The 230,686-nt window shown below is 71.9% G+C and carries 197 protein-coding genes, 5 tRNA genes and 3 pseudogenes (2 of these 205 cut by a window edge); 86 read left to right on the forward strand and 119 right to left on the reverse strand.

Features of this window, described 5'->3' with window-relative positions:
- The 7 genes in view from HNR57_RS06505 to HNR57_RS06535 are tightly spaced (at most 15 nt apart) and all read left to right on the forward strand, a layout consistent with a single transcriptional unit that may run on beyond the window.
- A protein-coding gene (locus tag HNR57_RS06505) for an alpha-(1->3)-arabinofuranosyltransferase (protein ID WP_184557516.1) crosses the window boundary here: on the forward strand, positions 1-2,341 show its 3' portion. It extends 1,832 nt beyond the left edge of the window; only the last 2,341 of its 4,173 coding nucleotides appear in the window; its start codon lies off the left edge, out of view; the stop codon is at positions 2,339-2,341.
- A complete protein-coding gene (locus HNR57_RS06510; RefSeq protein WP_184557519.1) occupies positions 2,338-3,585 on the forward strand; it encodes a condensation protein in 1,248 nt (415 codons plus the stop codon). Before HNR57_RS06505 ends, HNR57_RS06510 begins: the two co-directional genes overlap by 4 nt.
- Entirely contained in the window at positions 3,582-4,328 is a 747-nt protein-coding gene (locus HNR57_RS06515) for a class I SAM-dependent methyltransferase (protein WP_184557522.1), read from the forward strand. The genes HNR57_RS06510 and HNR57_RS06515 overlap by 4 nt, the downstream gene beginning before the upstream one ends.
- A gap of 15 nt (positions 4,329-4,343) precedes the next feature.
- Entirely contained in the window at positions 4,344-5,249 is a 906-nt protein-coding gene (locus HNR57_RS06520) for a hypothetical protein (protein WP_184558853.1), read from the forward strand.
- The gene (locus tag HNR57_RS06525) at positions 5,246-5,467 is read left to right on the forward strand and encodes a Trm112 family protein (protein ID WP_107454782.1); all 222 of its coding nucleotides are present in this window, start codon (positions 5,246-5,248) and stop codon (positions 5,465-5,467) included. Before HNR57_RS06520 ends, HNR57_RS06525 begins: the two co-directional genes overlap by 4 nt.
- The gene (locus HNR57_RS06530) at positions 5,464-6,291 is read left to right on the forward strand and encodes an FkbM family methyltransferase (protein WP_184557525.1); all 828 of its coding nucleotides are present in this window, start codon (positions 5,464-5,466) and stop codon (positions 6,289-6,291) included. Before HNR57_RS06525 ends, HNR57_RS06530 begins: the two co-directional genes overlap by 4 nt.
- Complete coding sequence (locus tag HNR57_RS06535) at positions 6,266-6,865, forward strand: hypothetical protein (protein ID WP_376772183.1); 600 nt, start codon at positions 6,266-6,268, stop codon at positions 6,863-6,865. The genes HNR57_RS06530 and HNR57_RS06535 overlap by 26 nt, the downstream gene beginning before the upstream one ends.
- Before the next feature lie 13 nt (positions 6,866-6,878).
- Here HNR57_RS06535 and HNR57_RS06540 read toward each other — a convergent pair whose 3' ends face one another.
- Both HNR57_RS06540 and HNR57_RS06545 read right to left on the reverse strand, forming a co-directional pair.
- Positions 6,879-8,249 carry an MFS transporter gene (locus HNR57_RS06540; RefSeq protein WP_184557530.1) on the reverse strand — a complete coding sequence of 457 codons (1,371 nt, stop codon included), beginning with the start codon at positions 8,247-8,249 and terminating at the stop codon, positions 6,879-6,881.
- Positions 8,250-8,305: 56 nt separating this feature from the next.
- Positions 8,306-9,184, reverse strand: coding sequence for an ATP-grasp domain-containing protein (locus HNR57_RS06545; RefSeq protein ID WP_184557533.1), 879 nt, complete (start codon positions 9,182-9,184; stop codon positions 8,306-8,308).
- Positions 9,185-9,346: 162 nt separating this feature from the next.
- Between HNR57_RS06545 and HNR57_RS06550 the strand changes: the two are divergent.
- The 8 genes and pseudogenes from HNR57_RS06550 to HNR57_RS06585 form a co-directional block, all read left to right on the forward strand.
- Positions 9,347-9,574, forward strand: a pseudogene (locus tag HNR57_RS06550) (MerR family transcriptional regulator); the annotation flags it as partial.
- Between the two features lie 170 nt (positions 9,575-9,744).
- Positions 9,745-11,190: an acyl-CoA synthetase gene (locus HNR57_RS06555; RefSeq protein ID WP_184557536.1), complete on the forward strand. Its 1,446-nt coding sequence runs from the start codon at positions 9,745-9,747 to the stop codon at positions 11,188-11,190.
- The gene (locus HNR57_RS06560) at positions 11,183-12,532 is read left to right on the forward strand and encodes a carboxyl transferase domain-containing protein (protein ID WP_184557540.1); all 1,350 of its coding nucleotides are present in this window, start codon (positions 11,183-11,185) and stop codon (positions 12,530-12,532) included. The genes HNR57_RS06555 and HNR57_RS06560 overlap by 8 nt, the downstream gene beginning before the upstream one ends.
- 70 nt (positions 12,533-12,602) lie before the next feature.
- The gene (locus HNR57_RS06565; RefSeq protein ID WP_184557543.1) at positions 12,603-12,959 is read left to right on the forward strand and encodes a CU044_2847 family protein; all 357 of its coding nucleotides are present in this window, start codon (positions 12,603-12,605) and stop codon (positions 12,957-12,959) included.
- On the forward strand, positions 12,956-14,644 hold the full coding sequence (locus tag HNR57_RS06570) for a VMAP-C domain-containing protein (RefSeq protein ID WP_184557546.1): 1,689 nt from the start codon (positions 12,956-12,958) through the stop codon (positions 14,642-14,644). Before HNR57_RS06565 ends, HNR57_RS06570 begins: the two co-directional genes overlap by 4 nt.
- Positions 14,645-14,707: 63 nt before the next feature.
- Entirely contained in the window at positions 14,708-15,715 is a 1,008-nt protein-coding gene (locus HNR57_RS06575) for an AAA family ATPase (protein ID WP_184557549.1), read from the forward strand.
- The gene (locus HNR57_RS06580) at positions 15,705-19,979 is read left to right on the forward strand and encodes an SAV_2336 N-terminal domain-related protein (protein WP_184557552.1); all 4,275 of its coding nucleotides are present in this window, start codon (positions 15,705-15,707) and stop codon (positions 19,977-19,979) included. The genes HNR57_RS06575 and HNR57_RS06580 overlap by 11 nt, the downstream gene beginning before the upstream one ends.
- A gap of 169 nt (positions 19,980-20,148) precedes the next feature.
- On the forward strand, positions 20,149-21,186 hold the full coding sequence (locus HNR57_RS06585; RefSeq protein WP_184557556.1) for a rod shape-determining protein: 1,038 nt from the start codon (positions 20,149-20,151) through the stop codon (positions 21,184-21,186).
- Positions 21,187-21,200: 14 nt separating this feature from the next.
- On the opposite strand, the gene HNR57_RS06590 is transcribed toward HNR57_RS06585, so the two are convergent.
- Together HNR57_RS06590 and HNR57_RS06595 are read right to left on the reverse strand one after the other, a co-directional pair.
- Complete coding sequence (locus tag HNR57_RS06590; RefSeq protein WP_184557559.1) at positions 21,201-22,154, reverse strand: anti-sigma factor RsbA family regulatory protein; 954 nt, start codon at positions 22,152-22,154, stop codon at positions 21,201-21,203.
- Positions 22,151-22,507 carry an STAS domain-containing protein gene (locus tag HNR57_RS06595; RefSeq protein ID WP_221342156.1) on the reverse strand — a complete coding sequence of 119 codons (357 nt, stop codon included), beginning with the start codon at positions 22,505-22,507 and terminating at the stop codon, positions 22,151-22,153. The genes HNR57_RS06590 and HNR57_RS06595 overlap by 4 nt, the downstream gene beginning before the upstream one ends.
- Positions 22,508-22,693: 186 nt before the next feature.
- Between HNR57_RS06595 and HNR57_RS06600 the strand changes: the two genes are divergently transcribed.
- The 4 genes from HNR57_RS06600 to uppS all read left to right on the forward strand — a co-directional run bounded on the left by HNR57_RS06600 (position 22,694) and on the right by uppS (position 26,801).
- Positions 22,694-23,383 (forward strand): ANTAR domain-containing response regulator, encoded by a 690-nt coding sequence (locus HNR57_RS06600; protein ID WP_184557561.1) that lies wholly within the window; start codon positions 22,694-22,696, stop codon positions 23,381-23,383.
- A gap of 210 nt (positions 23,384-23,593) precedes the next feature.
- Positions 23,594-23,836: a DUF6411 family protein gene (locus HNR57_RS06605; RefSeq protein ID WP_031131162.1), complete on the forward strand. Its 243-nt coding sequence runs from the start codon at positions 23,594-23,596 to the stop codon at positions 23,834-23,836.
- Positions 23,837-23,905: 69 nt separating this feature from the next.
- Positions 23,906-24,871 (forward strand): YihY/virulence factor BrkB family protein, encoded by a 966-nt coding sequence (locus HNR57_RS06610; protein ID WP_184557564.1) that lies wholly within the window; start codon positions 23,906-23,908, stop codon positions 24,869-24,871.
- A gap of 67 nt (positions 24,872-24,938) precedes the next feature.
- On the forward strand, positions 24,939-26,801 hold the full coding sequence (gene uppS, locus HNR57_RS06615; RefSeq protein ID WP_313672954.1) for a polyprenyl diphosphate synthase: 1,863 nt from the start codon (positions 24,939-24,941) through the stop codon (positions 26,799-26,801).
- A gap of 194 nt (positions 26,802-26,995) precedes the next feature.
- Here the strand turns inward: uppS and HNR57_RS06620 are convergent, their stop codons facing one another.
- Positions 26,996-27,631 carry a TetR/AcrR family transcriptional regulator gene (locus HNR57_RS06620; RefSeq protein WP_184557567.1) on the reverse strand — a complete coding sequence of 212 codons (636 nt, stop codon included), beginning with the start codon at positions 27,629-27,631 and terminating at the stop codon, positions 26,996-26,998.
- A 136-nt stretch (positions 27,632-27,767) separates the two neighbouring features.
- On the opposite strand from HNR57_RS06620, the gene HNR57_RS06625 reads away from it, so the two are divergent.
- From HNR57_RS06625 to HNR57_RS06645, 5 genes are read left to right on the forward strand one after another with little or no spacing between them, the layout of a single operon-like run.
- Complete coding sequence (locus tag HNR57_RS06625) at positions 27,768-28,913, forward strand: VOC family protein (RefSeq protein ID WP_184557570.1); 1,146 nt, start codon at positions 27,768-27,770, stop codon at positions 28,911-28,913.
- Between the two features lie 31 nt (positions 28,914-28,944).
- Positions 28,945-29,934, forward strand: coding sequence for a fumarylacetoacetate hydrolase family protein (locus HNR57_RS06630; RefSeq protein WP_184557573.1), 990 nt, complete (start codon positions 28,945-28,947; stop codon positions 29,932-29,934).
- 7 nt (positions 29,935-29,941) lie between these two features.
- Positions 29,942-31,525, forward strand: a complete 1,584-nt coding sequence (gene mhpA / locus HNR57_RS06635; protein WP_184557577.1) for a bifunctional 3-(3-hydroxy-phenyl)propionate/3-hydroxycinnamic acid hydroxylase MhpA — start codon at positions 29,942-29,944, stop codon at positions 31,523-31,525.
- Positions 31,522-33,489 carry an acetoacetate--CoA ligase gene (locus HNR57_RS06640; RefSeq protein WP_184557580.1) on the forward strand — a complete coding sequence of 656 codons (1,968 nt, stop codon included), beginning with the start codon at positions 31,522-31,524 and terminating at the stop codon, positions 33,487-33,489. Before mhpA ends, HNR57_RS06640 begins: the two co-directional genes overlap by 4 nt.
- Positions 33,486-33,623, forward strand: a complete 138-nt coding sequence (locus HNR57_RS06645) for a hypothetical protein (protein ID WP_221342344.1) — start codon at positions 33,486-33,488, stop codon at positions 33,621-33,623. Before HNR57_RS06640 ends, HNR57_RS06645 begins: the two co-directional genes overlap by 4 nt.
- Before the next feature lie 191 nt (positions 33,624-33,814).
- Here the strand turns inward: HNR57_RS06645 and HNR57_RS40840 are convergent, their stop codons facing one another.
- The 4 genes from HNR57_RS40840 to HNR57_RS06665 form a co-directional block, all read right to left on the reverse strand.
- Positions 33,815-34,138: a hypothetical protein gene (locus HNR57_RS40840; protein WP_376772186.1), complete on the reverse strand. Its 324-nt coding sequence runs from the start codon at positions 34,136-34,138 to the stop codon at positions 33,815-33,817.
- 576 nt (positions 34,139-34,714) lie between these two features.
- Positions 34,715-34,788 (reverse strand) — tRNA-Ile (locus HNR57_RS06655).
- Positions 34,789-34,978: 190 nt separating this feature from the next.
- Positions 34,979-35,051 (reverse strand) — tRNA-Asn (locus tag HNR57_RS06660).
- Between the two features lie 5 nt (positions 35,052-35,056).
- Positions 35,057-35,129: transfer RNA gene (locus HNR57_RS06665), tRNA-Asn, on the reverse strand.
- 160 nt (positions 35,130-35,289) lie between these two features.
- Between HNR57_RS06665 and HNR57_RS06670 the strand changes: the two genes are divergently transcribed.
- From HNR57_RS06670 to HNR57_RS06685, 4 genes are all read left to right on the forward strand, one after another.
- Complete coding sequence (locus tag HNR57_RS06670; RefSeq protein WP_062926707.1) at positions 35,290-35,595, forward strand: YtxH domain-containing protein; 306 nt, start codon at positions 35,290-35,292, stop codon at positions 35,593-35,595.
- Between the two features lie 174 nt (positions 35,596-35,769).
- The gene (locus HNR57_RS06675) at positions 35,770-37,218 is read left to right on the forward strand and encodes a xylulokinase (RefSeq protein WP_184557583.1); all 1,449 of its coding nucleotides are present in this window, start codon (positions 35,770-35,772) and stop codon (positions 37,216-37,218) included.
- A 110-nt stretch (positions 37,219-37,328) separates the two neighbouring features.
- On the forward strand, positions 37,329-39,062 hold the full coding sequence (locus HNR57_RS06680) for an ABC transporter ATP-binding protein (protein ID WP_184557587.1): 1,734 nt from the start codon (positions 37,329-37,331) through the stop codon (positions 39,060-39,062).
- Positions 39,062-40,990, forward strand: coding sequence for an ABC transporter ATP-binding protein (locus HNR57_RS06685; RefSeq protein WP_184557589.1), 1,929 nt, complete (start codon positions 39,062-39,064; stop codon positions 40,988-40,990). The genes HNR57_RS06680 and HNR57_RS06685 overlap by 1 nt, the downstream gene beginning before the upstream one ends.
- Before the next feature lie 104 nt (positions 40,991-41,094).
- On the opposite strand, the gene HNR57_RS06690 is transcribed toward HNR57_RS06685, so the two are convergent.
- Complete coding sequence (locus HNR57_RS06690) at positions 41,095-42,393, reverse strand: RNA polymerase sigma factor (RefSeq protein ID WP_184557592.1); 1,299 nt, start codon at positions 42,391-42,393, stop codon at positions 41,095-41,097.
- A gap of 139 nt (positions 42,394-42,532) precedes the next feature.
- On the opposite strand from HNR57_RS06690, the gene HNR57_RS06695 reads away from it, so the two are divergent.
- Both HNR57_RS06695 and HNR57_RS06700 read left to right on the forward strand, forming a co-directional pair.
- Entirely contained in the window at positions 42,533-43,150 is a 618-nt protein-coding gene (locus tag HNR57_RS06695) for a hypothetical protein (protein WP_246554321.1), read from the forward strand.
- Positions 43,147-44,142, forward strand: coding sequence for a nucleotidyl transferase AbiEii/AbiGii toxin family protein (locus tag HNR57_RS06700; RefSeq protein ID WP_184557597.1), 996 nt, complete (start codon positions 43,147-43,149; stop codon positions 44,140-44,142). The genes HNR57_RS06695 and HNR57_RS06700 overlap by 4 nt, the downstream gene beginning before the upstream one ends.
- 6 nt (positions 44,143-44,148) lie before the next feature.
- Here the strand turns inward: HNR57_RS06700 and dnaG are convergent, their stop codons facing one another.
- From dnaG to HNR57_RS06720, 4 genes are all read right to left on the reverse strand, one after another.
- The gene (gene dnaG / locus HNR57_RS06705; protein WP_184557600.1) at positions 44,149-46,068 is read right to left on the reverse strand and encodes a DNA primase; all 1,920 of its coding nucleotides are present in this window, start codon (positions 46,066-46,068) and stop codon (positions 44,149-44,151) included.
- 29 nt (positions 46,069-46,097) lie between these two features.
- Positions 46,098-47,363: an NAD(P)/FAD-dependent oxidoreductase gene (locus HNR57_RS06710; RefSeq protein WP_184557603.1), complete on the reverse strand. Its 1,266-nt coding sequence runs from the start codon at positions 47,361-47,363 to the stop codon at positions 46,098-46,100.
- A gap of 134 nt (positions 47,364-47,497) precedes the next feature.
- Positions 47,498-48,775 (reverse strand): deoxyguanosinetriphosphate triphosphohydrolase, encoded by a 1,278-nt coding sequence (locus HNR57_RS06715; RefSeq protein WP_184557606.1) that lies wholly within the window; start codon positions 48,773-48,775, stop codon positions 47,498-47,500.
- Between the two features lie 132 nt (positions 48,776-48,907).
- Positions 48,908-49,675 (reverse strand): sirohydrochlorin chelatase, encoded by a 768-nt coding sequence (locus HNR57_RS06720; protein WP_184557609.1) that lies wholly within the window; start codon positions 49,673-49,675, stop codon positions 48,908-48,910.
- Between the two features lie 215 nt (positions 49,676-49,890).
- Between HNR57_RS06720 and HNR57_RS06725 the strand changes: the two genes are divergently transcribed.
- The gene (locus HNR57_RS06725) at positions 49,891-50,589 is read left to right on the forward strand and encodes a SanA/YdcF family protein (protein ID WP_184557613.1); all 699 of its coding nucleotides are present in this window, start codon (positions 49,891-49,893) and stop codon (positions 50,587-50,589) included.
- 160 nt (positions 50,590-50,749) lie between these two features.
- Complete coding sequence (locus HNR57_RS06730; RefSeq protein ID WP_184557616.1) at positions 50,750-51,058, forward strand: hypothetical protein; 309 nt, start codon at positions 50,750-50,752, stop codon at positions 51,056-51,058.
- Between the two features lie 121 nt (positions 51,059-51,179).
- Here the strand turns inward: HNR57_RS06730 and HNR57_RS06735 are convergent, their stop codons facing one another.
- Genes HNR57_RS06735 through HNR57_RS06745 form a run of 3 tightly spaced genes read right to left on the reverse strand, consistent with a single transcriptional unit; the run spans position 51,180 to position 54,752 of the window.
- Complete coding sequence (locus HNR57_RS06735) at positions 51,180-51,947, reverse strand: enoyl-CoA hydratase-related protein (RefSeq protein ID WP_184557620.1); 768 nt, start codon at positions 51,945-51,947, stop codon at positions 51,180-51,182.
- A gap of 31 nt (positions 51,948-51,978) precedes the next feature.
- Positions 51,979-53,235, reverse strand: coding sequence for an FNR domain-containing protein (locus tag HNR57_RS06740; protein WP_184557623.1), 1,257 nt, complete (start codon positions 53,233-53,235; stop codon positions 51,979-51,981).
- On the reverse strand, positions 53,232-54,752 hold the full coding sequence (locus HNR57_RS06745) for an amino acid adenylation domain-containing protein (protein WP_184557626.1): 1,521 nt from the start codon (positions 54,750-54,752) through the stop codon (positions 53,232-53,234). The genes HNR57_RS06740 and HNR57_RS06745 overlap by 4 nt, the downstream gene beginning before the upstream one ends.
- Before the next feature lie 392 nt (positions 54,753-55,144).
- Here HNR57_RS06745 and HNR57_RS06750 point away from each other — a divergent pair, with 392 nt between their 5' ends.
- Complete coding sequence (locus HNR57_RS06750; protein ID WP_184557628.1) at positions 55,145-57,280, forward strand: molybdopterin oxidoreductase family protein; 2,136 nt, start codon at positions 55,145-55,147, stop codon at positions 57,278-57,280.
- Between the two features lie 106 nt (positions 57,281-57,386).
- Here HNR57_RS06750 and HNR57_RS06755 read toward each other — a convergent pair whose 3' ends face one another.
- Positions 57,387-59,033 (reverse strand): M4 family metallopeptidase, encoded by a 1,647-nt coding sequence (locus tag HNR57_RS06755; protein WP_184557631.1) that lies wholly within the window; start codon positions 59,031-59,033, stop codon positions 57,387-57,389.
- Between the two features lie 139 nt (positions 59,034-59,172).
- Here HNR57_RS06755 and HNR57_RS06760 point away from each other — a divergent pair, with 139 nt between their 5' ends.
- A complete protein-coding gene (locus HNR57_RS06760; RefSeq protein ID WP_184557634.1) occupies positions 59,173-59,589 on the forward strand; it encodes a gamma-glutamylcyclotransferase family protein in 417 nt (138 codons plus the stop codon).
- 66 nt (positions 59,590-59,655) lie between these two features.
- On the opposite strand, the gene HNR57_RS06765 is transcribed toward HNR57_RS06760, so the two are convergent.
- Positions 59,656-60,273 (reverse strand): NADPH-dependent FMN reductase, encoded by a 618-nt coding sequence (locus tag HNR57_RS06765; RefSeq protein WP_184557638.1) that lies wholly within the window; start codon positions 60,271-60,273, stop codon positions 59,656-59,658.
- Between the two features lie 269 nt (positions 60,274-60,542).
- Here HNR57_RS06765 and HNR57_RS06770 point away from each other — a divergent pair, with 269 nt between their 5' ends.
- Positions 60,543-61,064 carry a GVDTG sorting domain-containing protein gene (locus HNR57_RS06770; RefSeq protein ID WP_184557642.1) on the forward strand — a complete coding sequence of 174 codons (522 nt, stop codon included), beginning with the start codon at positions 60,543-60,545 and terminating at the stop codon, positions 61,062-61,064.
- A 108-nt stretch (positions 61,065-61,172) separates the two neighbouring features.
- Entirely contained in the window at positions 61,173-61,832 is a 660-nt protein-coding gene (locus HNR57_RS06775; protein WP_184557645.1) for a class F sortase, read from the forward strand.
- On the opposite strand, the gene HNR57_RS06780 is transcribed toward HNR57_RS06775, so the two are convergent.
- Positions 61,770-62,162 carry a winged helix-turn-helix transcriptional regulator gene (locus tag HNR57_RS06780; RefSeq protein ID WP_184557648.1) on the reverse strand — a complete coding sequence of 131 codons (393 nt, stop codon included), beginning with the start codon at positions 62,160-62,162 and terminating at the stop codon, positions 61,770-61,772. The two genes, HNR57_RS06775 and HNR57_RS06780, sit on opposite strands and share 63 nt — an antisense overlap.
- A 106-nt stretch (positions 62,163-62,268) precedes the next feature.
- Here HNR57_RS06780 and HNR57_RS06785 point away from each other — a divergent pair, with 106 nt between their 5' ends.
- Entirely contained in the window at positions 62,269-63,162 is an 894-nt protein-coding gene (locus HNR57_RS06785; RefSeq protein WP_184557650.1) for an NAD(P)-dependent oxidoreductase, read from the forward strand.
- Here HNR57_RS06785 and HNR57_RS06790 read toward each other — a convergent pair.
- A complete protein-coding gene (locus HNR57_RS06790) occupies positions 63,159-63,941 on the reverse strand; it encodes a sulfite exporter TauE/SafE family protein (RefSeq protein WP_184557653.1) in 783 nt (260 codons plus the stop codon). The genes HNR57_RS06785 and HNR57_RS06790 overlap by 4 nt on opposite strands.
- A gap of 183 nt (positions 63,942-64,124) precedes the next feature.
- On the opposite strand from HNR57_RS06790, the gene HNR57_RS06795 reads away from it, so the two are divergent.
- The 4 genes and pseudogenes from HNR57_RS06795 to HNR57_RS06810 all read left to right on the forward strand — a co-directional run.
- A complete protein-coding gene (locus tag HNR57_RS06795; protein ID WP_184557657.1) occupies positions 64,125-65,342 on the forward strand; it encodes an NAD(P)/FAD-dependent oxidoreductase in 1,218 nt (405 codons plus the stop codon).
- Complete coding sequence (gene nirB / locus HNR57_RS06800) at positions 65,342-67,957, forward strand: nitrite reductase large subunit NirB (RefSeq protein ID WP_184557660.1); 2,616 nt, start codon at positions 65,342-65,344, stop codon at positions 67,955-67,957. The genes HNR57_RS06795 and nirB overlap by 1 nt, the downstream gene beginning before the upstream one ends.
- Positions 67,954-68,304 (forward strand): nitrite reductase small subunit NirD, encoded by a 351-nt coding sequence (nirD, locus tag HNR57_RS06805; protein WP_184557663.1) that lies wholly within the window; start codon positions 67,954-67,956, stop codon positions 68,302-68,304. The genes nirB and nirD overlap by 4 nt, the downstream gene beginning before the upstream one ends.
- 14 nt (positions 68,305-68,318) lie before the next feature.
- A pseudogene (locus HNR57_RS06810) lies at positions 68,319-68,537 on the forward strand (SDR family oxidoreductase); the annotation flags it as partial.
- Between the two features lie 29 nt (positions 68,538-68,566).
- On the opposite strand, the gene HNR57_RS06815 reads toward HNR57_RS06810, so the two are convergent.
- Complete coding sequence (locus tag HNR57_RS06815) at positions 68,567-69,802, reverse strand: helix-turn-helix domain-containing protein (protein WP_184557666.1); 1,236 nt, start codon at positions 69,800-69,802, stop codon at positions 68,567-68,569.
- Between the two features lie 234 nt (positions 69,803-70,036).
- On the opposite strand from HNR57_RS06815, the gene HNR57_RS06820 reads away from it, so the two are divergent.
- Entirely contained in the window at positions 70,037-70,465 is a 429-nt protein-coding gene (locus HNR57_RS06820; RefSeq protein WP_184557669.1) for a peptidase inhibitor family I36 protein, read from the forward strand.
- 84 nt (positions 70,466-70,549) lie between these two features.
- Here the strand turns inward: HNR57_RS06820 and HNR57_RS06825 are convergent, their stop codons facing one another.
- Both HNR57_RS06825 and HNR57_RS06830 read right to left on the reverse strand, forming a co-directional pair.
- Positions 70,550-72,256: a SulP family inorganic anion transporter gene (locus HNR57_RS06825; protein WP_184557671.1), complete on the reverse strand. Its 1,707-nt coding sequence runs from the start codon at positions 72,254-72,256 to the stop codon at positions 70,550-70,552.
- Positions 72,257-72,843: 587 nt separating this feature from the next.
- A complete protein-coding gene (locus HNR57_RS06830; RefSeq protein ID WP_376772208.1) occupies positions 72,844-73,377 on the reverse strand; it encodes a carbonic anhydrase in 534 nt (177 codons plus the stop codon).
- On the opposite strand from HNR57_RS06830, the gene HNR57_RS39425 reads away from it, so the two are divergent.
- The 5 genes from HNR57_RS39425 (at position 73,319) to HNR57_RS06850 (ending at position 77,920) form a co-directional block, all read left to right on the forward strand.
- A complete protein-coding gene (locus HNR57_RS39425; RefSeq protein ID WP_246554424.1) occupies positions 73,319-73,462 on the forward strand; it encodes a hypothetical protein in 144 nt (47 codons plus the stop codon). The genes HNR57_RS06830 and HNR57_RS39425 overlap by 59 nt on opposite strands.
- Positions 73,463-73,666: 204 nt before the next feature.
- Positions 73,667-74,479 carry a response regulator transcription factor gene (locus tag HNR57_RS06835; RefSeq protein ID WP_184557677.1) on the forward strand — a complete coding sequence of 271 codons (813 nt, stop codon included), beginning with the start codon at positions 73,667-73,669 and terminating at the stop codon, positions 74,477-74,479.
- Entirely contained in the window at positions 74,476-75,963 is a 1,488-nt protein-coding gene (locus tag HNR57_RS06840; RefSeq protein ID WP_184557680.1) for a sensor histidine kinase, read from the forward strand. Before HNR57_RS06835 ends, HNR57_RS06840 begins: the two co-directional genes overlap by 4 nt.
- A 165-nt stretch (positions 75,964-76,128) precedes the next feature.
- On the forward strand, positions 76,129-77,286 hold the full coding sequence (locus HNR57_RS06845; protein ID WP_184557683.1) for an alkaline phosphatase PhoX: 1,158 nt from the start codon (positions 76,129-76,131) through the stop codon (positions 77,284-77,286).
- 115 nt (positions 77,287-77,401) lie between these two features.
- Positions 77,402-77,920 carry an NUDIX hydrolase gene (locus HNR57_RS06850; protein WP_184557686.1) on the forward strand — a complete coding sequence of 173 codons (519 nt, stop codon included), beginning with the start codon at positions 77,402-77,404 and terminating at the stop codon, positions 77,918-77,920.
- Positions 77,921-78,045: 125 nt separating this feature from the next.
- On the opposite strand, the gene ppdK is transcribed toward HNR57_RS06850, so the two are convergent.
- Both ppdK and HNR57_RS06860 read right to left on the reverse strand, forming a co-directional pair.
- The gene (gene ppdK, locus HNR57_RS06855) at positions 78,046-80,793 is read right to left on the reverse strand and encodes a pyruvate, phosphate dikinase (RefSeq protein ID WP_376772189.1); all 2,748 of its coding nucleotides are present in this window, start codon (positions 80,791-80,793) and stop codon (positions 78,046-78,048) included.
- Between the two features lie 406 nt (positions 80,794-81,199).
- Positions 81,200-82,402, reverse strand: a complete 1,203-nt coding sequence (locus tag HNR57_RS06860) for an ROK family transcriptional regulator (protein ID WP_184557689.1) — start codon at positions 82,400-82,402, stop codon at positions 81,200-81,202.
- 121 nt (positions 82,403-82,523) lie between these two features.
- Here HNR57_RS06860 and HNR57_RS06865 point away from each other — a divergent pair, with 121 nt between their 5' ends.
- From HNR57_RS06865 to HNR57_RS06875, 3 genes are all read left to right on the forward strand, one after another.
- The gene (locus HNR57_RS06865) at positions 82,524-83,933 is read left to right on the forward strand and encodes an MGH1-like glycoside hydrolase domain-containing protein (protein ID WP_184557692.1); all 1,410 of its coding nucleotides are present in this window, start codon (positions 82,524-82,526) and stop codon (positions 83,931-83,933) included.
- Positions 83,933-85,870: an amylo-alpha-1,6-glucosidase gene (locus HNR57_RS06870; RefSeq protein ID WP_184557695.1), complete on the forward strand. Its 1,938-nt coding sequence runs from the start codon at positions 83,933-83,935 to the stop codon at positions 85,868-85,870. The genes HNR57_RS06865 and HNR57_RS06870 overlap by 1 nt, the downstream gene beginning before the upstream one ends.
- 154 nt (positions 85,871-86,024) lie before the next feature.
- Positions 86,025-87,854, forward strand: coding sequence for an alkaline phosphatase family protein (locus tag HNR57_RS06875; RefSeq protein WP_184557698.1), 1,830 nt, complete (start codon positions 86,025-86,027; stop codon positions 87,852-87,854).
- Here the strand turns inward: HNR57_RS06875 and dusB are convergent, their stop codons facing one another.
- Positions 87,855-88,988 carry a tRNA dihydrouridine synthase DusB gene (gene dusB, locus HNR57_RS06880; RefSeq protein ID WP_184557701.1) on the reverse strand — a complete coding sequence of 378 codons (1,134 nt, stop codon included), beginning with the start codon at positions 88,986-88,988 and terminating at the stop codon, positions 87,855-87,857.
- A 78-nt stretch (positions 88,989-89,066) separates the two neighbouring features.
- On the opposite strand from dusB, the gene HNR57_RS06885 reads away from it, so the two are divergent.
- Positions 89,067-90,512 (forward strand): MFS transporter, encoded by a 1,446-nt coding sequence (locus tag HNR57_RS06885; RefSeq protein ID WP_184557704.1) that lies wholly within the window; start codon positions 89,067-89,069, stop codon positions 90,510-90,512.
- A gap of 63 nt (positions 90,513-90,575) precedes the next feature.
- Here HNR57_RS06885 and HNR57_RS06890 read toward each other — a convergent pair whose 3' ends face one another.
- A complete protein-coding gene (locus HNR57_RS06890; protein ID WP_184557707.1) occupies positions 90,576-91,010 on the reverse strand; it encodes a VOC family protein in 435 nt (144 codons plus the stop codon).
- A gap of 194 nt (positions 91,011-91,204) precedes the next feature.
- On the opposite strand from HNR57_RS06890, the gene HNR57_RS06895 reads away from it, so the two are divergent.
- Positions 91,205-91,411: a hypothetical protein gene (locus tag HNR57_RS06895; protein WP_184557710.1), complete on the forward strand. Its 207-nt coding sequence runs from the start codon at positions 91,205-91,207 to the stop codon at positions 91,409-91,411.
- Between the two features lie 16 nt (positions 91,412-91,427).
- On the opposite strand, the gene HNR57_RS06900 is transcribed toward HNR57_RS06895, so the two are convergent.
- From HNR57_RS06900 to HNR57_RS06915, 4 genes are all read right to left on the reverse strand, one after another.
- Entirely contained in the window at positions 91,428-92,294 is an 867-nt protein-coding gene (locus HNR57_RS06900) for a GNAT family N-acetyltransferase (protein WP_184557713.1), read from the reverse strand.
- 92 nt (positions 92,295-92,386) lie between these two features.
- Positions 92,387-92,980 carry a TetR/AcrR family transcriptional regulator gene (locus tag HNR57_RS06905; protein ID WP_184557716.1) on the reverse strand — a complete coding sequence of 198 codons (594 nt, stop codon included), beginning with the start codon at positions 92,978-92,980 and terminating at the stop codon, positions 92,387-92,389.
- Positions 92,981-93,005: 25 nt separating this feature from the next.
- Positions 93,006-94,010, reverse strand: a complete 1,005-nt coding sequence (locus HNR57_RS06910) for an aldo/keto reductase (RefSeq protein ID WP_184557719.1) — start codon at positions 94,008-94,010, stop codon at positions 93,006-93,008.
- Between the two features lie 107 nt (positions 94,011-94,117).
- Entirely contained in the window at positions 94,118-94,735 is a 618-nt protein-coding gene (locus HNR57_RS06915) for a LysE family translocator (RefSeq protein ID WP_184557722.1), read from the reverse strand.
- 212 nt (positions 94,736-94,947) lie between these two features.
- Here HNR57_RS06915 and HNR57_RS06920 point away from each other — a divergent pair, with 212 nt between their 5' ends.
- The gene (locus tag HNR57_RS06920; RefSeq protein ID WP_184557725.1) at positions 94,948-96,051 is read left to right on the forward strand and encodes an endonuclease/exonuclease/phosphatase family protein; all 1,104 of its coding nucleotides are present in this window, start codon (positions 94,948-94,950) and stop codon (positions 96,049-96,051) included.
- Between the two features lie 61 nt (positions 96,052-96,112).
- Here HNR57_RS06920 and HNR57_RS06925 read toward each other — a convergent pair whose 3' ends face one another.
- The gene (locus HNR57_RS06925) at positions 96,113-97,495 is read right to left on the reverse strand and encodes a glycine--tRNA ligase (RefSeq protein ID WP_184557728.1); all 1,383 of its coding nucleotides are present in this window, start codon (positions 97,493-97,495) and stop codon (positions 96,113-96,115) included.
- Between the two features lie 184 nt (positions 97,496-97,679).
- Between HNR57_RS06925 and HNR57_RS06930 the strand changes: the two genes are divergently transcribed.
- The 4 genes from HNR57_RS06930 to HNR57_RS06945 are packed head-to-tail and all read left to right on the forward strand — an operon-like array spanning position 97,680 to position 100,795.
- Positions 97,680-98,627 (forward strand): metal ABC transporter substrate-binding protein, encoded by a 948-nt coding sequence (locus tag HNR57_RS06930; RefSeq protein WP_184557731.1) that lies wholly within the window; start codon positions 97,680-97,682, stop codon positions 98,625-98,627.
- 20 nt (positions 98,628-98,647) lie between these two features.
- Positions 98,648-99,415, forward strand: a complete 768-nt coding sequence (locus tag HNR57_RS06935) for a metal ABC transporter ATP-binding protein (protein WP_184557734.1) — start codon at positions 98,648-98,650, stop codon at positions 99,413-99,415.
- Positions 99,415-100,317, forward strand: a complete 903-nt coding sequence (locus HNR57_RS06940) for a metal ABC transporter permease (protein ID WP_184557737.1) — start codon at positions 99,415-99,417, stop codon at positions 100,315-100,317. The genes HNR57_RS06935 and HNR57_RS06940 overlap by 1 nt, the downstream gene beginning before the upstream one ends.
- A gap of 58 nt (positions 100,318-100,375) precedes the next feature.
- Positions 100,376-100,795, forward strand: a complete 420-nt coding sequence (locus tag HNR57_RS06945; RefSeq protein ID WP_062926757.1) for a Fur family transcriptional regulator — start codon at positions 100,376-100,378, stop codon at positions 100,793-100,795.
- A 185-nt stretch (positions 100,796-100,980) separates the two neighbouring features.
- Here the strand turns inward: HNR57_RS06945 and HNR57_RS06950 are convergent, their stop codons facing one another.
- From HNR57_RS06950 to HNR57_RS06960, 3 genes are all read right to left on the reverse strand, one after another.
- Positions 100,981-101,814, reverse strand: coding sequence for an isoprenyl transferase (locus HNR57_RS06950; protein ID WP_184557740.1), 834 nt, complete (start codon positions 101,812-101,814; stop codon positions 100,981-100,983).
- Between the two features lie 65 nt (positions 101,815-101,879).
- Entirely contained in the window at positions 101,880-102,626 is a 747-nt protein-coding gene (gene recO / locus HNR57_RS06955) for a DNA repair protein RecO (RefSeq protein WP_184557743.1), read from the reverse strand.
- Between the two features lie 26 nt (positions 102,627-102,652).
- Entirely contained in the window at positions 102,653-102,868 is a 216-nt protein-coding gene (locus HNR57_RS06960; RefSeq protein WP_184558865.1) for a hypothetical protein, read from the reverse strand.
- Between the two features lie 531 nt (positions 102,869-103,399).
- On the opposite strand from HNR57_RS06960, the gene HNR57_RS06965 reads away from it, so the two are divergent.
- Complete coding sequence (locus HNR57_RS06965) at positions 103,400-104,875, forward strand: alpha/beta hydrolase (protein ID WP_184557747.1); 1,476 nt, start codon at positions 103,400-103,402, stop codon at positions 104,873-104,875.
- Positions 104,876-104,880: 5 nt separating this feature from the next.
- Here HNR57_RS06965 and HNR57_RS06970 read toward each other — a convergent pair whose 3' ends face one another.
- The 3 genes from HNR57_RS06970 to HNR57_RS06980 form a co-directional block, all read right to left on the reverse strand.
- Positions 104,881-105,318: a VOC family protein gene (locus tag HNR57_RS06970; protein ID WP_184557750.1), complete on the reverse strand. Its 438-nt coding sequence runs from the start codon at positions 105,316-105,318 to the stop codon at positions 104,881-104,883.
- A 49-nt stretch (positions 105,319-105,367) separates the two neighbouring features.
- Positions 105,368-106,510, reverse strand: a complete 1,143-nt coding sequence (locus HNR57_RS06975) for a glycoside hydrolase family 113 protein (RefSeq protein WP_184557753.1) — start codon at positions 106,508-106,510, stop codon at positions 105,368-105,370.
- A 98-nt stretch (positions 106,511-106,608) separates the two neighbouring features.
- A complete protein-coding gene (locus HNR57_RS06980) occupies positions 106,609-107,061 on the reverse strand; it encodes a protein-tyrosine phosphatase family protein (RefSeq protein ID WP_184558867.1) in 453 nt (150 codons plus the stop codon).
- Between the two features lie 217 nt (positions 107,062-107,278).
- Here HNR57_RS06980 and HNR57_RS06985 point away from each other — a divergent pair, with 217 nt between their 5' ends.
- The 5 genes from HNR57_RS06985 to HNR57_RS07005 are packed head-to-tail and all read left to right on the forward strand — an operon-like array spanning position 107,279 to position 113,786.
- A complete protein-coding gene (locus tag HNR57_RS06985) occupies positions 107,279-108,907 on the forward strand; it encodes an ABC transporter substrate-binding protein (RefSeq protein ID WP_184557756.1) in 1,629 nt (542 codons plus the stop codon).
- A gap of 4 nt (positions 108,908-108,911) precedes the next feature.
- Positions 108,912-109,874 carry an ABC transporter permease gene (locus HNR57_RS06990; protein WP_184557760.1) on the forward strand — a complete coding sequence of 321 codons (963 nt, stop codon included), beginning with the start codon at positions 108,912-108,914 and terminating at the stop codon, positions 109,872-109,874.
- A complete protein-coding gene (locus HNR57_RS06995; RefSeq protein WP_184557763.1) occupies positions 109,871-111,841 on the forward strand; it encodes a dipeptide/oligopeptide/nickel ABC transporter permease/ATP-binding protein in 1,971 nt (656 codons plus the stop codon). Before HNR57_RS06990 ends, HNR57_RS06995 begins: the two co-directional genes overlap by 4 nt.
- Positions 111,838-112,857 (forward strand): oligopeptide/dipeptide ABC transporter ATP-binding protein, encoded by a 1,020-nt coding sequence (locus HNR57_RS07000; RefSeq protein WP_184557766.1) that lies wholly within the window; start codon positions 111,838-111,840, stop codon positions 112,855-112,857. Before HNR57_RS06995 ends, HNR57_RS07000 begins: the two co-directional genes overlap by 4 nt.
- Positions 112,854-113,786 (forward strand): dihydrodipicolinate synthase family protein, encoded by a 933-nt coding sequence (locus tag HNR57_RS07005; protein WP_184557770.1) that lies wholly within the window; start codon positions 112,854-112,856, stop codon positions 113,784-113,786. Before HNR57_RS07000 ends, HNR57_RS07005 begins: the two co-directional genes overlap by 4 nt.
- 9 nt (positions 113,787-113,795) lie before the next feature.
- Here HNR57_RS07005 and HNR57_RS07010 read toward each other — a convergent pair whose 3' ends face one another.
- The 5 genes from HNR57_RS07010 to leuA form a co-directional block, all read right to left on the reverse strand.
- A complete protein-coding gene (locus HNR57_RS07010; protein WP_184557774.1) occupies positions 113,796-114,458 on the reverse strand; it encodes a response regulator in 663 nt (220 codons plus the stop codon).
- Positions 114,455-115,693, reverse strand: a complete 1,239-nt coding sequence (locus HNR57_RS07015) for a sensor histidine kinase (RefSeq protein ID WP_184557777.1) — start codon at positions 115,691-115,693, stop codon at positions 114,455-114,457. The genes HNR57_RS07010 and HNR57_RS07015 overlap by 4 nt, the downstream gene beginning before the upstream one ends.
- Positions 115,694-115,743: 50 nt before the next feature.
- Positions 115,744-117,837 carry an MMPL family transporter gene (locus tag HNR57_RS07020; RefSeq protein WP_184557780.1) on the reverse strand — a complete coding sequence of 698 codons (2,094 nt, stop codon included), beginning with the start codon at positions 117,835-117,837 and terminating at the stop codon, positions 115,744-115,746.
- Between the two features lie 150 nt (positions 117,838-117,987).
- Positions 117,988-118,686 carry a TerB family tellurite resistance protein gene (locus HNR57_RS07025; protein WP_184557783.1) on the reverse strand — a complete coding sequence of 233 codons (699 nt, stop codon included), beginning with the start codon at positions 118,684-118,686 and terminating at the stop codon, positions 117,988-117,990.
- A gap of 211 nt (positions 118,687-118,897) precedes the next feature.
- The gene (gene leuA, locus HNR57_RS07030) at positions 118,898-120,619 is read right to left on the reverse strand and encodes a 2-isopropylmalate synthase (RefSeq protein WP_184557786.1); all 1,722 of its coding nucleotides are present in this window, start codon (positions 120,617-120,619) and stop codon (positions 118,898-118,900) included.
- A 333-nt stretch (positions 120,620-120,952) separates the two neighbouring features.
- Between leuA and HNR57_RS07035 the strand changes: the two genes are divergently transcribed.
- The 3 genes from HNR57_RS07035 (at position 120,953) to HNR57_RS07045 (ending at position 123,707) form a co-directional block, all read left to right on the forward strand.
- Positions 120,953-122,014, forward strand: coding sequence for a M4 family metallopeptidase (locus HNR57_RS07035; protein ID WP_184557789.1), 1,062 nt, complete (start codon positions 120,953-120,955; stop codon positions 122,012-122,014).
- Between the two features lie 20 nt (positions 122,015-122,034).
- Positions 122,035-122,301 (forward strand): protealysin inhibitor emfourin, encoded by a 267-nt coding sequence (locus tag HNR57_RS07040; protein WP_184557792.1) that lies wholly within the window; start codon positions 122,035-122,037, stop codon positions 122,299-122,301.
- A gap of 83 nt (positions 122,302-122,384) precedes the next feature.
- Positions 122,385-123,707 carry a GH1 family beta-glucosidase gene (locus HNR57_RS07045; RefSeq protein ID WP_184557795.1) on the forward strand — a complete coding sequence of 441 codons (1,323 nt, stop codon included), beginning with the start codon at positions 122,385-122,387 and terminating at the stop codon, positions 123,705-123,707.
- Here the strand turns inward: HNR57_RS07045 and HNR57_RS07050 are convergent.
- Positions 123,697-124,005 (reverse strand): SAM-dependent methyltransferase, encoded by a 309-nt coding sequence (locus HNR57_RS07050; protein WP_184557799.1) that lies wholly within the window; start codon positions 124,003-124,005, stop codon positions 123,697-123,699. The genes HNR57_RS07045 and HNR57_RS07050 overlap by 11 nt on opposite strands.
- A 247-nt stretch (positions 124,006-124,252) precedes the next feature.
- On the opposite strand from HNR57_RS07050, the gene HNR57_RS07055 reads away from it, so the two are divergent.
- Complete coding sequence (locus HNR57_RS07055) at positions 124,253-124,705, forward strand: ATP-binding protein (RefSeq protein ID WP_184557802.1); 453 nt, start codon at positions 124,253-124,255, stop codon at positions 124,703-124,705.
- A 54-nt stretch (positions 124,706-124,759) separates the two neighbouring features.
- Here HNR57_RS07055 and era read toward each other — a convergent pair whose 3' ends face one another.
- On the reverse strand, positions 124,760-125,722 hold the full coding sequence (gene era / locus HNR57_RS07060; protein ID WP_184557805.1) for a GTPase Era: 963 nt from the start codon (positions 125,720-125,722) through the stop codon (positions 124,760-124,762).
- 161 nt (positions 125,723-125,883) lie between these two features.
- Here era and HNR57_RS07065 point away from each other — a divergent pair, with 161 nt between their 5' ends.
- Positions 125,884-127,194: an ammonium transporter gene (locus HNR57_RS07065; protein ID WP_184557809.1), complete on the forward strand. Its 1,311-nt coding sequence runs from the start codon at positions 125,884-125,886 to the stop codon at positions 127,192-127,194.
- Positions 127,191-127,529 (forward strand): P-II family nitrogen regulator, encoded by a 339-nt coding sequence (locus HNR57_RS07070; protein ID WP_033306329.1) that lies wholly within the window; start codon positions 127,191-127,193, stop codon positions 127,527-127,529. The genes HNR57_RS07065 and HNR57_RS07070 overlap by 4 nt, the downstream gene beginning before the upstream one ends.
- 26 nt (positions 127,530-127,555) lie before the next feature.
- Here the strand turns inward: HNR57_RS07070 and HNR57_RS07075 are convergent, their stop codons facing one another.
- The 9 genes and pseudogenes from HNR57_RS07075 to HNR57_RS07115 all read right to left on the reverse strand — a co-directional run.
- Positions 127,556-128,032 carry a hypothetical protein gene (locus tag HNR57_RS07075; protein WP_184557812.1) on the reverse strand — a complete coding sequence of 159 codons (477 nt, stop codon included), beginning with the start codon at positions 128,030-128,032 and terminating at the stop codon, positions 127,556-127,558.
- Positions 128,033-128,216: 184 nt separating this feature from the next.
- The gene (locus HNR57_RS07080; RefSeq protein WP_062926780.1) at positions 128,217-128,570 is read right to left on the reverse strand and encodes a cytidine deaminase-like protein; all 354 of its coding nucleotides are present in this window, start codon (positions 128,568-128,570) and stop codon (positions 128,217-128,219) included.
- Between the two features lie 20 nt (positions 128,571-128,590).
- Complete coding sequence (locus tag HNR57_RS07085) at positions 128,591-128,950, reverse strand: MmcQ/YjbR family DNA-binding protein (protein WP_184557815.1); 360 nt, start codon at positions 128,948-128,950, stop codon at positions 128,591-128,593.
- Entirely contained in the window at positions 128,947-130,251 is a 1,305-nt protein-coding gene (locus HNR57_RS07090) for a hemolysin family protein (RefSeq protein WP_184557818.1), read from the reverse strand. Before HNR57_RS07090 ends, HNR57_RS07085 begins: the two co-directional genes overlap by 4 nt.
- A gap of 9 nt (positions 130,252-130,260) precedes the next feature.
- Positions 130,261-130,758: an rRNA maturation RNase YbeY gene (ybeY, locus tag HNR57_RS07095; protein ID WP_033306334.1), complete on the reverse strand. Its 498-nt coding sequence runs from the start codon at positions 130,756-130,758 to the stop codon at positions 130,261-130,263.
- 14 nt (positions 130,759-130,772) lie between these two features.
- The gene (locus HNR57_RS07100) at positions 130,773-131,840 is read right to left on the reverse strand and encodes a PhoH family protein (protein ID WP_184557821.1); all 1,068 of its coding nucleotides are present in this window, start codon (positions 131,838-131,840) and stop codon (positions 130,773-130,775) included.
- Between the two features lie 143 nt (positions 131,841-131,983).
- The gene (locus HNR57_RS07105) at positions 131,984-133,120 is read right to left on the reverse strand and encodes a carbohydrate kinase family protein (RefSeq protein WP_184557824.1); all 1,137 of its coding nucleotides are present in this window, start codon (positions 133,118-133,120) and stop codon (positions 131,984-131,986) included.
- 137 nt (positions 133,121-133,257) lie between these two features.
- Complete coding sequence (locus tag HNR57_RS07110; RefSeq protein ID WP_184557827.1) at positions 133,258-134,547, reverse strand: glucarate dehydratase family protein; 1,290 nt, start codon at positions 134,545-134,547, stop codon at positions 133,258-133,260.
- A pseudogene (locus HNR57_RS07115) lies at positions 134,544-134,731 on the reverse strand (5-dehydro-4-deoxyglucarate dehydratase); the annotation flags it as partial. The gene HNR57_RS07110 and the pseudogene HNR57_RS07115, both read right to left, overlap by 4 nt.
- Before the next feature lie 103 nt (positions 134,732-134,834).
- On the opposite strand from HNR57_RS07115, the gene HNR57_RS07120 reads away from it, so the two are divergent.
- Entirely contained in the window at positions 134,835-135,617 is a 783-nt protein-coding gene (locus tag HNR57_RS07120) for an IclR family transcriptional regulator (protein WP_184557830.1), read from the forward strand.
- 225 nt (positions 135,618-135,842) lie between these two features.
- The gene (locus HNR57_RS07125) at positions 135,843-137,156 is read left to right on the forward strand and encodes an MFS transporter (protein ID WP_184557833.1); all 1,314 of its coding nucleotides are present in this window, start codon (positions 135,843-135,845) and stop codon (positions 137,154-137,156) included.
- A 5-nt stretch (positions 137,157-137,161) separates the two neighbouring features.
- Here the strand turns inward: HNR57_RS07125 and HNR57_RS07130 are convergent, their stop codons facing one another.
- The 10 genes from HNR57_RS07130 to hrcA all read right to left on the reverse strand — a co-directional run bounded on the left by HNR57_RS07130 (position 137,162) and on the right by hrcA (position 147,858).
- A complete protein-coding gene (locus tag HNR57_RS07130; RefSeq protein WP_184557836.1) occupies positions 137,162-138,154 on the reverse strand; it encodes an adenosine deaminase in 993 nt (330 codons plus the stop codon).
- Between the two features lie 20 nt (positions 138,155-138,174).
- A complete protein-coding gene (locus HNR57_RS07135) occupies positions 138,175-139,080 on the reverse strand; it encodes a ribonuclease Z (RefSeq protein ID WP_184557839.1) in 906 nt (301 codons plus the stop codon).
- Between the two features lie 6 nt (positions 139,081-139,086).
- Positions 139,087-139,440, reverse strand: coding sequence for a histidine triad nucleotide-binding protein (locus HNR57_RS07140; RefSeq protein WP_184557842.1), 354 nt, complete (start codon positions 139,438-139,440; stop codon positions 139,087-139,089).
- Between the two features lie 97 nt (positions 139,441-139,537).
- Entirely contained in the window at positions 139,538-142,768 is a 3,231-nt protein-coding gene (locus tag HNR57_RS07145; protein ID WP_184557845.1) for a S41 family peptidase, read from the reverse strand.
- A gap of 45 nt (positions 142,769-142,813) precedes the next feature.
- The gene (locus tag HNR57_RS07150) at positions 142,814-143,359 is read right to left on the reverse strand and encodes a hypothetical protein (RefSeq protein WP_184557848.1); all 546 of its coding nucleotides are present in this window, start codon (positions 143,357-143,359) and stop codon (positions 142,814-142,816) included.
- A 49-nt stretch (positions 143,360-143,408) separates the two neighbouring features.
- A complete protein-coding gene (locus HNR57_RS07155; protein WP_184557851.1) occupies positions 143,409-143,801 on the reverse strand; it encodes a VOC family protein in 393 nt (130 codons plus the stop codon).
- Positions 143,802-143,817: 16 nt separating this feature from the next.
- Positions 143,818-144,558, reverse strand: coding sequence for a 16S rRNA (uracil(1498)-N(3))-methyltransferase (locus tag HNR57_RS07160; protein WP_184557854.1), 741 nt, complete (start codon positions 144,556-144,558; stop codon positions 143,818-143,820).
- Positions 144,555-145,628 carry a nitronate monooxygenase gene (locus HNR57_RS07165; protein ID WP_184557858.1) on the reverse strand — a complete coding sequence of 358 codons (1,074 nt, stop codon included), beginning with the start codon at positions 145,626-145,628 and terminating at the stop codon, positions 144,555-144,557. Before HNR57_RS07165 ends, HNR57_RS07160 begins: the two co-directional genes overlap by 4 nt.
- Before the next feature lie 77 nt (positions 145,629-145,705).
- The gene (gene dnaJ / locus HNR57_RS07170) at positions 145,706-146,842 is read right to left on the reverse strand and encodes a molecular chaperone DnaJ (RefSeq protein ID WP_142164010.1); all 1,137 of its coding nucleotides are present in this window, start codon (positions 146,840-146,842) and stop codon (positions 145,706-145,708) included.
- Positions 146,842-147,858 carry a heat-inducible transcriptional repressor HrcA gene (gene hrcA / locus HNR57_RS07175; RefSeq protein ID WP_184557860.1) on the reverse strand — a complete coding sequence of 339 codons (1,017 nt, stop codon included), beginning with the start codon at positions 147,856-147,858 and terminating at the stop codon, positions 146,842-146,844. The genes dnaJ and hrcA overlap by 1 nt, the downstream gene beginning before the upstream one ends.
- Before the next feature lie 171 nt (positions 147,859-148,029).
- Here hrcA and HNR57_RS07180 point away from each other — a divergent pair, with 171 nt between their 5' ends.
- Together HNR57_RS07180 and HNR57_RS07185 are read left to right on the forward strand one after the other, a co-directional pair.
- A complete protein-coding gene (locus HNR57_RS07180) occupies positions 148,030-148,761 on the forward strand; it encodes an MBL fold metallo-hydrolase (protein WP_184557863.1) in 732 nt (243 codons plus the stop codon).
- A gap of 31 nt (positions 148,762-148,792) precedes the next feature.
- Entirely contained in the window at positions 148,793-149,596 is an 804-nt protein-coding gene (locus HNR57_RS07185) for a DUF3097 domain-containing protein (protein ID WP_184557866.1), read from the forward strand.
- Positions 149,597-149,701: 105 nt separating this feature from the next.
- Here the strand turns inward: HNR57_RS07185 and hemW are convergent, their stop codons facing one another.
- Together hemW and HNR57_RS07195 are read right to left on the reverse strand one after the other, a co-directional pair.
- Entirely contained in the window at positions 149,702-150,934 is a 1,233-nt protein-coding gene (gene hemW, locus HNR57_RS07190) for a radical SAM family heme chaperone HemW (protein WP_184557869.1), read from the reverse strand.
- A 27-nt stretch (positions 150,935-150,961) separates the two neighbouring features.
- Complete coding sequence (locus HNR57_RS07195; RefSeq protein WP_184557872.1) at positions 150,962-153,181, reverse strand: SpoIIE family protein phosphatase; 2,220 nt, start codon at positions 153,179-153,181, stop codon at positions 150,962-150,964.
- Positions 153,182-153,283: 102 nt separating this feature from the next.
- On the opposite strand from HNR57_RS07195, the gene HNR57_RS07200 reads away from it, so the two are divergent.
- Complete coding sequence (locus HNR57_RS07200; RefSeq protein ID WP_184557875.1) at positions 153,284-157,360, forward strand: HAMP domain-containing protein; 4,077 nt, start codon at positions 153,284-153,286, stop codon at positions 157,358-157,360.
- Positions 157,357-157,827: a response regulator gene (locus HNR57_RS07205; RefSeq protein WP_184557878.1), complete on the forward strand. Its 471-nt coding sequence runs from the start codon at positions 157,357-157,359 to the stop codon at positions 157,825-157,827. Before HNR57_RS07200 ends, HNR57_RS07205 begins: the two co-directional genes overlap by 4 nt.
- A gap of 88 nt (positions 157,828-157,915) precedes the next feature.
- On the opposite strand, the gene HNR57_RS07210 is transcribed toward HNR57_RS07205, so the two are convergent.
- Both HNR57_RS07210 and lepA read right to left on the reverse strand, forming a co-directional pair.
- Positions 157,916-159,787 (reverse strand): AMP-dependent synthetase/ligase, encoded by a 1,872-nt coding sequence (locus HNR57_RS07210; protein WP_184557882.1) that lies wholly within the window; start codon positions 159,785-159,787, stop codon positions 157,916-157,918.
- 249 nt (positions 159,788-160,036) lie between these two features.
- Positions 160,037-161,905, reverse strand: a complete 1,869-nt coding sequence (lepA, locus tag HNR57_RS07215) for a translation elongation factor 4 (RefSeq protein ID WP_184557885.1) — start codon at positions 161,903-161,905, stop codon at positions 160,037-160,039.
- A gap of 240 nt (positions 161,906-162,145) precedes the next feature.
- On the opposite strand from lepA, the gene rpsT reads away from it, so the two are divergent.
- Positions 162,146-162,412 carry a 30S ribosomal protein S20 gene (rpsT, locus tag HNR57_RS07220; protein WP_184557888.1) on the forward strand — a complete coding sequence of 89 codons (267 nt, stop codon included), beginning with the start codon at positions 162,146-162,148 and terminating at the stop codon, positions 162,410-162,412.
- A 175-nt stretch (positions 162,413-162,587) separates the two neighbouring features.
- On the opposite strand, the gene HNR57_RS07225 is transcribed toward rpsT, so the two are convergent.
- Positions 162,588-162,983: a nuclear transport factor 2 family protein gene (locus HNR57_RS07225; RefSeq protein ID WP_184557891.1), complete on the reverse strand. Its 396-nt coding sequence runs from the start codon at positions 162,981-162,983 to the stop codon at positions 162,588-162,590.
- Positions 162,984-163,084: 101 nt separating this feature from the next.
- On the opposite strand from HNR57_RS07225, the gene HNR57_RS07230 reads away from it, so the two are divergent.
- Positions 163,085-163,510 carry a VOC family protein gene (locus HNR57_RS07230; RefSeq protein WP_184557894.1) on the forward strand — a complete coding sequence of 142 codons (426 nt, stop codon included), beginning with the start codon at positions 163,085-163,087 and terminating at the stop codon, positions 163,508-163,510.
- Between the two features lie 181 nt (positions 163,511-163,691).
- On the opposite strand, the gene holA is transcribed toward HNR57_RS07230, so the two are convergent.
- The 9 genes from holA to leuS all read right to left on the reverse strand — a co-directional run bounded on the left by holA (position 163,692) and on the right by leuS (position 175,713).
- Positions 163,692-164,681: a DNA polymerase III subunit delta gene (holA, locus tag HNR57_RS07235; RefSeq protein WP_184557897.1), complete on the reverse strand. Its 990-nt coding sequence runs from the start codon at positions 164,679-164,681 to the stop codon at positions 163,692-163,694.
- 95 nt (positions 164,682-164,776) lie between these two features.
- Positions 164,777-165,022, reverse strand: coding sequence for a hypothetical protein (locus HNR57_RS07240; protein WP_184557899.1), 246 nt, complete (start codon positions 165,020-165,022; stop codon positions 164,777-164,779).
- A gap of 38 nt (positions 165,023-165,060) precedes the next feature.
- Complete coding sequence (locus HNR57_RS07245) at positions 165,061-165,942, reverse strand: YceI family protein (protein ID WP_184557902.1); 882 nt, start codon at positions 165,940-165,942, stop codon at positions 165,061-165,063.
- A 214-nt stretch (positions 165,943-166,156) separates the two neighbouring features.
- Complete coding sequence (locus tag HNR57_RS07250) at positions 166,157-166,987, reverse strand: arylamine N-acetyltransferase family protein (protein ID WP_184557905.1); 831 nt, start codon at positions 166,985-166,987, stop codon at positions 166,157-166,159.
- Positions 166,988-166,991: 4 nt separating this feature from the next.
- Entirely contained in the window at positions 166,992-169,598 is a 2,607-nt protein-coding gene (locus HNR57_RS07255) for a ComEC/Rec2 family competence protein (protein ID WP_184557908.1), read from the reverse strand.
- Positions 169,595-170,527 carry a ComEA family DNA-binding protein gene (locus HNR57_RS07260; RefSeq protein ID WP_425583458.1) on the reverse strand — a complete coding sequence of 311 codons (933 nt, stop codon included), beginning with the start codon at positions 170,525-170,527 and terminating at the stop codon, positions 169,595-169,597. The genes HNR57_RS07255 and HNR57_RS07260 overlap by 4 nt, the downstream gene beginning before the upstream one ends.
- A 413-nt stretch (positions 170,528-170,940) precedes the next feature.
- Positions 170,941-171,786 (reverse strand): DegV family protein, encoded by an 846-nt coding sequence (locus tag HNR57_RS07265; RefSeq protein ID WP_184557915.1) that lies wholly within the window; start codon positions 171,784-171,786, stop codon positions 170,941-170,943.
- 72 nt (positions 171,787-171,858) lie between these two features.
- Positions 171,859-172,665, reverse strand: coding sequence for a hypothetical protein (locus HNR57_RS07270; RefSeq protein WP_184557919.1), 807 nt, complete (start codon positions 172,663-172,665; stop codon positions 171,859-171,861).
- 168 nt (positions 172,666-172,833) lie between these two features.
- Complete coding sequence (leuS, locus tag HNR57_RS07275) at positions 172,834-175,713, reverse strand: leucine--tRNA ligase (protein ID WP_184557929.1); 2,880 nt, start codon at positions 175,711-175,713, stop codon at positions 172,834-172,836.
- A gap of 469 nt (positions 175,714-176,182) precedes the next feature.
- Here leuS and HNR57_RS07280 point away from each other — a divergent pair, with 469 nt between their 5' ends.
- The gene (locus HNR57_RS07280) at positions 176,183-177,448 is read left to right on the forward strand and encodes a cytochrome b/b6 domain-containing protein (protein WP_184557932.1); all 1,266 of its coding nucleotides are present in this window, start codon (positions 176,183-176,185) and stop codon (positions 177,446-177,448) included.
- A complete protein-coding gene (locus HNR57_RS07285) occupies positions 177,445-179,055 on the forward strand; it encodes an NADH-quinone oxidoreductase subunit NuoF family protein (RefSeq protein WP_184557935.1) in 1,611 nt (536 codons plus the stop codon). Before HNR57_RS07280 ends, HNR57_RS07285 begins: the two co-directional genes overlap by 4 nt.
- 101 nt (positions 179,056-179,156) lie before the next feature.
- On the opposite strand, the gene HNR57_RS07290 is transcribed toward HNR57_RS07285, so the two are convergent.
- From HNR57_RS07290 to HNR57_RS07335, 10 genes are all read right to left on the reverse strand, one after another.
- Positions 179,157-179,229: transfer RNA gene (locus HNR57_RS07290), tRNA-Ala, on the reverse strand.
- Between the two features lie 98 nt (positions 179,230-179,327).
- Complete coding sequence (locus HNR57_RS07295; protein ID WP_006136074.1) at positions 179,328-179,561, reverse strand: hypothetical protein; 234 nt, start codon at positions 179,559-179,561, stop codon at positions 179,328-179,330.
- Between the two features lie 3 nt (positions 179,562-179,564).
- Positions 179,565-179,738, reverse strand: coding sequence for a hypothetical protein (locus HNR57_RS07300; RefSeq protein ID WP_184557938.1), 174 nt, complete (start codon positions 179,736-179,738; stop codon positions 179,565-179,567).
- A gap of 200 nt (positions 179,739-179,938) precedes the next feature.
- Positions 179,939-180,011, reverse strand: a tRNA-Ala gene (locus tag HNR57_RS07305).
- Positions 180,012-180,085: 74 nt separating this feature from the next.
- Entirely contained in the window at positions 180,086-180,754 is a 669-nt protein-coding gene (locus HNR57_RS07310; RefSeq protein WP_184557941.1) for a histidine phosphatase family protein, read from the reverse strand.
- Positions 180,751-181,197, reverse strand: coding sequence for a ribosome silencing factor (gene rsfS / locus HNR57_RS07315; protein WP_184557959.1), 447 nt, complete (start codon positions 181,195-181,197; stop codon positions 180,751-180,753). The genes HNR57_RS07310 and rsfS overlap by 4 nt, the downstream gene beginning before the upstream one ends.
- Before the next feature lie 101 nt (positions 181,198-181,298).
- The gene (locus HNR57_RS07320; RefSeq protein WP_184557963.1) at positions 181,299-183,011 is read right to left on the reverse strand and encodes an LCP family protein; all 1,713 of its coding nucleotides are present in this window, start codon (positions 183,009-183,011) and stop codon (positions 181,299-181,301) included.
- Positions 183,012-183,027: 16 nt separating this feature from the next.
- Positions 183,028-183,771: a nicotinate-nucleotide adenylyltransferase gene (gene nadD, locus HNR57_RS07325; protein WP_184557966.1), complete on the reverse strand. Its 744-nt coding sequence runs from the start codon at positions 183,769-183,771 to the stop codon at positions 183,028-183,030.
- An 85-nt stretch (positions 183,772-183,856) separates the two neighbouring features.
- Positions 183,857-184,021 (reverse strand): hypothetical protein, encoded by a 165-nt coding sequence (locus HNR57_RS07330; protein ID WP_003990192.1) that lies wholly within the window; start codon positions 184,019-184,021, stop codon positions 183,857-183,859.
- A 163-nt stretch (positions 184,022-184,184) separates the two neighbouring features.
- Positions 184,185-184,346: a hypothetical protein gene (locus HNR57_RS07335; RefSeq protein ID WP_033306370.1), complete on the reverse strand. Its 162-nt coding sequence runs from the start codon at positions 184,344-184,346 to the stop codon at positions 184,185-184,187.
- A gap of 124 nt (positions 184,347-184,470) precedes the next feature.
- On the opposite strand from HNR57_RS07335, the gene HNR57_RS07340 reads away from it, so the two are divergent.
- Positions 184,471-185,592: a M48 family metallopeptidase gene (locus HNR57_RS07340; RefSeq protein WP_184557969.1), complete on the forward strand. Its 1,122-nt coding sequence runs from the start codon at positions 184,471-184,473 to the stop codon at positions 185,590-185,592.
- Between the two features lie 25 nt (positions 185,593-185,617).
- On the opposite strand, the gene HNR57_RS07345 is transcribed toward HNR57_RS07340, so the two are convergent.
- From HNR57_RS07345 to proB, 5 genes are all read right to left on the reverse strand, one after another.
- Positions 185,618-186,688, reverse strand: a complete 1,071-nt coding sequence (locus tag HNR57_RS07345) for an SCO2583 family membrane protein (protein WP_184557972.1) — start codon at positions 186,686-186,688, stop codon at positions 185,618-185,620.
- 89 nt (positions 186,689-186,777) lie between these two features.
- Positions 186,778-187,353, reverse strand: coding sequence for an SCO2584 family spore wall biosynthesis protein (locus HNR57_RS07350; RefSeq protein ID WP_446696899.1), 576 nt, complete (start codon positions 187,351-187,353; stop codon positions 186,778-186,780).
- Between the two features lie 190 nt (positions 187,354-187,543).
- Positions 187,544-188,830: a glutamate-5-semialdehyde dehydrogenase gene (locus HNR57_RS07355; protein ID WP_184557977.1), complete on the reverse strand. Its 1,287-nt coding sequence runs from the start codon at positions 188,828-188,830 to the stop codon at positions 187,544-187,546.
- A 72-nt stretch (positions 188,831-188,902) separates the two neighbouring features.
- Positions 188,903-189,361 carry a DUF8830 family protein gene (locus HNR57_RS07360; protein WP_033306375.1) on the reverse strand — a complete coding sequence of 153 codons (459 nt, stop codon included), beginning with the start codon at positions 189,359-189,361 and terminating at the stop codon, positions 188,903-188,905.
- Between the two features lie 135 nt (positions 189,362-189,496).
- Positions 189,497-190,603 carry a glutamate 5-kinase gene (gene proB, locus HNR57_RS07365; RefSeq protein ID WP_184558869.1) on the reverse strand — a complete coding sequence of 369 codons (1,107 nt, stop codon included), beginning with the start codon at positions 190,601-190,603 and terminating at the stop codon, positions 189,497-189,499.
- A gap of 351 nt (positions 190,604-190,954) precedes the next feature.
- Between proB and HNR57_RS07370 the strand changes: the two genes are divergently transcribed.
- Positions 190,955-192,988, forward strand: coding sequence for a CDP-glycerol glycerophosphotransferase family protein (locus HNR57_RS07370; protein ID WP_184557979.1), 2,034 nt, complete (start codon positions 190,955-190,957; stop codon positions 192,986-192,988).
- A 16-nt stretch (positions 192,989-193,004) separates the two neighbouring features.
- On the opposite strand, the gene HNR57_RS07375 is transcribed toward HNR57_RS07370, so the two are convergent.
- The 14 genes from HNR57_RS07375 to HNR57_RS07440 all read right to left on the reverse strand — a co-directional run bounded on the left by HNR57_RS07375 (position 193,005) and on the right by HNR57_RS07440 (position 212,087).
- Complete coding sequence (locus tag HNR57_RS07375; RefSeq protein WP_184557982.1) at positions 193,005-194,213, reverse strand: glycosyltransferase family 2 protein; 1,209 nt, start codon at positions 194,211-194,213, stop codon at positions 193,005-193,007.
- Positions 194,214-194,416: 203 nt separating this feature from the next.
- The gene (locus tag HNR57_RS07380; protein ID WP_184558871.1) at positions 194,417-196,501 is read right to left on the reverse strand and encodes a CDP-glycerol glycerophosphotransferase family protein; all 2,085 of its coding nucleotides are present in this window, start codon (positions 196,499-196,501) and stop codon (positions 194,417-194,419) included.
- Between the two features lie 204 nt (positions 196,502-196,705).
- The gene (locus HNR57_RS07385) at positions 196,706-198,202 is read right to left on the reverse strand and encodes a bifunctional cytidylyltransferase/SDR family oxidoreductase (protein WP_184557985.1); all 1,497 of its coding nucleotides are present in this window, start codon (positions 198,200-198,202) and stop codon (positions 196,706-196,708) included.
- 409 nt (positions 198,203-198,611) lie between these two features.
- Entirely contained in the window at positions 198,612-200,159 is a 1,548-nt protein-coding gene (locus HNR57_RS07390) for an alkaline phosphatase D family protein (RefSeq protein WP_184557989.1), read from the reverse strand.
- A gap of 179 nt (positions 200,160-200,338) precedes the next feature.
- Positions 200,339-201,817, reverse strand: coding sequence for an FG-GAP-like repeat-containing protein (locus HNR57_RS07395; RefSeq protein WP_221342164.1), 1,479 nt, complete (start codon positions 201,815-201,817; stop codon positions 200,339-200,341).
- 143 nt (positions 201,818-201,960) lie between these two features.
- Positions 201,961-203,397, reverse strand: coding sequence for a GTPase ObgE (obgE, locus tag HNR57_RS07400; protein ID WP_184557994.1), 1,437 nt, complete (start codon positions 203,395-203,397; stop codon positions 201,961-201,963).
- Positions 203,398-203,499: 102 nt separating this feature from the next.
- Positions 203,500-203,754: a 50S ribosomal protein L27 gene (gene rpmA / locus HNR57_RS07405; protein WP_062926831.1), complete on the reverse strand. Its 255-nt coding sequence runs from the start codon at positions 203,752-203,754 to the stop codon at positions 203,500-203,502.
- 14 nt (positions 203,755-203,768) lie between these two features.
- Complete coding sequence (rplU, locus tag HNR57_RS07410; RefSeq protein WP_030836278.1) at positions 203,769-204,089, reverse strand: 50S ribosomal protein L21; 321 nt, start codon at positions 204,087-204,089, stop codon at positions 203,769-203,771.
- 228 nt (positions 204,090-204,317) lie between these two features.
- Positions 204,318-208,445, reverse strand: coding sequence for an Rne/Rng family ribonuclease (locus HNR57_RS07415; protein ID WP_184557996.1), 4,128 nt, complete (start codon positions 208,443-208,445; stop codon positions 204,318-204,320).
- Between the two features lie 260 nt (positions 208,446-208,705).
- Positions 208,706-209,488 (reverse strand): TIGR03936 family radical SAM-associated protein, encoded by a 783-nt coding sequence (locus HNR57_RS07420; RefSeq protein WP_184557999.1) that lies wholly within the window; start codon positions 209,486-209,488, stop codon positions 208,706-208,708.
- Positions 209,489-209,536: 48 nt separating this feature from the next.
- Complete coding sequence (locus HNR57_RS07425; protein ID WP_221342165.1) at positions 209,537-210,769, reverse strand: hypothetical protein; 1,233 nt, start codon at positions 210,767-210,769, stop codon at positions 209,537-209,539.
- 99 nt (positions 210,770-210,868) lie between these two features.
- Complete coding sequence (locus tag HNR57_RS07430) at positions 210,869-211,336, reverse strand: GNAT family N-acetyltransferase (RefSeq protein ID WP_184558002.1); 468 nt, start codon at positions 211,334-211,336, stop codon at positions 210,869-210,871.
- Positions 211,336-211,590 (reverse strand): helix-turn-helix domain-containing protein, encoded by a 255-nt coding sequence (locus tag HNR57_RS07435; RefSeq protein ID WP_184558004.1) that lies wholly within the window; start codon positions 211,588-211,590, stop codon positions 211,336-211,338. The genes HNR57_RS07430 and HNR57_RS07435 overlap by 1 nt, the downstream gene beginning before the upstream one ends.
- On the reverse strand, positions 211,590-212,087 hold the full coding sequence (locus HNR57_RS07440; protein WP_184558007.1) for a DUF2975 domain-containing protein: 498 nt from the start codon (positions 212,085-212,087) through the stop codon (positions 211,590-211,592). The genes HNR57_RS07435 and HNR57_RS07440 overlap by 1 nt, the downstream gene beginning before the upstream one ends.
- A 168-nt stretch (positions 212,088-212,255) precedes the next feature.
- On the opposite strand from HNR57_RS07440, the gene HNR57_RS07445 reads away from it, so the two are divergent.
- Positions 212,256-212,945: a GAF and ANTAR domain-containing protein gene (locus HNR57_RS07445; RefSeq protein ID WP_313673003.1), complete on the forward strand. Its 690-nt coding sequence runs from the start codon at positions 212,256-212,258 to the stop codon at positions 212,943-212,945.
- Positions 212,946-213,401: 456 nt separating this feature from the next.
- Entirely contained in the window at positions 213,402-214,259 is an 858-nt protein-coding gene (locus HNR57_RS07450) for a helix-turn-helix domain-containing protein (protein ID WP_184558010.1), read from the forward strand.
- On the opposite strand, the gene HNR57_RS40235 is transcribed toward HNR57_RS07450, so the two are convergent.
- The gene (locus tag HNR57_RS40235; RefSeq protein ID WP_313673005.1) at positions 214,244-214,468 is read right to left on the reverse strand and encodes a DUF397 domain-containing protein; all 225 of its coding nucleotides are present in this window, start codon (positions 214,466-214,468) and stop codon (positions 214,244-214,246) included. The two genes, HNR57_RS07450 and HNR57_RS40235, sit on opposite strands and share 16 nt — an antisense overlap.
- A 281-nt stretch (positions 214,469-214,749) precedes the next feature.
- Between HNR57_RS40235 and HNR57_RS07460 the strand changes: the two genes are divergently transcribed.
- The 3 genes from HNR57_RS07460 (at position 214,750) to HNR57_RS07470 (ending at position 218,376) form a co-directional block, all read left to right on the forward strand.
- Positions 214,750-214,962, forward strand: a complete 213-nt coding sequence (locus tag HNR57_RS07460; protein WP_184558016.1) for a cytochrome c oxidase assembly protein COX20 family protein — start codon at positions 214,750-214,752, stop codon at positions 214,960-214,962.
- A gap of 467 nt (positions 214,963-215,429) precedes the next feature.
- Positions 215,430-217,109, forward strand: coding sequence for a PP2C family protein-serine/threonine phosphatase (locus tag HNR57_RS07465; protein ID WP_184558019.1), 1,680 nt, complete (start codon positions 215,430-215,432; stop codon positions 217,107-217,109).
- 271 nt (positions 217,110-217,380) lie between these two features.
- Positions 217,381-218,376 (forward strand): terpene synthase family protein, encoded by a 996-nt coding sequence (locus tag HNR57_RS07470; protein WP_184558023.1) that lies wholly within the window; start codon positions 217,381-217,383, stop codon positions 218,374-218,376.
- A 781-nt stretch (positions 218,377-219,157) separates the two neighbouring features.
- Here the strand turns inward: HNR57_RS07470 and HNR57_RS07475 are convergent.
- From HNR57_RS07475 to folC, 10 genes are all read right to left on the reverse strand, one after another.
- Entirely contained in the window at positions 219,158-221,122 is a 1,965-nt protein-coding gene (locus HNR57_RS07475) for a TIGR03960 family B12-binding radical SAM protein (protein ID WP_184558026.1), read from the reverse strand.
- An 87-nt stretch (positions 221,123-221,209) separates the two neighbouring features.
- Positions 221,210-222,715: a CYTH and CHAD domain-containing protein gene (locus HNR57_RS07480; protein WP_184558030.1), complete on the reverse strand. Its 1,506-nt coding sequence runs from the start codon at positions 222,713-222,715 to the stop codon at positions 221,210-221,212.
- A 55-nt stretch (positions 222,716-222,770) separates the two neighbouring features.
- On the reverse strand, positions 222,771-223,973 hold the full coding sequence (gene rodA / locus HNR57_RS07485; protein ID WP_184558033.1) for a rod shape-determining protein RodA: 1,203 nt from the start codon (positions 223,971-223,973) through the stop codon (positions 222,771-222,773).
- A complete protein-coding gene (mrdA, locus tag HNR57_RS07490; RefSeq protein WP_184558036.1) occupies positions 223,970-226,210 on the reverse strand; it encodes a penicillin-binding protein 2 in 2,241 nt (746 codons plus the stop codon). Before mrdA ends, rodA begins: the two co-directional genes overlap by 4 nt.
- Before the next feature lie 148 nt (positions 226,211-226,358).
- A complete protein-coding gene (mreD, locus tag HNR57_RS07495; RefSeq protein WP_184558039.1) occupies positions 226,359-227,033 on the reverse strand; it encodes a rod shape-determining protein MreD in 675 nt (224 codons plus the stop codon).
- Positions 227,034-227,046: 13 nt separating this feature from the next.
- Positions 227,047-227,994: a rod shape-determining protein MreC gene (gene mreC, locus HNR57_RS07500; protein WP_184558042.1), complete on the reverse strand. Its 948-nt coding sequence runs from the start codon at positions 227,992-227,994 to the stop codon at positions 227,047-227,049.
- A 145-nt stretch (positions 227,995-228,139) separates the two neighbouring features.
- A complete protein-coding gene (locus HNR57_RS07505; RefSeq protein ID WP_004001297.1) occupies positions 228,140-229,159 on the reverse strand; it encodes a rod shape-determining protein in 1,020 nt (339 codons plus the stop codon).
- A 275-nt stretch (positions 229,160-229,434) separates the two neighbouring features.
- Positions 229,435-229,848, reverse strand: a complete 414-nt coding sequence (gene ndk, locus HNR57_RS07510) for a nucleoside-diphosphate kinase (protein WP_184558045.1) — start codon at positions 229,846-229,848, stop codon at positions 229,435-229,437.
- A 65-nt stretch (positions 229,849-229,913) separates the two neighbouring features.
- A complete protein-coding gene (locus HNR57_RS07515) occupies positions 229,914-230,270 on the reverse strand; it encodes a DUF4233 domain-containing protein (RefSeq protein ID WP_062926843.1) in 357 nt (118 codons plus the stop codon).
- Between the two features lie 5 nt (positions 230,271-230,275).
- Positions 230,276-230,686, reverse strand: the end of a protein-coding gene (gene folC / locus HNR57_RS07520) for a bifunctional tetrahydrofolate synthase/dihydrofolate synthase (RefSeq protein ID WP_184558048.1). Its footprint extends 1,113 nt past the window's final position; the window shows 411 of its 1,524 coding nt (coding positions 1,114-1,524); its start codon lies off the right edge, out of view — the gene reads right to left on this strand; its stop codon occupies positions 230,276-230,278.

Raw genomic sequence — 230,686 nt, forward strand, 5'->3', positions numbered from 1 at the left:
CGGGCAGGCCGGACTCGCCCCGGTCTCCGACACGGCCGTGGTGTCCGGCGGACCGGAGGCGCTGCTGCCGCTGGCGGAGCGGCTGCGCGGCCGGGCGACCGTCCTGACCGGCGACAACCACCCCGGGCTCGGCACTCCCGCCGTGCAGGTGGTGGGTGACGGGCTGCGGCGGGCGGACACCCGGTTCGGGCTGGTCAACGCCGGTACGTCGTACACGTACACGCGCGACGAGCGCAACGCGCCGGATGCCCAGCAGGACCCGGGCGAGAAGCCGCGCCAGATCCTGCCCGCCGAGGGCACGGACCACCAGACGGTGGCCGAACTGCGCGGCGCCCGCTCGGTGTCGGCGTCCTCGTACGGCAACTGGCTGTTCCACCTGCCGCAGTACGACCCCGTGAACGCCTTCGACGGCAACCCGGACACCGCGTGGGCGGAGGGCGCGCCGGACACGCCGGACGGGCAGTGGCTGCGCATCGGCTTCACCGGCTCCTACGACATGCCGTCCTCCTTCAAGGTGACGCCGCTGCCGCAGGAGAGCGTGCGGGCCGCCGCGACGAAGGTGCGGGTGGAGACCGAGAAGGGCGAGAGGACCAGTTTCCTCCAGCCGAACGGCATGACGCAGCGGATCAAGGCGCCCGAGGGCGCGACGGGCTGGATGAAGCTGACGATCGTGGACTCCGTGGAGCGCCGGACCGGTCTCACCGGCGCCGGGTTCTCCGAGATCGACCTGCCGGACGTGCAGGTGACCCGTCTGCTGCGGCTCCCGTCGAACGCCGAGGACGCCACGTCGGCCGCCACCGTCGTCTCCCTGCACCGCGCCTCCGACCCGACGGGTCTGTCCGCGACCGGCACCGAGGCGGGCCTGCACCGCCGCTTCACGACTCCGGCCGCCGGGACGTTCGAGGTGCGGGCGAACGCGGTGCCGGTGCCGGGCGAGGCACTCGACGAGCTGCTCTACGAGGTCGCGCCCGAGCAGCAGGCCCGGATCGTCGCCACCGCAGACTCCACGGCGCGCCTCGGCGCGGGCCTCGCGGCGCGCAACCTCACCGACGGCGACCTGACGACGGCGTGGATCGCCGGCGACCGGCCGACGATCCACCTGCGCTGGGAGGGCAAGCAGCCGGTCGGCGAACTGGTCCTGGCCCCCGCGGGCGGACTGTCCGCCCGCGCCTCCGAGGTGCACATCAGCTCCCCCGACGGCGCGGCCATCGCCGGCGCCGACGAGAACGGCTGGGTCCGCTTCCCGCCGATCACCACGGACCGGCTCGACATCACGATCACCGAGACGGCCCCGCTGACCCTGCACAACCCGGTCGCCGACGAGGACCTGCGCCTTCCGGTGGGTCTCACGGAGGCGTACGTCCCGTCCCTCGACCAGTACCGCACCCCGCAGCCGGACGGCACCCGGGAATTCTCCCTGCCGTGCGGCAAGGGCCCGGACGTGGCGCTGGACGGCGAGCTGTACCAGACGAGCGCGAAGGGCACCGTGCGGGATCTGGTGGAGCGCCGGGGCGTGCGGGTGACCCTCTGCCAGGACGGCCGGGGCGACGCCGAGGTGCGGCTCGCGGCCGGAGAGCACCGGCTGGAGGGCGGAGACGCCGGCCCGCTCGCGCTCACGGACGTGACGCTGACCCGCGGCACGGTCCCCGAGGCCGCGGCGGCCGGGCGTGACCTGCGGATCCGGGACTGGCTGGGCGACCGGCGCGCGGTCACGGTGGGCTCGGGCGCCGCCTCGTACCTGACGACGTACGAGAACTTCAACGACGGCTGGAAGGCCACTCTGAACGGCAAGGAGCTGACCCCGGTGCGGCTGGACGGCTGGCAGCAGGGCTGGCGGGTCCCGGCCGGGGCGGGCGGCGACGTCAAGCTGTCCTACGAGCCGGCCACGACGTACGACGCCGCCCTGATCGGCAGCGGCGCCGGCATCGCGGTCCTGCTGGGCCTGGCGCTGTGGCGCCGCCGCGCCGCCAACCCCGACGCGCCCCAGCCTGCCCCGCCGCTGCCCGGGCTGTGGCTCGGCACGGTGGCGCTGACGCTGGTCGCCGTGGTGATCGCGGGCTGGTTCGCGCTGCTGGTCCCGGCCCTGGCGCTGCTCGCCGCGCGACGGCACACCCTGCTGGTGCCGATCGCGTTCGCCGCCCTGGCCGCAGCCGGGATCGTCGCGGCCTCCGGGGCCGGGGAGCCGGTGGGCGCCGGTGACGGCGCGTTCGGGCATCTGGCCCAGCTGCTGGCGCTGATCGGCCTGTTCGCGGGCCTGGTGAGCCTGCGCGAGGGACCGGGCCCGCAGGCGCCGACGCAACAGCTGCCGAGGACGGAAACGGGGGAGGGCAAGACCGCATGACGGCACCGGTACGCATTCCGTTCCCGGTGGTGGACGAGGTCTCCCGGCACTGCCTCCAGGAGGAGGAGCCGGAGACCGTCCACATCGAGGTCCACCTCCCGGGCCCCCTCGACCGGGCACGGCTGCGCAAGGCCTTCCTGGAGGCCCTGCACCGGCATCCGCGGATCCTGATGCGGGAGGCGCGGGGGCCGTGGTACCGGCGCAGGTACGAGTGGGAGCTGACGGCGGAGCCGGACGTGGAGGTGGTGACCTTCGCCCCGCCGGGCCCCCGAGCCCTGCCCGACGCCCGGGCCCGGGCCCTCGCGGCCGCCCCGCCCCTGTCGGCGTCCCCGCCGGTCCGGCTGGAGGTGGTGGACTCGGTCCTCCTCCTCACCATCAACCACACCGCCCTGGACGGCCCGGCCTGCCTCCGCGTCCTGGCCACGGTCGCCGAGCTGTACGGCGGCCGGGACAACGCCCCGGCGGCACCCCCGGCCCGACCCACCGACCCCCGGCAGGACCCCCCGGACACCCCGGCCAACTGGTCGCCCCCGGCGCGGGTGGCGCACGGCACGCCCGACCCCTCCCCCGGCAACGGCATGCTCGTCGCCGAGCTGCCCCTCCCGCACCGCCCCAAGGGCTCCCCGTACACCGTCAACGACCAGCTCATGGTCACCACGGCCCTGACCATCGCCCACTGGAACAGGGAGCACGGCGCCCGTCCCCGCCCCCTGCGCATCACGATGCCCGTGGACGACCGCCCCCGCGACACCACGATGCCCATCGGCAACGGCACCCGCCTGGTGGAAGTCCCGTACGCGCCGCGGGAACTGGACGTCACCGACATGCCGGCCCTGCTGCGCCGCACCGCGGAGCGGACCCGCGCCCTGAAGTCCCTCCCCCGCCCCCAGCTGGGCCACGGCGCCGCCCTCCTGACCGCGCCCTGGGCGCCCGTCACCGCCCGCGCCGCCCTCACCCGCACGCTGCGCAGAGCCGCCGCGCCCTGGACGTCGACCACCCTGCTCAGCAACATCGGCCGCATCCCCTACCCTCTCGACTTCGGCGACGAGGCGGGCCGCGCGCACGCCGTCTGGTTCTCCGCCCCGGCCCGCATGCCGCGCGGCCTGACCGTGACCACCGCCTCCACCGCGGGCCGCCTCCATCTGGCCCTGCGCTGGTCGAAGGCGCTGCTCAGCCACGGCGACGGCGCCCACCTCCGCGACCTCTTCGAGCACTACCTGCACACCACGGAGGTGACCCCGTGACCACACCGACCACCACCGGACCCCCACCCCGCGACCTGCGCGACTTCTACGAGAACCCCGCCGTGCCCGTCGCCTCCGGCACCCCGCGCAGCCTCCGTCAGGCCCGCATGCTGGCCCGCGCCCTGAACGGCCCGGCGACCGCGAGCCCGCGGACGATCCTCGACATCGGCTGCGGGGACGGAACCGCCGCCGCCACCGCCGCCCCGCTCCTGCCCGGCCACCGCGTCATCGGCGTCGACTGGTCCCAGGACGCCCTGCGCCGCGCCCGCACCCGCATCCCGTACGCGGTGCGCGGCGAACTCACCGGCGGCGGACTGCCGTTCGCGTCCGGCTCGGCCGACGCCGTGCTGTTCAGCGAGGTCATCGAGCACCTCGTCGACCCGGACGCGGCCCTCGACGAGATCCGCCGGATCCTGCGCCCCGGCGGGCATCTGATGCTGTCCACGCCGAACCTCGCCGCCTGGTACAACCGCGGCCTGCTGCTGGCCGGCGTGCAGCCGGTGTTCTCCGAGGTCAGCCTGCGCGGCATCCACGGCCGCCCGGGCAAGGAGGTCGTGGGACACCTGCGGCTCTACACCGCCCGGGCTCTCAGGGAGTTCGTCGCCGCGTCCGGATTCACGGTCGAACGGCTCGAAGGGGCTCCCTTCCACGGCGTGCCACGCCCGCTGCGCCCGCTGGACCGGCTGGCCTGCGCCCGGCCGCAGCTCGCGTCGATCCTGCTGCTGCATGCCAGGAGGACGTAGCCCATGTGGTGGGGAGTGGCCGCGGCGCTGCTGGCGAACACCCTGTACAGCCTGGGCTTCGTGCTGGAGAAACGGGCGCTCACCTCGCTCCCCGAGGTGAGCATCCGGCAACCGGCCCGGCTGCTGCGCCTCGTCCTCGGAAGCCCGCTGTGGATCGGCGGGTCCCTCGCCCTGGCCGCGGGTTTCGCCGCGCAGCTCGTCGTCTACCGCACCCTGCCGATCGCCGCCGCCCAGGGCATCTTCGTCTCCGGCCTGGTGCTGCTCGTGCTGCTGTCGGCGCGGCTGCTCGGGGAGGAGACGTCCGGCCGGGAGCGGTACGCGCTGGGCGCGATCCTGCTGGCGCTGCTGATGGTGGTGCTGTCGCTGCGGGAGGGCTCGGACACCGTCAGCCAGGACGCGCCCTACCAGCTGATCCTGCTGGTGTGCGTACCGGCGCTGGCGGCCGGGGTATGGCTGTACGGCTCGGCCGAGCGGCGCACGCGCAACCGGCACCGGCGGCCCACGACCGGCGTCGAGTACGGCGTGGCCGTGGGCCTGCTGTACGGGGTCAGCTCGCTGGCCATCAAGGGCGTCTCCGGCCATCTGACGACCCACGGGATCGGCGGCGCCCTCGTGGACCTGCTGAGCTCCCCCTATCCGTATCTGCTGCTGTTCACCGGCGTGTTCGGCCTGGTCATGTCCCAGGCGGCGCTGCAACGCTGCCGGGCCTCGCTGATCGTGCCGGTGTGCACGACCGTGACGTCCCTGTTCACGGCGGTGCTCGGCACGCTGTCGTTCGGCGAAGCGCTGCCGGACGAGCCCCTGCGGCTCGCGCTGCGGGTGGCGGGCACGGCCCTGGCGGTCGCCGTCCTGCTGACCATGCCGAAGCACGACACCGCTCCCCAACCCTCCCCACCCGCCAAGGAGCTCGCATCCCCATGAAGCCCGACGACCCGCTGCTGAAGATCCTGGCGTGCCCGCTCGACAAGGGCCCGCTGCACCTGCTGGCCGAGGAGGCCGGGCAGGAGGAGGCGCTGTACAACCCGCGCCTGCACCGCCGTTACCCGATCACCGACGGCATTCCGCAGCTGCTGCCGTCCTCGGGGGAACAGGTGCCGGACGACGAGCACGAGGAACTCCTGAAGAGGATGGCACCGTGACCAGCCTGGCGGCCCGTGTCGCCCCTCTGCTGCCCACCCGCCTGGTGGCCGCGGCGGCCCGGGCGCTCTACCCCCGGTTCGAACCGGAGCTGGCACGGCTCGCCGAGCTGTGCCCGCCGGGCTGCCGTACGGCGGTGGACGTCGGCGGCTGGTACGGGCCCTGGACCCACCGTCTGTCGGGCCTCGCCGAGCGGGTCGTGACGGTCGAGCCGGTGCCCCATCTGGCCCGGCTGCTGGTCGCCGCCGCCCCGGCGAACGTCCGGGTGGTCCGGGCGGCCGCCTCGGACCGGCCGGGCATCGCCCGCCTGTGGCTGCCCTCGGACGACTCGGGCGACCGGGGCGTGTCCTCGCTGGTCCGCCGCGACATCCACGGCCGCGCGCTGGACGTCCCCTGCGTCACGCTGGACGAGCTGGGCCTGCGCGACGTCGGCTTCATCAAGATCGACGTGGACGGCAACGAGCCGGCGGTGCTGCGCGGCGCGACGGGTCTGCTGGCCCGCGACCGGCCGGCCCTGTTCGTGGAGCTGGAGTCGCGCATCCAGCCGATCGCGCCGGTGGTGACCTATCTGTCCCTGCTGGGCTACGACGGCTGGGTCCTGCCCGGCGACACCTGGGTGCCGTTGTCGAAGTTCCCGCTGGAGGACCACCAGGCCCGCGCGTCGTACGTCGTCTCCCACGGCCTGCTCCGCCGCGTCCTGCCCTCCCCGCTCCTGCGGGGCCCTCGCTACGTCAACTCCGTCCTGTTCCTCCCCGACGGCCGCCGTCCGGGCAGGACCCCGGTGGGCGACGATGGGACCCATGCCCTCCGCAAAGCACCCCGCTAGCCCCTTCACCCCGCTCGACTTCCAGCTGGTGCTGCTGCGCCGCATGGCCGACCACAACCCCGGCCTGGTGGAGGACGCCCGCCATGAGCTGGGGGTGTCGATCGCGGACATGCGCGAGGCCAACCGGCGGTGGCAGGCGATGGTCCGCTCCCCGCGCTCCCGCGCGCCGCTTTCCCGCTACCGTTCGGTGCTGGGCGAACCGGAGTCCCGCACGCCGCGCCGGATCGGCGATCTCGACTGCGAGGCCTGGCTGTGGCCGGTGCCGCTCTGGCCCTCCTTGCGCTTCGAGGTGCTGACCGCCCCGAACCGCGCGGTGTGGAACGAGTGGCTGGTCCGCGCCCCGGGCGCGAAGGGCCCCGGGCTGCGCACGCTGGACGACCTCACCCCCTGGTCCTGCACGGTCGACGAGGCGGCCCGCGCCTTCGCCCCGGCACGCCCCCTGGAGGGCACGGCCCCGACCCGGTGGGGACTGGCGTTCACCGCGCCCGACGCCGAGGGCGTCCGGCGGGAGGCCGTCGCGGAGTTCACCTGGGGGCTGGTGCAGCGGGTGGCCGTCACCGGCGCTCACATCTGAGGCCCATGCGTCTTCAGGAGGTGTCCGTGTGCCGGGTCCTGGCCGGTACGCAGCCCCACGCGAGGACCGCCGCCGTCAGATAGGCGAGCGCGCCGATGCCCATGCTGGTCCGGATTCCGGTGCCGTAGTTCGCGGCCGAGGCGAGCAGGCTGCCGCCGAGCGCGACGCCGGTGGCGCTGCCGACCTGGCGGGTGGTGTTGAACAGGGCGGAGGCGGCCCCCGAGTAGGCCGGGGGCGCGGCGCCCATCACGGTGGCGGTGGAGCCGGTGAGGGCGAAAGACGTGCCGAAGCCGGCGGCCATCATCGGGAGCACCAGCAGCCCGTAGGCGGGGTCGGCACCGGCCGCGGCCCAGCCGGCCAGGCCCAGCGCGGCCAGGAGCATGCCCGAGACGACCAGCGGGCGGTCGCCGGTCCGGCGGGACAGCCGGGCGGACAGGACCGAGGCGAACATCGTCATCGCCACCGCCGGGAACAGCGCGAGACCGGTGCCGAGGGCGCTGTAGCCGCGCTGGTGCTGGAACTCCAGGCTGGCGGTGAACACCATGCCGTAGAAGCCGAAGTTGAACAGCAGGCCGATGACGGCTCCGCCGCTCATGGCGCGTGAATGCAGCATGCTCAGCGGGAGGGCGGGAGACCTGGCCAGCCGCTCGCGCAGGGCGAAGGCCGCGGCGGACAGGACGGCCAGGCCCAGACCGGCGAGCACGGCCGGGTCCGACCAGCCGCGCCGCCCGGCCTCGTTGAGCGCCCCGGTCAGCAGGGCCACCGCCGCGACGACGGCGGCCTGCGCCGGCCAGTCCAGGGCCCGGTCGGCGCGCCGGGGCGAGCGGGCCACGTTCCGCAGCGTCAGCACCAGGCAGGCCGCGCCGACGGGCAGGTTGATCAGGAACACCCAGCGCCAGCCGGCCGTGGAGACGAGCAGCCCGCCCAGCAGCGGCCCGGCGGAGGCCGCGATGCCCGCCATCGATCCCCACAGCCCGAAGGCCCGCGACCGTGCCCCCGGCTCCGGGTAGGCCTGCTGGAGCAGGGCCAGCGAACCGGGCACGATCAGCGCCGCGCCGAGCCCCTCCACCAGCCGGGCCGCCACGAGGAAGGCGGCACCGGGCGCGAGCGCGCAGGCCGCCGAGGACGCGGTGAACACCGCCACGCCCCAGCAGAAGACCCGCCGGTTGCCCAGCCGGTCCCCCAGCGCCCCGCCCGTCAGCAGGAACCCGGCGAAGACCAGCGTGTAGCCGTCGGTGATCCACTGGATGCCGGTGAGCGAGGCCGACAGCTCCCGCCCGACCACCGGCACGGCGACGTTGATGACCGTCACATCGAGGATCACCATGAAGTACCCGGCGCACACCGCGAGCAGCGGTGCCCAGGTCCGTTGCTCGGGGGGCATGGTGGTACCACTACACCAAAAGCCTCACCCGGGGGCGTATGCCCCGCTTGTCGTGCTCAGCCGGCGGCGGCCAGCACCGCCTCCACCACTCTCGGCAGGCTGTCCGGATGCAGATGGAGGAACAGGTTCGGCTCGATCAGCTCCAGCTCCATCACGCACGGCTCGCCGTCCGGCCCGGTGACCAGGTCCACGCGCGCGTACAGCAGGTCCGCGCCCCCGGGTGCGGCGGCCAGCGCCCGTTCGGCGACGGCCAGTTCGGCGGCGGCCGGCTCCCAGGGGCGGAGGTCGGGGTGGGCGACCTTGTCGGCGTCGTACGGCGTGCCCGGCGCGAGGACGGCGCCCTTGACGCTCGCGTGCAGCAGGCGCCCGCCGAAGAACTGCAGGGCCCGCTCGCCGTGGGTGTCGATGCCGGTCAGGTAGGGCTGCACCATGACGGTGAACCCCTCGGCGTGCATGCGCTCGGCCTGCCGCACGGCGGCGTCCCGCTCCCCGGCCGGGTAGCGGGCGGCGTACCGGGCACCGGCCCCGGAGGCGGGCTTCACGACGTACTCGCCGTCGGCGGGCAGGGCGACGGGGTCGCCGGGCGCGAAGTACCGGGTGGGCACGACGGGCACTCCGGCCTCCGAGAGCCGCCCGAGGTAGCGCTTGTCGGCGTTCCACCGCACGACACCGGCCGGATTGGCGAGCCGGGTCGTCTTCGCGCACCGCTCGGCCCACGCCGCGAACTCCTCGGCGCGCCAGCTGTAGTCCCAGGTGGAGCGGATGAGGGCGAGGTCGAAGGCGGCCCAGTCCACGTCCGGGCCGTCCCAGGGAACGGCGACGGCGTCGGCCCCGGCGTCCCGCAGCGCCCGCACCAGCACGGGCAGGTCGCGGTCCTTGTGCTCCTCGCCGCGGGGGTCGTAGGTGACGACGGCGATGCGCGGGGTGCCGGCCACGGCGACTCCATCCTCGTACGGACGATCGATTGGATGTCCGTCGCAGGCTAACAATCCCGTCCGGAACCGCGACACCCTGTTTGACCTTCACCTTCGGTGAAGCCCCAGCATCGGTGGCGGAACGAGGACGAGCGCGAGGAGCGCGGGACCGCAGGGGGTCGCATGGCCATGCTGACGATCGGCGCGTTCGCGAGGGCGTGCCGGCTCTCGCCGAAGGCACTGCGCCTGTACGACGAGCTGGACCTGCTGCGGCCCGCCCGCGTGGACCCGGACACCGGATACCGCTACTACGCGGCCGGGCAGCTGGAGGGGGCCCGGCTGGTGGCGTGGCTGCGGCGGCTGGGCATGCCGCTGGCCGAGATCCGCCGGGTGTGTCTCCTGTCGACGTCAGCCCGTTCTCCTCCGACGGCGCACCGGACGTCGACCGCGAGCGTTTCTTCCGGCAGTTGATGGTGTACGGAGAGATCGTGGTCGCGGTCGTCCCCGGCTGGGGGCAGCCCACCCGCCGATCAGTGGAGCAGGCAGACAGCTGCCCGCAGACAGCTAAGGAGATGTGACGCGTGACCTCTCTCTTCCCGGCCCTGACCGGCGGCTCGGCCGACCGGCCCGCCCTGCGGTTCGGCGAGCGCTCACTGACGTACGGGGAACTCGCCGCCGCGGCCGGTGCGACGGCCGAACGCATCGGGGACGCCCGCCGGGTCGCCGTCTGGGCGACGCCCACGATGGAGACGGCCGTCGCCGTCGTCGCCGCGCTGCTGGCCGGAGTGCCCGCCGTGCCGCTCAACCCCAAGTCCGGCGAGAAGGAACTCGGGCACATCCTGGCCGACAGCGCCCCCGGCCTGGTGCTCACGGCGCCCGACGACCAACTCCCCGCGTCCGTAGGGGCCCTGACCCGTCTGGACGTCGACGTGCACGGCACCGGAACCGCCCCCGTGGAGCCCGCCGACGACAGCGCCCCGGCCCTGATCGTCTACACCTCCGGCACCACCGGCCCGCCCAAGGGCGCCGTCGTGCCCCGCCGGGCCATCGCGAGCACCCTGGACGCCCTGGCCGACGCCTGGCAGTGGACCGGCGACGACGTCCTCGTCCACGGACTGCCGTTGTTCCACGTGCACGGCCTGGTGCTGGGCATCCTCGGCCCGCTGCGGCGCGGCGGGTCGGTGCGGCACCTGGGCCGCTTCAGCACCCAGGGCGTCGCCCGCGAGCTGAACACCGGCGCGACCATGCTGTTCGGCGTGCCGACGATGTACCACCGGATCGCCGAGGCCGTGACGAGCGACCCGGAGCTGGTGAAGGCGCTGACCGGGGCGCGGCTGCTGGTCTCCGGCTCGGCGGCGCTGCCCGTGCACGACCACGGCCGGATCGCGACCGCGACCGGGCGGCGGGTGATCGAGCGGTACGGCATGACGGAGACGCTGATGAACACCAGCGTCCGCGCCGACGGCGAGGCCCGCCCGGGCACGGTCGGCGTGCCCCTGCCGGGCGTGGAGCTGCGGCTGGTCGAGGAGGACGGTTCGCAGGTCGCCGCGTACGACGGGGAGACGGTCGGCGAGATCCAGGTGCGCGGGCCGAACCTGTTCACCGAGTACCTCAACCGTCCCGACGCCACCGCCGCCGCCTTCACCGCCGACGGCTTCTTCCGCACCGGCGACATGGCGGTGCGCGACCCCGACGGCTACGTCCGGATCGTCGGCCGCAAGGCCACCGACCTGATCAAGAGCGGCGGTTACAAGATCGGGGCCGGTGAGATCGAGAACGCCCTCCTCGAACACCCCGGGGTGCGGGAGGCGGCCGTCACCGGGGAGCCGGACGCCGACCTGGGTGAGCGGATCGTGGCGTGGATCGTGCCGGCGGATCCCCAGGCGCCGCCCGGGCTGGAGGAGTTGGCCGGTCATGTGGCGCGGCGGCTCGCCCCGCACAAGCGGCCGCGGGTCGTGCACCACCTCGACGCGCTGCCCCGCAACGACATGGGGAAGATCATGAAGCGGGCGCTGACCCATGGCTGAGCGCTACTCCGCCCGCGAGGCCGTGAGCGCCCTCGCCGACGACGCGACCTTCGCCGAACTCCCCGTCCCCGCACGGCGACCGAAGCCCGACGGCCCGCTCGGCTGGCCGGGCTACGACGCCTCCCGCGCCCGGGCCGCCGAACGCACCGGCGAGCAGGAGTCCGTGGTGTGCGGCACCGCCCGCGTCGGCGGCACCCGGACGGTGCTGATCGCGTTCGAGTTCGGGTTCCTCGGCGGCTCCCTGGGCGAGGGCACCGGCGACCGGCTGGAGGCGGCGTACGCGTACGCCCGTGAACGCCGCCTCCCGGTCGTGCCGCTGGTGGCGACGGGCGGCAGCCGGATGCAGGAGGGCATGCGGGCGCTGACCCAACTCCAGCGCGTGGCACGTCAGTCGGCGCTCACCCGGGAGGCCGGTCTCGCGCAGGTCGCGGTCCTGCGCGACCCGACGACCGGGGGCGGCTGGGCCACCCTGGGCGCGGGCGCCGACGTGGTGCTCGCGCTCCCCGGCGCCCAGGTCGGCTTCGCCGGCTCCCGGGTACGGCCGGCCGACGCGGACCCGGCGGCGTACACCGCGGAGGCGCAGCTCGCGGCGGGCGCGGCCGACGCGGTCGTACGGCCGGAGGAGCTTCGGGAGACACTCGGGCGGTGGCTGCGGCTGCTGGCGTGCCCGTCCACCACGCCCGCGCCGCCGCCCGGAGCGCTCGGCGAGACCGCGGTCCTGCCCGTCACCGGCTGGGACGCCGTCCGCCGCGCCCGTTCCCCGCGACGGCCGCGCGCCACCGCCTACCTGGACGCGTACTTCACCGACCGGGTCGCGATCAGCGGCGACCGCTGCGGCGGCACCGACCCGGACGGCATGCTGTGCGGCTTCGGCACCCACGAGGGCCGGACCGTCGCCTACGCCGCGCAGACCGGGACCGCGACCCGCCCCGCCGGATACCGCACCGCCGCCCGGCTGATCCGCCTCGCGGACCGGCTCGGCATCCCGGTGCTGACCCTCGTGGACACCCCGGGGGCGGCCAACGACGCGGAGGCGGAGCGGCAGGGCGCGGGCGCGGCCATCGCCGACGTCTTCGCCGCGGTCGCGGGCGCCCGCACCCCCGTGACCACGCTGGTGATCGGCGAGGGCGGCTCCGGCGGCGCACTGGCCCTGACCGCGCCCGGCAACACCTGGGCCACGCCCGACAGTTACTTCTCGGTGATCGCCCCCGAACTCGCGGCGGCGATCCTCAAACGGCCCCCGCGCGAGGTGGAGGCGACGGCGGACCAACTCCGCATCCGGCCGCAGGACTTGGTGGAGCTGGGGGTGATCCGGGGCATCGTCGGTGGTGAGTTCGGCTGATGCCCCCTGCGTCATCGAGCACCTTCCGTCACAATGGTGCTGCCCAGCGCAATCGGACGACGGGGGTGTCGTGGACGGTTTGGTCGAGTTCAAGACCGATGACGGGGCCGTGGTCGCGGTCGAGGCGGTGGAGGGGGCGTCCGGCTCCCGCCTGGTCGCCCGCGGCGACGGCACGGTCCAGGCGGCGCGCACCTTCGAGGGCGCCCTGGACGGTGTTCGGGCGGCCGCCGAGTCCGCGCTGCGCGTCTTCCGGGACGGCTCGCTGAAGCCGGACGGTGTGGAGATCGAGTTCGGGGTGAAACTGGCCGCCGAGACGGGCGCGTTCATCGCCAAGGGCACCGCCGAGGGCCATCTGGTGGTCAGACTGACCTGGTCCCCGTCGGCCCCGGCGGCCCCGTCCGCGCCGGAGGCCGGCGCGGCCTCATGAACAGCGCCGAGTGGCACGCCCGGATCGAGTTACGGGGCCGGGTGGCCGGAGCGGGTTTCCTCATCAGCCCGCGCACGGTCCTGACGTGCGCTCATGTCGTGGGCGACGGCGAGGACCTGGCGGTGACCTTCACCGAGCGGCCCGGCACCCCGTCCGTGTCCGCCCGGGTCGTCGCGCACGGCGGCTGGGCCGGTGGCGTCACCGACCCCGGCGACCTGGCCGTGCTGGAGCTCGACGGGGAGGTGCCGGTCGCCCCGGCCGCGCTGGCCCCGGCCGACGCGACGCACGGCACGACGGACCGCAAGCTCGTCGTCTACGGCTTTCCGCGCGGCTTCGACGAGGGCACCCTCACCGAATGCCGGGTCACGGCACCGCAGTTGATCCGACGGGAGTGGCTCCAGCTGGAGGCCTGGCACCAGGGCGGCCAGCCCCTGGCCCCCGGCTTCAGCGGGGCCGCCGTCACCCTGGCCGACACCGGCGAGGTCGTCGGCATGGTCACGGCGGACGCCGGCAAGGGCGAGGTGCGCACCGGCCGGATGATGCCCACCCAGGTCATGGCCCGCTACTGGCCGGGCCTGCAGAGCCTGGTCCCCACCTCCGGCCACGCCACCGCCGACCGCGCCCGGCTGCGCGCCCTGGTCGAGAGGGCGGCCCGCGCGGGCGTCGACTGCGACCCGGTGCGGCTGTACACGGCGGCGGCCGACCCGTTCGACCCTCCGCCGCCCGAGGAGGGGTTCGACTCGCTGTGGTCGGCGGCCCTGTTCGTGCTGTGCGAACTCGACGGCCCGGGCGCCGCACGGACCGTCGCCCGGTTCGCCGACCGGCTCCAGGACCTGCTGCACACCCCGGCCGTGGAGCCGTCGGCCCCGGACTGGTCGCCGATCCTCGTCGAACTCGGGCACAGCGGAGCGGGCGACGGCCTGGTCCGGGTGGAGGTGTCCGCGTACAGCGAGGGACGGCGCCACCCGGTCGACTCCGGCACGGTCGAGCAGCACCGGCTGCACGCCTACGTCCAGGAGGGGATCGAGGCGGCCTTCCGGTATCTGACGCCCGGCGCGGACGAGCTGGTCGCGTTCGCGCTGCCCCGGGACTGGCTGGACTGGCCGGTCGACCGCTGGGAGAGCGCCCCGGACGACGACACGCCGCTCGGCTGCGTCTACCCGCTGGTCGTGACCGACCACGCCCGCCGCAAGGCCAGCACCCGGCACGTGCTGACCCGGACGTGGAAGCGCCTCGACTCCTGGCCGGGCGCCCGGATGCACCGGGTGGAGTGCGGCATGCCGGAGGAACCCGGGCGGCTGCGGTTGCGGCTGCGGCAGCACGACGCCTGCCTCGCCGGCTTCGGCACCGCCCCGGCCGCCGCCCGCACCCGGCCCCACTTCGACACCTCGCTCGCCGCGCCCGCCCCGGTGATCGTGTGGTCGCGGGGCGGCTGCGGCTCCGGGCAGGAGGAGTGCGCCGGGGCGGACGGCTGCACCGGCAAGGCATTCCTCGACGCGCTCGACGCCCACGTCATGGCCGTACCGCCCGCCGAACTCCCGCGCCAGGTCCTCGCCCTGCGCGAGGAGGCGCTCGCGGAGGAGGACCACTGGGCCCGCGGCATCCAGCTGCTCTGGGACGACCCGCGGGTCTTCACCGACCCGCACGCCGTCACCGCCGCGCACGCGAGGTCGCCGGTGGCCTGACCCGCCCGCAGCCACTCCCCCCAGAGACACCCGCACGAAAACGGAGAGCGGAGACCACTTTCCATGCCGCACTGGTCCGTCTACACCGGCCGGAACGAGCCGCACGACGGCATCGACGACCTGCCCGCCCCGCCGCCCTGGCGTGCCTTCGACGGCGGGCCCGCCCTGCCGCCGCCGCAGGACGGCGACGACGCGACGGCCGTCTCCCCCGACCGCGTGCACCGGGCGAAGTCGTACGTCGCCACCGAGGAGAGCGTCCGGCTCGTCAACGCCGCGCTCTGCCTGCGCCGCCCGCTGCTCGTCACCGGCCCGCCGGGCACCGGCAAGTCCTCCCTCGCCTACGCGGTGGCGCGCGAGCTGCGGCTCGGCCCGGTGCTGCGCTGGAACATCACCAGCCGCAGCTCGCTGGCCGACGGCCTCTACCAGTACGACCCGCTGTCCCGGCTGTACGCGGCCCGGCAGGCGCGGGAGGAACGGGGCGGTGTCGAGGACCACCTGCGTCTCGGCCCGCTCGGCACGGCCCTGCTCCCCTACGACCGGCCCCGCGCCCTGCTCGTCGACGAGATCGACAAGAGCGACCTCGACCTGCCGAACGACCTGCTGAACGTCCTGGAGGAGGGCCAGTACGAGATCCCGGAACTGGTGCGTGCCGCCCGGCACTCCGGCGCCGGCGCGGCCGAGGTGCTCGCCGACGGCACGGACACCCCGGTGGCCGTCCGCCGCGGCCGGGTCCGCTGCCGGGCGTTTCCGTTCGTCGTGCTGACCAGCAACGGGGAGCGCGAGTTCCCGCCCGCCTTCCTGCGCCGCTGCGTCCGGCTGAAGCTGCGCCGCCCCGGCCGGGACCAGCTCACCCACATCGTCCGGGCCCATCTGGACACGCCGGGCGGGGACGCGGACCGTCTGATCACCCGCTTTCTGGAGCGGGCCTCCGGCGGCGAACTGGCCACCGACCAGCTGCTGAACGCCCTCTACCTCACGGGAGTGGCCGGCCTGGACGCCGAGTCCCGCGACGACCTCGCCGAGCAGCTGATGCCGTACCTCAGCGCGACGGCCGACGGCGATGGCTTCTGAGGCCTCACCCGGGCCGTCCCCGGTCGCCCGGCTGCAGGCGGCCCTGTCGGCGGCGGGTGCCGCTCCGACGCCGCGCGAGATCGCCGAACTGCTGTGGCTGGCCGGGCAGCTGGAGCAGCCGTCCGGCGAACCCGGGAACGGCCGGCCGGCCGTTCCGGAGGCTCCCGTTCCCGAGGCGCCTGCTCCCGGCCCGGAGGAGCCGGCCCCCGCCGCCCCCGGACCACCGCGGTCCGCCGAGCCTCCCGCGGCGGCCACCCCCGGCCGCGTCCCGCTCCGCCTCCCCGCCCCGCGCTCCCCGGACCGCCCGGCCCACCACTCCGGCGGCGGGCCGCCCCTGCTCGCGCCCGCGCCCCCGATGCTGCCCCACCCCCTGGCGCTCCAGCGCGCCCTGCGTCCGCTCCAGCGCAAGGTGCCCTCGCCGCATCTGCGCCTGCTGGACGAACGGGCGACGGCCGACCGGATCGCGCGCCTCGGCGCCCACCCGGACGTGTGGTTCCCCGTGCTGCGGCCGGCGCCCGACCGCTGGCTGCGCCTGAACCTCGTGCACGACACCGGCCCGACCATGCCGGTCTGGCGCCCCCTGGTGAGCGAACTGCACACGGCGCTCGCCCAGTCGGGCATCTTCCGCACGGTCACCCTGCACCCGGCCACGCCCGACGGCCGGGCCCGCCAGGTCCCCGTCCTCGACGACGGCCGCACGGCCACCCTCGTCGTCAGCGACTGCATGGGACCGCAGTGGCGTCCGGGCGAGGCGGGCGAGCGCTGGTTCCGCACCCTGCGGCAGTGGGCCCACCACATGCCGCTCGCCGTGGTCCAGCCCCTCCCCGAACACCTCTGGCCCACCACGGCGTTGCCCGCCGAGCCGGGCCTGCTGACGTCCCCGTCCACCGCGGCCCCCTCGGCGGCCCTCGCGTTCACCCCGTACGACGCGACGGCAGCGCCCCCGGACCGGGCCCTGCCGCTGCCGGTCCTGGAACCGGGCGCCCCCTGGCTCGCCCACTGGGCGGCCCTGATCGCCGACCCGGGCGGCGCCCGGACCCCGGGCGCGGCGGCCTGGCTGCCGCCGGCACCGGCACCGCCCGCCGAGCCCACCCCCGACATCACCACCGCCTCCCCCGAGGACCTGGTCCTGCGCTTCCGCGCGACCGCGTCCCCGGAGGCCTTCCGCCTCGCCGGGCATCTCGCGCTGGCGGTCCCCTCGGTCCCGGTGATGCGCCTCGTCCAGCGCACCCTGGAGCGCGACCCGCGTCCCCAGCACCTGGCCGAGGTCATCCTCAGCGGCATGCTCACCTCCGCGCCCGGCCCGCCCGGCTCCTACGCGTTCCGGCCCGGCGTACGGGAGTTGCTGCTGCGTTCCCTGCCCCGCACGGCCCGCGGCCGGACCCGGGAGTTCCTCGAACGGGTCGGGGGGCTCATCGACGAGCGGGCCGGGCTCGCGGCCGGGGAGTTCCGGGCCGAGACGGACGGCGGGAAGGGCGGCTCCGGCCCGGCGTTCGCGACGGTCAGCGAGGAGACCGTGCGGCGGCTGGGCGGGGAGGTGCTGTTCGCGGGGCGCTACCGGCTGACCGGGCGGCGCGACTGGGAGGGGCACGTGTCCCGGGCCGTGGACGTCCGCACCGACCGGCAGGTGATCGTGCGCCGGTACCGTCCGCAGTCCGCCCCCCAGGAACGGTTCCTGAGCCAGGCGCGGGCGCTGTCCGGAGTGGACGATCCGCATGTGGTGAAGGTGCTCGACTTCGGGGTGGAGGACGACGCGCCCTACCTGGTGACGGAGTTCGTGGACGGCCTGACGGTCTCCGAAGTGCTCTCGGGCATCACCTTCCCGGCCTTCGCCCGCCTGGTGTGCCAGGGCATGGCAGGGCTGGAGGCCCTGCACGCGCGCGGTCTGGTGCGCGGGGAGCGCGGGCCGGCCGGCCTGCTGCTGCGCCCCGACGGCACGGTGCTGCTCAGCCGGATCGCCCTCGGCGAGGAGTCCCGGGACAAGGACCCCGAGGCGGACGTCGCGGAGTTCCGGTGGCTGCTCAAGCAGCTGAGCGCCGACGCGCAGGTGCCCGCCGAGCACCGGGAGCTGCTCGATCTGATCGACCGCCACGAACTCCCCGAAGCCGCAGCCTACGCCGCCCGTCTGCCCGCCGTGTGGCCACCGCCGCGCTCCTTCACCCTGCTGGGTCCCCTGCGCATCAGCGCCGGCGCGGAACCCGTGGAACCGCCCTCCCCGGAGGCCCAGGCGCTGCTGTGCATGCTGCTCCTGCGGCACGGCCGGCGCGTGCCCCACGCCGAACTGGCCCGCGGGCTGTGGGAGGACTCCCTGCCGGAGAGGGAGGCCGCCCGCCGTCTGGAGGCCCTGGCGGCGGAGGTCCGGCAGGTGCTGCCGGACGGCGGGCTCGTCGCCCTCTCCCACTCGTACGCCCTGCACGTGCCCGACGTGTACGTCGACGTGCTGCACTGCGAGCAGCTCCTCGCGGGTGACCCCGCCGACCCCCGGCGCGCCCTCGGCCTCTGGTACGGCGACCCCCTCGACGGCGTCCCGGGCCCGGCCGCCGCGGCCGCCCGGGAGCGTCTGCGCACCCTCAAGGAGGATCTGGAGTCCGGTGCGGAGGCCCCCGCCCCCACGATCCTCTTCGAGGCCGACGACCTCACCGGCCACCCCGAGGCCCGCATCACCCTCGAGTACGCGGTGCACGAGATGCTCACCCGCGGCGCGCTCGCCCCCCACCAGTTCGACGTGCGCGTCCGCGGCGGCGGCTACGACGTGCACACCCGGCCCGGTACCTACCTCCTCCCCGTCCTGGCCGCCGTCCTGCGCGGCCTGCCCGAGGTCCTCACCGGGCTCGCGGACCCGCCGCCCCTGACCGTCACGTTCTGGGACCGGCCCGGCCCGCCGCCCGAGCCGCCGCGCGTGCCCGCCGACCTCCAGGTGATCGTCTCCCCGGACCTCTACGAGCAGTTCGCCGCGAGCTCCGCCGCCCAGGGCCCCCAGCGCTTCCAGCCCCTCTTCCAGGACGGCGCCACGGACACCCCGCCCGTCGCCTGGTACTGCCCGCTGTCCCCCGCCACGGCCCCGGAGCCCGGGGCCCGCGACCTGGTGCAGGGCCCCTTCATCACCCGCGACCTGCGCCGGCTCGGCATACCGGCCCCGGGCCGCACGGCCGTCGTCCACACCCGGCCCGACGGCCCGCTGACCCTCCTCGACCCCGCCCGGCCGCACGGCGACCGGCGGCCGGGGCTCGTGACGTACTACGAGGTGGACCTCACCACGCACCAGTCCCACCACCGGGTCTCGCTGCCCAGTTCGGGCAAGGGCGCCTTCGCCGCCGCGGTCGAGCTGTCCTGGCATGTGGAGGACCCCGTCGCGTTCGTGCGGGCCGAGACCGGCCGGGTGTCCGAGGTGCTGCTCGACCACCTGCTGGAGGAGGCGGCCCGCATCACCCGGAGGCATCCGCTGCGCAGGGCGGGTGCCGCCCAGCGGGCGGTCAACACCGGGCTGCGCCACTGGCCGGTGCCCGGGCTGTCGGTGACGGCGTCGGTGCAACTGGACCGGGAGGGCGCGACCCTGCCCGAACCGCGGGGGGCCGCTGCCGCGCAGCTCCCGCTGCCGCGGCTCCTCGGCGAGACCGAGACGGTCCTGGTCGGTTTCGACGGCCCGATGGCCCGCCTGTTCTCGGCGAGCACCGCGCGCGAGGCCGTGCTCGGCCTGCTCGCCCTCGTCGACGAGCACCGCGGCCCGCGGCACGCCCTGCCCGGCGCGGTGCGGGAGACGTTCACCCATCCGCTGGACGTGCTCCGGGCCTTCGCGCGGGACCCGCTGGGGCCGCTGCTGCGGGAGCGTCTGGACGAGCTCGAACTCCGGGCGGTGCCGCACGCGCCGGCGACGCACAACTCCGCGCCGCTGGTCCGCACCCTGCACGCCTCCGGCCGCCGCGTCTGTGTGATCACGGACGTCTGCGCCGAGGCCGTACCCCGCTACCTGCGGCCCTACGGCGCCCTGCCCCTGGCCGGCGTCCACGGACGCGCGGAGGACCTGGCCCTGCTCACCCCGCACCCGGACTGCATGCTGCGCGCCCTCGAGGCCTGCGACGGGTCCGCGTCGACGGGCCTGGTGATCGGTTCCACGGTCCCCGAGCTGGCCGCCGCCCAGCGGGCCGGGCTGCGCTTCGTCGGCCTCGCCCGCAACGCCACCACCGACCGGCAGCTGCGCGAGGCCGGCTGCGAGACCACGGTGACGTCCCTCGCGACGCTGCTGGAGGCCGCGCGCTCCCTGTGACCGAACACCGAAACCCCCGTTCGGCGGCGCCCCGCCCGGCCCCCCACGAAAGGCGGCCCGGCCGCCTCCCGCGCAGGATGCGAAGGAGGCCCGCCACCCGGCGGACCCACGTCTGCGAGGCCCGCCACCTGGCGGCCCCCCACGGTCTGCGCTCTCGGGAGGACCTGCCATGACCGCCAGTCTGGAGCAGTTGCGCCGCTGCCACTTCGCCGTCGACCTGGGGGCGGCCCGCACACGCGTCTACGTCAAGGGCGCCGGGCTCGTCGTCGACCAGCCGTCCGCCGCCGCCGTGAACACCCGCACCGGCGCGCTGATCGCGGTCGGTGAGCTCGCCGAGAAGATGACGGGCCGCACCCCGCACTACATCAGGGTGGTCCGGCCGGTCTCCGGCGGCACCGTCGTCGACATCGAGATGGCGCAGCGCATGCTGCGGCACCTGCTCGGTGACAAGATGCGCCGCGCGCTGCGCCGCAAGGCGATCCTGCGCGCCGCGGCCTGCACCCCGCACGCCGCCGACCCGCTGGCCCAGCGCGCCGCGATCGAGACGCTGGTCGGTCTCGGGGCCCGCAAGGTGGAACTGGTCGACACGCTGATCGCCGCCGCCATCGGCTGCGGGCTGCCCGTGGAGCAGCCCGAGGCCACGATGATCATGGTGTGCGGGGCGGCCGCCACGCAGGTGGCCGTGCTGTCCCTCGGCTCGATCGTCACCGCCGAGCGCATCCCGGTCGGCGGCGAGGCCGTCGACCACGCGATCGTGCAGCACCTGCGCCACGAGCACGAGCTGATGCTGCCGAGCCAGTCGGTACGGCCCTTGCAGCTGGCCCTGTCGGGCAACGGCCTCACCGCGCAGGGCCCGGCCTCGACGGAGATCCATGGCCGGGACGTCGCCACGGGCCTGGCCCGCTCCGTCCAGGTCGACACCGCGGCCGTCCGGGACGCCATCCAGGCGCCGCTCACCGCGATCCTGGACGGCATCGGCAAGGTACTGCGGGGCTGCCCGCCCGACCTGGTCGCCGACCTGGCCGACCGGGGGATCATGATGGTCGGCGGCAGTGCCCTGCTGCCGGGCCTGGACCAGATGCTGCGGCAGGCGACGGGCATGCCGGTGCACATCGCCGAGCGTCCGGACGTGTGCGCCGTGCAGGGTCTCGGCGCGATGCTGGAGGGCAGGATCACGCCGCTGGCGCTGGACCCGCTGGGCACCTGAGCGTCAGAGGCAGGTCAGCGGGCGAACCAGCAGCGCACGGTCGTCCCGCTGTCGCCCCGGTGCAGCCGCACCAGGTCGGCGATCAGGTTGACCAGCAGGATCCCGCGCCCGCCGCGCTGGTCGCGGGGCACGGGCCGGCGTCCGGCCAGGACGTCCGCGAGGTGCCCGTCGTCGCGGACCTCGCACACCACGTACCCGTCCTCTGCCCAGACGCGCAGCACGCCCGAACCGCCGCCGTGCACCACGCTGTTGGTGGTGAGCTCGGCCGTGGCGAGGGCCAGGTCGTCCAGCTTCACACCGACGAGGCCGAGCCGCGCGCCCTCCCCGACGGCCACGTGCCGGGCGTGGGGCAGGGAGTCGGAGTCGAAGGCGAAAGTCAGCGCCTCCTGCACGGGCGGCAGCGGCTCGTTGTAGCGGGTGACGACGTCCTCGGGGGCGTACGTGTCGCTCTCGCGCTCCGCCCGGGAGCCGGGGTGGATGACGGTGGGGTGGGTGGCGTGGGCGTCGGCGACGACGTGCTCGGGCAGCCGCGCGACGTCGTACGGGCACAGGATCGTCACCATGCGGCCCCGGAAGGCGGCGTTGATGAGCGCCTCGTGCTGGGCGCAGGCCGCGTACTCGGTGTCGGAGCGGCCGGCCCAGATGGGCTCGCCGATGATGCGCACCCGGCGGCCGGCCGGCTGGACGTCGGCGAAGGCGCGCAGCACGCCGGGGATGATCCGCCCCGGGTTGCGTCCGGCCTCGCGCATGTCCAGGAGCCGCACGGCGGTGGCGTCATCGCCCAGCGCGTCCCGGATCAGGGCGAGGTTCTTGCCGGGGACGGCGACGGCCACCGGTTCTCCGGCCTCCAGCCCCTCGCGTACGAAGGGCAGGGTGCCGTCGAGGTAGTCCTGTTCGTCCCGGTAGAAGAGCGCGGGGTGGACGAAGGGGTCGAGGGGCCCGAAGGGCTCGGTGACCGTGCTGGTCATGATGTGGACACCTCGATTCCCTTCTGGCCGGGCCACAGCAGGTCCAGCGTGCGCCGCAGGGCGGGCGGGGGCCGGCGCACCACGAACCGCCGGCCGTCGCGGAGCTGTCCGGCGGCGGCCGCGAGCGCACCGGCGCCCGCGACGTCGACGAACGTCACGCCGGACAGTTCGAGGTAGTACACGTCGTCATCCTCGCGGACAGCCTGTTCCAGTACGCCTTCCCAGATCGCACGTGTCGTCAGGCCGACCTCACCCGCCGCCCGGACGCCCTGCCGCCCGGCCAGCGGGAACACCGCCAGGCCGGGCACGGGGTCGCGAGGGCCGTTCGCCGACAGCTGCTGCCGAGTGTTCAATCCCCTCTCCCCACGCTTCTGGGCTTCAGCGCTCTTACCCGTAAGACAAAGGCTCATTCCCCCCGGAACGTGTGTAGTACGCCGTACGGCGGGCAGGCGCACGTCACACCGACGTCCACGGGGGCGAGTGACGTCGTGCAGTCCGGCGAGACGAACACGACCGACGAGGACCGACAAGGCGGTGACATGACCTCAGCGGCATCACCACATCTCTCAGGAAGGCTGGACACCCTGGTCATCCCCGGCCGCGTCGGCGCGGACCGCGCCGAGTTCACCCCCCGTGGCGAGCTCGTCCACGGCTGCGCGGACATCCTGGCGAGGACGCTGGCCTGCCTGCCGGCCACCGTCACCCGGGTCGACCTGGACATGGCGGGTGTGCACTTCATGGACACGGCCGGTCTGCAGTTCCTGGACGTGCTGGCCGACCACGGCCGCCGGCGGTCGCTGACGGTGACGGCGACGAACTGGAACGGCCAGCCGCGCCGGATCCTGGAGCTGGCGGGCCTGGACACGACCGATCCGCTGGCCGGCCTGGACGCCACGGGCCCGGTCTCAGCGACGGCGCCGGCCTCCTCGGCGGTCGCGCTGGAACGCGCGGAGTGCCTGCACGTCCTGCAGGAGGAGGTCGAGCAGCTCCGCCAGGCCATCGCCTCCCGCCCCGTCATCGATCAGGCCCGGGGCATCCTCATGGCCACCCACGGCTGCACCTCCGACGAGGCGTGGCACATCCTGCGGGAGGCGTCCCAGCTGTCGAACACCAAGCTGCGGGACGTCGCGGCGGCGGTGGTGGCGAGCGCGGAAGCGGACGGGCCGCCGCCGTCGGCCGAGCTGCGCACGGCGCTGCAGCGGGCCGTCGCGAGGCGCCGCCGGGGCTGAGGGACGGGAGGGCCGGGATACCGCGCGCCGGGCTGGTGCTTCCCGTCCCGGCGGGGTACCCGGCAGCAGCGCGAGGAGGTTCACGATGAGCGGCCACGCCCCGTCCCAGGCCGAAGGCGACGGCGACCGGACGGAGGTCACAGAGAGAGGCCACATGGAGACGAGATGACGGGGAACCCGTAACTCCCCCACTACACAAGGGAGTTGTCCGTGATCGTCGCCGTCGTCATTGCCGGATGCGTCCTCCTGGCCGTGCTCGCCTTCCTCGTCCCCCGCCTCTCGCGCCACCCCGAGCGCGGCACCCAGCGTTCGCTCGGCGCCGGCGCCCGGGCCGGCGGCAAGGCGCCCGGAGTCCTGGGCAGGCTCTTCAGCAAGCCCTTCCACTCCAGTTCCCGCGCGGTGAGCCGCAGCGGCTCGGCCGGCCGCCGCACCCGCGGCCGCATGCCCTTCTGACCCACCGCGCGGCCGCGCCGCCCGGCATGCTGGTCCGGTACGCAGGGCAGGCAGAAGGAGAGCTTCTCGATGGGCACCGCAGTGCACGTCCCGCAGACGCGGGACATGATCGGGGAGGAACTCTCCGGGGACGAGGCGTTCACCGCGCTGCGGCGCTACGGCGGCCGCCGGCTGCTCGTCGACGCGTTCACCCGGTTCCGCTACGCCGACGGGTTCAGCAACTCCCGCTCCCTCGCCTTCCAGGTCGTCCTGGGCATGGTGCCGTTCACCATCGCCCTGGTCGGCGTGGCCACCACCGTGCACACGGAGAGCGTGGGGCGGATCATCGAACTCACCCTCGGCCGGATCGTGCCCGGAGCCAGCGCGGACCTGGTCGAGGACGCCCTGGACGGCACCGCTCGCAGCGCCGGTTCGGGCGTCTGGGGCGCCGTCGCCATGTGGCTGGGCCTGGCCTTCGCCGTACTCAACCTGGCCTCGGCGATGGCCCAGGTCGAGCGCGGCGCCAACCGCATCTACGGCATCGAGCGCGACCGGCCTTTCCTGGCCAAGTACGGCCGTTCCCTGCTCCTCGCCGTGGCCGCGGGCATGCCGATGGTCCTGGGGTTCCTCGTGCTGGTGGCCGGTGACGCCGTGGGCAGCGCGGTGGTGCAGGCCCTCGGCTGGTCGCGCACGTGGCTCGACTGGTGGGGTGCCCTGGACGTGCCGCTGGGCGTGCTGCTCGCCTGGGTCGCCTCGTCGGCGATCTTCCGCTGGGCGCCCCGCCGGGACCAACCGGGCTACACCTGGCTGGCGTTCGGCTCCGCCGTCCATCTGGTGCTGTGGATCACGGCCACCTGGCTGCTGGCGCTCTACGTCGCCAAGAGCGGCTCCTTCGGCGCCGTCTACGGCCCGCTGACGGCGTTCGTCGCCCTGCTGCTGTGGGCCAACCTGACCGGCGTGGCCCTGTTCCTCGGCATCGCCTTCGCCGCTCAGCTCGAAGCGGCCCGGGCCGGCATCACCGAAGCCGTGCACCCCGACCCGGGGCCGGGCCCGTGACGTACTCCCCTGACGCGCACCCGGCCCCTGTGATCACCGCGCTGAACCAGGACGTATCGTCCTCGGTGTGACCGACGTGCCCCCCGCGACCACCGCACCGGCAGACCGAGAAGCGGCCCACGCGCCCCCCGGACCGGCCGGAGGCCCGGTGACCGGCGACGACCCGGCCCTGCGGGCGGCCTACCGACTGTGCCGGCGCCGGACGAAGGGCCAGGACCCGGCGGAGTACGCACTGATCCAGCTGGTGCCCGCGGCCCTGCGCCCGGCACTCCACGCCCTGTGGGCCGCCGCCAACGCCCTCGACGACCTCGGCGACGACCGCACCGCGCCCGCGGCCGAGCGGGCCGCCCGGGTCGAGGCCTGGATCACGGCCCTGCACCGCGAACTGCCCACCGGCTCCAGCCCGGACCCGGTCCGCCACGCCCTGGTGGACACCGCGAACCGCTGGCGCCTGGACCTGACCGAGCTGCGGGACGCCATGGCCCAGGTCCAGGACGACACCCGCGGCAGGCACTTCGCCGACTGGGCGGAGTGGCGCGCCTGGGGCCGGGACAACCTCCTGCCGTGGTTCGGCCAGGTCCGCACGGTCTTCGACCGGGCCGGCGTCCCCGTGGCGCTGCGCCTGGACACCCGGGAGGCCTACGAGGAGTTCCTCGACGGCGTCCGGCTCACCGACATCCTCACCGACCTGTCCGCCGACCTCGCCCAGGGCGACCTCCTGCTGCCCGCCGAGGCCCTCGACCTGCACTCCGGGGCGGCCGCCGACCTGGCGCGGCGCCGCTGGAGCCCCGCCGTCGGAGCCCTGGTCACGCACCTGACCGGCCTGGCCCGCCAGTGGGTCGCCCAGGAGGCACTCACCCGCGGGATGCACCCGGGCCCCGCGACGGTCCTGGACACGATGGCCGCCCTGCTGCACGCACAGCTGGACGCCGTCGACGCGGCCGGCCCTGCGCTCCTGCGCTCCCCGCCCCGGCCCGCGCTGCGCACCCGGGCCCGCATCCTCGCCCCCGCCCGGGCCCGCGCGGCCCTGGCCTGGCGCCTGACCCCGCTGACGGTGCCGCCGCCGCAGCACCCCGGCGCCCACCGGCCACCGGCACCCGCCCCGCCGGCACCCGCCGATACCTTCCTGCGGCCGCCGCCCCACCCCAGCGGTGAGCGGCCCCCCGGGATCCCGCCCGGCGATCTGCCCGCCCACGTCGCCGTGATCATGGACGGCAACGGCCGCTGGGCCCGGCAGCGCGGCCTGCCCCGGCACGAAGGTCACCGCGCCGGCGCCGACGCCGTCCGCGAAGTGGTCCACGGCGCCCTGGACATCGGCCTGCGCCACCTGACGCTCTACACCTTCTCCACCGAGAACTGGAACCGCGACCCGGAGGAGGTCGACGCGATCCTCGGCCTGCTGCGCCGCGAACTGGCCGAGAACCCCTTCCGCGACCTGGACGTCCGGCTGCGCTGGCACGGCCGCGCCGGCCGCCTGCCGCCCGACCTGGTCGACGTCCTCCATCTGCGCGAGCGCACCACCCGCGCCCGCACCGGCCTGACCGTGACGATGTGCATCGACTACGGCGGCCGGGACGAGCTCACCCGCACGGCCGCCGCCCTGGCGGGCCGGGCCCGGGCCGGCCGCCTGGAGCCCGGCCTGATCACCGAGGGCGACTTCGCACGGCACCTGCCCCTGGCGGACCTGCCGGACGTGGACCTGCTCTGGCGCACCGGCGGCGAGCAGCGCGTCTCCAACTTCCTGCCCTGGCACACGGCCTACGCCGAACTGCACTTCACCCCCGGCCTCTGGCCCGACACGGACCGCCGCGACCTCTGGCAGGCGATCACCGCGTACACCGGACGCCAACGCCACCACGGCGCTACCCCGGCGGACGGACCGTCAGCAGTCCCCTGCCCGACGGCTCCTGCCGGGGGGCCGGGCGGGTGAACCGGGTGAACCGCGACGGCCGGCCGAGCAACACCGGCATCGAAGGCGTCGCCCCGGTTCCTCTGCCATCCGCCCGTGGCAGGCAGTGACCCGTCCCGCAGCACGCGTCGGCTGGGCTCCAGCAGTTCCGCACCGGCTTCGCTCAGTACGACGCCGGAAAGATCACGTACCGGGGGCGGTGCAGAGGGTGGCGCTCAGGTGGGGTCGGGGAGGGGGCGCCGGGCGACCTCGTGGGCGTCGTCCGGTGGCACGCCCAGCATGCGCAGGACCATCTCGGCCAGGTTCAGCGCGGCCTCGTCGCCGTCCAGGTCGGGGCGGGCGAACCTCAGCTCCACCAGGGACAGCAGGGTGCCGCCCAGTGCGGACAGGGCGACCGCCGGGGCGACGGCGGTGAAGCGGCCGGAGGCCATGCCGACCTCAAGGTCGCGAAGTGCCCGCCAGGCCAGGCCGTTGCCCGAGTGGATGTGACCAAGGCCCCGACGGCGCAGGACCTGCATCAGCTCGGGGTGGGAGTCGGCCATGCGGGCACTGAGCCGGAAGCCGGCCGCGACGAGCTCCGCCGGGTCGTCGATCCCGGCCAGGCGCTCGTCGAAGCTCTGGCCGTACTCCTCCAGGGCGTCCACCACCGCCGCCTCGAACAGCTCCGTCTTCGACTCGAAGTGGTTGTAGAAGGAGCCGAAGCCGACGTCCGCGCGCTCCGCGATCGCCTGGATGCTCGCGCTGGTGTCCCCTGCCTCGGCGAGTATCTGCCTCGCGGCGCGAATGAGCGCGCGACGGGTCTCGGCGCGGCGCCGCTCGAACCGGTTGCTGGGCGGGGCTGACGTAGACATGCGCACAGTCTAACCACCGGGGCGATGACAACAGCAGCTCTGATGAATCCATCATTTCTTTGTCGCGAACGCATTGACGACAGGACTGTCAGAGTTGATGATTCCCTCAGTAGTGCGTTGCCGCTCGGAGGGCACCATGTCTGAAACCCCCGTCCACGGGCCCGATGTCAAGACGGCCCACCAAGACCTGCACAGCGAACAGGGCGCCCTGCACGGGGAGCATCCCGGCCGCTCCCGCAACCCCGTGATCAAGGTGGCGGACCTGGCCTGGCTGGAGTTCGAGAAGCCGGACCTGGAGCGGGCCGAGGTCTTCGCCCGTGACTTCGGCTTCCAGGTCGCCGCGCGCACGGAGAGCGCGTTGTGGCTGCGGGGCAGCTTCGCCGGCACCCCGTGCATGGTGATCCGGCGCGGTCGTACGTCCCGTTTCATCGGCCCGGCGTTCCGCGCGGCGGAGCGGGCCGATCTGGACCGGCTGGCGCGCGCCATCGGCTCCGACGTGCGGGACGCGGACGTACCGGGCGGCGGCAAGGCGGTCGGCCTGCTCGATCCCTCGGGCTTCCCGGTGCGGGTGGTGCACTGCGGCGAGCAGCTGCGGGCGCTGCCCGAACAACGCCCGCTGCTCCTCAACTTCGGCACCGCTCACCGCCGCACGAACGCCACGCAGCGCCCGCCGCGCGAGCCGTCCCGCATCCAGCGACTGGGCCATGTCGTCCTGGAGACCCGTGTGTTCAGCCGGGCCCTGGACTGGTACCTGGACACGCTGGGGATGATCGTGTCCGACTTCCAGTTCCTGGACGGGCAGCGCGAGCGCGGCCCGGTCATGGCGTTCATCCGCTGCGACCTGGGCGGTGTGCCGGTCGATCATCACACGCTGGCCATGCACCTGGGGCCGGGCACCGGCTATGTCCACTCCGCCTACCAGGTCACCGACCTGGACTCGATCGCCGCCGGCGGCGAGTACCTCAAGGAGCGCGGCTACCAGCGCAGCTGGGGCATCGGCCGGCACATCCAGGGCAGCCAGCTGTTCGACTACTGGCGCGATCCCGACCGCTTCATGCTGGAGCACTTCGCCGACGGCGACCTGTTCTCCCGCGACGTCGAGCCCGGCTGGGCGCCCCTGTCGACCAGCGGCCTCGCCCAGTGGGGACCGCAGGCCACCCGCGACTTCCTCGGTGCCGGCCCCTCCCCGCAGCGGATCCGCGACGTCATCCGGGCCCTGCGTGGCGACAACGAGATGGACCCGGCGCGCCTGCTGGGCCTGCTCAAGGCCGCCAAGTCCTGACCTCCCCCAGCCCCCTCACGAAGGTACCGACATGAGCACCAATGTCCTGCGCACCGCCGACGGCTGGTGGGTGGTCATCCCCCAAGCCCTCGACTCCGCCCGAGCAGGGGGGACCCCCATCGACCGGGCCGTCCCCGTCGACACCAAGGCCGTCACCACCGCCGAGCTGATCGCCGACCGTGACGCCGTACGGGAGGCGGCGCTCTCGGCCGACGCGGGCACGCCCGTCGCCGACCTGGTGGCCCTCTCGCCGGTCACCACTCCTTGCCGGGTGGTCGCCCAGATGGTCAACTACCGCAGCCACGCCCGCGATTCTGGCTTCACCGGCGACATCCCGCCCACCTTCTTCCGCAAGGCGTCCGGCTCGGTCAGCGGCCCCGGCGACGCCGTCGTGCGGCCCTCCCACGTGAAGTTCCTCGACTACGAGATCGAACTCGGGCTCGTCATGGGCGCGACCCTGCCCGTCGGCACCGTGGTCGAGGAGCGGGACCTGCCCTCGTACGTCGCCGGGCTGGTGATCACCAACGACGTCAGCGCCCGCGATGTCCAGCTGACCAGGACGCAGTTCTACGAGAGCAAGTCGTACCCCACCTTCACACCGACCGGCCCGTACCTGGCGCTGCTGGAGCCGGAGGACTTCGCCCGTCTCCTCGATCTGCGCCTGAAGTTGTCCGTCAACGGCGACCTGCGCCAGGACCGCACCCTCGCCGACATGATCGTCCGCCCGGCGCAGGCCCTGACCCTGCTGGCCCGCTTCCAGAGGCTCGACCCCGGCGACCTGCTGCTGACCGGCACCCCCGGCGGCACGGCCCTGAAGGCCCCGCCGAAGCCGGTCGAGAAGATCGGCGCGCTGCTGCCGCCCGCGGTGAAGTGGAAGGCGTTTTTCAAGTCCCAGGCGAAGAACCCGCGTTATCTGCACGCGGGTGACGTGATGACAGCGACGATCGCGACCCCGGACGGCCGGATCGACCTCGGCGAGCAGCGAACCCCCGTCACGGACACGCATGAGACCCCGAAATGAGCCGCACATGACCGTCCGACGCAACGGGGCCGACGTACCCGTGGTGATCATCGGAGCAGGACCGGTGGGCGTGACCGCCGCCCTCCTCCTCGCCCGGCGCGGAGTCCGCACCGTCGTCCTCGAACGCCACCAGGACGTCTACCCGCTGCCGCGCGCCGTCGCCACCGACGACGAGGTCCGCAGGATCCTCCAGGCCGCGGGTGTGGAGGAGGAGTTCACCGCGATCGCCCGCCCGGCGAACGGGCTGCGGCTGCTGGACGCCCGGCACCGGGTGATGGCCGAGTTCCGCCGCACCGAGCACGGCCATCACGGGTACCCGCAGACCAGCATGTTCGACCAGCCCGAGCTGGAGCGGTTGCTGCGCGACGCCCTCGCCCGACGCCCGGAGTGCGAACTGCGGGGCGGTGTGGAGGTCACCGGCGTCGGCCCGGACACCGCCGGCCCCCTGCGCGTGACCTACCGCGACGACGACGGCGACCATCAGCTGTGGGCCGAGGCGGTCCTCGGCTGCGACGGCGCGAACAGCCTCACCCGCGACGCCATCGGCGCCGTCTGGGAGGACCTGCGCTTCGAGGAACGCTGGACCGTCATCGACGTCCGCACGAAGGCCGACGTCCGCTGCTGGGATGGCGTCGACCAGGTCTGTGACCCGCACCGCCCGGCGACCTTCATGCGCGTCGGCGAGGACCGCTACCGCTGGGAGTTCCGGCTCGGGGACTCCGAGGAACCGGTCCGCGAGCTGGTCGCGCCGTGGCTGCCGCCCTCCTGCGACGGGGACTTCGAGATCGTCCGCGAGGCGCAGTACACCTTCCGGGCGCGCGTCGTCGACCGTTGGCGCAGCGGACGGGTCTTCCTCCTCGGTGACGCCGCCCACCTGACCCCGCCGTTCATCGGGCAGGGACTGTGTTCGGGGCTGCGGGACGCCTACAACCTCACCTGGAAGCTTGCCCGCGTCCTCCAACAGGGCGGAGACGAAAGGCTGTTGGACACATACGAAAGCGAGCGCAAGCCGCACGCCCGGCATGTGATCAAGCTCGCGGTCGCCCTGGGCTGGGCCATGACCGGCGGCCAGGACGGCGCAGCCGCACTGCGCCGAAGACTCCTGGCCGCGGCCTGCCGCATCCCCGGCCTGACCGCGGCGGCCGGCCGCGACCTCAACCCGCCCCTGACCGCCGGGCCCCTCGTCCGACGCCGCATGCGCAGGAGCTTGGTGGGCACCCACTGCCCGCAACCGTGGATCACGGCCGAGGGACGGCGCATGCGCCTCGACGAGGTGCTGGGCGACTCCTTCACCGTCCTGACCGCCGCAGAACCCTGGCCCTCGCTCGACGCCCTCGCCCACGGGCTCGGGGTCCGGGCGATCCCCGTGACCGGCCTCGGCGACGACGGCACGCTCACCGACTGGCTGCGCGCCGGCCGGACCGACGCCGCCCTGCTGCGCCCCGACCGCGTCGTCATGGACGTCGTCCCGGCCGGGGGCCGCGACTTCACCGGCACCGCCGCCTGGGCGGCCCTGCTGCACACCACGCGCAGCCCCCACTCACCACGACGGACCGTTGAGAACAGCCTGCTGAGGAGCGCCACAGGATGACCGTGCCCGAGCCCTTCACGACGCCCGATCCACAGGCCGTCGCGGACAGCCACATCATGGACTTCGCCCGTCACGTCGGGATGGCCGGCTCCGACTATGTCTCCCTGCATCGCTGGTCGGTCACCGACCTGGAGGGCTTCTGGGGCGCGGTGTGGGAGTACTTCGACGTCGATGCGGACACGCCGTACGAGCAGGTGCTGGCGGAGGAGCAGATGCCCGGCGCCCGCTGGTTCCCCGGCGCCACCCTCAACTACGCCCACCACGCCCTGCGCAACCTCGCCGACGACGCCGTGGCGATCGTCGCCCTCGACGAGACCGGCTCCTGCTACGAGGTGACCGCGAGACGCCTGCGCGCCCAGGTCACCTCCGTCGCCGCCACCCTGCGCGACCTCGGCGTCGGCAAGGGCGACCGCGTGGTGGGCTACCTGCCCAACACCCCGCACGCGATCATCGCGTTCCTCGCCGCCGCGAGCCTGGGCGCGGTGTGGTCGGTCTGCGGGCAGGACTACGCCCCCAAGGCCGCCGCCGACCGCTTCGCCCAGCTCGAACCCACCGTCCTGATCGGCGCCGACGGCTACCTCTTCAACGGCACCACCCACGACCGCCGCGACGCCACCCTCGAACTCGCCGGCGCCCTGCCGACGTTGAAGGCCACGCTCCTGGTGGACCACGTGCGCCTGCCGTGGCCGTCGCAGGCGTACCCGTCGCCGGCCGTCCCTTGGGAGGACGCCGCCACCCGCACCGAGGAACTCGCCTGCACCCCGGTGCCGTTCGACCACCCCCTGTGGGTCGTCTTCTCCTCGGGCACCACCGGCCTGCCCAAGGGCATCGTCCACGGCCACGGCGGCGTCCTGCTGGAGCATCTGAAGACCCTCGGCCTGCACTCCGACCTCGGCCCCGGCGACCGGCTCCTGTGGTACACCACCACCCACTGGATGATGTGGAACCTGGTCGCCTCCACGCTGCTGACCGGCGCTGCCACGTGCACGTACGACGGCAGCCCGGCGCCCTTCGCCAAGCTCGACGTCCTGTGGGAGCTGGCCGCGCACCACCGGGTGACCGTCTTCGGCACCAGCCCCCAATATCTGCTGGGCATGGCGAAGTTCGGCATCGACCCGTCCGTACACGACCTCTCCTCGATCCGCGTGGTCGGCTGCACCGGCTCCGCCCTGCCGGCCTCCGCTTACCCCTGGGTCCGTCACCACGTCTGCGACCATGTCCTGCTCGCGTCCATCAGCGGCGGCACGGACGTCGTCTCCGGCTTCGCCGGCGGCGCACCCAACGCCCCCGTCTGGGCAGGAGAGTTGTCTGCGCCCCACCTGGGAGTGGCGCTGGCCGCGTACGACGCTGAGGGCTTCCCGGTCGTGGACCAGGTCGGCGAGCTGGTGGTCACCCGCCCGATGCCGTCCATGCCGCTGTACTTCTGGAACGACCCGGACGGCACCCGCTACCGTGACGCCTACTTCTCCTCCTACCCGGGCGTGTGGCGGCACGGCGACTGGATCACGGTGACGGGTCACGGCTCGGTGATCGTCCACGGCCGCTCCGACAGCACCTTGAACCGCAACGGCGTACGTCTGGGCAGCGCCGACATCCACGACGTCGTCGAACGCCTCCCCGAGATCGCCGAGGCCCTCGTCATCGGCGCGGAGGAACCCGACGGCGGCTACTGGATGCCGCTGTTCGTCGTCCTCGCCGCCGGGGTGACCCTGGACGACCCGCTCCGCGAGCAGATCAAGGAGACGATCCGGACAGGGGCCTCACCCCGCCATGTCCCCGACGAGATCATCGAAGTGCCGGGCATCCCGCACACCCGTACCGGCAAGAAACTCGAAGTCCCCGTCAAACGCCTCCTCCAGGGCGCCCCGGTCGAGCAGGTCGTCAGCCCCGCAGCCGTGGACGCCCCCGACCTCGTCGATCTCTTCGCCCGCCTGGGCGCCGAACGCCGGAGCCGGTCGACGTGACAACCGCACAGATCACCCTCGCCGTCGTCCTGATCCCGGTATTCCTGCCACTGGGAACGGCGAAGATCGCCGCGGTGCCGTTCATGCGGCAGGCGGCAGCGCACAGCGGCATGCCGAGCAGCGGACGGTGCTGACAGCCGTGCACGCCTACATCGTGGAGCGGAGCGTGCCGGTCATCCGCGTCGATTCGGCCCGGAGTACCGCTTAGGCCCCCCTCATGACGACGCCGACGCGGAAGAGCCGGCGACGACAGACTCGTGCCGGTCGGCGAGGCCGGCGCAGAGTCCATTGTCGGATTCAGGCTCGGCGCGGCCGGCCGGTCAGGTCATCCCGAGTTCCCACCTGCCATCCGCATGGCCGCCTCGTAGACCAGTTGCGCATGCAGTTCGAACATGGCCACCAGGTCAACGGCGTCGCCGCTGATCTCCCGCTGGACGAACAGCCCGTCGGCGCCCGCGAGGGCGTAGGTGGTGATGGTGCGTACCGCGCCCTCGTCCAGGTCCAGGATCAAAGTCCGGACGACTTCGGTGATCTTCTGGTCGGCCGCCTGATACACCCGGCCGAGGGTGTCCAGGGCCTGCTGTGACTCCGAGCCAGGGATCGTGAACGTGTCGTCGGTGTCCTCACTGGCGACGCCGAGACCTGCCACGACTGCGCGATCACCACGGTCCAGAGGGCGAGGACGAGTCTGCGGCGGCGGAAGGCGAGTCTTCCGAGGCGGTAGAGAAGGGTGGTCAGGGCTCACTCCGGCCATCGGGTCACAGATCCACTGATGAGTACATCAAAATAGATGAAATATCCCACGCATGTCGCAATCGCACACTCGGTCAGCCGCCACGCACGGGGTGGTACCAGGCGTCAGGGCGATGTGGGTCGGGGAGACCCATCGCGTGAGTCGCCCACAGAGCCGGCGCGACCCCGTCAAGGAGTGAGAGAGGGTGCGGTCAGGCTGGCGAGGGGTGAGAGCCGTGCGATCTGGGCCGTTTTCAGTACGGGCCGTTTCTCCCTCGCGCCGATCAGCCTCGTCGACAACTGCATGATCCAGGCGAGCCCATCGCCACCACGCCCGCCGCAAACCAGCACATCCATGCAGGCCAGAGCTACGCGCACCACCGACACTGGCAACGAGGTTGAACTCACGAGCAGCGGATTCAGTCCGTTCAGACGAAGTTGACGACCCGACAGGACAAAATGAACGTTTCCGCAGGTCAGAGACCTGCATGGGTGGGGCGGGTGGGACTCGAACCCACGGCCGACGGATTATGAGTCCGCTGCTCTAACCGGCTGAGCTACCGCCCCATAGCGGCGTGTCGCGTACATGTGTGCGCGCCGTCTGCCGCAGCATAGCCGCTCATACGATCTCCTGCTTCGGCTGGGCGGCTTCGCACGGCCTACGTGACCTTGAGGACTGCGCCGGGTGCCGCGCGGTTCCCGGAACAGCGGATCGGACATGAAAAAGGACCCCTCAGAGGGGTCCTCGTTCGACCTGCTCCCCCGACTGGACTCGAACCAGTAACCTGCCGGTTAACAGCCGGCTGCTCTGCCAATTGAGCTACGGAGGACCGAGCTCCCCGGACTGGACTCGAACCAGTAACCTGCCGGTTAACAGCCGGCTGCTCTGCCAATTGAGCTACCGAGGAAGGTCTCGTTTTGCATCGAACGCACCTACCTGGGTATCCGCCAGGGGGCGCGCGTTCGCTGCGACACATACATTAGCGCAAGCAGGGGGGTGCTTCGCCAATCGGTACTCCCCGGCACCGACGCCGCATCGGAGACCTACGCAAGGAAAGGGTGGCCGCCATGCGTTACCGGCTCACGTTCGTCGCCGGAGTCGTCCTGGGTTACGTGCTGGGCACGAGGGCCGGGCGCGAGCGCTACGAGCAGCTGAAGAAGTCAGCCCGGCAGTTCGCTCAGAACCCCGCGGTCCGCAACACCGCCGAGACGGCGGCCCACCAGGGCCGTGAGTTCGCGGGCAAGGCGTACCACGTGGTGAGCGACAAGGTCGGCGACCGAGTCCCCGACTCGGTGGCGGACCGGGTCCGTCACCTCCGCGACCGGGCCACTCACAACGGCGGCGAGGACGACTGGGGCACGACCAATACCTGATCTCCCCGATGCCGAGCAGCCCCGAGCCCCTGAAAACGGGGCGCGGGGCTGTGTCGATGTGCGGCTCCGCCGCGTGGGCGCGACCAGCCACGACGAGCCCGCACCCGGAACCCGGCGACACCCCCACGGCGCCCACGGCTCCAGCCAGCGCAGCGGTACGGCAGAATTTTGGCCATGGGGATAGTCGCCGGGTTGGACAGTTCACCCGATTTCACTCGTATCGTCGTCTGTGACACGGACACCGGAGCCGTGCTCAGGCAGGGATATGCACCGCATCCGGTGGAAGGCCCCGCGGGCGGCGGCCGGCCGTCGGACGTCGATCCGCAGGCCTGGCTGCTCTCCCTGGGCGAGGCCGCGGGCGGAGGTCTGCTCGAAGGTGTGCAGGCGATCGGCGTCTCGGCCCAGCAGAACGCCGTCGTGCCGCTGGACGCACAGGGCAACACCGTGCGGCCGGCGATGGTCGGCGGCGACAAGCGGACGCAGGTCGCCGCGGCCGACCTGGTCGACGCGCTCGGCGGGCGTGAGGCGTGGGCGCAGGCCGTGGGCTGTGTGCCGCAGGCCGCGCAGCCCGTCACGAAGCTGCGCTGGATGGCCCGGACCGAGCCGGAGAACGCGCAGCGCACCGCGATCCTCCTCCAGGCACACGACTGGCTGGTGTGGCAGCTGCTGGGCCGGCCGGTCAGGAGAACCACCGACCGGGGCGGGGCGTCCGGCACCGGCTACTGGTCGGCCGCGACCGGCGGCTACCGGCCCGACCTCGTGGAGCTGGCGCTCGGGCACCAGGTGATGCTGCCGGAGGTGATCGGCCCGGCGGACGCGGCCGGTACGACGCCGGAGGGGCTGCTGATCTCCGTGGGCACCGGCGAGACCATGGCGGCGGCGTTCGGGCTCGGCATCGGCCTCGGCGACGCGGTGGTGTCGCTGGGCGCGTCCGGGTCCGTGATGGCCGTGCACCCCGAGGCCCTGGTCGACGGATCGGGCATGATCACCGCGCTCGCGGACGCGACCGGCATGCACCTGCCCGTCGTCACCACGCTGAACGCCGTACGGACCCTGCGCGGGGCCGCCGAGCTGCTGGGGCTGCCCGATCTGGAGAGCCTGTCCGACCTCGCGATGAAGTCGACGCCCGGGTCGCACGGGCTGGTGCTGCTGCCCTATCTGGAGGGTGAGCGGACGCCGAACCTGCCGCACACCGCCGGGACCCTGGCCGGGCTCAGGCGCGAGTCGATGAAGGCGGAACACCTGGCGCGGGCGGCGTTCGAGGGGATGCTGTGCGGGCTCGCGGACGCGCTGGACGTGCTGCGCGGCCGGGGTGTGGACGTGCGGCGCGTTTTCCTGCTCGGGCAGGCGGCCGAACTGCCCGCCGTGCAGGCGGCGGCGCCCATGCTGTTCGGGACGCAGGTCGTGGTGCCGCAGCCGGCGGACTACGCGGCGATCGGCGCCGCCCGTCAGGCGGCCTGGGCGCTGGGTGCCTCGCAGGGCACGCTCGACGTGCGGAACCCGCCGGTCTGGCAGGGCGCGGTGGCGCAGGTGCTGGAGCCCGGGGACGAACTGGCCGTGGGGCAGGCGGTGCGGCAGCAGTTCGTGGCGGTGCGGGAGCAGACGCATCCCGGAGCCCTCTGACCTTTTGACCGCCCGTTGGGTTAATTCGGTTGAGGTAACACCGGTGGAGTGTTCGACGATAGGGGCCAGGGGCAACCAACCGCTCCGTCGCCCACTCCGAGAGAAGCAGCGTGCTCATACGACTCCTGCGGACCTACCTCAGGCCCTACAAGAGACCCATCACCCTGCTGGTGCTGCTGCAGTTCCTGCAGACCTGCGCCACGCTCTACCTGCCCACGCTCAACGCCGACATCATCGACCAGGGTGTCGTGAACGGCGACACAGGCTACATCCTGGGCTACGGCGGTCTGATGATCGGCATCTCGCTGGTCCAGGTCGTGTGCAACATCGGTGCCGTGTACTACGGCGCCCGTACGGCGTCGGCGCTCGGGCGGGACGTGCGCGGTGCCGTGTTCGACCGGGTGCAGTCGTTCTCCGCGCGTGAGGTGGGCCACTTCGGGGCGCCGTCGCTGATCACCCGGACGACGAACGACGTCCAGCAGGTGCAGATGCTGGCGCTGATGACGTTCACGCTGCTGGTGTCGGCGCCGATCATGTGCGTGGGCGGCATCGTGCTCGCGCTCGGTCTGGATGTGCCGCTGTCCGGGGTGCTGGTGGCGGTCGTGCCGGTGCTGGGCATCTGCGTGACGCTGATCGTGCGGCGGCTGCGGCCGCTGTTCCGGGCGATGCAGGAGCGGCTGGACTCGGTGAACCGGGTGCTGCGCGAGCAGATCACCGGCAACCGCGTGATCCGGGCCTTCGTCCGGGACGAGTACGAGCAGCAGCGCTTCCGGAAGGCCAACACCGACCTCACCGAGTTCGCGCTGGGCACCGGCAACCTGCTCGCGCTGATGTTCCCGATCGTCATGACGGTGGTGAACCTGTCGTCGATCGCCGTGGTGTGGTTCGGCGCGCACCGCATCGACAGCGGCGGGATGCAGATCGGTGACCTGACCGCGTTCCTCGCCTATCTGATGCAGATCGTGATGTCCGTGATGATGGCCACCTTCATGTTCATGATGGTGCCGCGCGCGGAGGTGTGCGCCGAGCGCATCCAGGAGGTGCTGGACACCTCCTCCAGCGTGGTGCCGCCGTCGGCGCCGGTGCGGGAGCTGCGCCGGCACGGTCATCTGGAGATCCGCGGGGCGGGCTTCCGCTATCCGGGTGCCGAGGAGCCGGTGCTGCGGGCGGTGGATCTCGTGGCCCGGCCCGGTGAGACGACCGCCGTCATCGGCTCGACCGGCAGCGGCAAGTCGACCCTGCTCGGGCTGGTGCCGCGGCTGTTCGACGCGACCGAGGGGCAGGTGCTCGTCGACGGTGTCGAGGTCGCGGAGATCGAGCCGAAGCTGCTCGCGAGGACCGTCGGGCTGGTGCCGCAGAAGCCGTACCTGTTCGCGGGGACCGTGGCGACGAACCTGCGCTACGGCAATCCGGACGCCACCGACGAGGAGCTGTGGCACGCGCTGGAGGTGGCGCAGGCCAAGGACTTCGTCGACGGGCTGGAGGGCGGACTCGACGCGCCGATCGCGCAGGGCGGGACGAACGTCTCCGGCGGGCAGCGGCAGCGGCTCGCGATCGCCCGGACGCTGGTGCAGCGGCCCGAGATCTACCTCTTCGACGACTCCTTCTCCGCGCTCGACTACGCCACGGACGCCGCCCTGCGGGCCGCGCTCACGCGGGAGACCGCCGAGGCGACCGTGGTGATCGTCGCCCAGCGGGTGGCGACCATCCGGGACGCCGACCGGATCGTCGTCCTCGACGAGGGCCGGGTCGTCGGCACCGGGCGGCACCACGAGCTGATGGCGGACAACGAGACCTACCGGGAGATCGTGCTCTCCCAGCTCACGGAAGCGGAGGCTGCCTGATGGCGGGGCCCATGGGGCGGATGATGGCCGGGGGCGGCCCCGACCAGCGCTCGCTGGACTTCAAGGGATCCGGCAAACGGCTCGTCGCGCAGTTCCGGCCGGAGCGCGCGACCATCTGCGTGCTGCTGCTGTGCGTGGTGCTCAGCGTCGGCCTCAACGTCGTCGGGCCGAAGATCCTCGGCAAGGCGACCGACCTGGTCTTCGCGGGCATCGTCGGGCGGGGCATGCCGGAGGGGGCGAGCAAGGAGCAGGTCCTCGACTCCATGCGGCAGCGCGGGGACGGGGACGTCGCCGACATGCTGCTCAGTACCGACTTCACCCCGGGTGAGGGCATCGACTTCACGGCCGTCGGGCATGTGCTGCTGCTCGCGCTGGGCGTGTTCGCGGTGGCCGGGCTCTTGATGGCGGTGGCGACACGGCTGGTGAACCGGGCCGTGAACCGCACGATGTTCCGGCTGCGCGAGGACGTCCAGACGAAGCTGTCGCGGCTGCCGCTGTCGTACTTCGACAAGCGGCAGCGCGGTGAGGTGCTGTCCCGGGCGACGAACGACATCGACAACATCGGGCAGACGCTCCAGCAGTCGATGGGGCAGCTCATCAACTCGGTGCTGACCATCATCGGCGTGCTGGCGATGATGTTCTACGTCTCCTGGATCCTGGCGCTGGTCGCGCTGGTGACCGTGCCGCTGTCGTTCGTCGTGGCCACGCGCGTGGGCAAGCGGTCGCAGCCGCACTTCGTCCAGCAGTGGCGCTCCACGGGCCAGTTGAACGCGCACATCGAGGAGATGTACACCGGGCACGCCCTGGTGAAGGTGTTCGGGCGGCAGGAGGAGTCGGCCAAGCAGTTCGCCGAGCAGAACGACGCGCTGTACGAGGCGGGGTTCAAGGCGCAGTTCAACAGCGGGGTCATGCAGCCGCTGATGATGTTCGTGTCGAACCTCAACTACGTGCTGGTGGCGGTGGTGGGCGGGCTGCGGGTCGCCTCCGGCTCGCTGTCGATCGGTGACGTGCAGGCCTTCATCCAGTACTCGCGGCAGTTCTCCATGCCGCTGACGCAGGTCGCCTCCATGGCGAACCTGGTGCAGTCGGGTGTCGCCTCGGCGGAGCGGGTCTTCGAGCTGCTCGACGCTGAGGAGCAGGGCGCCGACCCGGTACCGGGGGTGCGGCCGGAGGAGCTGCGCGGGCAGGTGGCGCTGGAGCACGTGTCGTTCCGCTACGACCCCGACAAGCCGCTCATCGAGGACCTGTCGCTGAAGGTCGAGCCCGGGCACACGGTGGCCATCGTCGGCCCGACGGGCGCCGGCAAGACGACGCTGGTCAACCTGCTGATGCGGTTCTACGACGTCACCGGCGGGCGCATCACCCTCGACGGGGTCGACATCGCGCGGATGTCCCGGGACGAACTGCGGGCCGGGATCGGCATGGTGCTCCAGGACACCTGGCTGTTCGGCGGCACGATCGCGGAGAACATCGCGTACGGGGCGTCCCGGAAGGTGACCCGCGGGGAGATCGAGGAGGCGGCCCGGGCCGCGCACGCGGACCGGTTCATCCGGACGCTGCCGGACGGGTACGACACGGTGATCGACGACGAGGGCACGGGCGTCAGCGCGGGTGAGAAGCAGCTCATCACCATCGCCCGGGCGTTCCTGTCCGACCCGGTGATCCTGGTGCTGGACGAGGCGACGAGCTCGGTCGACACGCGTACCGAGGTGCTGATTCAGAAGGCGATGGCCAAACTGGCGCACGGGCGTACGTCGTTCGTCATCGCCCACCGGTTGTCGACGATCCGGGACGCCGACGCGATCCTCGTGATGGAGAACGGGTCGATCGTGGAGCAGGGCGCGCACGAGGAACTGCTCGCGGCGGACGGGGCCTACGCGCGGTTGTACAAGGCGCAGTTCGCGCAGGCGGTGGCCGAGGTGGACTGAGTCGCGATCCGGGGTGCCGAGTGGGGTCACGGGGCGGCTGCGGGTCCGGTGGGGGCCGGTCGCGCAGTTCCCCGCGCCCCTCGGGGACGTGCAGTGACGCCCCTTCAGTCCAGATAGCCCCTCAGCTGGTCCGCGAAGGCGTGATCACGCAGCTTGTTGAGGGTCTTGGACTCGATCTGCCGTATCCGTTCCCTGGTCACGCCGAAGATGCGGCCGATCTCCTCCAGCGTGCGCGGGCGGCCGTCCGCCAGGCCGTAGCGGAGTTGGACCACCTTCCGCTCCCGCTCCCCCAGCGTCGACAGGACCGCCTCCAGGTGCTCCCTGAGCAGCAGGAACGCCGCCGACTCGACGGGGGAAGCCGCGTCGCCGTCCTCGATGAGGTCGCCGAGGGCGACGTCGTCCTCCTCGCCGACGGGCGCGTGCAGCGACACCGGCTCCTGGGCGAGGCGAAGGACCTCGCTGACCCGCTCCGGCGCCAGGTCCAGGTGGGCCGCGACCTCCTCGGGCGTCGGCTCGTACCCACGCTCCTGCAGCATCCGCCGCTGGACCCGTACGACCCGGTTGATGAGCTCCACGACGTGGACCGGGACCCGTATCGTGCGGGCCTGGTCGGCCAGGGCGCGGGACATGGCCTGGCGGATCCACCACGTCGCGTACGTGGAGAACTTGTAGCCGCGGGCGTAGTCGAACTTCTCGACGGCCCTGATCAGGCCGAGGTTGCCCTCCTGGACGAGGTCGAGCATGGTCAGGCCGCGGCCGACGTAGCGCTTGGCCACCGACACGACCAGGCGCAGGTTCGCCTCGATGAGGCGGCGCTTGGCCATGCGGCCCATGACGACGAGCCGGTCCAGGTCCAGGGCGAGCTGGCTGTCCAGATCGGGGGTGAGCCGCAGCTTCTCCTCCGCGAAGAGGCCGGCCTCGACGCGGCGGGCGAGTTCGACCTCCTCGGCGGCGGTCAGCAGGGGGATGCGGCCGATCTCCCGCAGGTACTGGCGGAACAGGTCCGAGGAGGGACTGCCGCTCTCGGTGCGCAGGGGCGGCGGTTCGACGGCTTCGGGCACCTCGGCCGGCTCGACGGCACCGGCGGGCGGCTCCTCCGGCTCCGGTTCCGCCTCGGGATGGTGCACGGCACGGCTCTGCGCGGGGACCGCGGACAGGGCGTCGGCCTCCGCGTCCGGCGCGGTCCCGTCGGCGCCGGGGGCAGCACCGGCGTCGGTCTGGGTGAGGGTCTGGGTCTGCACGGGGGCGACCTCCAGGATGATCGCTGCCAGGGGGTACGGCAGCGGTACTTCGGGGGCGGAGTCGACGGCCTCGCCGCTTTCCGTCCCGTACGGGATGAGCGGAACCGCGGGGGTCTGGGACCCGTCGGTGACGGATCGGCCGCGCTCCGAGGACTCAGGCACCGCAACCCAGTGTGGGGTAAGACACATGGTCGCCACGAGGGGCGTGCGATGACTTTTTGCTTCCGGTCCGTGACCGCGCGATCGCCCCCGGTGGGAAATCCGGATGCCTCACGCGCCGCTGGTCTGCGACGATCATCCGATGTCCGCTTCCCTGTACGAGTCACATGTGACGGTCCGCTGCTCCGGCCCCGACGAGTCCGCCCGGCTGGGCCGGTGGGCGGCGGCGGGCGGGTTCAAGCTCACGCACATCGTGCTGGCCAGGGGCCGGATGCGCGACCAGCCGATGCTCACCCTGTCCGGTTCGCCGTCGTACGCCCGCGAATCGGCGCGCGTGCGAGAAGTCGCCGCGCGTTTGCGGGCGGACGGCTTCGACCCGGTGCGCGTGAAGATCGAGTCGTCGCTCTGGGCGCCGGAGGTGCCGCGCCGGCCCTGCGACGACGGGCGCTACTTCGAGCACCACGTGAAGCTGCGGCTCACCGCGGACACGGACCTCGCGGTTCTCGCGGCGCGCGTCGTGCCGCACGGCGCCCATCTGTCCTGGAACGCCCGGCGGGTGCGGGGCGAGCACCACGAGCGGTTCGTGACCCAGCGCTGCCACGCGGTGGACGCCGAAGGCGCGGGCCGGGCACTGGAGCGGCTGCTGGCCGAGCTGGGCGGCTGTGAAGTGCTCGGTGTGGAGCGGGAGTTCGTGCTGCACGACAGTGATGTGTCGGTGGACGACGGATGGCTCGGTGAGCCGATGGGGGTATCGGGATGAAACAGTCGTGGCAGGGCTTCGGATGGGCGAACACGGAGATTCCCCGGGAGCCGCTCGACGACGCCACCCGCAGGGCGGAGCACCTGCCGAGGACGCTGCGTCCGGTGCCGGGGGACGACGTGGTGCAGCGCCCGGTGTTCGAGCCGGCGCTGAAGCACCTCCACAACGCCTATCGCGCCACCGACCCGAGCTTCGCCGACCCGGAGCGGGGCGAGGCCTGGCGGGCGGCCCGCCGGCAGGCGCTGCACCTGGTGCTGGCCGCGATCAGCGGCTCGGAGTGGGTGGACTCATTGGTGCTGCGGGGCAGCGTGCTGATGTCGGCGTGGTTCGGGGAGGCCGCGCGTGAGCCCGGTGACCTGGACTTCGTCGTCGTTCCGCACACCTGGCGGATGGAGGACGGCCGGACGGACCGGATGCTGAGCGGGATCGCGGCGGCGGCACAGGAGCTGGCCGGGGCGCGGGGGCCGGGGGTCGGGATCTCGGCGCGCGGCGCGGTGGTGGAGGACATCTGGACGTACGACCGCGTACCAGGCCGGCGCATGGTGCTCCCCTGGGGCGCGCCAGGCCTGCCCGGCGGCCACGTCCAGCTGGACTTCGTCTTCAACGAGCGGCTGCCCGAGGGACCCGAGCTCGTCGAGCTGCCGGGCGGTGCGCTCGTCCAGGCCGCGACGCCGGAGCTGTCGCTGGCATGGAAGCTGCTGTGGGTGATCAACGACGTGCACACCCAGGGCAAGGACCTGTACGACGCCGTCCTGCTGGCCGAGCGGTACCCGCTGCGTTACGAGCTGCTGCACGAGGTGTTCCGGCTGTCGGGCGAGTGGCCGTACCCGTATCGCGAGAAGATCCTCCTGGAGGACGTGGTGGAGGCGGTCGGCTACGTGGAGTGGAACCACTTCGTCACCGAGTACCCGCGGTTCCGGGACGACGAGCGGGAGTTCGCCGAGCGGCTGGTGCGCGCGGTGACGCCGACCTTCGAGGGGGCCGGGGCCTGACCCGTGTCAGAGCGCGGCGGCGCCGTGTTCCCGGAGGGTCTGGTCGTACTGCTGGAGGACCCACAGCTCGTTCTGCACGGCGGCGAGCTGGGCCGGGTCGCCGTGGGTGCCGAGGCGGGTGAGCTGGCTGGTGATGTCACGGATGCGGCGTTCGACGGCGCGGCGGCGGACGGTGACCAGCTGGGCGCCGGCGTAGACCTCGTCGACCCCCTTCACGCCCTTGTGGAGCATGATCGCCTCGACGGCCAGCTCCGTGACCATCGCGCGGACGGCGTCGTCCGGGGCGGCCTCACGGACCCTGACCAGGTAGTCCTGGGGGTCGGCGACGCCCGGTTCGGCGCCGCCCGCGTCCTGGATGGCCTGGCGGACGGCGGCGTAGGGCGGGGCGGTGAACTCGTCCACGCCGTACGCGTCGAAGGCCGGGGAGACCAACTCGGGGCGCTGGAGGGCGAGTTTGAGGAGTTCCCGCTCGGTGGCGAAGACGGGGTTGCGGAGGTTGAGGGCCGGGCCTCGGGGGGTGGCATGCTGGGGCGGGCCGGCGTACTGCCTGCCCTGCTGCTGCCGCTCCGGGGCCGGGCCCTTGCCGCCGCGGTCGCGGGCCCAGCGGGCCAGCTGCGCCACCCGCTTGACCACGAACTGGGTGTCGAGGATGCCGAGCATGCCGGCGAGCTGGACGGCGACCTCGTGCTGGGCGCCGCTGTTCTTGATGCGGGCGACGATCGGGGCGGCCTCGTCCAGCGCGGACGCGCGGCCCGCCGGGGTGTCGAGGTCGTAGCGGCTCACGATCTGGCGCAGGGCGAACTCGAAGAGCGGGGTGCGGGGTTCGACCAGGTCGGCGACGGCCTCGTCGCCCTTGGCGAGGCGCAGGTCGCAGGGGTCCATGCCGTCGGGGGCGATGGCGATGTACGTCTCGGCGGCGAACTTCTGGTCGTCCTCGAAGGCGCGCAGGGCCGCCTTCTGGCCGGCGGCGTCGCCGTCGAAGGTGAAGATGACGCGGGCCGAGCCGTTGTCCATGAGCAGCCGGCGCAGGATCTTGATGTGGTCGCCGCCGAAGGCGGTGCCGCAGGTGGCGATGGCGGTCGTCACACCGGCGAGGTGGCAGGCCATGACGTCCGTATAGCCCTCGACGACGACCGCGCGGGACGCCTTGGCGATGTCCTTCTTCGCCAGGTCGATGCCGTAGAGGACCTGGGACTTCTTGTAGATCGCCGTGTCGGGCGTGTTCAGGTACTTCGGGCCGTTGTCCGCCTCGTAGAGCTTGCGGGCGCCGAAGCCGACGACGTCGCCGCCGATGTCGCGGATGGGCCACATCAGCCGGCCGCGGAAGCGGTCGATGGGGCCGCGGCGGCCCTCCTGGGAGAGGCCGGAGAGGATGAGCTCCTTGTCGGTGAAGCCCTTGCCGCGCAGATAGCGCGTGAGGTGGTCCCAGCCCTGGGGGCTGTAGCCGACGGAGAAGTGCTGGGCGGCGGCCTGGTCGAAGCCGCGCTCGGCGAGGAACTGGCGGCCGGTGTCGGCCTCCGGGCTCGTGGCCAGCTGTTCCACGTACCAGTCGGCGGCGATCTTGTGGGCCTCGACCAGGCGGATGCGCTCACCGCGCTGGTGGGAGGGGTTGTAGCCGCCCTCCTCGTAGCGCAGGGTGATGCCCGCCTGGCCGGCCAGGCGCTCGACCGCCTCCGAGAAGGAGAGGTGGTCGATCTTCATCACGAACGTGATGGTGTCGCCGCCCTCCTGGCAGCCGAAGCAGTGGAAGAACCCCTTGCTCGGGCTGACCTGGAAGGAGGGCGACTTCTCGTCGTGGAACGGGCAGAGTCCCTTCAGGTTCCCGCCGCCCGCGTTGCGCAGCTGGAGGTACTCGGACACCACGGCGTCGATCGGGACCGCGTCCCGTACCGCCTTCACGTCCTCGTCGTTGATCCGTCCTGCCACGCGTGAATTCTACGGGGGCGGACCGACAGCTACGGTGCGAGGCTGTCGAGCGGGACGTGCGGGTCCGCCAGCGACTCGGTGTCCACGCGGGCCCGGGAGCGGACCAGGCGCTGGATCTTGTCCGTGACGTCCCACACATTGACGTTCATCCCGGCCAGGACCCGGCCGTCCTTCACCCAGAACGCGATGAACTCGCGTTTCCCGGCGTCCCCGCGGATCACCACTTGGTCGTAGCTGCCCGGGGGCGCCCAGCCGGAGTACTCCATGCCCAGGTCGTACTGGTCGGAGAAGAAGTAGGGCACCCGGTCGTACGTCACCTCGCGGCCCAGCATGGAGCGCGCCGCTGCCGGGCCGCCGTTGAGGGCGTTGGCCCAGTGCTCGACGCGCACCCGTGTGCCGAAGAGGGGGTGCGGGAAGGAGACGACGTCGCCGGCCGCGTAGACGTCCGGGTCGGAGGTGCGCAGCCGCTCGTCGACGACGATGCCGCCGCCGTGGGCCCGGTCGGCGATCTCCAGGCCGGCCGCCTCGGCGAGGTGGGTGCGCGGGGCCGCGCCGATCGCCGCCAGCACGTCGTGCGCCGGGTGCTCCTCGCCGTCGTCGGTGCGGGCCGCGAGGACCATGCCGTCCTGGCCGACGATCTCCGTCAGCCGCCTGCCGAAGTGGAAGCGCACCCCGTGCTCGCGGTGCAGCTCGGCGAAGAGCCCGCCGAGCTCCGGGCCGAGCACGCCGTGCAGCGGGGTCGGCCCGTGCTCGACGACCGTGACCTCCGCGCCGTACTCGCGGGCCGCCGCCGCGACCTCCAGGCCGATCCAGCCGGCACCGGCGATGACGAGGTGGCCGTTGTCCCGGCCGAGGTTGGTCAGGACGTGTTTGAGGCGCTCGGCGTGGGCCAGGCGGCGCAGGTGATGCACGCCGGCCAGGTCCGTGCCCGGCACGTCGAGGCGGCGGGGCTCGGCGCCGGTCGCCAGGAGCAGCTTGTCGTAGCGGACGACGGTGCCGTCCTCGCCGAAGCGGACCGTCTTCGCCGTGCGGTCGACCGCGTCGACCGTCTGGCCGAGGTGGAGCTCGATGTCGTTGGCCGCGTACCAGGCGGGTTCGTGCACGAAGACGCTGTCGCGCTCCTCCTTGCCGAGGAGGTACCCCTTGGACAGGGGCGGGCGCTCGTAGGGGTGGTCGCGTTCGTCGCAGATCAGTATCACGCGGCCGGTGAAGCCCTCCGCGCGGAGCGTCTCCGCCGCCTTGGCGCCGGCCAGTCCGCCTCCGACGATGACGAATGTCTGATCCGCGTCGACCACGTGATGCCTCCTCGAAACTGTGTCGCCACTTGCGAGCGTCCCGCACGGAGCGTGGCGCGGGAAGGGGGAGTGACCCGATCAGGCCACGGAGGGTCACAGGGGAGGGTGCTCGCGCCCCGCCCGTCACGTCAGTCTCATGCCTGCCCCGTCAGACGGACGTGAAGCGAACGGGCGGAGGTGTCGGTGAGGGAGGCGATCTGGTCGACGATCACCCGCTTGCGCGCCCGGTCGTCCGCCGCCTGGTCGAACAGGGCGCGGAACTGCGGGTCCAGGCCGTCCGGGGCGCGGGCGGTGAGCGCCTCGGCGAGTTCGGCGACGACGATCCGCTGGTCGGCACGCAGCCGTTCCTGCTCGGCGCGCTGCATCACGTAGAGGTCGGCGACGGCTTTGAGCACGGCGCATTCCATCCGGGTCTCGCGCGGGACGACCAGCTCGGCGGCGTAACGGGTGAGCCGTCCGGCCCCGTACGCGGTGCGGGTCGCGGTCTCGGCGGCCAGGCAGAAGCGGCCGATGAGCTGGCTGGTGGCGTCCTTGAGGCGGGCCTGGGCGACGGCCGTGCCGTCGTAGCCGTGCGGCCACCACTCCTGGGCGAGCAGCCGGTCCAGGGCCTCGGCGAGCTCGGCGGGGTCGGTGCCGGCGGGCACGTACCGGCCGCGGGCGACCTCGAAGACGTCCCGGCGTTCGGGGTCGGCCTGGAGGCAGTTCGGGTCGATGTGGCCGGCGTGCAGGCCGTCCTCCACGTCGTGCACCGAGTAGGCCACGTCGTCGGACCAGTCCATGACCTGCGCCTCGAAGCAGGTGCGGGTGCCGGGGGCGTCCTTGCGGAGCCAGTCGAAGACCGGGCGGTCGTCCTCGTAGACGCCGAACTTGTTCGAGGCCGGGTCGGTCGGGTGGGCGCCGCGGGGCCAGGGGTACTTGGTGGCGGCGTCGAGGGCGGCGCGGGTGAGGTTGAGGCCGACGGATCCCTCCGGGGTGAACCGTTTGGGCTCGATGCGGGTGAGGAGCCGGAGGGACTGGGCGTTGCCCTCGAAGCCGCCGCAGTCCGACGCGAACTCGTTGAGGGCCTGTTCGCCGTTGTGGCCGAAGGGCGGGTGTCCCAGGTCGTGGGAGAGGCAGGCGGCTTCCACGAGATCCGGGTCGCAGCCGAGGGCCGCGCCGAGTTCGCGGCCGACCTGGGCGCATTCGAGGGAGTGGGTGAGGCGGGTGCGGGGGCTGGCGTCCCAGGCGGGGCCCAGGGTGCCGGGCGTCACCACTTGGGTCTTGCCGGCCAGTCTTCTGAGGGCGGCGGAGTGGAGGACCCTTGCCCTGTCGCGTTGGAAAGCTGTGCGGCCGGGGCGTTTGTCGGGTTCCGGGGCCCAGCGGTCGACTGACGTCGGGTCGTAGGCCGGGGGGTTCTGTGCGGTGCCTGCCATGTGTCGACAGTACGGGCACGGGTGCGCAGTGCGCCGTCGCGTGTGCCGAGTCCGGTGGTGTGGCGTGTGCGGGCCGTCGTGGCTTGTCGCGCAGTTCCCCGCGCTCCTGAGGACGCGACCCCACGCCCCGTTTCAGGCCGAGGCCAGTGCAGGTTCGGCAGCCACCGTCAGCGCTTCCTCGTAGCGGTGGAGGACGAGCTGGGCCATCGAGGGGTGGGTGCCCAGGGGGGCCGCCGCTATCCAGGGGGCCTGCCGGGCGCACTCCGTGGCGAAGCGGCCCGGGGCCGTGAAGTAGGACGCGAGGGCGATGTGGCGGCGGCCCCTCGCCAGGAGGGTGCGGACCGCGGTCTGGACCGTGGGCGTGGCGGCCGAGGCGTAGGCCGGGATGACCGGGACGCCCAGTCGGGCCGCCAGGAGGTGGGCCGTGCGGGACGTGTCCGCCTTCGCGTCCGGGTCGCGGGAGCCCGCCGCGGCGAGGACGACCGCGCTGGTGCGGTGGGGGGTGCCGCCCCAGCCGGCTTCCGTGAGGCGTGCCTGGAGGGCGTCGACCAGGAGCGGGTGCGGGCCGAGGGGGGCGGCCAGGCGGGTGCGGGCCCGGGACGCCGCCGCCATCTCGGGGATGTCCCGCTTGACGTGGTAGCCGCGGCTGAGGAGGAGGGGCACGAGGACCGCCTCCGTGTCCCCGAGGGCGGCGAGCGTGTCGGGGAGCAGCGGGGCGTTGAGTTCGATGTGGCCCAGGTGCACCGGCACGTCGGGGCGCAGGGCCCGGACCCGGTCCAGGAGCGCGCTCACCGTGCTCAGCGCGCGGGGGTCGCGGCTGCCATGGGCCACGACCACGAGGGCGGGCGGGGCCGGGCGACGCGTGGCGGGCGGCGGGACGAGGCTGAGCTGACTGGGCATGCACCGATGGTCGCGGCGCCACGTTGCCTTCCCGTTGCGGGGGCGTCACGGGTGTTTTCCAGCGGTTCACGTTGCGGGACGGGGGGTGTGTGAGCCGCCTTGACCTGGGGTTTCCCTGTATCGCGTGAAGCTGGTCACGTGGCTGTGGGTGAACCGGGCGGCCCGGGAGGGCGTCCCTGACTGTCGAGGGGGCCGACCTGGGGAGGGACCGTCCGATGCGTCGAGTGACGTTCCGTGGACCGCGGCTGCCGCGTACCCGGCGCGGGCAGCGGCGGCTGGTGCAGGCGGTGATGGCCGGGTGCGTGCTCGCGCTGCTTCCGGCGACGTGGATGTACGCCGTGGCGGGTGACCGGCTGCGGACGGCGGCGGATGTGCCGCGTACCGATGTGGCCGTGGTGTTCGGCGCCGGGCTGTGGGACGGGGAGCCCTCGCCGTATCTCGCGCACCGGCTGGACGCGGCGGCGGAGCTGTACCGGGAGGGCCGGGTCGAGGTGGTGCTCGTCACCGGGGACAACAGCCGCGAGGACTACGACGAGCCGGACGCGATGCGCGGGTACCTCACGCGGCACGGGGTGCCCGACGGGCGGATCGTCAGCGACTACGCGGGGTTCGACACCTGGGACTCCTGCGTGCGCGCGAAGAAGATCTTCGGGGTGGACGAGGCGGTGCTGATCAGCCAGGGCTTCCACATCCGGCGGGCGGTGGCGCTGTGCGAGGCGGCGGGGGTGACCTCGTACGGAGTCGGGGTGGACGCCGTGCACGACGCGACCTGGTACTACGGGGGCGCCCGGGAGATCTTCGCCGCCGGGAAGGCGGCGCTGGACGCGGTGTTCCGGCCGGATCCGCAGTTCCTCGGGCCCCGGGAGCCGGGCGTGGAGAGGGCGTTGGCCAGGGCCGAAGAAACGCTCGGATGAATCCGGACGTTCTCCTCCGGCGAGTTTGACGCGGTCATTTCACCCCCGCGTATGAATTACCCCTTCGGCGCTCTCCGTGTTCACACGATCACGCTTAGTGTCTTCGCCGGGCGGCGGCGGATCGGGCCGTCCGCCGCGAAACTGGGGGAAAGGACATGCGATGACTCGACTTCGCTCCGCGTTGGTGGTGGCCGCCGCGGGTGCGCTGCTGGCGGTGCCGGCCGCCATGGGGACCGCCTCGGCGGCGCCCGTGGCGGCACCGGTGATCCAGGCTCCGGAGCCGGGCTGCGCGAAGCTCAGCGCCTATGGCCAGTGGTGGGCCGACATCCACAACGTGTGCGGGCACACCATCTCCGCCAGCGTGGAAGTCGACGGCTGGGACCCGTCGTGCATCCAGATCGGCCCCGGCGGGGTCGGCAGGATCGGCCTGGACCAGGGTGACGAGCCGTACTACGCGTACGAGTGCTGACCTTGCTGTCCGCAGGGTGACCGGGGCCGTGTCCTGACCAGGCACAGTCCCTGAACGTGTCCGGGGGTGGGGACGCGGCGCGTCGTCCCCGCCCCCGGATCCGCCGGGTCCGCCGGGTCCGTCAGCGGCCCTGGAAGCGCGGGGGGCGCTTCTCCAGGAAGGCCGTCATCCCCTCCTTCTGGTCGTCGGTGGCGAACAGGGCGTGGAAGACGCGGCGTTCGAAGCGGATACCGTCGCGCAGGCCGGTCTCCAGGGCCCGGTCGACGCACTCGCGGGCCGCCCTGACCGCCGCACGGCCGTAGGAGGCGATCGCCGCCGCCGCTTCGAGGGCCTCGGGAAGGACCCGGTCGTCCGGGACCACGCGGGAGACGAGACCGCAGCGTCCGGCCTCCCGTGCGTCCATCGTGCGGCCGGTGAGCACCAGGTCCATGGCCGTGGCCCGGCCGACGAGACGCGTCAGCCGCTGGGTGCCGCCGATGCCGGGGATCACGCCCAGCTTGATCTCGGGCTGGCCGAAGACCGCCGACTCCCCCGCGACGACCAGGTCGCACATCATCGCCAGCTCGCAACCGCCGCCCAGGGCATGGCCGTTGACGGCCGCGATCTTCGGGGTGCGGAGGTCCGCGAACTCCTCCCAGGCGGCGAAGTAGTCCTCGGCCGCCATGTCGACGGCCGTCTTCCCGGCCATCTCCTTGATGTCGGCGCCCGCGGCGAAGACCGTCTCCGAGCCGGTGACGACGAAGCAGCCGGTCTCCGGGTCCGTGTCCAGCGGGCGCAGCACGCCGAGGAGTTCGGCGAGGAGCTCACTGCTGAGCGCGTTGCGGACGTGCGGGCGGTGCAGGCGCACGGTCACCACACGGCCGTGCCGCTCGACCTTCAGATGGTTCATCCCTCTTCTCCTTTCGAGCATCGCGTGCGGGTCATGAGTCCCAGATGGCGCCGTACGCCGGGATGCCCCGCCGTTCCAGGCCGTGGACCACCTGCCAGGTCAGCTTCTTGTTGGAGATGCAGATGACCGCCTCGGCGCCGAAGTCCCGGTAGGCCTCGTGGGCGAGGCTCACCATGTCGGGCTTGCCGTGCCGGGAGGTGTCCCAGACCAGGGCGTGCGGCTGGACGGCGAGGATCTCGTCGACCAGGGCGTCGCCGTAGGTCGCGCGGGGGTCGCGGGTCGCCCAGACCAGCCGGGAGGGCACCTGGGCGGCGAGCAGATGGGGCAGGCAGGGGCCGATGCCGCTGCCGGTGGCGACGTAGACGACCTTGGTGAACAGGACCTCGATGTTGGCGACGCCGGCCGTGGTGATGCCCCTGACCCACACCTGCCGCGGGAGGTCGTCGATGAAGGAGCCGGTCCAGTCGCCGGCCCGGGAGATGGTCAGGCGGAAGCCCGGCTCGCCGGGGGCGGGGACGTTGGCGAAGGAGTGCCATTCCTTCAGCGGGCTGCGGCTGATCGCGGTGGAGGAGCCCGCGAAGGGGGTCTCGCCGTGGTCGAAGCGGGCCAGCACCACGTGGGAGGAGGGGCGTTCGAGGCGGACGTCCACCTTGCGCAGCCGCAGCCAGGGCAGGGCGACGCTGAAGGTGACCACCGCGAGGACGCCGACCTCCCAGGGGCCGGGCGACGACAGCAGCGTGTGCGTCCAGAACAGGGCCAGGGCCGCCCAGCCGCCGAAGCGGTGGATCCTCTCGAAGTGGTCGTGGTGGCGGGAGCGGAACGGGGGCAGGGCGGTGGCGATGACCAGCGCGAGGAGGGCGATCAGGGTCCAGCCGACGGCCCTGAGGGGGCCGCTCGGCGTCGTGATCGTCAGGGCCAGGAACCAGGCCGTGCCCGCCAGTGCCCCGCCGATGTGCAGGCCGCCGAAGTGGTAGACCTTGCCGAGCGTCCAGCGGACCCGCAGCGGCCAGCTGGTCGGCGCCGAAGTCGCCAGGCGGAACAGCAGGTTGATGACGTACTGCTGGCGGACGGCGACGGCGAGGGCGAGGTTGGCGAGGGCCGCGTGCCCGAGGGTGGCGTCATCCAGGGGCCGAGCGGCCCACGCGATGGCCGCGTTGGCGAGGAGCACCAGGGCCGCGAGCCGGTTGTAGTGCATCAGGCGGGGGTGCTTGAGCAGGCGGCGGGGGGCGGGCAGGAGCGGCGGGAGCCCGCCGGTGGCCTGGTGGTCGCGGGGCGGGGACGTGGTCACCGGGCCACCGCCACGCGCTCCTCGATCATGTGCAGCAGGGCCTGTTTGTCGACCTTGCCGCGGTCGGTCTCGGGGAGGAACGCGAGCGGCAGGATCCGCTCGGGGACGCAGTAGTAGGGCAGGGCGTCCGCGACCGCGCGGCGCGCCGCGTCCGGGTCGACGTCCGCCGGGCAGACGAAGGAGACCAGGGTGCGGGCGTCGCGTTTCAGGGTGACGGCCCGGGTGCAGCCCGCGGCCGATTCCAGGACCGAGGAGACGGAGTCCAGTTCGACACGGAAGCCGCGCACCTTGACCTGGTCGTCGGTGCGTCCGAGGTGCTCCAGCTCGCCCTCGGGGGTCCAGCGGCCGAGGTCGCGGGTGCGGAACATGCGCCGGCCGCCGCCGAGGAACGGGTCTGGCGCGTAGCGCTCGGCGTTGAGGGAGTCGTCGCCGAGGTAGCCGGCGGAGACGCAGTCGCCGCCGGCCCACATCTCGCCCACCTCGCCGACCGGCAGGGGGCGGCGGTCCGCGTCGAGCACGTACACCGTGTTGTTGGGGGTGGGGCGGCCGATGGTGAGCAGCGGGGCGGACGGGTCGTGGCGGCTCATGGTGTTGACGATCGTCGTCTCCGTGGGGCCGCAGCAGTTGAAGAAGGCGGCCTGCCGGGCCCACCGGTCGGCCAGCGGGCGCGGGCAGGGCTCCCCCGCGACGGCGACCGTGCGCACCCGGGGGCAGGCGGCCGGGTCGAGGCCGGACAGCACGGTCGGGGTCGCGATCAGCACGTCGGCGGTGCGGGCCGCCGCGGCGAGGTCCTTGCCGCGGATGACGAGGGTGCCGCCCTGGGCGAGGCAGCCGAGGATCTCCCAGGCGGCCATGTCGAAGGCGATGTTGAGGAGCTGGGCGACCCGGTCGCCGGGCCGGACGCCGAGCCCGCCCGGGGCGGTGAGCAGGAGGTTGGCGACGTTGCGGTGGGTGACCTTCACGCCGTTGGGGCGGCCGGTGGTGCCGGAAGTGAACAGCACGTAGCAGCCGTCGTCGCCGCTGACGCGGACGCGCGGGGCCGGGGCGGGCGGCAGCGGCTCGTCGAGCGGGAGCAGCAGGTGGCCGTCGGGCAGGGGCACGCGGTGGGCGTGCTCGGCGGCCGTGAGGACGACCCGGGTGCGGGCGGTGCGGATGACGTGGGTGAGCTGGGCCGGGGGTGCGAGGCCGATGTCCTGCGGGACGTAGGCGGCGCCGGCCTTCAGGATGCCGAGCAGGCCGACCAGCATCGGGATGGACCGGCGGACGAAGAGGCCGACGTGGTCGCCGGGGCGCACGCCCTCGTCGGCCAGGCGGGCGGCGAGGGAGCCGGCGTACCGGTCGAGCTCGCCGTAGGTGATGCGGGCGCCCTGGTGTTCGGCGGCCACGGCGTGCGGGGTGGCCCGGGCGTGCCGGGCGACGGCGTGGTGCAGGAGCGGGTCGGGGACGGGGACGGTGGGGCCTCGGCCGTACTGCCGGAAGAGCTGCTGGTCGTGGGGGGTCAAGTGGCGCAGAGGCATGATCGGGTGGCCTCCTGGCTGTTTCGAGGTCGGATTTGCCACCTGCGGTCCAGCCGCGGGTGGATGCAGCCGTGAGTGGCGGGCATGCCCGGGTCGAACGCCGTGCGGAGTCGTGCGAGCGCTGCGCGTAGCGAGAGCGTAGTGCGGCTGATTCAACTCTCAACGAGGTCGGATCGGCCAAGAAAGGGAAGCAATGAGCCACATGTGGCGTCCTTCGTCCCACGGGCAACGTCCGTGGCGGTCGGCGACGACCTGAAGGAGGGCGGGCCTGTGCCTCACCAGGCGACGGGCCCCCGCCTCACGCGGGCGGGGCGGTGGCGGGGAGGTTGCCGTCCCGGCCGCGTAACAGGGAACCGTCCCGGGCGTAACACGGCCGACGCACGCTGAACGGTATGCAGAGCACCGTGACGCCCACGCACTGCCCGTACTGCGCCCTGCAGTGCGGGATGAACCTGACGCCCGCGCCGGACGGGACCGTCGAGGTGAGCGAGCGCACGGACTTCCCGGTCAACCGGGGCGCGCTGTGCGGCAAGGGCCGCACGGCCGCGGCGGTGCTCGCGCCCGGCGTGCGCCTGACCTCCCCGTTGGTGCGCGACGAGGGCGGCGCGCTGGTGCCCGCCTCCTGGGACGAGGCACTGGACCGGATCGCCGCGGGGCTGGGCCGCACGCGCGCGGAGCACGGGCCCGACGCGGTCGGGGTGTTCGGCGGGGGCGGGCTGACGAACGAGAAGGCGTACACCCTCGGCAAGTTCGCGCGGGTCGTGCTCGGCACCTCGCAGATCGACTACAACGGGCGTTTCTGCATGTCGTCGGCGGCGGCCGCCGGCATCAAGGCGTTCGGGCTCGACCGCGGGCTGCCCTTCCCGCTGGAGGACATCCCGAAGTCCGGCTGCGTGATCCTCGTCGGGTCGAACCTCGCGGAGACCATGCCGCCGTCGCTGCGGTTCTTCACCGAGCTGAAGGAGAACGGCGGCACGCTGATCGTCATCGACCCGCGCCGCACGAAGACGGCCGAGCAGGCGGACCTGCACCTGGCGCCCCGGCCGGGCACGGACCTGGCGCTCGCCCTCGGCCTGCTGCACCTGGTCATCGCCGAGGGACGGGTGGACGAGGAGTACGTCCGGGAGCGCACGGCCGGGTGGGAGGACGCCCGGGCGGCGGCGATGGCGCACTGGCCGGAGTACGTGGAGCGGATCACGGGGGTGTCCGTTCCTCAACTCCGGGAGACCGTACGGCTGTTCTGCGAGCCGGAGTCGGCGATGGTGCTCACCGCCCGAGGGCCCGAGCAGCAGTCCAAGGGCACCGACACCGTGGGCGCGTGGATCAACCTGTGCCTCGCGACCGGCCGGGCCGGCCGCCCGCTGTCCGGGTACGGCTGTCTGACCGGGCAGGGCAACGGGCAGGGCGGGCGTGAACACGGGCAGAAGGCCGACCAGTTGCCGGGCTACCGCAAGCTCGACGACCCGGCCGCGCGGGCCCATGTCGCCGGCGTGTGGGGAGTGGACCCGGACAGCCTGCCCGGCCCGGGGCGCAGTGCGTACGAGCTGCTGGACGCGCTGGGCACCGACATCAGGTCGCTGCTGCTGATGGCGTCCAACCCGGTGGTGTCGGCGCCGCGTGCCGCGCACATCGAGGAGCGCATCAGGTCGCTGGACTTCCTGGCGGTCTGCGACGTGGTGCTGTCGGAGACGGCGGTGCTCGCGGACGTGGTCCTGCCGGTCACCCAGTGGGCCGAGGAGACGGGCACGACGACGAACCTGGAGGGCAGGGTCCTGCTGCGGCGCCGGGCGATCAGCCCGCCCGAGGGCATCCGCAGCGACCTGGAGGTGCTGCACGAACTCGCCGCCCGGCTGGGCGTGGAGAAGGGCTTCCCGACCGACCCGGAGGAGGTCTTCGAGGAACTGCGCCGGGCGTCGGCGGGCGGGGCGGCGGACTACTCGGGGATCACGTACCGGAGGCTGGCGGAGGAGAACGGGGTGTTCTGGCCCTGTCCGGCGGAGGCGGAGGTGGAGACGCCCGGCGAGGACGCGGGCGCCCGTCCCGGCGGGGAGGCACCGGCCGTGCACCCGGGCACGCCCCGTCTCTTCCTCGACCGTTTCGCCACTCCGGACGGCCGGGCCCGGTTCGTCCCCGTCTCGCACCGGGCGACCGCCGAGGAGCCCGACGAGGAGTACCCCGTGCTGCTCACCACGGGGCGGGTCGTGGCGCAGTACCAGTCCGGGGCGCAGACCCGGCGCGTGGCGGAGCTGAACTCCGCCGCCCCGGGGCCGTTCGTGGAACTGCACCCGAGGCTGGCGGCCCGGCTGGGAGCGGCCGAGGGGGATCCGGTGGCCGTCGTGTCGCGGCGGGGCCGGGCCGTGGCGCCCGCGAGGATCACGAACGCCATCCGGCCCGACACGGTCTTCATGCCCTTCCACTGGCCGGGCGAGGGCCGCGCCAACACCCTCACCAACCCCGCGCTCGACCCGACCTCCCGGATGCCGGAGTTCAAGGCGTGCGCGGTGCGGCTGGAGACCGTCGAGCGGTAGGGGGCTTCTGATGGATCTCCGTGGAGGAAGGAGCGGCGTGCGGTGCGTGCTCTCGGCGTGCCGGGGGTCGGGACGCCGCGGAGATCCGTCAGAAGCCCCCTAGGGGTCAGCTCACCGCGACGGCCTTCCAGGCCGCCGCCACCGCCTTCTGCTCGGTGCTGTCGGCGCCGTAGAGGTCCCTGGCCGCGCTCAGGGTCGCCGTGCGGGCGTCCGCGTAGGTGGTCGAGGACGTCATGTAGACCGTCAGCGCGCGGTACCAGATCTTGCCCAGCTTGGCCCGGCCGATGCCGGTCACCGTGGAGCCGTCGCAGGTCGGGGAGTTGTAGGCGACGCCGTTGAGGGTCTTGCTGCCGCTGCCCTCCGCGAGCAGGTAGGCGAAGTGGTTGCCGACGCCCGAGGAGTAGTGCACGTCGAGGTCGCCGAGCTTCGCGTTCCAGCAGTCCGCCGACTTGCCGTCCTTGGAGGGCTTGTCCATGAAGCGCAGGGCCTCGCGGCCGAGGCCGGAGCGGACGACCTTCTCGCCGATGAGCCAGTCGCCCAGGTCCTCGGCGTTGGCCGCGTGGAACTCCACCAGCGTGCCGAAGATGTCCGAGGTGGCCTCGTTCAGGCCGCCGGACTCGCCCGAGTACCTCAGCGCCGCCGTCTTGGACGTCACGCCGTGGGACATCTCGTGCCCGGCGACATCCAGCGACACCAGCGGGCCCATCAGCTTGCCGTCGCCGTCGCCGTACGTCATGCAGAAGCAGTTGTCGTCCCAGAAGGCGTTGTTGTAGTCCTTGCCGTAGTGGACGCGGTTGAAGGAGCCCTTGCCGTCGCCCGCGATGCCGGCGCGGCCGTGGACCTTCTTGTAGTAGTCCCAGGTGACGTCGGTGCCGTACTGGGCGTCGACCGCGACCGTGGACCGGTCGGCGGCCGTCCCCGTGCCCCAGTGGTTGTCGGCGTCGGTGAAGAGTGTCGCGGGGGCTCTGGTCAGGCAGATGGTCAGCAGGCACTGGTCCGTCTTGTTCTCGGCGTCGCCGGTGTAGGTGCCGCCGCGGGTCGCGTCTTTCAGCTGGTACGACGAGCCGGACGCCGTCGTCTCCAGCGGGACCGTGCCGCCGTAGAGGGACTTGCCGTCGCCCGACGCCGACTCCAGGGAGTCCCAGGCGTCGATCCGGGCGCCGGTCGTCGCGTCGGTCAGCACCGTGCGCCCGACCGGGTTGCCGCGTTCGTCGTGCGCCACCGCGTCGGTCTGCCAGGCCAGCTTCGGGGTGCCGTGCAGGGTGTCGACGACCAGCCGCGGCTTGGCGGTCAGCTTCTTCAGGGTCTCGCCGAGGTGCGCGGCGCGCAGCAGGTTCGCCGCGAGGTCGGCGGCCCTGGGCGCGGTCACCTTCGGGGTGACGCTCGCCAGGGAGAGCGCGGACGTCGTCGCGCGGCTCGTACCGCGGTAGGTGCCGTCCGGGTTCAGGTGGAGCACGAAGTCTCCGCCCAGGACCGGGAGCCGGTGGTAGGTGCGGTCGTAGCGGACGTGCCGGGTGCCGTCCTCGTCGACGACGACGTCCCGGACCTCCGTCTTCTGGGCCGGGGTGAGCCCCAGGGCGGCGGCCCGGTCCGCGAGCACCGCCTCCGCCTCCGCGATCGCGCCGGACCTGGTCGGCCGGTCCGCCGCGCCGGCGGCCGGGGAGAGGACGGCGGCCAGCAGGGCGGTGGTGCCGGTGAGGGCCACACCGGCGAGGGCGAGACGGGAACCGCGGACATGACGTATCCGACTCATCGGTCTCCTCATACGGGCGCACCCGGTCGCGTGGGGTCGACCGGGGGCGGCGTTGATGTTGACCGCGAGTTAAGGCGGCCCGGACATGGCATGTCCATAGCGCCGTTGTGCAGGTGTGTGAGGGTGCAGAATCGTTCCTGTGACCCTCCCCTTCTTCGTCTACGGCACCCTCCGCCCCGGGGAGGTCAACCACGACCTCTTCCTGCGCGGCCGCACCCGCTCCGAGGAACCGGGCAGGCTCGCGGACGCGGTGCTCTACGCCGGGCCGGGCTACCCCTACGCGGTCGAGGAGCCGGGCGGCGGCGTGGTCCGCGGGGAACTGGTGACCGCACTGCCGGAGGCGTACGCGGGGCTGCTCGCCGAGCTGGACCGGCTGGAGGAGTACGCGCCGGGGGATCCGCGCAGTCTGTACGAACGCGTCGAGCGGAAGGTCGTCCGGGAGGCGGACGGGGTGGCCGTCCGGGCCTGGGTGTACGTGGCCGCACCCGCCGTCGCCGCGCGGCTGAGGGCCCGGGGGCGGGCGATCGGGAGCGGGAACTGGCGGGGGCGGGTGTGAGGGACCGGCGGTGAACGGGCCCGCGCGAACGGGCCCGCGTGAGGATCGTGTACGGCGGGTGCCGGCTCAGCCCCCGTACGGCCGCTTCGCCCTGGCCTCCCGCAACGCGTGGCCCCACCACACCAGTTGGTCCAGCATGGTCTTCGCAGCCGCGTCCGGGCCGGACGGGTCGCGCAGGGCACCCCGGTCGTCGAAGGAGGCACCGGCGTTGTGGAACGAGACGGTGTCGCGGACCGTCACGGCGTGGAGCTCCGCGAAGACCTGACGCAGGTGCTCCGCGGCGCGCAGGCCACCGGCCAGGCCGCCGTAGGAGACGAGTCCGACGGGCTTGGCCTGCCACTCGGTGAAGTGCCAGTCGACGAGGTTCTTCAGACCCGCCGGGAAGGAGTGGTTGTACTCGGGGGTGAGGACCACGAACGCGTCCGCGCGGGCCAGCTTCGGGGTGATGCCGGACAGCGCGGCGGTCGCCTCCGGCGTCGGTTCGAGGGACATGGGCAGCGCGGCCTCGGCGACGTCCACGACCTCGGCGACCAGGTCGTCCCGGTCCCGGATGCGGCCGAGGAGCCAGTCGGCGACGACGGGGCCGAAGCGGCCGTGCCGGTTGCTGCCCACGACGAGGGTCAGCCGGAGCGGGTCGGCGGCGGTCTGCGGCGGGGCGGCTGGATCGGTAGCGGTTGTCTTCATGCGGCACAGCCTCGTACCTCAACCAACCTTGAGGTCAAGTGCCGGCCGCGCCCACCCGGGTCACCCGTTCACACCCGCGCCCCGCGCTTTTCCGCACCTCACCCACCGAAACGCCCGTGACCTGCCGAAACGGCCGTCCAAGGCGGCCGGTTCAGCCCTGTCTGACACCCGTTCACCCCAATTCTGACGCCCCTTCAGCAAGCGCGGACGTCCCGCTGCCCGTTTCCTCGGAAGGGCAGGCGCAGACCGAACCGCTCGAAGGAGCACCGATGCGACGCACCGCCCCGCCGCTGACCGGTACCGCGCTCGCCGTCGCCGTCGCGGCCCTCGCCGCCGCCCCCGCGTACGGCGCGTCCGCCGGTGGCCTGGAGATGTCCCCGGCCTCGGTCGTGCCGGGCGGTCACGTCACGGTACGCACGGCGGCCTGCGGCGACGGCGGCTCGGCGACGGGTGACGCCGGAGCGGTCGGGGCGGGTTCGATCGGCCTGGCGCCGGACGCGCACGGGCCGGAGGCGACCGGACGGTTCCGGGTGCCGCCGAGCGCGCAGCCGGGAACGTACGAGATCACCGCGACCTGCACCGGCAGCGGCCGGCGGATCACCGGGGACCTGGTGGTCACGCTGACGCCGGTGCGCGAGCAGGTCCATCCCCGGGGAAGTGTGAAGACGGGGGTCGGCGGCGCTCTGGGCCCCGATCCCGTGCAGACCGCGGCCGGTGTGGCGGCCCTCGCCGTCGCCGCCGCGGGCGGTACCTGGCTCCTGCATCGCCGGGCGAGAGGCGACGGGATCTGACGGACACCCTCCGCTGTCCGTCGCCGGTACCGCGTGTCCCCTCCCCTCCGGGTCCGACGCCCCTCGCGGCCCGGAGGGGGCACGGGGCCGGATCAGAAAGGGGTGGGTATGCGCGGGTTCCCCAGGTTCGGCAGCGGCGTCCGCGATCCCGCGAACGCGGCCATGGCCGCCGTCACGGTCTTCGCCCTGTGCTCCGGGGTGTGGCTGCTGCGCGACGGCGCCGAAACACACGCCCCGCCGCAGCCGTCCGCCGCACAGGCCCGGGCCGGGCTGGACGGCCGGGCCGGTGAGCGGCCCGCCGCGCCCGCGCTGCCGCCCGCACCGCCCGACCGGATCCGCATCCCCGCGATCGGGGTGAACGCGCCGCTGACCGGGCTCGGCCTGACGAAGACCGGCAGCCTCGACGTGCCGCCCGCCGCGGAGAAGAACCTCGCCGGGTGGTACGAGGCCGGCACGACCCCCGGGGAGCGGGGCACGGCGATCGTCGCCGGCCACGTCGACAACGCCGACGGCCCCGCCGTGTTCTACGACCTCGGCGCCCTGGCCAGGGGCAGCACGATCGAGGTGGACCGGCGGGACGGCGGCGTCGCGGTGTTCACCGTGGACGCCGTCGAGGTCCACGCCGCGAAGGACTTCCCCGACGAGAGGGTCTACGGCGCGGCCGACCGCCCCGAGTTGCGGGTCATCACCTGCGGCGGCACCTACTCACGCGGCACCGGTTACCAGGGGAACGTCGTCGTCTTCGCGCATCTGACCGGGAGCCGGTGACAGGCCCAGGACGTTGGCCTTCCCCCAGGCGCCCAGCGGCTCCAGTGCCTCGTTCAGGGACACGCCCCGGGGCGTCAGCGAGTACTCCACGCGCGGCGGCACCTCGTCGTAGGCCTCGCGGTGCACCAGGCCGTCGGCCTCCATCTCCTTGAGGTGCGAGGCGAGCACCTTCTCGGTGACGCCCGGCAGCTCCCGGCGCAGCTCGCCGAAGCGGCAGGGCCGCTCGTTCAGCGCCCAGAGGATCAGCACCTTCCACTTGCCGCCGATCAGGTCCATCGCCGCGTCGATGCCGCAGACGTACGCACCCGGCCGCCGTCCCGTCGTCCCCATGCCCGGTCCCCTCCGCCTTCGCTGCCTGGACTCTTCCCCCGGGGTAACCACCCACTCCGAAGTACGTACTTGAGCAGGCCCTTCCCCTGCGGCGAGCCTAAACGCCATGACCGACAACGCAGTTGTTCCCCGTACTTCTCTCACTCTGCTCGGCACCGGTGCCATGGGCACCGCCCTGGCCCGGGCCTGGCTCGCCGCCGGGCACGAGGTGACCGTCTGGAACCGTACGCCCGCCCGTGCTCAGGCCCTCGCCGCCGAGGGCGCCGTCGTCGCCCCGAGCGCCGCCGAGGCCGTGGCCACGAACCGGCTCGTGATCGTCTGCCTGCTCGACGACGCCTCCGTGGGCGACGCCCTGGACGGGGCCGGTCTCGCGGGGCGGGACCTGGTGAACCTGACGACCGGCACCCCGGGCGAGGGCCGGACGCGTGCCGCCTGGGCCGAGGCGCGCGGCGCCCGGTTCCTGGACGGCGGGATCATGGCCGTACCGCCGATGATCGGGGTCGCGGACTCCGGCGGTTACGTCTTCTACAGCGGCTCACCGGAGCTGTTCGAGGAGCACCGCGACACCCTCGCGATCCCGGCCGGCACCCGCTACGTCGGAGCCGACCCGGGCTTCGCCGCGCTGCACGACGTGGCCCTGCTGAGCGCGATGAGCGGCATGTTCGCGGGCCTCACCCACGCCTTCGCGCTGATCCGCCCGGAGGACATCTCGCCGAAGGACTTCGCACCGCTGCTCGCCGACTGGCTGACCGCGATGGCCCCGGCCGTGCACCAGACGGCCGACCAGCTGGAGAGCGGCGACTACACCCGCAATGTCGTCTCCAACCTGGCGATGCAGGCGGCGGGCAACGCCACCCTGCTGCGCACCGCCGAGGAGCAGCGGGTCAGCCCGGAGCTGCTGACGCCGTACATGGAGCTGATGGAGCGCAGGCTCGCGCAGGGCCACGGGGACGAGGACGGCACGGGGATGGTCGAACTGCTGGACCTGCGGGCGGACTAGGCGATCCACTGCTCGTACGCCAGATTCCCCACCAGCGCGAACACCACCGTCAGCAGCACGATCCGGACGAAGCCGCTGCCCTTCTTCAGGGCGGTGTGGGCGCCGAGGGTGCCGCCCGCCAGGTTGAAGACGGCCATCAGGGCGGCCAGCTGCCACAGGACCGCGCCCTGCCAGGCGAAGGTCGCCAGGGCACCCGCGTTGGTGCAGCAGTTGACGATCTTGGCGGTGGCGGAGGCCGTGACGAGGTCGAGGTGGAGGATCGCGGTGAGCGCGAGGACCAGGAACGTGCCGGTGCCGGGGCCGATGAGGCCGTCGTAGAAGCCGATGCCGAGGCCGGCCAGGCCGATCGCCGCGAGGATTCGGCGGCGGGTGGCCGGGCCGGTCGCGGGGGCCGTGCCGAAGGCCGGGCGCAGGATCACGAAGGCGGCGACCCCGAGCAGCACCACCATGATGACCGGCTTGAGGACCTCGGTGCTCATCCCGGCCGCGAAGAAGGCCCCGGCGGAGGAACCGGCGAGGGCGGCCAGCCCGATACGGACGGCGGTACGGACGTCCACGGGAGCCTTGCGGGCGTACGTCACGGCCGCGCCCGTGGTGCCGACGATGGCGACGGCCTTGTTGGTGCCCAGCGCGTGCGCTGCCGGTGTATTCGCCGGCAGTCCCAGCAGCAGCACCGGCAGCAGCAGGAGGCCGCCCCCGCCGACCACGGCGTCGATCCAGCCGGCGGCGAGGGCCGCGACGCAGAGCAGGACGATCATGGTCAGCGATATGTCGGGCATGATCGCGACCCTATGCGAGGGCGGTGCGCCACCGGGGCGACGGCGGTGCGACGCCCCTCACAGCCGCCGTCGCCGCACGTCAGGAACCCTCACACCCACCACCCCCGCCCGCTGAGGGCAGCGTTCCCCGCGGGAAACAGAGGTGATGCTGCCGGGTAACACCGGCACCGCACGCTCGAGTACATGACCTCGAATGAGCGTGTGGTGGTGATCGGCACCGGCCTGGCGGGCGTACGGCTCGCCCGGCGGCTCGGTGAGCTCGGCACGCCCGCGCTGCTGATCGGCGAAGAGGAGCACCGGCCGTACAACCGGGTGCTGCTCGCCGAGGTGCTGGCCGGACGGTACAGCCCCGAGGTGATCGCACTGCCGGCGCCCGCGCGGGTCAGGCGCGGCCGGATCACCGGGATCGACCGCGAGGGGCGGACCGTCACCTGTGCGGACGGGTCCGTGATCGCATACGACCGGCTCGTCCTCGCCACCGGCTCCAACCCGGTGCTGCCGCCGCTGCGCGGCCTGTTCACCGAGAACCACGAACTGCCCGAGGGCATCCACGCGTTCCGCACCATGGACGACTGCCTGGGCCTGTCCAAGGCGGTCCGCCCGGGCGCGAAGGCGGTCGTCATCGGCGGCGGGCTCCTCGGGGTCTCCGCCGCCCGGGCCCTCGCCCGGCGCGGCGCCCAGGTCGTGCTCGCCCAGCAGTCCGAGCGGCTGATGGAGCGCCAGCTCGACCCGGCCGCCTCCCAGCTCGTCAAGCGGCACCTGACCGACCTGGGCGTGGAGGTGCACACCGAGTGCCGCGTCCGGGACGTGCGCTGTGTCGGCGGTGCCGTCCGCTCCGTGGAGATGGCCGACGGATACGCGCTCGACGCCGATCTGGTGGTCATCGCCTGCGGTGTGCACCCGCGGGTGGGCCTCGCCCAGACGGCCGGCCTCGACGTCCGCAAGGGCGTCGTCGTCGACGACGAACTGCGCACCTCCGACCCCTACATCCACGCGATCGGCGACTGCGCCCAGCACGACGGCGTCCTGTACGGACTCGCCACTCCCGCGCTCGAACAGGCCGACGCGCTCGCGGAACTGCTCGCCGGTGACGCGAACGCCCGCTACACCGGCACCCGCTCCCTGACCCGGCTCACGCTGAACGGGCACGACAGCCCCTTCGACCTCGCCGCGTTCGGCGAGACCGAGGCGCTCCCGGGCGACGACGTCGTCCAGCTCACCGACGCCACCCGCGGCACCTACCGCAAGGTCGTCGTCCGCGACGACCGCCTGGTCGGCGGGGTCCTCGTCGGCGAACTCGGCACCGTCGGCGCGCTCGCCCGCGCCTGGGAGGGAGCAGAGCCGCTCCCCTCCGACGGCGGCCCGCTGCTCCACCTGCTCACCAACGATGGAGGCTCCTGATGACCGCCACCCCGGAGGCCACGGAGGCCACCCCCACGATCGTGCTCGTCGGCCACGGCATGGTCGGCCAGCGCTTCCTCGAAGCGCTCGCCGAGCGCGGCCTGACCGCCACGCACCGCGTGGTCGTCCTGTGCGAGGAGCCGCGCCCGGCCTACGACCGCGTGGCGCTCACGTCGTACTTCTCGGGCAAGACCCCCGAGGACCTGTCCATGACGGACATGGAGTTCATCGCGACGCACGGCATCGAGCTGTACGTCGGTGACCCGGCGACCGCCGTCGACCGCGAGGCCCGCAAGGTCACCGCCCGGTCCGGTGAGGTCTTCGACTACGACGTCCTCGTCCTCGCCACCGGCTCCTACCCCTTCGTCCCCCCGGTCCCGGGCAAGGACGCCGAGGGCTGTTTCGTCTACCGCACCATCGAGGACCTGCTCGCGATCGAGGAGTACGCGAAGAACAAGGCCCGGGTGGGTGCCGTGGTCGGCGGCGGTCTGCTCGGACTGGAGGCGGCCGGCGCCCTCAAGGGGCTCGGACTCACCTCCCACATCGTGGAGTTCGCGCCCCGGCTGATGCCCGTCCAGGTGGACGACGGCGGCGGCGCGGCGCTGCTGCGCACCATCGAGGAGATGGGCCTGACCGTCCACACGGGCGTGGGCACGCAGGAGATCCTGGTCGACGCCGAGGGCGCCGTCACCGGCATGAAGCTCTCCGATGGCTCCGAACTCGCCGCCGACATGGTGGTGTTCTCCGCCGGTGTGCGCCCCCGCGACCAGCTGGCCCGCGACTGCGGCCTGACGGTCGGCGAGCGCGGCGGCATCACGGTCGACGAGCAGTGCCGTACGGTCGCCGACCCGCACGTCTTCGCGATCGGCGAGTGCGCGCTGGCCGCCGACGGCCGGGTGTACGGCCTGGTGGCGCCGGGTTACGAGCAGGCCGAGACGGCGGCGGCCACGATCGCCTCGGACGAGGCGTCCTTCACCGGTGCCGACCTGTCCACCAAGCTGAAGCTGCTCGGCGTGGACGTGGCGTCCTTCGGCGACGCGCACGGCACCGCCGAGGACTGCCTGGACGTCGTCTACTCCGACTCCCGCGCGGGCCTGTACAAGAAGCTGGTCATCGGCCGTGACGGCACGCTGCTCGGCGGCATCCTGGTCGGCGACGCGGAGGCGTACGGCACGCTGAAGGCGTTCACCGGCTCGGTCCCGCCGGTCTCGCCCGAGTCGCTGGTACTGCCCGCCGGTGCCGGGGCACCCGCCCAGCTCGGCCCGGCCGCGCTGCCGGACGACGCGATCATCTGCTCCTGCAACAACGTCCGCAAGGGCACGATCCGCGAGGCGGTCACCGAGCACAATTGCACCACCGTGCCCGAGGTGAAGAAGTGCACCAAGGCCGGTACGACCTGCGGCAGTTGCGTCAAGGTCCTCGGCCAGCTGGTCACCGCCGAGCTGGAGGCGAGCGGCGTCGAGGTCGACAAGGGCCTGTGCGGCTGCTTCGCGCAGACCCGCGAGGAGCTGTACGAGATCGTCCTCGCGCTGCGCATCACCACCTTCCAGGACCTGCTGGACCGGCACGGCCGCGAAGGTGCCCGGGGCGGTGACGGCTGCGAGGTCTGCAAGCCTGCCGTCGGCTCGATCATCGCCTCCCTCGCTCCGACGATCGGCGCGAGCGGCTACGTCCTGGACGGCGAGCAGGCGGCGCTGCAGGACACCAACGACCACTTCCTGGCCAACCTGCAGAAGAACGGCTCGTACTCGGTCGTGCCGCGGATCCCCGGCGGCGAGATCGCCCCGGAGAAGCTGATCGTAATCGGCGAGATCGCCCGCGACTTCGGCCTCTACACGAAGATCACCGGCGGCCAGCGGATCGACATGTTCGGTGCGCGCGTCGAGCAGCTGCCCGTGATCTGGGCCCGGCTGGTCGACGCCGGCTTCGAGTCCGGCCACGCCTACGGCAAGTCGCTGCGCACGGTGAAGTCCTGCGTCGGGCAGACCTGGTGCCGCTACGGCGTCCAGGACTCCGTACGGATGGCGATCGACCTGGAGCTGCGCTACCGGGGGCTCAGGTCGCCGCACAAGCTGAAGTCGGCGGTCTCCGGCTGCCAGCGCGAGTGTGCCGAGGCCCAGTCGAAGGACTTCGGCGTGATCGCCACAGCCAACGGCTGGAACCTGTACGTCGGCGGCAACGGCGGCGCGACCCCGCGCCACGCGGACCTGCTCGCGCAGGACCTGTCGGACGCCGAACTGGTCCGCCTGATCGACCGGTTCCTGATGTTCTACATCCGTACGGCCGACCGCCTGGAGCGGACCTCGACCTGGCTGGAGCGGATCCCGGGCGGCCTCGACCACGTGCGGGACGTCGTCGTGCACGACTCGCTCGGCATCTGCGACGAGCTGGAGCAGCTGATGCGGACGCATGTCGCGCACTACCGCGACGAGTGGGCCGAGACCATCAACGACCCCGAGAAGCTCGCCCGGTTCGTGTCCTTCGTGAACGCCCCGGACACCCCGGACCCGGTCGTCGCCTTCGTGCCCGAGCGCGACCAGATGAAGCCCGACCTGCCGCTGCTGTCCATCGGCATGCGACCCGCCGACGTACTGGAAGGAAGCGCCCAGCGATGACCCTGGCACTGGAGACCACCGACCTCAAGGTCGAACTCGCCCTGGAAGACGACTGGTTCACGGTCTGCGACCTGAGCACGCTGCTCCCGGGCCGCGGGGTGGCCGCACTGCTGCCGGACGGCAGGCAGGCCGCGATCTTCCGCGACCGCTCCGGCGAGCTGTTCGCCATCGACAACCGCGACCCCTTCACCGGTGCGGCGGTCCTCTCCCGCGGCCTGACGGGCACGCACCAGGGCCGCCCGTTCGTCGCCTCGCCCCTGCTGAAGCAGCGCTTCGACCTGGCGTCCGGGCAGTGCCTGGACGACGAGACGGTACGGGTGACGGCTTACAAGGTGCGGACCTCGTAGCAGCGGTTGTCGACCGAATCAACGCGGTCAGCCCCGGCGCCGTGAACACGCCGATGTCGTTGCAGCCGGGCGGGACGGACGCCGACCGCTCGGCCCGCGCCCGGGACACTCTCCCGCTCGGCCGCGTGACCATGACGGAGGAGGTGGCCGCGGCGGTCCTCCACCTGGCCTCCGTCGACGCCGCCTCGACGGTGGGCACGGACCTGGTGGTGGACAGCGGCGCAACGGCCTGAGCGGCCTGGTCGTGTCCGTCCTGTACTGATCACGTCCGTTCCGGTGCCGGGGAGCGGGGGGCGTCGGCCGCGCGTTCGCAGTGGGGCCAGTCGCCGAAGTCGCGGTCCCGGCTCCACAGCTTCCGGGCCGCCTGGATGTTCCACTCCGGGTCCAGTGCCTCGCGCGGCGTGCCGCCCAGTTCGCGCAGCCGGGCGTCGGAGATCTGGAACAGGCCCCAGTTCCGGGTTCCGTTGGTGTTGGGGAGGATGTGCAGCGGGTCGAGGAAGGACTGGCAGTCGGCGATGGCCACCGCCTTGTCAGGCACTTCGGGGAACACCTCCCGGACCCGCTGCCGCACCTTCTGCGGCGACCACACGCCCATCCGGACGGGCGAGGTGTACAGCGCCTTCTTCGTCGGCTCCGCGACGACCCCGTTGGGCTGCAGTCCGGCGAGCACCTGGAAGGCGGTGACCCGGCGCAGGGTCTGCGGGCCGAAGTCCCCGTCGACGCCGATGTCCGCGCCCTTGGCGTGCAGAAGGCGCTGCACCTCCCGCACGCACTCGTCGTGCTCGCCCATCGCGATCACGGGCGGGCAGCCGGCCGAGAACAACGGCCGGACCGCCTCGCCGGTGCTCCGGCCGCCGCCGGCATCTGCGCCGTCGCCTGAGGGCGACCGGCCGCTCGACAGCACCCAGGCCGAGACCGTGACGGCGGCGAGGACCACGGCGACCACGACGGTGGTGCGCAGCCGGTGCCGGCGTGGCCGCGGCGCGGGCGGGGATGCCGCACCGGCGGACCGCTCCGGTGCGCGGTCGCCGTCCGGGGCCGGGGCCGGGGCCGGGCGCTTGGCCAGGGTCGGCTCCGGTTCCTGGGCCGGGGTAGGGGCCTTGGCGGGCGCCTCTGCTTCCGGCTCGGCCTCGGGTTCGGCTTTCGGTGCGGTCTCTTGTGTCGCGTCCCGTGCCGCTCCCGTGCCCCCCGCGGCTTCCGCCACCGCTCCCCGTTCCGCGGGATCGCCCTCCGCACCGGCCGCGGCGGCGCGCGCCGCGTCCGCCAGGGCCCACAGGCGGTGCAAGGTGCGCAGTTCGTCCGGGGTCGCGCCGCAGACCGTGCCCAGCCGGTGCACGCTCCCGTAGTCCTGAGGCACCGACGTGCCCCGGCAGTAGCGGTGCAGGGTCGAGCCGGCCAGTCCGGACTTCCTGGCGAGGGCCTCGTAACTCAGTCCGGACCGGCTCTTCAGCGAACGCAACAACGCGGCGAACCGCTCCGTTTCCGGGCATGCGGACAAGGCCGTTCCCCCCTCGGGAATCCCCACCGGACGCTGGTCGGGCGTCTCGTGCCGACACTGTGCCACCAAAGGCGTCCCATGGCCGTCCCAACGGTTCCGGAACGCGCCAGGTACGCGGCCCCCAGGCGTCCCGGCATCCCAGCGGGCCCCGCCGTCCTTGCCCGGCCCGGTCACGCCTTGCCAGCGTCGGGCCGTCCGCACCACCGTCCCCCGACCTCCGAGGAGACCAGGCTCATGCGCCTTTCCGTACGCCGGAACTCTCGTGCGAACCCGCTGCTCGCCGTGCTCGCCGTCAGCGCCGCCGCCGTCACTGCCCTGGCCGTGCCGAGCTCCGCGTCGGCGGCCCCGGCCGCGCCCGCCGCGGTGGACTGCGCGTCCGGGCACATCTGCTTCTGGACCGGAGCCAACTTCACCGGCAGCAAGTGCTCCTGGGACGTGGCCGACCCCGACTGGCAGAGCGGCGCCGTCCGGTGTTCCTGGGCCGCCACGACCAACGTGAAGTCGGTGTGGAACGCCGGCACCAGCAGCTCCACCGGTGTCGCGTACTACCGGGGAGCCAACTACTCCGACCGGGTCGGCTGCACCCGCCAGCAGCACGGCGGAAACCTCGCCGGCACGTACAAGGTCCGCTCCCACCGGTGGATCTCGGGCAGCTGCGGCTGACCGGCCCCCGGCACGAACACGGTGGCGTGCACGCCCGGCTGTCCGGGCGTGCACGCCACCGCGGCATGTCCGCAGAGGGCCGAGTCAGCCCACCAGGGGCGAACGCGCGTGCTCCTCGGGGAGCGGCCGCGTGTCGAGGTAGAACCACTCGGCGTCCGCGGTGGGCCAGGGCGACGGTTCCGCCGCCTCCTCGCCGGACACCGGGCGCCTGGGCAACGGCGTCGGAGCCGGCGCCGGGCCCGGATCGGCGGCCTGCTTCGCCTCCCCCGGCATCAGCAGCTCCACCCGCAGCCCAAGGCCCCGCTGCTGGGCGGTGAACTCCTCGACCTGGTTGCGGCAGGCATGGTCCAGGTGGGTCACGCCGGTCAGATCGAGACGGATCCTCGGCTTGCCGGACGCGGCGGCCGCCTCCAGCGCGTCGATCACCTTCGGCAGCCGCAGGAACGTGGCGTTGCCCGCCATGACGACCTTGGCCGTGTCCTGCTCGACGTGCTGGCGGATCACGGTCTGCGACATGCGCAGCGCGGCCAGCACGATCCCCGCGGCGAGACCGAACAGCACGCCCTCCAGCAGCGCGGTCGCCACGATGACCAGCATGGTCAGCGTCATCACCGCGAACTCGCCCCGGTCCTGACGCCACATCTTCGGGAACTCGGCGGGCCCGAACAGCTTCCAGCCGCTGTGCACGAGGACGCCGGCGAGCACGGAGATCGGGATCAGCGCGAGCACCTGCGGCAGCAGCAGCGCGAACAGCAGCAGCCACAGGCCGTGCAGGGTGCGGGAGAGCCGGGTCTTGGCCCCGGCCTGGACGTTGGCGGAGCTGCGGGCCACGACCGCGGTGATGGGGAGCGCGCCGAGGATGCCCGCGACGGTGTTGCCGGCGCCCTGGGCGATCAGCTCGGTGTTGTAGCGGGTGCGCGGGCCGTTGTGCATACGGTCCACGGCGGCGGCCGTGAACAGGCTCTCCGCGGACGCGATGACCGTGAAGGTGAGGATCGCGGTGATGATCGTCCCGTCGGCGAGCCCGGCGAACTGCTCGGCGCCCGGCACCTGCACGGAGTTGAGCAGGTTGCCCACCTGGAGCGTCTTCACGTCCACGCCGGGCAGCGCGGCGACGACCATGCCGATGCCCACGGCGACCAGGGCAGCGGGGATCTTCCCGGCCGGGCCGGGCACCTTCTTCCAGACGAAGCTCAGCACGATCGTGACGACGCCGAGGAGTGTGGCGATCATCGCCTGCGGGTTCGTCAGGACGCCGGCCAGCAGCCCGGGGATGCCTGCCATGTTCTCCAGCGCGGTGCCGGGGGCCTTGGCGTCGGCCATCGGGTAGGCCTGGCTGAACATCAGCGGCACGCCGATCCCGGCGAGCATGCCCTGGACGACGGCGACCGAGATGGCCTGGAACATCCGGCCGAGCCGTACCAGCCCCAGGACGATCTGCAGGAGGCCGGCGAACAGCACGATCACGCCGAGCATGGTCACGCCGACCTCGGCGACGGTCTCCGCGACCAGCGCGGCGAGCCCCGCGGCCGGGCCGCTGACCTGGAGCGTGCTGCCCCGGACGGCACCGACGACCAGACCGCCGATCACCCCGGAGATGATCCCGAGTTCGGCGGGGACGCCGGAGGCGACGGCAACGCCGATGCACAGCGGCAGGGCGACGAGGAAGACGACGAGGGAGGCGGTGATGTCGGTGACCAGGTCCCCCTTCGCGCCACCCTTGCCGCCGACGCCCTTCGCGCCACCTTTACCGCCGACACCCTTGCCACCGGCGCCCTTGGCGCCGCTCATCACACCGCGGAGCAGCCCGCCCAGCGCGCCACCGCCCGCGGCGCCGGAGCCCGGGCCGACCTGGCTGTCCGGGCCGACCCGGCCGTCCCGGGCGTGCCCGCCCCGTCCGCGGCCCGGGTGTCCCCCCGCACCGCCCCCGGGCCAATCACCGGACCGTCCTCCGAACCCCTGCGGCGGGCCTTCGGTCGCCCCACCCCTCACGTCGCCATCGACCGACCAGGCTCCCGTGTCCCCCACCGGGCCTCCGGCCGACCAGGCCTCCCCCTCCCCCGCCGGACCTCCGACCGGCCAGCCCCCCGCATCCGCCCCCGGCCGTCCGCCGGACCAGCCCCCCGTGTCCCCCGCCGGACCGACGCCCGACCAGTCCCCGTAACCCCCCGCCGGACCGACGCCCGACCAGCCCCCCGTGTCCTCCTCCGGGCCTCCCGTCGGCCAGCCCCCCGTATCCCCCGCGGCGCCGGCTCCCCACTCGGCGAAACCGTCCGCCGGAGGACCTCCGGTCCGCCAGCCCCCCTCGCCCCCCGACGAGCCATCCGGCCGCCCGCCCCCCGGGCCGCCCCGCGTCCTCCCCCGCGCATGGGCCCCGCTCACGCGGCGTGCACCCGGAAGTCGCCGTCGTCGCCCAGCTCGTAGACGAAGCCCGTGTCGACCTCGTAGTACCAGCCGTGCAGCCGCAGCCGGCCCGAGTCGAGGCGTTGCCGGACCACGGGGTAACTGCGCAGCGCGGTCAGCTGGTTGACGACGTTGCCCTGGGACACCTCCGGCAGGGACGGGTCGTCCGGCGCAGTCTCCAGTACGGAGGTCAGCTCGGGGCGGGCGATGCGGAGCCAGGCGTCCACGCCGGGCAGGGCCGAGAGGTCGTCGCCGGACTTCAGCGCGCCCATCGCACCGCAGTGTGAGTGACCGCACACCACGATGTCCTGAACCCCGAGCACCTCCAGTGCGTACTCGATGGTGGCCGCCTCACCGCAGGCCCCGGGCCGTCCGTAGGGCGGCACGATATTTCCTGCGTTCCGCAGCTCGAATATCTCTCCGGGCCGCGCTCCGGTGATCATCGCGGGTATGACCCGCGAGTCCGAGCAGGTAATGAACAACGCCTCCGGATATTGCCCTTCAGCCAGTTTCCGGTATTCGCCGCTGTTGAAATCGACGCGCGTCCTGAACGTGCGGGCACGGTCCAGCAAATCCTTCATCACACTCTCCTGAGCTGGGGTTCCTTCCTGTGTGCTCCACCGTAGACCGGCGACCTACAGAGGAAGGTTAAGTAAACTCCAGAGCCCGGACAGCAATTGAACATTCTTTGTCCGGATTCCCAGACGCAGCGTCTTCTTGTAGCGTGTGAACTCCGCGGCAGGGAATGCTATTTGACGCTGCCCGGATTCATGCCGGTTTCACGGAGAGACAGGACGTATGGGCCTACGAGTGCTGCTCATCGAAGACGACGAGACGATCGCCGAGCCGCTCGCCGAGGGGCTCGGCCACTTCGGGCTGACGGTCGACCACGTCGCCACCGGGACGGACGGCCTGAGAGGCCCGTACAACGACGTGGTGCTGCTCGACCTGGGCCTGCCGGACATGGACGGCATCGACGTCTGCCGCGGCATCCGGCAGGTCTCGGACGTGCCCATCGTCATCCTCAGCGCGCGCGGCGAGGAGGCCGACCGCGTGCTGGGCCTGGAGCTGGGCGCCGACGACTACCTGGCGAAACCTTTCAGCGTGCGGGAACTGGTCGCCCGGGTCCGTGCGGTGACCCGCCGCACACAGCGCACCCACCAGGCGTTCCCCGAGGCACCGGGCCCTCGGAGCGCCCCCGAGCCGGCACCGGCCGAACCGGCGTACGAACCCGCCCCGGCCCTCTCCTACGACCCCCCGGCGGCGGCCGCGTCCGACCCCGGCCCCGGCCCCGCGCCCGGGCACGACCCGGGCCCGCTCGTCGTGGACCGCCGCACCCGCCAGGTCTGGGTCGGCGACGCCCCCGTCCTGCTCACGCCCAAGGAGTTCGACCTGCTGGCGCTGCTCAGCGAGGACCCCGGCGCGGTCTACTCGCGGCAGCAGATCCTCGACCGCGTCTGGGACCCGCACTACGACGGCCCGACCAAGACGCTCGACGTCCATGTCGCCGCGCTGCGGAAGAAGCTGGGGCACCCGGCGTGGATCCGGACCCTGCGGGGCGTCGGTTTCCGGCTGTCCGTGCACACGGGGCCGCAGGTGGCCTCACCATGACCCGCCGGCTGCTGCTCAGCTACCTCAGCCTCGCCGCGCTGGTGCTACTCTGCCTGGAGATCCCGCTGGGCTTCGTGTACTCGCGCGGGGAGCGGGAGCGGGTGGTCAACGCGGCCAAGGACGAGGCCGAGTCGGTCTCGGCGTACGCGGCGCTGTCCCTGGCGGCGGGGCGCGGCGAGCGGGACCTTCCCGAGCGGGTGGCCCACTGCGCGCAGCGCATCGGGGGCAAGGTGGTGATCGTCGACGCGGCGGGCACACCGCTCGCCACCTCGCACCGGCTGGACGCCGGGATGTCCGGCACCCTGGCCGCCCGGCCGGGCATCGCGGCGGCGCTGCGGGGCACCTCGACCGTGGACGTCCGTACCTCCACCATCGGCGGGGTCGAGTACCTGTCGGTGGCCGCGCCGGTCGGCCAGGAGGCGCGGCCGGTGGGCGCGGTGTGGCTGACGGTGCCGACGCGGACGGTCCACGAGCGGGTGCATGACGTCTGGCTGCTGCTCGCGCTGGGCGGGTTCGCCGTGCTGACGGCGGTCGCCGTGGTCGGTTTCGCCTTCGCCCGCTGGGCGGGCCGCCCCATCCGCGAACTGGAGCAGGCCACCCACGACTTGGCCGACGGCGGCCGGTTCGAGCCGGTGACGATCACGAAGGGGCCACCCGAAGTACGCAGTCTGGCCGCGGCGTTCAACCACACCGCGGCCCGGTTCGCCCATCTGCTGGCCTCTCAGCGGGCGTTCGCGGGCGAGGCCTCGCACCAGCTGAAGACACCCCTGGCGGCGCTGCGGCTGCGCCTGGAGAACCTGGAGCCGGACGTCGCCGCCCGGGCCCGGGGCAGTCTCACCGCGGCCGTCACGGAGACGGACCGGCTCGCCCGGATGGTCGGGCACCTGCTGGCCATGGCGCGGCTGGAGGAGCACGCGGCCATTCCCGCCACGGTCGATCTCGGTGCGGTCTGCGCGGAGCGGCACCGCACCTGGCAGCCGCTGTTCGCGCGGGAGGGCGTCTCGCTGGTGCTCTTCGCGGGGAGCGTGGGCCCGGTGCTCGCGGTGCCGGGGGCCGTGGAGCAGATCATGGACAACCTGCTGTCCAACGCCCTGCGGGCGTCCCCGGCGGGCAGCAGCGTCACGGTCGAACTGCGGCTGCACGCCCCGTCCCGGCGGGCGTTGCGCGACAGCCGCCCCCGCTGGGTCGACCTGCACGTCACCGACGAGGGCCCGGGCATGACGGAGGAGCAGCGGGCCCGCGCCTTCGACCGCTTCTGGCGCGCCCCGGGCGCCCCCAAGGGCGGTACGGGACTCGGCCTCGCCCTGGTGCAGCGCCTCGCCCATGCCAGCGGCGGGGAGGCGACCCTGCGCGCGGCGGCGACCGGCGGCCTGGACGTGGTGATCCGGCTGCCGTCCGCGCGGCCGCCGGGCGAGAGTGACCACGGGCCGGGCGGCGACCGCCCGAGGAGGCCGAGACGGGAGGCACCGGCGTTGCCGGCGTGAGGCCCGTTGCGCGCAGGACGAAGACGGCACACAGCATGCCGCCCCGCGGCCACGAGTTGGCCACGCCTCGTCAACCCTGTTCCCTTAGCGTCCCTTTCGCCTCCCCCCACGCACAACCCTGCCGTCGACCGGCGGCGGGGCGGTACGGCACCTCTTGGAGTGAGAGTGGAACGTCGTAGCCTCCTGCGTGCGGCCGTCCTCGGCGGTACGTCCGCCGCGCTGGGCGGAACCCTGTGGCGCGGTGCCGCGTACGCGGCACCGGCCCAGCCCGGCGCCGGCCCCTACGGGCCGCTGGGCTCCCCGGACGCCAACGGCATCCGACTCCCCAGCGGCTTCACCAGCCGGGTGATCGCCCGGTCCGGCCAGCGGGTCGGCAGCACGTCGTACACCTGGCACAACGCCCCGGACGGCGGCGCCTGTTACGCCGACGGCACGGGCTGGATCTATGTCTCCAACTCCGAGATCAACCCCTCGGGCGGCGCGAGCGCGGTGAAGTTCTCCTCGACGGGCGCGATCACCGGCGCGTACCGGATCCTCTCCAACACCCGCCAGAACTGCGCGGGCGGCAAGACGCCGTGGAACACCTGGCTGTCCTGCGAGGAGGTGTCCCTCGGCTACGTCTACGAGACCGACCCGTGGGGCACCAACGCGGCCGCGCAGCGTGCGGCGATGGGCCGCTTCAAGCACGAGGCGGCGGCCGCCGACCCGGTGCGCAAGGTGATCTACCTGACCGAGGACGAGACCAACGGCCGCTTCTACCGCTTCGTTCCGACCACGTGGGGCAACCTGTCGTCCGGCAAACTCCAGGTGATGGTCGCGGGCAGCGCCACGAGCGGCTCCTTCACCTGGGCCGACATCCCCGACCCGGACGGCTCCCCCACCGCCACCCGCTCCCAGGTCTCCGGCTCCAAGTCCTTCAACGGCGGCGAGGGCTGCCACTACGCGAACGACACGGTCTGGTTCACCACCAAGGGCGACAACCGCGTGTGGCAGCTCAACCTCCTGAACAACACCTACGAACTCGCCTACGACGACTCCCTCGTCAACGGCACGGCCCCCCTCACCGGCGTCGACAACATCACCGGCGCCTCCTCCGGCGACCTCTTCGTCGCCGAGGACGGCGGCAACATGGAGATCTGCGTGATCACCCCGGACGACATCGTCGCCTCGTTCCTGCGCGTCGACGGCCAGTCGAGCTCGGAGATCACGGGCCCGGCCTTCTCCCCCGACGGCACCCGCCTCTACTTCTCCAGCCAGCGCGGCACCAGCGGCAGTTCCTCGGGCGGCATCACGTACGAGGTGACGGGCCCGTTCCGCTCGTAACACGGGGCGCATGCGGCACCTGAGCCGGGCCCGCCGGTGACCATCGGCGGGCCCGGCCGTTCCACCGGTTGGGCAGTTCGCAGCGGGCTGCCCGGCCGACGGAAGGAACACCACCGTGGACACGACCGCGCCCGTCCCGAACGCGCCGGGTGTGCTGCCCCGCGCCGAATGGGTCAAGACCCTGCCGCAGACCGTCGTCGCGTCCTGCGTGCTGCTGCTCGACGCCGAGGACCGGATCCTGCTGCTGCGCTACGCCGGGGGCCTGCCCGCGGCGGGCCTCTGGGGGCTGCCGGGCGGCATGCTCGACCACGGCGAGGACCCCGCCGGTGCCGCGCGCCGGGAGCTGCACGAGGAGACCGGCATCGTCCCGGAAGAGGACCTGCGGTTCGTCGGGTACGACCACCGGGCCGATGTGCTCGGCACCGGGCCGGTGATCGACTTCTACTTCCACGGCGGCCGGATCCCGGCCGGGCAGCCCGTCCGGCGCAGCTCGGAGCACGACGACCACGGCCTCTTCACCCTCGCCGAACTGGAGTCGGTCCCGCTGGCGACCGGGTTGCCCACCCTCACCGCCCTGCTGACGGCGGCCAGGACCGGCACCGTCGTGTGCCTGCGGGAAGGGCTCCCCGGGTAAGCGGGGACGTCGAAGGGGCGGCACCTCCGCACAAGGTGCCGCCCCGCTCCTTCTCCGTGCTCCGGAGCCGCCGCGATCGGTGAGGGTCGGGGACCGCCGACGGCTCCGGGTTCTGTGGGCCCCGGCTAGCGGTGGTCGCTGCCCTGGGACTGGACCGCCGCCCGGCCCGCTTCCAGGCGGGCCACCGGGATGCGGAACGGGGAGCAGGAGACGTAGTCGAGTCCGACCTCGTGGAAGAAGTGGACCGACTCCGGGTCACCGCCGTGCTCGCCGCAGACGCCGAGCTTGAGGTCCGGGCGGGTCTCGCGGCCGGCCTTGGCGGCGAGCTTCACCAGGGAGCCGACGCCGTCCTTGTCGATCGTCTCGAACGGGGAGACACCGAAGATGCCCTTCTCCAGGTACGCCGTGAAGAACGAGGCCTCCACGTCGTCCCGGCTGAAGCCCCACACCGTCTGGGTGAGGTCGTTCGTGCCGAAGGAGAAGAACTGGGCCGCCTCGGCGATCTGACCGGCGGTCAGGGCGGCGCGCGGCAGCTCGATCATCGTGCCGATGGACAGCTTCAGCTGCGCGCCGGAGGCCGCCTCGACCTCGGCGATGACCGTGTCGGCCTCCTCGCGCACGATCTCCAGCTCCTGGACCGTGCCGACGAGCGGGATCATGATCTCGGCGCGCGGGTCGCCCTTGGCGGCCTTGCGCTCGGCCGCGGCCTCGGCGATGGCCCGGACCTGCATGGTGAACAGGCCGGGGATGACCAGTCCGAGACGCACACCGCGCAGACCCAGCATCGGGTTCTGCTCGTGCAGCCGGTGCACGGCCTGGAGCAGGCGCAGCTCGTTCTCGTGCGGCTCCTGACGGGACTCGGCGAGGGCCACGCGGACGGACAGCTCGGTGATGTCCGGGAGGAACTCGTGCAGCGGCGGGTCCAGGAGGCGGATGGTGACGGGCAGGCCGTCCATCGACTCGAAGAGCTGGACGAAGTCCTGCTTCTGGAGCGGCAGCAGCTGCTTGAGTGACTCCTCGCGCTCGGCGTCCGTGTCGGCCAGGATCAGCCGCTCCACCAGCTCGCGCCGGTCGCCGAGGAACATGTGCTCGGTCCGGCACAGGCCGATGCCCTGGGCGCCGAAGCGGCGGGCGCGCAGCGCGTCCTCGGCGTTGTCGGCGTTGGCGCGCACCCGCAGGCGCCGCTTGCGGTCGGCGAAGGCCATCATGCGGTGGACGGCCTCGACCAGCTCGTCGGCGTCGTCCGCGCCCGGGTGCATCCGGCCCTCGAAGTACTCCACGACCGGGGACGGGACGACCGGCACCTCACCGAGGTAGACCTTGCCGGAGGAGCCGTCGATGGAGACGACGTCGCCCTCCTCGACGACGTGCCCGCCCGGCACGGTCATCCGGCGGCGCTTGGTGTCGACCTCCAGCTCCTCGGCGCCGCAGACACAGGTCTTGCCCATGCCGCGCGCGACCACGGCCGCGTGGGAGGTCTTGCCGCCGCGGGAGGTGAGGATGCCCTCGGCGGCGATCATGCCGTCCAGGTCGTCGGGGTTGGTCTCACGGCGGATCAGGATGACCTTCTCGCCGGAACGGGACCACTTGACGGCCGTGTAGGAGTCGAAGACGGCCTTGCCGACGGCCGCGCCGGGGGAGGCGGCGATGCCCCGGCCGACCTGCGAGACCTTCGCGTCCTCGTCGAAGCGCGGGAACATCAGCTGCGCGAGCTGGGCGCCGTTGACGCGGGTGAGCGCCTCGGCCTCGTCGATCAGGCCCTGGTCCACCAGCTGGGTCGCGATCCGGAAGGCCGCGCCCGCGGTGCGCTTGCCGACGCGGGTCTGGAGCATCCACAGCACACCGCGCTCGATGGTGAACTCGATGTCGCAGAGGTCCCTGTAGTGGTTCTCCAGCGTCTCCATGATCTGCATCAGCTGGTCGTACGACTTCTTGTCGATCTGCTCCAGATCGGCGAGCGGCACGGTGTTGCGGATGCCCGCGACGACGTCCTCGCCCTGTGCGTTCTGGAGGTAGTCGCCGTAGACGCCCTGGTGGCCGGAGGCGGGGTCGCGGGTGAAGGCGACGCCGGTGCCGGAGTCCGGGCCGAGGTTGCCGAAGACCATGGAGCAGACGTTGACGGCCGTGCCCAGGTCGTGCGGGATGCGCTCCTGGCGGCGGTAGAGCTTGGCCCGGTCGCCGTTCCAGGAGTCGAAGACGGCCTTGATGGCGAGGTCCATCTGCTCGCGCGGGTCCTGCGGGAAGTCCCGGCCGGCCTCGGTCTTGACGATCTTCTTGAACTTGGTGACGAGCTTCTTGAGGTCGGCGGCCTCCAGCTCGGTGTCGACCGTGACCTTCTTGGCCGCCTTCGCCGCCTCCAGCGCGTCCTCGAAGAGCTCGCCGTCGACGCCGAGGACGGTCTTGCCGAACATCTGGATGAGGCGGCGGTAGGAGTCCCAGGCGAACCGGTCGTCGCCGGCCTGCTTGGCCAGGCCCTGCACGGACTTGTCGGAGAGCCCGATGTTGAGGACGGTGTCCATCATGCCGGGCATGGAGAACTTGGCGCCCGAGCGCACCGACACCAGCAGCGGGTCGTCGGCCTGCCCGAGCTTCTTGCCCATGCGGGCCTCCAGCGCGTCGAGGTGCGCACTCACCTCGTCACGCAGTGCCGCCGGCTCCTCGCCGCTGTCGAGGTAGGTCTTGCAGGCCTCGGTGGTGATCGTGAAGCCGGGCGGGACCGGAAGACCGAGATTCGTCATCTCGGCGAGGTTGGCGCCCTTGCCACCGAGGAGGTCCTTGAGGTCCTTGTTGCCCTCGGTGAAGTCGTAGACGAACTTCACGCCCTCAACGCTCGCGGCCTGCTCGGCTACCGGGAGATCTTTGTTTTCCGACACGGGTCTCGACTCCTCGAGGACGCGGTGGCTGCCCTGACGGGCAGGAACATACCCAGATCAAAGGCGTCTGGGTACGTCCACTTGTGCGTCATGCGCCTGTAACCACTCGTCCGCCAGCGGATCGAAAGTCAAGGCTGGGCAAGCGATCGCAGCCGCATGTTTTCACTTCTTGAACGCAAGAGCCTTCCTGACCCCCTCTAAGCGCTCATGTGAGCGGAGTTTCCGCACACTTGATTTCGCCCGATGAACGATCAAAGGGTGGCACTCAGTGCCACCCTTTGGAGAAGTGCAGTCGCTCAAGATCCGCTCATCTGAGCGCAACCCTTATCAGGGGTGGCGAGAATCACGCTGCCACAGCCGCCGGGATTTCACCATGCGGACGCGTCACGGGACCGGAACGCGGTCGTCACACCCCGAGTGCGCGCAGCCGCTCCTCGACCCGCTCGGGCGCGTAGAGATGCTCCACGACCATCGCACCGGCTCCGACCAGCGCCGCCCGCTCACCCAGCCGTGCGGTCACCACGTCCAGGCGGGCGGTGGAGCGGGGCAGGGCCCGCTGGTACAGCAGTTCGCGCACGCCCGTCAGGAAGGGAGTTCCGGCCAGATCCCCGGCGATCATCAGGACGCCCGGGTTGAGCAGGGTCACGACGGTCGCGAGGACCTCCCCGACCCGGCGCCCGGCCTCGCGGGCGAGTCCGACCGCCTCGGGGTGCCCGGACGCCAGCAGGTCCCGCACGTCCGAGCCGGACGCCGCGGGCACCCCCGTCTCCGCCAGCCGCCGCGCCACCGCGCCGCCGCTCGCGACGGCGGCCAGACAGCCGTACGAACCGCACCGGCACAGCGTCTCGGCTCCCTCCGGCACCCGGATGTGCCCGATGTCGCCCGCGCCGCCGTCCACGCCCCGGAACACCGAGCCGTCCACCACGACCCCGGCGCCGATGCCGGTGGAGACCTTGACCAGCACGAAGGCGGAGCAGTCGGGGTACCCGGCGCGCTGTTCGCCGTACGCCATGAGGTTGGCGTCGTTGTCCACCAGTACGGGCACCCCGGTGGCGCCCGTGTGCTCGGTGAGCGCCCGGGCCAGCCGGCCCCTTATGTCGTAGCCGTCCCAGCCGGGCATGATCGGCGGCTGGACGACCCGGCCGGTCTCGGAGTCGACCGGGCCGGGCACCGCGAGTCCGGCTCCGCAGACCGCATCGGCCCCGCGTCCGGTCTTGACCAGCAACTCGGCGAACCAGCGGCCGAGTTCACCGAGTACGGCGTCCGGCCCGTCCTCGACGACCAGGGTGCCGGAGTGCTCGGTGAGGATCTCGCCGCTCAGCGACAGCACGGCCGCCCGGGCGTGCCGGGTGTCGAGGTCGGCGGCCAGGACCACCGCGTGCTCGTCGTCGAACTCCAGGGTGATGGAGGGCCGCCCGCCGAGCGGGGAGTCCACCGGCCCCCCGGCGCCCTCGCGCAGCCAGCCCGCGCGAAAGAGCCGGTCCAGGCGCTGCCCGACGGTCGCCCGGGACAGTCCGGTCGCCTGCTGCAGCGCACCCCGTGTCACGGCGCGGCGACTGCGCACCAGTTCGAGCAGATCGCCGGCGCTCGCCTGAACGCGTCCCGTCATGCGCACCCCCTTGTGTTTCCCAACCTTGCATTACATATTGGGTTTTGCGTGTTAAATAGACGTAACCCTACGGTAGCCCCTGCCGATCCCGGTCAGGAGTACGTCTTTGGGAGAGCCCCGAGTGGATCGCATCGCCCAGCTCACCACGCGCCCCGCGGGGCGCGAGATCGCATACGATCCGGCCGCCGAGCCACCTTCCCTGCAGGTCAGGGCCGCCCAAGTGCTGGAGGGCAACTGGACGGGCACGTCCACCGTGCCCTCGCGCGGCCTGTATCCGCACCAGTGGTCGTGGGACTCGGCGTTCATCGCGATCGGCCTGCGGCACCTCTCGCCGTTACGGGCCCAGACGGAACTGGAGACGCTGCTGGCGGCCCAGTGGGCGGACGGGCGGATCCCGCACATCGTCTTCAACCCCTCCGTCCCCCTCGACGCCTACTTCCCGAGCCCCGACTTCTGGCGCTCGTCGACCGCCGGGCGCGCGGCGGGCGCCCCGCGCACCGTACAGACCTCCGGGATCGTGCAGCCACCGGTCCACGCGCTGGCCGCGTGGCTGGTGCACCTCGCCGACCCGGGCCTGTCCAGGGCGCGCGGCTTCCTGGCCCGGTCCTACCCCCGGCTGGCCGCCTGGCACGACTACCTCCTGCACCGGCGCGACCTCGGCGGGGGCGGGCTGGTGTCCGTCGTGCACCCCTGGGAACAGGGTATGGACAACAGCCCCTGCTGGGACCGCCCGTTGTCCCGGGTCGCTCCGGCCCCGGCCCGCTCCTTCCGCCGCGCCGACCTCGACCACGGCGCCCCCGAGGACCGGCCGACCGATCTGGACTACGGGCGGTACGTGCGGCTGGCCGCCGACTACCGGGACCGCGGATACGCCGACGGCCCGGGCGACTTCGCCGTGGAGGACCCGGCGTTCAACGCCCTGCTCGTCTCCTCCGAGTACGCCCTGGCGCGGATCGCCCACGAACTGGGCGCGCGGAACCCGGCGCGGGAGACCCGTGCGGAGCGGCTGACGGCGGCCCTGGTGGAGCGGCTGTGGGACCCGGCGGCGGGGATGTTCCTGTGCCGTGACGTGCGCGCCGGGGAGCTGATCCCCGAGCGTGGTGTCTCCGGGCTCGTCCCCCTGCTGCTGCCGGGCCTGCCGGGCGACCTTGCGGCCGTGCTGGTCCGCACGCTCTGCGGCCCGCACTTCGGCCTCGGCGGCACGACCCGCCTGGTCCCGAGCTATGACCTGCTCGGTGACGCCTTCGACCCGCACCGCTACTGGCGCGGCCCGGCCTGGTTCAACACCAGCTGGCTGCTGGAGCGCGGGCTGCGGCTGCACGGCGAGCGCGGCCGGGCCGACGCCCTGCGCAAGGGCATGCTGCACACCGCCGGCGCCTCCGGCTTCGCGGAGTACGTGGACCCGTACACGGCACAGGCCTGCGGTGTCACCGGCTTCGGCTGGAGTGCCGCGCTCACGCTCGACCTGCTGCACGACCGGCCCGCTCGGGGCGGGAACGGCCTCACGGCGATCATGGAAGGGGACCGGTGATGACGGACCGGCATCATCTGCTCGTGCACGGCCGGACGTTCGCCGCCGTCGGCGACCGCGGCGACATCAGCGGCTACCGGGGCGGCAGCGCCCCGGACGGCATGTTCGTACGGGACGCCCGGCATCTGAGCCGGTGGCAGCTCACCGTCGACGGGGCGGTGCCCGACACGCTGACGCCGGTGGCCGACGGGGACACCGCGCGCTGTGTGCTCGTCCCGCGCGGCGGCCGCAACGAGCCGCCCGCGTACACGCTCTTCCGCGAACAGGCCGTCGGGGACTCCTCGTTCGTGGAGTCGCTGCGCGTCACCAGCAACCGCCCGGTGCCCACGACGGTCCACCTCGCGGTCACCGCGGACGCCGACTTCACCGATCAGTTCGAGCTGCGCTCCGACCACCGCACCTACACCAAGGCCGGCGCCGTTCGCTCCCGCCACGCGCTCGAGCACGGCGTGGAGTTCGCCTACCGGCGCGGCGAATGGTGTTCCGTCACGACCGTGACGGCCGACCTCAAGCCCGACGCCGTGGAGGAGACCGGCACCGGCGCCCGGCGCCTCACATGGGCCCTGGACCTCGAACCGCACGGCACCGCCGAGCTGACCCTGCGGGTCATGGCCCGCCCGCACGGCGACCGGCGCGCCCTGCGCGTGCCCCGCTCCCCCGCCGCCGTCCGGCAGCGACTGCGCGCCCGCGAGGGCGAGTTCGTCCGGGGCGTCGACTTCCCCGCCGGCTGGCCCGAGCTGGCCGCGGCCTGCACCCGGGGCCTGGCCGACCTGGCCGCCCTGCAGGTCCCGGCGACCGGCCCGGACGGCGAGGAACTGCGCGTCCCGGCCGCCGGCGCCCCCTGGTTCCTGACGCTGCTGGGCCGGGACGCCCTGCTGACCTCGCTGTTCACCCTGCCCTACCGGCCGGCGCTGGCCGCCGCCACCCTGCCCGCGCTCGCCGCCACCCAGGCCACCGGGACCAGCACCGACGGGATCGCCCAGCCCGGCAAGATCGTGCACGAGGTGCGGCACGGCGAACTGGCCCACTTCGGCCAGGTCCCCTACGGCCGCTACTACGGCTCGGTCGACGCCACCCCGCTGTTCCTCGTGCTGCTCGGCGCGTACACCGAGCACACCGGCGACACCGGCCCGGCCCGCCGCCTCGAACCCCACGCCCGCGCCGCCGTCGGCTGGATGCTCGACCACGGCGGCCTGACCTCCCGCGGCTACCTCGTCTACCGCGCCGACCAGGGCGGCCTCGCCAACCAGAACTGGAAGGACTCCCCCGGCGCCATCTGCTCCGCCGAGGGCACCCGCCCGCACGGGCCGGTGACGGCGGCGGGCGCCCAGGGCTACGCCTACGACGCCCTGCGCCGCACGGCGGGCCTGGCCCGCACGGTGTGGCAGGACACGACCTACGCGCACCTGCTGGAACAGGCGGCCGGCGACCTGCGCGACCGTTTCCAGCAGGACTTCTGGATGCCGGAGCACTCCTTCCCGGCGCTCGCGCTCGACGGCCGCGGCAACCAAGTCGACGCGCTGGCCTCCGACGCCGGGCACCTGTTGTGGTCGGGGCTGCTGGACAAGGAGTACGGCGAACAGGTCGGCCGGCGGCTCCTCGAACCGGACTTCTTCTCCGGCTGGGGCGTGCGCACCCTCGCGGCCGGGCAGCCGGCGTACCACCCGCTCTCCTACCACCGCGGCTCGGTCTGGCCGCACGACAACGCGCTGATCGCACTGGGCCTGGCCCGCTACGGGCTGCACGACGAGGCCCGCGCGATCGCCCGCGGTCTGGTCGACGCGGCGAGCGCGACCGGCCACCGGCTCCCCGAGGTCCTCGCGGGCTACGGCCGTGACACCCACCCGGAGCCGGTGCCGTACCCGCACGCCTGCGTGCGTGAATCCCGTTCGGCGTCGGCCCCGTTGGCGCTGCTCACGGCGGTCGGCGTGGTCTGAGGGCCCTGTTGGGCCGCCGTTTGCCGGGTGTTTGCCGAGCGCTGGCCCGGCGGGCTGAACACACCTGAGGAACGCCCCGTACGGAACGGTGGCGGACCCGCACCCCCACGCGGGTCCGCCACCTCACCGGGCTTTGAACGGGAAGGACCTCCGGGTGCCTGTCTTCACACGCTTCAGCGGGTCGTCGCAGCCGGGTGACGGCGTGCCCGAGGCCGAGGAGGAGCCGGCGGGTGGGGAGAGGGAGGAGGACGAGAGAGAGGCGACGGCCGCGTCCGGTCCGGCCCCGGAGACCTCACGTACCCCCCTCGGGCACCGCCTCACGCGCCTGCGCACCTGGCGCACCCGGCACCCCCGAACCGCCCGCGCGCTCCGCCTGGCCACCACCACCCTCGCCGCCGTCCTGGTCCTCGGCGCGCTGCTGCTGCCCAACACCCTCCCCGCCCTGAAGGCGGTCAGCTTCGCGCGGATCCCGGCCGAGGCGGTCATCGGGGCCGTCGTCGTGCTGGCACTGCCGCGCCGGCCCCGGCTGGTGGCGGCGGTGCTGTACGGGCTCGGCCTGACCGCCCTGACGACGGTGAACCTGCTCGACATGGGGTTCAACGAGTACCTGGGCCGGGGCTTCAACGCCGCGCTCGACTGGGATCTGCTGCCCGACGCGCAGGCGTACGTAGAGGACACGCTGGGCGGGGGCGTCGCGACCGCCGCCGCCGTCGGGGCGGTGGTGCTCGTGCTGCTCGTGGCGGCCGTCATGGTCGCGGCGACGATCCGGCTCGCGACCGTGCTGGCCCGCCACCGGGTCCGGGCGACCAAGGGCGCCTTGATCGCCGGCACCGTCTGGGTCACCTGCTCCGCGCTGGGCCTGACCCTGTTCGGCGGGCCGATCGCCTCCGAGCGCGGGGCCGGGGCCCTCCGGGTGCACGCGCAGCGGACGGTGGAGTCGCTGCGGGACGAGGCGGAGTTCGTGAAGCAGTCGAAGGCGGACACGTTCGGCAACACCCCGCCCGGCCAGCTGCTCCCGGACCTGCGGGGCAAGGACGTGATCTTCACGTTCATCGAGAGCTACGGCCGCAGCGCCGTCGAGGACCCGATCATGGCACCCGGCGTCGGCCGGACCCTCGACACGAGCACCGAGGCCCTGGAGAAGGCCGGCTTCGCCGCCCGCAGCGGCTGGCTGACCTCGGCGACGTACGGGGGCAGCAGCTGGCTCGGCCACTCCACGACCATGTCCGGCCTGTGGATCGACAACCAGCGCCGCTACCGCACGGTCAGCGCGGGCGACCACCTCACCCTCACCAAGGCGTTCCAGAAGACCGGCGCCTGGGACACGGTCGGCGTCATGCCGGGCGTGCAGAAGGGCTGGCCGGAGGAGAAGTGGTACGGCCTCGACAAGCTCTACGACTCCCGTGACCTGGGCTACCGGGGACCGAAGTTCAGCTGGTCGACCATGCCCGACCAGTACGCGCTGGAGGCGTTCCAGCGCCGGGTGCACGGCAAGAAGCGCGACAAGCCGCTGATGTCGTTCGTCATCCTGACCTCCAGCCACCAGCCCTGGGCGCCCATCCCGAAGATGGTCGGCTGGGACGAACTCGGTGACGGCTCGGTCTTCGACGCGATCCAGAAGGCCGGGAACAAGGCCTCGGACGTCCTCACCGACACCACCAAGTCCCGCGAGGAGTACGGCAGGTCCATCCAGTACTCGCTCACCAGCCTCACCCAGTGGCTCCAGCGCTACGGCACCGACGACACCGTCCTGGTCTTCCTCGGCGACCACCAGCCCATCGCCCGGGTCAGCGGGAACGGCGCCAGCCGGGACGTGCCGGTGTCGATCGTCGCGAAGGACCCGAAGGTCCTGGACAAGGTCGCCGGCTGGAACTGGACGGAGGGGCTCAAGCCCGGCCGGGACGCGCCCGTGTGGAAGATGGACGCCTTCCGCGACCGATTCCTGAAGGCGTTCGGCTCCACGCCGCACCCCTCCAAGGGCTGATCAGCCGCCCGAGGTGTCCAGCTCGGCGTCCTCGCCGACCCCGGCGCAGTCGTAGGGGTCCTTCAGCCAGCCGTCCGGCAGCACCACCCGGTTGTTGCCGGACGTACGGCCCCGGGGTCCGTCGGCGCCGACGGGCCAGGGCTGGTCGAGGTCCAGCTCGTCCAGGCCGGAGCGCAGCGCCTCCAGGGACGAGGTGATCGCGAGGCGCTTGCGCATCTCGGAGCCGACCGCGAAGCCCTTCAGGTACCAGGCGACGTGCTTGCGGAAGTCGATGACGCCCCGGGCCTCGTCGCCGATCCACTCGCCGAGCAGGGTGGCGTGCCGGACCATGACGTCGGCGACCTCGCGCAGGGCGGGGCGGGCGATGTCCTCGGTGCGGCCCTCGAAGGCCGCCACCAGGTCGGCGAACAGCCACGGCCGCCCGAGGCAGCCGCGGCCCACGACGACACCGTCGCAGCCGGTCTCGCGCACCATCCGCAGCGCGTCCTCGGCCGACCAGATGTCGCCGTTGCCGAGCACCGGGATCTCCGGCACGTGCTCCTTCAGCCGGGCGATGGCCTCCCAGTCGGCGGTGCCGCCGTAGTGCTGGGCGGCGGTGCGGCCGTGCAGGGCGATGGCGGTGACGCCCTCCTCGACGGCGATGCGGCCCGCGTCGAGGAAGGTGATGTGGTCGTCGTCGATGCCCTTGCGCATCTTCATCGTCACGGGCAGATCGCCGGCGCCGCTGACGGCCTCGCGCAGGATGGCCCGCAGCAGGTTCCGCTTGTACGGCAGCGCGGAGCCGCCGCCCTTGCGGGTGACCTTCGGCACCGGGCAGCCGAAGTTCAGGTCGATGTGGTCGGCGAGGTCCTCCTCCGCGATCATGCGGACGGCCTTGCCGACGGTCGCGGGGTCCACGCCGTACAGCTGGATGGAGCGGGGCCGCTCAGTCGCGTCGAAGTGAATGAGCTGCATGGTCTTCTCGTTGCGCTCGACCAGCGCCCTGGTGGTGATCATCTCGCTGACGAACAGGCCCTTGCCGCCGCTGAACTCCCTGCACAGGGTGCGGAAGGGCGCGTTGGTGATCCCGGCCATGGGGGCCAGGACGACGGGCGGCTGGACGGTGTGCGGGCCGATCTCCAGGGGCGTGGACATGCCTCCATTGTGCCGTGCAATGAAACGGCAAAATTCATTAGTTAGCCACACTATCGACTTCGGCGTACGATGGTCCGCATGCCCGAGCTCAGTCACCGCCGCCGCATGCTGGTGCTCGCGATCTGCTGCATGAGCCTGCTGATCGTGAGCCTCGACAACACGGTCCTGAACGTGGCCCTGCCGTCCATGCAGCAGGACCTGCACGCCAGTACGTCGGGGCTGCAGTGGACCATCGACGCGTACACGCTCGTCCTGGCCTCGCTGTTGATGCTCGCGGGCTCCACGGCCGACCGGATCGGCCGCAAGCGGGTCTTCATGGCGGGCCTGGTCGTCTTCACCGTCGGCTCGGTGCTGTGCTCCCTCGCGCCGAACCTGGAGGCGCTGGTCGCGTTCCGGATGGTCCAGGCGGTGGGCGGCTCGATGCTGAACCCCGTCGCCATGTCGATCATCACCAACACGTTCACGGACCCGCGCGAGCGGGCCCGGGCGATCGGCGCCTGGGGCGCGGTCGTCGGCATCTCCATGGCCGCCGGCCCGCTGGTCGGGGGTCTGCTGGTCGACTCCGTCGGCTGGCGCTCCATCTTCTGGATCAACCTGCCGGTGGGGCTTGCGGCCCTGCTGCTCACCCTGCGCTTCGTCCCCGAGTCCCGGGCGCCGCGCGCCCGGCACCCCGACCCGGTGGGCCAGGTGCTGGTGATCGTGCTGTTCGGCTCCCTGACGTACGCGATCATCGAGGCGCCGAGCACTCCGCTGCGGTCCGTCGCGCCGCTGGCCGTCGTCGCCCTGGCCGCCTTGGCGGCACTGCTCGTCTACGAACCGCGCCGCAAGGAGCCGCTGATCGATCTGCGCTTCTTCCGTTCGGCGCCGTTCAGCGGAGCGACGGTCATCGCGATCAGCGCGTTCGCCGCGCTCGGCGGCTTCCTGTTCCTGTCGACGCTGTACCTGCAGAACGTTCGCGGCCTGAGCGCCCTGGAGGCGGGTCTGTGGATGCTGCCCATGGCGGTCCCGACGTTTCTGTGCGCGCCGCTGTCGGGCCGCCTGGTGGGCACGCGGGGCCCCCGCCTGCCCCTGCTGATCGCGGGCTTCGCGATGACGACGAGCGGGGTCCTGTTCGCCGCGTTCGAGGCGGAGACCTCGAACGTGACGCTCTTCGCCGGCTACGTCCTGTTCGGCATCGGCTTCGGGTTCGTCAACGCGCCCATCACCAACACGGCGGTGTCCGGCATGCCGCGCGCCCAGGCGGGTGTGGCCGCCGCGGTGGCCTCCACGAGCCGGCAGCTGGGCCAGACGCTGGGTGTCGCGGTGGTGGGTGCGGTGCTCGCCTCGGGCGTCGGGGCGTCTTCCTACCGCGAGGCGTTCGTGTCCGCGGCGCGGCCCGGCTGGTGGATCCTCGCGGTGTGCGGCTTCGCGGTGCTGGCGCTGGGGGCGGTGACGAGCGGGCGGTGGGCCCGGGGCACCGCCGAGCGGGCCGCGGAGCGGCTGGAGCCGGCGGAGGTGCGGCAGACCGTCGGGACGAGCGGCTGAGCCCGGAACGGCCCCCGGGCCCGGCGGCCGCCGGTGTCGGCCGTGTCTGCGACTGGGATCCGCTCAGTCGAGACAGAACTCGTTGCCCTCGATGTCCTGCATCACGATGCACGACTCGTCGTACTCGTCGGCGAGCAGCACGCGCACGCGGGTGGCGCCGAGCGCGACCAGGCGTGCGCACTCGGCTTCGAGCGCGGCGAGGCGTTCCTCGCCCACGAGCCCGGTGCCGACGCGCACGTCGAGATGCACCCGGTTCTTGACGACCTTGCCTTCGGGGACGCGCTGGAAGTACAGCCGCGGGCCCACGCCCGAGGGATCACCGCAGACGAACCCCGCGCCCTGGCGCTCGGGCGGCAGGGTGCGCTCGTAGTCGCCCCACGTGGCGAACCCCTCCGGCGGCGGCGGTACGACGTACCCCAGCACCTCGCACCAGAAGCGGGCCACCCGCTCGGGTTCCGCGCAGTCGAACGTGACCTGGACCTGCCTGATCGATGACATCGGCACACCCTAGCCGGGCTCTGCCGCTCATCTCCCGGCATATATCGGCACATTGGCGTGCGGCCCCGCGCGCATCGGGCCCGTCGGCGTCTGAGAACTCGTCCCCGGGGAAACCCCGTTGATGTTGGTCTTGCTGCACACTCCTTGCTGCGAGCAGACCGGAACGCCGGATTTCTCGACACGGGAGGGGCGCCATGACGCAGATCGACACGAGCAAGGTCAGCCGCTGGGACCAGCACGGCCGGGAGCATGTGGTGCGCGTGCACCGGACGGGCGTGCAGCGCACGATCAGATGCGGCACCTGCGGCTGGCGCAGACGTGCCCAGTTCCTGCCCTGGCTGAAGGCGGAGGAGCACTTGGCGGAGGCCCACCAGGCGACGGTGGACCCGACGGCGGCGTGAGCCGGCCCGAACCCTGCTAGTAGAGGATCGAGGGCAGGTACGCGCCGTCGGGCCGGTTGTACAGGCCGATGGTCATCAGGCTCATCAGCTGCACGACCTTGAGGCCGTTGGACAGGCACCACTTGAGCAGCGCGCTGTCTTCCGTGGGGACGAGGATGCCCGGGCCGCCGAACTGCGGGGCCGCCGCGATGAGGGCCTGGAGGTCCGGGGTGGTCTCGCCCACGGCGTGTGCGAAGAAGGCCAGGTCGGTGGCGTACCCGGTGACGCGTCCCTCGCGTTCGACGACCAGGGCGGTGCCCTGTTTGAGCGCGTCGGCGACCTCCCCGCCACGGTCGACGCCGTGGACCTGCCGGCACACGTCGTTGCAGGGGCCGAGGTCCGCGTCCGTGGCCTCCCGCACCGGGTATCCGGGCATCGCACGCCGGATCGGCGGGCCCTGTACGCAGGCCATCGTGGCCCGGTGGACGAAGCCCAGGCCGACGTACAGCGAGAACGACCTGTTGTGGTAGCCGGTCTGCAACAGCCGGATGCCCGGCGCCCCGCGCTCGGCGGCCCGGTCCATCACGTCCCGCATCAGGCGGCGGCCCACTCCCGAGTTCTGCGTGGCGGGGTCGACGGTGACGGGCCCGACCCCGACGACGGCCGAGCGTTCGTCGAGGAAGTTGCTGCCGACGATCCGCCCGTCGAGCTCGGCGACGACACCGTAGAAGCCCGGGTGCGTCAGGGCTCCCTCGATCAGCGCGACACCCACTTCGGGGCTGGGGATGTCGGGTGGGAACGCATGCTCCTCGGCGATGCCGGAGAAGGCCTCGTAGCAGATCCTTCCGCACTCTGCGGCATCGTCCGCAGTGCCCGGGCGCAGTGTGAGAGTCACGATCGCCATCCCTTCTTCGCGCCCCCGCGCGGCGACCCACCCCTCGCTTCCCATCCTGTGCCCGTCCCGGCCGGGACGCACCCGGTACTTGCGTTACACCCCTACGGTGTTCGCCGCAGTCCCTGCACCAGCAGGTCGACGACCGCCGCGAAGTCGGCTTCGGTCCCCGGCTCCTCCCACTCCCTCGCATAGCAGGGGTCGTGGAAGCGGCCCGTGGCCTGGAAGACCGCCCTGGCCGCTGCCTCCGCGTCGGTGGCGGCGAAGTCGCCGGTCTCGACGCCGGCCTGGATGATGCGCGTCAGCTGGGACTCCAGGTCGGTGACGTGCTCGCCCACCGCCGTACCGGCCTCGCCGGTGAGGACCATGTACGTGGCGAACAGCTCCGGGTCCTCGCCCGCCTTGCGGCGTTTCGCGGCGAAGAGCGCGGCGAGCCAGTCCCGCAGCCTGGCCTCCGGGACGCGGTCCGCCTCGGCGATCCCGGACAGCTGGCCGGACGTGCGGTCCAGCCAGCGCTTGGTGACCGCCTCGCGCAGCGCCGCCTTCGTGCGGAAGTGGCGGTAGACACTGCCGTGGCTGACGCCGAGCGCCCGGGCGACGTCCACCACGGTGGCCTTGGCCGGTCCGTGGCGGCGCAGCACCTCCTCGGTGGCTTCGAGGATGCGCTCGGCGGTCAGAGTCTCGCTGGTCGGTGCCATGCCCTGACCGTACCCAACGCCCGGTTCAGCTTTCGAGGTGCGCCATCTGGGCTGCCGGGTAGCGGTCACCGGCGGCGGCACCGGCCGGTACGGCCTCCTCTATCGCGGCCAGGTCGGACGGCTCCAGCGTCACCTCCAGCGCGCCCAGCGCCTCCGTGAGCCGGTCTCGGCGGCGGGCGCCGACCAAGGGCACGATGTCCTCACCGCGGGAGAGCACCCAGGCGATGGCGATCTGGGCGACGCTGACGCCCTTCTGCTCGGCGATCTTCCGCAGCGCTTCGACGAGGCCGAGGTTGTGCCGGAGGTTGTCGCCCTGGAAGCGCGGCGACATCGCCCGGAAGTCGCCCGGGCTCAGCTGCCGGTCGGCGGTGAAGTGGCCGGAGATCAGGCCCCGGGAGAGCACGCCGTACGCCGTGATGCCGATGCCCAGCTCGCGGGTGGTCGGCAGGATCTCCTCCTCGATGCCGCGGGAGATGAGGGAGTACTCGATCTGGAGGTCGGAGACGGGTGCCGTCGCCGCCGCCCGGCGGATCGTCTCGGCACCGACCTCGCTGAGGCCGATGTGCCGGACGTAGCCCTTCTCGACGAGTTCCGCTATCGCGCCGACCGTCTCCTCGATCGGCACGTCCGGGTCGAGGCGGGCGAGGCGGTAGACGTCGATGTGGTCGACACCGAGGCGCTGGAGGGAGTGGGCGGCGAAGTTCTTGACGGCGGCGGGCCGGCCGTCGTAGCCGAGCCAGTTGCCCTCCGGGCTGCGCAGGGCGCCGAACTTCACGCTGATCAGGGCCTGTTCGCGCCGGGCGGCGGGAGCGGCGCGCAGGGCCTCGCCGATCAGCATCTCGTTGTGGCCCATGCCGTAGAAATCGCCGGTGTCGAGCAGGGTGACGCCCGCTTCGAGCGCCGCGTGGAGGGTCGCGATGGACTCGGCCCGGTCGGCCCCGCCGTACAGGGCGGACATGCCCATGCAGCCGAGACCGAGGGCGGAGACCTGGGGGCCGGTGGTTCCGAGGGGGCGGGTTCGCATCGTCATGCCCTCCACCTTGCCATGACGGATGACAGATTTCAATATCTGTCAGTCGATACTTGTCAGCCCCTTTCGGCACTCGGCTGCGTCTCGGTCCCGCCCGCCGTCCGCGGCTACCGCGCCGTGAGCGCCAGCTTCGCCCCCAGCGCCACGAAGGACCCCGCGAAGCCCCGCCGCAGCCAGGCCGTCACCCGCGGCCGGTCCACGACATGCCGGCGCACCGACGCGGCCAGCACCCCGTACGCGGCGAACACGACGAAGGTCGCCAGCATGAAGACCCCGCCGAGCCCCGCCATCCGCAGCACCGCGTGCGGCTCCCCGGGGCCGACGAACTGCGGCAGGAACGCGAAGAAGAAGATCGTCAGCTTCGGGTTCAGGATGTTGATCAGCACCCCGCGCACGATCACCCGCCGCGCCGGCATCTCCCGGGCCGCCTCCCCCTCCTCCACCACGAGAGCCTCCTTGTCCCGCACCGTCGCCCACGCCATGTACAGCAGGTAGGCGACGCCCGCGTACTTCAGCACCTGGAACGCGGTCGCGCTCGCGTGCAGCAGCGCGGCCACGCCGGTGACCGTGGCCAGCAGGTGCGGCACGATCCCGAGCGTGCAGCCGACGGCCGCGACGACGCTCGCGCGCCGCCCCCGGGAGAGCGCGGCAGCGAGGGTGTAGACGACGCCGGTGCCCGGCGTGGCGACGACGACGAGGGTGGTCAGCAGGAACGCGATGCTCATGCCGTCACCCTGGCGCGGTCCCCGCCCCGGCAACAGGACCAATCGGCCCCGCCGCTACAGGACCAATCCGCCGCGCCCCAGAGACCTCAGCGCCCCCACCGGTCGACACCTTTCACACCCGCTCGGACAATGGAAGTGCCGGTGAGCGGTCTCCCCGGCGGCGCCCGCCCACCGGTCGCGCGGAACTCCTGCGCCGCCCGAGGGAGCACGCCATGACGATCCGTATCGCCACCTTCAACACGGAGAACCTCTTCCGCCGCCCCAAGGTCTTCCGCCTCCCGGGCGACAAGCAGCGCCGCGAGATCCTCGGTGACTACGCCGAGCTGGTCTCCCTCCTGGAGCGGGAGACCTACGACGACGACACCAAGACCCGCATCGCCGCGCTCCTCAAGAAGTACCGGGTGCACGACTCGCGCACGGACCGGCCCTTCTTCGTCAACGAGACGCGCGGCCAGGGCACGTTGTTCAAGACGAAGGGCGGCGGCGAGCACGTCAGCTTCGAGATCGTCGCCAAGGGCCGCCAGGGGTGGACGGGCTGGGTGGACCTCGTCCGTGACGACCTCGACTGGGAGGTCGTCCACAACACCGGCCGGGTGGTCGCCGAGGTCGACGCCGACATCCTGCTCACGGTGGAGGTGGAGGACCGCACGACCCTGCGCCGCTTCAACCAACAGGTGCTGGGTGCCGATCTGAAGAAGACGCCGTACCCGTACGACCTGGTGATCGACGGCAACGACCCGCGCGGCATCGACGTGGGGATCCTCAGCCGCCACCCGGTCACGTCCATGCGGTCGCACGTGTTCGACCCCGACCCGGACCGCCCGGGCGCGTACCTCTTCAGCCGGGACTGCCCCGAGTACGAGATCCAGATCGGCAGCACGCCGCTGTGGCTGCTCGGCAATCACCTCAAGAGCCAGAGCGGCGACGACCCGGAGCTGCGCATCGCCCAGGCGCGGCGGGTGGCGTCGATCTACCAGACCGCCCTGGAGCGTTCGCCGTACGTCGTGGTCGCCGGAGACCTCAACGACGAGCCGTCCAGCGAGGCGATCCGGGCCCTGACGGACACGGGGCTGCGGGACGTGATGAGCCACCCGTCCTACCGGGGCGCCCCGGGCACCCACGGCACGGGCAACGACGAGAGCCAGAAGCTCGACTACGTGATGCTGCCGCCGCCGCTGTGGGAGCAGGTGCAGCACGTGGACGTGGAACGCCGGGGCGTCTGGGCGCCGTCCGCCGTCAAGTCCTTCGACACCGTCACCTCGAAGTGGAACCGCGCCTCGGACCACGCGGCGGTCTACGTCGACCTGGACCTGTGAAACGCGGTGGTGCCGGGCCCCTCCGAGGAGGAACCCGGCACCACGACGCTGCCAGAGGCGATCAGCAGCCGATCAGGCGGGCCGCCAGGTAGCCCTCGATCTGGTCGAGGGAGACGCGCTCCTGCTTCATCGAGTCACGCTCGCGGACGGTGACCGCGTTGTCCTCCAGGGTGTCGAAGTCGACCGTCACGCAGAACGGCGTGCCGATCTCGTCCTGGCGGCGGTAGCGGCGGCCGATGGCGCCGGCGTCGTCGAACTCGATGTTCCAGTTCTGGCGGAGCGCCTGGGCGAGGCCCTTGGCCTTCGGGGACAGCTCCGGGTTGCGGGACAGCGGCAGGACCGCGACCTTCACCGGGGCGAGGCGCGGGTCGAGGCGCAGCACCGTGCGCTTCTCCATCTTGCCCTTGGCGTTGGGCGCCTCGTCCTCGATGTAGGCGTCCAGGAGGAACGCCAGCATCGCGCGGCCGACACCGGCCGCGGGCTCGATGACGTACGGCGTCCAGCGCTCGCCGGCTTCCTGGTCGAAGTAGGTGAGGTCCTGGCCGGAGGCCTTGGAGTGGGCGCCGAGGTCGTAGTCGGTGCGGTTGGCGACGCCTTCGAGCTCGCCCCACTCACTGCCGCCGAACTGGAAGCGGTACTCGATGTCGGCGGTGCGCTTGGAGTAGTGGGAGAGCTTCTCCTTCGGGTGCTCGTACCACCGCATGTTCTCCTCGCGCAGGCCCAGGCCGGTGTACCAGTTCCAGCGCTGCTCCATCCAGTACTCCTGCCACTTCTCGTCCTCGCCCGGCTTGACGAAGAACTCCATCTCCATCTGCTCGAACTCGCGGGTGCGGAAGATGAAGTTGCCGGGCGTGATCTCGTTGCGGAAGGACTTGCCCATCTGGGCGATGCCGAACGGCGGCTTGCGGCGCGAGGTGGTCTGCACCTGCGAGAAGTTGGTGAAGATGCCCTGGGCGGTCTCGGGGCGCAGGTAGGCGACGGAGCCGGAGTCCTGCGTGGGGCCGAGGTGGGTGGACAGCAGGCCCGAGAACTGCTTGGGCTCGGTGAACTGGCCCTTGTTGCCGCAGTTGGGGCAGTTGACGTCCGCCAGGCCGTTCTCCGGGGCGCGGCCCTTCTTCTCCTCGTAGGCCTCCTCCAGGTGGTCCGCGCGGAACCGCTTGTGGCAGGAGGTGCACTCGGTCAGCGGGTCCGTGAAGGTGGCGACGTGGCCGGAGGCGACCCAGACCTCGGGGGCCAGGATCACGGACGAGTCGATGCCCACGACGTCCTCGCGCGACGTCACCATGTAGCGCCACCACTGGCGCTTGAGGTTCTCCTTGAGCTCGACACCCAGGGGGCCGTAGTCCCAAGCGGCGCGCTGACCGCCGTAGATCTCACTACAGGGGAATACGAAGCCACGGCGCTTGCTCAGGCTGACGATGGTGTCGATCTTGTCGGCGGCCACGGTGCTCTCTTCATTACGACGACGGGCGACGAAGCGAGTTGCTTCCAGCGAATGCTTCAGGTTACCGGCGGGGGCGCCCCCTCAATCAAATCGCTCCCCCTTCGGCCGCCGCCGGCCCCTCCGGATGCCGCTGGTGGGGACCGTTTATTGACAACGGTTTCCATATTTGCTGAAAATGAGTGTCATGAACGTACGACGACGCCTCATACCCGCCGCCCTGGCCTCCGCTCTCGGCCTCGGCGCCCTGACCGCCTGCTCCAGCGACAGCGCGGCCTCGGGCAACACGGACAAGTTCGACGTCGTCGCGTCGTTCTACCCGATGGCGTTCCTCGCCGAGCAGATCGGCGGCGACCACGCGAACGTCACCAGCCTGACCGAGCCCGGCCAGGAGCCGCACGACCTGGAGATCAGCACCAAGCAACGGGCGCAGCTCGAAGAGGCCGACGCGGCCCTCTACCTCAAGGGTCTCCAGCCCGCGGTCGACGAGGCCGTCGGCCAGACGGGCATCAAGACCAAGATCGACGCGGCCACGCTGACCCACCTGGAGGACCACGGTACCGGCGGCCACGCCCACGAGGGTGAGGAGGGCCACGCCGAGGAGGAGGAGCACGGCCGCGACCCGCACGTCTGGCTCGACCCGGTGAGGTACGCCGAGATCGCCCAGGGTGTCGGCAAGGCCTTCGAGAAGGCCGACCCGGACCACGCCGCCGACTACAAGAAGAACACCGCGGCCCTGGTCACGAAGCTGAAGGGCCTGGACAGCGACTTCGAGAACGGCCTGAAGAACAGCAAGTCCAAGGTCTTCTTCACCAACCACGCCGCCTTCGGCTACCTCGCCGAGCGCTACGGCCTCACCCAGGAGGCCATCTCCGGCATCGACCCCGAGAGCGAGCCCAGCGGCGCCCGGGTCCGGGAGCTCCAGCAGGAGGCCAAGGCCGACGGCGTCACCACCGTCTTCTACGAGACACTGGTATCCGACAAGACCGCGAAGACCCTCGCCCGGGACGCGAACCTGAAGACGGACGTCCTCGATCCGCTGGAGGGCATCACCGGCAAGTCCCGCGGCGACGACTACTTCCAGGTCATGGAAGCCAACCTCAAGGCCCTTCAGGCGGCCCTGGGAGCCAAGTGACACACCCATCGGAGGACGGCATGACCGAGCCCGTCGTATCCCTGCGCGGGGTCCGCGCCGACCTGGGCTCGCGCCCCGTGCTGCGCGGCATCGACCTCACCGTGCGCCACGGCGAGGTCGTCGCCCTGCTCGGCGCGAACGGCTCGGGCAAGTCGACGGCCGTGCGCAGCATCATCGGCCAGGTGCAGACCGGCGCCGGCGAGATCCGGCTGTTCGGCACGGACCGCAGGCGCTTCCGTGACTGGCACCGCGTGGGCTACGTCCCGCAGCGCACCACGGCCGCGGGCGGCGTGCCCGCCACGGTGACCGAGGTGGTCTCCTCCGGCCGCCTGTCCCGGGCCCGCTTCGGCGTGCTGCGCAAGGCCGACCACGCGGCCGTACGACGTGCCCTGGACCTCGTCGGCATGGCCGACCGGGCCAAGGACTCGGTCGACGCCCTCTCCGGCGGCCAGCACCAGCGCGTCCTCATCGCCCGCGCGCTCGCCTCCGAACCCGAGCTGCTGATCATGGACGAGCCGATGGCGGGCGTCGACCTGGCCAGCCAGGAGGTCCTCGCGCACACCCTGCGGGAGCAGGTCGGCCAGGGCACGACCGTGCTGCTCGTGCTGCACGAACTGGGCCCCCTGGAGCCCCTCATCGACCGGGCGGTCGTCCTGCGCGACGGCTGCGTCGTCCACGACGGGCCGCCCCCGAAGGCCGTCGGACAGCACGCCCTGCCCGGCCACGACCACGTACACCCGCACGCGCCGGCGGGCGCCGAACCGATCCGCACGGGACTGCTGAGCTGATGGACTTCCTCGACTACGCCTTCATGCAGCGGGCCCTGCTCGCCGCCGTCCTGGTCGGCATCACCGCCCCCGCCGTCGGCATCTATCTGGTCCAGCGCCGCCAGGCCCTGATGGGCGACGGCATCGGCCACGTGGCGATGACCGGCGTCGGCCTCGGATTCCTGCTGACCTGGTCCCCGGTGTGGACGGCGGCCCTCGTCTCGATCCTCGGCGCGGTCCTCATGGAGCTGATCCGCTGGTACGGCAAGACCCGCGGCGACATCGCCCTCGCGATGCTGTTCTACGGCGGCATGGCCGGCGGTGTGATGTTCATCAACCTCGCGCCCACCGGCTCCAACGCCAACCTGACGTCGTACCTGTTCGGCTCGCTGTCGACGGTGTCCCAGTCGGACGTCACGGCGATCTGCGTCCTCGCCGCCTTCGTCGTGCTGGTCACCCTCGGCCTGCGGCGGCAGCTGTTCGCGGTCAGCCAGGACGAGGAGTTCGCCCGGGTGACGGGCCTGCCGGTGCGCGTGCTGAACCTGCTGACGGCGGTCACCGCGGCCGTCACGGTGACGGTGGCGATGCGCGTGGTCGGGCTGCTGCTGGTCAGCGCACTGATGGTGGTTCCCGTCGCGGCCGCCCAGCAGATCGGCCGCAGCTTCGCGGCCACCTTCGTGATCGCCGTGGCCATCGGCGTGAGCGTGACGCTCGGCGGTACGGTCACCTCGTACTACCAGGACGTCCCGCCCGGCGCGACGATCGTGCTGCTGACCATCGGCGCGTTCATCGTGCTGACGGCGCTCGCGGCCCCGCTGGCGCGCCGCCGCGCCCGCGCCGCGGCGGGCGGGGACACGACGGCCGACCCCGCCGAGTGCGCGATTCCGGGCAGCCGGGCGGCGGCCGACGAAGTCGGCGTCTGACCGCCCCCGCCCCGGGCTGGCACAATGGCCCGGGCAAGGCAGACGTGAGGAGGCAACGGTGACGACCGCTGGACCGTCCGTGAAGGGCCGCGCCACCAAGCAGCGGGCCGCTGTGGCGGCGGCCCTGCAGGAGGTCGACGAGTTCCGCAGCGCGCAGGAACTGCACGACATGCTCAAGCACAAGGGCGACTCGGTCGGGCTCACCACGGTCTACCGCACCCTGCAGTCCCTCGCCGACGCCGGTGAGGTCGACGTCCTGCGGACCGCCGACGGCGAGTCCGTCTACCGCCGCTGCTCCACGGACGACCATCACCATCACCTCGTGTGCCGGAGCTGCGGCAAGGCCGTCGAGGTCGAGGGGCCGGCCGTGGAGAAGTGGGCCGAGTCCATCGCGGCGGAGCACGGGTATGTGAACGTGGCTCATACGGTGGAGATCTTCGGGACCTGCGCGGACTGTGCGGGGGCCTCCGGCGGTTGAGCCGTTGATCGCCGTGGGGGTGGCGCAGTTCGTCGGCTGCGGCTGGATCGTGGCTGGTCGCGCCCCGCGGCGGAGCCGCACATCAACACAGCCCCGCGCCCTTTGGGCAGGCCAGGATCACGGTGCGGCTGACCGCCGCCGCGGCCCGGCTGCCGCCGGAGGCGATGCCGGGCCGCGCACGCGCGTTACGGCTGCTCGCCCTCCATGGCCAGCAGTTCCTCGTTCGGCACGGCCCCGCCGAAGCGCCGGTCCCGTGCGGCGAACTCCAGGCAGGCCCGCCACAGGTCACGCCGGTCGAAGTCCGGCCACAGCACGTCCTGGAAGACCATCTCGGCGTAGGCGCTCTGCCAGATCAGGTAGTTCGAGGTGCGCTGCTCACCGCTGGGCCGCAGGAACAGGTCCACGTCCGGCATGTCCGGGTAGTACAGGTACTTCGCGAAGGTCTTCTCGCTGACCTTGGACGGGTCGAGCTTGCCGCTCCTCACGTCCTCCGCCATGGCCTTGGCGGCGTCGGCGATCTCGGCCCGGCCGCCGTAGTTCATGCAGAAGTACAGGGTCAGCCGGTCGTTGTCCTTGGTCTGCTCCTGGGCGACCTGGAGCTCCTTGGCGACCGAGCGCCACAGCTTGGGCATACGGCCCACCCAGCGCACCCGGATGCCCAGCTCGTCGAGCTGGTCGCGGGTCTTGCGGATGAAGTCCCGGTTGAAGTTCATCAGGAAGCGCACCTCGTCGGGCGAACGCTTCCAGTTCTCGGTGGAGAAGGCGTACAGCGAGATGGCGCCCACGCCCATCTCGATGGCGCCCTGGAGCACGTCCAGCACGCGCTCGGCGCCGACCTTGTGCCCTTCGGTGCGCGGCAGGCCCCGGTCCTTGGCCCAGCGGCCGTTGCCGTCCATGACGATCGCCACATGCTGCGGTACGAACTCCCCGGGAACCTTCGGGGGCCGCGCGCCGGACGGGTGCGGCTCCGGCGTCCTGTACTCCCGGCGCTGGCGCCCCAGGATCCCGCGTACGGCCATGTGTTTCTCGTCTCCTCGTGCTCGCTTGCTCTGTTTTCCGCTGCTCGCGATGTCCGCTGCTCGCGCTACTTCTCGACGTAGCGCAGAGAGCGCAGGCCGCGCTCCATGTGCCAGTGCAGATACGCGGACACCAGCCCGCTGCCCTCGCGGACGTAGCGCGCCTCGCACGCGTCCGCGGTCTCCCAGTCTCCCGTAAGCAGGGCGGCGAGGAGTTCCAGGGCCTGGGGCGAGGGTACGACGCTGCCGGGCACCCGGCAGTCCACACAGACGGAACCGCCCGACGCGACGGAGAAGAACCGGTTGGGCCCGGGCATCCCGCACTTCGCGCAGTCGGTGAAGCTCGGGGCGTATCCGTTGACGGCGAGGGAGCGGAGCAGGAACGCGTCGAGCACGAGGTGCGGCGCGTGCTCCCCGCGGGCGAGGGTCCGCAGGCCTCCGACCAGCAGCAGGTACTGCTGCACGGCCGGCTCGCCCTCATGGTCGGTGAACCGCTCGGCGGTCTCCAGCATGACGGTGCCGGCCGTGTACCGGGCGTAGTCGCTGACGATCCCGCCGCCGTACGGCGCGATGGTCTCGCTCTGCGTGCACAGCGGCAGCCCCCGCCCGACGAGCTCGCTCCCCTTGGCGAAAAACTGCACGTCGACGTGGGAGAACGGTTCGAGGCGCGCACCGAACTTCGACTTCGTCCGGCGCACGCCCCGGGCCACGGCGCGTACCCGTCCGTGACCGCGCGTGAGCAGCGTGATGATCCGGTCCGCCTCACCCAGCTTCTGGGTGCGCAGCACGATGCCGTCGTCGCGGAACAGACTCATGGAGCCATTCTGGCAGGACCGTCACGTCAAGGGACCTCGCCCCTGCTACGGGCGTTGGCGTACGCGGTCGCCGCGCGCAGCCGCTCGGCCGGTGTGGCGTGCCGCACGGCTCCGGGGTCGGCGTCCCACTCCCTGCCGCCCCCGTAGGGCCTCAGCTGCACATAGGGCCCCTCATGCCCCATCACGATGCCGAGGCGGCCGCTGCGGGTGTCCACGACATGAGCGCCGACCGGAGGCTTCATCGCGGCACCGCCGCGAGCCGCTGGCTGGTATCCCATGCACACCGGCCCCCTTCGAAGAGCGGGCAGGGCACTTCTCCCACAAAACTCACCGGGGCAAGTCCCGGTAAGGGCAGGATGATTCCGGCCTTGATGAGTTCTGCCCGCAATTCTTTCACCGCGTCCTCCGCTCCTCCGGCGCACCGCGCCGAGTGTCGTGCCTCCACCGTGCTCCCCCTCCTTTCGCGGTTTCACTCTTCGCATCCCTCTGGTTACGCTCCGCGTCTACACTCGGGAAGGGTCTGTGCCGTACAACTGCGGTGCGGCACAAAGGGGTTCGGCACGAGGGCTGCAAAACGCCCTGACGGGAAACGAGGTGAGGCAGCGCCTGCGGGACGGCTTCTCCGCACAACACACGTCGGTCATCACGACCGGAACTCTTCCGAGCAGGACGGACATGGCCTCGGTCATCCGCACCACCCTGGGGTAATCCCCCTGGAACACCGGGAGTTACCCGGATGTGACCCTCCGCCGAAGTCCGCCAGGCTGCTTGGCATGAAGCAGATCACGAAATGTGTGGCGCTGGTCGCCGCCGCCGGTGCGGTGCTCGGGTTCGCGGGGCCCGGTGGGGGGTCCGCCGCCGCACCCGAGTCCCTCGACTGGACCAGGTGCACCGGCCCCGGCCTCGACCCCAGGCAGCAGTGCGGCACCCTCGAGGTCCCCATGGACTACTCCGATCCCGGCAGCCCGCAGATCAGGATCGCCGTCAGCCGGATCCCCAGTGAGAAGCCGTCCGCGCGGCGGGGCGCGCTGTTACTCATCCCGGGCGGTCCCGGCGGGGACAGTCTGGGCGACCCCTCCGGCAAGGGGCAGAAGCTGCCGCAGAAGGTGCGGGACGCCTACGATCTCGTCGGCTTCGCACCGCGCGGGATGGCGCCCTCCACCTCCGTCGACTGCAAGCTCGACCCCGACGGCATCAGCATGACCAAGCGTCTGCCCTGGCCGGCCCCGGACGGTTCCGTCGAAGGGAACATGGCCACCGCCCGGCGTACGGCGCAGGCCTGTGCCCGAAACGGCGGTGAGCTCATCCGGCACATCAGCACCGCCAACGAGGCCCGCGACCTGGACCGCCTGCGGGCCGCCCTCGGCGAGAAGAGGATCTCGGCGTGGGGCGTCTCGTACGGCACCTACGTCGGCGCCGTCTACGGCCAGTTGTTCCCGCACCGCACCGACCGCATCGTGCTGGACAGCAACAACAACCCCGACCACACCCGCGTGACCCGCAACTGGCTCGCCGCCTTCGAGACCGGTGTCGAGGACAACTTCCCCGAGTTCGCCAGGTGGGCCTCCAGGCCCGGCAATCCGCACCGGGTCGCCCGTACGCCCGCCGAGGTCCGGTCCGGCTTCCTGCGGCTCGCCGCCCGGCTGGACCGCGACCCCCTCCCCTGGCCCGGCGCCGTCCCCCCGCGGCTGGACGGCAACGCGCTCCGCCAGACCATGCTGTCCAGCCTCTACGACCCCGACGACTACCCGACCCTGGCCAAGGCCATCCGCGCCGCCCGCGAGGGCACCGCGCCGCCCGCGCCCGAGGCCCCGCCGGAGCCGGTGCTGCAGAACATCGCCGCGGTCGGCGTCGGCACCATCTGCAACGACGTCGACTGGCCCGGCTCCGCCGCCGATTACCAGAAGGGCGTCGACGAGAGCCGGGCCGCGTACCCGCTGACCGCGGGCATGCCGCGCGGGCCGATGGTGTGCGCCGCGTGGCCGTACAAGCCGAAGGAGCCGGCCGTGCGGGTCACCGACCGCGGCCCCTCCAACACCCTGCTCGTGCAGAACGAGCGGGATGTCGCCACCCCCCTCGCGGGAGCCCGGAAGCTGCGGCGGGCCCTCGGCGACCGGGCGGTCATGGTGACCGTGGACTCCACCGGCCATGACGCCTATCTGGCCAACGGCAACGCCTGCGGCGACGCCACGGTCTCCCGCTTCCTGGCGACGGGCCGGCGCCCGGGCCGGGACCTGTACTGCGACTGACCGGATCAGCGTTCGGTGAGGGGGGCCGGGGCCTCCTGGACCGCCCAGCCGTTGCCGTCGGGGTCCTGGAAGAAGAGGAAGGAGTTCCAGCCGTCCTCGCCCCGGCCCTCCGCCCAGCCGGACGCGCCCACGTGCAGGACCGGCGTCACCTCGACCCCGCGTCCCACCAGCGCCGCCCTGGCCGCCTCGATGTCCGTCACACAGAGCTGGAGGCCCCGCAGCGAACCGGGGGCCATCCGGGGCTGCCCCGGCGACTCGGGCATCCCCGACTCCAGCACGATCGAGCAGCGCGACCCGGGCGGGGTCAGCTGGACGAAGCGGCCGACGCCCTCGAAGAACGAGGCGTCGATCTCGGCGCGGAATCCGCACTGGTCCTGGTAGAAGGCCTTGGCCCGGTCCAGATCGCTGACCGGCACGACGAGCACTTCGAGGGTCCAGTCCATACGCGCACCTCCCCGGCCATCGTCCCCCCGCCCCGCGGGCCTCGCGACGTCAGCCGTGCCGGCCGTACCGGCGGGCCACCGCGCGGAACGCCTCCTTCGGCTCCCAGTGCCAGTCGGAGGCGGGGTCGTCCGGGCGGTCCCTGATCACCTTGGTGAGGGCGTACGACGCCATGTCGAGGTCGAGGCGGGGCGTGTCCGGGCGGTGCGGGGCGTCCGCGCTGACGAACTCGAAGGCCATCGCCCCGTACAGGCCCATCGACTCGAAGACGTCCAGCAACCCGCCCACGTAGTCGGCCTGGACGCGCTCGCTGCGGACCGGGTTCCCCTTGATCTCCGGCGGCTCCTTGTCGTGGTCCACGATGTCCCAGCCCATGCCGCCGGTCTCGGGAGCGCCGACGTACGCGCACGTGCCGAACTCGGTGATGGCGAGCGGCTTGCCCGGGCGGAGGCAGCGCTTCAGCTCCCGGACGTGGTCGGCCCGCTTCTCGAAGTGCGCGTAGTAGTCGATGCCGACGATGTCGAAGAGGTTCCAGTCCGGGTCGTCGATGCTCTGGGCGGCGGCGTAGCTGAGGTTGCCCCTGAAGACGGACCTGCCGGTCTTCGCGGCCTTCGCGGTGAACTCGGCGAGACGCCGCCGCATGCGCGGCCAGTCGACGGTGCCGTTCTGGAGGTGCCTGATCCGGTCCAGGACCGTCTCGCCCGGCAGGATGCCGGGGACGAACAGCCAGAACTCGCAGCCGACGCTGAAGTCGACGCTCGCGCCCTGCCTGCGCAGCCGCTCCGCGAACCGCCCGGTTTCGGCGATGTGCTCCAGGATGTCGCGCTGCGGGGCGTCTCCGAGGGTCGGCTGGAGCCACACGTGCAGTCCGCGCTCGGCTGCCTCGGCGGCGGTCTTCGTGAGGCGTTCGACGCCGTCGCCCGTGACGTCGACGGTGTCGGCGTGCAGGTCGTCCCGGATGGCCCGGATGTCGTGGCGCATCCGCCGGGCACTCCACGCGGTGCCCGGCGTCTCCCCCGCCCCGACCGTGTAGACGACGCCCCGCCGGCGCAGTCCCCGGCCGTGCCGGGCTTGTGCGGCTCGGGCCTGCCCCGCCGGTCCCACCGCCCCGGCGACCCCCACCGCCGCCGCCCCGGCGAGGAACTGTGCCCGGCTGATCCCCTTCGCCTGCCTGGTCCCCTTGGTCTCTTCCATGCCGCCCACTGTGCCGAGCGGGCGCCGGGTCCGCTGTCGGCCGACGGTCTACGGCAGCGCGACCAAGGGATGAGGTGCGGCGCCGAAGGAGACGCCCGTCAGGCTCGCCCCTCGCCGAACCGGCGTACGTACCGCCGCTGCCAGGGCGTCTCCACCGCGTGCCGGTCGTAGTGCCGTCGGACGTACTCCACCGCCTCCTCCCCCGGCACCCCGTCCAGCACCGCCAGGCAGGCCAGGGCCGTGCCCGTACGGCCGCGTCCACCGCCGCAGGCGATCTCCACCCGCTCCCCGACGGCCCGCTCCCACACGTCGGCCAGCACCGCGCGGGCGGCCGCCCGGTCCGCCGGGAGACGGAAGTCGGGCCAGCGGATCCAGGCCGAGTCCCAGGGGACCTCGGGCGGCTGCCGGCCGAGCAGGTAGACGCCGTAGGAGGGCAGGGGCGCGCCGGGGTTCAGGGGATGCCGCAGGCCCCGGCCTCGTACCAGCCGGCCGGAGGGCAGTCGCAGGGCACCGGCGTCGCTCTCGCTCCACAGCTCGCTCACGCCCCTCATCATGCTCCGCGCTCGCCCGCACCGGGGCGGATTCGAACTGGCGCACCGTCAACTCGCGTCCCAGGCAGCGCCGATGGTCCGGCCTCTGATGGATACGCCATTCGTGTGCGATCCCTTGACCACCCCCACGGCCCCTCCTATCGTCGCGCTGACCCCAGGACGTAGGACGTCGTATCTCCCCTGCCAGTCCCTGCCACCGGATCTCGCTGGAGGACCCTTGCGCGACGTGACCCCCGACGTGCCGGCGCCCCACCGCCGGTCGTTCCTGAAGTACACCGGCGCGCTGGGCGCGGCCGCCGCCGTCTCCGCGTCGCTGTCGGCCTGTTCGTCCGGTCCGGAGTCCACCAACGACACCGGCACCGGCGGGGGCCGGGACCGGACCCTCACCGCGGTGATCGGCTACGGCAACGACGGCAGCTGGGACCCCACCCAGACGGCGTCCGCGTTCTGCATGGCCGCCAACCACCACATCTACGAGGGGCTGCTGGACACCGACCCGATCTCCCGCGAGCCGTACGCGGCGCTGGCGACCGAGGTGCCGGAGAACCCGGACGGCACGTCCTGGAAGTTCACCTTGCGGGCGGGTGCGACGTTCCACGACGGGAAGCCCGTCACCGCCGACGACGTGGTCTTCGTGTTCGAGCGGATCCTCGACCCGGACACGCAGACCCTCGCCAAGGGCTTCTTCGCGAGCTGGCTGAAGGAGGTCCGGAAGATCGACGCGCGGAACGTCGAGCTGGTGCTCAAGTTCCCCTTCCCGGAGGGTCTTTCACGGCTGACACTCGCCAAGATCATGCCGAGGCACGTGTTCTCGAAGCCGGGGGCCTGGGACGAGGCGATCAAGGGCAAGGCGATCGGCTCGGGGCCGTACCGGCAGACCGCGCACCACCCGAAGTCGAACACGACCTTCGAGGCGTTCGACGGCTACAACGGCCCCCGCAAGCCCGCCTTCCGCAAGATGAACTGGCTGACGATCGTGGACGCGGCCCCCCGCGTCGCGAAGATCTCGGGATCGAGCGCGGGCGCGCAGATCGCGGACAACATCCCGTACGCCAACATCGGGCAGCTGGAGAACGGCGGCATGACGGTCGCCGGCGGGGCCGGGATGAACAACCTGTTCCTGATGTTCAACACCAGGCACAAGCCCTTCGACGACCCGCGCGTGCGCCAGGCCCTGCACTACGCCATCGACACCGGGAAGATGGTCGAGGTCGCCCTCAAGGGCCACGGCAAGCCCTCCACCTCCTTCCTCGACGAGGCCAACCCGTCCTACCGCCGGGCCAGGACGGTCTACGACTACGACCCCGACAGGGCGAGGGCACTGCTGGAGGGGGCCGGGGTCAGGAGGCTGAGCATCGACATCCTCGCCGTGAACGTCAGCTGGATCGTCGACTGCCTGCCCACCATCAAGGCGTCCTGGGACGCGATCGGTGTCGAGACGACCCTGTCCCCGCAGGAGACCACGGCCGTCTTCACGAAGATGGACCAGAAGCAGGACTACCAGGTCGTGGCCGCCGCCTCGAACCCCAACCAGTTCGGCCTCGACGCCGACCTGATCATGCACTACAACTACGGGCCCGAGAACCTCTGGATGCAGTACACGCGGTGGGCCTCCGACCCCGTCGCCCGGCAGCTCTTCAAGGACATGGACCGGGCCACCCGGGAGCCCGACCCGGCGAAGAAGAAGGCGATGGTCCAGGACTACATCGACGTCGTCGCCGAGCAGGCCGTGCTCTACCCGGTCGTCCACAACGAGCTGATGACCGCCTGGAACCCGGCACAGCTCAGCGGGATAAGGGCACAGCCGTACCCGGGCATCAACCTCCTCCAGGCCAAGTGGGCCTAGCGCGGTGACGGCCGTCCTGCGGATCCTGCTCCGCCGCGTCGCCCTGCTCGTGCCGCTGATGCTCGGCATCGTGCTGTTCGTGTTCCTGGTGATGCGGTTCTCGGACGTCGACCCGGCGTCCGCGTTCTTCCAGGGCGCCAACCCCACCCCGCGGCAACTGCACGACTTCCGCGAGGAGCACGGCCTGCTGGACCCGCTGCCGGTGCGCTACGCCGGGTTCGTCGCCGACCTGCTCCATGGCGACCTGGGCACCAGCGCGCTGACCCGGGCGCCGGTGATCGACCAGGTCACCACCGCGCTGCCGCTCACCCTCCAGCTCACGTTCCTCGGCCTGGGCATCGCGGTCGTGCTGTCCCTCGTGGGCGGGGTGACGGCGGCGATCCACCGGGACCGGCTGCCCGACCAGATCATCCGGGTCGTGTCCCTGACCGGTGTCGCCGCGCCCGGCTTCTGGCTGGCGCTGCTGATGATCCAGTACCTGGCGGTCGACCTGGGCTGGTTCCCGACCGGCGGCTACATCAACCCGGCGGACTCCTTCACCGGCTGGCTGAGGACCATGACCCTGCCGGCCTGCGCGCTGTCGCTGCCGGTGGCGGCCCAGCTGACCCGGATCGTGCGGACGGCCGTGGTGGAGGAGCTGGACAAGGACTACGTGCGGACCGCGATCGGGAGCGGGCTGCCGCCGCGGGTGGTGGTCGGGCGGAACGTCCTCAGGAACGCCCTGATCAATCCCCTCACCGTGCTCGGTCTGCGCGTCGGCTATCTGCTCGGCGGCGCGGTCGTCATCGAGACGATCTTCTCGCTGCCGGGCATGGGCAAGCTGATGATCGACGCCGTGAAGAACGGCGATCCGGCCGTCGTCCAGGGCGTCGTGCTGACGACGGCGGCCGGGTTCGTCGTCGTGAACCTCGTCATCGACGTCCTGTACCTGCTGGTCAACCCACGACTGAGGGACGCAACCCCATGACGACCCGCAAGAGTCTCACCGCGGCGCTGTCCCGGCCCGGCGTCCGGCTGCGCGGCTGGCGCCGGCTGCCCCTGCTGTCGAAGGCCGCCGTCTGCTTCCTGGCGGTCGTCGTCCTGATGGCGCTGCTCGCGCCACTGCTCGCGCCGCACGACCCGCTGGACCAGCAGCCGCCGGCCGACGGCACGGGGCACCCGTCCGCCGGGCACTGGATGGGCCAGGACAGCCTCGGCCGGGACATCCTCAGCCGGCTGATGTACGGGGCCCGCTGGTCGCTCGCGATCGGGCTCGGCGCGACCGGGCTGGCCCTGGTGGCCGGCGCGCTGCTCGGGGCGATCGCGGCGACCTCCCGCAAGGCGGTCGACGAGACGCTGATGCGCTGTCTGGACGTGGTGATGGCGTTCCCGGGCATCGCGCTGGCCGCCGTGCTGGTCGCGGTGTTCGGCGGTGGCATCACGGTGCTGATCTGCGCGATCGCGTTCCTGTTCACGCCGCCGGTGGCGCGGGTCGTGCGGGCGAACGTCCTCGACCAGTACGGCGAGGACTATGTGACGGCGGAACGGGTGATCGGCGCGCGGACCCCGCACATCGTGCTGAAGCACGTGGCGGTCAACTGTGCCGCTCCGGTGCTGGTGTTCTGCACGGTCCAGGTGGCCGAGGCGGTCGTCTTCGAGGCGTCGCTGTCCTTCATCGGGGCGGGCGTGCGGCCGCCCGACCCGTCCTGGGGCAGTGTCATCGCGGACGGCAAGAACATGGTGCTGACCGGCGGCTGGTGGGCGACGGTGTTCCCCGGGCTGCTGATGCTGGTCACGGTGCTGTCGCTGAACATCCTCTCCGAGGGCGTGTCCGACGCCTGGGCGGCCCCGTCCGCCCGCGAGGTGGACGTACCGGAGGACGACGACCGGCTGGAGGCGCCGGAGCCCGGCAGCGGGGACGTCGTGCGGCTGCCCGGACTGGCGGAGGCCGCGCAGCGGTTGCGGGCCCGGGCCCGCCGGCTGCCCGGGGACGGGCAGCCCGTGCTCGCGGTGGAGAACCTCGCCATCGGCTTCGACCGGCGGCACGGCGGCGTCGACGTCGTGGACGGCATCAGCTTCGAGGTGCACCCCGGCGAGGTGCTCGGGCTGGTCGGCGAGTCGGGCTGCGGCAAGTCGCTCACCGCGCTGGCGGTCATGGGCCTCCAGCCGAAGGGGGCGCGCGTCAGGGGCCAAGTCCGTTTCCAGCAGCGGGACCTGCTCGCCGAACCGATGCGGGTGCGCCGCAAGCTGCTCGGCCACGAGATGGCGATGATCTACCAGGACGCGCTGTCGTCGCTGAACCCGGCGATGACGATCCGCGCGCAGCTCAAGCAGCTCGTGCGCCGCGGCGGGCACCGCGGTCCCGCCGAGCTGCTGACGATGGTCGGCCTCGACCCCGGGCGCACCCTGCGCAGCTACCCGCACGAGCTGTCCGGCGGGCAGCGCCAGCGCGTGCTGATCGCGATGGCCCTGTCCCGCGACCCGAAGCTCATCGTCGCGGACGAGCCGACGACGGCCCTCGACGTCACCGTGCAGGCGCAGGTCATGGAGCTGCTGCTGCGGCTGCGCGAGGAGCTGGGCTTCGCGCTGATCCTCGTCTCGCACGACCTGGCGCTGGTCGCGGACGTCACCGACCGGGTGGTGGTGATGTACGGCGGGCAGATCGTGGAGACGGGCGTGACGGCCGACCTGGTCGGGTCTCCGGCGCACCACTACACGCGCGGGCTGCTCGGCAGCGTGCTGTCGCTGGAGTCGGCGCAGGAGCGGATGACGCAGATCAGGGGCGTCGTGCCGTCCCCGGCCGACTTCCCCGCGGGGTGCCGCTTCGCCGGCCGGTGCACGCTCGCCACCGGGATCTGCCGTACGACGCCCCCCGGCCCGCTGGGCACGCCGACGCACACGGCGGCCTGCCACCACCCCGCGATCGACCTGGTCACCTCGGAGGTCGTGACGTGAACGCCCTGGTGGAGCTCTCCGGCACGCACGTCGTGCACAAGGCCCGCAGCGGCGGCCTGTTCACCCGCGACCGCGTGTACGCCCTGACCGGTGCGGACCTGGCCATCGCCCCCGGAGAGACCATCGGCGTGGTCGGCGAGTCCGGCTGCGGGAAGTCGACACTGGCCAGGGTGCTGGTCGGGGTGGAGCGGCCGACTCGGGGGACGGTGTCCTTCCGGGGCAGGGACCTGTGGGCGATGCCGGCCGCCGAGCGCCGCCGGGCCGTCGGCGGCAGCACCGGCATGGTCTTCCAGGACCCGTCGACGGCCCTGAACCGCCGGATGACCGTCCGGCGGATCCTGCGGGACCCGCTGGACGTGCACGACCGGGGCACTCGTGCTCAGCGTGAGGAGAGAGTCAGGGAGTTGATGTCCCTGGTGGGCCTCCCCCGGGCCCTCGCCGACGCCCTGCCGGGGCAGCTGTCGGGCGGGCAGCGCCAGCGCGTGGCGATCGCCCGGGCACTGGCCCTGGACCCGGACCTGGTCGTGGCGGACGAGCCGACGAGCGCCCTGGACGTGTCGGTCCGGGCGCAGATCCTCAACCTCCTCCTCGACCTGAAGGAACGCCTGGGTCTGGCCCTGGTGTTCGTCTCGCACGACATCCAGACGGTACGGCGGATGAGCGACCGGGTGATCACCATGTACCTGGGCCGGATCGTGGAGGAGACCCCGGCCGCCCTGGTCACCGACCGGGCCCGGCACCCGTACACCCGGGCCCTGTTCTCCGCCACGCCCGGCCTGCTCGACCCGGTGGACCCGATCCCGCTGGCGGGCCCGGTCCCGTCGGCGACCCGTCCGCCGAGCGGCTGCCCGTTCCGCACCCGCTGCTGGAAGGCGGACGGGACGTGCGCGGAGCGGATGCCGGACTTCTCCGCCGCGTCGGCGCCCGCACACCGCTTCCGCTGCCACCATCCTGTCCGGGAGGACGAGTCGACCCGTGACCTCGTCCACCGGCGCGATCCGATGGAGGCCCCATGACGCTCACCCCGCTGACCGGTGTCATCCCGCCCGTCTGCACGCCCCTGACACCGGACGGCGAGGTGGACGTCCCCTCGCTGCTCAGGCTCGTCGACCATCTGATGGCCGGCGGGGTGCACGGACTGTTCGTGCTCGGCTCGACCTCGGAGGCCGCGTTCCTGCCGGACCGGCGGCGCCGGCTGGTCGTCGAATCGGTGACGGGGCATGTCGGCGGGCAGCTCCCGGTACTGGCCGGGGCGATCGACATGACGACGCCCCGGGTCCTGGACCATGTGGCGTCGGTGACGGCGGCGGGCGCGGACGCGGTCGTCGTCACCGCCCCGTTCTACGCCCGCACCCACCCGGCGGAGATCGCCCGCCACTACCGCGCGGTCGCCGCGGCGAGCCCGGTCCCGGTGATCGCCTACGACCTGCCCGTCGCCGTCCACACGAAGCTGCCGGCCGACGTGGTCCTGGAACTGGCCGCGGACGGTGTGGTGGCCGGGCTCAAGGACTCCAGCGGCGACCTCGCCGCCTTCCGGCAGGTGGTGACCGGCGTCCGGGAGCGCCGGGGCATCACCGGCTTCAGCGTGCTGACCGGTTCCGAGCTGGTCGTCGACGCGGCCCTCGCGATCGGCGCGGACGGCACGGTGCCGGGCCTCGGCAACGTCGACCCGCACGGGTACGTCCGCCTGGACGGCCTGTGCCGTGCCGGGGACTGGGACGGGGCCCGTGCCGAACAGGAGCGCCTGTGCGCGCTGTTCGGCATGGTGGGCGTCGGCGACCCGGCCCGGATGGGCCCGAACTCCTCGGCGATCGGCGCCTTCAAGGCCGCGCTGCACCTGCGCGGCGTGATCGACTGCCCGGCGACGGCACAACCGCAGATCCCGCTGTCGCCCGACGAGGTGGAGCAGGTCGGCAAGCACCTGACGGCGGCGGGGCTGCTCTGAAGCCCGCCTTCAGACGCTCCCCGGTGTCACCAGGCCCGACTCGTAGGCGACGATGACCAGTTGGGCCCGGTCGCGTGCCGCCAGCTTGCCCATGATGCGGCTGACGTGGGTCTTCGCGGTGAGCGGACTCAGGCCCAGCGCGTTGGCGATCTCCGTGTTGTTGAGGCCGCGTGCGACCAGGGCGAGCACCTCCCGCTCCCGGCCGGACAGGCACTCGGGCCCGCCGGTCGCCGGGGCGGAGGGGCTGCGCAGGAACCGCTCGATGAGCCGTGCCGTGGGCCCGGGCGACAGCAGGGAGTCCCCGGCGGCGACCGTGCGGATGGCGTCGAGGAGTTCGGCGGGCCTGGTGTCCTTGACCAGGAACCCGGAGGCGCCGGCCCGCAGCGCGTCGACGATGTTCTCGTCGGTGTCGTACGTGGTGAGGACGAGCACCCGGACGCCCGCGAGGTCCTCGTCGGCGGCGATGAGCCGGGTCGCCTCGATGCCGTCCAGGTCGGGCATGCGGATGTCCATCACGACGAGGTCGGCGCGTGCGCCGCGGGCCAGTTCCACGGCCTGCCGGCCGGTGGCGGCCTGGCCGACGACCTCCATGTCCCGGGCGGACTCCACGAGCATCGCGAACGCCTCCCGCACCAGGGTCTGATCGTCCGCGAGCAGCACCCGTATGGTCATCCGTCCCTCTCCCCCGTCGTGGTCAGCGGCAGGGCCGCGGTGACCTCGAACCCGCCCCCGGTACGCGGTCCGGCGTCGAGTGTGCCACCGACGCTGCGGGCCCGCTCCCGCATTCCGACGAGCCCGAAGCCCGGGGTGCCGCCCGGGGCCGGGCCGGTGCCGTCGTCGCGGACCGACAGGTGCAGGACGCCCTGCCGCTCCGCCAGTTCGACGTGGACGGCGGGTTCGGGCCCCGCGTGCCGTACCGCGTTCGTCAGGGCCTCCTGCACGATGCGGTAGGCGGCGGCGCCCACGGCGGGCGGTGCCTGCCGTATCCGGACGGTCTGCTCGACCCGGGCACCGGCGAGCCGCGCGGCCTCCGCCAGATCGGGCAGTCCGTCGAGGCCCGGCAGCGGGCCGCGGGCGTCCGGGGAGTCGTGCTCGCGCAGCACCTCCAGCGTGGTGCGGAGTTCGCCGCGGGCGCTGCGGCAGGTCTCGGCGATGTCGTCGAGGGCCTTGGCGACCGTCTCCCGGTCGAGCCGCTCGGGGTCGGCCGACAGGACGTGGGCGGCGACGGAGGTCTGCACGCCGATGAGGGTGATGCTGTGGGCCAGCAGGTCGTGCAGGTCCCTGGCGATCCGCAGCCGCTCCTCGGCGACGCGCCGCCGGGCCTCCTCCTCGCGGGTGCGTTCGGCGCGTTCGGCGCGTTCCACGATGGAGGCGACGTACTGGCGGTAGAAGCGCACGTCGACTCCGCAGAACAGCACGGCGACGACCCAGCCCGATATCCGGAGCACCTCCAGCGCCTCGTGCATGCTGACGGTGAGCATCACGCTGACCGAGAGGCCGATGACACCGACGCCGACCACGACGGTGCGCAGCGGGCGGCCGGTGACGGCGACGGTGTAGAGGGCGATGTACGTCGCCGGGGTCGGCGCCGCATGGGTGTTGTCGAGCGCGTGGTAGGGCGCGACGCACGCCACGACCGCGAGCAGCACGAGCAGCGGGCGCCGGCGCCGCCAGGCGATCGGCACGTTGCAGGCGGCCAGCAGCGTCCAGCCCAGCGCGTCGGGCCGGCGCCCGTCGTCGACGAGCAGGGCCAGGGCGAGGGCGAGAACGCCGGCGGCCACGGCGAGCAGCGCGTCGTTGCGGAGGGCGTTCGGGGCGGTCAGCGGATCGCGGTTGATCGCGGCCATGATCCGCTCCGCGGGACGCGACCAGGCCGCCGTCGTGGTGGGTGCCTGCACAGGCGTCATCCTCGGCGAGGAAGGCGTCCCTCCGGGAGGGGAGGGACGCCTACGGTCGGTCAGGGGGCGTTCGCGGCCACGGGCTCGCGCTCCGGCGGCGTGGCCGTCGGCTCCGGTGTGCTGGAGAGCCTGCCCGGCCACCACATCCGCCGCTTGAGCAGCACGCTCGCCGTGGTCACCAGGTACGTACGCACCAGGAAGGTGTCCAGCAGCACCCCCACGGCGATGACGAACCCGAGTTCCACCAGCCCCACCATGGGCAGCGTCGTCAGGACCGCGAAGGTGGCCGCGAGCACCACCCCGGCCGAGGCGATGACCCCGCCGGTCGTGCGCAGGGCGGTGAGCGCCGCGGCCTCCGGCTCGGCCCCTCGCACGGACTCCTCCCGCATCCGGTGCATCAGGAAGATCCCGTAGTCCACCCCGAGGGCGACCAGGAACACGAAGGACAACAGCCCGAGCCCGGGATCCGTCCCGCCGAACCCGAGGACCGGCTCGAACACCAGCCCTCCGATGCCGAGGGCCGCTCCCCAGACCGCGACCACCGCCGCCAGCAGCAGCAACGGCGCGACGAGGCTGCGCAACAGCCCGACCAGGATGACGAACACGGCGGCCAGTACCAGCGGCACGATCACCTTCCGGTCCCGTGCCTCGCTCTCGGCCAGGTCGATCTGCTGTGCGCTGAGCCCGCCGACGTACGCGCCCTCGGGGTCGATCCCGGCCCGCAGTGCCTCGATGGTGCGGGTCTCGGCCGGGGTCTGAGGAGCCGCCGTGGTGAAGACGGCGATCTCGGTCCACCCCGCCCCGCTCCGCCCGGGAACCACCTCGGCGACCCCCGCGGTGGCCCGGGCCCGTTCGCCCACCGCCTCGGCCCGCTCCCCGGGCGCGATGACGGTCACGGGCCGGCTGCTGCGCTCGGGATACTCCCGTGCCAGCGTCTGCATCGCGGTGATGGACTCGGGCCGTTCGGTGAAGGAGTCCTCCTGCTTGATGGACCCGGACAGGTTCAGCGTGCCGAGCGCGAGCGCCCCGAGCAGGACGCCTCCCGTGACGAGCACGGTGACGGGCCGCCGTGTCGCCGAGGTGCCCATGGCGGCGAACAGCGACCGCCGGGCCTTCGGCTCACTCCCGAACGCCGGGATCAGCGGCCAGAACACCCGCCGTCCCAGCAGGACGAGAACCGCCGGCAGCAGGGTCGTCATGGCGACCAGCGCGGCGAGCACCCCGACCATGCCGACCGGCCCCATGCCGCTGCTGCTGTTGAGGTCCGCGGCGAGCAGACACAGCAGCCCGGCGGCGACGGTCCCCGAGGAGGCGAGGATCGCCGGCCCGCAGCCGCGCAGGGCGGTGCTCATGGCGTCGTACGGCCGCTCGTGGCGCCGCAGTTCCTCGCGGTAGCGGGAGATGAGGAGCAGCGCGTAGTCGGTGCCGGCGCCGAGGACGAGCACGGTCATCACGCCGCCGCTCTGGCCGGTGACGGTGACGTCGAACAGTTCGTGCAGCCCGTACCCGGCGGCCATCGCCACGGCGGCGGCGATCCCCGCCACGGCGAGCGGCACCAGCCACAGGAAGGGGCTGCGGTAGATGAGGACGAGCAGCACGGTGACGACGCCGAGGGTGGCGAGCAGCAGCGTGGCGTCGAGCGTCTCGAACACCTTGTTCATGTCGGTGTTCAGCGCACCGGGCCCGCCGACCTCGGCGCTCAGCCCGCCGCCGCCCCCGGCGATGTCCCGCACCCCGTCGACGAAGGCGTCCCGGGCTTCCTCGTCCTGGCCCGGCTGGGTGCTGCTGACCGGGTACATCAGGGTGGAGCCGTCCTTCGACGGGATGCCCCGCGGCTCTCCCGTCAGGTCGTAGGCGCCGCTCACCTCGGTGATCTGCCGGTCGGCGGTGCGCCGGTCGGCGTCGGTCAGGCCGCCGTCCCGGTGGTAGACGACCACCAGGTCGGTCGACTCACCGCCCGGCAACTCGTCCTGGATGCGCGCCACCTGGGTCGAGTCGGCACTGTCGGGCAGGTAGTCGACCGCGCGGTTCTGCTGGATGTCGGCGAATTTGCCGGCGAGCGGCCCGACCAGCACGAGCGCGGCGAGCCAGAGCCCGACCACCACCCAGGGCACGGCCCGCCTGCGCCCGGTACGCGTCCTTACGGCCCCCATGAGTCCGGCTCCCTCCGGTCGGGTGTCTGGATCGGTCTCCAGACTCCCGCCGGGCGGGTGCCGGTTCGTCGGGCGTGAGGTCGAGTCGGGGCCTACTGCGGGGGGCGGTCCGGGCCGCGCGTTACTCCCCGGGGAGTAACGCCGGGGGCCCTACGAGGGGGTGCGCGCGGCCTCCGCCAGCAGCCGGGTGACGTCGTCGGAGCAGATGGTGAGCGCCGCCCCGACCGTCGCCAGTACGTCCCGCTCGGCCGGGGTGTACGGCCCGTCCGCCAGGGCGATGCGGGCGCCCTGGAGCAGGATCGATTCGCGGCCGACGGTGGCGAGGTGCGGGGCGAGCGGGTCCAGCGCCTCGTGCAGCTCTATGGCCAGCCCCGCACCGCAGGGTTCGCCGGTGATCCGGCCGGTGTCCGCCTCCAGCGCCTCGACGAGCGCGGCCAGCTGCTCCTCCGTGCAGTCGTCGAAGCCGGCCGCGCGCACGGCGAGGACGGCGGCCTCCAGCGCCGTACGGGATCCGGCGCCGCCGGCCGCCAGTACGGCGAGGGCGACGGTGTGCACGGCGTCGCGGAGCATCGCGGAGAAGCGGATGGTGGTCGGATGGTCGAGGACGTCGGCGCCGAAGTGGCGGCGGCAGGCCGCGCACTCCACGACCGGGCCGGTCTCGCCGCGCGGCAGCACGGGCAGGCCGAGCAGGGTGAAGCGGCGCTGTCCGGTCAGCCGCTGGTAGTTGCGGTCGCCGCCGCAACCGGGGCAGAAGAACTCGCCGTCACCCGCGGCCGTCCACGCGGTGCGGGTGCCCAGGATGCGAGAAAGCCTGGCGGCATGGCCGTTTCGTCCCCGTCCTGGCAGCACGTCGCACCTCCGTCACGCAGCACGGCAACGTCGCCGCGCTTGCGTGATGTTAGCCACATCGGAGACGAGGAGTCAGCACCCCGGAGGAGACCTTTCCGTGACCTCCACAGACAATGGCCGGTATGCGACGGGGCTCCGCCCGCCGGACATCGGCGGACGGAGCCCCTGAGGCGTCGGTGAACGGCCGGTGGCCGCGGACCCGTACGGCTGGTCAGCGAGCCGCGCGGTTGACGGCCGAGACGACGGCCTTCAGCGAGGCCCGCGTGGTGTTCGCGTCGATTCCGATCCCCCACAGGACCTTGTCGCCGATCGCGCACTCGATGTAGGAGGCGGCCTGCGCGGAGGCGCCCTCGCTCATCGTGTGCTCCTGGTAGTCCAGCAGGCGTACGTCGATGCCGACGGACTGCAGGGCGTCGAAGAAGGCCGAGATCGGACCGTTGCCGGAACCGGTCAGGACGGTGTCCTGGCCGTCGACCGTGGCCTCCACCTTCAGCGTGTCCACGCCGTCGGTGTCGGTCGTCGACTGGTTGTTCTTGACCTGGATCCGGCCCCACGGGTTCTCGGGGTTGGGCAGGTACTCGTCCCGGAAGACCGACCAGATGTCCTTCGGCGTGACCTCGCCGCCCTCCGCGTCCGTCTTGGCCTGGATGAGCTTGGAGAACTCGATCTGCATCCGGCGCGGCAGTTCCAGCTTGTGGTCGTTCTTCAGGACGTAGGCGATACCGCCCTTGCCGGACTGCGAGTTGACCCGGATGACCGCCTCGTAGGAGCGGCCGACGTCCTTGGGGTCGATGGGCAGGTAGGGGACGGCCCATTCGATGTCGTCGACGGTGACGCCCTTGGCGGCGGCGTCGGCCTCCATGGCGTCGAAGCCCTTCTTGATGGCGTCCTGGTGGGAGCCGGAGAAGGACGTGTAGACCAGGTCGCCCACGTACGGGTGGCGCGGGTGGACGTCCATCTGGTTGCAGTACTCCCACGTACGACGGATCTCGTCGATGTCGGAGAAGTCGATCTGCGGGTCGACGCCCTGCGAGAACAGGTTCATGCCCAGGGTGACCAGGTCGACGTTGCCGGTGCGCTCGCCCTGGCCGAACAGGCAGCCCTCGACGCGGTCGGCGCCGGCCATCAGCGCCAGCTCGGCGGCGGCGACGGCGGTGCCACGGTCGTTGTGCGGGTGGATCGACAGGCAGACGTGCTCGCGGCGGGAGAGGTTGCGGCCCATCCACTCGAAGCGGTCGGCGTGCGTGGAGGGCGTGGAGCGCTCGACGGTCGCCGGCAGGTTCAGGATGATCTCGCGGCCCGGGCCGGGCTGCCAGACGTCCATGACCGCCTCGCAGACCTCCAGCGCGAAGTCCAGCTCGGTGTCGGTGAAGATCTCGGGGCTGTACTGGTAGCCGAACTCGGTCTCGGCGCCCAGCAGCTTCTCCGCGTACCCCATGACCAGGCGCGTGCCGTCGACGGCGATCTGCTTGATGTCGTCCTTGGAGCCGCGGAAGACGACCCGGCGAAAGACGGGCGCCGTGGCGTTGTACAGGTGGACGGTCGCGCGCTTGGCGCCCTTCAGCGACTCCACCGTGCGCTCGATCAGGTCCTCGCGGGCCTGGGTCAGTACGGAGATGGTGACGTCGTCGGGGATCGCCCCGGGCTCCTCGATGATGGAGCGCACGAAGTCGAAGTCGGTCTGGCCGGAGGCCGGGAAGCCGACCTCGATCTCCTTGTAGCCCATCTTGACCAGCAGGTCGAACATGGCGCGCTTGCGGGCCGGCGACATGGGGTCGATCAGGGCCTGGTTGCCGTCACGCAGGTCGGTGGAGAGCCAGCGGGGGGCGGTGGTGACGCGGTTCTGCGGCCAGGTGCGGTCCGGGATGTCGACCTGCTCGTAGCGGCCGTACTTGTGGATCGGCATGGAACTGGGCTGCTGGCGGTTCGCCATGATGCGGGGGCTCCTCAGGGGTGTCCGGAAGGACGGCCGACGACGCAGCACCAAGCTCCGCGGGGAGGGAGTCGGCCTCGACTACAGGCCCTCGCCGCGGCAGCTAAGGAGAAGCAGCCCGAAACGCATGATGCGCAGCATGCTAGCCGAGCCTCTCCCCGGCGCGTGGGGTCGTATCAGTATGCGGGACTCGACACGCAAACGGGACAAAAAGTGCGCTATCCCACTTCGCCATAGCACCCGCCACGGAGCGTGAGGGTCGTTGTCCCGGTATTTCACCAATCATGGTGGCGACTAGTGACAGTTTCGTCACGCAGTGCAAGGGTGCCGGGCATGACGACTCACGGGGGCTTCGAGCCCGTCTTCTGCACCATCGTCCCGCCTCATGTCCTCGACAAGCTCGCCCAGGCCGAGGACCCCGCACTCGCCCGTCCCGCCCGCCGCACCCTGCAGCGCGACGCCTTCGAGCGCACCCAGCGCCGCCTCACCACGGTCATCGGCGCGACCGCCGTCGCCGCCGTCGCCGACGGCAGGCCGCAGCGCACCGTCCACGACGCCCGGCACGGCACCGACCTGCCCGGCCACAAGGTCCGCGGCGAGGGCGACAAGCCCGGCAAGGACGCCACCGTCAACCGCGCCTACGCCGGTCTCGGCGCCACCTTCGAGCTGTTCCTCCAGGCCTACCGGCGCGACTCGATCGACGGGAACGGCCTCCCGCTCAACGCGACCGTGCACTACGACCGGGACTACAACAACGCCTTCTGGAACGGCGAGCAGATGGTCTTCGGCGACGGGGACGGGGAGATCTTCCTCGACTTCACCATCCCGATCGACGTCATCGGCCACGAACTCGCACACGGCGTCACGCAGTACACGGCCAACCTCACCTACTTCGGCCAGCCCGGCGCGCTCAACGAGTCCCTGTCGGACGTCTTCGGCGCCCTGATCAAGCAGTACACCCTCGGCCAGACCGCCGCCGAGGCCGACTGGCTGATCGGCGCGGGCCTGCTCGCCCCGCGGGTGACGGGCACGGCGCTGCGCTCCATGAAGGCGCCGGGCACGGCGTACGACGACGACGTCCTCGGCAAGGACCCGCAGCCCGCGACGATGGACGACTTCGTGCGCACCGGCCGCGACAACGGCGGTGTCCACATCAACTCGGGCATCCCGAACCACGCCTTCTACCTCGCGGCCACGGCCCTCGGCGGCCACGCCTGGGAGCGGGCCGGACAGGTCTGGTACGACGTGCTGACCGGCGGCGAGCTGAGGCAGGACGCGATGTTCGTCGACTTCGCCACGCTCACCGTCAAAGCCGCCCGGGAGCGCTTCGGGGACGGGGAGGAGCTGGACGCCGTGGCGAAGGGCTGGGAGCAGGTCGGGGTGCGGACCCTGTAGTTCCGTACTAGACAGGTGCCATGCGTATTCAGGTGCGGCGCACGGGCGGGTTCGCGGGCATCGAGCGGTATGCCGAGGTGGACACCTCGGGCCGGCCCGATGCCTCCGAGTGGCACGCGCTGGCCGAGGAGGCCCTGGCCGCCGGCCGGAGCACGCCGCCGGTCGGCGTCCCGGACGGGTTCAGCTACCAGCTCACCGTGGACGGCACGACGGTGTACTGCGCGGATCCCCGGCTGACGGACGAGCAGCGGAAGCTGATCTCGCGGGTGCTGAAGGAAGGGGCATGACGGGTCCGCGTCACCGGCCGGGCAACAGCTCCTTGCCGCCCGGCCGTTGACTTCCGTTACCGCCGGTACGGATGATCCACCGCATGGCGACTGACGCAGGCAACCCGATCCCCCGCTTCCCGGCCGGCTTCCTCTGGGGCGTGTCCACCTCCGCGCACCAGATCGAGGGCGGCGCGGACGAGCGCGGGCCGTCCGTGTGGGACGCCTTCACGGCCACGCCGGGACAGGTGAAGGACGGCTCGACGGCGGCGGTGGCCTGCGACCACGTCCACCGTCACCGCGAGGACGTGGCGCTCCTGGCCGAGCTGGGCGTGAACGCCTACCGCTTCTCGGTCTCCTGGCCGCGCGTGCGGTCCGACAAGGGCCTGGACTTCTACGACCGGCTGGTGGACGACCTGTGCGCGGCGGGCGTCCGCCCGGTGCCCACACTGTTCCACTGGGACCTGCCGGCGGACCTGGACTGGCTGGAGCGGGACACGGCCGAGCGCTTCGCCGAGTACGTGTCCCTGGTGGCCGGCCGCCTCGGCGACCGTGTGACGAAGTGGATCACCCTGAACGAGCCCGCCGAGCACACCCTGCTGGGCCATGCCCTGGGCGTGCACGCACCGGGGAAGCGGCTGCTGTTCGACGCGCTGCCGGTCGCCCACCACCAGCTGCTCGCCCACGGCCTGGCCGTCCGGGCCCTGCGCGCCTCGGGCGCCGCGGACATCGGCGTCGCCAACTCGCACGGCCCGACCTGGGCGGCGTCGACCGAGGCGCCGGACCTGGAGGCGGCGGACTTCTACGACCTGCTGCTCAACCGCCTGTTCGCGGACCCGCTGCTGCTGGGGCGGTACCCGGACGGCATCGGCGAGCTGATGCCGGGAGACGTGGAAGCGGACCTGAAGGTGATCGCCGAGCCGCTCGACTGGTACGGGATCAACTACTACGCCCCGACCAGGGTGGGTGCCCCGCAAGGCGCCGAGATCGAGTTCGGCGGGGTCACCATGCCCGCCGAACTGCCCTTCTCCGTCCAGGAGATCGAGGGCCGCCCGGTCACCGATTTCGGCTGGCCGGTCGTCCCCGAGGGCCTCACCGAGCTCCTCACCACCTTCCGCGACCGCTACGGCGACCGGCTCCCGCCCGTCGTCATCACCGAGAACGGCTGCTCCTACCCGGGCGTCGACGACCAGGACCGCATCGCCTACCTGGACGGCCACGTCCGGGCCCTGCACCGGGCCGTGGAGGCGGGCGTCGATGTGCGCGGCTACTTCGTGTGGTCCCTGCTCGACAACTTCGAGTGGGCGGAGGGCTACGCACGCCGGTTCGGCCTGGTCCACGTCGACTTCGGCACCCTGGAGCGGACCCCGAAGGCGTCGTACCACTGGTACCGGGAGCTGCTGCGCGCGCAGGCGCCTACGGCTTGATGCCCACCCCGGTCCACAGGCTGACCTCGGCGTCCGTCGGGGTGTCGCCCTGCACGGCGTCCGGGCGCCAGCGGTGGCCGACCGCGACGCCCGGCTCCAGCAGGTCCAGGCCGAGGATCTTCAGGCCGACCTCGGCCTTCTCCAGGCGGCGGATGGTCAGCGGGGTGGCGCGCAGGGCCTTGGCGGCGTCGTCGAGGGACAGGCCCGCGTGCTGCCGGGCCTCCTGGAGCCGGCGGCCCAGGATCATGCGCAGGACGGTGGGGGCACCGGCGCCGGTTCCTGGTCGCGGGTCGCTCACGCCGTTCCTCCTGAGGGGTCGTCATCGCCGCTGATCTTGCGAGGACTTGAACGATTCAGCGGATCGTTCCCCCGGGCGATACCGCCCTTCTGAAATTATCAGGGAGATGGTTGCAGCTTGAACTGCTCTCCGAGCATAGTTACTTGTGTGACCTGGGTTCCGGAAGCCCCAACCCCCACATCCGGCCGGTCCGTTGTCCGCTCGCCCCTTCCTCGACTTCGCCCACCCCCCACGGAAGGCGATCGCCGTGTCCCCCCACACGACATCCACTCCCCGGTTCCTGGACGCGGTGCGCCCGGACCGCACCGACTGGCTGGAGCTGCCGCCGCAGCGGACCAGTGTCAGAGCCGCCCGTCATGCCATGCGCGCGCGGCTGGCCGCGTGGCAGGTGTCCGAGGAGGCGTGCGCGAACGCCGTGCTGCTCGTGTCCGAGATGGTGACCAACGCCGTGCTGCACACGCTCAGCGAGCGGATCCTGTGCGGCGTCCAGCTGATGACGGACGCGCGCTTCCGGCTGGAGGTGCACGACGGTGACCTCACGGGCCGCGGCATCCCCGACCGCTGCCCCGGCCCCGGCCCCGACGACGAGAACGGCCGCGGCCTGCTGCTCGTACGGGAGATAGCCGACAGCTGGGGCATCACCCGCTCGACCCTCACGGGCGGCAACGCGGTGTGGGCGAGCCTCGGGACGGCTCCATAGCGCGGTGCGGGGCCTCACGAGGCCGGGCCTTGCGCAACCCTGCCCCGCGGGGCCTCAGAACCCCAGCTTGCGCAACTGCCGCGGATCCCGCTGCCAGTCCTTGGCGACCTTCACGTGAAGGTCGAGGAAGACGGGAGTGCCGAGCAGCGCCTCGATCTGCTTGCGGGACTTGATGCCGACTTCCTTCAGGCGCTTGCCCTTGGGGCCGATGATGATGCCCTTCTGGCTGGGGCGCTCGATGTAGACGAAGGCGTGGATGTCGAGGAGGGGCTTGTCGGCGGGCCGGTCCTCGCGCGGGAGCATCTCCTCGACGACGACCGCGATGGAGTGCGGCAGCTCGTCGCGGACGCCCTCCAGCGCGGCCTCGCGGATCAGCTCCGCGATCATGACCTGCTCGGGCTCGTCGGTCAGGTCGCCCTCGGGGTAGAGCGCCGGGCCCTCCGGCAGGAGCGGGACGATCAGGTCGGCCAGCAGGCCCACCTGCTTGTCGCCGACCGCCGACACCGGGACGATCTCCGCCCACTCGAAGCCGAGTTCCTTGCCGAGCTGGTCGATCGCGATGAGCTGCTCGGCGAGCGTCTTGCCGTCCACCAGGTCGGTCTTCGTGACGATCGCGATCTTGGGCGTCTTCTTGATGGACGCCAGTTCCTTGGCGATGAAGCGGTCACCGGGACCGAGCTTCTCGTTCGCCGGCAGACAGAAGCCGATCACGTCGACCTCGGCCCACGTCGTGCGCACGACGTCGTTGAGCCGCTCCCCCAGCAGCGTGCGCGGCTTGTGCAGGCCCGGGGTGTCGACCAGGATCAGCTGGGCGTCCGGGCGGTGCACGATGCCCCGCACGGTGTGCCGCGTCGTCTGCGGCTGGTTCGCCGTGATCGCCACCTTCTGGCCGACCAGAGCGTTCGTGAGGGTGGACTTGCCCGCGTTGGGACGGCCCACGAAGCAGGCGAAGCCAGCCCTGTGGACAGCTCCGGCCGGCTCTTCGGATGACTGGGTACGAACGCTCATGCCGCCCATTCTCCCTGATCCCCGGAGCCGCCCCGTACCGGACGCCCTCCGTGAGCTTCTCGAAACCCTCACGCAACGAAACGTCACGGAAACACACCCGTACGCAACCGGAAACGCAGGCCGGTGAACCTCTGACGAGCCCCCCGGAGCCCCCACCCGCTGGAGACACCGTGACCCTGGCCGCCGCTGGCGCCGACACCGGCGACACCGCCTGGCTGCTCGCCGCCACCGCCCTCGTCCTGCTGATGACCCCGGGCCTGGCCCTGTTCTACGGCGGCATGGTCCGTACGAAGAGCGTGCTCAACATGCTGATGATGAGCTTCGTGTCGATCGCCCTGGTCACGGTGGTGTGGCTGGCGGCCGGCTACTCGCTCGTCTTCGGCGAGGACGCCGCCGGGGGCCTCATCGGCGGGCTCGACCACCTCGGCATGAGCGGCCTCGGCCCGGACAGCGTCCAGGGCACGGTTCCCACCGTCCTCTTCGCCACCTTCCAGCTCACCTTCGCGATCATCACGGCCGCCCTGGTCAGCGGCGCGGTCGCCGACCGGGCGAAATTCGGCGCGTGGCTCGTCTTCGTGCCGGTGTGGGCACTGCTCGTATACGTTCCGGTCGCGCACTGGGTGTGGGGCCCGGGCGGCTGGATCCTGGAGCGGCTGGGCGCGCTGGACTTCGCCGGCGGGCTGCCCGTGGAGATCGTCTCCGGCGCCTCGGGGCTGGCGTTGTGCCTGGTCCTGGGCCCGCGCATGGGCTTCAAGAAGGACGCCATGCGCCCGCACAACCTGCCCATGGTGATGCTGGGCGCCGGTCTGCTCTGGTTCGGCTGGTTCGGCTTCAACGCCGGCTCCGCCCTCGGCGCCAACGGCCTCGCGGCCGCCGCGTTCCTCAACACCCTCGCCGCGGGCTGCACCGGCCTGCTCGGCTGGCTCTTCGTGGAGCAGAAGCGCGACGGCCACCCCACGACCCTGGGCGCCGCGTCCGGCGCGGTCGCCGGTCTGGTCGCGATCACCCCGTCGTGCGGGTCCGTCTCGCTGCTCGGCGCGCTGGTCGTCGGACTCGCCGCCGGTGTCGTCTGCTCGTACGCGGTGAGCTGGAAGTTCAAGCTGAACTACGACGACTCCCTGGACGTCGTCGGCGTCCACCTGGTGGGCGGTGTCATCGGCACGCTCCTCATCGGCGTCTTCGCCGTCGAGTCGATGACGGGCGGCACCGAGGGCCTCCTCTACGGCGGCGGACTCGGCCAGCTCGGCAAGCAACTGGTGGCCGTGGTCGTGGTGGCGGTGTACGCGTTCGGTGTGACGTACGGGATCGCCAAGCTGATCGACGTCACGATGGGCCTGCGCGCGAGCGAGGAGCAGGAGCAGACCGGCCTGGACCTTACGGTGCACGCCGAGACGGCCTACGATCACGGGGTCCTGGGCCACGGCGCCCCGGTCTCCTCCTCCGTCGTCCCCCACGCCCAGAAGGTCACCCCCCAGGCATGAAGCTCATCACCGCGATCGTCAAGCCGTACCGCCTCGACGAGGTCAAGAACGCCCTGCAGGAACTCGGCGTGCACGGCCTGACCGTCAGCGAGGCCAGCGGCTACGGCCGGCAGCGCGGTCACACCGAGGTGTACCGCGGCGCCGAGTACCAGGTCGACCTGGTGCCCAAGGTCCGGATCGAGGTCGTCGTCGAGGACGCGGACGCCGACGCCGTCATCGACGCGGTCGTGAAGGCCGCGCACACCGGCAAGATCGGGGACGGCAAGGTGTGGGCGCTGCCCGTCGACACGGTCGTGCGGGTGCGGACGGGCGAGCGCGGCCCCGACGCGCTCTGAGCACCGGGGCCGCGTCGCTCTCGTTCTCAGTCGAACACGAACGGGCCCGGTGACTGCGGCCCGCTCGCCGTGCACGTGATGGTGATGCCGAAGACGGTCATCCTCAGCGAGCCGCCGAATGCCTCCAGGCTGTCGCCGGAGGCCACGGTGCCGCTGAGGGGGCCGACCTCGACGGGGGCGCCGGCGGCCATCGCCGGGTTCTCCGTGCCGGTGAAGTCGACGGTGCCGCCGCCGGCCTTCACCAGGGTGAGGGTGGACGTGATCGAGTCCTCTCCCAGCGCGATTGGCGCCGTGATCGCGGAGGACTTGACGGTGAGGGTGGCGGCAGTGCCGTCCTGCGTGGCGGTGAGTGTGGCCTCGCCGCTGCCGAAGGCGCCGCAGTCCGCGTTGATCGTCGCCGTCTGGGGGGTGACGGCGAGGGCTGCGGGGGCGAAGGCGAGCCCGGTGACCGCGAGGGCCCCGGCCGCCAGTGCCGCACCTGCTCCGATTCGCTTGCATCTCATGGGATTCCGGCTCCGTTTCCGTGGTGGGGGGACCGCTCGGCAGGTGAGTGCGGGCACGCTGCGCGAGAGCCGAACCTGACGGTCCGTCGGAACTTACGGTTCCATTGATGCGCGTGGGGCAGGGGGCGGCAAGGTTGAAAACTGGCCTAATTACCGGCGGTTACAGCGAAGTTCGGCCAACCCGTCAACCAGCGGTCACGGTGGTCCTGACCGTCCCGTCGGGCCCGGCCACCAGCACCGGCGTCCCCGCGCCACCGAGGTCCCGTACCGCCGCCCGGTCCTCCGCGGACGCGGTCTCCGCCTCCGTCACGACCGCCGCCGCCTCCAAGGACGTCGCGCCCGAGGCGACCGCCATCGCCACCGCCGTCTGCAGGGCACTGAGCTTCAGGGAGTCGAGGGCCACGGTGCCCGCGACATAGGTGCGTCCGGTCTCGTCCCGTACGGCCGCGCCCTCGGGCACGCCGTTGCGGGCCCGCGCGGAACGGGCCAGGGTGACGATCTTGCGGTCCTCGGGGTCGAGCGCGCTGCTGTCGGTCATGATCCGAGCATACGGAAGCGTCAGGGGCGGTCGAGGCGCAGGCGGTCCGCCCGGGGCAGGCCCGCCACGACCAGGTCGTAGGAGTCCTCGATGAGCTCCCGGACCAGTTGGTCCGGGAGGTCGCCGTCGACCGTGACCGTGTTCCAGTGGCGCTTGTTCATGTGCCAGCCGGGGACGATGAGGCCCTCGTGCTCGCGGCGCAGCCGGATCGCCTCCTCCGGGTCGCACTTGAGGTTGGCCTTCAGGGGGCGCGCGTCGAGGTACGACAGGGCGAAGAGCTTGCCGCGCACCTTGAAGACCGAGATCTCCGGGCTGAACGGGAAGTCCTCCACCGCCGCGTTGAAGGACAGGCAGAACGCGCGCAGCTCCTGCGGGGTCACTCGGGGTTCTCCTCCTCGGGCGGGTCCGCGGGGCCGACCGGCTCCGCCAGCACCGTCACGATCTTGTTCCGGCGGCCGGCGGCGGCCTCCGCGGTCAGGCGCAGTTTGCGGCCGTCGGGCAGGTCCACGACGGAGGAGGCTCCGGCGATGGGGACGCGGCCCAGGGCCTTGGCCAGCAGGCCGCCGACGGTCTCGACGTCCTCGTCGTCGTACTCCTCCAGGCCGTACAGCTCGCCGAGGTCGCTGATGTCGAGGCGCGCCGTGACGCGGAAGCGGTCCTCGCCGAGCTCCTCGACCGGGGGCAGTTCGCGGTCGTACTCGTCGGTGATCTCGCCGACGATCTCCTCGAGGATGTCCTCGATGGTGACGATGCCGGCCGTGCCGCCGTACTCGTCGATGACGACGGCGACGTGGTTGCGTTCCTTCTGCATCTCGCGCAGCAGGTCGCCGGCGTTCTTGGTGTCGGGGACGAAGAACGCCGGGCGCATGGCCGTGGACACCTGCTCGGACTCGGCCTCGCGGCTGATGTGCGTCTTGCGGACCAGGTCCTTCAGATACACGATGCCGACGATGTCGTCCTCGCTCTCCCCGGTCACCGGGATGCGCGAGAAGCCGGAGCGCAGGGCGAGGGTGAGGGCCTGGCGGATGGTCTTGAAGCGCTCGATGACCACCAGGTCCGTGCGCGGCACCATGACCTCGCGGACGAGGGTGTCGCCCAGCTCGAAGACGGAGTGCACCATGCGGCGCTCCTCGTCCTCGATGAGGGACTCCTTCTCGGCGAGGTCGACCAGGGCGCGCAGCTCCGCCTCGGAGGCGAACGGGCCCCGGCGGAAGCCCTTGCCGGGGGTGAGCGCGTTGCCGATGAGGATCAGCAGGGACGGAACGGGGCCCATGACCCGGGCCAGCGGCACCAGGACGTACGCCGAGAGCGTCGCGGTGTTCAGCGGGTGCTGGCGGCCGATGGTGCGCGGGGATACGCCGACGGCGACGTACGACACGAGGACCATGACCGCGATGGCGACCAGGAGGGCCTCGGTGGTGCCGTCGAACTCCTTCAGGCAGCCGTAGGTGATCAGCGCGGCGGCGGCCATCTCGCAGGCGACGCGGACCAGCAGCGCCACGTTGAGGTAGCGGGTGGGGTCGGCGGCGACCTGGGAGAGCTTGGCGCTGCCGCGGCGGCCGGAGCGCACGGCCTCCTCGGCGCGGAAGCTGGAGACGCGCGCGAGGCCCGCCTCCGCGCAGGCGGCGAGCCAGGCCACGACGACCAGGGCGATGGCGCCCAGGGCCAGTTGGGGACTCATCGGCGGGCGTTACGAGACCGTCGGCGCCGGGGACGGGCCGGTCAGGCCCCGCTCCGCGCGCCAGCCGTCCACGATGGCCGCCTGGAGGCCGAACATCTCGGCCTTTTCGTCCGGTTCCTCGTGGTCGTAGCCCAGCAGGTGCAGCACTCCGTGGACGGTGAGGAGCTGGAGCTCCTCGTCCATGGAGTGCTGCGTCTCCGCTTCCTTGCCCTGCTTCAGCGCGACCTCGGGGCACAGCACGATGTCGCCGAGCAGCCCCTGCGGCGGCTCGTCGTCGTCCTTGGAGGGCGGGCGCAGCTCGTCCATGGGGAAGGACATGACGTCCGTCGGACCCGGGAGGTCCATCCACTGGATGTGGAGCTGCTCCATGGCGTCGGCGTCCACGACGATGACCGAGAGCTCGGAGAGCGGGTGGATGCGCATCCGAGCGAGCGCGTAGCGGGCGATGTCGAGGATCGCCTGCTCGTCGACCTCGGTGCCGGACTCGTTGTTGACGTCGATCGACATGGTGCTGTGTGTGTCTACTTCCCCTTGTGCCCGGACTTGCCTCGGCTCTTGTGCGCGCCGTTCTGGGTGCCGTGCGTGGTGTCGTACTTCTCGTACGCGTCGACGATACGGCCCACCAGCTTGTGCCGGACGACGTCCTGGGACGAGAGCCGGGAGAAGTGCACGTCGTCCACGCCGTCCAGGATGTCCTGCACCTGCCGCAGACCGCTCTTCGTCCCGTCCGGGAGGTCGACCTGCGTGACGTCACCCGTGATCACGATCTTCGAGTCGAAGCCGAGGCGGGTGAGGAACATCTTCATCTGCTCGGGGCTCGTGTTCTGGGCCTCGTCCAGGATGATGAAGGCGTCGTTGAGCGTGCGGCCGCGCATGTAGGCGAGCGGCGCGACCTCGATGGTGCCCGCCGCCATCAGCCGCGGGATCGAGTCCGGGTCGAGCATGTCGTGCAGCGCGTCGTACAGGGGGCGCAGGTAGGGGTCGATCTTCTCGTAGAGCGTGCCCGGCAGGAAGCCGAGCCGCTCTCCGGCCTCGACGGCGGGGCGGGTCAGGATGATGCGGTTGACCTGCTTGGACTGCAGGGCCTGCACGGCCTTGGCCATCGCCAGATACGTCTTGCCGGTGCCCGCCGGGCCGATGCCGAAGACGACGGTGTGCTTGTCGATGGCGTCGACGTAGCGCTTCTGGTTGAGCGTCTTGGGACGGATCGTGCGGCCGCGCGAGGACAGGATGTTCTGCGTGAGCACCTCGGCCGGGGTCTCCTGGCCGTCGCTCTCGCCGTTGTCGCTCGCCTTCAGCATGGCGATCGAGCGTTCCACTGCGTCCTCCGTCATCGGCTGCCCGGTGCGGAGCACCAGCATCATCTCGTCGAACACGCGCGAAATGAGGGCGACGTCCTTCGGATCGCCGGTCGCGCTGATCTCGTTGCCCCGGACGTGGATGTCGGCCGCCGGGAAGGCCTTCTCGATCACGCGCAGGAGGGAGTCGCCGGACCCCAGAACGGTCACCATGGGGTGCTGGGCGGGGACGGTGAGCTGTGCTCTCGCCTGCTCCTGCGCGGGGGTGTGAGCTGTCGATGATTGAGTCATGGGCCGGCGCTGAAGGCCTGCGGTTCCTCCTCGTCACGGCCGCGCAGCTGAGGGCGGCCTCGCGATTCCCAGGGTACGACGGGGGAGTGACAACGCCGTAGGGGTTTTGGAGGCCCGGTTGTCACCCGGGCGCCACGGGAGCCTCACGCCGAGCGCCGGAAGCCGATCGTCGGCACGGCCCTGCGCAACGGCCAGGGCCTCACCAGTTCCTCCGACACCAGCTCCGCGAGGAACCCGTACCTCTCCAGCGCCACCGGCGACTGCCCCTCGACCGACTGGACCCTGCGCCACCACGCCGCGATCTCCGACCAGCCCGGCGCCGACAGCGACCCGCCGAACTCCTGCACCGACAGCGCCGCGGTCAGCCCGGCGAAGGCCAGCCGGTCCGCCAGCGGCCAGTCCGCCAGTGTCCCGGCCACGAACCCGGCGACGAACACGTCACCGGCCCCGGTCGGATCGAGCGCCTCGACCGCGATGGCCGGCACCTCCGCCGTCTCCCCCGTGCGCCGGTCCACCGCGTAGGCCCCGTCCGCGCCGAGGGTGACCACCGCGAGCGGCACGTACTCGGTCAGGGCGTGCGCGGCGGCCCGGGGGCAGTCCGCGCCCGTGTACCGCATGGCCTCCTCCGCGTTCGGCAGGAACGCCTCGCAGTGCCGCAGGTCGGTCAGCCCGGCCAGATCCCACGCCCCGGTGTCGTCCCAGCCGACGTCACCGAAGACCCGGGTGCCCTTGCTCGCGGCCTGGGCGATCCAGGGCGCGCTCACACCGGGCGCGAGGGAGGCGACGGCAGCACGGGCCCGGGGCGGGCACTCCGGGGCCGGTTCCTCGGGGGGCGGCTCGTGGCCGTGCGAGACCATCGTGCGCTCCCCCTCGTAGGCCATGGAGACGGTCACCGGGGAGTGCCAGCCGGGGACCGTGCGCGACGGGGAGAGGTCGATGCCCTCGCCGTGCTCCAGGGCGTCCCAGCAGTAGTCGCCGTAGTGGTCGTCGCCGAAGGCCGCGGCGAGGGACGTGCGCAGGCCGAGGCGGGCCAGCGCGGTCGCCATGTTGGCGACGCCGCCGGGGCTCGACCCCATCCCGCGCGCCCAGGACTCCGTCCCGCGCACCGGGGCGGAGTCGAGGCCGGTGAAGATGATGTCCAGGAAGACGGTGCCGGTGAGGTAGACGTCCCAAGGGGGGTCGTCCGGTGTGCGCAGCGGGGCGAGGGGATCGACCTGGCTCTGGCGGGGCGATCCCTTTCCGGTGGGGCCCTTTCCGGCCGGGGCGGTGGACGCGGTCACGATGCGCTCCCTGACGTGGTGCGGATCAGGCCAGTCTGCACCACATCACCGACAACGTGACGCCGATCACGCCGGACCCACCCGTCCCGTCAGCTCGTGCCGGCCCTCGCGCGCCACGCCCCGGGCAGGAGCGGGCGCTACCAGCGGGGCATCGCGGGTGTCACCCACGCGGGGTCGGTGATCCGCATCGCCGCCGCGTCGTCGCGGTCCCGCAGGGTGCCGTCGTCGTCCAGCCACCGCCGGTGCAGCTCCGCCAGGCGCTCGCGGTCGAGTTCCACGCCGAGGCCGGGGGCGTCGGACACGGTGACCCGGCCGCCCTCGAAGGTGAGCCGCTCGGTGAGGACGTCCTCGGACTGCCAGGGGTAGTGGGAGTCGCAGGCGTGGTGGAGGTCCGGGACGGTGGCGGCCACGTGGGTCATCGCGGCGAGCGAGATGCCCAGGTGGGTGTTGGAGTGCATCGACACGCCGACGCCGAAGGTACGGCAGACGGCGGCCAGCTGCTGGGTGTTGCGCAGCCCGCCCCAGTAGTGGTGGTCGGAGAGCACGACCTGGACGGCACCCTTCGTGAACGCCTCCTCGATCTCGGCGAAGGTCGTCACGCACATGTTGGTGGCGAGCGGCACGCCGGTCCGCGCGGCGACCTCGGCCATGGCGGGCGTGCCGAGCGCCGGGTCCTCCAGGTACTCCAGGACGTCCCCGAGTTCCCGGGCCACCTTCACGGACGTCTCCACGGACCAGGCGCCGTTCGGGTCGAGCCGCAGCGGATGCCCCGGGAAGGCCTCGGCGAGGGCCCGGACGGCCGCGATCTCCTCGTCGGGCGGGAACACGCCGCCCTTGAGCTTGAAGGAGGTGAAGCCGTAGCGCTCCTTGAACCGGCGGGCCTGCTCCACCACTCCCGCCGGGTCGACGGCGGCGCCCCAGTCGTCCTTCTCGGCCGGTACGCCCTCGGGGTGGTGGGCCCGCTTGTAGAACAGGTAGGCGCTGTACTCGACGGCGTCGCGGACCTTGCCGCCGAGCAGGGTGTGCACGGGCAGTCCGAGCGCCTTGCCGAGGGCGTCGAGGCAGGCGACCTCGAAGCCGGAGACGACGGACAGCCGCAGCTTGCCGGCGGTCTGGACGCCGCGCAGCCCGCCCACGTCGACGGCGTTCTCGACGCGGGAGGCGTCCACCGCGACCTGGTCGGCCACCGTGAACAGCCCGTTCAGATCGCTGACCTGGCGTCCTTTCAGCCGCTCGGCGAAGGGCCGGGCCAGCTCCAGGTACTTGGCGTCGCCGTAGGTCTCCCCCACGCCGGTGACGCCGTCCGCGGTGACGACCTCGACGATCAGCCGGGGCGTGTACGGCTGGTGGACGCCCTGGGTGTTCAGCAGCGGCGGGTCGGCGACCAGGATCGGTGTCAGCCGTACGTCGGCGATGGTCAGGTTCACAGGGCTGCTCCTACGAGGTCGAGTCGGCGGCGAGGAGGGCGGCGAGGGCGGCCGGGTCGGCGGGCGAGGGGTCGGTGAGCGGGGCCCGCACGGGGCCCACGGGGTGGCCGCGGAGCCGGGCCGCCGCCTTCACCAGCGACACGGCGTACCCGGGGACGCGGTCGCGCAGTTCGACGAGGGGGAGTCATCTCCCTGCCATCTCCTTATGTAGATGCCATCTACGTATGAGAATGAGCGTTGGGTATGCGAACGTCAACCGCCCGGGGCGGCCCGATTACCATCGGTGCATGTCAGACACAGGGGGCGTCCGCGAGGTGAAGTCCGCGGCGCGCACGGTCGAGCTGCTGGAACTCCTCGCCGCGCGCGGCGACCGCCCGGCCCGGCTCCAGGAACTGGCCGGCGAACTCGGCGTGCCGCGCAGCTCGATGTACGCGCTGCTGCAGACCCTGATCTCGCGCGGCTGGGTCCGCACCGACGTGACCGGCTCCCTGTACGGCATCGGCATCCACGCCCTGCTCACCGGCACGAGCTACCTCGACTCCGACCCGCGCGTCCGGGCCGTCCGGCCCTGCCTCGACGAGGCGTCCGAGGCGCTCGGCGAGACCATCCACATGGGCCGGCTGGACGGCCGCGACGTGGCGTATCTGGCGACCCGGGAGTCGCACGAATACCTGCGCACGATCAGCCGGGTGGGACGGCGACTGCCCGCCCATGCCGGAGCCCTGGGCAAGGCCCTGCTGGCGGAACGCCCGGACGGGGAGCTGCCCCAGGGGCCGTACGAGGCGCTGACCCCGAACACGCACACGAGCAGGGAGTCCCTGGCGGCCGACCTCGCCCGGATCCGGTCCCGCGGCTGGTCCGTGGACCGCGAGGAGGGCGTGACCGGCATCGTCGGCTTCGGGTTCGCGCTGCGCTACGACACCCCGGCGCAGGACGCGATCAGCTGCTCGGTGCCGGTCGCCCGGCTCACGCCCGCGCACGAGGAGCGGATCGTCGCCGTGATGCGGGAGATCCGGGCGAAGGCCGAGGCGACCGTTCCGGCGGGCCCCGGATCGGTGCACTGGCGTTAGCCGAAGGGCCCACGAGCGCCGGCGAAAGCCCGCTCGACGCCCGACGAAAGGCGCTCGTTTACCCGGGCTTCACCACCCCAAACACAACGTGCTCCAGATCACACGCCCCGGGCTCCCGTGGGTGACTACGTGCTTGATACAAATTGCTCGCGCGTTCCTGTCCGTCGACGGTCGTCGCCCAACCCCCCCTTTCCCCCGCTCCTTTCGCATGCCCTGGGAACGCCCGTGTTCGCCCCCCGCACCACCCCCTGGCCCCTCGTCGCCCTTTTCACGGCCGGGTACCTCGCTCCGTATCTGCTGCCCACCACCGTCGGCCGGCTCGACTCGGACCTTCCGCTGTCCGCCACGCAGGCCGGTGCCGTCGGCAGCGCCCTGCTGCTGAGTTCGGCCGCCGCCGGATTCCTCCTGGCCTCCCGGGTCGAACGGGCCGGAGCCCGCACCCTCGCCCGGCTCGGCCTCGCCCTGGCCCTGCTCGGCTACGGCGGTGCCGCCCTGAGCACCGCCGTCCCCGCGGTCATCGCCGGCGCGGTCGTCGGCGGGTTCGGCTCGGGCACGGCCACCACCGTCGCCGCCACTCTCATCGCCGCGCAGCGTGACCCCCACCGGGCCTCCACGGCCGGGCTGCTCAGCGTCTCCGCCCTCGCGGGCGCCGTGTACCTGACCGTGCCGCACCTCGGCCCGGGACACGGTCTGCCGCTGGCCGCGATCGCCCTGACCGCCCTGGCGGTCTGGCCGCTCACCGGCCGCCTGCCCGTCGGCACGCCCGTCACGCCCACCCGGCACGACAAGGCCCGGCTGCCGCACGCCCGTTCCGGGCTGGTGCTCGCCGCCGCCATGGTGTGCTGGTCGCTCGCCCAGAACTCCCTGTGGGGCGTGAGCGGCCGGATCGGCCTGGAGCAGGTGCACCTGGGCGAGGCGACCGTCGGCGTGGTCTTCGCCCTCGGCCTCGGCGCCGGACTGGCCGGGGTCCTCGCCGCGGGCGCCCTGGGGGCCCGCCTCGGCCGCGCGATACCCATCGGCGGCGGCACGGTCCTCATCGCCGCCTGCATCGCGCTCAGCGCCTCCGCGACCGACCTGGGGAGCTTCGCGGCCGGCGAGATCGCCTGGAACACGCTCTACCCGGTGGTGCTGTCGTACCTCATCGGGCTCGCCGCCTCGCTCGACCCGCGCGGCCGCTGGGCGGTGCTGGTCGGCTCGGCGTCCTCGCTGGGCACCGCCGCCGGGCCGCTCACCGGCAGCGTGCTGTCGGCGCAGGCCGGGTTCCCGGTGATGGGCGCGGTCCTCGGCGCGGGACTGCTGGTGATCGCCCTGCCGATGACCGCCGTAGCGCTGCACACCGGCGGACGCCCGCTGCTGCCCGGCGCGATCCGGCGCCGCGGCGGCCACCCGGCCGCCCTGGTCGCCGCCGCCACGGGCACGCCCACCGGGGCGATCCCCGAGATCGGCGCCCCGGAGCAGCCGGTGGTCGAGATCCCGGTGGAGACCCCGGCCGTCCCCGCCCAGCGTGCTTACGACAAGGCGGGGTCGGAGGTCTTCTGAGGCCCCTACCGGAAGGTGTGCGCCTCCACCTCGGCGAGATACCGCGCCCGCAGCTCCTCGTCGTCCTCCAGGAACGAGGCGAGGAAGGAGTTGCGGGCGAGCTCGCGCAGCCGCTCGTCGGTGAGGCCGAGGGTGGCGCGCACGGCGTCGAAGTTGTCCCCGGCGTAGCCGCCGAAGTAGGCCGGGTCGTCGGAGTTGACCGTGCACATCAGGCCGGCGTCCAGCATGGCGGGCAGCGGATGGTCGGCGAGCGTGTCGACCGTGCGCAGCCGGACGTTCGACAGCGGGCAGAGCGTCAGCGGCACCCGGTCGCGCACCAGCCGCTCCACCAGCGCGGGGTCTTCCACACAGCGCAGCCCGTGGTCGACGCGCTCGACGCCGAGGACGTCCAGCGCCTCGGTGATGTACTCCGGCGGGCCCTCCTCGCCGGCGTGGGCGACCCGCCGCAGCCCGAGGGCGGCGGCGGCCTCGTAGACCGCGCGGAACTTCACCGGCGGGTGCCCGACCTCGGCGGAGTCGAGGCCGACGCCGGTGATCCGGTCCAGGTAGGGCTTGGCGGCGTCCAGCGTGGCCAGGGCCGACTCGGCGGACTCGTCGCGCAGGAAGCACAGGATCAGCCGGGTCGAGACGCCGTGGTTGGCCTCGCTGTTCCCCAGCGCCCGCCACAGCCCCTCGACGACCGTGCCGATGTCCAGGCCGCGGCTCGTGTGGGCCTGCGGGTCGAAGAAGATCTCCGCGTGCCGCACGCCCTGCGCGGCGGCCCGGGCGAGATAGGCGTTCGCCAGGTCCTCGAAGTCCCGCTCGGTGCGCAGGACGGCCATGAGTTCGTAGTACAGGTTCAGGAAGGACTGCAGGTCCTCGAACCGGTAGGCCTCGCGCAGCGCGTCCGTGTCGGCGTACGGCAGCGTGACACCGTTGCGCGCGGCGAGCTCGAAGGCGAGTTCCGGTTCCAGGGTGCCTTCGATATGAAGGTGCAGTTCGGCTTTGGGGAGGAACATCAATTCATCGTACGGCCGTTTCACCGACGCTTCGGAACCGGCACCCTGAGTAGATCGTGGGCCACGGTCAGCTCACCGTCGTACCCGGCGGCCCGGGCCTGCCGCTCGAATTCGTCCGGGTCGGTGTAGCGCTGGCTGAAGTGGGTCAGCACGAGGTGCCGCACCCCGCCCTCCCGGGCCACCCGCGCCGCCTGACCCGCTGTCAGGTGACCGTGGTCAGCGGCGAGTTCCTCGTCCTCGTCGAGGAACGTCGACTCGATGACGAGCATGTCGCAGCCCTCGGCCAGCGCGTACACGCCGTCGCACAGCCGGGTGTCCATGACGAACGCGAACCGCTGCCCGCGCCGCACCTCGCTGACGTCCTCCAGCGAGACACCGCCGAGCGCTCCCTCGCGCTGGATCCGGCCGACGTCCGGCCCCTTGACGCCGTGCGCGGCGAGCCGCTCGGGCAGCATGCGGCGGCCGTCGGGCTCGACGATCCGGTAGCCGTACGACTCCACCGGGTGCGACAGCTTCCGCGCCTCCAGCGTGTAGCTGTTCGCGCGGGCGAGGGACCCGTCGGCGGCGACCGGGGCCTCGGTGATGCCGACGGTCTCGCGGTAGGCCGTGGCGTACCGGAGCCGGTCGAAGAAGCGCTGCCCGGAGCGGGGGTAGTGGGCCGTGATCTGGTGCGGGACCTTGTCGAGGTTGATGCGCTGGATCACGCCGGCGAGACCGAGGGAGTGGTCGCCGTGGAAATGCGTGACGCAGATCCGGTTCAGGTCGTGCGCGGCGACCCCGGCACGCAGCATCTGGCGCTGCGTGCCCTCGCCGGGGTCGAAGAGGATGCCCTCGCCGTCCCAGCGCAGGAGGTAGCCGTTGTGGTTGCGGTGCCGGGTCGGGACCTGGCTGGCGGTGCCGAGGACCACGAGTTCACGTACGGACAAGGCGGATTACCCCGGGGGCCATGCGAGGCCGCGGCCGCCGAGCACGTGGCCGTGCACGTGCCACACCGTCTGGCCGGCGCCGCTGCCCGTGTTGAAGACGAGGCGGTAGCTGTCGAGCTTCTCCTCGTCGGCGACGGCCTGGGCCTCGCGGAGCACGTCCGCGGTGAGGGCCGGGTCGGCGGCGGCGAGGGCGGCGGCGTTCTCGTGGTGCGCCTTGGGGATGATCAGGACGTGGGTGGGGGCCTGGGGGTTGATGTCGCGGAACGCGATGGTGGTGTCTGTCTGGCGGACGATCGTCGCCGGGACGGTGCCTGCGACGATCTTGCAGAACAGGCAGTCTTCCTGGGGCTCCCCTGCCATTTTCCCTCCGGGGGTCAGCCGAAATCGGTCTTGCCGGCCATCGTATCGTCGTCGGGTGCGGGTGCGTCGTGGCTGGTCGCGCCGTTCCCCGCGCCCCTTAAGTCGGCAGGCCCGGGGGCGTTTTCGCAGGTGCTGCCTCCAGGCTCTCCAATGCCAGCCTGATCGCCTCGTCCAGTTGGCTGTCCCTCCCCGCCGCGTGGTCCTGCGGGCGTTGCAGGACCTCCACGTCCGGATCCACGCCGTGGTTCTCCACGCCCCACTCGTAGCCCTCCAGCCAGAAGGCGTACTTGGGCTGGGTGACCAGGGTGCCGTCGACCAGGCGGTAGCGGCTGTCGATGCCGATGACGCCGCCCCAGGTGCGGGTGCCGACGACCGGGCCGAGGCCCAGGGCCTTGACGGCCGCGTTGACGATGTCGCCGTCGGAGCCGGAGAACTCGTTGGCGACGGCCACGACGGGGCCGCGGGGGGCGTCCTCCGGGTAGCTGTAGGGGCGCATGCCGCGCGGGACGGCCCAGCCGACGATGCGGCGCGCCAGCTTCTCGACGACCAGTTGGGAGGTGTGGCCGCCCCGGTTCTCGCGGACGTCGACGACCAAGCCCTCGCGGGCGACCTCGACGCGCAGGTCGCGGTGGATCTGGGCCCAGCCGGGGGCCTGCATGTCGGGAACGTGGAGGTAGCCGAGGCGACCGCCGGACTTCGCGTGGACGTAGGCGCGGCGGTCGGCGACCCAGGCGTGGTAGCGCAGGGGTTCCTCGTCGGCGACCGGGACGACGACGGCGTGCCGGGGGTCGCCGCCGCCGGACGGGGAGATCGTCAGCTCCACCGGCTTGTTCGCCGTGCCGATCAGCAGCGGGCCGGGGCCGAGAACGGGGTCGACGGGCTGTCCCGCGATCGCGACGATGGCGTCGCCGGGGCGTACCGCGACGCCGGGGGCGGCCAGCGGGCTGCGCGCGTCCGGGTCGGAGGTCTCGGAGGGCAGGATGCGGTCGACCCGCCAACTGCCGTCCTCGTGGCGGGAGATGTCGGCGCCGAGCAGGCCCTGGCGGGGGCCGTGGCCGTGGCCGCCGCGCGGGGTGACGTAGGCGTGCGAGGTGCCGAGCTCGCCCTGGACCTCCCAGAGCAGGTCGACCAGGTCGTCGTGGGTGGCCAGCCGCTCCACGACCGGGCGGTAGCGGTCGAGGACGCCGTCCCAGTCGACGCCGCTCATGTCGGGCCGCCAGAAGTGGTCCCGCATGATGCGGCCGTTCTCGTCGAACATCTGGCGCCACTCGGCCGCCGGGTCGACGAACTGGCGTACGCGGCTCAGGTCGACGGTGATGTTGCTGTCGCTGTCGTCGTCGCCGGAGGCGCGCCGGTCGCTGGGCACGACCTTCAGCCGCCCGTCGGTCCACAGCAGCACCCGCTTGCCGTCCCCGCTCACCGCGAAGTGGTCGGCGTCGACGGCGAGGTGCTCGACGCGCTGCTGGGCGAGGTCGTAGCGCTCCAGCTCGGACTTGGGGTCGGGGTCGTCGGGGGTGGCCCGGGACGCGCCGAGCACACCGGTGACCGGGTGGCGCAGCCACAGGACGCCGTCCTTGGCGGCCCGCAGGTTGGTGTAGCGGGCGGCCTCGACCGGGAAGGGCACGATGCGGTCGGCGAGGCCTTCGAGGTCGATACGGGTGGTGGGAGTGCCCTCGCTGTCGGGGGTCTCCTCCCGGTCGGGCGTCTCGAAGGACCGGCCGTGCCGCTGCGGCCCGAACGGGGAGGGCGTGGTGGCCGCGAGGGTGATCAGATGCGGCCGGGCGCCCACCACGAAGGCCAGGTCGAAGACGTGCTCGTCGTAGACCGGGTCGAAGGAGCGGGTCGACAGGAACGCGAGGTGCTTGCCGTCCAGCGTGAACGCGGGCGCGTAGTCCTGGAAGCGCAGCGGGGTGGCCTCGGTGACCGACAGGTCGGTGGTGTTGGCGAGCTTCAGCTGGCACAGGGGCCGGGGGCCGGGGTGGGACCAGGCCAGCCAGGACGAGTCGGGCGAGAAGACGGGCCCGGACACATCGCCGTCCTCGCTGCGGTCCACCTCGCGCACCTCGCCCGTCTCCCGCTCCACGAGCAGCAGGCGGCCGTCGTGGCAGGCGACCGCGGCGCGGCTGCCGTCGGGCGCCATGGCGAGGTCCAGCACCCGGCCGAGCTGCCCGGCGGCGATCCGGCGGGGTGTCGCCCCGGGGGCGAGTCCGGTGGCGGGCGCGAACTCCAGGGCGTCGTCGCCCTCGGCGTCCGTCACCCACACCACCCACTCCTCGCCGTCCGCGCGGAACGTCCGCGGCAGGCGGGCCCGCACGCCGGGCGTGGCGGCCAGTGCGCGGGCCGGGCCGGCGCGGTGGGTGACCCAGTGCACGGAGCCGCGCACGGCGACCGCGCTGCCGCGCGCGGTGTGGTCCGGGGACGCCGAGCCGAACCACCGGGAGGCGTTCACCGGGAACGGCTGGAGGTCGACGCGCTGTCCGCCCAGGCGCACCTCCAGCCGCCGCGGCTCGGCCCCCTCCAGGTCGTCCAGCACCCACAGCTCACCGGCACTGGAGTAGACGACCCGGGTGCCGTCGGTCGCGGCGTGCCGGGCGTAGAAGCCTCCGAGAGGTGTGTGGCGGCGCGGGTCGGATCCGTCGGCGAGGGAGGAGTAGAGCGCTCCGGTGCCCTCGTGGTCGGAGAGGAAGGCGATCCTCCCCCAAGTTCTCGGCTCCGCTCGAACAGGGGGGACCCCCATCCCCACCCACAGCGGGTACTCGATGTTGCCGTCGATGTCCTCGTGCAGCCGCACGAACTCGCCGTCGCCCGCGCGGTCGATCCACAGCTTGCCCGCCGTACCGCCGCGGTACCGCTTCCACCAGGCCGCCTCGCGGCCCATCGGCGCGGACAGCAGCACCGTGTGCGGGCCGTGGGCGACGTCGCCGACGGGCCCGTACGGCAGGGTGGTGGCCGGGCCGCCGTCCAGCGGTACGGCACGCGCCCAGGTGCGGCGCAGGCTCGCCTGTCCCTCGGTGCTGATCGCGAGGACCTCGCCGTCCGGGGTCCAGCCGCGCACCTGCGTCTTGAGACTCCCCCAGTACGTCAGCCGCTTGGCCGGGCCGCCGTCGACCGGGGCGACGAGCACCTCGGGGGCGCCGTCTCGGGTGGAGGTCCAGGCGACCGTGGTGCCGTCGGGCGAGATGCGGGGGTGGGTCACCGGCGTGTTGTCGGCGCTGACCCGCCAGGCCCGGCCGCCGTCGAGCGGGGCGAGCCACACGTCGTCCTCGGCGGTGAAGGCGACCAGGTCGCCGTGCACATGGGGGAACCGGAGGTAAGCAGGCGATGTCACCCGATCACCCTATGCAGGGACGCCGCCGCGCGGACAGGGTTCGGATCACTTGCCCTCGACGGGGCGGCAGTCCGGGTACTGCTCGCACCAGATGGTCTGGGTGACGGTCACCGTGACGGTCGGCCCGGGCTGCCCGCCCGGCGGGCCGCCGACGGGGGGCGGGCTGGTGGAGTTGCAGTCGCCGAGCCCGTCGACCTCGAACCACACCTTGCCGTCCACCTTGGCCGTGATCTTCCCGCGCACACACGCCCCGTCCACCGCGTGGGTGACCTTGCCGTCGACGGTGATGTCCTTGCCGTCGTCGGTCTCGCCCTCGCAGTCGACGGTCGCGACGGTCCGCTCACGCGCCGAGGGTGACGCCTTCCCGCCGCTCTCCCCGTAGGAAGCGGTGCAGGTCAGCCAACGCACGCCCGCCTTCTGCCGGTTGAGCTCTTTGGTCACGGTCTCGTCGGTGGTGTACGCGACGGACGCGGAGCTGATGCTGCCGGGCTCGCAGGCGGCAGCGCCGCCCACCGCCACCGCGGCGAACGTCGCCGCGACCGCCACTCGCCGACCGCGCGGCCCCAGCCGATTCCTCCTCGAAGCCCCCATGGAGGGGAGCCTGCCACTGACGGAGGCCGCGCGGTAGGGCGCAAAGGCGTCAGCCGCGCAGCAGCAGCCACTCCTGGAGCTCCACCAAGTTGCCCTCGGGGTCCTTGAGATGGGCCACCCGCATCCGGTCCGTCATGCGTACCGGACCGTGCAGGACCGTGGCGCCGCGCATCGTGATCTCCTCGCAGTACGCGTCCAGCCCGTCCACCCGCAGGACGACCAGGGAGCGGTGGCCCGCCGCCGCGTCGCCCAGTTCGTCGAGCACCTCGGCCATCATCGACCGGTCCTGCAACGCGATCCCCGCGGAGCCCACCGCGGGGCTGAACTTCTCGTACGGACCGTCCGCCGCCCCCGACTGCGGTTTGAGGCCGAGGACCTCCCCGTAGAAGCGGTAACAAGCGGCGAAGTCGGTCACGAGCAGACGAACCTGTGCGAGCTCCACGGTGCCTCCAAGGGGATCAGGACCAGCGTCCGGTGCGTGCCAGGAGCACGGCCGCGGCGGCCGTCCCGGCAGTCGATGTGCGCAGCACACTGCGCCCGAGGCGGTACGCCTGCGCCCCCGCCTCCTCGAACAGCGCCAGCTCCTCCGGCGCCACGCCCCCCTCGGGTCCCACGACCAGCACGATCTCGCCGGTGGCCGGCAGCTCGGCCGTGGCCAGCGGCGTGTCCCCGCTCTCGTGCAGCACGGCGGCGAATTCCGCCCCCGCCAGCAGCGAGGCGACCTGCTTGGTGGTGGCCGCCTCCGCTACCTCCGGGAAGCGCACCCGGCGCGACTGCTTGCCCGCCTCCCGGGCCGTGGCCCGCCACTTGCCCAGTGCCTTCGCCCCGCGGTCGCCCTTCCACTGCGTGATGCAGCGCGCCGCCGCCCACGGCACGATCGCGTCGACTCCGACCTCGGTCATCGTCTCGACGGCGAGCTCGCCCCGGTCGCCCTTGGGCAGGGCCTGGACGACGGTGACCCGGGGCCGCTCGACGGGCTCCTCGTGCACCGAGTCCAGCCGGAGGATCAGCCGGTCCTTGCCTTCCGTGTCGAGCACGACGCAGTCCGCCCATCGGCCGGCCCCGTCCGTGAGGACGACGTCCTCGCCGGCGCGCAGCCGCTTCACGGAGACGGCGTGCCGCCCCTCCGGCCCGTCGAGGACATACCGGCCGCCGCCGCCCGCGTCGAGGTGCTCGACCACGAACACCGGCGCGGTCACAGCACGCCCCCGCCGGTCAACGAGGCGCGGGCGGTGGCCAGTTCACCGGCCAGCACCTCCACGAGCTGTCCGGCGGGCAGCTCCCGCGCCATCCGGTGCCCCTGCCCGGCCCACAGCGCCATGCCCTGCGCGTCACCGGCCTTGGCGGCGGCCTTGCGCAGCGGCGAGGTGAGGTGGTGGATCTCGGGGTAGGCGGCGGGCGCGTACGGGCCGTGCTCGCGCAGGAACCGGTTGACGAGGCCGCGCGCGGGCCGGCCGGAGAACGCCCGGGTCAACTCCGTGCGGACGAACAGGGGGTTGGTCAGGGCCCGCTTGTGCAGGGCGTTCGCGCCCGACTCGTGCGTGGCGAGGAAGGCGGTGCCCAGCTGGGCGGCGCTCGCGCCCGCCGCGAGCACACCGGCGATCTGGCCGCCGCGCATGATGCCGCCGGCGGCGACGATCGGGATGCTCACGGCCTCGCGGACCTGGGCGATCAGCGACAGCAGCCCGAGGCCGGAACCGTCCGTCTCGGGGATGTCCCGGTGGGTGCCCTGGTGGCCGCCGGCCTCGATACCCTGGGCGATGACCGCGTCCGCGCCGGCCCGTTCGACGGCCCGGGCCTCGTCGGGGGTGGTCGCGGCGGCCAGGACGAAGGTGCCGACGCGGTGCAGGGCGTCGACGACCTCCCGGCTCGGGACGCCGAAGTGGAACGACACCACCGGTACGGGGTTGTCGCGCAGCACCACGAGCTTGGCCTCGAAGCCGTCGTCGCGTCCGCTGTCCGGGTCGCCGAGCTCGGCCTCGTACCAGGTGGCCTCGCCGGCCAGCTGGTGGGCGTAGACGTCGACTGCGGCCGGGTCGGCGTACTCCGGCTGCGGCATGAAGACGTTGACGCCGAAGGGCCTGCCGGTGAGGCTCCGGAGCTGTTTGATCTCCTGGTACATCCCGTCGGCGGTCTTGTACCCGGCGGCGAGGAACCCGAGCCCGCCCGCCTCGCACACGGCCGCGGCGAGCTGCGGTACGGAGACGCCGCCCGCCATGGGGGCCTGCACGATCGGGAGGGGGAAGAGATCGGTCAGTGCGGAGGACATGACCGCATGTTGTCACGTCCTCCGAACAACTCCGAAACCGGCCTGCCGACTGGCATAGACCAGAAGCACGCTCGGTCTCAGCGCCCGTTGAAGGCGTCCTTCAACCGCGAGAACAGCCCCTGCTGCCCCGGCTGGAACTGCCCCGTCGGCCGCTCCTCGCCCCGCAGCTTGGAGAGCTCGCGCAGCAGGCGTTCCTGCTCGGGGTCGAGCTTGGTCGGGGTCTGGACCTCGACGTGGACGATGAGGTCGCCGCGTCCGCCGCCGCGCAGGTGCGTGACGCCCCGGCCGTGCAGCGGGATCGACTGGCCGGACTGGGTGCCCGGGCGGATGTCGACCTCCTCCATGCCGTCGAGCGTCTCCAGCGGCACCTTCGTGCCGAGGGACGCCGCCGTCATGGGGATCGTCACCGTGCAGTGCAGGTCGTCGCCGCGCCGCTGGAACGTGCTGTGCGGCAGCTCGTGGATCTCGACGTAGAGGTCACCGGCCGGACCGCCGCCGGGGCCGACCTCGCCCTCGCCGGCGAGCTGGATCCGCGTGCCGTTGTCGACACCGGCCGGGATCTTGACCGTGAGCGTGCGGCGGGACCGCACGCGGCCGTCGCCCGCGCACTCGGGGCACGGCGTCGGGACGACCGTGCCGAAGCCCTGGCACTGCGGGCACGGGCGCGACGTCATGACCTGGCCCAGGAAGGACCGGGTGACCTGCGAGACCTCACCGCGGCCGCGGCACATGTCACACGTCTGGGCGGAGGTGCCCGGGGCGGCGCCCTCGCCGCTGCAGGTGTTGCAGACGACGGCCGTGTCGACCTGGATGTCCTTCGTCGTGCCGAAGGCCGCCTCGTCGAGCTCGACCTCGATGCGGATCATCGCGTCCTGGCCGCGGCGGGTGCGCGAGCGCGGTCCGCGCTGCGACGCCGTGCCGAAGAACGCGTCCATGATGTCCGAGAAGTTCCCGAAGCCGCCGGCTCCGAAGCCGCCCGCGCCGCCGCCGCCGGCCTGCGAGAGCGGGTCGCCGCCGAGGTCGTAGACCTGCTTCTTCTGCGGGTCCGACAGCACCTCGTAAGCGGCGTTGATCTCCTTGAACCGCTCCTGGGTCTTCGGATCGGGGTTGACGTCCGGGTGCAGCTCGCGGGCGAGCCGCCGGAAGGCCTTCTTGATCTCTTCCTGCGACGCGTCGCGGCGCACGCCGAGTACGGCGTAGTAGTCCGTGGCCACTACGACTCCGCCAGGATCTGTCCGACGTACCGTGCCACTGCGCGTACCGCTCCCATCGTTCCCGGGTAGTCCATGCGGGTCGGTCCGACCACGCCGAGCTTGGCGACTGCCTCGCCGCCCGAACCGTAGCCGACCGACACGACGGACGTGGAGTTGAGTCCTTCGTGGGCGTTCTCGTGACCGATCCGTACGGTCACGCCCGGATCCTTCGCCTCGCCGAGCAGCTTGAGGAGCACGACCTGCTCCTCCAGCGCCTCCAGCACCGGCCGGATCGTGAGGGGGAAGTCATGCCCGAAGCGGGTCAGATTGGCGGTGCCGCCGATCATCAGCCGCTCCTCGTTCTCCTCGACGAGCGTCTCCAGAAGTGTGGAGAGCACCGTAGAGACCGTACCCCGGTCCTCGTGCTCGAACGCCTCCGGGAGATCCTCCACCAGACCCGGCACATCCGCGAAACGGCGGTTCGCCACACGGCTGTTGAGCCGCGCGCGCAGATCCGCCAGCGAAGCCTCGCCGAAGGGCGCCGGGCAGTCGACCACCCGCTGCTCGACCCGCCCGGTGTCCGTGATCAGCACGAGCATCACCCGCGCGGGCGCCAGGGAGAGCAACTCCACGTGCCGCACGGTCGAGCGCGTCAGCGACGGGTACTGCACGACGGCGACCTGACGGGTGAGCTGCGCGAGCAGCCGTACCGTGCGCGCCACGACGTCGTCGAGGTCGACGGCGCCCTCCAGGAAGTTCTGGATCGCGCGCCGCTCGGGCGCGGTCATCGGCTTGACGCCGGCGAGCTTGTCGACGAACAGCCGGTAGCCCTTGTCGGTGGGGATGCGCCCGGCACTGGTGTGCGGCTGGGCGATGAACCCCTCGTCCTCCAGGGCCGCCATGTCGTTGCGGACGGTGGCCGGGGAGACGCCGAGGTTGTGCCGCTCGGTGAGGGCCTTGGAGCCCACCGGCTCCTCGGTGCCGACGTAGTCCTGGACGATGGCGCGCAGCACCTGGAGCCTGCGTTCACTGAGCATCGCGCACACCTCCAGATGTCTCCGCCTGCTTGCCCTGCCGGTCCGGCCTGGCACTCTGCGCGTGCGAGTGCCAGCATTCCCCGGCCCAGTGTACGGCGGTGGGGTACACCCCCGGCAAGGCTGGTCGTGCGGCGCCGTGCCCCGAGCGGGGCGCACCGCTAGCGTCGCCGTATGACGGTGACTTGGGAAGACCTCGGATGGGAGCGCGTGGCCGCCGGGGTGGGGCGGTGCCGGCTGCCGGTGTGGGACTGCACGGCGGGGCTGGTCGCCGGTGAGGGCACGGCCCTCTTGATCGACGCGGGGTCGAGCCTTGCCGAGGGAGCGAAACTGGGCGCGCAGGCACGGGCGCTCACGGGTCACCGTGTGACACATCTCGCGCTGACCCATCCGCACTTCGATCATGTCTTCGGCGCCGCTGCGCTCCCGGACGCGCAGGTCTTCGGTGCGGTGGGCGTGGACGCGGTGCTGACGCGCGTGCGGGACCGGGAGGAGCTGCGGGCGGACGCGGTACGCCACGGCCTGGCGGCGCCGACGGCCGAGGAGGCGGCGGAGCGGCTGGCCGGGCCCGGCCACATGGTCTCCGGCGAGTGGACGCTCGACCTGGGCGGCGGCCGGCAGGTGCTGCTGGCGAACGTCGGCCCGGGGCACACCGCGCACGACCTGGCGGTGCTGGTGCCGGGTGATCCGGAGGTGGTGTTCTGCGGTGACCTGGTCGAGGAGTCCGGCGAGCCGCAGGCGGGCCCCGACGCGGTGCCGTCGCACTGGCCGGCCGCCCTGGACCGGCTGCTCGGCCTGGGCGGCGAGGACGCGCTGTACGTGCCCGGTCACGGAGCGGTGGTGGACGCGGCGTTCGTGCGGGCGCAACGGGACGCGCTGGCGGCGCGTTTCGGCGTGTCGCGGTGATCGCCCTCCGGCTTCTCCTATCGTCATGCGAATGCGCCAGTACTCCGCCGATCTGACCCCGCCGTGGAAGAAGCCGAAGCCGGTGCCCGAGGTCGCGGCGGAGCCGGGTCTGGTGGTGGAGGAGCCGGGGACCGGCTTCTGCGGCGCGGTGATCCGCTGCGAGGCGGGCACGGTGACGCTGGAGGACCGCTTCGGCAAGCACCGGGTGTTCCCGATGGAGCCGCGCGGCTTCCTTCTGGAGGGCAGGGTGGTGACGCTCGTCCGCCCGTCGCCGGGCGGCCCCGCGCGTCCCGCCCGCACTGCCTCCGGTTCGGTCGCCGTCCCCGGCGCACGGGCGCGTGTCGCCCGCGCCGGCCGCATCTACGTCGAGGGCCGGCACGACGCCGAGCTGGTCGAGAAGGTGTGGGGCGACGACCTGCGCATCGAGGGTGTGGTCGTGGAGTACCTGGAGGGCGTCGACGACCTGCCGTCGATCGTCTCCGATTTCGCCCCCGGGCCGGACGCGCGGCTGGGCGTCCTGGTGGACCACCTCGTGCCGGGCTCGAAGGAGTGGCGCATCGCACAGTCGGTGACGAGCGAGCACGCGCTGGTCGTGGGCCACCCCTACATCGACATCTGGGAGGCGGTGAAACCGTCGTCCCTGGGCATCGACGCCTGGCCCCGGGTCCCGCGCGGGCAAGACTGGAAGACGGGTGTCTGCAGGGCGCTGGGCTGGCCGGAGAACACGGGGGCGGCGTGGCAGCGGATCCTGTCGGGGGTCCACTCGTACAAGGACCTGGAGCCGGAGCTGCTGGGCCGGGTGGAGGAACTGATCGACTTCGTGACGGCTCCCTAGCTGCGGGCATGCGTGCCGCTGAGGGCGGCTCCCGTCCCAAGGAGAGCGGCACCCCGCTACGCCGGGCTGCGAAACACCCCGGCCCCGGCACCCACGCCGAGCACCTCAGTCCACGAGATCGCGCACGACCCCGTCCGCCAGCAACCGCCCGCGCAACGTCAGGACAGCCCGCCCACCCTCGTACGGCCCCTCCTGGAGCAACCCGTCGGACAAGGCCCGTCGAGACGCCGCCAACCCCTCCTCCCGCAGCAGCGACAACGGCACCCCCTCCTTGAGCCGCAGCTCCAGCAGGATCCGCTCGACCCGCCGGTCCTCCTCCGACAGCACCTCACGCCCGGCCCCCGGCGACCTCCCCGAAGCCAGCGCGGCCGCATACGCCCCCGGATGCTTCACATTCCACCACCGCACCCCGCCCACGTGGCTGTGCGCGCCGGGCCCGGCCCCCCACCAGTCGGCCCCCCGCCAGTACAGCTCGTTGTGCAGGCACCGCCCGGCCTCCGAGGTCGCCCAGTTCGACACCTCGTACCACTCGAATCCCGCGCCCGAGAGAACCTCGTCCGCGATCAGGTACCGGTCGGCGTGGACGTCGTCGTCGGTCATCGGCACCTCGCCCCGGCGGATCCGGCGCGCCAGCTGCGTCCCTTCCTCGACGATCAGGGCGTAGGCGCTGACGTGGTCCGGCCCGGCCCCCAGCACCGCGTCGAGCGAAGCCCGCCAGTCGTCGTCGGACTCACCCGGCGTGCCGTAGATCAGGTCGAGGTTCACATGGTCGAACCCGGCGTCCCGGGCCTCCGCGACACACGCCTCGGGCCGCCCCGGCGTGTGCGTACGGTCCAGCACCTTCAGCACGTGCCGGCGGGCGCTCTGCATCCCGAAGGAGATCCGGTTGAAGCCTCCCTCGCGCAGGACCTCCAGATACACCGGGTCGACCGACTCCGGGTTGGCCTCCGTCGTGATCTCGGCGTCCTCCGCGAGCCCGAACTCGTCGCGTACGGCCTTCAGCATCCCGACGAGATCACGGGCGTCCAGCAGCGTGGGCGTGCCACCGCCCACGAACACCGTCCGGACCGGCCGCGGGTCGTCGCCCAGCACCTTGCGCGCCAGCCGGATCTCGTCGGCCAGCGTCTCGGCGTAGTTGTCGCGGGAGGCGAGGACCCCGCCGGTGCCGCGCAGCTCGGTCGCGGTGTACGTGTTGAAGTCGCAGTAGCCGCAGCGGGTCGCGCAGTACGGGACGTGCAGGTAGAACCCGAGCGGGCGGTCGGCGGCCCCGGCGAGCGCGGACGCGGGCAGCGTGCCGTCGTCGGGGACGGGCTCGCCGTCGGGAAGTGCGGAAGGCATGCCTTCCATTGTCCAGCACCCGCGGGGTCAGTCCGCCTGGAGCACCAGCAGGGCGAGATCGTCGGCCGGGGGCCGTGCCCCGAACTCGTGCACCAGCCGCTTGATCCGCTCGGCTATCAGCTCCGCGTCCAGCCCGGCGCACCCGGCGAGCGCGGCGGCGAGCCCGTCCCCGTCGTCGAACTGGCGGGAGCCCGAGCGGCGCTCGGTCACGCCGTCGGTGACGCACAGCAGTGTGTCGCCGGAGCGCAGCTCGAAGGTCTCGCTGGTGTAGGTCGCGTCCTCGACGACGCCGAGGAGGGTCTGGGGCTGCGCCGCCGTGTGGACCTCGCCGCCGGCCCCGAGCAGCAGCGGCAGCGGGTGTCCGGCGGAGGCGACGGTGCAGCGGACGCCGCCGTCGAAGGGGACGAGTTCCCCGTACAGCAGGGACAAGAAGCGCGTCTGGGGGCCGTCGCCGGGCGGGGTCGGCCGTGCCCCCGCGGCGACCAGCGCCCTCGCCGCCGCGTCCGCGGCCTCCGTGGCGTCGTCGAGCAGCAGCTGGTTGAGGCGGTCCAGGACGTCGCCGACCCGGTAGCCCTCGCGGGCCAGCAGCCGCAGCCAGGGCCGGGCCAGGCCGATCACGACGGCCGCCTCGGGCCCCTTGCCCTGGACGTCGCCGACGGCGAAGCACCAGCGGCCGTCGCCGGCCGGGAACAGGTCGTAGAAGTCGCCGCTCGGCCCGCCCTTGTCGCACGGCTCGTAGACGAGGGCGCTGCGCATGCCGGGGATCTCGGCCACGGCGCCCGGCAGCAGCCCGCGCTGGAGGACGGCGCTGATGGTGGCCTGGCGGGCGTACTGGCGGGCGGCGCCGATGGCGAGGGCCACCCGGCGGCTGAGGTCCTCGACGAGGCCGGTGATCTCGTCGGGGAAGCCGGCCTTCCCGGAGCGGCCGATGACGAGGGTGCCCAGCGGGCGGCCCCCGGCGACCAGCCGGTACGCGAGGGCCGCGCCGGGCTCGCCGTCACCGAGCGCCTCGCCGGGCCAGGGGTAGTCGACGGGCCCGGACCGGCCGCCCTCCCGGCTGCGCTCGAACGGGGAGGCTCCCGTCGGGTCGAACGGCTGCGGCGGGTCCTTCTCCAGGACGCGGCGCAGCTCCTCGATGCGGTTCTCGCTGCCGTGCCAGACCCGGGCCAGGCGCGGTCCGCCCGCGCCCGCTCCGCCGCTCCAGCCGCCGCCGGTGGCCTCGTCCTCCAGCCACACCGCGCACCAGTCGGCCAGCCGCGGCACGATCAGCTGCCCGGCGAGGGCCGCGACCAGGTCCTCGTCGAGCTGCCCGGCCAGCAGGTCGGAGGCCTCGGCGAGGAAGGAGAGGGCGCCGCGGCCGAGCCAGGCGCCGTCGGGCCCGTTGCGTCCGTCGCGGTTCTCGTGCCGGTCCCGCCAGTCCCGGAGGTCGTTCCAGTCGCGCAGGCCGTGAGCTTCCTGTAAGTCCGGCCAGTCCCGCGCCTCTCCGCCCTCCCGCGAGCCCCATGTCTCTCCTGCCTCACGCAGGTCCCACGGCTCTCCAGCGCCACGCCAGACCCCTACGGCCTCCCCCGCCTCGTCGCCCGGGAGCGGCTCGGGTGCCAGGATCTCGGCGACCCGCAGGCCGCGCGCCAGCGCGTGCTCCCCGGCGTACGCCTCGATCTGCTCGCCGGCCGCGCACCCCGCGGCGGGCAGCCGCGCCCAGACGGTCTTGCGGCCCGTGCGGTACGTGATCCCCCACGCCTCGGAGAGCGCGCCGACGAGCCGCAGGCCCCGCCCGTGCTCGGGGGTGTCGTGCGGCGTCTCCGGCTCGCTGCCGCGCGGCGCGCGCGAGGGGTGGTGGTCGGAGACCTCGACGACGAGCGCGGCCGTGTCCGGCGCGTCGCCTTCCAGCCGGCACTCCATCTCGACGTCGGTGCCGGCGTGCACGACGGCGTTGGTGACGAGTTCGCTGACGACGAGCGTGGCGTCGTCGGCGAGGCGGTCGGTGAGGTGCTCGGCGCCGGGCAGGCCGAGCCCGGTCCAGTCGGCGAGCGCCGCGCGCACCAGGGCGCGGGCGGCGCCCGGCGCGAGCGAACTGCCGGGCAGGGTCGCGCACGCCCGCGCATCCCCCGGCGCGCGTGCCTCCGCGCGAGGTCCGGGCTCCTCGGAAACTGGCCCTTCCTGGACGGGCACGGGCGTCTCCCCAGCGTGTGCAGGCGCCTCTGAGGCACGGGAAGCGGTCTCCCGTTGCGTCGGAATGGCCCCCATGGACAGCTCCCCGGGCAGTTCGTACGAATACGCCACAGTCGATGCCGACAGAGTGACAGACTGACCACGCCCATAAGCGCCGAGTTACCGAAGTGGGCCGCCATGAGTGAGAACCGTGCTACTCCTGTGGTCGAAGACCGGTACGAAGACGGTCAGATTCGTGCATCCGATCTGCGTCCCCTGCTCGCCGCCATGACAGCCGCCCGCGACGGCGACTTCACCAAGGTGCCGGAATCCGGCCACGGGATGGTGGCCGAACTCACCGCGGTCTTCAACCAGATCATGGACCGCAGCGTCCACTTCACCACCGAGGTGCAGCGCGTCAGACGGGAGCTGGTGCGCCACGGCCGGCTCGACGAGCGGCTCTCGGCCAGCCCGGGTCAGGGCCTGTGGACGTCCCGGGTCAACGACGTGAACCAGCTGCTCGACGCCCTGGTCGCCCCGGCGGCGAACGCAACGCGCGTGCTGGACGCGGTGGCCGGAGGCGATCTGACCCAGCGGGTCGATCTGCACGACGGGACGCGGCAGTTGCGCGGTGACCTGCGGCGGCTGGGCCGGGCCGTGAACAAGATGGTGGACCAGCTCTCCCTGTTCACCGGCGAGGTGACGCGGGTCGCCCGTGAGGTCGGCACCGAGGGGCGGCTCGGGGGCCGGGCCAAGGTCCAGGGTCTTTCGGGCAGTTGGCGGGACGTGACGGAGGCCGTCAACACGATGGCGTCCCGGCTGACGGCCCAGGTGCGGGACATCGCGGCGGTGACGACGGCGGTGGCCCGCGGCGATCTGACCCGCACGGTCACGGTCGAGGCGACCGGTGAGCTGCTGGAGCTGAAACTGACCGTCAACACGATGGTCGACCAGCTCTCCGCCTTCGCCGATGAGGTCACCCGCGTGGCCCGCGAGGTCGGCACCGAGGGCCAGTTGGGCGGCCGGGCGCAGGTCCGGGGCGTCTCCGGGGTGTGGAAGGACCTCACCGACAACGTCAACTTCATGGCGTCGAACCTCACCTCCCAGGTCCGCAACATCGCCCAGGTGACGACGGCCGTGGCCAACGGCGACCTGTCCCAGAAGATCACGGTCGCGGCGCAGGGCGAGATCCTGGAGCTGAAGTCGACGATCAACACGATGGTCGACCAGCTCTCGGCCTTCGCCGACGAGGTGACCCGCGTGGCCCGCGAGGTCGGCACGGAAGGCAACCTCGGCGGCCGGGCGCAGGTCAGGGGCGTCTCCGGCGTCTGGAAGGACCTCACCGACAACGTCAACTTCATGGCCGACAACCTGACCTCCCAGGTGCGGAACATCGCCCTCGTCTCCACCGCCGTAGCCCAGGGCGACCTCGGCAAGAAGATCACGGTCGAGGCCAAGGGCGAGATCCTGGAGCTGAAGTCCACGATCAACACGATGGTCGACCAGTTGTCCGCGTTCGCCGACGAGGTGACCAGGGTCGCCCGCGAGGTCGGCACGGAAGGCAACCTCGGCGGACAGGCCCAGGTCCGCGGCGTCTCCGGCGTCTGGAAGGACCTCACCGACAACGTCAACTTCATGGCGCTGAACCTGACGTCCCAGGTCCGCAACATCGCCCAAGTCACCACCGCCGTCGCCAACGGCGACCTGTCGAAGAAGATCACGGTCGACGCGCGCGGCGAGATCCTCGAACTGAAGGACACCGTCAACACGATGGTGGAGCAGCTGCGCGCCTTCGCCGACGAGGTGACCCGCGTGGCCCGCGAGGTCGGCACCGACGGGCGGCTCGGCGGCCGGGCCCAGGTGCTGGGCGTCTCCGGCGTCTGGCGGGACCTGACGGACAACGTCAACTACATGGCCGACAACCTCACCTCCCAGGTCCGCAACATCGCCCAGGTCGCGACGGCCGTGGCGCAGGGCGACCTGTCCCGGAAGATCGACGTGGACGCGCGCGGCGAGATCCTGGAGCTGAAGACGACCATCAACACCATGGTCGACACGCTCTCCTCGTTCTCCTCCGAGGTCACGCGTGTCGCCCGCGAGGTCGGCTCCGAGGGGCAACTGGGCGGCCAGGCGCGGGTGGAGGGCGTCTACGGCACCTGGAAGCGCCTGACGACCAACGTCAACGAACTCGCGTCGAACCTCACGACCCAGGTCCGCGCCATCGCCGAGGTCGCCTCCGCCGTGGCCCAGGGCGACATGTCCCGCTCGATCACGGTGGAGACGCAGGGCGAGGTCGCCGAGCTGAAGGACAACATCAACCTGATGGTGGCCAACCTGCGCGAGACGACCCGCGCGAAGGACTGGCTGGAGTCCAACCTGGCCCGGCTCGCCGCCCTGATGCAGGGCCACCGGGACCTGATGGAGGTCGCCGACCTGATACTCCGCGAGCTGACCCCGCTGGTGAACGCCCAGTACGGGGCGTTCTACCTGGCCGATCCCGAGGAGGACGGCGCCACGGTCCCCACCAAGGGCCTGGCCTTCATCGCCGGCTACGGCGCCGCCCAGGACGCGACCGTCGAGACCGGCGGCCTGCCCGTGCACGGTCTGGTCGCGCAGGCGGCCCGGGAGAAGAAGCGGATCCTCGTCGAGGGTGCCCCGCCCGACTACATCAAGATCAACAGCGGTCTGGGAGAAGCGGCCCCGACCACGATCGTCATCATCCCGATCCTCTTCGAGGACAAGCTCCTCGGGGTCATCGAACTCGCCTCCTTCTCCCGCTTCTCCGACGTGCACCTGGCGTTCTTCGACCAGTTCGTCAACACCATCGGCGTCGCCATCAACACGATCATCGCCAACTCCCGCACGGAGTCCCTGCTCGGCGAGTCCCAGCGCCTGGCCATGCAGCTCCAGGAGCGCTCGGACGAACTCCAAAAGCAGCAAGGCGAACTCCAGCGCTCCAACGCCGAGCTGGAGGAGAAGGCCGCCCTGCTGGCCACGTCCTCCCAGTACAAGTCGGAGTTCCTGGCCAACATGTCGCACGAGCTGCGCACGCCGCTGAACTCCCTGCTGATCCTGGCCCGGCTGCTCTCCGACAACCCGGACGGCCATCTCTCCGACCAGGAGGTGCAGTTCGCGACGACGATCCACCGCTCGGGCTCGGACCTCCTGCAGCTGATCAACGACATCCTCGACCTGTCGAAGATCGAGGCCGGCCGGATGGACGTACGCCCCAAACGGCTCCCCCTCATCAAGCTCCTCGACTACGTCCACGCCACCTTCCGCCCGCTCACCCTCGACCGGGGGCTGGCCTTCGATGTGGCGGTCGGCGAGGAGGTACCGCGCGAGATGTACTCCGACGAGCAGCGCCTCCAGCAGATCCTGCGCAACCTGCTCTCCAACGCGATCAAGTTCACCGCGTCCGGCAAGGTCGAACTGCGGGTGGACCGGGTGCAGGACGCCGAGCACCGCTACGTCCGGGAGACGGACGACGTCATCGCGTTCTCGGTGTCCGACACCGGCATCGGGATCGCGCCCGCGAAACTCCCGGTGATCTTCGAGGCGTTCCAGCAGGCCGACGGCACCACCAACCGCAAGTACGGCGGGACCGGCCTCGGTCTGTCCATCAGCCGGGAGATCGCGGGCCTGCTGGGCGGCCGGATCATCGCCGAGAGCGAGCCCGGCAAGGGCTCCACCTTCACCCTCTACGTCCCGGTCGTCAGCCCAGGCCACACGGCGCCGGTACCGGTCCCCGAGGACCGCGCCGGCCTGCCGCTGCCCCTCCGGCCCGCCGAGCCCTTCCCGGTGGCGCACGACACGGACGACGCCTGGCCGTCCCCGACCAAGCTGGAGGCGTGGACGTCCGGCAGGCCGGGCCGGATCCTGGCCGGGCGGCGGGTGCTGATCGTCGACGACGACATCCGCAACGTCTTCGCCCTCACCCATGTCCTGGGCCGGGTCGGCATGACCGTGCTGTACGCGGAGAACGGCCGCGAGGGCATCGAGACGCTGGAGCGCAGCGGGGACGTGGAACTGGTCCTGATGGACATCATGATGCCGGAGATGGACGGCTACGAGACCATCTCCGCGATCCGCCGCACACCCCGCTGGGCGGGCCTGCCGATCGTGGCCCTGACGGCCAAGGCGATGCCCGGCGACCGGGAGAAGTCCATCGCCCGGGGCGCCAACGACTACGTGCCCAAGCCGGTGGACATCGACGGCCTGCTGACGGTCGTGTGCGAACTGCTGGACCCCGAGGGCACGGAAGAAGAGGCATGAGCGGCACGGCCACCCACCCCGAACGCGCGGGAATCCTCCTCGTCGACGACATGGAGGACAACCTGACCGCCCTGGAGGCCGTCCTAGCCTCCCTCAACGAGCCGCTGGTACGCGCCCGTTCCGGCGAGGAGGCGATGAAGGCCCTGCTGCGGCAGCCGATCGCCCTGGTCCTGCTCGACATCCGCATGCCCGGCATGGACGGCTTCGAGACGGCCGCCCACATCAAACGCCTGGACCAGACCCGCGACGTCCCGATCATCTTCCTCACGGGCGCGGACGACGACTCGGGCTACGCCTTCCGCGGCTACGCGACCGGCGCCGCGGACTACGTGACCAAGCCCTTCGACCCATGGGTGCTCAGGGCCAAGGTCAGCGTCTTCCTGGACCTCTACCGCAAAGGCAGAGAGGTGGAACGCCTGCGCGCGGAGATCCAGGACCTTCGCCGCCGGGTGGAGCAGGCTACCTAGGGGCGCGGGGCTGTATCGATGTGCGGCTCCGCCGCGTGGGCGCGAACACCCCCCACGCACCCGAGGCCGCCACACAGCCCCGCCACCCTCACGCCTCGCGAGAGCCCTCATACATCTCGTCGATCAGATGCTTGTACTCCCGCTCCACCACGGGCCGCTTCAGCTTCAGACTCGGTGTGATCTCACCGTGCTCGATATCGAGGTCACGCGGCAGCAGCCGGAACTTCTTGATCGTCTGCCACCGCTGAAGCCCCTCGTTGAGCTGCTTCACATACCCGTCGACCATCTCCACCGTGACCGGCGAGGAAACGATCTCCGCGTACGACTTGCCCTCCAGCCCGTTGTCCTTGGCCCAGTCGGTGATGGCGACCTCGTCGAGCGCGATGAGCGCCGTGCAGAAGTTCCGGTCGGCCCCGTGCACCAGGATGTTGGACACGTACGGGCACACCGCCTTGAACTGTCCCTCGACCTCCGCCGGGGCGATGTACTTGCCGCCCGAGGTCTTGATGAGGTCCTTCTTGCGGTCGGTGATGCGCAGGTAGCCGTCGGGCGACAGCTCGCCGATGTCCCCGGTGTGGAACCAGCCGTCCGGCTCCAGCACCTCGGCGGTCTTCTCGGGCAGGTTGTGGTAGCCCTCCATGATGCCCGGGCCCCGCAGCAGGATCTCGCCGTCGTCGGCGATCCGCACCTCCGTACCGGGCAGCGGCTTGCCCACCGTGCCGGTGCGGTAGGCCTCGCCCGGGTTCACGAAGGACGCCGCCGAGGACTCGGTCAGGCCGTAGCCCTCCAGGATGTGGATGCCGGCGCCCGAGAAGAAGTAGCCGATCTCCGGCGCGAGGGCGGCGGAGCCGGAGACGCACGCCCGCAGGTTCCCGCCGAAGGCCTCGCGGATCTTGGCGAACACCAGCGCGTCGGCGACCTTGTGCTTCGCGCCCAGGCCGAAGGGCACGGACAGGGTCCCGGTCCGGCGGAAGTTGTCCTGCGAGACCTTGGCGTACTCGCGGGCCACCTCGGCCGCCCACTGGAAGATCTTGTACTTGGCGCCGCCGCCCGCCCGGGCCTTCGCCGCCACGCCGTTGTAGACCTTCTCGAAGATGCGCGGGACGGCGGCCATGTACGTCGGCTGCACCACCGGCAGGTTCTCGATGATCTTGTCGACCCGGCCGTCCACGGCGGTGACGTGCCCGACCTCGATCTGCCCGGAGGTCAGCACCTTGCCGAAGACGTGCGCGAGGGGCAGCCAGAGGTACTGCACGTCCTCGGTGCTGACCAGCCCGGTCGCGGCGATCGCCTTGGCCATGTACGACCAGTTGTCGTGCGGCAGGCGCACCCCCTTGGGGCGGCCGGTGGTGCCCGAGGTGTAGATGAGGGTGGCCAGCTGGTCCTTGGTGATCGCGCCGACCCGCTCCTTGATCAGGTCGGGGTCCTTCTCCAGCCGGGCCGCGCCGCGCTTCTCCAGCTCGTCCAGGGTGAGGATCCAGTCGGCGGTCTCCACCCCGGCCGCGTCGATCACCACGACATGCGTCAGCTCGGGCAGCTCGGCGCGCTTCTCCTTGGCCTTGGCCAGCTGCTCGGCGTTCTCCGCGATCAGCACCCGGCTCTCGGAGTCCGACAGGATGTACGCGGACTCGTCGGCGTTGGTCTGCGGATACACCGTGGTGGTGGCCGCTCCGGCGCACATGATGCCGAGGTCGGCGAGGATCCACTCGATCCGGGTGCCGGCGGCGAGGGCGACGCGCTGCTCCGGCCGCACGCCGAGCTCGATGAGGCCCGCCGCGATGGCGTAGACCCGCTCGGCTGCCTGCGCCCAGCTCAGCGACTTCCAGTCGTCCGGCCCCTGGCCCGACGACGGGACCGGATACCGATAGGCCTCGGCGTCCGGCGTGGCCGTCACGCGCTCCAGGAAGAGGCCCGCCACGGACGGCGGACGGTTCTCGATCAGGGTCTGTGCGTCGCTCACGACATCCTCCGGGGCCCGCGACAATGCGGCTGGCTCAGGTGCGGCTGGGTTCACTCAGGAGCTCTTGTTTAACTCGCGAGTAACTATCGAGCAGGGATCAGAGTAAAGGGCGACCGGCCCCTGCGTAAGGGGCCGCGGCCTGTCACTTCGTACAGAGAGCTACCCCACGCACGCACAGGGCCCACCGCACCTTCGCACGGCAGGCCCCTGTTCAACCCGGATTGCGGTGTAACCCTCGGTAATCCGTGATTACTTCTTGCTCTTGCCCGACCCCGCACTGTCATCACTCGACAGGACGGCGATGAAGGCCTCCTGCGGAACCTCTACGGAACCCACCATCTTCATCCGCTTCTTGCCTTCCTTCTGCTTCTCCAGCAGCTTCCGCTTACGGGAGATGTCACCGCCGTAGCACTTGGCGAGGACGTCCTTGCGGATGGCGCGGATGGTCTCGCGGGCGATGACCCGGGAGCCGATGGCGGCCTGGACCGGCACCTCGAAGGCCTGCCGCGGGATGAGCTCCTTGAGCTTGGCGACGAGCCGCACGCCGTACGCGTACGCCTGGTCCTTGTGGGTGATCGCCGAGAAGGCGTCCACCTTGTCGCCGTGCAGCAGGATGTCGACCTTGACCAGGCTGGAGGTCTGCTCGCCGGTGGGCTCGTAGTCGAGCGAGGCGTAGCCGCGGGTCTTGGACTTCAGCTGGTCGAAGAAGTCGAAGACGATCTCGGCGAGCGGCAGGGTGTAGCGGATCTCCACCCGGTCCTCGGAGAGGTAGTCCATGCCGAGCAGGACACCGCGCCGGGTCTGACACAGCTCCATGATCGAGCCGATGAACTCGCTGGGCGCGAGGATGGTGGCCCGCACGACCGGCTCGTAGACCTCCGAGATCTTGCCCTCGGGGAACTCGCTGGGGTTGGTGACGGTGTGCTCGGTGCCGTCCTCCATGAGGACGCGGTAGACCACGTTCGGCGCGGTGGCGATGAGGTCGAGGCCGAACTCGCGCTCCAGCCGCTCCCGGATCACGTCCAGGTGCAGCAGGCCGAGGAAGCCGACGCGGAAGCCGAAGCCGAGGGCGGCGGAGGTCTCCGGCTCGTAGACCAGCGCGGCGTCGTTGAGCTGGAGCTTGTCCAGGGCCTCGCGCAGCTCCGGGTAGTCCGATCCGTCCAGCGGATAGAGCCCGGAGAAGACCATGGGCTTGGGGTCCTTGTAGCCCCCGAGCGCCTCCGTGGCCCCCTTCTGCTGGCTGGTGACGGTGTCACCGACCTTGGACTGGCGGACGTCCTTCACACCGGTGATGAGGTAGCCCACCTCGCCGACGCCGAGACCGTCGGCCGGCAGCATCTCGGGCGAGTTGGTGCCGATCTCCAGCAGCTCGTGCGTGGCGCCGGTGGACATCATCCGGATCCGCTCGCGCTTGTTGAGCTGGCCGTCGATGACACGGACGTACGTCACGACACCGCGGTAGGAGTCGTAGACCGAGTCGAAGATCATCGCGCGGGCGGGGGCGTCCGCGACACCGACCGGCGGGGGGATCTCCGCGACGACCTTGTCGAGCAGCGCCTCGACGCCCAGGCCCGTCTTGGCGGACACCTTGAGCACGTCCTCCGGGTCGCACCCGACCAGGTTGGCGAGCTCCTCGGAGAACTTCTCGGGCTGCGCGGCCGGCAGGTCGATCTTGTTCAGCACGGGGATGATCGTGAGGTCGTTCTCCATCGCCAGGTAGAGGTTGGCGAGGGTCTGCGCCTCGATGCCCTGGGCGGCGTCGACCAGGAGGACGGTCCCCTCGCACGCGGCGAGCGACCGCGAGACCTCATAGGTGAAGTCGACGTGCCCCGGGGTGTCGATCATGTTGAGGATGTGCGTGTCGTTCTTGTCGTGGGTGGGGGCCCACGGCAGACGCACCGCCTGTGACTTGATCGTGATGCCACGCTCGCGCTCGATGTCCATGCGGTCGAGGTACTGGGCGCGCATCTGCCGCTGCTCGACCACTCCGGTCAGCTGGAGCATCCGGTCGGCGAGCGTGGACTTGCCGTGGTCGATGTGCGCGATGATGCAGAAGTTGCGGATCAGAGCCGGATCGGTACGGCTCGGCTCGGGCACGTGGCTGGGGGTCGCGGGCACGCAGGGTCCTGATTCTTGAGGCGTCCGCAGTGTCTGCGGTCTCGGGTCGGATCGATACGTAGCCTCCATGGTCCCACGGGTGGGGACCACGGACGGGTTTGGGCCGCGGAAGGGGCCGCTGGTAGCCTGGGTGGCTGTGCCTCATGCCCTCTCGCAGGAGGCGCTACCTCAAGAAATCACCCGGTGCGAGAAGCGCGCGGTTGCGTGCGCCCTCGTGCCAGAACCTGAGAAGGCTCATTCGTGGCGAACATCAAGTCCCAGATCAAGCGGATCAAGACCAACGAGAAGGCCCGGCAGCGCAACAAGGCCGTCAAGTCCTCCCTCAAGACCGCGATCCGCAAGGCCCGTGAGGCTGCTGCCGCGGGTGACGTCGAGAAGGCCACCGAGTACCAGCGCGTCGCCGCGCGTCAGCTCGACAAGGCCGTCTCGAAGGGCGTCATCCACAAGAACCAGGCTGCCAACAAGAAGTCGGCGCTGGCTCAGAAGGTCGCCGCGCTCAAGGGCTGACATCTGATGTGACGTCGGAGGGAATCGAGCGGGCCCTCTCTCATCCGCTCCCGTCCGGCACCCCTCGGATCCGCGCGCGGCCTGCGTTCGCCACGCGGGCGCGGATCCAGCAGCTTGAATCGAAGGCCCCGCCTTCCGCTCTTCCCCAGAGCGGCCGGCGGGGCCTTCGGCACGTCTAGGACCAGAACTCGTTGTTCTTGTCGATGTCCTCGACGCATTCGTCGAGGTCGGTGACCTTGTCGCCGACGATCCGGAAGATGATGCAGCCGGTGTCGTCGAGGCTCTTGCCGTTGCGCTCGGCCGTGAAGCGGGTCATGCCGACCGCGTGTCCGCGGCCGTCGACGCCGATGCCGATCAGTTCGGCGCGCATCGTCCCGTTCGTCTCCGCGCCGAGCCGCTCGTACATCTCGATGATCGAGTCCAACCCTTTGAAGTCACCCGACAGCGGGTGATCTCCGGGCACGTGGTGTGTGGCGTCCCCCGCGATCAATCCCCGCAGGGTGTCCATGTCACCTCGCGAGAAGGCCTCGAATCCCTTGCGGACGAGCGCTGCGTGCGGGTGTTCAGCCATGACCTTTCGCCACCTCTCCGTCACTTGGCGACGTACGGCTGACACACCCGATTCTCCTCTTCGGCAGGAGGAGGGCGACTCGATCACGGCACAGTGGAAACATGAACAAAGACGACACCAGTGCGCCGGTCCTGGTCCGCGTGGCGACCAGGCTCCCCGCCCAGGACCTGGAGCGGGCGCGGCGCTTCTACTCGGAGAAGCTCGGACTGGATCCCGTCGACGAACGGCCCGGAGGGCTGCTCTACCGGTGCGGCGGCGCGGAGTTCGTCCTGTTCCGCTCCACGGGGTCCTCGCCCGGCACCTTCACCCAGATGGCGTTGGAGGTCGAGGACATCGAGGCGGCGGTCGCCGAGCTGCGACGGCGCGGCGTCGTGTTCGAGGAGGTCGACGCCCCCGGCTTCCGCACCCGGGGCGGCATCGCCGAGATCGAGGGGAACTACCCGAGCAAGGGCGCCCGGGGCGAACGAGGCGCCTGGTTCCGCGACAGCGAGGGGAACCTGCTGGGGGTGGGGGAGCCGGTTGTGTGAGGTCGGCGCGGTGCCCTGGGGCTTTCGGATGCCGGGGCCGGGGCGGGCTTCCGGGTTTCGAGACCCTGGGGCGGCTTCCGGAGCTGAGGTCGGGACGCTTCTGCAGCGTGCCGCCCGGGCTCATGGGAGCGAGACGTTGGGCGAGGGATCCGGCCGGGCTCCGTCCGGGCTCGGGGAGCGGCTAGCCCCGGCCTCTGGAGCGGGCCGCTCGGGCGATGGTGACCACTGCCTTCTCCAGGGCGTACTCGGGGTCGTCGCCTCCGCCCTTCACCCCCGCGTCCGCCTCGGCCACGGCCCGCAGCGCGATCGACACGCCGTCCGGAGTCCAGCCCCGCATCTGCTGCCGCACACGGTCGATCTTCCACGGCGGCATCCCCAGCTCCCGCGCCAGGTCGGCCGGCCGGCCCCCGCGCGCGGACGACAGCTTCCCGATCGCCCGGACGCCCTGGGCGAGCGCGCTCGTGATCAGCACCGGCGCCACGCCGGTCGCCAGCGACCAGCGCAGCGCCTCCAGGGCCTCCGCCGCCCGCCCCTCGACCGCCCGGTCGGCGACCGTGAAGCTCGACGCCTCGGCCCGCCCGGTGTAGTACCGCCCGACGACCGCCTCGTCGATCGTCCCCTCGACGTCCGCGACCAGCTGCGACGCCGCCGAGGCCAGCTCCCGCAGGTCGCTGCCGATGGCGTCGACCAGCGCCTGGCACGCCTCCGGTGTGGCTGAGCGCCCCATCGCCCTGAACTCGCCCCGCACGAACGCCAGCCGGTCCGCCGGCTTCGTCATCTTGGGGCAGGCCACCTCTCGTGCCCCAGCCTTGCGCGCCGCGTCGAGCAGCCCCTTGCCCTTGGCCCCGCCGGCATGGAGCAGCACGAGGGTGATCTCCTCGGCGGGGGCACCCAGGTACGCCTTCACGTCCTTGATGGTGTCGGCCGACAGGTCCTGCACGTTGCGTACGACCACGACCTTGCGCTCCGCGAAGAGCGACGGGCTCGTCAGCTCGGCGAGCGTGCCGGGCTGCAACTGGTCCGGGGTCAGGTCCCGTACGTCCGTGTCGGCGTCGGCGGCCTTCGCGGCGGCCACCACCTCCTGCACGGCACGGTCGAGGAGCAGGTCCTCCTGGCCCACGGCGAGCGTCACCGGGGCGAGGGGGTCGTCATTCGCAGTCTTCCTGGCCATCGCGACAAGCATCCCACGGGCCACTGACAGCGGGCCCCGGCGGACCAGGACGTGCGACCACACCCCGGGCCGCACGCACGCAGGACCGGGAGCCGCTACGGCTCCTCCCGCCAGCCCTCCCACTCGCCGGCCAGCCCGTCCAGCTCCCCGGGGTTCAGCCGCCCGTCCTCGTCCCGCAGGACGACCAGCCACTGCGCGTCCTCGGCGTCGTCCTCCCCGGCCAGCGCGTCCCGCACCAGCTGCGGCTCCTCGACGACCCCGAACCGCTCCCGCAGCGCCTCCACCACCTCTTCCGCGGCGTCTCGGTCGGGCAGCACCAGCACATGTCGCACATCACTCACGCCGGACATTGTCCGACACCGCCTCGCGGCCCCTCCGCTCAGCCCTTGCGGACGACCTGCACGTCGAGGTCGACCCTGATGCTCGGCCCCACCACCGCGATGCCCCGCGCCAGCATGGTCTGCCAGCTCACCGTGAAGTCGTCCCGGTGCAGCTCGGTCGTGGCCCGGCAGGCCGCCCGCACCTCGCCCTCCATGCCGTTGCCCAGCCCCAGGTACTCCGTGTCCAGCGTGACCGTCCGCGTCACGCCATGCAGCGACAGCGCCCCCGTCACGGCCCACCGGTTCCCGCCCCTGTGCAGGAACCGTTCGCTGTAGAACTCCAGCGTCGGGAACCGCTCGACGTCCAGGAAGTCCGCCGAGCGCAGATGGTCGTCGCGCATCCTCATGTTGGTGTCGATGGACGCCGCGTCGATCACCACGTGCATCGCCGACCGCTCCACCGGGTCGGTGAGCCGTATGACCCCCGCGAACGACTTGAACCGCCCGTGGATCCGGGCCAGTCCGATGTGCCGCGCGGTGAAGCCGATGGAGGAGTGCGCGGACTCGATCTCCCAGTCACCGGCGCCGGGGAGCTCCGGCGGCCGGGCCAGCTGGAGCGTCACGTCCCCGAGGGACGCGAGCGCGTTCTCGGCGACCTGCGTGGTCGCCCGGTAGGGCGTGTACCCCTCCGCCGACACCGCGAGCCGGTACTCCCCCGCGGGCACCGTCGTCACGAACGACCCGTACGGGTCCGCTCCCCCGCTGACCACCGGCCGCCCCACGGCGTCCGTGACCGCGAACTCCGCGTGTCTGACCGGCTCGTTGACCGGGTCCAGCACCCGGCAGGCCAGCACTCCCGCGCTCGGCGGTGTCGGCACCGCCGCCAGGGGACTCGTCCGTTGCACCCGGCTGGTGCGGCTTCCCCGCCAGCGGCCGATCATCCACGACTCCCTGAGTGGCTCGAAATCGCCTGTTGATCACTGTTGATCACACATTGCCGAAGACGCATTCGACCACCGGTGAGGCTTTCGGGGCAACACGGGACCACATCACGGGAATCCAGCAGTTGTGCTGGTACTACGCACGAGTAGCCCCGTGTGGTCGCGTGTGGCCCTGTATAGCCCTGTCTGGGCCCTGCGTGGCCGGAATTGGCTCCTACGCGGGATCTCGCAGGGCCGGCACCTTGTCGAGTCCGATCCCGAACCGCTCCCGGTACACCCCGAGCACCTCCTCGTCCGTCTCCAGCTCCCGGACCTCCCGCGTCCCGTCGGCCGTCGTCACCGTGAAGTTGCGCCCGCTGAGCGTGATCCTGCCCCCGTCCTCCGTCACTCGCGAACAGACCAGCGACCGGGTGAAATGCGACACCGGCGACGTGCTGTGCCACCACGCGCCGGCCACGAAGTCGCCCAGTACCCGCGGCCGCACCTCCAGGCGGTACTGCGGTGTGCCGCCCCGGAACACGTCCAGGTCCGCCGCCTCCACCGTGCCGTGCCCACCGCGCACCCCCGCCGCGTCCGGCTCCGCCTCGACGATCCGGAACGTGCCGCCCGGATCCTCCTGCTCCCCCCGGTCCCCGAACGCCAGCGGAAGGTGGCTGTGCGCCCCGAACCCCACATCGGCCAGCCAGTCACCCCCGTCCACCGTCCGCACCCGCAACGCGAGATGGTCGTAGGGGATCCCAAGCCGCCCCTCGTCCCCGTACACCCGCGCCGCCAGCAGCGCCACGTCGTACCCCAGCGCGGCGAGCAACGCCCCGAAGGAGCCGTTGAGTTCGTAGCAGAACCCGCCCCGCCGCGCGCCCACCACCTTGTCCAGCAGCCGCTTCTCCTCCAGCACGATCTCCTCGCCCAGGTGGATGGACAGGTTCTCGAACGGCACGGTCTGCAGGTGACTCAGGTGCAGCTCACGCAGTGCGTCGACCGTGGGCCACGCCGGGTGCTCGACTCCCAGACGGTGAAGATAGGCATCAACTTCTGCTGAGTTCATGCCCTCAGTCTCGCGCCACGCTCAGCTCTCCGCCCCCTCCCACCACCGCGAGCGCGCCGTCCCGGTCCGTCCGCAGCACCGCCGCGCCCCCGTCGCGCAGCGCCGCGACCGTGCCGGGCGCCGGGTGCCCGTACGAGTTGCCCTCGCCGCAGGAGATGAGGGCCAGCCGCGGAGCGACCCGGCCCATGAGGCCCGGGTCCTGGTAGGCGGAGCCGTGGTGGGCGACCTTCAGCACGTCCACGCCCTTGAGCGCCTCGGCCGCCGGCGACCGGGCCAGTGCCCGTTGCGCCAGGGGCTCCAGGTCCCCGAGGAGCAGCAGGCGCAGTCCGCCGGAGCGGACCAGCATGGCGACACTGGCGTCGTTCGGCCCCTCCGGGACCGGATGAGCCGGAAGCATCCCCGGAACCACCCCTGGGGGCGAATCCGGCGACGGGCTCGGCGGCGGACTCGAGGGCGGCCACACCACCTGCCAGGCCAACTCCCCCGTACGCCGCTGCTCCCCGGCCGCCGCCCGCGTCACGGGGATCCGCCGTGCCGCCGCCAGTCTCCGGACGAACGCGGCCTGGTCCGCGGGCTCTTCGAACCCCGTCGTCTCGATCGCGCCCACCTCCCGGCCGCGCAGCACCCCGGGCAGGCCCGCCACGTGATCGGCGTGGAAGTGGGTGAGCACCACCAGCGGGAGCCTGCTGATGCCCAGTGAGCGCAGGCAGTGGTCGACGAGCTGCGGGTCGGGTCCCGCGTCCACCACCACGCCGCTCCCCTCGCCCGCCGCGAGCACCAGGGCGTCGCCCTGCCCCACGTCACACATCACCAGCCGCCAGCCCGGCGGCGGCCAGCCCGTGACCACCCGGGTCAGCGGCGGCGGCTGCACCACCACCAGCACCAGCAGCACTCCGCAGACCCCGCACCACCACGGATGTCCGAGCAGCCGCCGTCCGACGAACACCACCACGAAGGTCACGGTCAGGAGCAGCGCCGCACCCGTCCATCTGCCCGGCCACTCCACTCCCGCGCCCGGCAGCGCCGCCCCGGTCCGGGCGATCTGCGCGATCCACTCGGCGGGCCAGTGCCCGCACCAGGCCAGGAACTCGGCCACCGGCATCGCCACCGGCGCCGCGGCCAGAGCCGCGAACCCCAGCACGGTCGCCGGAGCGATCGCGAACTCCGCGAGCAGATTGCAGGGCACCGCAACCAGGCTCACCCGCGCCGACAGCACGGCGACGACGGGCGCGCACAGGGCCTGCGCGGCCGCCGCGGCGCCCAGCGCCTCAGCCATCCTCGGCGGCACCCCGCGCCGCCGCAGCCCCGCGCTCCAGCGCGGCGCGAGCGTGAGCAGGGCGCCGGTCGCCACGACGGACAGCAGGAACCCGTAACTCCGCGCGAGCCAGGGGTCGTACAGCACCAGCAGCAGAACCGCCGTCGCCAGCGCGGGGATCATCGATCTGCGGCGGCCGGTCGCCAGGGCGAGCAGCGCCACGGCTCCACAGGCCGCGGCCCGCACCACGCTCGGGTCCGGTCTGCACACGACGACGAACCCGAGCGAGAGCGCACCCCCGAGCACCGCCGTCCCGCGCAGGGAGATGCCGAGCCGGGGCGCGAGCCCCCGCCGCTCGACGTGCTGCGCCAGGCCCGGCGGCCCGAGCAGCAGCGCGAGGAGGATCGTGAAGTTGGCCCCGGATACGGCCAGAGTGTGTGTGAGGTCGGTCTCCTTGAAGGCCTCCTCCAGCTCCGGAGTGATCCGCGAGGTGTCCCCCACGACCAGCCCCGGCAGCAGTGCCCGGGCGTCCGCCGGCAGTCCGTCGGTCGCCTCGCGCAGCCCGGCGCGCAGCCGCCCGGCGAGCCGCTGCGGCCCCGAGGGGCTTCCCACCACGTCCGGTTCGCCCTGGTCCCGCACCCGCAGCACTGCCGCGATCCGGTCGCCGCCCGTCATCGCTGGCGCCAGCCGCGCACTGACCCGCAGCCGCGTCGACGGCAGCAGTCCGAGCCACGCTGACCGCCCTCGTGCACCGATCGCCCGGCCGGGTGGTGCCTTGGACACGTCGACGATCAGCAGCACCGGCGTCCGTGTCGTCGCCGCCGTGCCGCCCGTCTCCTGGACGCGCCGCACGTCGGCGTCGATCAGCACGGCCGTCGGAGCCACGTGATCGCCCCGGACTCTCGGCCGGGTGAGCCGTGGGTCCGACCTGAGCTCGACCTCGGCCGTCACCGACGCGTACTCCCGCGCCAGGCCGGGCACGGGCCCCCGGCGCAGATCCGCCCCGTGCAGCCCGGCCGAGGCGGCGGCCGCGGCCACGCACAGCAGCAGCGCGGCAGCCGAAGCTCGTGGCCAGGACGCCGTCCGGCGCCGCCGGGTCAGCGGCAGCAGTCCGACGGCCACCAGACAGCCGATCACGATGCCGAGCACCCACGTCGGCGACACGTCGAGCACCAGCGCCGCCGTGCCCCAGGCCGCCAGGGCGGGCGGCACGAGCCGCAGGTCCGTCGGGCCCTCCTGGCGCGGGCGGGCAGTGCCGAGGCGTGTGCCGGAGGAAGCGTGCACGGACGACCGGGCCGGCCGGAGCCCGGACGCGGCCCCGTCCTGCCGCGACGGCGAGCCGGTCAGGCTCCTCATGGCCGTACGAGGTTCCGCAGGTCGGCGAAGCGGCGGTCGCCGATGCCGTTGACCTCGCGCAGTTCGTCCACGGAACGGAAGCCGCCGTGCTGCATGCGGTAGTCGATGATGTGCTGGGCCAGCACCGGGCCGACCCCCGGCAGGGTGTCGAGCTGGTCCGCGGTGGCCGTGTTGAGCGGGACGGGAGCCGCTGGGGCGGCCACCCCACCCACCGCGCCGGCCGGTCCACCAGGTGCCGTACCGCCCGCCCCGGGGCCCGTGGCGGGAGCCGGTCCCCCGACGATCACCTGCTCGCCGTCCACGAGGAACCGGGCGCGGTTGAGCCCGTCGGTGTTCGTGCCCGGCTTCACCCCTCCCGCCGCGTGCAGCGCGTCCGCGACCCGCGATCCGGCCGGCAGCCGGTGGATCCCCGGTTCGCGGACCTTGCCGCTGACGTCCACGACGATCGCGGCCGCCCCCGCCTTCACGGATCCGGAGGAAGCTCCCGAGGCGCCACGGGACGGCACCCCGGCAGCGACCGGGCCCCGCTCCCCGCCGGTCTGTCCGCCCTCCTGCCGCTCCCCGAACGGCACCGCCGCCCGCACCACCTCCGGCGGTCGCACGGTCTGCGAGCGGCCTGCCCAGAAGTGCTGCACGGCGAACCCCGCCGCGACGACGAGCACCACCGTCAGGACCAGCACGTTCCGCCGCTCCAGACCGCACCGGTCCTGCAGCCACAGCGGCATCCGCTCCCGCAGCGCGAGCCCGGCCCGCTCCCTCCAGGCTCCCTCCGCCCCGCCGCCGTCCTCGGCCTCCGGCTCGGCGAAAGCGCCTCTGGCAGCCGGCCCTGGCCGGGCCTCATCGACACCGACGGAACCCGACGACCCCGGCGGCCCCTGCCCCGGCGGTCCCTGCCCCGACTCCCGCCGCTCCCCGACACGTTCGACCAACTCGCCCCGCCCCGGAGGCCCGACCGATTCGACCGACCCGACCGACCCAGCAGGTCCGGCGGCCTCGGCCGACCCGGCAAGCTCGACTGACCCGGCAGGCTCGGCAGACCCGGCAGGCTCGCCGAACAACACCCCTGCGCGCCGCCGGAGTTCCTCCGCCGAGGCATGACTCCGGCGGGTCCGCCCGCGTTCGGCAGATCTGTGCCGGCGATGGCGGACGCGCCCGTCGGACGCCGGCCCCCGGCCCGGCCCACTGGTCGCGGTCGCTGTGCGTGAACGTGATCGAAGTGCCATGCGACGAGGATCGGCCACTTCGGCCCACTCACGATGATCTTGGTCGATTCCCGGGGACAATCCCCCGGTTGTGGAAAACTCCGTCCCTCACACGGGCGATCCGAGCTCCACAGCAACGTTCACCGGGGCGAAACCACAACTCCCAGCAGCCCGGGCCCCGTGTGTGCCCCGATCACCGCCCCGACCTCGCTGACATGCAGATCGGCCAGCCCGGACAATCGCGCCCGCAGCCGGTCGGCGAGGGCCGACGCCCGGTCCGGGGCGGCGAGATGATGCACGGCGACATCCACCTGGGCGCTGCCCGCACGGTCGGCCGCGATCTCTTCGAGGCGGGCGATCGCCTTGGACGCGGTCCGCACCTTCTCCAGCGGTTCGATACGGCCGTCGGCCAGCTGCAGCAGCGGCTTCACCGCGAGCGCCGAGCCCAGCAGGGCCTGCGCGGCACCGATACGGCCGCCGCGCCGCAGGTAGTCCAGGGTGTCGACGTAGAAGTAGGCGGAGGTGCCCGCGGCCCTCTTCTCCGCGGCCGCGACGGCTTCGTCCACCGTCCCGCCCGACTCCGCGGCCTCCGCGGCGGCCAGTGCGCAGAACCCGAGCGCCATCGCGATCATGCCGGTGTCCACCACCCGCACCGGCACCGGCGACTGCCGAGCGGCCACGACGGCCGCGTCGTACGTACCGGAGAGTTCGGCGGAGAGGTGGAGGGAGACGATGCCGGTGGCGCCGGACTCGGCGACCTTGCGGTAGGTCTCCTCGAAGACCGCGGGCGCGGGCCGCGAGGTCGTCACGGGGCGCCGCTTCTGCAAAGCCTGGGCGAGGGCGCGGGTCGAGATCTCGGTGCCCTCCTCCAGCGCACGGTCGCCGAGAACCACGGTCAGAGGCACCGCCGTGATGCCGTGACGCTCCATCGTCCGGGCCGGCAGGTAGGCCGTTGAATCGGTGACGATCGCGACATGGCGGGACATGAGCTGGAGGTTACCTGCCGTAGCGCCCGTGCGGCAGTCCGGCCCCCGCGCCCCGCGGCGCGCGTGGCCGGATCAAGTGGTGCTCTCGGGGCGGGGCTTCTTCTGCCAGGGGTAGGTCGGGCGCGCTGCCGGCGGCGTGATGGCGGGCCGCGCCGGCTCCTGCGCGGAGCCGGACTGCGCGGTGTCCGGCCAGGTCTGACCGGCCGTGGTGGCATCGGCGGCGGGCGCCTCGGGCCACGGCGGCGGCGCGGACTGCGGCGGCGAGGCCTGCTGCCGGGTGGACGCGGACTGCGCCGAGGACGAGGACTGCTGCGAGGACGCGGGTTGCGGCTCCGGAGCCGTCCAGTGCCGCAGCGCCCCGGACTCCAGGTCGATCTGGGCGCTGAGCGAGTCCAGGTCGTCGTCCGCGAAGCGGCGGGCCCGGTCGCGGGCCGCCCAGCGCAGTGAGTCGGCCGAGTGCGTGATGCGCTCGGTTCGCTCGCGCAGCCCGGGCAGTCGCTCGCTGAGCGCGGCGCGGTCCGGCTCGGACTCCAGGCGCTTGAGCTCGCCGTCCAGCTCGTGGCCGTGCGCGCTGAGCCGTTCGAAGAGGCCGACGGACTCCTTCAGGGACTCGTCCTCGGCGACGGCCGCGTGCAGCGCCTCCTGCGTGGCGCGCATCGAGGTGCGCAGCTTCAGCCGGAGCTGGGCGAGTTCGCCCGCGGCGCCGGGCTGGGCGAAGGACTTGGCGCGCAGTGTGTGATCCTCGACCGTGCGGCGGGCCTGGGTGATGCCGCGGTCCACGCCGCGCTTGGCGGCGCCGACCGCCTTCACGGTGGCGTACGCCCCGAGCCCGAACAGGAGCACGAAGAGCAGGGCGAAGACGGCGATCACTGCTTCCACAAGGGCTCCTCCTCAGGACGTCACGGCGCTTCGCGTCGCTCTTCAACGGTAAACGCAACGGGCAGGTCCGGAGTTCCAGAAAAACCCCGAACCTGCCCGTAGGGGACCACCCCGAGTCGGGTCATGCCCGCAGGGGACCCCCGAGACGGGGTCCGCGCGCCCCGACGGCTACGCCGGAACGATGTTCACCAGCTTCGGCGCGCGCACGATCACCTTCCGGATGCCGGCGCCGCCCAGCGCGGCGACAACCTTCTCGTCCGCCAGCGCGGCCTTCTCCAGCTCGTCGTCGGAGATCGACGGCGAGACCTCCAGCCGCGCCTTGACCTTGCCCTTGATCTGCACGACGCAGGTCACGGTCTCGTCCACGACGTACGCCGGGTCGGCCACCGGGAAGTCCTGGTGCACCACCGAGTCGGTGTGCCCCAGCCTGCGCCACAGCTCCTCGGCGATGTGCGGGGCCAGCGGCGCGACCATCAGCACCAGGGCCTCGGCGACCGGGCGGGACACGGCTTCGCCCACCTTGGTCAGGTGGTTGTTCAGCTCGGTGACCTTGGCGATGGCGGTGTTGAACCGCATGCCCTCCAGGTCGCCGCTGACGCCGTCGATCGCCTTGTGCAGGGCACGCAGCGTCTCTTCACCGGGCTCGGTGTCGACGACGGTGACCTCGCCGGTCGTCTCGTCCACGATGTTGCGCCACAGCCGCTGCAGCAGCCGGAACTGGCCGACCACCGCGCGCGTGTCCCAGGGCCGGGAGACGTCCAGCGGGCCCATGGCCATCTCGTACAGACGCAGTGTGTCGGCTCCGTACTCGGCGCAGATCTCGTCCGGAGTGACCGCGTTCTTCAGGGACTTGCCCATCTTGCCCAGCAGCCGGGAGACCTTCTCGCCCTGGTACCAGTAGGCGCCGTCGCGCTCCTCCACCTCGGCGGCCGGCACCGCGATGCCGCGGCTGTCGCGGTACACGTAGGCCTGGATCATGCCCTGGTTGAACAGCTTGTGGAACGGCTCGGCGGACGAGACGTGCCCCAGGTCGTACAGGACCTTGGACCAGAAGCGCGCGTACAGCAGGTGCAGCACGGCGTGCTCGGCGCCGCCGACGTACAGGTCGACACCGCCGTGCGGCTGTCCCTCGCGCGGGCCCATCCAGTACTGCTCGATCTCGGGGTCGACCAGCTTCTCGGAGTTGTGCGGGTCCAGGTAGCGCAGCTCGTACCAGCAGGAACCGGCCCAGTTGGGCATGGTGTTGGTCTCGCGCCGGTACGGGCGCGGGCCACGTCCGTCGCCCAGGTCCAGCGTGACGTTGACCCAGTCCTCGTTGCGGGACAGCGGCGTCTCGGGCTGGGTGTCGGCGTCGTCCGGATCGAAGGTGCGCGGCGAGTAGTCCTCGACCTCGGGCAGCTCCAGGGGCAGCATCGACTCGGGCAGCGCGTGGGCGATGCCGTCCTCGTCGTAGACGATCGGGAAAGGCTCGCCCCAGTAGCGCTGGCGGCTGAACAGCCAGTCGCGCAGCCGGAAGTTGACGGTGCCCTGGCCGACGCCGGACCGCTCCAGCCACTCGGTGATGCGCGCCTTGGCCTCGGCGACGCCCAGGCCGTCCAGGCTGACCTCGTCGTTCGAGGAGTTGATGATCTTCGCGTCGTACGAGGCGAAGGCGTTCTCCCAGGTGTCGGTGTCCGTGCCGCGGCCGTCGGTCGGTTCGACGATGCAGTGGATCGGCAGTTCGAAGGCGCGCGCGAACTCGAAGTCGCGCTGGTCGCCGGCCGGCACGGCCATGATCGCGCCGGTGCCGTAGCCCATCAGGACGTAGTCGGCGATGAAGACCGGGACCCGCTCGCCGTTGACCGGGTTGGTGGCGTACGCGCCGATGAAGACGCCGGTCTTGTCCTTGGCCTCGGCCTGGCGCTCCACGTCGGACTTCGAGGCGGCCTGGGCACGGTAGGCGGCGACGGCCTCAGCGGGGGTCGCGTGGCCGCCGGTCCACACCTCGTGGGTGCCCTCCGGCCAGGCGGCCGGGGTGAACTTTTCGACCAGCGGGTGCTCGGGCGCCAGCACCATGTAGGTGGCGCCGAACAGGGTGTCGGGGCGAGTGGTGAAGACGGTGATGCGCTCGCCGTCGATCGGGAAGTCGACGCGGGCGCCCTCGGAACGGCCGATCCAGTTGCGCTGCTGCAGCTTGATGGCCTCGGGCCAGTCCAGCGCGTCCAGGTCCTCCAGCAGCCGGTCGGCGTAGGCCGTGATGCGCATGTTCCACTGCCGCAGCTTGGCCTTGAAGACCGGGAAGTTGCCGCGTTCGGAGCGGCCCTCGGCGGTGACCTCCTCGTTGGCCAGCACGGTGCCCAGCCCGGGGCACCAGTTGACCGGCGCGTCGGAGGCGTAGGCCAGCCGGAACTCGCCCAGGACGTCGGCCTTCTCGGCGACGCTCAGCTCGCTCCACGCGCGCGTGTGCCCCGGCACGGGCCGCTCACCGGACTCGAACGCGGCGACCAGCTCGGCGATCGGACGGGCCCGCCCGGCCTCGTGGTCGTACCAGGAATTGAAGATCTGCAGGAAGATCCACTGGGTCCACTTGTAGTAGTCCGGGTCGATCGTGGCGAACGACCGGCGCTTGTCGTGGCCCAGGCCCAGCCGGCGCAGCTGGGACTTCATGTTCTCCATGTTGGCTTCGGTGGACACGCGCGGGTGCGTGCCGGTCTGCACCGCGTACTGCTCGGCGGGCAGGCCGAAGGCGTCGAAGCCCAGGGTGTGCAGGACGTTGTGGCCGGTCATCCGCTGGAAGCGCGCGAAGACGTCCGTGGCGATGTAACCCAGGGGGTGGCCGACGTGCAGGCCCGCACCCGAGGGGTACGGGAACATGTCCATGATGAACTTCTTGGGGCGGTCGACGGCCTCCCGGTCGCCGGCCAGGTCGCCCTTGGGGTTGGGGGCGGCGTAGGTGCCGTCGGCGTCCCAGAAGTCCTGCCAGCGTGCCTCGATCTCGGCAGCCATGGCGGCCGTGTAGCGGTGCGGCGCCGCCACCTCGGAGGTGGCGGCGGGGTTCGTCTCGCTCATGATCCTCAAAGCTCCATCGATCGTCTCTGCCTGCGGCTGTCTGGTTCGAGAAACGAAAAATCCCCTCGCACAGGAGGGGACGCCGCGCCGATGCCGGCCACTCGACTCGTCCGGTGGCCGGGACTGATCAGCGCGGCCCGCTAAGCAGAAGGCGTACGGCACGCATGGCGCTAGGGTACCGCAGGCCCCCAGCGCGTCGCGACGCGCTTCGCGGGGCCGTCTCGGTGCCCAAAAAGCTGAACCAAGGTCAAGAGTTACTTCGCGTAACAGTCACTAAGGGACATCGCAACAAGCATATTGTCCTTTGATAACAACGCAATAACTCAAACCTCGTACCCATCGGTATGGCTCCGCTTAGAGTTCGGCAGCGGGACCGCTGCTTTCCCGAACCGCTCGGAGTTGCCCCCATGAACCCTCATCGCAGTATCAGCTCGCCACCCCCGCACGCCGGGACGTGGGGAGGCCGGTCGTGAATCCCTACGACTCCACGGCAGACGACTCGTTCGCCGAGTTCCTCAACTTCGGTGCGGGCGTGTTGTCCCTCGTGTGTCTGACGTGCTCCGTGATCTGGGGCCTCGTGGCCCAGGACCGGATCCTTCTCGACGCACGCCGCCGCATCCTGGCGCAGGCCGTGCACCGGACCACGGCCGTCGCCTCGATCGCCTTCCTGCTGGTGCACATCGGGGTGAAGCTGGCGCTGTCCCACACCTCGTGGGTCGCCGCGGTGATCCCCTTCGGGCTGCTGTTCACCGACGACGAACTGGTCGCGGGCAGGTCGTTCCTGATCGGCCTGGGCACCCTGGCGGGCATGCTCATGATCTTCGTGGGCATCACCGGCGTGCTGCGCAACCGCTTCGCGTCCCCCGCGCCGGTCGCCGCCCGCTGGCGGGCCATGCACATGCTGGCCTACCCGGCCTGGTGCGCCGCCCTGGTCCACGGGCTCTACGCGGGTCGCGCGGCCAAGCCGATCTTCCTCATCCTGTACTGCCTGTCCCTGGTCGGCGTGGCCGGAGCGCTCGCCCTGCGCGCCGCTCCGCGCCAGGTCAAGCGCAAGGTCGCCGACAAGGTCGCCTCGGTGATCGGGCCCGGCGAGGGACAGGGCCGCAGGGATCTGGAGGAGAGCCGGGCCCGGGCGGGCGGCGGCTCCGCGCTGCCCGGCTACGACGGCCGGGAGGCATCCGCGCGCCGCGCGGCATCCCCGTCGGGGCCGCTGTACGAGAAGGCGGAACGCCCCGCGGCCAGGGAGCCGGCGAACGGCTTCGCCGCCGCCTACCGGGCCGTCTCGGGCCCGCCCCAGGGCCAGCAGGCCTTCGCGCCGGGGCCGACCACCAGCATGCAGCTGCCGCTGGACATGCAGCCCACCGAGACCATCCCGACCGTCGACGGACCCTCCAGCACTTCGGGCAACTGGCCGATCCCGTCCCCGCCGCCGGTCGGCGAGGCCCCGCCCTCGGCCTACGACCCGCTCCAGGACACGGGCTTCAACATCCCGCCCTACGACCCTCTGCAGGACACCGGACAAAGCATCCCGGCCTATGGCAATCCAGGCGTCTCCGGCTTTGGATCGAGTGACGTGTACGACACGGGTGAGACGAATGCCGTCTACGACACGTACTACCCGAACGACACGTACAACAGCGGTCCCGCCACTGAAACAACGCCCGGTGCGTCCTACGACTTCGACGCTCCGGGATCGGGCGAACCTTGGAACACGCCTTCCGGAGGCTTTAAGTGAACGAGGCCCTGCCCGACGTACCCGAAGTCCGAGTCGTCGGCCTTCCTCAGCTCACGTCGGGCTTCGACCTTGTCGATCGGCTCGATCTGCCCATGCACCTCAAGGTGCACGGGCCGCTCGAACCGATGGGCGGCGAGCAGCTCGCTCAACTCGCCGAACGCATCAACCTGAAGGGCCGCGGCGGCGCGGGATTCCCCTTCCACAAGAAGCTGCGCTCGGTCGCCGAAGCGGCGATCAAGCGCGGCGTCCGGCCGGTCGTCGTCGTGAACGGAAGCGAGGACGAACCGGCCTGCCGCAAGGACACGGTGCTGATCAACCGTGCTCCTCATCTGATCCTGGACGGCGCGCTGCTGTGCGCCGAGGCCCTGGGTGCCCGCACGCTCGTGGTGGGGGTCACCCGTGAGTCGACCCAGCGCTCCATGGAGGCCGCGCTCGCCGAACGCGGCCTCAACAACGGCCGCCGCTCGGCGCTGCGCGCGCGGGTCCAGCGCAACCCGGTCCGCATGGTCACCGGTGCCGCCGCGTCGCTGATCCGCTCGATCGACGGCGGCCCGGCCATCCCGCCCGGCCGGAAGGTCAGCGCCTCGCAGAACGGCGTCGGCGGCGCGCCCACCCTGCTGTCCAACGCCGAGACCTTCGCCCAGCTGGCGATCGCCGCCCGCATCGGCCCGGAGCGCTACGGCAACACCGGCCTGTACGACGAGCCGGGCACCGTCATGCTCACGGTCTCCGGCGCGGTCGCCCGCCCCATGGTGATCGAGGTCCCGACGGGCGTGCCGCTGCGGTACGTCCTGCAGCTCGCCGGCGCACCGCCGGTACCGCAGGGCGTGCTCACCGGCGGCTACCACGGCAAGTGGATCGACGCGGCGACGGTCAACGAGGCGATCGTCTCCCGCAACTCCCTGGACGCGGTGGGCGGCGCTCTCGGCGCCGGGGCGATTCTGCCGATCACTCAGGACACCTGCCCGCTGGGCGAGTCGCTGCGGGTGGCGCAGTGGCTGGCGGAGGAGAGCGCGGGCCAGTGCGGCCCCTGCTACCTCGGTCTGCCGGCCGCCGCGCGCGGCCTGGAGGACATCCTCAACGGTGGCGGACCGGCCGCCCTGGAGGCGCTCAAGCAGGTCGCCAAGAACGTGAAGCGGCGCGGCGCGTGCTCGCACCCGGACGGCTCCGCGATGTTCCTGGAGTCGACCATCAAGGCGTTCACGGACGACCTGGCCGCCCACGTCCTCGGCAATGGCTGCGGACGGCCCGTGGAGGGCGTTCTGCCGCTCTTCGAGGGCGGCAGGGCCCCGACGGGCATCCCGGGCGGCGGCGAGTCCGAGGAGAACGGCCCCAGCCGCCAGAAGATCTACGTCGACTGGACGCTGTGCCGCGGCCACGGACTGTGCGCGGACATCCTCCCCGAGGTGTTCCAGCTGGGGGCCGACGGCTTCCCGACCGTGGCGCAGGCGCAGGTGCCGCGGTACGCCGAGGCCAAGGCTCTACGCGCGGTGCGCCGCTGTCCTGCGCTGGCGCTGCGCATCGAGGAGTCGGGCGCGCCGGGCGCGCCGTCCCGCAACCTCCCGGTCCTCTCCCAGGGCCGCGGCCGCCGCGCTCTCGGCCGCTGAGCACACGTACGGCGGGCTCCCCCGGTGGGGGGCCCGCCGTACTCGTACCCACGACAAGAAGGCGGGCCATCCGATCGGATGGCCCGCCTTCTCAACTTCTGTGGAGCTAAGGAGAATTGAACTCCTGACCTCCTGCATGCCATGCAGGCGCTCTACCAACTGAGCTATAGCCCCTTGCCAGTGCTTCCTCCGGGTTTCCCCGGCGGCGAAGCCAACATTACTGGCCCATCAGGCTCAACACCAAATCGGTTTCGCTTCGCCCGAAATGTCCGTTATGCCGTGACGAACGAGTAGAACCGCTTGAGTGTGCAGTGCTCCTCCAGCAGCCGGCCGTAGATCGGTTCGCCCTCCAACTCGCGGTACGTCTCGATCGGGTCGCCTTTTATGATCAGCGCCCGCGCGCATTCCTCGCACCAGTACTGGTAGTCGGGATTGATCGGTTCCATGTCGCGGACGATGGGAGTCCCGCTGCCGCACCAGTCGCACTTCCGCCTGTGTGCACCCATCGATCAGCTCCAGCTGTGGCCGCAGGCCGTGCACACGTAGGAAATCCCGCCGTTGTCGCCGAGCATCTGGGCCACGTGCGCGGAACCGCAGGAAGGGCAGCTGAGGCGGGTGGACATGTCCCGTGTGAACGCTGCTGCGAAGAGGTGGTCGACCTCCTCGCGGATGCTCGCAGGCATCGCTACTCCTCCCGTCGGGCCGCGCCCCCTTCCGGCCGTTTGATTCTGCCACGGCCGGACCAATACGGTCAGCGACGCCTCAGTACCAGTCCGGACACGGCACCCGGCGGGGCCGTAGAGGTATACGCCTCAGCGAGGCCGAGTGACTCAAGCCGGAGCACGAAAAATCCCGCCCCCTGAGCGGGAACGGGATCTTGACGTGGAGCTAAGGAGAATTGAACTCCTGACCTCCTGCATGCCATGCAGGCGCTCTACCAACTGAGCTATAGCCCCTCTGCTCGTCCCCGCCGGGCGGGGCGAACAAGAAGAACTTTAGCCTGCGACCTGCCGGAAAGTGAAATCCGGGGTCAGTCGTCGTCGCCGAGCACCGGTTCCGGCAGCGTGCCGGCGTTGTGCTCCAGCAGGCGCCAGCCGCGGGCGCCTTCACCGAGCACCGACCAGCAGCAGTTGGAGAGTCCGCCGAGGCTCTCCCAGTGGCGGGGATCGAGACCCAGCAGGCGGCCGATCGTGGTGCGGATCGTGCCGCCGTGGCTGACCACGACGAGCGTGCCGTCCTCGGGAAGCTTCTCGGCGTGCCGGAGCACCACGGGGGCGGCGCGGTCGGCGACCTCGGTCTCCAGTTCGCCGCCACCGCGGCGTACGGGCTCGCCGCGCTTCCACGCGGCGTACTCCTCGCCGTACCGGGCGATGATCTCGTCGTGCGTCAGGCCCTGCCAGACGCCCGCATAGGTCTCGCGCAGCGCCTCGTCGTGGGTGACGTCGAGGCCGGTGAGCGTGGCGAGCTCGGCGGCCGTGGCCGCGGCGCGCCGGAGGTCGGAGGCGACCATCGCGTCGGGCTTCAGGGAGGTGAGCAGCCGGGCGGCGCGGCGGGCCTGGGCGAGACCGGTCTCGGTCAGCTCGACGTCCGTGCTGCCCTGGAAGCGGCGCTCCACGTTCCACGAGGTCTGGCCGTGCCGCCACAGGATGATGCGACGGCCCCGGCCCTTTCCGGCGGACGCCCCACTGACGGAGGTCACCGCCACTCACCGTCCAGCTCCGCCGCCTCCTCGGCCGCGCGCAGCTTGGCGTGCTCCTCGGCCTTGCCGCGGGTGGCCTTGGCCTCCTCGGGCAGTTCGAGCTCGGGGCAGTCCTTCCACAGCCGCTCCAGGGCGTAGAAGACGCGCTCCTCGCTGTGCTGCACGTGGACGACGATGTCGACGTAGTCGAGGAGCACCCAGCGGGCCTCGCGGTCGCCCTCGCGGCGCACCGGCTTCGCGCCGAGTTCCTTCGAGAGACGCTCCTCGATCTCGTCGACGATCGCCTTGACCTGGCGGTCGTTGGGCGCGGAGGCCAGCAGGAAGGCGTCCGTGATGGACAGCACGTCACTGACGTCGTAGGCGACGATGTCGTGGGCCAGCTTGTCGGCAGCCGCCTGGGCGGCGGTGTTGATCAGCTCGTGAGAGCGGTCGGTCACGGTCACTGCAAGGCTTTCGGTCGGCGGACACTTGCCACCAAGGGTCTCACGGACCGCCGTGGGCCCCCCACGCGATAACGGGGATCACGTGGGGGGGCTCCCGCCGTCTAGTCGGACGACGGCTTGTAGTCCTGGCCGAGGACGACGGATACGTCGGCGCTCGAGGAGATCTTCCCCTTGGCGACGGAGCCCGCGGGCAGGCCCAGGGTCTTGGCGACCTCGGCGGCGTTCGCCTTGTCGGCGGCGTCGGCGTAGACGACCTCGGAGGTGGCCCGGGCGGTGCCGGTGCCGCCCTCCAGGAAGGTGAAGCCGCCGTTGAGGAGCACGACGCGGGCCTTCTCGGTGTTGTCCTTGACGCCGGTGGCGTTCTGGACGGAGACACTGACGGCTGCGTCCTTGTCGGGGCTCTTGGCGGTGCCGCCGAGGACGTTCCTGACGATCCCCGCGCCGGTCCGGGCGCTGAGCGTGCCGTCGCTCTGGACGGGCAGCAGGTCCGTCTTGTAGTCGCCGCCCTTGGCGAGGTCGGAGAGCCCGGCGAGGAAGGTGCCGAGGTCCTTGTCGGTCAGGGACGGATCGAGGATCTGCTGCAGCGTCTGGATCGTGGTCGTCGCGGCCTGCGGGTCGGAGGACAGCTTGCGCAGGACGCTCTGCAGGACCTGCCCGAAGCGCTCCAGCTGGGCGTTCTGGGCCTCGCCGGGGGCGCGGTAGGTGGCGTAGGCGACGGCCATCTTGCCGCTGAGGGTCTGGTCCCGGCCCTTGTTGACCAGGGGGGCCGCGCCCTTCTTCTTGGCGGTGGGGTCGGGGACGTCGGTGTCGGTGTCGACGTCGATGTTGCCGACGAGGTCGACGAGGTTCTGCAGGTAGGGGGTGTCCAGGCGCCAGGTGCCCTCGATGTCGGTGCCGAGGACGGTGTCGAGCGCGTCGCGGGTGCCGTCGGAGCCGTCGTCCTCGACCGACTTGGCGAGGGTCGTCGTGGTGCCGTCGTCGCTGGTCAGAGCGAGCGAGTTGGGCAGCAGGACGGTGGTCCCCCGCTCGGTGGTGGTGTTGTCGACCAGGAGGGCCGTGGCGGTGCCGTCGCCCTTGATGTCGTGCAGGTGGACGACGATCACGTCGCGCTTCTGGGCGCCCGCGGCCGTGGCGGTGCCGGTCGCAGAACCGTCGGAGGACAGGCCGGGCAGCTTGCCCGCGTACCAGAGCCAGCCGACGCCGCCGGCCGCGACGAGCGCGAGCACGACCGTCAGGGCGACGATCCGGCTGCGGGCCCGGCGCCGGGCCTCCTCGCGGCGTTCGGTGCGGTTCTCGGTGAACTTCAGCCAGTCGATGACGTCTTCGGAGTTGGCGTCCGGTTCCTCGACGAAGGCGAACTGCTCGGTGTGGTAATCCCGTTGCGGCTCGGCGGGGGTTTCCCGGTCGTGGACCGGGCCGGCCTGCTGCGGGATGTGGGGGGTCTGCTGCGCGGTCTGTTCGGCGGCGCGGGGCTGCCGGCCGGTGGCGCCGGCCGCGCCGGCCTGGCCGTAGGGGTCGTGCGGGGCGCCCTGTGCGGGGCCGCTCTGGTGCGAGCCGGTCGCGTACGGGTCGTAGGCGCCGTAGTCGTAGGCGGGCGGCGGCTGCCCGCCCTGCTGGGCGTACGGGTCGTAGCCGTAGCCCTGTTGGTACTGCTGGGTCTGCTGGGCGTACGGGTCGTACGGGTCGTACGTCTGCTGCTGGGTCTGCTGGGGCCGGACCTGCCGGTAGACAGGCCGGCCGTACTCGTCGTAGCCGACGATCTCGTACTGGTCGGCGCCGTGGTCCGCGGCCCCCGCGTCGTATCGGTCGTTCACCGGTGCCCCTCTCGGCTCACTCGCCGCGGTACAGCTCGCGCTTGTCGATATAGCGCACGACTCCGTCCGGCACCAGGTACCAGATGGGATCGCCCTTGGCGACTCTCGCACGGCAGTCGGTGGAGGAGATGGCCAGGGCGGGGACCTCCACCAGCGAGACACCGCCCTCGGGGAGCCCGGAGTCGTCCAGGTGGTGACCCGGCCGGGTGGCTCCGATGAAGTGCGCCAGGGAGAACAGCTCCTCGCTGTCCCGCCAGGTGAGGATCTGGGCGAGCGCGTCGGCGCCCGTGATGAAGAACAGGTCCGTGTCCGGGTTGAGCGCGCGCAGGTCGCGCAAGGTGTCCACGGTGTAGGTGGGGCCGCCGCGGTCGATGTCGATGCGGCTCACGGAGAACTGCGGGTTCTCGGCGGTCGCGATGACCGTCATCAGGTAGCGGTCCTCGGCCGGGGAGACGCTGCGGTGGCTCTTCTGCCAGGGCTGGCCGGTCGGCACGAAGACCACCTCGTCGAGATGGAACGCCGCGGCGACCTCGCTGGCCGCCACCAGGTGCCCGTGGTGGATCGGGTCGAAGGTGCCGCCCATGACGCCGAGGCGGCGCTTGCCCGTCCGCGACGGGCTCGTGCGGGGACCATGGGTCCCGTGGGCCGCCGCGGAGGCACGGCGGGGCTCCGAGTGTCGCTCGGTTCCACTCGCCGTGTCCTGTGCCGGGTCGTGCGGCGTCTCGTTCGCCGGACCGGTAGGCATGTCCTGCTCTCCCATGCGTGCAGACCCTACCGGCCCTGCCTGAGGGCTCCGGCCGCCCCCGTGGTCCCCCGGGCATCCTCGGCGGGATGCCCCGCCGGTCTCAGCGGTCGCGGTTGAAGCGGGTGGTGATCCACAGCAGGAGCAGCAGGATGAACAGTGCGCCACCGCCGGTGAGGTAGGGGCTGAGGCTCTCGTGGTTTCCGCCGTGCTCCTCGCCCTCGGCGGCGAGGGTGACCAACTGGGCAGCGGTGCTGTGGAAGCTCATCTTCGGCAGGACCTATCGCGTGTGGGCGGGATAAAGACGTCGGCTCATCGTAAGCGGGCGCCCGTTCCGCGATCACCCCGACTCCGCCTGTTCGTGCCGCGGGCGGTCCCTCGTGCCGCCGCCGGCCCGGCCCCGGGGCCCGGCGGGGAACCTTCGCGTGGACTCAGTCGTCCTTCCGTCTGTAGCCACGCAGCAGGAACCACGCGGTCAGCACACAGCCCACGATCATCACGAGCAGGACGTACCGCAGCATCCCCGGCCCCCCTTGCCGCTCTGCGGCGCTCGCGGCCTCGGCGAGCCAGGCGGATGCGGGGTGGTGCTCCATGGCGGTGGTCTCCTTCGCTGTACTGCCCGACCACCGTAACTCCGCCTAGGCTGGGCTCTGCCTCGGGGAAGCAAAAGGCCGCACAAGGGGCCGCAAAGGTCAGATGAGACGCATGGGGGAAGACATGTCCGACGGCCACGAGCACACCGGGCACGAGCACGTGCCGAGCAGGCAGCGCAGGCGCTTCCCCGGGATCTCCTCGCGGACGTACGAGCACCCGGCCGACCGTTCCGCCCTGGTGGCGCTGCGCAAGCTGAGCGGGTTCGACACGGTGTTCAAGGCACTCAGCGGTCTGCTGCCCGAGCGCAGTCTGCGGCTGCTGTTCCTGTCCGACTCCGTGCGGGTCTCGGACCAGCAGTTCGCGCATCTGAACGTGATGCTGCTCGACGCCTGCTACATCCTGGACCTGGAGAAGGTCCCGCCGATGTACGTGAACCAGGACCCGCAGCCGAACGCGATGTGCATCGGCCTGGACGAGCCGATCATCGTCGTCACGACCGGCCTGGTCGAGCTGCTCGACGAGGAGGAGATGCGGGCGGTCGTCGGGCACGAGGTCGGGCACGCGCTGTCCGGGCACTCCGTCTACCGGACGATCCTGCTGTTCCTGACGAGCCTCGCCGTCCGGGTCGCCTGGATCCCGCTGGGCAACCTCGCGATCATGGCGATCGTGACGGGGCTGCGGGAGTGGTTCCGCAAGTCGGAGCTGAGCGCGGACCGGGCCGGGCTGCTGGTCGGGCAGGATCTGCAGGCCTCCATGCGGGGTCTGATGAAGATCGCGGGCGGCAACCACCTGCACGAGATGAACGTGGACGCGTTCCTCGCCCAGGCCGAGGAGTACGAGGCCGGGGGCGACCTGCGCGACTCCGTGCTGAAGATCCTGAACGTGCTGCCCCGCTCCCACCCCTTCACCACCGTGCGGGCGGCCGAGCTGAAAAAGTGGGCCGAGTCGCGGGACTACCAGCGGATCATGGACGGCCACTACCCGCGGCGCGACGAGGACAAGGACACCTCGGTCCGGGACTCCTGGCGGGAGTCGGCGAACCACTACAGCACTCATGTGAAGGGCTCCAAGGACCCGCTGATGAAGCTGGTCACGGACCTCGCGGGCGGCGCCGGTGACCTGGGCGACCGGGTCCGCCGCGGTTTCGGCGGCTTCACGGGCTCCTCACCGAAGCCGCCCCAGGGCCCGGAGACGGGCTCGCCGGACTCCTCGGGGGACGACCGGCCGCCGCGCGACGGGAGCTGAAGCCCCCTCCGGCCCTCCGGGCCCCTCAGACCTTCGGCTGCGCGCTCGTCGCCAGGGAGCCGCACAGGGCCGTCGCGCTGCCCGTGGCGTAGGGGTCGGTGCCCGCGGGGCCGCCCTCCTTGGCCGTCTGGCCGGCGAGGAGGGGCCGGAGGTGGTTCGTGGAGTCCTCCGCGCAGGAGAGCGGGCCGGCCTGGACGTAGGAGACGACGAGCTGGGCCTGGTGCAGTCGCAGGTCGTCCCGGTCGAAGCGGAAGTGCAACTCGCGCCGGAGGGTGAACAGGGACACCTCGTCCTCGCCGGTGGCCCCGGCGGGCCGCAGCGCGTACACGAACGTGTGGTCGGCGGTGACCTCGAGCGTGGACGAGTCGGCCTCGGCGGCCTGCAGCGTGCCCTGGACCCGGACCTTGCGGTCGGCGAGTTCGGCGCGCGAGGGGTCGAAGCGCACGAGCCATCCGGTGGGCGCGTGGCGTCCGTCGGCGGTGGGGCGGGCGAAGCTCTGGTCGAACTGTTCCAGCTGGTCGGGGTCGAGCAGCACGCGGACGGCGCGGACCTCACCGCCCGTGAGCACCTCCGGGTCGAGGGCCGACCGGACGATGTAGTCCTTGGCGGTGGTCAGGGCGCTCACGACCTGGCTGTCCGAGAAGTGCGCGGTGCGCCGCGAGGCGGGCAGCGGCACGCCCTCCGCGCCGGTCCTGAACTGGGCGGCGGGGCTGTGGTCGTACAGGTATTCCAGGTCGGCCGTGCCGGGCACCTTGCCCTCGGGGGCGAGCGGGATGACGGTCATCCGCAGGGGCTCGACGGGCTCCCGGGCGGCAGGGGTCTGGTAGGGGTGCCGTACGCCCATGTAGATCGCGGTGCCGAAGGCGACGGCGATCAGCAGGACCAGGACGAGGGCCTGCCGGGACAGGCCCCGGCGCAGGGGCGGGCGGCGTCGCACGGCGGGCGCGTGGTCGGCGATGCGCTCCTGCGCGGAGAACTCCTGGAGGCGGGCAGCACGGACGAACGACTCGTCGAAGACGACGGATCGGTACTCGTCCTCGCCACCTCCGGGGGCGCCCTCGGGAGTCCCCTCAGGTGGGTTTCCAGGCCCGCCCATATCTTCAGGGTAGGTCGCCGGAAGCTCGGGTAAACGCCGCGCTGCACCACAAGTTCTGACAGGTTCTCACCAAGATGGGCGGGTTCCGGTCAGGGGCTGCGGGGGATCACCGAGACGGCCGGCTGGGAGTAGTCGGCGGAAGCCGACGGGGCTGCTCCGCTGCCCTGTTCCAGCCCGGTCGAGGCGGGCGGCGGCGCGGGCTCGTCCCGGTTGGAGGACGCTCCCCGGTAGACCGCCGTGAACGCCAGCGCGACCATGCCGATGCCCATCACGAGGGCGAGCATCCAGGCGACGGGGCGGTGCCAGCGGACCTGTTTGGAGTAGGGTCCCGAGCCGCCGTAGTGGTCCTCGATGATGTCGGGGTCGTCGAGCTCGTCGAGGTCGGGGTCACGGCCGAAACCGCCGCGGCCGTCCGAACCGTACCCGTCGTCGAACCGCTCGCCTCTGGTGCGGGCGCGGCGCGCCTCCGCCTCGGAGGCCTCGGCCCTCGCCTGGGCCGCGGCCAGGAGGCGCTCCACTGCGGTCGGCTCGTGCACCACGGCCGCGCTTACGAAGGCCTCGTCGAAGACCACGGAGGCGAACTCTTCGTCCGACACCCCGCGGTCGTGGTCGTCGTCGGGCTCCCGGCCGTCCGGAAACGGCGTGCCCCCCACGTCCTCCGGCACGCATCCAGAGTAGACCTGGGGGGTCAATTTGGGCAGACGGTATGGAAATTCATCCACCGTTCGAGACGGCTCCCCCGGGGTCCGTGAGGGCGCACGCCCGCCCGTTCACCCCCACCGCACGCCGACGCGCCGCGCCGCCCGGGCCGGCACAACCATGCGCCGGCCCGCATACCGCCCTACGCCGAACGGGTCAGCGCCGGATGTGCCCGTCGCCGGTGACGATGTACTTCGTGCTGGTCAGCTCCGGCAGGCCCATGGGGCCGCGGGCGTGCAGCTTCTGCGTGGAGATGCCGATCTCCGCGCCGAAGCCGAACTGGCCGCCGTCGGTGAAGCGGGTGGAGGCGTTGACGGCGACCGTGGTCGAGTCGACCAGCTGGGTGAAGCGGCGGGCGGCCTGCTGGGAGGTCGTCACGATGGCCTCCGTGTGGCCGGAGGTCCACAGCCGGATGTGCTCGACGGCCTTGTCCAGCGAGTCCACGACCGCGGCGGCGATGTCGTACGACAGGTACTCGGTCTCCCAGTCCTCGGCCGTCGCCTCGACCACGGTGGCCTTGGAGTCCTTGGCGTGGGCCTGCACGCGCTCGTCGGCGTGCACGGTGACCCCGGCCTCCGCGAGGGCGTCCAGGGCGCGGGGCAGGAACTCGGCGGCGATGTCCTGGTGGACCAGGAGGGTCTCGGCGGCGTTGCAGACGCCGACCCGCTGGGCCTTGGAGTTGATCAGGATCTCGACGGCCATGTCGAGGTCGGCCTGCGCGTCGACGTAGACGTGGCAGTTGCCGGTGCCGGTCTCGATGACCGGGACGACGGACTCCTGGACGACCGTGTTGATCAGGGAGGCGCCGCCGCGCGGGATGAGCACGTCGACCAGGCCGCGGGCGCGCATCAGCTCGCGCACGCTGTCGCGGCTCTCCCCGGGGACGAGCTGGACGGCGTCGGCGGGCAGCCCGGCCCCGCCCACGGCGTCGCGCAGGACACGTACGAGGGCGGTGTTCGACTGGTACGCCGAGGAGGAGCCGCGCAGCAGGACCGCGTTGCCGGACTTCAGGCACAGGGCGGCGGCGTCGACGGTGACGTTGGGCCGGCCCTCGTAGATGATGCCGACGACGCCGAGCGGCACGCGGACCTGGCGCAGGTCGATGCCATTGGGCAGCGTGGAGCCGCGGACGACCTCGCCGACCGGGTCGGGCAGCGCGGCGACGTCGCGGACGTCGGAGGCGATGGCGCGGATCCGCTCGGGGGTGAGCGTGAGCCGGTCGATCATGCCCTCGCTGATGCCGGCCTCGCGGGCCTTGGCGACGTCCTTGGCATTGGCCTCGACGACCTCGCTCGCACGGACCTCCAGCGCGTCCGCGATGGCGAGCAGCGCGTCGTCCTTCTCGGCCCGGGGCAGCGGCGCGAGGGTCGCCGCCGCGGCCTTGGCGCGGTAGGCGGCCTCGGTGACCGGGGACATGGAGTCGTACGGAGAGAGCGTGGTCATGAGGGAAGGGTAGTGCGCCGGGCGGCTGGGTTCATCGTTCGTTCCACTGCGCGAGACACTCCGTGGAACGGGTCAAAACGGGTGAACGCCGACCGGGGACGCCGGCGGCGGTCCGTACCCCTCGGCGATGCGCTGGTGGTACGTCGCGCGGTCGATGACCTCCAGGCCGACGATCTCCCAGGGCGGCAGTCCGGCGGTCTGCCGGTGCTCGCCCCACAGGCGCAGGGCGACGGCGGCCGCGTCGTGCAGGTCGCGGGCCTCCTCCCAGTAGCGGATCTCCGCGTGGTCGACCGCGTACCGGCTGGTCAGGAAGAAGGGGTGGTCGTGGGCGAGCTGTTCCAGGGCGCGCCGGACCTCCGGGAGCGGGGCCTCCTTGCCGGAGACGCTGAGGGTGACGTGCCACAGGCGCGGGGTGTCGCCGGGTTCCTCGCCCTGGAACCGGTCCCCGGCCGCCACGCTCGTCAGGGCGCGCTCCTCACCGGCCGCGCGGGAGCCGGCACCACCGCGGGACGCCTGGGCCCCCGGGCGCACTCGTCTCACGACGGCCTCCTTTTGCACAGTGGCGCTGCTGCGGAATAGGTCCCCGAGACAAAGTTGAGCAGGCCGCAAGGGATCGCGTGGCGGTTTTGCGGAACGTCCACCACCGGGGGCGGATGTTTCGACACATTACGGGTGCAGGACCACCAGGTCGTCCCTGTGTACGACCTCGCGTTCGTACGCGGGCCCGAGTTCGCGGGCCAGTTCCCGGGTCGAGCGGCCGATGAGGCGGGGGATCTCCTTGGCGTCGAAGTTGACGAGCCCGCGGGCCACCGCCTGCCCCGTGCCGTCCCGCAGCTCGACCGGGTCGCCGGCGCTGAACTCGCCCTCGACGGCGGCGATCCCGGCCGGCAGCAGCGACTTGCGGCGGTCCACGACGGCCTGCACGGCGCCGTCGTCCAGGGTCAGCGCGCCCTGCGGGGTGGAGGCGTGCTGGAGCCACAGCAGCCGGTCGGCGGAGCGCTTGCCGGTGGGGTGGAAGTAGGTGCCGGTGTCCTGGCCCGTCAGCGCGTCGGCGGCGTGGATGGCGCTGGTGAGGACGACGGGGACGCCGGCGGCGGCCGCGATCCGGGCGGCCTCGACCTTGGTGACCATGCCGCCGGTGCCGACGCCGGCCTTGCCCGTGCTGCCGATCTCGACGGCCGCGAGGTCGGAGGGGTCGCGCACCTCGCCGATGCGGGAGGTGCCGGGCCTCGCGGGGTCCCCGTCGTAGACGCCGTCCACGTCGGACAGCAGGACCAGCAGGTCGGCGTGGACGAGGTGGGCGACGAGGGCGGCGAGGCGGTCGTTGTCGCCGAAGCGGATCTCGTCCGTGGCGACGGTGTCGTTCTCGTTGACGACCGGGAAGGCGCCCATCGCCAGCAGCTTGTCGAGGGTGCGCGAGGCGTTGCGGTGGTGCGAGCGGCGGCTCATGTCGTCGGAGGTCAGCAGGACCTGCCCGACGCGGACACCATAGCGGGCGAAGGAGGCGGTGTAGCGGGCGACCAGCAGGCCCTGGCCGACGCTGGCGGCGGCCTGCTGCCGGGCGAGGTCCTTGGGGCGGCGGCGCAGGCCCAGCGGGGCGAGGCCGGCGGCGATGGCGCCCGAGGAGACCAGGACGATCTCGCGCTCCCCGCCGCTGCGGACCTTGGCGAGGACGTCGACCAGCGCATCCACGCGGTCCGCGTCCAGGCCGCCCGATGCGGTGGTCAGCGAGGAGGACCCGACCTTGACGACGATCCTGCGGGCCTCGCCCACGGCCTGCCTTGCCCCTGCCACGTCGCCGTCCGTCCCCTCGCGTCGATTCGCTCCCTCACCAGGAAATCTACGGGACGGCCGGACGGGGTGCGGCGCCGGTCCACGCTACGGACGGTGCCGCCCGCGTCACGGGACGGCGGGCGCGTTCCTCCGGTCCGCCGCGCGACGGGCCGCCGATCTTACTTTTTCCGGCCCCGCCCACGACAGGAACACGGTCTTCCGCTACGGTCCGACGACACGCGGCGGCGGCCGCCCCCACGCCCTGACGACACGCGCGTGTCGTCAGGAGGTCGCCGCGCGTTAACCCGGACGGCCGACCTGCGCCGACCCGACGCTCCTGGAGTGACCGCAGTGCCCGTACCTCTCCCCCGCCCGCAGGCCCTTCTCAAGGGGCTGGTCACCGTCGTCCTGGCCGCCGCGTTCGCCGCACAGGCGGTCGCGGCGCTGCTGCCGGACGTTCCGCTGCTGATCGCCGCGACGGTCGTCTCCCTGGCCACCGAGGGCGTCCTGTACCGCTGGCAGCGCGGGGTGCTGTCGCTGTTCGCCAAGTCGCACGCGGACATCAGCGTGCGGCACGTCCTGCGGGACCTGCTGCTGGTCGTGGCCCTGCTGCGGCTGGGCGAGCAGGACCGGGAGACGGTGTACGCCCCGCTGGTGGCCGGGCTGCTCGTCTTCTACGTGCTGCACTGCGCGATCCAGGCGGTCTCCGTACTGGTGCGCCGCACCCGCACCCTGCCGGTGGTCACCCGGAACATCGACGCCTCGGCGCTGCGGCTGTCCCCGGCCCCGTCCGTGCTGCTGTGCCGTCCCGGGCACCGGCTGCTGGTGTTCGGCCTGCCGGCCACGGCCGGGCTGCTGGCCAGCGCACTGGGCGACCGGCCGGTGTACGCGGCGGCGGGCATCGCCCTCTCCCTCGCCCTGGGGCTGACGGGCCTCGGCGCGCTGCTCCTGCGGCTGCTGCCGGGCCGTCGTCCGGCGGACGAGCAGGAGGTGCTCGACTGGTTCGACGCGTGGCTGGCCGACTACCGGCCGACCGTCGGGCTGTACTTCTCCGGCGGTGCCGCCTCGGCCTACCAGGCGAACATGTGGCTGGCGCCGCTCGCCGGACTGGAGGGCAGGCCGGTCATCGTGCTGCGCGAGCGGTTCATGGTGCAGAAGATCGCGGCGACGGACATCCCGATCGTGTGCCTGCCGAAGGTGTCGACGCTGATGCGCCTGGAGCACTCCACCCTGCAGGTCCTCATCCACCCGTCGAACTCCGGCAAGACCTCCCAGGTGCTGCGCATCCCCACGATCAAGCACACCTTCGTCAACCACGGCGAGAGCGACAAACTCTCCTCCTGCAACCCCTACGCGAAGGCGTACGACGAGGTGTGGGTGGCCGGTCCCGCGGCGCGCGAGCGGTACGCGCTGGCCGAGGTCGGGGTCGAGGACAAGGACGTGGTGGAGACGGGCCGCCCGCAGCTGGACGGCGTGCTGCCGTACGCGGGGCCGCCGGCCGGGTCACGCACGACCGTGCTGTACGCGCCGACCTGGGAGGGCTGGGACGGCAACCCCGGCAACACGTCGGTGATCGCGGCCGGCGAGAACCTGGTGCGGGCGCTGCTCGCGGACCCGGGCGTGCGGCTGCTGTACAAGCCGCATCCGCTGACGGGCTCGGTGGACCCGCGCGCGGGCGCTGCCGATCTGCGGATCCGGGAGCTGATCCGGGCGGCCAACCGGGAGCGGCCGGGGGCGCACCCCTCGGACAGCGCGGAACTCGCCCGCTGCGCCGCCGAGCTGGACCGGCTCACGACGTCGGTCTTCCGGACCGGGGCCGACACCGTGGAGCGGATGCTGGTGCAGTCGGCGCCGGAGCCGGGCCGCGCGGAGGCGGTGGCACGCGCGACGGCCGCGTGGGAGGAGGCGTACTGGGCCTCGCTGCCGGAGGGCGAGCACCAGATCATCACGGACGCCCGGCCCGCGCTGTACTCCTGCTTCAACGTGGCCGATCTGCTGATCAGTGATGTGTCGAGCGTGATCAGCGACTTCCTGGCGAGCGAGAAGCCGTACGCGGTGGCCAACACCAGCGGGCTGCCCGAGGACGCCTTCCGTGCGGCGTTCCCGACGGTGGTGGCGGCGACGGTGCTGACGCCCGACGCCGCCGGGGTGCCGGGTCTGCTGGAGGCGGTCCGGCACCCGGAGCGCGACGAACTGGCCGGGGCGCGGGCCGAGCTGAAGCTGCGTCTGCTCGGCCCGGCGGAGCCGTCGTCACAGGAGCGCTTCAACGACGCCGTCCGGGCGCTGTGCGGGGAGGCCCGGGACCACCGGGTCCGGGTGGCGGAGCGGCTGGCCGCGGTGCCCGGTCAGCGCACCGCGACCGAGATCCCGACCGCGCCGCGCTGAGCGGCGGCAGGCCCGGTCACGCCGCGTGCCGCACCTCTCGTGAGGTGATGACCCGCCGCGCCTTGCGCACCGCCCGGCGTACGAAGGTGTCGACGCCGCCCTCGCGGTAGCCCGGGAAGGCCCGGGCCTCCCGGGGCTCGGCGAGGTACACGGAGTCGGGGACGCCCGCGGCGCGGTCCCGGAAGTGCGGGTAGGCCAGGTACACCCGGCGGCCCTTCCTCTCCAGGAGGGCCGCCGCCTGCTTCTTGGCCTTGACGAACTTCACCACGTCCAGGAGCAGTTCCGGGCGCTGCTCGGCGACCAGGTGCAGCCGCAGCCGCTCGTGGACCTTGAGCCGGTGGGCGACGCCCTCGGTCCAGTAGGTGTCCATCAGCGGCTTGGCCAGCTCGAACTTGTGCCGGCGTATCTCCTCGCTGTCCGTCAGGTACTTCGGCCCGAACTGTGGCAGCAGCGTGACCAGGAAGGGCCGGACCATCAGCTGGTCACGCCGGCCGCCCGCGGGAACGAGTTCGGCGATGAGCTCCATCAAGGCCCGCGCGGAGTCGAAGCGCAGCGTGTAACTGCCGCTCTTCGTCACGTGCTTGCCGTCGTCGCGGCCGACCAGGTAGTAGCAGGTGTGGTCGGCTACCACGGAGACGCCGTCCGCCCGGAGATACGCCTCCATGGTGAACAGTGCGTCCTCGCCGGTGAACAGCGACTCGTCGAAGCGCATGCCGTGCCGGTCCAGCAGTTCACGGCGGAACAGCTTCTGCGCGCTGAGCGTGAACTTGATGTTGGAGGAGAAGACGTCCGTCCGCTCCACCGTCTTGCCCCACATGGACTTCGGCGCCGAGCGGTTGACGCCCTCGACCCTGCCGAGCACCACGTCCGTGCCGGCCCGGTCGGCCATGCCGACCATGCGCTCCAGGGCCTCGGGGCCCAGCCGGTCGTCGGCGTCGAGGAAGAAGACGTAGCGCCCCGTGGCCTTGCTCAGGCCGACGTTGCGCGGGCCGCTGGGGCCGCCGGAGTTCTCCTGACGGATCACCAGAACGTGCATGGGAGCCCGCTCGGCGAACTCCTCCAGGTACTCCCCCGTTCCGTCCGTCGAACCGTCGTCCACGGCGATGACCTCGACGCGCGTCGGATCGATGGTCTGTGCCTCGACGGACGAGAGGCACTCGATCAGATACGGCATCGCTTCGTACGCACCGATGATCACACTCACATCAGGCTGCGTCACGGTCACGTTTCCCCCTAGTCAATGGGATATTCCCCCCGTATCGCCTCATTCGCTACCTGATAGACGGGTGATCGAGGCAAGCGGTTGCCTCGCACACGGGTGTTAGTGGGACACGTCACACAATGGACCGGCACGGCCCGGGAAGCAGAAAGAGTTCGGCCCCGAGGAGAAGCTCCTCGGGGCCGAACTCTTCAGTCGGCGGCGGAAGTTCAGGCCGTACCGACCTCGTCCGTGTCACCGGCCGTGGCCACCCGCTGCCCGGGCACGGCGTTCGCCAGCTCGGCCTCGCTCTCCGCGAGGGCGGCCGCGTCCCGCGACTGCTGGCCGCGGTTGCGGGTCTCGGCCTTGAGGGCGAGGTTCGCGACGGCGGTGTTGAACTGCTCCAGCGAGGTCGGCTCGTCCGGGCCCAGCAGGTACTGCTTGAGCTCCTTGCGGTCCTCGGCCAGCGGGTCGGCGTCCGGGGCGCGGACCGCACCGAGCAACTCGCCCAGCTCGGATGCGCTGTTGGACAGGATCACCGCCGCCCGCACAGCGGTGTTGTTCCGCTTGAACTCCTCGACGCCCACCTCGGCGGAGTCCGTGACCGCGTACGGCTTGCCGCTCGCGATGAAGTCGGAGACCACGCTGGAGATGTCGGAGACCATGGCGTCGGAGACGTTGAAGCAGTCGTACAGCCGCGGCTCGGCGCCGGTGATGACGCGGTGCTCCCAGGACGGGAAGGAACGCCAGTAGGCGTCGTTCCACTCGGCGCGCAGCCGGGCGACCTCCTCGTGCCGGGCGACGTCGATCAGCCCGTCACGGGTGGCCACGGCCTCGTCGCCACGGTCGCCGCCGGAGCCGGACAGCTGCGCGAGCCGGGCCTGGATCCGGTCCAGCTCGGCCTTGGCCTGCGCCTGGGCGGCGGTGTCGGGGATGAACCGGCTGTCGATGGCGCGCTCGGCGGCGGCCTTCTGCACCAGGGCGGTGATCCGCCGATGCGCGGCGCCGGCCTCCTTGCTGACGTTGCCGGTGAAGGGGTGCGGCTTGTACAGGACGCGGACCGGCGGGTCGGCCTGCACGAGCTGCTTCACGATGTTCTCGCCGGCCAGCACGACCGAGGTGTTGCCCGGGTTGCCGTCCCAGCCCTCCCAGGTGGGGGCGTACAGCACCGTCGGGATACGGCCCTCGGGCACACCCTGCCAGGTCTGGATCGGGGCGAGCTGCGGGCGGCCGACCTCGACGATGTCGTCGTCGCGGACACCGACGTCGGCGATGGCGTAGCGGTCGCGGCCCGCGCGGCCGGCCGTCCACACCTCGTCGTAGACCTTGCTGTACGGGTTGACGCTGGCGAGCTTGTCGCTGTCGCCGTGGCCGATGAAGACGTGCTTGATGGTGGGCACGCGCAGCATGTGGATGTTCTTGCCGACGTTGGCCGCGTAGAGCGCGACGCGCACCGTGGAGAGGTCCATGTTCATCAGGTGCACCCCTCCGGGCACGCAGATGACGGGGACCGTGGTGGGCGCCAGATTGTTCAGGATGGCCCGCTCACGCAGGATGATCAGCGGCTTGGACTCCAGCTTCTCCATGGTGTCGAGCCACATGTTGACCTGGTAGGCGGAGTCCTTCGAACCGGAGAAGTACAGGACCGTCTCGGGCTTGTACTCGCCCAGCCAGTCGTCGACGGCGGCCAGGACCTTCTCGGCGTTCGGCGGGATCTTCCGGCCGCGCACGTACGGCACCAGCGTCAGGACGTACAGGGTGGCCACGGCCACGGTGACGCCGATGCCGATGAAGCCGATCAGGGCCGACTTGACCTGGGCCGCGACCAGGATGCCGACGACCGCCGCGAGGTCGAGGTGGAGCATCTTCTCGGCGGAGCGGTGCAGCAGCCTGCGGGGCGGGGCGTCCGGGATGCGGATGCGGGAGGCCAGGTCGACGTTGCGGGTGGCGACCGGCATGCGGCGGCGGTTGCGTATCAGCTGGACGAGCGCGCCGTGCGGGGCCTGCAGACCGTAGAAGGCGATGAAGCAGGCGATCGCCCCGTAGTAGATCAGGTTGTCCGCGAGGGACAGCCGGGCCAGCAGCAGGACGAGCAGCAGCTGCCGGATCAGGAAGCGGATCGACAGGCCCGCCCGCACCTTGCCGAGGCGGTTGATCAGGTAGCTGCCCTTGCGGTGCAGATAGTGGTCCGCCAGGTACGTCACGGCGGCCGCTGCCGCGAAGGCGGGAACGCTCGGGACGAGCGCGGCCAGCATGAGGGCGGGGAAGCCCGCCACCATGAGGACCGCCGCGGCCAGCTCGGCCGCGCTGCCCACCCGGGCGACGCGAATAGCGGTGGATATCACGGAGAAACCTGCTCTTGGGAGGGGTGTGCCGGTCTTGGTTCGAGAATGCGGCTGGTCTGTGAATATTCGCGAGACTGTATGGATTCAGGCCCCTGCGAACACTCCTGTCGACGAAAACCCGTTAACAGGAGGGCGCAGAGGCCTGAATTACTGAAGTCTATTTGGCGCCAATTATTACACGCCGTCCTGCCGGTCCAGCACCGTGGCCAGTGCCTGCTCGAAGCCGGAGGCCCGGGCCGCGCCGGCCGTCGGGTCCTGCTGGCGGACGTCGATGACGTGGCCGGTGAGCTCGGAGAGCAGCACGTCGAGCGAGGTGCGGGCCACGGCCTCGGAGGACAGCAGGGAACCCGAGGGCTCCTGGCCGAAGGCCTTGGTGCGCATGGGGGTGGCGGTGCGCTCGGGGTTGATGCAGTTGACGCGGACGCCGTCGCCGGCCCACTCGTCGGACAGCGCCTGGGTGAGGTTCACCATGGCGGCCTTGGTGGAGGAGTACAGGCTGTACTCGGCACGGCCGCGCGTGTAGCTGCTGGAGGTGTAGAGCAGCAACTGGCCCTTGGTCTCGGACAGGTACTTGTACGACGACCGGGCGATCTGCACCGGGGCCAGGTAGTTGACCTTCAGCGCCTCCTCGATGGTGGCGTTGTCGGTCTCGGCGAGCTTGCCTATGCGCAGCACACCGGCGGTGTTCACCACGTAGTCGATGCGGCCCGTCTCGGCGTAGGCCTTGGACAGGGCGTCGTCGACCTCCTCCGGGTTCTCCACGTGGGTGCCGGTGGTGGAGCGGCCCAGGGCGTAGACCTTGGCGCCGTAGGACTCGGCGAGCTCGGCGATGTCCTTGCCGATGCCGTAGCTGCCGCCGAAGACGACCATGGTCTTGCCGGTCAGCAGCTCGCGGTAGGCCTCCTCGGAGACCTGCTCGGGCGCGGCCGTGGAGGCGAGCTGGAAGAGCTTGTCGGCGATGAAGACGTCGACGGGCTGGGTGACCTTCATGTTGTACTCGTCACCCGCGACGACGTGGATCGGCACGTCCGGCAGGTACTTGAGCACGACGGAGCAGTCGTCGGTCGCCTGGAAGTTGGGGTCGCCGGCGGCGACCTCGTAGGCCCGCTTGATCGTGGACAGCTTGAAAGCCTGCGGCGTCTGGCCGCGGCGCAGCCGGGAGCGGTCCGGGATCTCGGTGATGAACTCGCCGTCCTCGCCGTGCGTGCGCGTGACGATGATGGTGTCCGCGGACGGGATGGCCACGTCGACGGCCTGGAAGCGCTCCAGGGCGACGACGCAGTCGTCGATGACGCGCTGCGAGAGCAGGGGGCGCACGGCGTCGTGGAAGAGGACGTTGGCGTCCTCGCCCTCGGCCAGGCCCTCGCCCAGCGCGGCGATGGCGCGCTCGGTGGTCTCGTTCCTCGTGGAGCCGCCCTCGATGACCTTCGAGACCTTCTTGAATCCGGCCTTCGCGACGATCTTCTCGATGTCGGGCACGTAACCCGGCGCCATCAGCACGATGATGTCGTCGATCGAGTCGGCCTTCTCGAAGGTGGCCAGCGTGTGCTCGATGACTGCCTTGCCGGCGATCTTCAGCAGCTGCTTGGGGATCGACAGACCCACGCGCTGACCGGTGCCACCGGCCAGGATCACTGCGGTGGTACGGGGCTTGGCTATGTGCTGGGACACAGGTGACCTACCTTGGGGCGACAGGGAACTTCGAAATGGTCCCACTTGTGGTTACCGCAATGCAAGGTGAGCGACCTCCACCGCATATGTGCGCGCAACCCCTCATTCACCTGGTGACGCCGGTGATTGGCGAGACGGTTCCGCCGGCGCTGCGGCCGCCCCGGGAATTGCTGTGAGTAACTCCACAGAAGCGCAGCGACGCCGAAGCCGCTTGCGCCGGCGGCGACCGAGGACCCGCACGAGTTCCTTGGACGATGTCCGGTGCACGGTACGCGCTTTGCGGGTGTGCCCGGTGTCACGGCCGATTTCCGGATCAAGATTCCGCAGCGTTTTGGTCTCGGCCGGGCCATACGCCGTGAGCCCGGGACTCCGCGGAGGAGTCCCGGGCTCACGCGCCACGCGGGTGCGGTCAGACGACCTCGACGCCCGGGCGGCCCGCCCGGACCCTCAGCCGGGCCAGCGTGCTCGGGGTCGCCGTGGCCTGCCGAACCGTGTCGACCACCCTGACCTGGGCGTCGATGCGGTCGCGGTGGACGTCGAAGAGGTGGTAGCCGCGGTGCGCGTCGAGCAGTTTCCAGTGCGGGTTGTCCGGGCGCCGCGGGTCCCACTCCCTGCGGAAGGCCTCCTGGTCCTGGTCGCCGTTGCTGGAGATGGAGGTGCCGACGAACTCGGCTCCGACGACCCCGGAGTCCGGGTCGGCGTAGTCCTCCTTGAGGTCGCTGATCATCGTCAGGTGCCGGTCGCCGGAGAGCACGACCGGGTTGCGGACCTGCCGGAACTCCTGGAGGAACCGGTTGCGTTCGGCCTGGTAGCCGTCCCAGGCGTCGTAGAACCAGAGCTTGCCCTCGCCGACCTTGAGGTCCGTCTCGGCCATCATGATCTGGGAGGCGATGAGGTTCCAGCGGGCGGGCGAGTCCTGCAGCCCGTTCAGCAGCCACTGCTTCTGCCGCGCGCCGAGCATGGTCAGCGACGGGTCCTGGGCGCCTTCCTGGCTGGTGGCCTGGTCGCTGCGGTACTGGCGGGTGTCCAGGACGTTGAGCCGGGCCAGGCGGCCGAACTCCAGGCGGCGGTACATCCGGATGTGCGGGCCGTCCGGGACGGCGGTGGCACGCACCGGCATGTGCTCGTAGAACGCCTGGTAGGCCGCGGTGAGCCGGGCCACGAACGCGTCGTGCGGCTGCTTGTCGGGGTCCTGCGGGATCTCGCCCGCGAAGTCGTTGTCCACCTCGTGGTCGTCGAAGGTCACCACGAAGGGCGCGTTGGCGTGCATCGCCGCGAGATCGGGGTCCGTCCGGTACTGGGCGTACCGGTTGCGGTACTGGACGAGGCTGAACGGCTCGCCGGTGCCCTCGTGCCGCCGCAGGGCCGTCGCCGAGGGCGTGGACTCGTAGATGTAGTCGCCGACGAACACCACGACGTCCGGGTCCTGGTCGAGCATGTCCGCGTATGGCGTGAAGTAGCCGTGCTGCCAGTTCTGGCAGGAGGCGAGAGCCATGCGCAGGGAGCCACCGGAGCTGTGGGGGTGGGGCGCGGTGCGGGTGCGGCCCACGGGAGAGAGCTGCCCGCTGGTGCGGAAGCGGTACCAGTACGTACGGTCCGCGCGCAGCCCGCGTACGTCCACGTGAACGCTGTGCCCGTACTCGGGCCGGGCCTGGGCGGTGCCCCGTCGGACGGGCTTTCTGAACCGGTGGTCCTCCGCGAGCTGCCATTCCACCGGCACCACCCGGTCGGGCATACCGCCGCCGTTCAGCGGGTCGGGGGCCAGCCTGGTCCACAGCACGACGCCGTCGGGCAGCGGGTCGCCTGAGGAGACGCCGAGGCTGAACACACCGTCGGGCAGCGGCGTCTCGGCCGCGCGGGCGGCGGCCGGAAGCCAGAGCTGGGCGGAGGCGGCGGCGCCGAGCACCGCGGCGCCGGCGGTCAGAAAGCGGCGTCGGTCGGGCGATCCTGCTGTCATCGGCTGACTCCCTTACCTCGCTGGCCACTTGGACACTGGGAAGCTTCACGTTCGCGGGCGGTCCGCCCGCTGAACGCCGGGGTTCACGTACATGACAACTAAGCAGACAAAGAGAGACTCGCCGCCAGCATCGGAACAAGCCGTTGCCGGGGCGAGTCTGACAGGTGATCAGTACCGGGTCAGCGAGCGAAACCCGCGCCGAGTCCGGAGCCGCTCCTGACCGTGCCGAGGGTGCCCGCGCCGAAGCTGACCGAGCCGGTCGCGGTGGGGGTGTTGACCGGGTTGGGGAACGCCCAGACTCCGCCGTCCCGGTTCTCGCCCGGGGCGCCGGCGAACAGCTCGGCCCTGCCGTCACCGTTGACGTCGAGCAGCGTGGTGTCGCTGCCGAAGAAGTCGTTCTGCTCCGCCGTGCCGGGGACGTTCCTGGTGTTCTGGTTCATGCTGTAGGCGCCCTCCCCGGTGAGCCCCTTCTTGCCGCCGCGCAGGACGGTGACCTGGCCGGCCGCGTACACGTCCCCGAGGTCCTCGCTCGCACTGCCCGTGGTGACGTCCGCGTAGCCGTCGGCGTTGACGTCGCCGACGGAGAGGCCGCCGCCGAAACCGTCGGCCCACTCCGAGCTGCCGGGCACCTCGGGGGTGCCCTGCGTGATGATCGTGGTGCGGGAGGTGTCGGGGCCGTCGGCCGAGCCGTGCACGACGCCGATCTGACCGCCCTTCAGCAGCGGGTCGTCGAGATCGACCTCGCCGAAGCCGTCGTTCGGGCGGCCGATGACGAGGTCGGCGTACCCGTCCTTGTCCACGTCGCCTACGCCGAGGCGCTCGCCGCCGCGCATGCGGGTGCCGTCGGGGTTGTTCAGCGGGGCGGGGGCGCTCAGGCCGTCGGGAGTGCCCCGCAGGTAGACCGCGCGGCGGTGCTTGTAGTCCGGGTCGTGCATGTCGTCGTTGTTGCGGTCGTGGATGAGCGCGACCAGGTCCGTGATGCCGTCGTGGTCGATGTCCCCGGCGGCCACGTCGTCCGTGAAGTACTCGGACTCGATGGCGAGGGTCCGGCTCTGCGCGGCGCCGGTGGTGCGGTCGAACGGCCCGTACAGCAGGCGGTTGCCGGTGGCGAGATCCAGATGGCCGTCGCCGTTGAAGTCGCCGAGCGAGGGGGTCTCGGCGTCGACCCGGTCCTCCTCGGTGCCGGTGGCCACGGCCGTACCGCCCGACAGGCCCCGCTTCCCGCCCCACAGCACGGCGAGGGTACCGGCGTAGGTGACCTCCCCGACGCCCTCACCCGGGGCGCCCACGACCAGGTCGGCGTAGCCGTCGCCGTCGAGGTCGCCGGCGGCGAGACCGTCGCCGTAGTCGTCGTTGGTCTCCGCGGCACCGGGTATGCCCGGGGTGTTCTGGCTGATGACCTGCTGGTGCGTCAGGTCGATGCCCTTGGCCGAGCCGTACACGACGGCCACGTACCCGGCCTGGCCCTGCCCGTCGACCTTGCCGTGCGGGGCCGCGACGGCCAGGTCCTGGTAGCCGTCGCCGTTGAAGTCGTCCCGGAGTTTCTTCTCGGCGACGGACGGGGCGGCGGGGGCGGCGTGCGCGGCCACCGGGGTGGTCACGGCCGCGACGACGGCGACGGCCGCCGCGACCGTCCGGCCGACCCTGCGCTTGCTCATGGACTGTGGCACGTCGACTCCGTTGATCCGCTGGGCAGTTGTGGTGCGGCGAGGAACAAGATCCTCACCGCACCGCCCTGTACGACTCACCGGAGAACGGCTTGGTTGCACCCAAGTCCGTTGCGAATTTGCTCTTTGTTAACTCAGAACGGCTCGAAGTCGTCGAACTCCTGCTGCGCTTCGTCCCGTTCGGCCTGCCGGTCCTTGCGGCGCTGCGCGGCCGGCCGCTCCCCCTCGAACCGGTGGTCCTCACCGCGCCGGCCGAGCATTTCGGCCCCGGCCGTCATGGACGGCTCCCAGTCGAAGACGACCGCGTTGTCCTCGGGGCCGATGGCGACGCCGTCGCCACCGCGGGCGCCCGCCTTCATCAGCTGCTCCTCGACACCGAGCCGGTTGAGCCGGTCCGCGAGGTAGCCGACGGCCTCGTCGTTGTTGAAGTCGGTCTGGCGCACCCAGCGCTCGGGCTTCTCGCCGCGCACCCGGAACAGGCCGTCGGCCTCGCGCGTCACGGTGAAGCCGGTGTCGTCCACGGCCTTGGGCCGGATCACGATCCGGGTGGCCTCTTCCTTCGGCTTCGCGGCCCGCGCCTTCGCCACGAACTCCGCGAGCGCGTACGACAGCTCCTTCAGGCCCATGTGCGCCACGGCCGACACCTCGAAGACGCGGTAGCCGCGCGCCTCCAGGTCGGGCCGCACCATCTCGGCCAGGTCCTTGCCGTCCGGTACGTCGATCTTGTTCAGGACGACGATCCGCGGCCGCTTGTCCAGCCCGCCGTACTGCCGCAGCTCCTCCTCGATGATGTCGAGGTCGGAGACCGGGTCGCGGTCCGACTCCAGCGTCGCGGTGTCCAGGACGTGCACGAGCACGCTGCACCGCTCCACGTGCCGCAGGAACTCCAGGCCCAGGCCCTTGCCCTGGCTGGCCCCGGGAATCAGCCCGGGCACGTCCGCGATCGTGTAGACGGTCGAACCGGCCGTGACGACACCGAGGTTGGGCACGAGGGTGGTGAAGGGGTAGTCGGCGATCTTCGGCTTGGCGGCGCTCAGCACCGAGATCAGCGACGACTTGCCGGCGCTCGGGTACCCGACGAGCGCCACGTCGGCGACCGTCTTCAGCTCCAGGACGACGTCCCGCATGTCCCCCGGCTCGCCGAGCAGCGCGAAGCCGGGCGCCTTGCGCCGGGCGGAGGCCAGCGCCGCGTTGCCGAGCCCGCCCCGGCCGCCCTGCGCGGCGACGTACGACGTGCCGTGCCCGACCAGGTCGGCGAGGACGTTGCCCGCCTTGTCCAGCACCACCGTGCCGTCCGGAACCGGCAGGACGAGGTCCTGCCCGTCCTTGCCGAAGCGGTTGCCGCCCTCGCCGGGCTTGCCGTTGGTGGCCTTGCGGTGCGGCGAGTGGTGGTAGTCGAGGAGCGTGGTGATCGACTGGTCGACGGTGAGGATCACGTCCCCGCCACGTCCGCCGTTGCCGCCGTCCGGCCCCCCGAGGGGCTTGAACTTCTCACGGTGGACGGAGGCACAGCCGTGGCCTCCGCTACCCGCGGCGACATGCAGCTCGACGCGGTCCACGAAGGTGGTCATGGGATGTGCCTCCAGTTACTGCGGGAATGTCTAGGGGTAACACGCGAAAGGCGGACCCGCTTCCCGTGAGGGAAGTGAGGTCCGCCTCGCGAAAGTTTCCGATCAGGCGACCGGAACGATGTTCACGACCTTGCGGCCACGGTGGGTGCCGAACTGCACCGCACCCGCCGAGAGCGCGAACAGCGTGTCGTCGCCGCCACGGCCGACGCCGGAGCCCGGGTGGAAGTGGGTGCCACGCTGACGGACCAGGATCTCACCCGCGTTGACGACCTGACCGCCGAAGCGCTTCACGCCGAGCCGCTGGGCATTGGAGTCGCGACCGTTCCGGGTGGACGATGCGCCCTTCTTGTGTGCCATTTCTCCTCAGTCCCTTACTTCGCAGCCGTGGGGATCTCAGTGACCTTGATCGCCGTGTACTGCTGGCGGTGGCCCTGGCGACGGCGGTAACCCGTCTTGTTCTTGTAGCGCAGAATGTCGATCTTCTGGCCCTTGTGGTGGTCCACGACCTCGGCCTGGACCTTGATGCCGGCCAGCACCCACGGGTCGCTGGTCACGGCGTCGCCGTCGACAACGAGCAGGGTCGAGAGCTCGACCGAGTCGCCAACCTTGGCAGTGGAAATCTTGTCAACCTCAACGATGTCGCCGACAGCAACCTTGTGCTGGCGACCACCGCTGCGCACGATGGCGTACACGCGGAACTCACTCTCTAGCTCGGGAAACGGCACCCCCGCAGGCCAGCCGCCCGACTCAGCGAGCGGCCTCTCCTGGCGCCCGGCGCCCGGAGGATGAGGTTTACGGGGATGTGACGTGTCAGTCGACACGCCGACGGTCAAGGTTACGGGGCCGCGGCCGAAGGGGTCAAACCGAGCCGGGCCCGCCACCTGTGCGACCGGTCACGCCGGTCGCACAGGCGGTGGATCTCAGCCCTCGTCGGTGGAGGCCGAGACGGAGGACGCGGACGACGCCGACTGCTCCGCCGCCACGGTCTTCTTCGACGCGGTCTTCTTGGCGGCCGTCTTGGTGGTCTTCGCCGCCTTCTTGGCCGTCGTCTTCTTGGCCGCGGTCTTCTTCGCGGCCGTCTTCTTGGTGGCCGTGGCCTTCTTCGCGGTGGCCTTCTTGGCCGTCTTGCGGGCCGTCTTCTTGGCGGGGGCCGACTCCTCGACGGCCTCCTCCGTGACGGCACCGCCGGAGGCGGGCACCTCCTCGGACGCGGCCGACGGGACGACCACGACGGCCGTCTCCTCGGACGCCGTGGACACCGTGGGCTTGCGCACGGCACGGCGCCGCGGACGGACCGGGGCGGCGCTCTCGGCGGGCGCCTCGGGCTGTCCGGCCGGCTCGGGCGCTTCGGCAGCCTCGGCGGTCTCGGCCTCGGACACCGCCGGTGCGGTCTCGGCGACCGTCACCACGGCCGCCTCGGCCCCCGCCGGAGAACCGGCCGGAGCGGACACCTTGCGGGTGGCCCGCCGCCGGGTACGGCCCTTGGGCGCGGCCTCCTCGACCGGAGCGGCCTGCGCGGCCTCGACCACCGGGTCCTCCACGGCCATCGGCTCGGCCTGCGCCTCGGCGGCCGGCTCCGGCTGCACCGGACGGGCGACCTCCTGCTCGGCGGTCACGTCCTGAGCCGTCGGCACCTCGGCCTCGGCCTGCTCGGCCCGGCCGCGGCCCCGCCGGGCCTTGTCCCTGCCCTGCTCGGCCTTCGGCTCCGCCGTCTCGGCGCGCGGGGCGCCCGCCGGAGCCGACACCCGCCGGCTCGCCCGGCGCCGCGACCGGCCACGGCCGGCCGCTGCCTCCGCCTCGGCGGCACTGCTGTACAGCTCCTCGTCGGGCTCGAAGGACGGCTCGGGCAGCGCGACCGGCTCGGCGACCTCGGCGACGACCTCCGACTCGGTCTCGGCCTCCTGCTCGGCGGTCTCGACGGCCTCGTGCACGTGCGGCTGCTCGGCGGCACCGGCACGCGCGCGCTTCTTGCGCTTGCCGCCGCCTCCGGGGGCCGTCGGCTGCTCCATGTGCACGATGACACCGCGGCCGTTGCAGTGGACACAGGTCTCGGAGAAGGACTCCAGCAGGCCCTGCCCGACCCGCTTGCGGGTCATCTGCACGAGCCCCAGCGAGGTCACTTCCGCGACCTGGTGCTTCGTACGGTCCCGGCCCAGGCACTCCAGCAGGCGCCGCAGCACCAGGTCCCGGTTGGACTCCAGCACCATGTCGATGAAGTCGATGACGATGATGCCGCCGAGGTCGCGCAGCCGCAGCTGGCGCACGATCTCCTCGGCCGCCTCCAGGTTGTTCCTGGTGACGGTCTCTTCCAGGTTGCCGCCCTGGCCGGTGAACTTGCCGGTGTTGACGTCGACGACGACCATCGCCTCGGTCCGGTCGATCACCAGCGAACCGCCACTGGGCAGCCAGACCTTGCGGTCGAGGGCCTTGGCGAGCTGTTCGTCGATCCGGTACGTGGCGAAGACGTCGACCTCGGAGGTCCACCTCGACAGCCGCTCCGCGAGGTCCGGCGCGACGTGCGAGACGTACCCGTGGATGGTCGACCACGCCTCGTCACCGCTGACGACGACCTTGGAGAAGTCCTCGTTGAAGATGTCGCGCACGACCCGGACGGTCATGTCCGGCTCGCCGTACAGCAGCGTCGGCGCGTTGCCGTTCTTGGCCTTCTTCTGGATGTCCTCCCACTGCTGCTGCAGCCGCTCGACGTCCCGGCGCAGCTCGTCCTCGCTCGCGCCCTCGGCGGCGGTGCGCACGATGACGCCCGCGTCCTCGGGGACGATCTTCTTGAGGATGGTCTTCAGCCGGGCCCGCTCGGTGTCGGGCAGCTTGCGGCTGATGCCGGTCATGGAGCCCTCGGGCACGTACACGAGGTAGCGGCCCGGGAGGGAGACCTGGCTGGTCAGACGGGCGCCCTTGTGGCCGATGGGGTCCTTCGTCACCTGGACGAGCACCGACTGGCCGGACTTGAGGGCGGATTCGATGCGCCGCGGCCCGTGAGCCATGCCCAGCGCCTCGAAGTTGACCTCACCGGCGTACAGCACGGCGTTGCGGCCCTTGCCGATGTCGATGAAGGCGGCCTCCATCGACGGCAGCACGTTCTGCACCTTGCCGAGGTAGACGTTGCCGACGTACGAGGTCGACTGCTCCTTGTTGACGTAGTGCTCGACGAGCACGTCGTCCTCGAGGACGCCGATCTGCGTGCGGTCGCCGTGCTGGCGGACGACCATCACGCGCTCGACGGCCTCACGGCGGGCCAGGAACTCGGCCTCGGTGATGATGGGGACGCGGCGGCGGCCCTGCTCGCGGCCTTCGCGGCGGCGCTGCTTCTTGGCCTCCAGACGGGTCGAGCCCTTGATGGACTGCACCTCGTCGGACGGCTCGGCCTTGGGGCGGGGCTCGCGGACCTTGACGACCGTGCGCTCGGGGTCGTCGTCGGAGGGCTCGGCCTCGGTTCCGGAGTCACCGGCACGGCGACGGCGACGACGGCGGCGACGGCTGCTGCTGGAGCCGCTTCCGCCGGACTCGTCGCGGTCGGTGGCGTCCTCGGAGTCCTCGTCGTCCTCCTCGGCGCCGTCCTCGGTGTCCTGCGCGGCGCCCTGCTCGGACTCGGCGTCCTCGCCGCCCTCACCGTCGGACTCGGCAGACTCACCGCGCCTGCGGCGGCGGCCGCCCCGGCGACGGCGGCGGCGCGAGCCGGTGCCCTCGGACTCCTCCTGGTCGTCACCGTCGGCCTGGTCCTCAGCGGCCTCGTCGGCCTCCTCCGCCTCGTCGGCGGTGGTGTCGACGGGGGCGGTCTCGGGGGCCTGGGACTGTGCCTCGGAGTCGTCACCGGCACCCCGGCGCCGACGCCGGCGACGCGAACCGCCGGCCGGCTCCTCGCGCTGGGCCTCGGCGGGCGCGGACTCCTCGGGCTCCTCGGGCTCCACTGCCCCGGCCGCTTCGGCGGCGGCAGCGGCGGCGGCCCGCTCCGGCGTCTGGAACTGGGGCTCGGTGAAGACGGGCGCCTGGAACAGCGCGACGGCGGGCCGCCTCGGACGCGAGGCCGGCTCGTTCTCACTGTCGGCCGCGTCCGCGGATCCCCGGGCGGCCTTCGAGGCGCGCGCGCCCTTTGCGGGCTGGGCGGGCTCGGCGAAACCGCCGGCGGCCCGGCGCACGACCCGGCGGCGGCGCCGCGGACCGCTCTCCTCGGCCGGCTCGGCAGCCTCGGCGGCGGTTTCGGCGGGGGCCTCGGCGGCAGCGGGGGCGGGCTCGGCGGCAGCGGTCCCGGAGGCGGTGGCCTCGGACGCGCGGGCGGGCTCGGCGGCGGGGGTCTCGGTCACAGGTGCCTTCGCCTCCTCGGCGTTCCCCTCCACCGCGTCCGCGGCGGAAGGCGCCCCGGCAGGCGCGGACGCCTTCCGCGAGGCACGCCGGCGAGTCCGACGCGGAGCAGCCTCTTCAACGGCGGCCTCGGCACCTTCGGCTGCGCCGTCGGCCACGACCGCCGGCTCCGGGCCGTCGGCCTCAGCCGGGGCGGCGACCGTCTCGGCGGCCTCCGCCGGGGCGGCGGGCGAGGTCACGGTGCGCGTGGCGCGGCGCCGGGTGCGCTTGGGGGCGGCGTCCTCGGACACCTCAGCGGGGGCGGCGGCCTCGGCCGGCTCGGCGACGGCGGGGGTGCCGGTGGTCACCGGGACCACGGTCGCGGCGGCCTCGGCGGCCTCCGGAGCGCCGGCGGGTGCGGAGGCCCGGCGCACGGCGCGACGCCGCTTGGGCGGAGCGGGCGCGGCGGCCTCGTCGCTCTCCACGGCCTCGGGAGCCGTGTCCGTCCCGGAAGCCTCGACTGCCTCGGCAGTGGCTTCTTCGACCTCGTCGGCCTCTACGGCGTCGGCCGCGAGATCCTCGGCCTCGGCGGCCGGTATGGCCGGCGCGACCGTCTCCACCGGCGCGTCGGAGGAGGCACCGGTGGGCGGACCCGCCGGGCGGGACGCGGCACGCCGCCGCCGGCGGGGCGGCAGGGTGTCGCTGGGAGTGTTCTGTTCGGAACCCTCTGTGGGTTCGGTCGGTTCGAGCATGCGGGCTTATCTCCCGTCAGGCTCCCGGGCGCCGCGCCTGGTCCGGCGATGCCGGTGACGTCCGCGGCGCGCGCTGTGCGCGTTCGCCGCCGTCCGGGGCGCGGGCGCCGCACGGGAGCTCTCTGTGTCCTGTCTCGCCGGTTCCGTACGCCGAATGCGTACGGCCTGGCGAAAGTCTTCTGGTCGGTGCGCTGCCCGACCCAGGTGGCTCCCGAGTCCGAGGGCGGCGCTACGACGTCCGTCCCTACGCGGGACCTTCCTTACGCCGGCGCCGTCGCGGCGGCAGTCGGGTCGGCCGTTGAGTGGGCCTCGGCTGCCTCGCGGTCGGGCGCGAGCGGGTCGGTCACCGTGCCGGTCTCTTCATCGAACAGCCCCTGCGCCAGCCTGGTCACCGCTGCGGGGACCGGCGGCGCCAGGTCGGCCACGGCGCGGAGACCGGACAGGACGTCGTCGGGTCGTACGGCAGGCGTCACGTGCCGAACAACCAGCCGCAGTATCGCACAGGGCTGGTCGGTCGGCCTATCAGCCTGCGAACTGTGCGTTTCCGTGAGGTCGCGGACCTCCAGGCTCGCCACGGCGGAGCGGGCGTCGAACGTACGGACGCCGTTCTTGGCGAGGCGCTGGACCTCGACGGTCTCGGCCGCGTTGAAGGCGTCCGCCGCCCGGCGGGCCTCCTCCGGCGGCACTCCGTCCAGCCGGAGCTCCCAGACGGAAGCCGTCAGCCGGTCGGCGAGCCCCGAGGTGCGGGCCTCGACCGCGTCGGTGATGTCGAGCCCGGTGGGCAGCGACTCGTCGAGGAGGGCCCTGAGCTGCTCCGGGTCGCGGGGCGCGGTGAGGGCGATCTCCAGGTATTCCGCCTCACTGCCCGTGCCGGTGGGTGCGGCATTGGCGTACGACACCTTCGGGTGCGGTGTGAAGCCCGCCGAGTAGGCCATCGGCACCTCGGCACGGCGCAACGCACGCTCGAAGGCGCGCTGGAAGTCACGGTGGCTGGTGAACCGGAGGCGGCCGCGCTTGGTGTAACGCAGTCGGATGCGCTGCACCGCGGGTGCGGGCGGCGGGCCTTCGGGCTGTCGCTTGCCCAGTGTCGTTCAGTCCTTCGTGAGAGCGGTCGTACTGCTACCAAGAGTACGTGGCTCGCGCCCCGAAGGTTCCCTCCGGTCGACGGGCTGCGGCTGTCGCGGCTGACCGAAGAGCATCCGCCGGAAGTCGGCGCGGGCCTGGCGTACGGACTCCCGGGCGGCGGCCAGCGCCTGCCGGGTCGCCCGCCGCACACTGCGGGCGGCCTCGGCGGCGGGCCGCAGCACGGCGTCCCGTACGACGTGCCCGACGGGCGTCAGCACGCTGCGGTACACCCACCGGACCGGTTCGACGAAGATCCACCGGAAGAGGGTGGCGAGCAGGCGCCCGACGGCGAGCGAGATGTGCCCGGCGACGCGCCAGGCGTGGCCGAGTGCGTCCCACACCTCCCGGCCGATGACGGCGAGGACGCGCCCGGCCGGCGTGAGGATCCAGCGCCAGAGGGCGAGCGCGGGCAGGACGAACAGGATGCGGGCGATCCAGTAGAGGGCCGTGCCGACACCGGTGACGATCACGCTCACCAGCCACACGAGCCCCTTGCAGCACCAGGCGACCGCACGGCCGACGGGCGCGAGCACCCAGGTGTACAGCCAGACGGCGGGCACGACGACGAGGTACCTCGCCAGCCACGCCACGGCCGTCCAGACGCCGAGGCCGAGCGCGGCGAGCCCGGTGCCGATCCCCTTCAGAACCCACATCACCGCGTGCCCGACGGGCGTGAGCAGGGTGGCGTACACCCAGCCGAGCGCGGCTCCCACACCTCTGGCGATCCAGCCGGCCCCGGCACCGACACCCCGGGCGGCCCACGCGATCGCGTGCCCCACGGGGGTCAGCACGTACCGGTAGAGCCAGACCAGCGGCACGACGACGAGGACGTTGCCGAGCCATCCGAGGGCCTTGCCCACCGGCACGGCGACGTAGCGCCACAGCCCCACGAACGGCCAGACGAACACCGCCCGCCCGAGCCACAGCAGCGCCCGGCCGAGCGGCCGGAGCAGGACGTCGTTCAGGAACCGTCCGGCCACGACGAGCGCGTCCCACAGCATCCGCACCGGAACGACGAGGACGAGCACGATGATCCGCACGGGAATCCGGATCGCCACGGCGAGACACCCCTCCGGCGTCTCGGGCTCGTGCCGGGCCGCCGGCCCGGCCGGCCGCTCGGCGACGCCCTGCGCCGCGGTGCTCGTTCGCGGATCGACCCGCGCCTCGTAACCCTCGCGGGGTCGCTTCTCCAGATCCATACCGTCGTAGACGCCTTCAGTGCCCCGTCCGGATCCAGCACCGCACAGTCCCGCCCCGTTCTCCCGCAGTTCCCCCGCTCAGCCGCAAGATCATACGGCTCACGCGCGGGTGACCTGCGCCTGGAGCAGCCGGGGTGACCCTTGGAAGCCGCTGCGGGCGTACGCGGGGATCGCCCGGGTAGTGGAGTGGACGGTCACACGCTCCAGCCCGAGCTCGCGTGCTCCGTCCAGGACGGCCTGGATGAGCCGCCCGCCCAGCCCGCCGTCCCGCGCCTCGGGTACGACGTAGACGCACTGCAGATCGCCGGAGGCCCGTCGCGGCGCACGGGGCGTGGGCACCCGCTGCACCACCGCGAGCCAGGCCATGCCGATGACCCGGTCGTCCCGGACGAGGACCATGCAGCGGTGAGATCCGGCGTTCTCCCCCGCCCAGGTGACGAAGTGCCGTACGAAGTCCTCGCGTTCGCCGAGGTCCTCCGAGCCGTTCTCGACGAGCCATTCCCAGCGGAGGGTGGCCACTGCCGCGAGTTCAGCGGGCCGGGCCGGGCGGATGCCGATGTTCTCCATCAGGCCATTGTCGAGTCGGCCGTCGGGTCGGGCGCAGGGCCGGCCGCCCCCTCCGTCTCCCAGCGCAGCAGATCCCCCGGCTGGCACTCCAGCACCTCGCACAGCGCGGCGAGGGTCGAGAAACGGACCGCCTTGGCACGGCCGTTCTTGAGGACCGCCAGGTTGGCGGGGGTGATGCCGACGCGTTCCGCCAGTTCGCCCACGGACATCTTGCGCTTGGCCAGCATCACGTCGATGTCGACGGCGATGGGCATCAGATGACCTCTTCCAGCTCGGCCTGCATCTGGGCCGCCTCCATGTCGCGTGCGACGGCCTGCGCGAGCAGCATCCGCAGCACGAGCACGATCAGCGCGACGCCGAGCACGGCCACGACGACCCCGCACAGCAGCAGGACCACCCCGGGAGCCACGGCCTCGCCCGGTGCGAGCACGACCGCGAGCGCGAAGACCAGCAGGGCGGCCGCCACGAACGCGCCGATGACGATGTGTACGTAGCGGAAGGCGGCGGTGGAGAAGACCGTCCCGCGACGCACCATCGTCACCAGCCGCCACACGCAGACCACGACGACCTGTGCCGTCACGATACCCAGGACCGTGATCACCAGGATCGGGGTGCGCAGATAGGCGTACTCGGGCCTGAGCCCGTCCATGTCGGCGGCCAGCAGCGGCACCATCACCCCCTGCACGAACAACGATCCGGCGAGCAGCACCACGAGCACCCCGCGCAATCCCGCTACGGCCAGCCTCCCCATCACCACTCCTTCGATCGAACCACGATGGAAATCTATCGAAACTCGATAGGTGGTGCAAGGGTCGGTCCGCGGGGAAGACGAACATGGCACGCGGCTGCCGGGGTGTGCAGCGCGTGACACCGTGGCAAGAGACATGCATGGCCAGCACTCGGACCGAGGAGGACGACAGTGGACTGGCGCGTGTTCGCACGGGAGATGGCCGCCATGGCGCGCGACCTGCTCGCCCAGGACTCTGTCGGCGCGACGCTGCAGCACATCACCAGGGCTGCCACGGAACGCGTGCCGGGCTGCGACGCGGCCGGCATTCTCCTCCTCCACGGCAAGAACGTGGAGACGCTGGCGCCCACCCACGACCTGGTCGTCGAGAGCGACCGGTTGCAGGAGCGCCTCGCGGAAGGTCCCTGCTTCGACGCGGCCCGCACCAGCACCGGTCAGCGCGTGTTCCGCATCGCCGACTTCACCACCGAGCAGCCCCGCTGGCCCGCCTACGCCGCGCAGGCCCGTGAACTGGGCGTCGGGAGCATGATGGGCTTCCTGCTTTACACCGAGGACGAGGATCTCGGCGCGCTCGACCTCTACTCGCACCGGCCGGGCGCCTTCACGGACGACAGCGAGACCGCCGGCTGGCTGCTGGCCTCGCACGCGGCGATCGCCTTCTCCAGCGCCCGCAGCCACGCCCAGATGGAGCAGGCCATGGCCACGCGCCACGTCATCGGGGAGGCCATGGGCATCCTCATGGGCAGCCACCGCCTCACCGAGGAGCAGGCCTTCGACGTGCTGCGCCGCTACTCCCAGGAGAAGAACATCAAGCTGCGTGAGGTCGCCCGGCGAGTCTGCGAAGAGGGCCGCCTGATCTGACGGCTCCCCCAGCACACATTCCGAACTGGGGGAACCTGACCGGGTCGGCCCCCCGGGGGAGCGTCGCCAACCGGGCCTAATCAGCGAGTCCCCCTCAGGGCGGGACTCTCACATCCCGGGTTCATCGCGCGTGAGGCGCGACGCGAGCGCCGGGGTCACTGTTGCTCCACTTTCCGTATGAGCAAGGGGAGTGGATCCGGCAATTCCCGGGGGTCGACGAACCAAAGTCACTCAAGCGAGTGAATATATCGATCACACGTCCCGGTGAACCGTATCGATGTTTCATTCTTTCCCACTCATCCCGCGCATCCCTTTCAGAGTTGGCGACCAGAGCGAAGAGCCGTGAGGCATAGTGACACCTAGCAAAAATCCGCGTAGCCTTGCGAAACTGGTCGTCTTGAACACGGTCGAAGTGCCTGGCGGCGGACCGACCCGTGGCACCAGAAGGAGCTTTTCATGCCCGATGCCGACCCGATGGTTCACCGCCACCGTCTGAGCTCACAGCTTCAAGAGGCGCGCAAAAAGGCGGGCTACACACAGCCTGATGTTGCGCGGGAGACGGGATGGTCCCTGTCGAAAGTCATGCGCCTGGAGTCAGGCAGGGTGAAGATCTCCATGACCGACCTGAAAGCATTGATCAGCTTCTACGGACTCTCATCCGACGAATCGGAGAAGTTGCGTCGCGCGGCTGAGGAGGCGCGACGGCAGCCCTGGTGGTACGAGTACCGCTCCCTGCTGTCGGAGGGTTTCCAGTCCTACCTGGGCTATGAGGCGTCCGCGTCCGTGATCCGGAACTTCGAGGCGCTGTTCATCCCCGGCCTGCTGCAGACCGAGGAGTACGCGCACGTCGCCCTCCAGCAGTCCGTGGTCCCGGAGAAGGAGGAACTGCTCGACCTCCGCATGAAACGCCAGGAACGCATGCTGAGCGAATCGTCGAGCACCGAGCTGCGGTTCCTGATCGACGAGGCCGCGCTTCGAAGGGTCGTGGGCAGCAGCGAGTTGATGGAAGCTCAGGTCCGGCATCTGCAGAACGTCAGCGCGCTGGATCATGTGAGCGTCGGGGTGGTGCCTTTCAGCAGCGGACTGTACCCGCTCTTGCGTTCACCGTACGTCATCTTCGAATTCGCCAAAGCCGATCAGGAACGGGTGGTATATCTCGAGAACCCCGACGGGAGCGTCATCCTCAACAACAAGGCGATCGTCGGTGTGCAACGGAGCGTTGAAAACTACCTCGAAGCCTTCTGGGAGATCGAGAACCGTTACGCCCGACCCATCACTGAATGGAGCGCAAATCTTCCTCAGCTCACGGCATAACAGGAAGGCAGGGAATTCAAAAAGGATTTCCAGGCCGCTGAACCGACCGCCAGGCAGGGCCCCTCGGAGACTTTCGAATCCCTGACCCTGACGGGACGAGTCAAAGAGACTTCGACGCAGTTTTCGCCAACACTGGCAGAACTCTTCCGCCACTCCGATGTCGGATCCGGAAAGGTCACGACTCCCCCAATCCCGCACTGCAGTACCACGCACAGTCAGCCTGTGGCCGTCAGTATGACGGCAGGAGGCATGACTGCCAAGGCCGCCGAAATGCCGATGATCTCGACACCGGTTTTCGGCCAAGAACGCGAAGAGTTTTTCACAGCAGGAAGGGGAGCGCTCGGTCAGCCGGCAAGCATCGTCCGAGTACTCCCCCACCGCGAAGCAACCTCGTCCACTCGACTCAACCAGGAAGCCTCATGGCAGATAGTAACGCGAGTTGTGTCACCGGCCAGGCCCCGCGAATAGCGAGCCCGGGCGGAGGCGTGTCATGACCCAGGTACCGCCTCCCCCGGCCGGAGGACTGTCGCAGCGAGCCCTGCTCATCGTCATCGCCTTACTGATCGGCCTGCTCACCGGCCTCGCAGCGGGCGTGCTGGCCGTACTCCTCCACGCGACGATCCTCGGTGCGGCCACCTGGGCAGGGGGCACCTTCATCGCCATCACCATGCTGCTGTTCAAGATCTGCGAACTCTTGCGGTGAGCCGGTGAGCCGGTGAGCCGGTGAGCCGGTGAACAGCCCTCAGTGCCCGTGCCCGCTCGGCGCGGGCGCCGCGTTCTTGACCGTCAGGGGTGTGGGCGTTTCGCCATGGCCCGGTTGGTCGCCCGTTCAGCGACCGGGATGGTCCGGGCGCTGGAACGCCTTCGCATGCCCCGCCCTACGCGGTCTCCCGGGTGCGCTGTCTAGCGCAAGATCAGGAAAGTCACTACCATGCGCACGATCCGGCCACAGTCGGGTCGATCAGGCGATCTTCCCTGAACGTGCGGAAGCACACTCCGCTGCGCGAGCCCCGTTCACCTTTGGGAGGGAATGGTGTCCCAACCCCCTAGGCTCTCAGGTCGCCCCACTGGCTGGTTTTCATCGGCCACGCACTACAGTGCGTGGCCGATCCGGTTGAGCACAGTTGATCCCTCGAAGGGAAGTAGTTCACGCCACGGCAGGGAGATCTAGTGCACGACGTCGGATCGGTACGTACTGCCGCATTCCGGGAAGAGGAGTCCGATCCCAGCGCCTTCCAGGCCAGTGCGAGCATCGTGCAGGCGGGCTTCTTCTGCTGGGAGATCGCCACAGGCGAGGTGAGCTGCGATCCGATCACCCTCGCGCTGCACGGCATGCCCGCGAGTGGCCCGTCGGACATCTCGAGCTTCCTGGCCGCAGTGCACGAGTCCGATCTGGCCGATGTACGCGATGCCTTGGGACTGATAGCGGAATCCTGCGGCAACTACCAGATCGAGTACCGCGTCACTGCCGGCCACGGCCGCCACCGGTCCCTGGAAGCCCGGGGCCGCGTCCTGCCCGGCGCCGACGGGCTGCCGGCCCGCATGGTCGGAGTGGTCATGGATACGACCGCCGTCCATGAACGCCACGAGGCGGAGAGGCGGCGGTTGTACGAGCGCGCCACCCGTGAACGCTGGATGCGGGAGCTGACCGCGGCTCTGGCCGCCGCGGTGACGGTCAAGGACATCATGGCCGCCGCACAGGCAGGACTGCGTACGTTCGGAGCGGACGCGCTGGCGGTGATCACCCCGGAGGGAGACCGGTTGACCGTCGTCGCCTCATGCGCCGACGACGCGCAGGGTGAGGACTCCCTGCGCGTCCTCGACGCGATGGCCCGCACACTCGTGGAGGAGTCACTCGCACGTAGGGCGCCCGTTCTCATCGGCTCCGCGGACGCACTGATCACCGGTTTTCCGCACCTGGCACCACTTGCGCAGCCGGCCCCGCAGGCGTGGGCCGCACTGCCGCTGACGGACTCGCGCGGCCGCATCAGTTCATGCCTCGTCAGTTTCCCCGAGCCGCAGGAGTTTCTGCACGAGGAGCGGGCCCTCCTGGTCGCCGCCATGGGACTGCTCGCCCAGTCACTGGAGCGAGCCGGCATGTACGAGTCGGAACACGCACTCGCCACCGAGCTCCAGCGTGGCATGCTGCCGCGCGGGCCGCTCACGGTGCCGGGTGTGACCATCGCCGCCCGCTACCAGGCCGCCACCTCCGGCATGTGGATCGGTGGCGACTGGTACGACGCCATCAGCCTGCCCGACGGCGGGGTGGCTCTGGTCATAGGAGATGTGCAGGGACACAGCGTTCACGCCGCGTCTCTCATGGGGCGGCTGCGTACCGCCGTGCATGCCTACGCGAACGAAGGGCACCCGCCCGCGGCCGTCCTGGAACGCACCAACCGCCTGCTGACCGAGCTGAACTCGGACCCGGACAGTGCCCTGTTCGCCACATGCTGTTACATGGCGCTCAACCCCTCCGACGGAACGCTCCTGGTGTGCCGGGCAGGCCATCCGTCCCCGGCGCTGATCACGCCCCGCAGGCCACCGCGCCTCCTGGACGTCCCCGGCGGCCTCCCTCTGGGGATCGACCGGGAGCAGCGGTACCCGACGACCCGCCTGCGCATCACTCCGGGCAGCGTGCTCGCACTGACCACCGACGGCCTGCTCGAGGCCGTGAACAAGGACATCGACCAGGGCACCGAGAGGTTTCTCCAGGGGCTGCGAGGCGCTCCCACTGCGGACCTGGAGATCGTTGTCGACGACCTCCTCGCCAGTACGCGGAAGGCTCACGGCCTGGGCGACGACGTCGCTCTGCTGCTCGCTCGTCTGAACCGGCCCGACGGCCGCAGCTGACCCGGTTCTGACCCGGCCTCTTCCCACAGGCATTGCGCATCCAGCACCGCACCCACCTCCCAGACGGCTGACTGGCAGAGACGGTGCTGACCGATGCAGGGGCAGCGAGCGGCGAAGAACCGCGACCTCCGTCGAACGCCACCATCATGCAGGGTAATTTACGTCGGTGGCTGGGACTGCCCGGTCATGCTCCATGCGGCCCTGAGCATGCGCATCGGCAACGCCGCCGGATGTCGCGAATGGCAGAGATTACCGAGAAGCGAGCTGACGTATGGACAATTTCCGGATTCCGGACCTCTTCATACCCGTACCGGCAGCGCTCAATCCGGAACTCCAAGAGGCGACGGCGGCCGCGGAGGCCTGGCTGGACGAGTTCGGTCTGGTGCCCACCGAGGAGGCACGTCGACATGTGCAGCGCACTCGTGTGGACCGGCTCACTGCCTGGTTGTGCCCGAGCGCCTCACGGGAGGCGTTGACGCTGATCACCCAGTGGAACGCATGGCTGTTCCAGTTGGACGACCAGTTCGACGACGACCCGGTGCGCGGTTACCAACCCGAGCGGTGGCGGGAGGCGTTCGGGCCGTTGTTCGCCGTCTTCGACGGAACCGTTTCGGCCGGGCGACTGGCGCGTTCCCTGGCCGATCTGTGGCGCCGCACGAAGGCCGTCCGTTCTTCCGCATGGCAGCGAAGGTTCGTCCCGCACCTGTTGTGGTACTTCGACAGCTACCGGGCCGACATGATTTATCGGGAGGAAGGGCGCGTACCCGGCCTGCAGCAGTATCTCGCCCATCGCCGCGCCTCATTCGCGTTCGACGCCGTCCTCGATCTGATGGAGATCGGTACCGGTGTGGACCTGTCCGACGAACTGCATGCTCACCCGGCCTTCGCGGACATGCGCGAGGCGGTGATCTACGCGAATGCCTGCATCAACGATCTCTACTCGCTGCCCAAAGAACTCGCGCATGACTATGCGTTCAACGCCGTCACGGTGATCTGCCATCATCACCGGTGCAGCCTCCAGGAGGCGGTGGAGCGAGTGGCCGTGATGCAGGCCGGATACGTCCAGCGCATCATCGATCTCGAGCAGGTCCTGCCCGGGCGGCTGACGTGTTCCGGCCTCGCCGACGACCTCGTCGACGACGCGATGCGCTGCGTCAGGGACTTCCACGCGCTCACCGCTGGGAACGTCGCCTGGTCGAAGGAGACCGGGCGCTATGCGGAAGTAGAAGCCGAACCAACCTATCTGACGGATCTTTTCATTCCGTAGAATTCCCGACCCTCGCCCAAGCACACCAATCCGCGGCCGTGCGCACCACAGATCGACGCCACGGCCGGGCGAGATCCTCCGGGAGCCACAGGTGGTGGCGGTTCCCGCTGGTACCGCCTCCCCCGACTGCGCCATGCCCGGCCGAGGCTGGGCCGTCGAGCCTTGTCGACCGCATCCATCCCGGCAGGAACTACGCATCGTGCCGGACGCACCGCTCCGAGGCGTCCGCCCTGGCGCGAAATTCCACGCACGCCTCTTGACCACCTATACCTACCGGTCAGTACGCTCACGCCACCCTAGAGACACCGGTGTCCTCCTGCCCCGTGCGGCCCGGCGAACCGGCCCCTCGGCATGCCCCCGCACGCCTGTACAGCCACAGCTCCCGTGACCCGGGAACCGCCCCAGCGCTGTCCTCCGTCAGAACGCGCGGACACGATCAACCATGACCCTTGCTCGACCAGCCGGAAGGGGCCGCGGCACCATGAGCCGCTCACCGCGGCCCCTTCCGGCACCCAGTCCACAGCACGCCACCAGCAACCCACGTGCGACCAGCCAGGTCGGACGCGAGCCTGGCGGGCTGCTGCTCCAGGCGTCCGGCACCGGCTTCTCTGGCGGCAAGCGCTGATTGCTCTGCGAGCGGTGAGCGGAGCGAGCCGCTTCGATCGAGTAGCGGCACTGGTGGACCAGGACGAGAAGCACCCACCGAAGCCGGCACGGCCGACACCTCGTCCTTGCTCACCCCCGCCAGGCCTCCATCACCCGATCGAGCGCTTCGCCCACCTCAGTGCGAGTGACCGCTCGGCGCGGGCGCCGCGTTCTTGACCGTCAGGGGCAGCAGCTTCTTGCCCGTCGGGCCGATCTGGATGCTCGTGTCCATCTGCGGACACACCCCGCAGTCGAAGCACGGCGTCCAGCGGCAGTCGTCGACCTCGGTCTCGTCGAGGGCGTCCTGCCAGTCCTCCCAGAGCCAGTCCTTGTCCAGGCCGGAGTCGAGGTGGTCCCAGGGGAGGACCTCCTCGTAGGTGCGCTCGCGGGTGGTGTACCAGTCGACGTCGACACCGAACGGGGCGAGGGCCTTGTCCGCGCAGGCCATCCAGCGGTCGTACGAGAAGTGCTCGCGCCAGCCGTCGAAGCGGCCGCCGTCGTCGTAGACCGCGCGGATGACCGCGCCGATGCGGCGGTCGCCCCGGGAGAGGAGGCCCTCGACGATGCCGGGCTTGCCGTCGTGGTAGCGGAAGCCGATCGAGCGGCCGTACTTCTTGTCGCCGCGGATCTTGTCCCGCAGCTTCTGCAGACGGGCGTCCGTCTCCTCGGCGGAGAGCTGCGGGGCCCACTGGAACGGCGTGTGCGGCTTGGGGACGAAGCCGCCGATCGAGACGGTGCAGCGGATGTCGTTGGAACGGGAGACCTCGCGGCCCTTGGCGATGACCTTCGTCGCCATGTCGGCGATCTGCAGGACGTCGTCGTCGGTCTCCGTCGGCAGGCCGCACATGAAGTACAGCTTCACCTGGCGCCAGCCGTTGCCGTACGCCGTCGCGACCGTGCGGATCAGGTCGTCCTCGGAGACCATCTTGTTGATGACCTTGCGGATGCGTTCCGAGCCGCCCTCGGGGGCGAAGGTGAGGCCGGAGCGGCGGCCGTTCCTGGTCAGCTCGTTCGCCAGGTCGATGTTGAAGGCGTCCACGCGGGTGGAGGGGAGCGACAGGCCGATCTTGTCGTCCTCGTAGCGGTCGGCGAGGCCCTTGGCGATGTCGCCGATCTCCGTGTGGTCGGCGGAGGAGAGGGACAGCAGGCCGACCTCCTCGAAGCCGGTGGCCTTCAGGCCCTGCTCGACCATGTCGCCGATGCCCGTGATGGAGCGCTCGCGCACCGGGCGGGTGATCATGCCGGCCTGGCAGAAGCGGCAGCCGCGGGTGCAGCCGCGGAAGATCTCCACCGACATGCGCTCGTGGACCGTCTCGGCCAGCGGCACGAGGGGCTGCTTGGGGTACGGCCACTCGTCGAGGTCCATGACGGTGTGCTTGGACACGCGCCACGGGACCCCGCTGCGCTTGGGCACGACACGGGCGATACGGCCGTCCGGCAGGTACTCGACGTCGTAGAAGCCGGGGACGTACACCCCGCCCGTCTTCGCCAGGCGGAAGAGGAGCTCCTCGCGGCCGCCCGGGCGGCCCTCCGCCTTCCAGGCGCGGACGATCGCGGTGATCTCCAGGACCGCCTGCTCGCCGTCGCCGATCACCGCACAGTCGATGAAGTCGGCAATCGGCTCGGGGTTGAACGCCGCGTGGCCGCCGGCCAGGACGATCGGGTCGTCGACGGTCCGGTCCTTGGACTCCAGCGGGATGCCGGCCAGGTCGAGGGCGGCCAGCATGTTCGTGTAGCCCAGCTCCGTGGAGAAGGACAGGCCGAACACGTCGAAGGCCTTCACCGGCCGGTGGCTGTCGACGGTGAACTGCGGGACCCGGTGCTCCCGCATGAGTTCCTCCAGGTCCGGCCACACGCTGTACGTGCGCTCGGCGAGGACGCCCTGCTGCTCGTTGAGCACCTCGTAGAGGATCATGACGCCCTGGTTGGGCAGACCGACCTCGTAGGCGTCCGGGTACATGAGCGCCCAGCGGACGTCACAGGAGTCCCAGTCCTTGACCGTGGAGTTGAGCTCTCCGCCGACGTACTGGATCGGCTTCTGCACATGCGGGAGCAGAGCTTCGAGCTGCGGGAAGACCGACGCAGCGACTTCGGCAGGCATGTCGCGCACCTTCGTGAGCTGGACTGAACTGACAGGGGTGACCATCCAGACTAACGCGATCGCGGGGCGCCTCCGAACGCCGGAAGGTCAGAGGTCCGTCGCACCGTCCTTGATCCCGTCCCAGAAGCCGGGCAGTTCGGCCTCCACGCGCACCGCCCGCTGCTCCTCGCGCTCGTGGAGCAGGCCGTAGGTGAAGGCGCTCTCCCCCGCCGCGTGGGCGACGGCCGACAGCTCTCGCAGGGCCTGCCGGGCCATCACGCTGTCCTGGTGTTCGCCGAGCAGGTTCTGCAGCGACTTCATGGACTTGACCATGGTCTTGGCCCGCTTGCCGAGGACGGGCCCGGCCGCCTCCGCGGCGTAGCGGGTGCGCTTGGTCTTCTTGCGGGCCTCGTGCAGCGCGACGTCCCGGTCGGTGCCGGGTTCCAGCTCCGCCGCCCGCTGGATCAGCCCGGACACCTTGCGGAAGTCCTTGCGTACGGCCTTGGCGATCGGCTTGCGGGGGGCCTTGCCGGCTGCTTTCAGCAGCGGCGGGTCGGCGATCAGCGCGTCCAGGGTGTCGAGGAGGGTCAGGTAGCGGCGGGAGTCCAGGATGCCGAGGAGCCGGCCGCGGGCCCCGTGGTGCTCGGCGCTGGACCAGGAGTGCAGGCGCTGCGCGACCGGGCCGCGGACCAGGCCGTCGGGCACGTCGTCGAGGGCCGAGGTCAGCCGGTCGGTCAGTACCTCGCGGTCCCGGTCCAGGCCCAGCTCGCCGGCGAGCCACTTCAGCTCGTCGCCGACGGGGTCGGTGACGGTCCGGTCGAGGATCTTGCCGAACGACTTGAAGGTGCTGCGCAGCCGGCGGGTCGCCACGCGCATGCTGTGCACGGAGTCCTCGGCGTCGCGGCGGACGGCGGGGTCGAGCTCGACGATGGCGTCCCGCTGGGTGCGCACGTAGGCGAGCACGTGGTCTGCGGCGGTCACCGGTTCCCGGGCGGGCGCGGCCTTGCGCCGCTTGCCCGGTGCCGTGTCGGCCAGGGCGCGGGCCAGCTTCGAGGACGACGCCGACGGCCGTACGCCCGCCTTGCGCAGCCGCTTCTCCACCTTGTCGAGCAGGGCCGGGTCTCCCCCGTCGGCGAGCTCCACCTCGACCTCGGTCCACTGCGCTTCTCCGCCGCGCCCCGTGAGCCGCTCGGCGTGCACGGTGTCCACGCTCACCTCGGCGAGCAGCCGGCCGTCCGCGTCGAGCAGATGGCGTACGTCACGGTCGGAGCGCAGCCGGACCACCGGCAGCAGCTCGCTGTCGCGGACCCGGGAGCGGACCAGCGCGGCGAGGTCGTCGGGGAGGGTGTCGGAGAGCGGGGCCTGGATCTCGTCGCGGACGTCCGGGGCGATCGGGAACTTCAGGTGCCAGCCCGCGTCGGAACCGCCGGTGCGGCGGCGCAGGGTGACGGACGACGCTGCGAGGCGTTCGTCGCCGGTGTCGTAGTAGGTGGCGTCGAGGTGGGTCACACCCTTGTCGACCACGGCCGCGACCCCGGCGACCCCGGTCAGGTCGGGCAGTCCGCTGTCCGCCGACTCGTACTTCCGCTCGATCTCACGCTTGCTGTCCGCCATGAACCGAATCTAGTCGGCCGGGGCGCGGGGCGGCAGAGGGCCACCCCGCGCGGTGTCAGGCCGACATCGGTCGTTGCACCCGGATCGACTGCAGCAATCCGACCGCTATCCACACGGCGAACATCGACGATCCGCCGTAGGACACGAAGGGCAGGGGCAGGCCGGTGACCGGCATGATGCCGAGTGTCATGCCGACGTTCTCGAACGTCTGGAAGGCGAACCAGGCGACGATGCCCGCGGCCACGATCGTGCCGTACAGATCCGTGGTCTCCCGGGCGATGCGGCAGGCCCGCCACAGGACGATGCCGAGCAGCAGGATGATCAGGCCGCCGCCGAGGAAGCCCAATTCCTCGCCCGCCACGGTGAAGACGAAGTCCGTCTGCTGTTCGGGCACGAACTGGCCGGTGGTCTGCGAGCCGTGGAAGAGGCCGGAGCCGGTCAGGCCGCCCGAGCCGATGGCGATGCGGGCCTGGTTGGTGTTGTAGCCGACGCCGGCCGGGTCGAGCTCGGGGTTGGCGAAGGCGGCGAAGCGGGCGATCTGGTAGTCGTCGAGGATTCCGAGCTGCCAGACGCTGACCGCGCCGAGGGTGCCCGCGCCGAGCAGACCGAACACCCAGCGGTTGGAGGCCCCGGAGGCCAGCAGCACGCCGAGCACGATGATGACCATCACCATGACCGACCCGAGGTCGGGCATCAGCATGACGATCAGCATGGGTACGGCGGCGAGGCCCAGCGCCTGCACGACCGTGCGGTGGTCGGGGTACTGCTTGTCCCCCGCGTCGACCCGGGCCGCCAGCAGCATCGCCATGCCCAGGATGATCGTGACCTTGACGAACTCCGAGGGCTGGAGCGAGAAGCCGCCGGGCAGCTTGATCCAGGAGTGGGCGCCGTTGATGGTGGAGCCGAGCGGGGTCAGCACCAGCAGGATCAGCAGCACCGAGAAGCCGTAGAGGACGGGCACGGCCGTGCGCAGGGCGCGGTGGCCGAGCCAGATCGTGCCGGCCATCAGGGCGAGGCCGATGCCGGTGTTCAGCAGGTGCCGGACGAGGAAGTAGTACGGGTCGCCCTGGTTGAGCTCCGTGCGGTTGCGGGTGGCCGAGTAGACGAGGAGCGTGCCGAGCAGCGACAGGGCCGTCGCCGACAGCAGGATCGGCCAGTCGAGCCGGCGCGCCACCGAGTCGCGGGCCAGCAGCCGCGTCCAGCCGGTGCGCTCGGGCCCGTAGCCGGAGACCTGGAAGCTGTTCACACCGCCGGTCATGCCGGCCACCTCCGGCTTCCCCGGCGGCGCCGCCTTCGGGTGTCACGGTTCTCCGGTGTCGGCGGGGCGGCCGTGGCCGGCTGGAGCGGATCCGGGGCGTTCGGGTCCTTCTTGCCGGCCCGCTGGTCCTTGGCCGGGTCTTTGGAGACCTTCGGGGAGCTGATGGTGCCGTCCGTCTTGACCTTCGGCAGGGCCTTTTGCGGGGTCGGCAGCAGCGCCTTCTTCGCGTCGATGGCGCCGTCCTCGGAGACGCCGTACAGCGCGTTGTAGATGTTGCGGACGGCGGGGCCCGAGGCGCCGGAGCCCGTACCGCCCTGGGAGATCGTCATGACGATCGAGTAGTCCTTGGTGTACGTGGCGAACCAGGAGGTCGTCTGCTTGCCGTAGACCTCCGCCGTACCCGTCTTGGCGTGCATCGGGATCTTGTCCTGCGGCCAGCCGCCGAACCTCCAGGCGGCCGTACCGCGGGTGGCGACTCCCGCGAGGGCATCGCTTATCTCGCTGCGCGTCTTCTGGCTCATCGGGAGCTTGCCGTGCGCCTCGGGCTTGATGGGCGTGACGGTCTTGCCGTCGGCGCTGATGACGGCCTTGCCGACGGAGGGGTTGTAGAGGGTGCCGCCGTTGGAGATGGCCGAGTAGATGGTGGCCATCTGGATGGGTGTGACGAGCGTGTCGCCCTGGCCGATGGAGTAGTTGACGGAGTCACCGGCGCGCATGCGGTTGCCTTCGAGGCAGTTCTCGTAGGCGATCTTCTCTGCGTAGCTGCCGTCGCGCTTGCCGGTGCGGCACCAGGCGTCCTTGTTGGCCTTCCAGTAGTTGAGCTTCCACTGGCGGTCGGGGACGCGGCCGGTGACCTCGTTGGGCAGGTCGATGCCGGTTTCCTTGCCGAGGCCGAACTGGTGGGCGGTCTTGTAGAACCAGTCGTTGGCGTTCTTCTTCGGCTTGGTGCCGCCGTCGCGCTTCCACTCCTCGTGGGAGAGCCGGTAGAAGACCGTGTCGCAGGAGACCTCCAGGGCGCGGCCGAGGCTGATCGGGCCGTATCCCTTGGACTCGAAGTTCTTGAAGACCTGGCCGCCGATCGAGTACGAGCTGGAGCACTCGTAGGGGCCGTTGAAGGAGTAGCCGGCGTTGACCGCGGCGGCCGTCGGGATGACCTTGAAGATGGAGCCGGGCGCCGACTGGCCCTGGATGGCGCGGTTGAGCAGCGGGTAGTTGGAGCTCTTGCCGGTGAGCCGGGCGTAGTCCTTGGCGGAGATGCCGCCCACCCAGGCGTTCGGGTCGTAGGTGGGGTTCGAGGCCATGGCGACGACGCGGCCGGTCTTGGCCTCCATCACCACGACGGCGCCGGAGTCGGCCTTGTAGTTGGTGCCGGTGTTGCGGTCGTGCTGCTTGCGGGCTTCCTTCATCGCCTCGTTCAGCTGGTACTCGGCGATCCGCTGGACCCGGGAGTCGATGCTGGTGACGAGGTTGTCGCCGGGGTGGGCCGGGTCGGCCTCGGCCTGGCCGATGACCCGGCCGAGGTTGTCGACCTCGTAGCGGGTGACGCCGGCCTTGCCGCGCAGCGCCTTGTCGTACTGGCGCTCCAGGCCGGAGCGGCCGACCTGGTCGGAGCGGAGGTACGGCGAGTTGGTGTTCTGCGCCTTCTTGATCTCGTCGTCGGTGACCGGCGAGAGGTAGCCGAGGACCTGGGCGGTGTTGGCCTTGCCGGGGCTCGGGTAGCGGCGCACGGCCTCCGGCTCGGCGGTGATGCCGGGGAAGTCCTCGGCGCGCTCGCGGATCTGGAGGGCCTGCTTGGCGGTGGCCTCGTCGGTGATGGGGATGGGCTGGTAGGGCGAGCCGTTCCAGCAGGGCTGCGGCGTCTCGGCGTCGCACAGCCGGACTTTCTCCTGGACCTCCTTGGGCGTCATGCCCAGGACCTTGGCGAGCTTGACGAGGACTTCCTTGCCGTCGTCCTTCATCTTCAGCAGGTCGGTGCGCGAGGCGGAGACCACCAGCCGCGTCTCGTTGTCCGCGAGGGCCACGCCGCGGGCGTCCAGGATGGAGCCGCGGACGGCCGGCTGCACGACCTGCTGGACGTGGTTGCCCGAGGCCTCCTTGGCGTAGGCGGCGCCCTCGCGGATCTGGAGGTACCACAGGCGCCCGCCGAGGGTGAGCAGGAGGGAGAGGACGAGGACCTGGATGACGACGAGCCGGATCTGGACCCGTGAGCTCCGGCCAGTCTCGGGAATGTTGGTCACTGCGGCTGCCTCCCCCTCTCAGTGCGCGTACGGGTGTGCGGAGCCGACGGTCTGCCGGGGCACGTGCGTGCGGTGTCGAGTGATGAACGCCCGGCCCACGAGCCGGCGTTCCTACTGGACCGACCCGTTCGGGTGAACTTCCCTGCGTTCACAGCCGCTTGACCCCCTTGATGCGCCCGGCGCGTGCCATCCGCGCCCGGGCGGCCTTCACGCGCAGCCCGTTGCGCTGGCTGCCGATCTTCAGGCCGGTGCCGCCGGAGAGCCAGCCGGAGGAGATGTCCGTGGTCCTGGCCGCGGCCGAGGCCGACTCGGCGAGCGGATCGTTCTCGGCGCGCCGTGCCAGGGCCATGATCCCCGGCACGACGAAGGGGGCGAGCAGCAGGTCGTACAGGGCGGCCGTGAACAGCAGGCTGCCGAGGCCCACATGGCGGGCGGCGGTGTCCCCGACGAGGGCGCCGACCCCCGCGTACAGCAGGGTGGAGCCGACCGCGGCGGCGACCACCACGGCCATGGGGCCGGTCGCGGACTTCAGCTGGCCCGTCTCGGGCTTCACCAGGCCCGCGAGGTAGCCGATGACGCACAGCACGAGGGCGTAGCGCCCGGCGGCGTGGTCGGCGGGCGGGGCCAAGTCGGCGAGCAGGCCCGCACCGAAACCGACGAGAGCGCCGCCCACGTGCCCGTACACCAGGGCCAGGCCGAGCACGGTCAGCAGCAGCAGATCGGGCACGGCGCCCGGCAGGTGGAGGCGGGCGAGGACGCTGACCTGGATCACCAGGGCGACGACGACCAGGGCGGAGGAGAGCAGGATCCGGTTGACGCGCATGAGGTGACAGCTCCTACTGCTCTTGCTGGTTCTGGCCGTCCACGGGTGCCTCGGGTGACGGCGTCACGGTCACCGTCACCGTCGGCCTGGGGGTCGGCTTGGGCTTGGGCGGGAGCACCGTGTCACGCGGGTCCTTCTTCGGGGCCTCGACGACGACACCGACGATGTCGAGCTTGGTGAAGGCTGCGTACGGCGTGACGCTGAGCGTGCGGGTCAGCCCGCCGCCGGAGGGGTCCACGCGGGAGACCACGCCGACGGGGACACCGGGCACGAACGGCCGGTCGGCCTGGGAGCCGAAGGTGACCAGGCGGTCGCCCTTCTTCACCTCAGCCTTGCCGTTGAGGAGTTCGACGCGCAGCGGACGGTCGCCCTGCCCGGAGGCGAAGCCGAGCTCGTCGCCGGACTCCATCCGGGTGCCGACCGTGAAGTCGGGGTCGCTGGCCAGCAGGACCGTGGCGGTGTCGGGCCCGACGGTGGTGACGCGGCCGACGAGCCCTTCCCCGTTCAGGACGGTCATGTCGCGCTTGATGCCGTCCTTGGCGCCGACGTCGATGGTGATGGTCCAGGAGAAGCCCTGCGCGGCTCCGATGGCGATGACCTCGGCGCCCTTGATGCCGTACTGGCCCCGGCCGGCGATCTTCAGCATCTTGTCGAGCTGCTTGAGGCGGCTGCGGCTGCGGTCGTCGCTGCCGAGGCGCGCCTTCAGGGCCGCGTTCTCCTCCTCCAGCGCGGCGAGCCGGTCGTGCCGCTCCCCGGAGTCACGGATGGCGGAGACCGCGTTGCCGACCGGGTCGACCGCGGCCGAGACGCCGCTCTCGATCGGGCCGAAGACCGTTGCCGCGCCCCGCCGGGCACCGTCGACGGGCGAGTCCTCCCCACCGCGGATGTCCACCGTGATCAACGCGAACGCGATGGCGATCAGCAGCACCAGGAGCAGCCGGCTCTCTCGTGTGTCCCTCACGTGCGGCGGCCGTGCCCTTCCTCATAAGAATTCGGGAAGCCCCAGGGAAACCCGAGGGGCTGCTTTTGTGGGAGCTTATGCCTCTATATCAACGATCCGCCGTACGAGGGGAGATCGTCCCGTACGGCGGAATCGAAGAGTTATGTCATCTGCGCGGCTGGGCGTCCAGCACCTGCTGCAGCGCCTCGAACTCCTCGACGCACTTTCCGGATCCGAGCGCCACGCTGTCCAGCGGGTCCTCGGCGATGTGGATCGGCATGCCGGTCTCCCGGCGCAGCCGCTCGTCGAGACCCCGCAGCAGCGCCCCGCCGCCGGTCAGAACGATTCCTCGGTCCATGATGTCGCCGGACAGCTCCGGCGGGCACTTGTCGAGGGTCGTCTTGACGGCGTCGACGATGGCGTTGACCGGCTCCTCGATCGCCTTGCGGACTTCGGCGGCGGAGATGACCACGGTCTTCGGCAGCCCGGAGACGAGGTCCCGGCCGCGGATTTCGGTGTGCTCGTCGGAGTCGAGGTCGTACGCCGAACCGATCGTGATCTTGATCTGCTCGGCCGTGCGCTCACCCAGCAGGAGGGAGTACTCCTTCTTGATGTGCTGGATGATCGCGTTGTCCAGTTCGTCGCCCGCGACCCGGATGGACTGGGCGGTGACGATGCCGCCGAGGGAGATGACCGCGACCTCCGTGGTCCCGCCGCCGATGTCGACCACCATGTTGCCCGTGGCCTCGTGGACCGGCAGGCCGGAGCCGATGGCCGCGGCCATGGGCTCCTCGATGATGTGCACCTGACGGGCGCCGGCCTGGGACGACGCCTCGATGACGGCGCGGCGCTCGACGCCCGTGATGCCCGAGGGCACACAGACGACGACCCGCGGACGAGCCAGATACCGCCGCTTGTGGATCTTCAGGATGAAGTAGCGGAGCATCCGCTCGGTGATCTCGAAGTCGGCGATCACGCCGTCCTTCAGCGGACGCACGGCAACGATGTTGCCGGGCGTGCGCCCGATCATCTTCTTCGCTTCGGCGCCGACCGCGAGGATGCCACCGGTGTTGGTGTTGATCGCGACGACGGACGGCTCGTTGAGTACGATCCCGCGACCCCTGACGTACACCAGCGTGTTGGCGGTCCCGAGGTCGACAGCCATGTCACGGCCGATGAACGACATTGAGTTCCCCATCAGGATTCGTCTGGCCTTCCCACTAGCTTTTGAGGGCTTTTCAGGTAGGCAAAGGTGGGTGCTGTGACGTGAAGGCTTCCATCGTAGACGCGCCTTCGCGAACACTGCGGGAGGGTCTCCGCCATTGTCAGCAGATGCCGTCCGCATTCGCTTCTGGAGACGGGCGTTCGGGGACCATCGTTCCCTCGATCGCCACGCATATGCCGCAAAGCCCGGGGGCTACGGCCCCCGGACCTGCCGTATGTGCTGGTGAGGTGCGGACGCTACGCCCGGCCGGGGAAGAAAATCTTCACCTCGCGCTCGGCGGACTCCTCGGAGTCGGAGGCGTGGATCAGGTTCTCCCGGACGATGACGCCGTAGTCGCCGCGGATGGAGCCGGGCGCCGCGGCGATCGGGTCGGTCGGGCCCGCGAGCGCGCGCACGCCCTCGATGACCCGCTCACCCTCGACGATCAGCGCCACGACCGGACCGGAGGCCATGAACTCCACCAGCGGCTCGTAGAAGGGCTTGCCCTTGTGCTCGCCGTAGTGCTGCTCCAGCGTGTCCTGGTCCAGCGTGCGCAGCTCCAGCGCGGTGATCGTCCAGCCCGCCTTGCGCTCGATGCGGCTGATGATCTCGCCGGTCAGACCACGACGGACGGCGTCGGGCTTGAGGAGGACGAGGGTGCGCTGGCTCACGACGGGCTCCTTGTTCGTAAAGGTTTAGCGGTGGGACGAGGTTACCCGGCGTGTCGGGGCGCCTGTTACGCAGCGTCAGGTGTGGAGGAGCCCGCCTGGGCCGCGAATCTCGCCTTCGCCTCGTCCACCTTCCGGCCGTAGTGCACCGACGCCCACCACAGGGCCGCGAAGATCGCCCCCAGGAAGAACATGCTGGGGACGACGAAACCCGACGCGATGAGCGCGATCTGCAGCGCCCAGCCGAGGACGACCCCGCCCGGGCGCGTCACCAGACCGCACAGCACCAGGCACAGGAACATCGCGATGCCGCTGACCGTCCACACGGTCGCCATGGACAGGTCGGGGTCCTTCATGGCGACCAGACCGGCGAACCCGATGACGAAGAACTCGCCGATGAGGGTCGAAGAACAGAGCGTGCGCACGGGACTCAGCCCCTCCCCAGGAGCAGTCGGGCCTCGCCGACGGTGATGACGGAACCGGTGACGAGCACACCGCCGCCGGCGAACTCGCCCTCCTCCTCGGCCAGCGTGATGGCGGCCTCCAGCGCGTCGGGCAGCCGCGGCTCGACCTGGACGCGCTCCTCGCCGAACACCTCCACGGCGATCCCGGCGAGCTCGTCGGCGTCCATCGCGCGGTGGCTGGAGTTCTGCGTGATGACGACCTCGGCGAACACCGGCTCGAAGGCCTCCAGCAGCCCCCGGACGTTCTTCTCGCCGCTCGCGCCGACCACGCCGATGAGGCGGCTGAACTGGAACGCCTCCCCGATCGCCTCGGCCGCCGCACGGGCACCCGCCGGGTTGTGGGCGGCGTCCAGCACGACCGTGGGCGACCTGCGCAC

It is taken from the genome of Streptomyces paradoxus (assembly GCF_014202475.1).
GTDB classification, from domain to species: Bacteria; Actinomycetota; Actinomycetes; order Streptomycetales; family Streptomycetaceae; genus Streptomyces; species Streptomyces paradoxus.

Excerpts from the sequence above, each read along its gene's own strand:
- HNR57_RS07355 (WP_184557977.1), bottom strand. The coding sequence starts at position 188,830 with ATGACCACGCTCTCTCCGTACGACTCCATGTCCCCGGTCACCGAGGCC.
- era (WP_184557805.1), bottom strand. The coding sequence starts at position 125,722 with ATGGGCGGCATGAGCGTTCGTACCCAGTCATCCGAAGAGCCGGCCGGA.
- HNR57_RS07330 (WP_003990192.1), bottom strand. The coding sequence starts at position 184,021 with ATGAGCTTCCACAGCACCGCTGCCCAGTTGGTCACCCTCGCCGCCGAG.
- HNR57_RS07415 (WP_184557996.1), bottom strand. The coding sequence starts at position 208,445 with ATGCTCGAACCGACCGAACCCACAGAGGGTTCCGAACAGAACACTCCC.
- HNR57_RS06795 (WP_184557657.1), top strand. The coding sequence starts at position 64,125 with ATGACCTCGAATGAGCGTGTGGTGGTGATCGGCACCGGCCTGGCGGGC.
- HNR57_RS07265 (WP_184557915.1), bottom strand. The coding sequence starts at position 171,786 with ATGTCCCGCCATGTCGCGATCGTCACCGATTCAACGGCCTACCTGCCG.
- HNR57_RS06730 (WP_184557616.1), top strand. The coding sequence starts at position 50,750 with ATGACTCGACTTCGCTCCGCGTTGGTGGTGGCCGCCGCGGGTGCGCTG.
- HNR57_RS06585 (WP_184557556.1), top strand. The coding sequence starts at position 20,149 with ATGACCGCCAGTCTGGAGCAGTTGCGCCGCTGCCACTTCGCCGTCGAC.
- HNR57_RS06785 (WP_184557650.1), top strand. The coding sequence starts at position 62,269 with ATGACCGACAACGCAGTTGTTCCCCGTACTTCTCTCACTCTGCTCGGC.
- HNR57_RS06940 (WP_184557737.1), top strand. The coding sequence starts at position 99,415 with ATGGACTTCCTCGACTACGCCTTCATGCAGCGGGCCCTGCTCGCCGCC.
- HNR57_RS06685 (WP_184557589.1), top strand. The coding sequence starts at position 39,062 with ATGGCGGGGCCCATGGGGCGGATGATGGCCGGGGGCGGCCCCGACCAG.
- HNR57_RS07300 (WP_184557938.1), bottom strand. The coding sequence starts at position 179,738 with ATGCCTGCGAGCATCCGCGAGGAGGTCGACCACCTCTTCGCAGCAGCG.
- mreD (WP_184558039.1), bottom strand. The coding sequence starts at position 227,033 with ATGCGCGTCAACCGGATCCTGCTCTCCTCCGCCCTGGTCGTCGTCGCC.
- HNR57_RS07505 (WP_004001297.1), bottom strand. The coding sequence starts at position 229,159 with ATGTCGTTCATCGGCCGTGACATGGCTGTCGACCTCGGGACCGCCAAC.
- nirD (WP_184557663.1), top strand. The coding sequence starts at position 67,954 with ATGACCCTGGCACTGGAGACCACCGACCTCAAGGTCGAACTCGCCCTG.
- dusB (WP_184557701.1), bottom strand. The coding sequence starts at position 88,988 with ATGTCCACGCCCCTGGAGATCGGCCCGCACACCGTCCAGCCGCCCGTC.
- HNR57_RS06640 (WP_184557580.1), top strand. The coding sequence starts at position 31,522 with ATGACCGTGCCCGAGCCCTTCACGACGCCCGATCCACAGGCCGTCGCG.
- HNR57_RS06840 (WP_184557680.1), top strand. The coding sequence starts at position 74,476 with ATGACCCGCCGGCTGCTGCTCAGCTACCTCAGCCTCGCCGCGCTGGTG.
- HNR57_RS06625 (WP_184557570.1), top strand. The coding sequence starts at position 27,768 with ATGTCTGAAACCCCCGTCCACGGGCCCGATGTCAAGACGGCCCACCAA.
- rpmA (WP_062926831.1), bottom strand. The coding sequence starts at position 203,754 with ATGGCACACAAGAAGGGCGCATCGTCCACCCGGAACGGTCGCGACTCC.
- HNR57_RS06510 (WP_184557519.1), top strand. The coding sequence starts at position 2,338 with ATGACGGCACCGGTACGCATTCCGTTCCCGGTGGTGGACGAGGTCTCC.
- HNR57_RS07435 (WP_184558004.1), bottom strand. The coding sequence starts at position 211,590 with ATGCCCATCGCCGTCGACATCGACGTGATGCTGGCCAAGCGCAAGATG.
- HNR57_RS06570 (WP_184557546.1), top strand. The coding sequence starts at position 12,956 with ATGAACAGCGCCGAGTGGCACGCCCGGATCGAGTTACGGGGCCGGGTG.
- HNR57_RS06695 (WP_246554321.1), top strand. The coding sequence starts at position 42,533 with ATGTCCGCTTCCCTGTACGAGTCACATGTGACGGTCCGCTGCTCCGGC.
- HNR57_RS06930 (WP_184557731.1), top strand. The coding sequence starts at position 97,680 with ATGAACGTACGACGACGCCTCATACCCGCCGCCCTGGCCTCCGCTCTC.
- HNR57_RS07255 (WP_184557908.1), bottom strand. The coding sequence starts at position 169,598 with ATGAGGAGCCTGACCGGCTCGCCGTCGCGGCAGGACGGGGCCGCGTCC.
- HNR57_RS06525 (WP_107454782.1), top strand. The coding sequence starts at position 5,246 with ATGAAGCCCGACGACCCGCTGCTGAAGATCCTGGCGTGCCCGCTCGAC.
- HNR57_RS07010 (WP_184557774.1), bottom strand. The coding sequence starts at position 114,458 with ATGACCATACGGGTGCTGCTCGCGGACGATCAGACCCTGGTGCGGGAG.
- HNR57_RS07150 (WP_184557848.1), bottom strand. The coding sequence starts at position 143,359 with ATGGGGGCTTCGAGGAGGAATCGGCTGGGGCCGCGCGGTCGGCGAGTG.
- HNR57_RS07130 (WP_184557836.1), bottom strand. The coding sequence starts at position 138,154 with ATGTTCCTCCCCAAAGCCGAACTGCACCTTCATATCGAAGGCACCCTG.
- HNR57_RS07035 (WP_184557789.1), top strand. The coding sequence starts at position 120,953 with ATGACGACTCACGGGGGCTTCGAGCCCGTCTTCTGCACCATCGTCCCG.
- HNR57_RS07395 (WP_221342164.1), bottom strand. The coding sequence starts at position 201,817 with ATGAGCAAGCGCAGGGTCGGCCGGACGGTCGCGGCGGCCGTCGCCGTC.
- HNR57_RS06560 (WP_184557540.1), top strand. The coding sequence starts at position 11,183 with ATGGCTGAGCGCTACTCCGCCCGCGAGGCCGTGAGCGCCCTCGCCGAC.
- leuA (WP_184557786.1), bottom strand. The coding sequence starts at position 120,619 with ATGGCGAACCGCCAGCAGCCCAGTTCCATGCCGATCCACAAGTACGGC.
- HNR57_RS06765 (WP_184557638.1), bottom strand. The coding sequence starts at position 60,273 with ATGAAGACAACCGCTACCGATCCAGCCGCCCCGCCGCAGACCGCCGCC.
- HNR57_RS07245 (WP_184557902.1), bottom strand. The coding sequence starts at position 165,942 with ATGATCGGCCGCTGGCGGGGAAGCCGCACCAGCCGGGTGCAACGGACG.
- HNR57_RS07480 (WP_184558030.1), bottom strand. The coding sequence starts at position 222,715 with ATGGCGGACAGCAAGCGTGAGATCGAGCGGAAGTACGAGTCGGCGGAC.
- HNR57_RS07165 (WP_184557858.1), bottom strand. The coding sequence starts at position 145,628 with ATGTCCTCCGCACTGACCGATCTCTTCCCCCTCCCGATCGTGCAGGCC.
- HNR57_RS06885 (WP_184557704.1), top strand. The coding sequence starts at position 89,067 with ATGCCCGAGCTCAGTCACCGCCGCCGCATGCTGGTGCTCGCGATCTGC.
- HNR57_RS06540 (WP_184557530.1), bottom strand. The coding sequence starts at position 8,249 with ATGCCCCCCGAGCAACGGACCTGGGCACCGCTGCTCGCGGTGTGCGCC.
- mhpA (WP_184557577.1), top strand. The coding sequence starts at position 29,942 with ATGACCGTCCGACGCAACGGGGCCGACGTACCCGTGGTGATCATCGGA.
- HNR57_RS07230 (WP_184557894.1), top strand. The coding sequence starts at position 163,085 with ATGAACAAAGACGACACCAGTGCGCCGGTCCTGGTCCGCGTGGCGACC.
- leuS (WP_184557929.1), bottom strand. The coding sequence starts at position 175,713 with ATGAGCGAGACGAACCCCGCCGCCACCTCCGAGGTGGCGGCGCCGCAC.
- HNR57_RS06750 (WP_184557628.1), top strand. The coding sequence starts at position 55,145 with ATGCAGAGCACCGTGACGCCCACGCACTGCCCGTACTGCGCCCTGCAG.
- HNR57_RS06735 (WP_184557620.1), bottom strand. The coding sequence starts at position 51,947 with ATGAACCATCTGAAGGTCGAGCGGCACGGCCGTGTGGTGACCGTGCGC.
- HNR57_RS07090 (WP_184557818.1), bottom strand. The coding sequence starts at position 130,251 with ATGAGTCCCCAACTGGCCCTGGGCGCCATCGCCCTGGTCGTCGTGGCC.
- HNR57_RS07390 (WP_184557989.1), bottom strand. The coding sequence starts at position 200,159 with ATGACAGCAGGATCGCCCGACCGACGCCGCTTTCTGACCGCCGGCGCC.
- HNR57_RS06970 (WP_184557750.1), bottom strand. The coding sequence starts at position 105,318 with ATGGACTGGACCCTCGAAGTGCTCGTCGTGCCGGTCAGCGATCTGGAC.
- HNR57_RS06905 (WP_184557716.1), bottom strand. The coding sequence starts at position 92,980 with ATGGCACCGACCAGCGAGACTCTGACCGCCGAGCGCATCCTCGAAGCC.
- rodA (WP_184558033.1), bottom strand. The coding sequence starts at position 223,973 with ATGACCGGCGGTGTGAACAGCTTCCAGGTCTCCGGCTACGGGCCCGAG.
- HNR57_RS07185 (WP_184557866.1), top strand. The coding sequence starts at position 148,793 with ATGCGCCAGTACTCCGCCGATCTGACCCCGCCGTGGAAGAAGCCGAAG.
- HNR57_RS06820 (WP_184557669.1), top strand. The coding sequence starts at position 70,037 with ATGCGCCTTTCCGTACGCCGGAACTCTCGTGCGAACCCGCTGCTCGCC.
- HNR57_RS06725 (WP_184557613.1), top strand. The coding sequence starts at position 49,891 with ATGCGTCGAGTGACGTTCCGTGGACCGCGGCTGCCGCGTACCCGGCGC.
- HNR57_RS06755 (WP_184557631.1), bottom strand. The coding sequence starts at position 59,033 with ATGAGTCGGATACGTCATGTCCGCGGTTCCCGTCTCGCCCTCGCCGGT.
- HNR57_RS07450 (WP_184558010.1), top strand. The coding sequence starts at position 213,402 with ATGCCCGATGCCGACCCGATGGTTCACCGCCACCGTCTGAGCTCACAG.
- HNR57_RS06610 (WP_184557564.1), top strand. The coding sequence starts at position 23,906 with ATGGGCACCGCAGTGCACGTCCCGCAGACGCGGGACATGATCGGGGAG.
- HNR57_RS06915 (WP_184557722.1), bottom strand. The coding sequence starts at position 94,735 with ATGAGCATCGCGTTCCTGCTGACCACCCTCGTCGTCGTCGCCACGCCG.
- HNR57_RS06590 (WP_184557559.1), bottom strand. The coding sequence starts at position 22,154 with ATGACCAGCACGGTCACCGAGCCCTTCGGGCCCCTCGACCCCTTCGTC.
- HNR57_RS07470 (WP_184558023.1), top strand. The coding sequence starts at position 217,381 with ATGGACAATTTCCGGATTCCGGACCTCTTCATACCCGTACCGGCAGCG.
- hrcA (WP_184557860.1), bottom strand. The coding sequence starts at position 147,858 with ATGCTCAGTGAACGCAGGCTCCAGGTGCTGCGCGCCATCGTCCAGGAC.
- HNR57_RS06600 (WP_184557561.1), top strand. The coding sequence starts at position 22,694 with ATGACCTCAGCGGCATCACCACATCTCTCAGGAAGGCTGGACACCCTG.
- HNR57_RS06630 (WP_184557573.1), top strand. The coding sequence starts at position 28,945 with ATGAGCACCAATGTCCTGCGCACCGCCGACGGCTGGTGGGTGGTCATC.
- HNR57_RS07295 (WP_006136074.1), bottom strand. The coding sequence starts at position 179,561 with ATGGGTGCACACAGGCGGAAGTGCGACTGGTGCGGCAGCGGGACTCCC.
- HNR57_RS07205 (WP_184557878.1), top strand. The coding sequence starts at position 157,357 with ATGAGCGGCACGGCCACCCACCCCGAACGCGCGGGAATCCTCCTCGTC.
- HNR57_RS06700 (WP_184557597.1), top strand. The coding sequence starts at position 43,147 with ATGAAACAGTCGTGGCAGGGCTTCGGATGGGCGAACACGGAGATTCCC.
- HNR57_RS07070 (WP_033306329.1), top strand. The coding sequence starts at position 127,191 with ATGAAGCTCATCACCGCGATCGTCAAGCCGTACCGCCTCGACGAGGTC.
- HNR57_RS06950 (WP_184557740.1), bottom strand. The coding sequence starts at position 101,814 with ATGGCCGTACGCGGGATCCTGGGGCGCCAGCGCCGGGAGTACAGGACG.
- HNR57_RS06890 (WP_184557707.1), bottom strand. The coding sequence starts at position 91,010 with ATGTCATCGATCAGGCAGGTCCAGGTCACGTTCGACTGCGCGGAACCC.
- HNR57_RS07440 (WP_184558007.1), bottom strand. The coding sequence starts at position 212,087 with ATGGGGAGGCTGGCCGTAGCGGGATTGCGCGGGGTGCTCGTGGTGCTG.
- HNR57_RS07195 (WP_184557872.1), bottom strand. The coding sequence starts at position 153,181 with ATGGGGGCCATTCCGACGCAACGGGAGACCGCTTCCCGTGCCTCAGAG.
- obgE (WP_184557994.1), bottom strand. The coding sequence starts at position 203,397 with ATGACCACCTTCGTGGACCGCGTCGAGCTGCATGTCGCCGCGGGTAGC.
- HNR57_RS07460 (WP_184558016.1), top strand. The coding sequence starts at position 214,750 with ATGACCCAGGTACCGCCTCCCCCGGCCGGAGGACTGTCGCAGCGAGCC.
- HNR57_RS06965 (WP_184557747.1), top strand. The coding sequence starts at position 103,400 with ATGAAGCAGATCACGAAATGTGTGGCGCTGGTCGCCGCCGCCGGTGCG.
- HNR57_RS06790 (WP_184557653.1), bottom strand. The coding sequence starts at position 63,941 with ATGCCCGACATATCGCTGACCATGATCGTCCTGCTCTGCGTCGCGGCC.
- HNR57_RS06775 (WP_184557645.1), top strand. The coding sequence starts at position 61,173 with ATGCGCGGGTTCCCCAGGTTCGGCAGCGGCGTCCGCGATCCCGCGAAC.
- HNR57_RS06975 (WP_184557753.1), bottom strand. The coding sequence starts at position 106,510 with ATGGAAGAGACCAAGGGGACCAGGCAGGCGAAGGGGATCAGCCGGGCA.
- HNR57_RS06670 (WP_062926707.1), top strand. The coding sequence starts at position 35,290 with ATGCGTTACCGGCTCACGTTCGTCGCCGGAGTCGTCCTGGGTTACGTG.
- nadD (WP_184557966.1), bottom strand. The coding sequence starts at position 183,771 with ATGGGAGAGCAGGACATGCCTACCGGTCCGGCGAACGAGACGCCGCAC.
- recO (WP_184557743.1), bottom strand. The coding sequence starts at position 102,626 with ATGAGTCTGTTCCGCGACGACGGCATCGTGCTGCGCACCCAGAAGCTG.
- HNR57_RS06860 (WP_184557689.1), bottom strand. The coding sequence starts at position 82,402 with ATGACGGGACGCGTTCAGGCGAGCGCCGGCGATCTGCTCGAACTGGTG.
- HNR57_RS06715 (WP_184557606.1), bottom strand. The coding sequence starts at position 48,775 with ATGGCAGGCACCGCACAGAACCCCCCGGCCTACGACCCGACGTCAGTC.
- HNR57_RS07045 (WP_184557795.1), top strand. The coding sequence starts at position 122,385 with ATGGCGACTGACGCAGGCAACCCGATCCCCCGCTTCCCGGCCGGCTTC.
- HNR57_RS06835 (WP_184557677.1), top strand. The coding sequence starts at position 73,667 with ATGGGCCTACGAGTGCTGCTCATCGAAGACGACGAGACGATCGCCGAG.
- HNR57_RS06980 (WP_184558867.1), bottom strand. The coding sequence starts at position 107,061 with ATGAGGGGCGTGAGCGAGCTGTGGAGCGAGAGCGACGCCGGTGCCCTG.
- HNR57_RS06745 (WP_184557626.1), bottom strand. The coding sequence starts at position 54,752 with ATGCCTCTGCGCCACTTGACCCCCCACGACCAGCAGCTCTTCCGGCAG.
- HNR57_RS06580 (WP_184557552.1), top strand. The coding sequence starts at position 15,705 with ATGGCTTCTGAGGCCTCACCCGGGCCGTCCCCGGTCGCCCGGCTGCAG.
- HNR57_RS06895 (WP_184557710.1), top strand. The coding sequence starts at position 91,205 with ATGACGCAGATCGACACGAGCAAGGTCAGCCGCTGGGACCAGCACGGC.
- HNR57_RS06920 (WP_184557725.1), top strand. The coding sequence starts at position 94,948 with ATGACGATCCGTATCGCCACCTTCAACACGGAGAACCTCTTCCGCCGC.
- HNR57_RS07250 (WP_184557905.1), bottom strand. The coding sequence starts at position 166,987 with ATGAACTCAGCAGAAGTTGATGCCTATCTTCACCGTCTGGGAGTCGAG.
- HNR57_RS39425 (WP_246554424.1), top strand. The coding sequence starts at position 73,319 with ATGACCCGCGAGTCCGAGCAGGTAATGAACAACGCCTCCGGATATTGC.
- HNR57_RS07005 (WP_184557770.1), top strand. The coding sequence starts at position 112,854 with ATGACGCTCACCCCGCTGACCGGTGTCATCCCGCCCGTCTGCACGCCC.
- HNR57_RS07180 (WP_184557863.1), top strand. The coding sequence starts at position 148,030 with ATGACGGTGACTTGGGAAGACCTCGGATGGGAGCGCGTGGCCGCCGGG.
- HNR57_RS07225 (WP_184557891.1), bottom strand. The coding sequence starts at position 162,983 with ATGGCTGAACACCCGCACGCAGCGCTCGTCCGCAAGGGATTCGAGGCC.
- HNR57_RS07020 (WP_184557780.1), bottom strand. The coding sequence starts at position 117,837 with ATGGGGGCCGTAAGGACGCGTACCGGGCGCAGGCGGGCCGTGCCCTGG.
- HNR57_RS06770 (WP_184557642.1), top strand. The coding sequence starts at position 60,543 with ATGCGACGCACCGCCCCGCCGCTGACCGGTACCGCGCTCGCCGTCGCC.
- HNR57_RS07430 (WP_184558002.1), bottom strand. The coding sequence starts at position 211,336 with ATGGAGAACATCGGCATCCGCCCGGCCCGGCCCGCTGAACTCGCGGCA.
- HNR57_RS06935 (WP_184557734.1), top strand. The coding sequence starts at position 98,648 with ATGACCGAGCCCGTCGTATCCCTGCGCGGGGTCCGCGCCGACCTGGGC.
- ybeY (WP_033306334.1), bottom strand. The coding sequence starts at position 130,758 with ATGTCGATCGACGTCAACAACGAGTCCGGCACCGAGGTCGACGAGCAG.
- HNR57_RS06575 (WP_184557549.1), top strand. The coding sequence starts at position 14,708 with ATGCCGCACTGGTCCGTCTACACCGGCCGGAACGAGCCGCACGACGGC.
- HNR57_RS06995 (WP_184557763.1), top strand. The coding sequence starts at position 109,871 with ATGACGACCCGCAAGAGTCTCACCGCGGCGCTGTCCCGGCCCGGCGTC.
- HNR57_RS07075 (WP_184557812.1), bottom strand. The coding sequence starts at position 128,032 with ATGAGATGCAAGCGAATCGGAGCAGGTGCGGCACTGGCGGCCGGGGCC.
- HNR57_RS07335 (WP_033306370.1), bottom strand. The coding sequence starts at position 184,346 with ATGGAGCACCACCCCGCATCCGCCTGGCTCGCCGAGGCCGCGAGCGCC.
- HNR57_RS06535 (WP_376772183.1), top strand. The coding sequence starts at position 6,266 with ATGCCCTCCGCAAAGCACCCCGCTAGCCCCTTCACCCCGCTCGACTTC.
- HNR57_RS07200 (WP_184557875.1), top strand. The coding sequence starts at position 153,284 with ATGAGTGAGAACCGTGCTACTCCTGTGGTCGAAGACCGGTACGAAGAC.
- HNR57_RS07080 (WP_062926780.1), bottom strand. The coding sequence starts at position 128,570 with ATGACCGACAGCAGCGCGCTCGACCCCGAGGACCGCAAGATCGTCACC.
- HNR57_RS06960 (WP_184558865.1), bottom strand. The coding sequence starts at position 102,868 with ATGAAGCCTCCGGTCGGCGCTCATGTCGTGGACACCCGCAGCGGCCGC.
- HNR57_RS07340 (WP_184557969.1), top strand. The coding sequence starts at position 184,471 with ATGTCCGACGGCCACGAGCACACCGGGCACGAGCACGTGCCGAGCAGG.
- HNR57_RS06910 (WP_184557719.1), bottom strand. The coding sequence starts at position 94,010 with ATGACGATGCGAACCCGCCCCCTCGGAACCACCGGCCCCCAGGTCTCC.
- HNR57_RS06825 (WP_184557671.1), bottom strand. The coding sequence starts at position 72,256 with ATGAGCGGCGCCAAGGGCGCCGGTGGCAAGGGTGTCGGCGGTAAAGGT.
- HNR57_RS07100 (WP_184557821.1), bottom strand. The coding sequence starts at position 131,840 with ATGACTCAATCATCGACAGCTCACACCCCCGCGCAGGAGCAGGCGAGA.
- HNR57_RS06780 (WP_184557648.1), bottom strand. The coding sequence starts at position 62,162 with ATGGGGACGACGGGACGGCGGCCGGGTGCGTACGTCTGCGGCATCGAC.
- hemW (WP_184557869.1), bottom strand. The coding sequence starts at position 150,934 with ATGCCTTCCGCACTTCCCGACGGCGAGCCCGTCCCCGACGACGGCACG.
- HNR57_RS06870 (WP_184557695.1), top strand. The coding sequence starts at position 83,933 with ATGACGGACCGGCATCATCTGCTCGTGCACGGCCGGACGTTCGCCGCC.
- holA (WP_184557897.1), bottom strand. The coding sequence starts at position 164,681 with ATGGCCAGGAAGACTGCGAATGACGACCCCCTCGCCCCGGTGACGCTC.
- HNR57_RS07425 (WP_221342165.1), bottom strand. The coding sequence starts at position 210,769 with ATGGATCTGGAGAAGCGACCCCGCGAGGGTTACGAGGCGCGGGTCGAT.
- HNR57_RS07345 (WP_184557972.1), bottom strand. The coding sequence starts at position 186,688 with ATGGGCGGGCCTGGAAACCCACCTGAGGGGACTCCCGAGGGCGCCCCC.
- HNR57_RS06620 (WP_184557567.1), bottom strand. The coding sequence starts at position 27,631 with ATGTCTACGTCAGCCCCGCCCAGCAACCGGTTCGAGCGGCGCCGCGCC.
- nirB (WP_184557660.1), top strand. The coding sequence starts at position 65,342 with ATGACCGCCACCCCGGAGGCCACGGAGGCCACCCCCACGATCGTGCTC.
- HNR57_RS06900 (WP_184557713.1), bottom strand. The coding sequence starts at position 92,294 with ATGGCGATCGTGACTCTCACACTGCGCCCGGGCACTGCGGACGATGCC.
- HNR57_RS06720 (WP_184557609.1), bottom strand. The coding sequence starts at position 49,675 with ATGCCCAGTCAGCTCAGCCTCGTCCCGCCGCCCGCCACGCGTCGCCCG.
- HNR57_RS07040 (WP_184557792.1), top strand. The coding sequence starts at position 122,035 with ATGCGTATTCAGGTGCGGCGCACGGGCGGGTTCGCGGGCATCGAGCGG.
- HNR57_RS07475 (WP_184558026.1), bottom strand. The coding sequence starts at position 221,122 with ATGCCTGCCGAAGTCGCTGCGTCGGTCTTCCCGCAGCTCGAAGCTCTG.
- HNR57_RS07015 (WP_184557777.1), bottom strand. The coding sequence starts at position 115,693 with ATGACGCCTGTGCAGGCACCCACCACGACGGCGGCCTGGTCGCGTCCC.
- HNR57_RS07140 (WP_184557842.1), bottom strand. The coding sequence starts at position 139,440 with ATGGCAGGGGAGCCCCAGGAAGACTGCCTGTTCTGCAAGATCGTCGCA.
- HNR57_RS07120 (WP_184557830.1), top strand. The coding sequence starts at position 134,835 with ATGTCAGACACAGGGGGCGTCCGCGAGGTGAAGTCCGCGGCGCGCACG.
- HNR57_RS06675 (WP_184557583.1), top strand. The coding sequence starts at position 35,770 with ATGGGGATAGTCGCCGGGTTGGACAGTTCACCCGATTTCACTCGTATC.